Raw genomic sequence first — 230,686 nt, forward strand, 5'->3', positions numbered from 1 at the left:
TAGATCAGACGCTCTACGACCGATCTCTCCGCAATTCCACAAGTGCTCCGTCACCAGTTGCCCGAACTAGACCAGGCAAAGCAGCCGTCACTGACCCAAGTCTCGCCACACTCCGCACATCAGGGGCTTACCATGGCAGCTCACATGTCCTGATCGGAGCGGCCGCATGTCCCGTCCTTTGTCCTGGTGCCTGAGCACGATATTGCTGCTGGGCTGCCTTGTTTCGATCGGCTGCGTGGCCGCACCACCAACCGATACAACCACGCCGCCTCCGGCCACCGGCTCGGCAAGCGGGCCGGCAACCGGCAAGCCGATCACCGTCACCACCACCTGCCGCACCGATGCCGATTGCACGGTGAAGAACGTCGGCAACTGCTGTGGCGCATTTCCCGCCTGCGTCAACGTCGACAGCGCCACCGACCCCAAAGGCGTGATGGCGCAGTGCCAGGCCAGCGGCATGATGAGCGTGTGCGGATTCCGCGAGATCAGCGCCTGCCAGTGCGTGGCCGGGCAATGTGCCGCAAAGGACGCCCAGGCCGATACACTGCGCCCCGCTCCCCCCTCTACCGAAATGGTCCACTGATGCTTTACGCGCAAGTCCACCTCACGCTGCCCGATTGGATCCACGCGCATGTCGACGACAGCCGTGCCTATCCCAGCGACGCCGACAAGGTGGCGCTGGCGATCGAGCTGTCGCGGATGAACGTGCAGGAACGCAGCGGCGGCCCATTCGGCGCGGTCGTGTTCGGCCCGGATCACCGCATCATCGCTGCGGCAGTGAACCGCGTGGTGCCGCAGACCACCTCGCTGGCGCATGCCGAAAACATGGCCTACATGCTCGCGCAACAGCGCCTGCAGACCCCGCGCCTGAACGACGTGCTGTCGCCGGTGACACTGGCCACCTCTGCGCAGCCGTGCTGCCAGTGCTACGGCGCCACGGTGTGGGCCGGCATCGATCGCCTGCTGATCGGCGCACGCGCCGAAGACGTGATGGCATTGACCGAATTCGACGAAGGCCCGCTGCCCGCCGATTGGGTGGGCGAACTCACCCGCCGCGGCATCGAGGTGGTGCGCGACGTGCATCGCGACCAGGCCTGCGCAGTGCTGCGCAACTATGGCGAGGGCGGCGGTGACCATTATTGATCTAGTACGCCTCGATCAAGCACGCCAGGCACTGCGATGAGCGGCCTGTTGTGTTATTGCCGCCAGGGCTTCGAGCCGGAGCTGGCTGCCGAGTTGAGCGCGCGCGCCGCATTCGTCGGCATCGCCGGCTATGCGCGCACGCAACGCAACGATGGCTATGTGTTGTTCGTCTGCGATGAGGCCGCACAGCTGGCCGCCAAGCTGCACTGGCGCGAGTTGATCTTCGCGCGGCAGAAGCTGGTGGTGATTGCCGAGCTGAAAGGCATCGACCCCAAGGACCGCATCACGCCGATCCTGGCCGCACTGGAAGGGCAGCAGCGCTTCGGCGACCTGTGGGTGGAGCATCCGGATTCGGATGCCGGCAAGCCGCTGGCAGGGCTGGCACGCAGCTTCGGCAATGCGCTGCGTCCGGCTTTGCGCAAGGCCGGCCTGCTCACCGACAAACCGCAGCCGCGCCAGGCACGCCTGCACATCTGCTTTCTCGATGGCGACCACGCCTTGCTGGCGGTGGCCGACAGCGCCGACAGTGCGCCGTGGCCTCTGGGCATTCCACGTTTGAAACTGTTGCCGGAGGCGCCATCGCGCTCGGCGCTCAAACTCGACGAAGCACTGCTCACCCTGCTCACACCCGAAGAACGCGAAGCGCTGGTCAAGCCAGGCATGCGCGCGGCCGATCTGGGCGCCGCGCCTGGCGGCTGGACCTGGGTGCTCACGCGTCAGCACGTGCATGTCACCAGCGTCGACAACGGCCCGTTACGCGAGCATGTGCTGGAAACCGGTCTGGTCGAGCATCTACGCGCCGACGGGTTTCATTGGAAGCCTGCGCAGCCGCTGGACTGGATGGTGTGCGACATGGTCGAACAACCGCGTCGCGTCGCCGAACGCATGGCCACCTGGATCCGCGAAGGCTGGTGCCGCAACACCATCTTCAACCTCAAGCTGCCGATGAAAAAGCGCTGGGACGAAACCCGCCTGTGTCTGGATCTGTTCGAGCAACAGTCCGAGAAATCGCTGATCGTGCGCGCCAAGCAGCTGTATCACGATCGCGAAGAGATCACGGTGCTGGCGATGCGGGGCTGAGAGCTGGGATTGGGGATTCGGGATGGGGGATTCGTAAAAGCGGGGGATTGGTGGCGTCATTGCTTTGGGCGCTGGTGAGCATTCGCGTGGCTTGATGTGATGTTTCACCCGCGCGCAGTCGCAGTGTTGGCAGTCCGGCGTGATTGCTGGCAGCCGCTCCGTTAGTGGACTGCACGGCCTGTGGTACGTCATCGTGGCAGGCTGGTGCGCGCCAGCCTGCTCGCTTGGCTCAGGCGGGCCTGCCCCGTCGATTGACGAAGCGAGGCGCGATCACAGCACGATCCGCTTGCTGCCCTCGCGTGCCGAGCGGTAGATCGCATCGACGATGCGGATGTCGCGCAGGCCTTCTTCACCGGGCGCACGCAGCGGCGTGCCGTTGATGATCGCCAGTGCGTCTTCATCCATTTGCAACGCCTGCTGGTGCGGCACCTTGGCGTCGAACACGCGTCCGTCGCTGGCCTTGCCGGTCACGCCCTGATAGCTCTGGAACGGCGACAGCTCGTACCAACCGCGCTCGCACTCGGCGCGCAGCACATTCATGTTTTTGCCGAAGCTGGTCTTGCACTCGGCGCGCACCGCATTGGGGAATTCCAGGGTGAAGTCCATATGCTCGTCGACTTCGTCGAATAGGTCGGGACGATCGGTCCAGCGCTTGGCCGTCACCGCAAGTGGTTCGGTGCCCACCGTGTAGCGAGCGGCATTGAGCGGATACACACCCATGTCGTACATCGCACCGCCGCCGAATTGCGAACGCAACCGCCACGGACGATCGGCCTTGGTCGCATCGTGATAACCGTTGTAACCGGCCTCGGCACGCACACGCTGCATCGCGCCGAACGGCTTTTCGCCAGCCATCGCAATCAGGCGACGCGTATTGGGCTCGTGCTGCATGCGGTAGCCGATCGTCAATGCCACCTTGTTGCGCTTGCAGGCCTTGATCATGGCCTCGCATTCGCCGGCATGCATCGCCATCGGCTTTTCGCACCACACATGCTTGCCGGCCGCCGCGGCGCGCAAGGTCAGCGGCGCATGCAGATGGGTTGGCGTGACGATGTACACCACGTCGATCTCGTCGTTGTCGGCGATGCGATCGAAGTTCTCGTAGTTGTAGACGTTGCGATCGGCGATGCCGTACTTGGCCTGCCACTGCGGAATCTTCGAGGGAGTGCCGGTGACGATGCCGGCCAGTTTGCAATGTTTGGTCAATGCCAGACCCGGCGCGAGTTGTTCGCTGGCATAACTGCCCAGGCCGGCCAACGCCACATTGAGCGGCTTGCCCGGCTTTTTCTTCGGCAATGCCCAGCCAGGCGCAGCAAGCAGAATGCCTGCACTGCCGAAAGCGGCGAGCAAACGGCGACGTGTGATCGATTCCACGGACATGCAAACCTCCTTCGCAAGATGAGAGCGGCTGACACAGCCAGCGCGCGCAATCGTCATCTGACGACGACGCACCCAAACCGGAGTGCCAGCGGATACATGCCGCACCGCGTCCCGATCGCGCCACCCGAAGGTGGGCGCCATCGTGAAACTGGTCGCCGTCGGCCAATGCTGCCCGGGCACCTTACTTGATCGTGCATGATCACCGCCATGGTCGCTGCGCACGTTCTGGCACACTGCCAACGATCCCATCCGGAGCATGCCGCATGATCGCTGTCGCACGCCGTCGTTTCCTTCCCTTGGCATTGCTGTTGTCCAGCTCGCTGGCGATTGCCGCCGATGCGCCCTTCGTTGCGCGCGACCTGATCGGCGATGGCGCCTTCACACATAACGCCGAGGGTCCAGCAGCCGGGCCAGATGGCGCGCTCTATGCGGTGAATCTGGGCAAGGACGGCACCATCGCACGCATCGTCTTGCACGCCGATGGCAGCGCAAAAGCCGAGGTCTTTGTGACCTTGCCCGAAGGCAGCACCGGTAATGGCATCCGCTTCCGCGACGGCGTGATGTATGTGGCCGATTACACCGGCCATAAAATTCTGCGCGTGAACATGCAAACGCGCGCAGTGAGCACCTTCGCCGCGCTGCCCGACGCCGATGGCCCCAACGATCTGGCACTCGCACCCGATGGCAGTTTCTATGCAAGCGACCCGAACTGGAAGGACAACAGCGGGCGCCTGTGGCAGATCAGTCGCGAGGGCGTCGTGCAATTACTGGAAGCCGGCATGACCACGCCCAACGGGCTGGACGTCAGCCCCGACGGCAAGCATCTCTACGTCAACGAAAGCATGTCGCGCAAAGTGTGGGTGTACGACCGCGTCGACGGCGCATTGCGCAACAAACGCCTGCTGATCCAATTCCCCGACTTCGGCATGGACGGCATGCGTTGCGATGCCGACGGCAATCTCTACATCGGCCGCTACGACGCCGGGCAGATTGCGGTTGTCTCGCCACAGGGCAAGTTGCTGCGTACGGTCGCACTGAAAGGCCGCAAGGCCAGCAATGTCGCGTTCGGCGGCACCGATGGCAAACAGGTGTTCGTCACCTTGCAGGATCGCGGCGCAGTTGAAACGTTCAGATCCGATCGCCCGGGGCGCGAAACCGGACGCTGAAACTGCTGCCCGCGTCGCATTGGTTCTCAGGTCGCGCAACAGCGTCCTGGCATCCTGCAGATCACCTGTAGAGGACTCCCCCATGCAACCGATCGAACTCAAGGACGCAGCCGCCTTCGGCAACGAATTCCTGCGCCTGACCCTGCTGCAGGGTTTCCAGTCGCTGACCAAGCGCGATCTGGAATTGCTTATCTTCGTGCTGCTAGAACGCGACGGCGCCATCTCGCGCAACAGCTCCAACGCGATGGTCGCATTACACCTGCGGGTGACCTCGGCCAAGGTCAAGGCCTTGCGCCGCGACGGCTATGCGCGCTGGCGCTCGCTGGTGCCCGAAGAGGGCGACGCGGCGATGCAGCGCATCGTCGCCAACGTGCTCACCGAAGACAATCTGCGCTCCGGTGCCAAGCACGTCAGCGAACGCAGCCGCAAGGAAGGATTTCTGGCGGTGCGTATCGAACACCCGGATGATGCGCAGCAATTCGAGCAGGCCATTCTCGATGTCGGCGCCCTGCCGGTGTACGAGCGCAATCGCGAAGTGGTTGCGGTGCGCTTCGACACGCTGCTGAAGATCGCCGAACGCTGGGGTTATCTGCAGCCGGATCCGCAGGCCACCGTGCGTGAACTGCAAAAGCTCACGCCCACCGCTGAAGAAGTGGGGGATCTGTTGAAGAAGGACATCGCGCAACTGCGGTGGGAAGACGTGCGGCGCGCACTCAACAGTCTCGGTGCCAAGGCCGTGGCCAGCACCGCCGAGGGCGGCTTGAAGGGTCTGTTAAAGATCGTGTTTCCGTTCATTCCCGGCTGAGTAGGACGCACAGTGGCGTGTCACCCGGTGGCGTGCGATCACCGTGGCGACACGCCATGCATCATGGCTCATCACCAACGCAGATCCTCGCAAGGGGCGCCACACGTTCTAGACTTGCGGGCTGTTCCACATCAGGGGGATCTGATGACCATCACCACCCGCATCACCGTAACGACCATCTTGCTGCTTTTCGGCGGCAACGCTTTCGCGCAACAAACGCCCACACCCGCCAGCAGCATGCCGCTGATCGACATTCCCAACGTCATTCGCACCCAGCCGCTGTCCAGCGGCGACGTCACCCACCAGACTCAGTTGCAGCGCCCACGCGGCGAATCCAGCGTGATCGTGCGTTCGATTCAACCCAGCAGCGTGGTCGGCAGCTACCGCATCGACTTTCAGGCGATGGATACCGATGGCGACGGCAGCATCAGCCGCGCCGAAGCGCAGGCCAACCCCGCGCTGGCCGACGAATTCGATGCGCTAGACACGCGCCATAGCGGCCACCTGACCCGCGAACAGCTCGCCGGCTGGTTGATCCAGTAGCCAAGAGCGACCAACAAAACCTGCCAAACGTCGTAACGATAGCTGCAAGTGTTTGGCCACACGCGCCTTCGTTGACGACTGGTGTGATGTCGAAAATGGAAGTGGCCTTGTTCGGATCGAAAGGACCGATCGACCGCACCTCATCGAACGGCCGCAAAACGCACACTGCTCGCAACCAAGCCCACCGACCGTCTCCACTGGTCCTTGCCCGCCCACCGTCGCGGGACCTTACGCGGCATGGATGCCGCGTAAGAGCCTACACGGACGTACTTGCGGCGTGTCCCGCGATGGTGGGCGGGCAAGGACCCCGCAGCCAGCCTGCAGATCGACTGCTCTGCACTTAACCAACACACCCGGAGCTACGCGAGCGCGCACCACGCTTCGTTTGTCGTCGCATCTGCCTCTTGCAGCGCCCGCTTTGGTCGGCTAGATTGTATTTAACGGATACAATTTGGATGGATCGATGACCGCTCGCCTGGCACTTGCCGCAGACCTTGGCTACCAACTGCAACTGGCCGCATTGGCGTCCAGCCATGCCGCGCGCCAGGAGCTGGCCGAGCTACAGCTCACCCCGGCGCGCGTCACCGCGTTGATCCATATCCGCGACCAGCCCGGCTGCGACCAGACCGAACTCGGTAACCGCCTGCTGGTCAATCGCGCCGCCGGTATGAAGATCGCCAACCTCCTGGCCGAGCAAGGCCTGATCGAACGCCTGGCCGGTCGCGATCGGCGCAGCAAGGGCCTGTATCTCACACCATCGGGCGAACGCACGCTTGCCATGGCGCAGGCCTGCCTGGCGCGCGCGGTCGAGCGCACCTGTAGCGATCTGCAGGCCTCCGAGAGACAAACACTGCTGCGCCTGCTGTGCAAATTGAACGCCAGCGCCGCACTGGAACGGGCCGGCGTGGCAGACACCGCGCTGACCGAAGAACTCTGATCCCCGCACCATTACGACTCCAAGGAGACGCCGCTTGAACGAGCATGACGTGGTATCGGTCCGCATCGAAAACCGCATTGCCTGGGTGAAGTTTGCACGCCCCGACAAGCGCAATGCGATGAGCCCGGCGCTCAATCGCCGCATGTTGGATGTGCTGGACGAGCTGGAATTCGACGACAACGTCGGCGTACTGGTGCTCGGTGGCGAAGGCACCGCCTGGTCGGCCGGCATGGACCTGAAGGAATACTTCCGCGAAACCGAAGCCCAGGGCCTGCGTGGCGTACGCCGCTCGCAGCGCGAATCCTACGGATGGTTCCGCCGCCTGCGCTGGTACCAGAAGCCGACCATCGCCATGGTCAACGGTTGGTGTTTCGGTGGTGGCTTTGGCCCGTTGTTCGCCTGCGATCTGGCGATTGCCGCCGATGAAGCGCAGTTTGGCCTCTCGGAAATCAACTGGGGCATCCTGCCCGGCGGTGGCGTCACCAAGGTCGCGGTGGAATTGCTGTCCATGCGCGATGCGATGTGGATGACGCTGACCGGTGAAATGGTGGACGGCAAGAAAGCTGCCGAATGGCGCCTGGTCAACGAAAGCGTGCCGCTTGAACGGCTGGAAACGCGCACCCGCGAAGTGGCCGAGTTGCTGCTCAAGAAAAACCCGGTCGCACTGAAATACGCAAAAGATGCAGTGCGCCGCGTCGGCACCATGACCTACGACGAAGCCGAAGATTATCTGGTGCGCATGCAGGAAGCGGCCAATTCGTTCGACAACAACGCCCGCAAGGAAGGCATCCGTCAGTTCATCGACGAAAAGAGCTACAAGCCCGGCCTGGGCGAATACGACCTCACTAAAAACAGCGCCTGAGTAACGCCTACGGCGTCTGACGCGATGCGTGCAGGACACGCATCGCTGGCGCTGCCAGTGGTTTTTCGCACCGAGGAGGCAGTATGGAAGCCTTGTCCGCAACCCTGCGCGGGATCGCCGCGCGTGGGCCGTTGGGTCTGTTCATCGATGGTCAGTGGCGCGCCAGCACCGGCGATCGCCATGTCGATGTGATCGCGCCGCACACCGAAGAGCGGCTGCTGCGTTACACCGAACCCTCCTCTGCCGATACCGATGCAGCAGTCGCTGCTGCGCGTGCCGCGTTCGACACCGGCCCCTGGCCACAACTGTCGCCGCCCGAACGTGGCGTGGTGCTCAAGCGCATTGCCGAACACCTGCGTGCACGCATGCCGGAACTGGCCGAGGCCTGGACCGGCCAGGTCGGCGCCACCATCGGCTTCAGCCGCCGCGCCTCGCAGCAAGCGCCCGGCCTGTTCGATTACTACGGCGATCTGATCGCCACCCATCCGTTCGTAGAGCCGCGTGCACGCGCCAACGGTGGCCGCGTGCATGTCGTGCAGGAACCGGTCGGCGTGGTCGCGGCGATCACGCCATGGAACGCCCCATTGGTGCTGCTCTGCTACAAGGTCGCCGCCGCATTGGCCGCCGGTTGCACGGTGGTGGCCAAGCCCTCCCCGGAAACACCGATCGATGCCTACATCCTGGCCGAATGCATCAGCGCCGCCGGTGTCCCCGATGGCGTGTTCAATCTGTTGCCGGCCGGTCGCGAGGTCGGCGAACAACTGATCGGTCATCCGCAGGTGGACAAGGTGAGCTTTACCGGTTCCACCCAGGCCGGCCGAGCGATCGGCGTTGCCTGTGCGCAGCGGTTAGCGCGGGTCGGGCTGGAACTGGGCGGCAAATCCGCAGCGATCGTGCTCGACGATGCCGATCTGGCCAAGGTGCTGCCCAGCCTGGTGCCCTACTCCATGCCGATCACCGGCCAGGTGTGCTTCGCGCTCACTCGCGTGCTGGTGCCGGCGCAGCGGCGCGAAGAGATCCTGCAGGCCTATTGCGCGGCATTGAGTGCGCTCAAGCTCGGCGACCCGTTCGCCGCCGATACCGGCATGGGCCCGTTGGCGCTTGGCCGCCAGCTCGAGCGCGTGCAGTCCTACATCGCGCAAGGCAGCGCCGAGGGTGCGCGCCTGGTCATGGGTGGCGGTCGTCCGGCGCACTTGCCGCGCGGCTTCTTTATCGAGCCAACGGTATTTGCCGAGGTGACACCGGACATGACCATCGCTCGCGAAGAGATCTTCGGCCCGGTGGTCAGCTTTATCGATTATCACGACGACGCCGACCTGATCGCCAAGGTCAATGCCAGCGACTTCGGTCTACACGGCACGGTCTACAGCGAAGATCCCGAGCGCGCGTATCGCATCGCACGCCGTGTGCGCAGCGGCAGCCATTGCATCAATGGCATGTGGGTGGATATCGAGATGCCATTCGGTGGGTTCAAAAATTCCGGTATCGGCCGCGAAGGCGGTATCGAAGGCCTGCACGCATTTCTTGAAACCAGGACCATTTATCTCAGTTAGAGCGTCCATCGACACAACGACGCGTCCGCTACATAAACGCTCGCTACGTTCTGTTGGCCACCTTTGTCAGCCACGTTCAACCTTCAGCTCTCAGCAGTCGCACTCACGCCAGTCACTCCCCAACTCCGCACTCCGGAAGACCGCGCCATGACCATGCCGACCGACTCGATCGCTTTTCACGCCCGTCTTGCGCCACACACGCTCGCCGCACGCGACCTGTTGCTCGGCGCGCAATGGACCTACGCCGAGCTCGATGCGTTGATCGGCCGCTTCGCCGCGTTGCTGCAAGCGCGCGGCTGTGTGGATGGCGAACGCGTGGCGGTGCTTGCACGCAATTCGGTCTGGCAGGTAGCGCTGCATTTTGCCTGCGGGCGGGTCGGCGCGATCTATGTGCCGCTCAACTGGCGATTAAGTGCGGGCGAGCTGGACGCCTTGTTACAACGTGCGGAGCCGCGTCTGTTTTTAGGCGATGACGTCGCCGCCGGGCGCGCCGATGTCGTGCCGCTGTTCGACTTCATCGGAGAGGCCAACGCACTCGAACCGGCCGACACCGCGCCGATTCCGCCCGATCGCGTCAGCCTGATCCTGTTCACCTCCGGCACCTCGGGCCAGCCCAAAGGCGTGATGCTGAGCGAGCAGAATCTGCAGCAGGTGGCGCACAACTTCGGCGTCACCACCCGCGTGGATGCGACCAGCAGCTTTCTGTGCGAGGCGCCGATGTTCCATATCATCGGTCTGGTCACCAATGTGCGCCCGGTATTGGCCGTCGGCGGCTCGATCCAGGTGTCCAGCGGCTTCGAACCAAAACGTACCCTGGGCTGGCTGAGCGATCAATCGCTGGGAATCACCCATTACGTCGGCGTGCCGCAGATGATGCAGGCCTTCCGCAGCCAGCCCGGTTTCGATGCGGCCTCGCTGCGTCACCTGACCGCGCTGGTCAGCGGCGGCGCGCCACATGCCAGCGAGGATCTGCTCGGCTGGTTGGACGACGGCATCCCGATGGTGTGCGGTTTCGGCATGAGCGAGGCCGGCACGGTATTCGGCATGTCGGTGGACTGCGCGGTGATCCGCAACAAGCTCGGCGCGGTCGGCATTTCGACACCGGCGGTGCAAACGCGCGTGGTCGATGGCGATGGCAACGACTGCCCGGCCGGGGTCCCCGGCGAGCTGTTGTTGCGCGGACCCAATCTCAGCCCCGGCTATTGGCGCGACCCGCAGGCAAGCGCCGAAGCGCTCGATGAGCACGGCTGGTTCCGCAGCGGCGACATCGTGCAACGCGATGCAGATGGTTTTTTCTGGGTCGTCGACCGCAAGAAAGACATGTTCATTTCCGGCGGCGAGAACGTCTATCCGGCAGAAATCGAAGCCGTGCTCGCCGAGCATCCGCAAGTGCGCGAATGCGCGGTGGTGGGCATCGCCGACCAGCAGTGGGGCGAAGTCGGTTATCTTGCAATCGTGCCCACCGATGAGGCACCGGATCTGGACCAGATCCGCGCCTATCTGGTCGAACGCCTGGCCAAGTACAAGGTGCCCAAGCACCTGCGCGTCGTCGAGACGCTGCCACGCACCGCGACCGGCAAATTGCAGAAGGGGCGTTTGAAAGAGGCGTTGGCGAATGAGGCGTGACATGCGTTGGGCGCGTGCTGCGCCCAGCCATCTTCAAGCCATCAATTCAGCGGCCGGATGCGGACGACTTGGCCGCACACGACCTGGCCGCGCACAACAAAACGGGCAGCCTGGGCTACCCGTTGTTCGCTTGAATCAGACCCACAGCGCAGTAATCGACAGCACGCATCAAGCCCTTACCACGGCACTTTCAGTCGATTACGCAGACGCGTCCAGCAGCATGTCGTCTTCGCCGATCTGCTCATCCACCCACACCGCACCCTGCTCGGCCATCACCCCCAACTGATGCTCCAGCTCGCGCATCAACAAGCGCACGCCGGGTTTATGGATCGCTGCGCCATCGCGGTAGATCACTCCGCCTGCGCGCGCCTGCGAGGGCTGCTGCAGCTGGAACGCGCGCAGCTCGCCACGTGCGATATCGCCGGCCACCATCATGCTCGGCATCACCGCAATGCTGTCGGTGCCGAGCAAAATCTCGCGGGTGAAACTGGCCGAGCTGGAACGCAACTGATCGCGCGTGGCCAGGCCGTGTTCGCGCATCACCTGGGCCACGTCGCGCTCCACATGCTGGCTCAACGTCGGCAGCACCTGCCGGTAGGCCGCGGCTTCGGCAATGCGCACCGGGCCGTTGGCGAACAAGGGGTGATCGCTGCGCGCGACCAAGGCGATCGGATCCTGGTACAGCACCTTGCGGATCAGCGCATCGTAACGGGCTAGCGGATACAGCCGGCCCACGACCAGGTCGATCTCGTTGCCGGCCAGCTTGGGCAGCAACTCGTCGGTGCGGCCGTGCAGCAGGCGCACCCGCAACGTTGGCTCGGCGCGGTACAACGCGGCCAGCACGGCCGGCAACAATCCGCTTGCCGCCACCGGCAATGCGCCCACGGTGATCGTGAGCGCATCGTCCTGCAGCAGACCCTCGAAGGTATCTTGCGCACGCCGTAGCTGGCCAAGAACGACATGCGCGGTCTGTACCAGCACCTCGCCCATCGCATTGGGGCGCACGCCGCGCGAATGGCGCTCGAACAACGGCGCGCCGACGATCTCTTCGATCTCCTGCAGGGCGCGCGTCAATGCGGGCTGGGTGACGTTCAATACGCGTGAGGCGCGCAACAGGCTTTTTTGCCGGTCCAGCGCCTCGATGACACGTAGATGCCGGACCTTGATGCGGTGTTCGAAGAACACAGAGGACATGGTCATGGGGAGGACCTTACGTTTGGGAAGTCGGGTGAAGCCGCGCTGCGGCACAGGGCCGACGCGTGCAGATCAGCGTGCATCGGGCACACGCCGCGTCTGCATGAAGTCTTCGAAAGATTCGCCGCGCATGATGGCGTAAACCTGCAGATTGGTCATGCGCACCACGCGTGCAAATTTCTCGATCACAAAAAAATTGGCGCCATACTGCACCAGGCCGAGCCAGTCGCGCGCACGGATCAGCGCTTTTTCCTGATCGGTGAGCTCGGCTTCCTGCATCAGCATTTCGGCATCCTGCAAAAAACGATCGCGCCAAGGGGCGCGGATCATGTGCCAGAAAAAACGATTGATGCGCAGCGCGCGGTTGCTGGTGCGCAGATCGAACACGTAGGTGCCGCCGATCTGCTCCATGCCCTGTACTTGCGGATTCATCGTCAGGTCCTCATGCCGCATTCGCGGTGTGCGCGAGCAATTCTGCAGAGCGCAGCGCGCCGGCGGCTTCTTCGCCAGGCTCGTACAGCACCACGGTCATCGCAGTGGTGGTCATCAGATAGTAGTTCTGATGCAGCTTGCGGATCGGCCCGTCCAGAGCACCACGCATCGCCAGCCACATGATCTGCTCCACGCTCTCGGCACCACCCAGGCGCACGTAATCGGTGTGGGTCAACTCGGTCAGCGTTTCCGGCGCATGCTGGAAGCGATCCAGAAATTCCATGTCCCACTCGGTGTTGTTGAAGCCGGTGCGTTCGCCATGGATCTGATGCGAGAGCCCGCCGGTGCCCACCACCACCACCTTGAGATCTTCCGGATAGGATTCGATCGCGCGGCGCACGGCCTGACCCAGGCGGTAGCAGCGGCGCGCGGTCGGCAGCGGGTACTGCAGCACGTTGATGGCGATCGGCACCACCGTGCCCGGCCAGTCCGGCACGTGCGGCCACAGCAGCGGCAATGGCGCCGCGCAGCCGTGGTCGATGGGCTTGTCCTGGAACACGGTCAGGTCGAATTCGTCGTTGACCAGGCATTCGGCGATATGCGCCTGTAGCTGCACATCGCCGCGGATCGGCGGCAGATTGCGCAGCCCCGCACCTTCGTCGGCGACCGGAAAGCGCTCGCCGATGCCCAGTGCGAAGGTCGGGTACAGGTCGAAGAAAAAGGTCGTGCAATGGTCGTTGTAGAAGAACACCAGCACGTCGGCCTGTTGTTCGGCCAACCAGGCGGCCACCGGTGTGTAACCGTCGAACAGCGGCTTCCAGAGTGGATCCTGCTGCTTGCCCTTGTCGTAGGCCACCCCGATGGTGGGAACGTGCGAGGTTCCGATGCCGCCGATGATGCTTGCCATGTTGCACTCCTGCGACGCGGGCCGGCCGCTTCTGGGGCCAAACGCGCGTCATTGGTTGAGTCGGGATCAGCGACGCAATGGATCCCAAAGAAGGAAGGCCAACGACTCCGGACCACCAAAACGGTATCCTTGGGATCCAAATTGCCATCAAGCGTTCTCATCCGCAAGGTTTTTATACAAGTAATTGCAAGTTTCCCCGCTCGAAGGAACGTGCGCTGCGGTACGGCGCGAGAGAATGGAGCCAATGGCGAACAACCACCGATTGCAAGCGGTCCAGCAACTACGCGAATTGATCCTATGCGGCACCTTTGCCCCGGGCGAACGCATCACCGAAGCGGCCTTGGCCGAGCGCTTGGCCATTTCCCGCACCCCCATCCGGCAGGCACTGCCGGCGCTGTGCCAGGAGGGCCTGCTGGTACAGACGGGCAACCGCGGTTATGCGGTGCGGCGTTTCAGCCAGCAGGAGAGCCTGGACGCGCTGGCGGTCCGGGCGTTGATGGAAGGTATGGCCGCACGCGCCGTGGCCGAACAAGGCGCCTCTGCCGACCTGCTCGCCGCCCTGCATGCCTGCCTGGACGAGGGTGACCGCATCCTGGCCAAGCGCACCCTGGATGCCAGCGACGAGCTGGCCTACGGCGACATGAACGCGCGGTTCCACCGCATGATCGTGATGGCGGCCGACAAACCGATCCTGATTGAGACGGTGGACCGCTGCACGCTGGTACCGTTTGTCAGCCCCACCAACGTGGTGTTCGGGCAACGCTCGCCGACGCTGGCCTACGACGATCTGTATTACGGGCATCGGCAACATGGGGCGATCGTGTCGGCCATCGAGCAACGCGACGGCGCGCGCGCCGAACTGTTGTTCCGCGAGCATGCCAACACGCAGCGGCACAGCATGGGGATGTAACTCTGCGGCTTGGTTGCGTTTTCAGCGCGGCCAAACCGCGAAGCCAGCCGACGTCAACACTCACGCGCGTCTGCTCCCTTGCGTTGCGCAAGCGCGCAGTGCGACTCACGTCACTCCCGCGCTCCACGTCACGTGCATGACGACTTTGCGCCCGCATGCACGCCGTTGGGCCGCACTACAACGAATGCACGTACATCAGGTTCACGCTGTTACCGGCGACCGAATTCTCCACGTCCAGCGGGATGTAAAGATTGAGGTTGAACAGGTTCTTTGCATCCACGCGCCATGACAGCCCGGGCCCCAGATACAGCTGCATGCGCTTGCTGTCCGCCACGCGCGCGCCATTGGTCCGGTTGTCTTTGAGCTGCTGCAGGAAATAGCCGTTCACACCCACGCGCAATTGCTCGCTCACTTTCACCGAGCTGGCAAAGTTGACCCAGACCGCGTCGCCGGCCTGGCCATTGCGAAACCGAAAGCCCGGGATCGGCGGTACGCCACCGGCACGGTCGGTGCGGAAATTGTAGAGATAGTTGATGCGCGCACTGATTTCCCATTTATCGGTGGGCTGCACCGTGAATGCCCAATGCGGTGCGATCGACCAAAAGCCGGTGCCCTGGTTGATGGCAATGTCGCGATCGAACTTGCCGACCGGTGCGAACAGATCCAGCGCAAAGCGCTGAAAGAAGAACACACGCCCGTCCCGCATGACCGGCGGCATCTGCAGCGCCGGACCGAACGAAATATCGCCCATGCCAAACCCATTGCTGCTCAATCGCACCGGGCTGTCGGCTGCGAACGAGGTGTCGTAGTTCACCAGCGGGATGATGGTGTTGAAACTCAGCGAACCGCGCCCCAGCGAATACGGCGTCACGTAGATCAACTGGGTCAGTAAGGCGCTGACCCCGACCTGCGGGTCGCGAAACGCAGGCGAGTTATCCCCGCGCGCATTCTTGATCGTGTTCAAGTCGTAGTAACGCAGGTATTCCAGCACCGTCCAGCCCGGCGTGGTGGAGCCGAAGCCATCCATGAAACTGGTGCCGCCCAGGTTGATGCCCTGCGGCATGGCGACTGTCTCGGGCGCTGCCTGCGCGAGGACGACCGCCGGTGCCAGCGTGCCAAGCAAGAGGGCCAGCCTGCCCGCATGCTGGCGGCGCGACCGGAACGATGAAGGACGACGACCAACAGACAAGCGTGCGCGTTCCACTAGGCGATTCTCCGATAAGGATGGGCGATTGAGGCAACGCGACAGGGGGAGGAGCAGTGGTGCGATGCCACCCGGGTTCGCCAGGGGCACCGTTGAACAGCGGTGGCGGGTGTCTAGTGCGCTTCCACGCGCACCAGCAATGCGCCGAGGCGTTGTTTGAACAGCCATTGGTCGTCGTGGCGCACCAGCACATCATCGAACGTGCCAATCAATGCCGGCGCCTGTGCGGTCCACGGCGGCAGCGAGGTGGCCTGTGGTGCGCTGTACAGCACCACGTAGCTGTGTGCATGGGCCAATGCGTCTGAGTGCACGCTGACCAGGGTATTGAGCATGAGATGGCAGGTACTGCGCGGCGCCCGTGCACGGAATGCCTCGCGGATCGCCTCGCGCCCATGCACGGGCGCGTCTGGTGCGCTAGGCCTTGCAAAGACGCCATCTGCGGTGAACAACGCAGCCAGTGCGTCATGTTCATGGCGATCGTTGTGCAAGGCGAACCGGCGGATCAGCTGTTCGCAAGCAACGATGATCGAAGCGTCTGGGGACACGCGGTGGCCTCACTGGCAATGGGTAATACGAGAAAAAAAGTGGCGGGCGACACTGACGTCAGCCAACGTGCATTCGCGAGCCGATGGGTGTGACGCCGCACGGGGAGACGGTGGTCATGCAGCCAGCCAATCGCGCAGCGCGGCACTGACCGCAGCAGGCGCTTCCACCGGCGTCATATGCCCGCTGTGCTCGAACACCACTAACTGCGCGTGCGGGATCTGCCGCGCCATGTCTTGATGACGTTCCAGCGGACTCCAGCTGTCTTGCCGGCCGACGCCAAGCAGCGTCGGGCAATGCACCTGCGCCAGCACGGGCGCGGCATCGGGCCGATGCAGCAGCGCGGTCACCTGGGCGGCATAGCTCTGCGGGGTCTGCCGCATGACCATGGCGACCAGCGCCTGCATCAGTTCGGCGTCGTCGTGGCGGTCGGGGTGCAGCATCGGCGGCAACCACTGGCGGGCCAGCGCCTGCATGCCGTCGCGGCGCGCCAGCTCCACGAGCGCACCACGTTGCGCATGCTCCTGCGCGTGCGCCGGATGCACGCCGGTGTCCAGCAGCGCCAGACGCTGCACGCGCTCCGGCGCCTGCCGCACGATCTCCAGCGCCACCCGGCCACCCATCGAATGACCGGCCAGCGCAAACTGGTCAGGCGCCGCGGCCAATGCCTGTGCAGCCATCTGCTGCACGCTGTCGATACCCGGGAAATCGAGCACGCGCACCTCGGCGATGTCCGCCAGCGCCGCACGTTGCGCGTCCCAGATGCTGGCGTCACACAGCAGCCCGCTCAGCAGGAGCAGCGGCGGGGTGAGTCGTGCGGAAACGGCAGAGGTCATGGCCCGACTGTAGCCAGCCCGGGCGCGTCCGTCGTATGGAAACTGCGGCCTTCGCTATTAACGCTGGAACATAGCGGCCAGCAAACCGTCAGCGCGGTGCGCTCACGCGTTGCCGGACGCGCGCTTCCACAGCAGGTCCACCAACGGCGGGAGCTTGCCCGCCGCCCCCAGCACCGCGCCACGCAGCAGGGTCAGATGCATCTCGTCGTTGGAGAACACCGTGTTGATCGCGTCGAAGCCGTACGCGGCAACGGTGTTTTCGCTGCGCCGCGTGCGTGCCCAGCGCTGCAGGCGATGTGGGGCAGCCCAGTCGGCGCGCTTTGCGAGCGCGTTGCGCACCTCATCGCGCAACGCCGCCACATCGCGCAGGCCCAGGTTGACGCCCTGCCCGGCCAGCGGATGCACCACGTGCGCGGCGTCGCCTAAGGTCAACACGCGACCGCTGACGTATTGCTCCACCAACTGCCGCTGCAGCGGAAATGCCGCGCGCGCAGACACCATGCGCACGTCGCCCAATCGCGCGGCAAAGGCCTGAGTCAACTCGCGCGAGAAGTCGGCATCGTCGAGTGCCAATACGCGCTCGGCTTCGGCATCCGGCAAGGTCCACACGATCGAACTGCGGCCATTGGCGAACGGCAGAAATGCCAGCGGGCCGGTGGTCAAAAAGCGCTGCCAGGCGGTGGATTGATGCGGCTGCTCGGTCTCCACGAACGCCACCACGCCTCGCTGTGCATAGGCATGCCGCGCCACCGGCAGGCCGGTCAACTCGCGCAACGTGGATGCCGCGCCATCGGCGGCAATCGCAATCGCCGCCTCCAGCCGGCTGCCGTCATCCAGGCGCAGGCGCACGCTGCTTGCGTCCTGCTCCAGCTCGGTCACGCGCGCCGGGCAATGCACTGCGATGCCTGCGGCATGCACGGCGGCCCACAGGCGATCGACCAGCAACGCGTGTTCGACGATCCAGCCAAGTTGTTCGCGGCCCAGCGTGTCGGCATCGAAACTCAGTTCGCCGCCACCGCCTGCGTCCCAGACCCGCATGCGCCGGTACGGCTGCACGCGTGCGGCGCGCACGGCCTTCCACACGCCCAGGCTGTCGAGCAGCGCCGCGTTGTCAGCGGCAAAGGCGTACACGCGCAGATCGGGTTGCTCTGCGCGCCACCGCGCAGGCTCACGGCCTTCGACTAGAACGACGCTCAAGCCCGCATCGGCCAGGGCCAGCGCACAGGCGGCACCGACCACGCCACCGCCGACGATCAACGCATCGCGGGTGCTGCGGCGGCTCATGCGATTCCCCGGCACAGCTGCGGCACATCGCCACGGAATCCCATTGCCCCGCCGACCAGCATCGATTGCAGCGGTGCCGCCTGCGAGGTGGCCAGCAGCCCGAGACTGCGCAACGGCCGCAGCAACGGCGCCGGATTGCCGGTGAGCCGTGCCAATCCGCTGGAAAACCCGATGGTCTGCTCGCGGTCCACCCGCCGACGCGCCAGATACTCGCTCAGAAGCGCGCCCGCACCGGCATCGCTGCGATCGTGTTCGATCAATTCGGCCAGCGTCAGCGCATCGCGCAAGCCGAGGTTGAAGCCTTGCGCGCCGATCGGGTGCAGCGTCTGCGCCGCATTGCCGATCAGCACCACACGTTCGGCCACCAGATTGGTGGCCAGCACCTGCACCAATGGATACGCGCTGCGCTCGCCGCTGGCGACAAAACGCCCGGCGCGCCAGCCGGCCGCGCGCTGCAGGCGGGCCAGCCAGCCGGCCTCGTCGAGCGCAGCCACCGCCTCGGCGTCGGCACGCGCCACGCAATGGATGGCGCCGTAATGTCGGTCGCCGCGTGGCAGTAATGCGGTTGGCCCGTGCTCGCCGAAGCGCTCCCACGCGGTGCCATCCGGCGGCTTTGATGCGCGCACCCGCGCGACGAACAGGGTCTGGAAAAAGTCGTGCGCTTCGCTGCCGATATGCAGCAGCTCGCGCACTGCGCTGTGGCTGCCGTCGGCGCCGACCACCAGCCTGGCCCGCACAAGCTGCTCGCCTTCATCGGTGGACAGGCGCAGCGCGCGCAGGCCGTCCTGCACCGGTTCGACCCCGATGCAACGCGCCGGGCGATAGCGGCGTAGATGGGTCAATTCGTCCAGGCGTGCCTGCAAGGCGTCACCGAAGTCGCGCGCCACCACCACCTGGCCGAAGCTGTCGCGCCCGTAGTCGGCGGCGTCCAGCTGCACCCGGCCAAAGTCGCCGGCGCGGCTGACATGGATGCGCCGGATCGGCCCCGGCGGGCTGCGCAGCTTGGCCATCACCCCAAGTACGCCGAGCGCATTGACGGTGGCGGCGGCAAAACTCAGGTTGCGCTGGTCGAACACCGCTGGCGGCGTACCGGCCGGGGTGGCTTCCACCAGCCCGACATCCAGGCCGATGCGGTCCAGCGCAATCGCCAGGCTGGAGCCGACCAGGCCGCCGCCGACGATCAGAACGTCATGTGGATGTGTCATCGCCACATGATAAGCCTTCGCTCATGACCCGTTGGCGCGAGCGGGTGGGACAGCTTGCCGCGCCCAGGCTGGTCTGGCGCGGCCGGCTGATCGCGCAGGTAGCGCTGTCCGTCGCTTGCCGGTGCAGGGCGTATCCAGGCGCCCACCGGTTTGCGTCTGAGGTGTTCGGCAACAGCGGCGCTACCTCCATCGCTTGCGCCAGGCGGCTCCCGCAAGGCCCCCAGTGGCGCGGGCGTGCCGGGTTCCACGCTACACTCGCCAGCCTGTGATCCGGCCACCTCCGCGCATGACTCCTCGCTCGCACGACACCCTGATTTTGAGCCTGCTCGCCGTCCTGATGGCGGCCACGCGGATCAATCACTTCGCGCCGATCCCGGACGCGTCCTGGGCGGTGTTCTTCATCGGCGGCTTCCATCTGGCCGCGCGTACCAGGCTGGCGTTCCCGCTGCTGATGCTGCTGGCGGTGGCGGTGGACTGGCTGGTGATCACCCGGCAGGGCCTGAGCTTCTGGCAGCACTACTGCGTGTCGCCCGCTTACTGGTGCCTGATCCCGGCGTATTTCGCGCTGTGGGCCGGTGGTGTCTGGCTGCGCCGGCATTACCGCGGCGCCGAGTGGAGCGCGCTGGCCAGACTGGTGCCTGCACTGCTGATCGCCGTGGCGCTATGCCAACTGATCGCCCAGGGCAGCTTCTACTGGATCAGCGCCAGCGTGGCCGAGCCGACCGTCGCCGGCTGGCTCAAGAACTACACCGACTGGCTGGGTCCTTACCTGGGCAGCGCCGCGCTCTACGTTGTGGCGGCCGCAGTGATCCAGGTCGCCGCCGAGCGCCTGACCAGCGCGCACGGCCAGACCCAGGCCGGCTGAGATGGGCAACCGGCTCTCACGCATCTATACACGTACCGGCGACGACGGCAGCACCGGCCTGGGCGACGGCAGCCGCACCGGCAAGGACGCGCTGCGCGTCACTGCCTACGGCACCGTGGACGAAGCCAATTCGGCCATCGGCGTATTGCTGGCCGCCCCGGGCGTGCCGGAGCCGATCGCCGCGCTGCTGACGACCATCCAGCACCAACTGTTCGATCTGGGTGGCGAGCTGTGCATCCCCGGGCACGCAGCGATCGATGCCGCCGATATCGAGGCGCTGGAGCGTCAGCTCGACCACTTCAACGACACGCTTCCCCCGCTGCAGGAATTCATCCTGCCGGCCGGTGGCGAAGCGGCCGCACGCTGCCATCTGGCCCGCACCATCGTGCGCCGGGCCGAGCGCGAGACCGTTGCGCTGTCGCGTCAGGAGGAAGTGCGCAGCGAGGCGATCGGCTATTTGAACCGCCTGTCCGACCTGCTGTTCGTACTCGCCCGCGTGCTGGCGCGTGCCGATGGCCAGCAGGAAGTGCTGTGGCGGCACGACCGCCGGCGCGGCTGACATGCACATGGCACGGCGGACAGGCTAGATTTGCCCCATGTTGGTCTTTACCCATCCCGCCTGCCTCGGCCACGACGCCGGCCCCGAGCATCCCGAGCGCCCCGCCCGTCTGGAAGCGGTGGTCGATGCCCTGCGCGACGCCTTCCCGGATCTGGACTGGCGCGAGGCGCCGCTGGCCAAGCTCGGCGACCTGTGCCGGGTGCACGAGCGCGAACAGGTCGATGCGGTACTGGAAACCGCCTTCGAAGGCCATCACCGGCTCGATGTGGACACCGTGATGTCGCCCGGCTCGCGCGCGGCCGCCTTGCGCGCGGCAGGTGCCGGCATCGCGGCCGTGGACGCGGTCATGCACGACCTCACCCGCACCGCGTTCTGCGCGGTCCGCCCGCCCGGCCACCACGCCACCGGGCAGGTGTCGATGGGCTTTTGCCTGTTCAACAACATCGCCCTGGCCGCCGCCCACGCGCGCGACCGGCATGGGCTGGAACGCATCACCATCGTGGATTTCGACGTCCACCACGGCAACGGCACGCAGGCGATCTTCGAGCGCGACCCGACCGTGCAATACCTCAGCACCCACCAGTCCGGGCTGTATCCGCACTCGGGCAGCGTCTACGAACGCGGCCTCGGCAACATCCACAACCTGCTGCTGCCACCGGGCAGCGACGGGTTGCGCTTCCGCAACGTGTGGGAAGACGAGATGCTGCCGCTGGTCGACGCCTTCCGCCCGCAACTGATCCTGATCTCTGCCGGCTTCGATGCGCATCTGCGCGATCCGCTTGCCGATCTGATGCTCGACGCCGACGATTTCGCCTGGCTGACCCGTGCCTTGCGCACCCTGGCCGAACGGCATGCGCGCGGCCGCGTCGTCTCCATGCTGGAGGGCGGCTACGACCTGCAAGCCTTGCGCGAGAGCAGCGTGGCGCACGTGGCCGCACTGCGTTGAACCCTAACGGCGCGTTGGTCGCGCCACCCATTGCGATGAACCTCGCCCTCCCGATGCGGGGGCTTTTCATTGCCCCCATGCGGGGTATACGGCAAGCTAGTCGCCATTTTACTGGTTGAACCCACGCGTGCGCCGAGTCCTTCGCCTGCTGCCCCTGCCTTTGAGCATTGCCATCTGCCTCCCGGCCATGGCTGCCGACAAGCCGCTGAACTGGGGATTGTGCCCTGCTGTGGACCCGCTTCCCGGCTTCGACGGCGCCCCGGCCGCCGATGCCAAGGCCGCCGAGATGCGCCAACAGCTGCCCACCGATATCGAAGGCGATCAGCTGTCCGGCACCAGCACCACCCCGCAATACCAGGGCAACGTGGCGCTCAAGCGCGGCGACCAGTTCCTGGGTGCGGACAACCTGCGCATGGACACCGAGACCGGCAATTACATCGCCGAAGGCAACGTGCGCTATCAGGACACCTCCTTCCGCATGGTCGCAGACCGCGCCGAAGGCAATCAGGACACCGACGCCCACAAGGTCAGCAACATCCAGTACCAGTTGGTGGATCGCCGCGGTAATGGCGCGGCGGAATCGGTGGACCTGCAGGGCCAGGTCGGGCAGATGCACCGCTCGACCTATACCACCTGCGATCCCTCGCAGCCGATCTGGCGCGTGCGCGCGCCGGAGATCGACGTCGACAACGAAGAAGGCTTCGGTACCGCGCGCAACGCCGTGCTGCAGATCGGCAAGGTGCCGGTGCTGTACTTCCCGTGGTTCAAGTTTCCGATCGACGACCGCCGCATGACCGGCCTGCTGTTCCCGCAGTTCGGCCTGTCCGGTCGCAACGGCTTCGATTATCTGCAGCCGATCTACCTCAACTTGGCGCCGAATTACGACGCCACGCTGCTGCCGCGCTACATGAGCAAGCGCGGTTTCATGTTCGGTACCGAATTCCGTTATCTGTACGAGGGCGGCCGCGGCGAGATCACCGGCAACTATCTGCCCAACGACAAATTGCGCGACAAGGACCGTGGCAGCGTCTTCTACAGCGGCTATCACAACGTCAACAAGTACTGGCAGGCGCGCAGCAGCATTGCCTGGGTCAGCGACACGCGCTATGTGGAGGACTTCACCAGCCGCATCAATGGCATGGGCTCGGCTTCCAGTGTGCAAAGCACCGTGGGCATCTACGGTACCGGCGAGACCTGGACCGCGGGCCTGATGGCAGACCGCTGGCAGCTGACCGACTACACGCTTGATGAGCAGTCACTGCCCTATAACCGGCAACCGCGTGCGTATTTCACCTGGGAGAAGCCGTTCGGCATTTTCGAAGCTGGCGTATATGCCGAAGCGGTGCGCTTTACCCACGACGACTCTTATTTGGTCAGGCCTCCGACCGACGGAAACACCAACGGCGATGACGGGGACGATTACGTCCGCACCAATATCCGCAACAAGGAATACGGCAGCGGCTCACGCCTGGACATCAAGCCTTACATCTCGATGCCTTTGTCAGGTGCGGCGTGGTTCCTGACGCCGACCGTGGCCTGGCGCTATACCACGTACCAGTTGGATTCGACGCTGGCCAACACGGCGCCGCTGACCGGCGATCGCTCGCCCTCACGCAGCCTCCCGATCGCCTCGGTGGATGCCGGTCTGTATTTCGACCGCGAGACCTCGCTGTTCGGCACCAACTATCTCAATACGTTGGAGCCGCGCATGTATTACCTGTACGTGCCCTACCGCGACCAGGACGACCTGCCGGTCTTCGATACGCGTCCGTTTACTTTCAGCTACGGGCAACTGTTCCGCGATTCGCGCTACACCGGCGCCGACCGCCAGAACGATGCCAACCAGTTGACCTTGGCGGTGACCTCGCGCTGGCTGCGCCAGGACGATGGTCGCGAGAAGTTGTCATTGAGTGCAGGCCAGATTCTGTACTTCAACGATTCGCTGGTCACCATCAACAACAGCACCAACTCGGCGGCCGGTAGCGAGCAGACCATCGAACAGGGCAAGTCCGCCTGGGTGGCCGATGCCAACTACATGATCAACGATCGCTGGTCGATGGGCGCCACCTATCAGTGGAACCCCAACTCGCGCAAGGAAGATCTGGCCAGCCTGCGCACGCGTTATCTGCTCAACAACGACGGCGTCATCAACCTGGCGTATCGCTACCGGCGCAACCTGATCGACGAAAGCGATCAGCTCAAGCAGGCTGATTTCTCGTTTCTGTATCCGATCAATCCCACCTGGAGCGCTGTCGGTCGTTATTACTACTCGCTGCTGGACCGCAAGCCGCTGGAAATCATCGGTGGCGTGCAGTGGGACAGCTGCTGTCTGGCCGTGCGTGGGCTGGTGCGCCGGTTCGTGCGCAACCGCAATGGCGAGATGGACAACTCCATCCAGGTGGAGTTCGTGCTGAAGGGCTTGAGCTCGTTCGGGCAGAACACGGACCGCACTTTGCGCCGTGCTATTCTCGGCTATTACCGCGACGACCTGTACTTGGTCCCGCCCAGCAACACCACGACTAATCCGGACGATTACGATCCGAACTTGATTCCATGACCAAGCCTTTCTCTGTGTTACTTGCCTCGCTGCTGGTGATCACCAGCACGGTTTCGCCGCTGGCCTCGGCACAGCAATCCCAGCCACTGGATCGCATCGCTGCCATTGTGGACGAAGATGTGGTGCTGCAGAGCGAGCTCGATCGCGCTGTACGCAACGTCAAGTCGCAATACGCCGGCCGCGATAACCAGCTGCCGCCGGACGATGTCCTGCAGCGTCAGGTGCTCGAGCGTCTGGTGCTGGTCAAGTTGCAGGTCGGCCGCGCCGACAGCACCGGCATTCGCGTCAGCGACGAGGAGCTCAACCGGGCGATCGCCAGCATTGCGCAGCAGAACGGCACCACGGTGGATGGCTTGCGCCAGAAGCTGGCCGCCGATGGCATGGGCTATGGCGACTTCCGTGCCTCGGTGCGCGACGAAATCATCGTGCAGCGCCTGCGCCAGAGCTTTGCGCAGAGCCGCATCAGCGTGAGCGAAGGTGAAGTGGATACCGCGTTGGCCCAACAGGCCACCACCGGTAGCCAATATCACCTGGCGCACATCCTGGTCGGCCTGCCGGAAGGCGCCAACGCCGAACAGATCGCCACCGGCCAGAAGAAGGTCGATGGCGTGAAGGCTCTGATCGACAAGGGCGAGCTGGATTTCTCGGCCGCTGCGGTGCGTTATTCGGACAGCCCGAATGCACTGGAAGGCGGCGACCTGGGCTGGCGCAGCCTGGACGAAATTCCCAACGCGTTCGCTCAGCTGATCCGCGACATGCAGCCTGGCCAGGTGGCCGGACCGCTGCGTGGCCCGAGCGGCTTTCAGTTGCTCAAGCTGGTGGAAATGCGCGACGCCAATGCCGGTGGCGAAAAGAAGCTAGTTACCGAATACAACGCACGCCACATTCTGGTACGTATCGGCGACAACCAGACCGAGGCGCAGGCCAAGGCCAAGATTGATACGCTGCGTGCGCGCATCACCGGTGGTGCCGACTTCCAGGCCACGGCCAAGGAGTCTTCCGAAGACACCAATAGCCGCGGTCAGGGTGGCGATCTGGGCTGGTTCCCGGCCGACGCGTTCGGCCCGGATTTCGGCAAGCAGGTCGAAGGCCTGGCAGACGGCGCAGTGTCCGAGCCGTTCCGCACCCAGGCGGGCTGGCATATCGTGCAGCGCGTCGGTAGTCGCCAGACCGATGTCAGTGCCGAGAGCCAGCGTGCGCAGATCCGTGAAACGATCGGCCGTCGCAAGCTGGAAGAAGAGTACAACCGCTACCTGCAGGAACTGCGCGGCGAAGCGTATGTGAGCTTCCGCACCGGCGACCGCGCCGATGGCGACGCCACTGCCGCTCCGGCCAAGCCGGCAGACCCTGCGGCGCCTGCCGCACCAACGCCGCCGCCGGCACAGCCGACGCGCTGATTCGATGCTCCCGTCGCTCGCGCTTGTGCCAGGCGAGCCGGCCGGGATCGGGCCGGAACTCTGTGTCCGGCTCGCCCAGCGGCCGCGCTCCGACGCCCACCTGATCGCCTACGCCGATCCCGATACCCTGCACAGCGCCGCAAAGGCGCTGTGTTTGTCTGTGCGTTTGCTCGATCCGGATCAGCCTGCGCGCGCACAGGGCGATCTGCCGCTGCATCCGATCCGCCAGGCGGTGGCAACCCGCTTCGGCACACCCGATCCTGCCAATGCCGCAGCGGTCATCGCCGGCCTGCGTGGCGCGGCGGGCGACTGTCTGTCCGGCAAGTTGCAGGGCATCGTTACCGGCCCGGTGCACAAGGCGGTGATCAATGCCGGCGGCATCCCTTATTCCGGCACCACCGAATTGCTGGCCGAACAGGCCGGTTGCCCAGTGGTGATGATGCTGGCCAATGCGATCGTGCGGGTCGCGCTGGTGACCACGCATCTGCCGCTGCGCGCGGTGGCCGACGCGATCACCGCCGACACCGTTGCACGCTGCCTGCGTATCACTGCGGCGTCATTACAGCGCGACTTCGGCCTGAAACACCCGCGTATCGCCGTGCTCGGCCTCAATCCGCATGCCGGAGAAGACGGGCATCTGGGCCGCGAGGAACTGGACATCATCATCCCGGTGCTGGAGCAACTGCGCGGCGAAGGCCTGCAGCTGATCGGCCCGCTACCGGCCGACACCGCATTTTTGCCGCAGAAGCTCACCGGTTTCGATGCGGTGGTGGCGATGTATCACGACCAGGGCCTGCCGGTGCTCAAGTACAGCGGCTTCGAGCAGGCGGTGAATATCACGCTCGGCCTGCCCTACCCGCGCGTGGCGGTCGATCATGGCACCGCGCTGGAACTGGCCGGGCGCGGGATTGCCGATCCGTCCAGCCTGATGGCCGCGACCGCCCTATGCGCGCGATTGGCCGCACGCAGTTGAGCGATGCCTGATCGCATGCGCATTTGCGCGCCGATCGTCCGTTAGATTCGTCAGGCAGTCAGAAACGACACCGCTTGCATGCACTGGCTCCGTTAAACTGCGCGCATGAATCATTCCTTCAGCGCTCCGGCCAAGAAGTCGCTTGGCCAGCACTTTCTTGCCGACCGGTATTACATCGACCGCATCGTGCAGGCAGTGGCTCCGCGCGCCGGCCAGCATCTGGTCGAAATCGGCCCTGGCCAGGGTGCGATCACCTTCCCGCTGCTGCGCAAGCACGGCGCATTGACCGTGATCGAGTTCGACCGCGACCTGATCGCGCCATTGACCGACGCCGCCGCACCGATCGGCGCGTTGAGCATCATCCATCGCGATGTGTTGAGCGTGGATTTCACCGCGCTGGCCAATGGCACGCCGATCCGGCTGGTCGGCAACCTGCCCTACAACATTTCCTCGCCAATCCTGTTCCATGCGCTGGACCATGCAGGCGCCGTGGCCGACATGCACTTCATGCTGCAAAAGGAAGTGGTCGACCGCATGGCCGCCGGCCCCGGCAGCAAGGTCTATGGCCGGCTGAGCGTGATGCTGCAGGCGTACTGCGAGGTCACCGCGTTGTTCGTGGTGCCGCCCGGGGCGTTCCGGCCGCCGCCCAAGGTGGACTCGGCGGTGGTGCGGCTGGTGCCGCGCGACCCGGCCACGGTGCTGATCAAGGACCGCCGGCGCTTTGCCGACGTGGTGCGCGCCGGCTTCGGGCAGCGCCGCAAGACCTTGCGCAATGCCCTGTCCGAGGTCTGCGAGCCGGCGCATTTCGAGGCCGCGCAGGTGCGCCCGGATGCACGCGCCGAACAACTCGAGGTCGCGGATTTCATCCGTCTGGCCAATGTCGAGCTGGCTTGAGCGCCCCTCCCACATCGTTTTCCTTAGACTTTCCCCATGCAAGATGATCCGCGCTATCGGGTCGAGGTCGAGGTATCGCCCCGCTTCCTCGCTCATCAATCGACCCCGGAAGAAGGCCGCTATGCCTTCGCCTACAGCATCCGCATCCAGAACGCGGGCGCGCTGCCTGCGCGCCTGATCGCGCGCCATTGGCAGATCACCGATGCCAACGGACGTACCGAGCAGGTGGATGGCGAAGGCGTGGTGGGCGAGCAGCCATGGCTGCGCCCGGGTGAGGCCTTCAACTACACCTCCGGCGTGTTGCTGGAAACCGAGCAGGGACAGATGCAAGGTCACTACGACATGGTGGCCGACGATGGCACCGAATTCACCGCCCCGATCGCCGCCTTCGTGCTGAGCGTACCCAGGACGCTGCACTGATGGATGTTGCAATGAGGAAGCGCACGCGATGAGCGTCTGGGCAATTGGCGACCTGCAGGGTTGCTACGACATCACCCAGCGCCTGCTGGAAAAAATCAATTTCGATCCCGCGCAAGACACGTTGTGGTTCTGCGGCGATCTGGTCAACCGCGGCGGTCAATCGCTGGAAACGCTGCGGCTGGTGCATTCGCTGCGCGCGCACAGTGTGGTGGTGCTGGGCAACCACGATCTCTCGCTGCTGGCGATCGGCGCGCGTTCGGAAGAAGAACAGCGCAAGGTCAATCCGGATCTGCTGCGCATCGTGCTGGCCGAAGATCGCGACGTGCTGCTCGACTGGCTGCGCATGCAGAAACTGGCGCATGTAGACCGCGCGTTGGGCTGGATGATGATCCATGCCGGGCTAGCGCCGAAGTGGACCACGCAACTGGCCGAGAAGCATGCGCGCGAGGTCGAGCAGCAATTGCAGGGCGGCGGCTATCGCAAACTGCTGCGCAACATGTATGGCGATCAGCCGGGCTGGTCGCCAGGCCTGAGCGGTTACGACCGCAGCCGCGCGATCATCAACCTGTTCACGCGCATGCGCTACTGCACCCCGCGCGGGCGCATCGCCACCGACGACAAGGGCACGCCGGGCACGCAGGCACAGGGCCTGTATCCGTGGTTCGAAGTGCCGGGCCGGGTCGAGCGCGATCTGAAGATCGTGTGCGGGCATTGGTCCGCGCTCGGCCTGACCATCACCCAAGGCGTGCACGCCATCGACACCGGCGCGGTGTGGGGCGGCAAGCTCACCGCCTTGCAGCTGGACACCGACGAACTGCGCGTGGTGCAGGTGCCCGGCATTCCGATCACGCACCCGCCGCAGGCAGCGCAGCGCGCACGACCACCGCGTCGTCGGCAACGCCAGCGTGGTGGCGGTGGCGACACCGCGAACGCGAACGCAAGTTCCACCACTGCCCCCAACACGCCTCCGCCCGCCGCCGACTGAAAAGCGGGATTGGTCGGCGTGCTGGTTGCAGCATGCCGAGCGTTTACTTTGCGGCAGCGTGTGGGCGTTATCGTGGCGCTGCCACGTGACCGGAATGCTTGCGCTCTCGGCTTCCAGCACGCCTGCATGCCGAGATACGTTGCGACTGAAAGTAGTCGGCCGCTTCGATGAAATGCAGAAATCCGCAAAGCCAATGCCCTGCCAACGACACCACGTTCGGCGAACTGCGGCGGAGTTTCGATCAGGTTCGTAGCGCAACCTGCTGAGTTAATCGTTCTCAACCCACATTCGGTCTGCACTTATCTCCGCAGGCAGTTTCGTCATGCCATCGGCATCATGAGTGGCGATGGGAAGATCGATAAAACACGGCGAATGACGCGTTTTTCATAAAGTCATTCTCAAATCTGATAAGCCATCAGCGCATTTGAAAGGTAGCGTGCATTGCCATGTCTGCCAGCGTGCAGTCAGATGGGATGCACGCTGTCGATACAGAAAACAGTGTCGACGCACCGCTCTTTACCTTGCAGCAACACTGTTGTTATCCGGATGGCACGGATTTACGTGACCGCCCGATACCGCCACCACAGGACTCTTGCATGCGCACTCCGTTGAATGTCGTTGCCGTTTCCGGCGGCACCTCGCGCCCTTCTCGCAGCCTTGCGTTGGCTGAGGCAACGCTTGCCGAACTTGCGCGACGACTGCCGATCAAACCCAGCATTCTCCAACTCGGCGATATCGCCCGGCCGCTGGGAGCGGCGCTGTGGCGCAGCGAATTGGATGAGACGACCGAACAGGCGTTACGCCATATCGAATCGGCCGACCTGCTGCTGGTCGTCGCGCCGGTGTATCGCGGCTCCTATCCCGGCCTGCTCAAGCATCTGTTCGATCTGATCGACATCAACGCGCTGATCGACACACCGATCCTGCTCGCGGCCACCGGCGGCAGCGAGCGGCATGCACTGGTGATCGACCATCAACTGCGCCCGCTGTTCGCCTTCTTCCAGGCATTGACCTTGCCGATCGGCATCTACGCCACGGAGACCGATTTCCAGGAGTACCGCGTGGTCAATCCGGCCCTGCGTCAACGCATCGAACTGGCCGCCGAACGCGCCGCAGGCGTACTCGGCGCACGCCCCGACGCGCTGCGGCGTATTGCCTGAGCAAATCCTGCATGCGCAAGTGCGAGCTCTGATAGATCAGCCGTTTATTAAGTCCCCGCGCACGCAATGACGGACTATTTCTGCAGAACTCGCCCAGCACACGTACGCATAGATGCGATGGCTCCCGCAACGAATTAGCCCGTTCTACTCCCCACACGGATATGCGACTCCTGCGAGGGACTCGCCCGATCTAATCCCCGCACATGGATGTGCGGGCTCCTGCGAGGGACTCGCACCGAATACTCGCACCCAAGAGACCAACCATGGACATGTTCTGGTTCATTCCCACCCACGGCGACAGCCGCTATCTGGGCACCAGCGCCGGCGCACGCCAGGTCAGCGCCGAGTATGTGACCCAGGTGGCCGTTGCGGCCGACACCCTGGGCTACGACGGGGTGCTGATTCCCACCGGGCGTTCCTGCGAAGACCCGTGGGTGATCGCGTCCAGTCTAATCAACGCCACACGCCGGCTGAAGTTTCTGGTCGCGCTGCGCCCTGGCCTGATGGCGCCAGCGCTGGCCGCACGCATGGCCGCCAGTTTCGATCGGCTGTCCGGAGGGCGCCTGCTGGTGAACCTGGTCACCGGCGGCGACCGTGGCGAGCTGGAAGGCGATGGCGTGTTTCTCGACCACGCCGAGCGCTATGAAGCCTCGGCAGAATTCATCCGCATCTGGCGCGAGATCATCGCCCACAGTCACGCAGGCGACAGCTACGACTTCGACGGCAAACATCTGCAGGTGAAGGCGGCCAAGCTGCTGTATCCCACCGTGCAGCAGCCGTATCCGCCGGTGTGGTTCGGCGGTTCTTCCGATGCTGCGCATGAGTTGGCCGCCGAACAGGTCGATACCTATCTCACCTGGGGCGAGCCGCCGGAAGCGGTGGCGGAAAAGATCGCCTCGGTGCGCAGCAAGGCCGCCGCGCTCGGGCGTACGCTCACCTTCGGCATCCGCCTGCATGTGATCGTGCGTGAGACCGATGAACAGGCGTGGGCGGCAGCCGAGTCGCTGATCAGTCACCTCGATGATGACACCGTAGAGCGCGCCCAGAGCGCCTTCGCACGCATGGACTCGGTGGGCCAGCGGCGCATGGCCGCGCTGCACAGCAGCGGTCAGCGCCGCACCCGCGCCGATCTGGAAGTCAGCCCGAATCTATGGGCCGGCGTGGGCCTGGTGCGTGGCGGGGCCGGCACCGCGCTGGTCGGCGACCCGCAGACCGTGGCCAAGCGCATCGAGGAATACGCAGCGCTCGGCATCGACACCTTCATCTTCTCCGGCTATCCGCATCTGGAGGAGGCCTACCGCTTCGCCGAGCTGGTGTTCCCGCTGCTGCCGCGCGCGCTCAAGCAGAAGCTGCCAGGGCAGGCCCTGAGCGGCCCCTTCGGCGAGGTCATCGCCAACACCATCGTGCCGCGCGCTGCAGCGCGCTGACTGGAGCATTTATGAAGCGCCGCAACCTGCTGAAATTCGGAACCCTCGCTGGCGTCGCGCTCGGCGCCTCGCCGCTGTTGTCGAGCACCGCCCTTGCGCAAGCCAAAGGTGCGGTTCCCAAACAACTGCGCCTGGACTACGCCTACTATTCGCCGACCTCGCTGGTGCTCAAGCACTTCGGCTGGCTGGAACAAGCGCTCAAGGCGCAGGGCACGCAAGTCAAATGGGTGCTGTCGGCCGGCAGCAATCGCGCGCTGGAATACCTGGGCGGCAACAGCATCGACTTCGGCAGCACCGCCGGCCTGGCCTCGCTGCTGGCGCGCGCCAACGGCAATCCGATCAAGGCCGTCTACATCTATTCGCGCCCGGAATGGATCGCGCTGGCGGTGGGCAAGAACTCGCCCATCCGGCAACTGACCGAACTCAAGGGCAAACGCATCGCCGCCACCAAGGGCACCGACGCCTACCTGTTCCTGCTGCGCGCGCTGCGGCAGGCCGGGTTGAGCAAGAACGCGGTGGAGATCGTCCATCTGCAGCATCCCGACGGGCGCACCGCGCTGGAACGCGGCGATGTGGACGCGTGGTCCGGCCTGGACCCGCACCTCGCCGCGAGCCAGATCGAGGCGGGCACGCGATTGATCTACCGCAACGTCGCCTTCAATTCCCGTGGTTTCTTGAATGTCAGCGAGACCTTCGCGGCCGCTTACCCCGATCAGATTCCGCTGGTGATCCAGGCCTACGAAAAAGCGCGCAAATGGGCGATCGCCCACCCCGACGAACTTGCTGCGCTGATCGCCACCGAGGCCCGGTTGTCACTCCAGGTCGCCACGCTACAGCTGCAGCGCACCGACCTGCGCAATCCGGTGATTGGCCCCGAAGAGCGGGCGGCGCTGCAGAGCGCGGCACCCATCCTGCTGGAAGAAGGCCTGGTCCGGCCCGGCACCGACCTGACCAAGGTGCTGGCCGCACTGATCGATCCCAGTTACGCCACACGCGCACGCGTGGCGCAGGGCTGAGCGCGGCGATGAACGAGACTTCCTTGCGCGTCGCGCGCAGCTTATCGACCACGACCGCGTCGACGCCGTCGCGACTGCGACTCGGACTGCCGGCCAGCAGCCTCGGCTGGCTGTTGCCATTGAGCTTCTTCGGCGCGCTCGAAATCGCCTCGGCGCTCGGCTGGACACCACGCTACCTGCTGCCGCCGCCAAGCCAGATCCTGACCACGCTGGCAGACGAGGCCGGCCGCGGCCTGGCCAGCCATATCGGCGCCAGCGTGTTGCGGGTGCTGGCCGGCTTCGCCATCGGCGCCGGCCTGGGCTTGCTGATCGGCGTCGGGGTTGGACTGAGCCGCTGGCTGGAACAGCTGATCGACCCCAGCTTCCAGGCGCTACGCGCAGTGCCCAGCCTGGCCTGGGTACCGTTGCTGTTGTTGTGGATGGGCATCGACGAGGCGCCGAAGATCACCCTGATCGCCATCGGCGCGTTCTTCCCGGTGTATCTGGGCGTGGTCAGCGGCCTGCGCCAGGTCGACCGCACGCTGGTGGAACTGGGCGAAAGCTACGGCCTGTCCAAACCGCGCCTGGTGCGGCGGATCCTGTTGCCGGCGGCGCTGCCGTCCATCTTCACCGGGCTGCGCACCAGCCTGAGTCTGGCCTGGATGTTTCTGGTGGCCGCCGAACTGATTGCCGCCACGCGCGGGCTGGGCTATCTGCTCAGCGACGGGCGCGAAACCTCGCGGCCGGATATCGTGATCGGCGCGATCGTGCTGCTGGCCCTGCTCGGCAAGCTCAGCGACAGCGTGCTCAAGGCGATCGAATCGCGCACCTTGCGCTGGCGCGACAATCTGCAGAACCGCAGCGCGCCTGGTAACGCAGGAAACTACACGTGAGCAGCACCGGTCTGCAGCTGCGCATCGCCGGCAAGCAGTTCGGCGCACGCCAGGTGCTGCGCGACATCGAGCTGCAGGTGGCACCGGGCGAGATCGTCAGCCTGATCGGCGCCAGCGGCTGCGGCAAGAGCACCCTGCTGCGCATCGTGGCTGGTCTGGAACGCGATTACGCCGGCGATGTGCTGCTGGATGGCGCGCGCGTGCGCGGGGTCGACCGGCGCATCGGTTTCATCTTCCAGGAACCGCGCCTGCTGCCGTGGCTGGACGTGGCCGCCAATGTCGCCTTTGCCGACGATTCGGATCTATCGCCAGCTGCGGCGCGGCAATCTCCACGCGTGCAGCAGTTGCTGGGCGAGGTCGGCCTGCTCGACTACGCAAGCGCGCTGCCCAAGCAACTGTCCGGCGGCCAGGCGCAACGCGTGGCGCTGGCCCGCGGGCTATATCGACAACCACGCGTGCTGCTGCTCGACGAGCCCTTCAGCGCGGTGGATGCGTTCACCCGCATCAAGCTGCAGGACCTGTTGCTGCGCCTGGCAGGCGAACATGCGTTCAGCGTGCTGCTGGTCACCCATGACATCGAAGAAGCGGTCTACCTGAGCGACCGTGCGATTGTTATCGGCGGCCAGCCCGGATCGATTGCGCATGCACTGCAGCTGGACACGCCGCGTCCGCGCGACCGTCAGGCCGACGAACCGGCACTGCGTCACGCCCGCCAGACCCTGCTCGCGGCGCTGCACGACATTCATGTGTTTTGAAGTGGTGATCAGGCGCGAGAGCGGCCGTCGGCCGGCCTTGGACAAGGCGCAGACAATGTCATGCAAGCGTGGCACATGAGATTCCGACTACCGTGCATGCCGATCTGATGAGCGCACAGTCGTTTTGCTCGCCGCGCCTGACGCGTCTGCCGAACTGGAATGCAGGCGCAAGACGCTGCTTGGCTGCCGCCCCGATCATCAGCACTCAACACTTTGCTACTGGTCAACCCGCACTGACCGCACTGTTTCCCATCCGACAAGGCCATCGCGCATGACGAGCCTCCCACCACAACCGTCCGTGCTCACTCCGCTGCAGACCGCCCAGCGCCTGGCGGCCGAATTCGCCGAGACCGCGGTCGAACGCGACGCACGCGGCGGCACGCCCAAGGCCGAACGCGATGCATTGCGCGCCAGCGGCCTGCTCGCGCTGAGCATTCCCGTGCAGTACGGCGGCCTTGGCGCCAGCTGGAGCGAGGTGCTGCAGATCGTGCGCACATTCGCCAAGGTCGACAGCTCCATCGCGCATGTCTTCGGCTTCCACCATTTGATGCTGGCCACCGTGCGCCTGTTCGGCCAGCCAGCACAGTGGCGGCCGTGGCTGGAACAGACCGCGCGCGCGCACTGGTTCTGGGGCAACGCCCTCAATCCGCTGGATACCCGCACCGTCGCCGTGCACCGCGACGGCTGGCGCGAGTTCTCCGGCAAAAAGAGTTTCTGTTCCGGCGCCATCGACTCGCAGATGCTGATCGCCTCTGCATTGGACGAACGCAGCGGCAAACTGTTGATCGGCGCCATTCCCACTGCGCGCAGCGGCATCTCGCTGGGCCACGACTGGGACAACATCGGCCAGCGCCAGACCGACAGCGGCAGCGCCACTTTCGAACGCGTGCGCGTGGAAGAAAGCGAACTGTTGCTCGATCCCGGCCCCTTGAGCACACCGTTCGCCTGTCTGCGCCCACTGATCGCGCAGTTGCTGTTCGCGCATCTGTTCCTGGGGATTGCCGAGGGTGCGTTCGAAGAAGCGCGCACCTACACCCTGACCCAAGCCCGCGCCTGGCATCGCTCCGGTGTCGAACAGGCCAGCGAGGATCCCTACATCCTGGCCCATTACGGCGAGTTCTGGCTGGGCCTGGAAAGTGCCCGGCTACTCACCGGCCGCGCCGCCGAGCTGCTCGATGCCGCCTGGCGCAAGGAACACGCACTGAGCAGCGACGAACGCGCGCAGGTCGCGTTGGCGGTGGCTGCCGCCAAGGTCGCCACCACCCGTGTCGGGCTGGAGGTCTGCAGCAAGCTGTTCGAAGTCACCGGCGCACGCGCCACCCACGCCGCGCTGCGGCTGGACCGCTACTGGCGCAACCTGCGTACCCAGACGCTGCACGACCCGGTCGATTACAAGCTGCGCGAGCTCGGCGAATGGGCGCTGCGGCAGCAGCCGCCGACGCCCAGTTTCTATTCCTGAGTGTTCCATTCCTGAGTGCGCTGATGTTTCGCCTGCATCCACGCACTCGTTGTGTCAGCCGCGCTTGGTTGCTTGAACGTGATGCGGCGGTAGCGACCAACCGCTCATTCAACGCACGCGCCACTGCGCACTGCAGCGATCGGTCTTTCAGCAACGCGCATGCCTCAGCGCCGGCGATAGTCCACATAATCGAATGCGAATGCATGGCGGGCATCGGCCGTGTGTCGCTCGCGCTGTACCGGTTCCCACACGGCCGGGTCGATCGGCGGAAAGTGGGTGTCGGCCTGCTCCACGATCGTGGCGACCTCGGTCACGGCCAGAACATCTGCCAGTTCCATCGTCAGGCGATACACCTCGCCACCGCCGATCACGCACAGCTCCTGCGCACCGGCCGCATCGGCCTGCACGATCGCTTCATCGATCGAACTCACCGCCTGCATGCCCTCGAACGGCACCTGCGCGGAACGCGTCAGCACCAGATTCAAGCGCCCCGGCAACGCACGCCCCAAGGACTGCGCGGTCTTGCGCCCCATCAGGATCGGCTTGCCTAACGTCAGCGCCTTGAAGCGCTTGAGATCGTCCGGCAACTTCCACGGCAATTCGTTATCGCGGCCAATGGCGTTGTTGCGGTCGAGGGCGACGATCAAGATGATTTTCATGCCTCAGCATACCGCGCAGGCAGGCTGCATCATGCGACCGCCGCTCACACCGCAACCGGTGCCTTGATCGCCGGATGCGGGTCGTAACCCTCGATGGCAATGTCGGCGAAGCGGAACGCGAACAGATCGGTCACCTCCGGATTCAGGCGCAACGTGGGCAACGCGCGCGGTGTGCGCGTCAGTTGCTCGCGCGCCTGATCGAAGTGATTCGAATACAGATGTGCGTCGCCCAAGGTGTGCACGAAATCGCCAACGCCCAGCCCGGTGGCCTGCGCCACCATATGCGTCAGCAATGCATAGCTGGCGATGTTGAACGGCACGCCCAGAAAGATATCGCCACTGCGCTGATAGAGCTGGCAGCTGAGCTTGCCGTTCACCACATAGAACTGGAACAGGCTGTGGCACGGCATCAGCGCCATCTGAGGTAGCTCGCCCACGTTCCAGGCGCTGATCACCAGCCGGCGCGAATCCGGGTTGCGCTTGATCTCGTCCACAAGCCATTGCATCTGGTCGATTTCCACACCATCCGGGCCGGTCCAGCGCCGCCACTGCTTGCCGTAAACCGGGCCGAGATTGCCATCGGCGTCGGCCCATTCGTCCCAGATGCGGACCTGGTTGTCCTTGAGATAGCCGATGTTTGTGTCGCCTTGCAGAAACCACAGCAGCTCGTGGATGATCGAGCGCAAGTGCAGCTTCTTGGTGGTGACCAGCGGAAAGCCGTCGTTGAGGTCGAAGCGCATCTGCCAGCCGAACACGCTGCGCGTGCCGGTGCCGGTGCGATCGGACTTCTCAGCGCCGTGTTCCAGCACATGCTGCAGCAGGTCCAGATACGGCTTCACTTGGCAGCTCCCGCCACGGCGGTGTCCACCACCACTGGCTGCAACACCGGCGCGCGGCGCGACATCGCCAGCAACACCAGCCCGCCGATGATCAACGGCAGGCTCAGAATCTGCCCCATCGTCAGCCAGTTGAAGGCCAGGTAGCCGATCGGCGCGTCGGGCACGCGCACGAATTCCACGATGAAGCGGAACACGCCATACAGCAGCGCGAACATCCCCGACACCGCATAACGCGCACGCGGCTTCAGCGAGAACGCCCACAACACCACGAACATCACCACGCCTTCCAGCGCGGCTTCGTACAGCTGCGAGGGATGGCGCGCGAACTGATTCAACGCACCGGTGGCGTACTGCGCCTGGATCTGGGCAGGCAATTGGCCGGCCAATTCCGGCGCAAGCGGGAAGATCACGCCCCATCCGGCCTGGGTGAACTTGCCCCACAACTCGCCGCCGACGAAATTGCCGAGCCTCCCGAAGCCCAGACCCAACGGCACCAGCGGCGCCACGAAGTCCATCACGTCGAAGAAGTGCAGCCGGTGCTTGCGCGCCCACAGCCCGCAGGCGATCAGCACGCCCAGCAGGCCGCCATGGAAGCTCATGCCGCCCTGCCACACCTTGAACAGAATCAGCGGGTTGGCCAGCAGGCTGTCGAACGCATAGAACAGCATGTAGCCGATGCGCCCACCCAGTACCACACCGAGCATGCCGTAGAACAACAGGTCGGAAAATCCGTCCATGTCCACGCCCGGCAGGCGGCCGCGCAGGATGCGCGAGCGTCCCAACGCCCAGGCGGAGAAGAACGCGGCCAGGTACATCAACCCGTACCAGTGCACCTGCACCGGGCCAAGCGAGAAGGCGATGGGGTCGATGGCGTGCAGATAGATCATGCGGACCGCGGATCACAAAAAAGCGAGGCGTCTATTCTGACATCTCGCACGCGCTCAGCCTAAGAGCTGGGGACGATCGGGCAGCTCGTCTTCATGCTGCGCGTTCGCAGCAGCCGGGAAATGCTCGCTCAACAGCTCGGTCGCCGCCTCGATCCCGGCTAGCACCGCCGCCTCGTGCTCGCCGTCGCGCAGAAATTCCTGCATGCGCCGACACACCTCCGCCCACTGCGCATCCGGCACGCGGCTGCGCAGACCGCGGTCTGCGACCACTTCGATGGCGTGGTCGGCCAGCAGCAGATAGAGCAGCACCCCGTTATTGGCGTCGGTGTCCCAGGTGCGCAATTGCGCGAAGGCCTGTTCGGCGCGTTGCCGGGCGGTGTGCCCACGCCATAGCGCGCTCAGCGGCAGATCGGCTTCCACCGCCACCATGATCTGGCCGGTATGGGTACGCTCGCTGGCTGCAACGGCTGCGGCAATCGCGTCCATGCAACTGGCCGGGAAACTACGCTGCGCCGAGGGCGCAAAGACATGCCTGAGCCAACGCATTACCAGCTCCCCGAGGCGCCACCGCCTCCCGATGACCCGCCACCACCACCCCAACCGCCGCCGCCGAACCCGCCACGGCCGCCGCCCCCAAATCCGCCGAACCCGCCGCCGCCCCAGCCGCCGCCGCCGACAAAGCGCCCCGGCGAGCCGGATGCCAGCCCCGCCAGCAGCCCGATGACCGCAGCGCCAACGCTGGCGAACAACAATGAGGTGAAGAGCAGTGCGGCACCGCCGGCTGCGACGCCGGTCAGCAACGCGCGCAGCGGCCGCGGCAACGCGCCGAGAATGCCGCGCGCCACCATCGCGACGACAAAGCCGATGAACAACGCCATGATCCAGCCGCCGCCACCGCCCGAGCCATTGCCCAAGCCGCCATCGGCATGCCCGCTGACCGGCGCAGGCAAGGCCTCGCCCTCGATCAAACCGGCCAGCGTCGCGGTTGCAGCGCTGATGCCGCCGGCGTAGTCGCCCTCACGGAAGCGCGGTGCCAGATACTCCTGGATGATGCGGTTGGCCGTGATGTCGGGGATCGCGCCTTCCAGACCGTAACCGGGCTGGATCCGCACGCGGCGGTCGTCCTTGGCCACCAGCAGTAACACACCGTCGTCCACGCCCTTGCGGCCGATCTTCCACTGGTCGAACACGCGCTGGGTGTACTGCTCGATCGCCTCCGGCTGGGTGGTCGGCACGATCAGGATCTGCAACTGCGCGCCCTTGCGCTGCTGCAAGGCAAGTGCCTGCTGCTCGAGTTGCTGGATCTGGGTGGCGTCCAGCGTGCCGGTGACATCGACCACTGGCGAGCGCAATGGCGGAATCGCCGCTAGATCCTGCGCCAGCAGCGATGCCGGCAATAGCAGTAGCGCCATCAGCCACAACACCCATCTGTGCGTTTGCCGCATTAGCTAACTCCTACCTGATGAGTACTGAAACTCAGCCGTTACCTTCTCCCATCGGGAGAAGGTGCCCCGAAGGGGCGGATGAGGGTACGAACGAAGCCTCGTGCAATTAGATGACACAGAGGCTTCGCGCCGTACCCTCACCCCAACCCCTCTCCCGCTGGAGAGGGGCTTGATGCCCAGCTTCTGAAAGTTGGTTGAGCAAGCGGACGATAGATAGATCGACATGCCTAACCTAACAATTGCCTCGACATGCCGTGCGGCCAACCCCGCAGTATTTGATGCTGCGCAAATCGCAATTACTTACTGCGCAGGCTGCGGTTGCTGCACAGGCTGCTGCTGCGGCGCTTGTTGATTACCGAAATTCACCTGCGGCGCACGCGAGATCTGCGCTTCGTTTTCCACAGTGAAATTCGGCTTGGGCTGATACCCGAAGATCTTGGCGGTGATCACCTGCGGGAACGAACGGATATAGGTGTTGTACTCCTGCACCGTCTGGATATAACGACCGCGCGCCACGGTGATGCGGTTTTCCGTGCCTTCCAGCTGTACCTGCAGATCGCGGAACGACTGGTCGGATTTGAGCTGCGGATAATTCTCGCTGACCACCAGCAGACGCGACAGCGCGCTACCGAGTTCGCCCTGCGCTTGCTGGAAATTCTTCAGCGACGCTGCGTCGTCGGCGTTGACCTGAATCTGCCCGACGCGCGAACGCGCATTGGTCACTTCGGTCAGCACCTGGCGCTCCTGCTGAGCGTAGCCCTGCACCGTGCGCACCAGATTGGGAATCAGATCGGCGCGGCGCTGATATTGATTCAGCACTTCCGACCAACCTGCCTTGACGCCTTCCTCCTTCTGCTGGATCGCGTTGTAACCGCAACCGGACAGCGAGACGGTCAGCATCAGCAACACCAGGGCGCGAATCAGGACAGGCATGCAGGCGACTCCGTAGAAGAGAGCCGCAGCATGCCATGTGGCAAGTCAAGCCGGCATGCACATGCGCCCGCCTGGCGGGTTGTTCCACTGGGCGAGCAGTTCTTGGATTAAGAACACCCTCAGTTCGAACGCATCGGTGCGCGCGCGCTCGCTAGGCGCGGCAGAGGCTGGCAATTGTTGAAGAGAGTCACTACGCGCCACACGAACGCCGGGCTCTTCCGCTGACGCACTCGCACTCGCACTCGCACTCGCACTCTGATGCGTCGCATCGCCATGTACGTCTCCACGCTTTCGCTAAGCAATCGCCTACAAGGGCCTGGCTGCCACGGCGCGCGCGTGACCAATCGCTCTCAGAACACCCGCGGCAACAGAATCAGCCCCCAGCACAGCAGCACATTGATCAGCAGCAAGAACACCGCCGCCGAGCCCATATCCTTTGCGCGGCCGGCCAGTACATGGTGTTCCGGGCCGTAGCGCTCGATCACCGCCTCGATCGCGGAATTCAACAATTCGGCGGCCAGCACGATCAGCAAGGGCGCAATCAGCGCGATGCGCTCCAGACCGGACTGACCGAGCCACAGCCCCAGCGGGGCCAGCACCACGGCCAGACAGACCTCGAGCCGAAACGAAGATTCATGCAGCCATGCCGCGCGCAATCCCTGCCACGACCAGATTGCCGCCTTGAGCATGCGGCGCGGGCCGCGCGGCACGTGTCCCAGTTGATCGGCCACGCGTCAGCGCTTCCGGCCGCAAGGGCGTATCAGGGGACGGATCGAACGCATGGTGTGGTCGCTACTCAGGAAAGGCCGAATTTTGCACCGTGGCGCTGCGCACCGCCAGGGCGTGACACCTGTCCGAACAGGTGGCGTTGGGCCTACAAGGCAGTCGGATCCTGCCGCAAGGCGCACCATCTGCCGCATGGTCGGGCCAGGCCCGAAGAAGCGATCTGCGCGCAAAGCGATGCCACGCCATGGAAGCCGGCAGGTTTGCCCTCCGCTTCCAGCCTGTCGCACCATGGCGGTCCGCTTCACTGCCGCAGGCTCTCTCGCATGATCAAGCATCCCTTGCGCACACTGCTGTGCGCCCTTGCGTTGTTGTCCGGCCACGTCCACGCCGACACCACACACACCGCGCCGCAAGTCCCGGCGCAGGTCTCCAATGCCGCATGGGAAAACGACATGCAGCGCTTTGCCGACAGCGACGCGCAGCAGCCGCCACCCAAGCACGGCATCGTATTCGTGGGCAGCTCGTCGATCCGTTTCTGGGACACCTTGCCGCAGGACTTTCCCGGCAAGCCGGTGATCAATCGCGGCTTCGGCGGCTCCGAAGTGCGCGACAGCACCTGGTACGCAGACCGCATCGTGCTCCCCTACGCGCCGCGCCAGGTGGTGCTGTATGCCGGCGACAACGATCTCAACAGTGGCCGTACGCCGGAGCAGGTGCGCGACGATGTGCTGGCATTCGTAACGCGCATTCGGCGCGATCTACCGAAGGCGTGCATCAGCTATCTGTCGATCAAACCCAGCCCGTCGCGCGCGCATTTGCTGCCGGCAATCGTGACTGCCAATCGCCTGATCAAGGACGCACTCGCGCCGCTGCCGCGCGTGGACTACGTGGACGTTTACACGCCAATGCTGGATGCCAGCGGCAAGCCGCGCCCGGAGTTGTTTCGCGAGGACATGCTGCACATGACCGCCGATGGTTACGCGATCTGGCGCAAAGCGGTGGCACCGGTGTTGGAGCAGAAGTAAGACCAGGCAGATCGGCCGACAAAAGATGCCCTCAGGCCACCACCACCGCCACCGACGTCCCCACATCGGCCTCGCTATGCAATTCGATCCGCCAACCGAAGCGGTCGCACAGCCGGCGCACGATCGACAGGCCCAGGCCGGTGCCCTGCGGGCGTGTGGGATCGGCGCGGAAGAATGGCTCGAATGCACGTGCACGTGCTTCTTCGCTCATGCCGATGCCGGTGTCGCGCACGATGATGCGGTCCTGGGTCACTTCGACTTCGATGCTGCCGGTGTCGGTGTAGGCACAGGCATTACGCAGCAGGTTGCTGAGCACCACGCGCATCACCCGCGGCGGGGCGAACATCTGCAGGCTGCGGTCGCCGACCATCTGCAACGACACCGGCTTGTCGCCAAGCAATTCACGCGCGCTGTCGACTTCTTCGCTGGCCAGTTCGGCGGCGTCGAAGGTTTCGCTTTGCGGGTCGATTTCGGCCTCGCGTGCCAGGATCAAAAACGCATCGATCACCGCTTCCATATCGTGGCCGGCGCGCTGGATACGGCGCAGGCTGCGTTGCGTGCGCGGCGACAATTCGTCGTCGGCCAGGGCCATGTCGCTGGCCACGCGGATCACCGTCAGCGGCGTGCGCAATTCATGACTGGCATCGCGGGTGAAATTGCGTTCGCGCGCAACGTGGTCGCTGACCCGTTGCCCCAGCGCATGTAACGCTGCGGCCAACTGCCGTGTTTCGCCCTGTAATTCGGCAGGCAATCGCTCCGGTGCCAACTCATCCACATCCGGATTGCGCGGGTCCCACTGTGAAACGCGCCGTGCGAGCCAGCTGATCGGCGACACCAGGCGTTTGGAGATGCGATAGGTAAACCACGACACGCCGTAGATCGACAGCAACACCACGATCGCCGGCACCACGCCGTACCACAAGGTCAGATGGGCGGCGCGCGAACGCGAAAACACCAGATACAAGCGTCCTTCCGGACGTTGATCCACATACACCAGCGCGTCGGCAGCGGCCACTTCGCTGAAGCCGCGCGGCAACCGTTGCAACACCGGCGGTGCGTTGTCGCCGAGCTTGCCGGCAGGCGAGAAATAGCCCTGGATATTGCGGGTATTCGGCGGCGGGTTGTTCGGCGCACTCTTGTGCAGGCGCCAAAAATGCACCGCCTCGTCGGCCAGTACGGTGCGCACCAGGCTGTACTTGATCACGAAGGAGATCAGATAGCCGCCAAGGACGATCGCCAGACTCGCCAGTGCGACCTGCAACAGGAAGGCGAGACGTATTTTTCGTGGGAGCCCGTGCGGCATTGCGGCATCCAGGGAGAGCGCCGGATTAGAGGCAACGCTTCCGTGAGCCCGTCGTGCAACCAGCCGGCAGCACGCGGAAGCGAGCGGCGCGTGAGCGCCTACAGGAAAAGCCGGCCGCCAGAAGGCGACCGGCCAGTGACATCAGGCCATCGGTTGGGCGATGTCGGCGATGCGATAGCCGGCGCTTTGCACGGTGTGCAGCAGGGGGCGATCGAACGGCTTGTCGATGATCTTGCGCAGGTTGTACAGATGGCTGCGCAAGGTGTCCGAATCCGGCAACCCATTGCCCCAGATCTCGCGCTCGATTTCCTGGCGGGTGACCACACGCGGCGATTCGCGCATCAGGATGGTGAGCAGACGCAGGCCGATCGGCGAGAGCTGCAGCTCGGTGCCGGCACGGGTGGCGCGCATGCTGACCGGATCGAGCACCAGGTCGGCGACCTTGAGCACTTCCGAACCCACCTGGCGGCGCTCGCGACGGATCAGGGCACGCAGGCGCGCTTCCAGTTCCTGAATCGCGAAGGGCTTGGTCAGGTAATCGTCGGCGCCGAAGCCCAAGCCGGTGAGCTTGTCGTCCAGCGTGTCGCGGGCGGTCAGCATCAGCACCGGGGTGGACTTGCGTGCGTCGTTGCGCAGTCGGCGGCACACTTCGATGCCGTCCAGGCGCGGCAGCATGAGATCCAGCACGACCACGTCGTAGCTGTTCTCGGCGGCCAGACGGTAACCGTCCAGTCCGTCCTGCGCATAGTCGACCTCGAAGCCACGGCCTTCCAGGTACTCGCCGATCATTTCGGAGATATTGCGATTGTCTTCGACGACCAGCACGAGGCCGGACGTTTCCTTGGTCTGACGCATGGACTTTCCTCGGTCTTCAGCTTTGTGAAACATGCCGGATCGACGGTGGAAAGGGCGTGAAGGACCGGCGACGTTCTGTGACAGACGACGCCTAGCGACCGAGCAGTGGACGCAGCGCCGGCAAGACCGTTTCCAGCACCTTCGGCTGAGCCGCAGCGGTCGGATGCAAGCCGTCAGCCTGCATCAGCCCAGGCTGTAGCGCGACCTTTTCCAGGAAGAACGGCACCAGCGCGGTTTTGTACTGTCTGGACAGGTCAGCATAGGTCGCCTTCAGGCGTTCGCGGTAGGCCGGGCCGTAGTTCGGCGGCACATCGATACCGAGCAGCAGCACCTTTGCGCCGGCCTGCTGGCTGAGCTGGATCATCTTTTCCAGGTTGCCCTTGAGCTGGGCCGGGGTCAGGCCGCGCAGCGCATCATTGCCGCCGAGTTCGATCACCACCACGCCGGGGTGGTGCTTTTGAAGCAGGCCCGGCAGTCGCGTCAATGCGCCAGACGTGGTTTCGCCACTGATGCTGGCATTGACGACCGCCGGTGGCGTCGCCATGTCACGCTTCAGGCGTTGGTCCAACAAGGTGACCCAGCCGGACTGCAACGGGATGTTGTGCGCAGCGCTCAAGCTGTCGCCCACGACCAGGATCGGTGCGGTTGCCACCGGACTTTTGGCAGAGGCAATTCCCGGCGCAAGCAGGGACAGTGTCAGCAGCCACAGGACCAGCCCGCCATATCGCAGTGTTCTTTCACGCATTCGGAGATTCCTCATCGACAGTCTGGCCCCCCGCTCCAGCACCCGCACCGCCATCGACGTCCGCGAGGTCGGCAAGTCCGTCAGTGGACCGGAGGGAACACTCCACATCCTCGACAACGTGAGCTTGACGGTCAGTGAAGGCGACAGTATCGCCATTGTCGGCGCATCCGGTTCGGGCAAGACCACCCTGCTCGGCCTGCTTGCCGGGCTGGACCTGCCCAGCCGCGGCAGCATCGCGCTCTCCGGCCAGGACCTGGGCCAGCTCGACGAAGAAGCCCGTGCCGCCCTGCGCGCGCGCGAAGTCGGCTTCGTGTTCCAGAGCTTCCATCTGCTGCCGGCACTGACCGCCGAAGAAAACATCGCGCTACCGCTGGAACTGGCCGGGCGCGAAGATCCGGCACGGGTGCGCGAGGTGTTGGAGGCGGTCGGCCTGAGCGCACGTGCGCGCCACTACCCGCGCCAGCTATCCGGCGGCGAGCAGCAACGCGTGGCGCTGGCACGCGCCTTCGTGGCCAAACCACGCATCCTGTTCGCCGACGAACCCACCGGCAGCCTCGATCAGACCACCGGTGCGCAGATCAGCGACCTGCTGTTCGCGCTCAATGCCACCAGCGACACCACCCTGGTGCTGGTCACCCACGACATGACGCTGGCGCAGCGCTGCCATCACATCTACCGCATCGACAGCGGCCGCCTGCACGCTCAGACCGGTCCGGCCGCATGAATGTGCTGCGACAGGCCGCGCGTGCGGTGCGCCGCGAGTTCCTGGCCGGCGATCTGCTGACCGTGTTCGCAGCGCTGGTGCTGGGCGTGGCGGTGATGACGGCGGTCGGCACGCTGGTCGACCGGGTGACGTTGGCGCTGACCTCCAGCGCGGCCGAAGTGCTCGGCGGCGATCTGGGCGTGACCGGCCGCCAGGAGATCCCGGCCGACTTCGCTGCTGAAGCGCAGCGGCGCGGGCTGCAGAGCACGCGCATGGTCAGCTTCCCCAGCGTGTTGTTCCATGGCGAATCCAGCCAGATGGCCAACATCCGCGGCGTCGGCGCTGGCTACCCGCTGCGGGGTCAGTTGCTGGTCTCCAAGGACAGCACTGGCACGGAAGGCAACGTCGCCAGCGCACCGCCGCCGGGGCAAGCCTATGCCGACCCGCGTCTGCTCGAGGCGCTGGGCCTGCGGGTGGGCGAGCAGCTGGAATTCGGCGCCGGCCATCTCACCATCGCCGGCGTGCTGCGTGCCGAACCGGATGCCTCCGGCGAGCTGATGCAGTTGTCGCCGCCGTTGTTGGTCAATCGCGCCGATATCGACGGCGCCGGCCTACTCGGCCCCGGCAGTCGCGCTTCGTACCGTCTGATGTTCTCAGGTGCGCCGAAGGCCATCTCCGAGCTGCGCGCCTGGTTGAAGCCACGCGCCAGCGAATACCGTCTGGTCGGCATCGAAGACACCCAGCGCGGCATGCGCGCGGCGTTCGACCGCGCCGGGCGCTTTCTGGCCTTGTCGGCGCTGCTGGCGGTGCTGTTGTCCGGCGTGGCCACCGCATTGGCGGCCAACCGGTTTGCGATGCGCCGCATCGACACCGTCGCCGTGTTGCGCTGCCTGGGCGCACGCCAGCGCGACATCCTGGCGATGCTGTCGCTGCAATTGCTGTTGACCGCGATCCCGGCCTGCCTGGTCGGGATCGGCCTGGGCATGCTCGCGCAGGAAGGCCTGGTGCAGGCGCTGGGTAGCCTGATCCCGAACCGGCTGCCGCTGCCGCAGGCCACCCCTGCCCTGGCGGGCGCAGGCATCGGCTTGGTGCTGTTGCTGGGCTTCGGCCTGCCGCCGCTGCTGCGGCTGCGCAACGTGCCGCCGATGCGCGTGCTCAACCGCAGCTTCGCCGCAGTACCGCCGAGCTCGTTGCTGGTCTACGCCGCTGCGTTGGCGGCCACGCTGGCGCTGACCGTCTATGCCACCGGCAATCTGGTACTGGCCGGCTGGGTGCTGGGCGGGCTGGCTGCATTGGCGCTGGTGGCGATGGCCCTGGGGCTCGGGCTGCTCACGTTGTTGCGGCCGATCCAGCATCGCCTGCGTGGCGCCTGGAAGTTGGGCTTGGCCTCGCTGACGCGGCGGCGTGGCCTGAGCGTTGTGCAACTGGTCGGGCTGTCGCTGTCGCTTTGCGCGCTATTGCTGCTGGCGGTGGTCGGCCCCGGATTGCTGGGGCAATGGCGCGAGCGTCTGCCGGTGGATACGCCCAACTACTTCCTGATGAATATCCAGCCCGAACAAACCGCGCCGGTGCTGCAGACGCTACGCGGCTTGGGCGTCAACGATGCGGCCGTGGAGCCGTTTTCGACCGGGCGTCTGGTGGCGATCAACGACAAACCGCCTGCGCGCGGCGACCGCGATCCACAGGACAATGGCGACGGCGACAACCGCCCGGTCAATTTCTCCTGGCGGCATGCATTCCCCCCCGCAAATACCTTGCTGGAAGGCAAATTCTGGGCCGCCGACAGCACTGCGCCGGAGGCCTCGGTGGAAGAAGGCTGGGCGCAGCGGTATCAGCTCAAACTCGGCGACCGCATCACCTTGCTGCTGGGCGAGCAGCAGCGCAGCTTCACCGTTACCAGCATCCGCAAGGCCGACTGGGATTCGTTCCGGGTCAATTTCTTTTTGCTGCTCAATCAAGGTTCCGTCGGCGATGCGCCATACAACCTGATTTCCAGCTTCCATCTGCCACCGGGCAATGCGCCCAAGCTGGCGTCGTTGAGCCGCGACTATCCCAACATCTCGGTGCTGGATATCGACGCCATCCTCGGCCGCGTGCGCGAAGTCATCGACCAGGTGGCGCAGGCGGTGCAACTGGTGATGGGCTTCAGCCTGCTGGCCGGCGTGCTGGTGCTGCTGGCGGCGTTGCAGGCCACCGCAGGCGAGCGTCGCTACGACAGCGCGGTACTGCGCACGCTGGGCGCGCGGCGCGGGCAGCTGCGTGGCGCGGTGCTGGTGGAATTCGGCGCGCTCGGCTTGCTGGCGGCAACGCTGGCGGTGACCGCAGCGGCGGTGATCGGCGCGGTGGTGGGGCGCCAGGCGTTCGAAATCGCGTTGACGCCGGATTGGCCGCGTCTGCTGATCGGCGGCGCCTTCGGCCTGGCACTGAGTCTGTTGGCCGGTTGGTCGGGCACCCGGCGCATCCTGTCGACGCCGCCGGCGTTGGCGTTGCGGGCGGAATAAGAGTGCACCACAAAGCGACTGCGCTGCCCCAGGCGGCGCTCGCTGCGTTGCTACACACTCATCGACGTAAAGCAGTTGAGCTCGAATCGGGTGGCGCCAAGCTGCGTCGCCCGTCATGCCGGGTCGCATATACCTGCAGCGCATAAGCACGTTGCCAATCGTACGTTCGCAGCGGCGGCACGACTGCCTAGAGTGGTCTGTCCGGTCGCCGGCCCAGGCGGCCTTTCGTTGCCGTCGAGGTGCCACCGTCATGGCCAGCGTCACTTCCGCCGCGCGTGCGCAGACCCCGCGCGATGCGGTTTCCACAGTGCAAGCTTCCGGCGTGCAGATCGTGCCGTTCGATGCCCCGCTGGGCGCCGAAGTGATCGGCCTGGATCTGTCGCAGCCGCTGGATGCGGACACCTTTGCGCGTATCCATCAAGCGCATCTGGACCACCACGTGCTGGTGTTCCGCGACCAACGCATCACCCCGGCGCAGCAGGTCGATTTCAGCCGTCGCTTCGGCCCGCTGCAGATCCATGTGCTGCGCAATTTCCAGTTGCGTGGGCATCCGGAAGTGCTGGTGGTGTCCAACATCAAGGAGAACGGCGAACCAATCGGTCTGGGCGATGCCGGGCATTACTGGCACTCGGACCTGTCGTACAAGGAAACGCCCAGTCTGGGCTCGCTGCTGCACGCGCAAGAGCTGCCCAGCGAAGGCGGCGACACCTTGTTCGCCAATCAGCATCTGGCCTGGCACACCTTGCCCGATGCGCTCAAACGCACCGTGCAGGACCTGCGCGCCGAGCACAGCTATCTGGCCAAGTACGAAGAGCTGCGTGCGCGCAATCCGTGGCGTCCGGCGCTGACGGCCGAACAGATCGCCGAAGTGACACCGGTGCAGCATCCAATCGTGCGCACGCATCCGGAGACAGGACAGAAAGCGCTGTTTGTCAGCGAACATTTCACGACTCGCATCGTCGGCTTGCCCGACGACGAAAGTGATGCGCTGCTGCAGGCTCTGTTCGAACACAGCACCCGCGAAGCATTGGTGTATCGGCATCGCTGGCAACCGCACGACATGGTGTTCTGGGACAACCGCTCGGTGATGCATCTTGCCGCCGGCACGCCGGATCACCTGCGCCGTCGGCTCAACCGCACCACCATCGAAGGCGATGCGCCGTTCTAGAAACGCGCTGCCTCGAGCGCGTCTCACGGCACGTAACGCGTGGTGAGACACGCATCTTCCCTCCCCTCTCGACTGGAGCGCCGCATGCGTTTGACCGTCACTTCTCACGCAGCTCCGCAGCGCCGACGTTTCTCCCGGCGTATTGCATTGCTGCTTCTCGCCGCGTTACCGCTGCTGCTCAGCGCGCATGCGCAGGCAGAAGGAAAACTGCGCGTTGCCAAACAGTTCGGCATCGTCTATCTGCTGCTGGACGTGGCGCAGGATCAAAAACTCATCGAGCAGCAGGGCAAGGCGGCTGGCGTGGACATCGACGTGCAGTTCCTGCAGTTGTCCGGTGGCGCGGCGGTCAACGATGCCTTGCTGACCGGTTCGATCGATATCGCCGGTGCCGGTGTCGGGCCGTTGTTCACCATCTGGGACCGCACGCATGGCCGCCAGAACGTGCGCGGCGTGGCATCGCTGGGTAACTTTCCGTATTACCTGATCAGCAACAATCCGCGCATCAAGTCCATTGGCGATTTCACCCCGCAGGACCGGATTGCGGTGCCGGCCACCGGCGTGTCGGTGCAGTCGCGTTTTCTGCAGCACGCTTCGCAGCAACGTTGGGGCGACAAGGGCACGCATCAGCTGGATCCGCTGCAGGTCGCATTGCCGCATCCGGATGCTGCCGCCGCGATCATCCGTGGTCGCACCGAGATCACCGCGCACTTTGCCAGCCCACCGTTTCAGGAGCAGGAACTGGCGCGTAACCCGGCCGCGCATATCGTGACCAGCTCCTACGAGATCGAAGGCGGCCCCTCGTCGGCGACGGTGCTGTATGCCACCGAAAAATTCCGCCGCGACAATCCCAAGACCTATCGCGCCTTCGTCGCTGCGCTGGATCAGGCGGCACGTTTTGTCACCGCGCACCCGGAACAGGCGGCGGATATCTTTCTGCGTCGCAATGGCTCAGGCATCGACCGCGCGCTGGTGTTGCAGATCCTCAAGGACCCGAAAGTGCAGTTCACCGTGGTGCCGCAGAACACGCTGGGGCTGGGCAAGTTCATGCAGCACAGCGGCGCGATCAAGCAGACGCCTAGCAAGCTGAGCGACTACTTCTTCGACGACCCGCTGATTGCGGGCGGGAGCTGAGCGATGCCCACGCCGACACCATTGCTGCAAGTCGACCACGTCAGCCTGGAATACGCCTCCGCGCAGCGCGTGGTGCGTGCCACCCACCGCGTGCGTTTCGATGTGCATGAAGCCGATCGCTTCGTGCTGCTGGGGCCGTCGGGTTGCGGCAAATCCACCTTGCTCAAGGCGGTGGCCGGCTTTGTGACCCCGCGCGAGGGGCAGATCCGTCTGGATGGCAACGCGGTCACCGGGCCGGGGCCGGACCGGGTGGTGGTGTTCCAGGAATTCGATCAACTGGCGCCGTGGAAAACCGTACGCGAGAACGTGGTGTTCGGCCTGCGCGCGGCACGCAAGCTCTCGCGTGCCGAAGCGCGCGAACGTGCTGACGACAGTCTGGCGCAGGTCGGTCTGAGCGCCTTTGCCGATGCCTATCCGCACACCTTGTCCGGCGGCATGAAGCAACGCGTGGCGATCGCGCGCGCATTGGCGATGCGCCCGCGCGTGTTGCTGATGGACGAGCCCTTCGCTGCACTCGATGCATTGACGCGTTCGCGCATGCAGGAGCAGGTGCTGGAGCTGTGGGAGCAATCGCGCTTCACCTTGCTGTTCGTCACCCACTCGATCGAAGAAGCCCTGGTGGTCGGCAATCGCGTGTTGCTGTTGTCGCCGCATCCGGGGCAGGTGCGGGCCGAACTCAACGCGCATGCGTTCGGGCCGCAGAGTGCCGGCAGCGTGGCGTTTCAGCAGACCGCGCAGCGGATTCATCGACTGCTTTTCGACTTGCCCGACGACACCCTGGACGACGACAAGGTGGCACCATTGCGTCGCCCGGCCGTGCGTCAACGCGAGGCGCTGCCATGAGCCGTAGCGACGCCACCGCGCTGCCGCCGATCCCGCCGGTGCGGCCCGAGTACGAACGTGCACTACAACCGCTGGACCCCGCATTGATCGCCACCGCCGCGCCGACGCGCTGGCAGGCGCCGCCGTGGCTGCGCAAGGCGCTGGTGCTGGTGGTGCTGGTCGCCATATGGGAGATCGCCGCACGCGTGGTTGGCGACGACCTGATGCTGCCAAGCGCGCTGCAGACCGCACGCGCGTTCTACGACGGGCTGCTGTCCGGCGAGTTGCTGCGCCGCGTGGGCGCCTCGCTGCGCGTGCTGGCGCAGGGCTATGCGCTCGGCGTGGTGCTGGCCTTCTTGCTGACCGCACTGGCCGCCTCCACGCGCTGGGGCCGCGACGTGCTCGGCACGCTGACCGCCATGTTCAATCCGCTGCCGGCCATCGCGCTGCTGCCGCTGGCCTTGCTGTGGTTCGGCCTGGGCACCGGCAGCCTGGTGTTCGTGCTGGTGCATTCGGTGCTGTGGCCGCTGGCGCTGACCACCTATGCAGGCTTCCAGGCAGTACCGGAAACGCTGCGCATGGCCGGGCGCAATTACGGGCTGCGTGGGCCGCGTTACGTGGCGCAGCTGCTGATCCCGGCCGCGCTGCCGGCGATCCTGTCCGGGCTGAAGATCGGCTGGGCGTTCGCCTGGCGCACCTTGATCGCCGCCGAGCTGGTGTTCGGGGCCACCTCCGGCCAGGGCGGTCTGGGCTGGTACATCTTCCAGAACCGCAACGAGCTGTATACGGATCGGGTGTTCGCCGGCCTGGCGATGGTGATCGTGCTGGGCCTGCTGGTGGAAGGGGTGGTATTCCAGGCGATCGAGCGGCTGACCGTGCGCCGCTGGGGCATGCAGCGCTAGGCGGCACCGGGCTCATCGGCACGGTCGCGTGCGCTTAACGGAGCTGGATTATGCTGCCGGCCCGCTCACACCCCGACCGCCGTCATGCCCACCGCGCCCTTCACTGCTTACGTCTACCCGATCCTGCTGTTGCTCGCCAGCAATGTGTTCATGACCTTTGCCTGGTACGGGCATCTGAAGTACAAGAGCACGCCGTTGATGATCGCGATCCTGGTCAGCTGGGGCATCGCGTTTTTTGAATACTGCCTGCAGGTGCCGGGCAACCGGCTCGGGAGCGCGGTGTATTCGGCCCCGCAGCTCAAGGGCATGCAGGAAGTGATCACGCTGCTGGTGTTCGCCGGCTTCTCGACGTTCTACCTGGGCCAGTCGTTGAAATGGAATCACTGGGCCGCGTTCGGTCTGATTCTGGTGGCCGCGTTCTTGATGTTCAAGGAATAAGGCTAATGCCCCGTGGGAGCGCGCTGGCGCGCGATGAGGCGTTACCGATAAAGCCTCAATCGCGCGCCAGCGCGCTCCTACGACATGCGGGTGCCTAGTTCGCCGGTTCCACCCACTGCGCGAACACCGCATCGAGTTGCGCGTCCTTGACCCGCTTGCCCTTCTGCACGGTCTCGGCCTGCTGGAACATCGGCATGATCATCGCCATGCCGTCCGGCTTGGTCTTCAGATGCAGGCCGGGCGGCGTGTCCAGGAACCTGGCCCAACGCGTGCGCACCTTGGCCCAGTAGCCCTGGGTGCCTTTCCAGTAAGCATAGGCCGGGGCGAAATCGACCTCGGTGGTCTTGCGGTAATCGTTGAAGCCGAACTCGCGCGCGATCGCCTCCTGGCTGCCATCGGGCTTGCGCAGCACCTTGGTGTTGAACTGTTCGTGGGTCCAGCCGTTGGGCGTGAGCGTGTGGCGATTGATCACCGACAGCGCGTTGTAGTCGCTACGCTTGGTGTATTCGCGGCGTGGCAACGGGCGCCAGCTCAGATCGCTGGTCCAGGTGGGATGACCCTCGGCATAGTCCCAGCGACCGGTGCCGCAATAGCGGGGCGCATCGCTGACTTCATACACGCATTGCGTCCATGCGCCAGACGTGACGGCTGCCGGCAATGCATGCACCGTCCAGGTCTGCTCGGCAGTGAACTCGAAACGCTGCGGCGCCTCGAAGATCCAGTCCTGCCGCCAGTGCTTGGTCACATGCTTGCTCTTTTCGTCGACCAACAAGTGCTGCAGCACCACTTTGCGCGGTGAATCTTCGACCACGATGACCACTTCGCTGGCGCCGCTGCGCATGGCCGAGGCACGTTCGTAACCGGGCTTGAGCAGCACGGTTTCGTCGAAGGCGAAGTCCACGGCGTATTCGCCCTGCATCGCCAGGATGCTCTGGCGATCGCGCTGGGCGTCGGCGGCGGCAATCAACGGCAACAGGCTCAGCGTCAGTGCGATACAGCGGGGAAACAGTGGGCTCATCGGAACTCTCGGTGGTGGTCTCAGGAACGTCAGCGGCGCAAGCGCACCAGCGACGTCGTCATGTCGGGTGGATCAGTATTGCTTGATGAGGTGGAGTCAGCGCGCAAGGCCGCAGCGCGTGCGCAGCAGCAATCATCCACCGCCACGCGTCCGTCGATGCCCTCCTCGCGCGCCAGGCGTGCGGCCACTTCCGCGCCCAGTGCCGAGACTGTCGCCAGGCTGGCGACAAACGGTTGCTCGCGAGTGGCTGCGGTCTGCAAACGCAGCGCGCTCAATCGCCAGGCCTCACCGCGCATGCGCCCGGCCAGGCGCCGCCATAGTCGCTCACCGACGCCGAGCTCATGGGTTTCCATCGGCAGCGGCGGCAAGCGCGAGACAAGGCGATCCCAGATCAAAAAATCGCTGTCCGGCAACAGACAAATCCGCCAGCAGCAGTGTCCTTCGGCATCGAAGAACCAGATGCTTTCGCGCACGCCGTCGCTGTCGACCTGCCGGCATGCCGCCGCATCCACCGCGTGCTGCCAGCCATCCAGCTCGTTGCCCAGCGCGGGCCGATACAGACATAGCACCGTGCCCAGTGCCGCCAGCTGCTGCGGACGCGGCAGCGCGGCGCGGGTGGCACGTGCATGCGACAACTGCGGCAGTGGGCGGGCGCTGGTCATGGCCGCTACCAGCTCACGGCCAGGCTGACCGAGGCGGTACGCCCGGCGCCGGTGAAGCGGTCGAGCACCGTGCTGCTGGCCAGCGTGCCGTTGGGCAGCGCGTTCCAGTCCACATAGCGGCGGTCGGCCAGATTGAAGATGCCGGCGGTGACCTTGGCGCCGGGCGCAAATTCCCAATGCCCCATCAGATCCAGCGTGGCGTAGCCGGCCGGCGTGTAATAGCTGTCCAGCTGCGGGCGGCGTTTGCGTGCAACGACCGTGCCGATCAACTCTGCGCCCCAGCCATCGCTGTCGAAGGCCACGCCGAGCGTGCCACGCAGCGGGTCGACCGAATTAAGCGGGGTGTCGTCGGTGAGATTGTCGCCTTCCGAGTAGGCGACGGCGCTGTTGAGCGACCAGCCCTGCCAACCCGCCAGCGCGCCCAGATCGACACCGGCGCGTGCTTCGGCGCCCTTGATCACCACATCGTCCACGTTGCGCGACTGGAACAGCATCAGCCCATCGGCGTTGAAGCCGGCCGGCGCATACGATTCGATGAAGTTGCGGTAGTCGGTGTAGTACACGGCGACGCCCAGATACCCGATCGCGTCGTTGAAGCGCAGCCCCAATTCGCCACCGCGACTGGTCTCCGATTTCAGGTCCGGATTGGCGATGGCGGTGTAGCGCGCCTGCAGATTGGTGAAGCCGATATTGACGTCGTTGTACGGCGGGGCGCGGAAGCCGTGCGCGTAATTGGCATACGCCGACCATGCGTCCGAAAACCGCCACACCGCACCGAACTTGGGCGAGACCTGGGTTTCGTCGATGGTCGCAGCGGCTACGCCGGGATTGTCTTCGCGGAAGATATCGTCCACCTGTGGCGAGAGGCGGAAATAATCCACGCGCACGCCGGGTGTCAGCGACAGCTTGCCGTCGAACAGGCGGATCTCGTCCTGCGCGTATAACCCGAGCTTGGTGGTTTCGCTGTTGGGGAAATCACGCACCGGGAACACGTCCTGACCGACCCGGTTGGTCACCACGCCATTGGCCAGATTCACCGAATACCCGTCGCGCTTGGCGCGGGTGTCGGTCCAGGTGCCATCCAGACCGTAAGTGATGTCGTGGCTGAGCGTGCCTGTGTCGATGGACTTGTGCGCGTTGACCAGCAGCCCGTACACGCGCTGATCGAAATTGTGTTCGTTGTGGCGGCGCGTGTTGTTGCCGCGCAACTCATCGGTACGCTGCAGGCTTTTGCTGTCCTGGCGATACAACTGCCACTGCAGATCGTCGGCGAGCGCCCACTCCAGTGCATCCAGCTCGTGCCGCAGCGAGACGCGCGCACGGGTCTGATGGTCGCGCCCTTCCTGCGACAGAATGCGCAGCGAGGCCATCGCGTTACGCGGGTCGATACCGGTGAGCGCATCGATGCTGCCGTAGTCTTCGTTACCTTCCACGGTGAGCTTGAAGCGCTGCTGCGCGCTCGGCGCGTAGACGAGTTTGGCGAGCACGCTGCGGCCGTCGATGCGCTGCGGATTGGCTGCGGTGCGGGTGAAATCGCGGCTACGGTTGTCGCCCTGGTTCTGCGCTTCCTGACCCTGGCGGTGACTCACCGCCACCATGCCGCTCCAGCGCTCGCCGCCGAACGCGCCGGTGGCACCGGCGAACAGGCCATTCCAGTCGCCCTCGTAGCCGAACTTCAGCCCGACGTAGCTGTGCTTGTCGGCGCTGAGATAATCGGCCGGGTCCTTGGTGACGAAGGCCACCACGCCGCCCAGCGCATCGGAACCGTACAAGGAGCTGGCCGGCCCGCGCACCACTTCGACGCGCTTGAGCGTTTCCAGATCGACGAAATTGCGGTTGGCGTTGAGGTAGCTGCCGAAACTGAAGGTATCCGACACTGGCACGTTGTCGACCAGGATCGCCACGCGGTTGCCGTCCAGCCCGCGGATGCGGATGCCGTTGGCGCCGGTGAAGCGGCCGCTGGTACTGGTCACCGACACGCCCGGCGTGTAACGGAACAGATCCTTGAGCTCGCGCACCAGTTGGTTGTCGAGTTGTTCGCGGTCGATCACATCCACCGTGCTCGGCACATCGACCAGGGCGCGCTGGGTGCGCGTAGCAGTGACCTGCAGCCGGTTGAAGTCGTGCACCTCACGCGCGGCATCCCCGCTGCCGTCGAGTTCAGCAGCATGGGCACACAACGGAACAGCAGGCAGCGCCAGCGACAGCGCGACCACCAGCGGATGCAGGCGGATCATCGGAGACCTTCGAGAAGAACCCCCGACAGCGCGCGCTGTGGCAGACGCCGCGTGCAGCAGCCGAGGGGAGATAATGAAGTGGCGGGCGGCGGCGGCAACGCCCGCGGCAGACAGCTCCAATACCTGCGCGAGCGGGCATCGGTGGGGTGAAGCGACTTAGAACATCGTGCGCGGCAATCAGGCTGCGGGAGCGAACGAGTCCGGCTGATGCTGGGCACCTGCCGATCTCGACACCGCCCGTGCCCGCTTGGCGGTGCGCAGCGGGTTATCGGCGGTGTTACTTAGTCAGGATGAGCTTGTCGTTGCTGGTATGGCGCAGGCGATAGACGCGATCGCCATGCTGAATCAGCACTTCGCGACGGCCCTTGAGCAGCGCCTCGCTGCTGATGACGTCTTCTGCGGGGACAGCGCGCGGGACGGCGCGGTCGCGCAGGTTGACCGGTTCGGAGCGAAGCAGCACGGGGTGAGCGGTCATGATCTGGATCTCCAGTCGGTTGGCCAGACAAATAATAACCATTCTCATTTAATGATCAAGAGCCATTCTCATTTGAATGCCTGGATCTTTAGATGAATACCCCCATATCGATTGCATTTATCAATCGATGTGCGCAGCGGTCGTGGCGCAGCTCCATCGTCCGTCATGAAAAGCCTGCCGTCTCACATTCCAGCCGGAGCCGACCTCGCCCAGTTGGATCAACAACCCCACCTCTCAGCGCGTGACCTCTTCCACCCGCGCCCAGTCAGCTGCATCGACCTTGGTCAGCGTTTCCAGCGCGCCGAGGTTTTCTTCCAGTTGCGCTACGCGGCTGGCGCCGAGAATCACCGTGGATACATGCGGATTGCGCAGGCACCAGGCGATGGCCAGGCGTGCGGGCGACTGGCCCAACTCGGCGGCCAGCGCGCAGAACGCGCGGGCACGTTCCAGGCGGCGGGCCTCCGGTGCACCCAGCACTTCGTCCTGCAACCAGTGATTGCCCGGCTGGCCCAGACGGGTGTCGGCGTCCACGCCGGCGTTGTACTTGCCGGTCAGCAGGCCCGAGGCCAGCGGTGACCATATGGTGGTGCCCAGCCCGGCTTCGCATAGCGGGGCATACTCGCGCTCCAGCCGGTCGCGATGCAGCAGGTTGTACTGCGGCTGTTCCATCGACGGGGCGTGCAGATGCTCCTGCTCGGCGATGGCGATGGCGGCGCGCAACTGTTCGGCGCTCCATTCGGAAGTGCCCCAGTACAGCACCTTGCCCTGGCGGATCAGTGCGTCCATGGCGCGCACGGTTTCCTGGATGGGGGTGTCAGGATCGGGTCGGTGGCAGAAATACAGATCCAGATACTCCACGCGCAGGCGCTTGAGTGCGGCATGGCAGGCATCGGTGATGTGCTTGCGCGAGAGTCCGCGCTGGGTCGGGCGCGGGCTGTCCACCGCGCCGAAGAACACCTTGCTCGAGACGCAATAGCCATCGCGCGGCAGGCGCAGGTCGGCGATGACATCGCCCATCACTTCTTCGGCGCGGCCGCGTGCATACACCTCGGCGTTGTCGAAAAAGTTGATGCCGTTGTCCCAGGCGGCGGCGATCAGGTTGCGCGCTTCGCTGCGCCCGATCTGCTTGCCGAAGGTGACCCAGGCCCCGAACGACAAGGCCGACAGCTGCAGCCCGGTGGAACCCAGACGACGGTAATGCATTGGCAGACTCCAACAACCTCCGCGGCGCCCTGCCCCGGATCGGCGTGCGCAGTGTAGGACGTGAGGTTGCTGGGGCGACAGGGCGTGGCATGTTGGTCACATGATCGACCGCGGACTCTCCAGAGATTCCGCCTGCATGCAGCCATTGCTTGTGGATCAGCCACGGCGAAAAGTGGGAGCGGGGTGTCGCGTCCGGGGGCGGGACCGTGTGGCGGCATGGATGCCGCCACCGAGCCTCCAGAGACGGATTCACGGCGTGTCCCGCTCCCGGATGCGGCGCCTTGCATCGACCGCTCCCACCCGCGACGTCTGAGCGGTTTTTGAGAAAGCCTCGGTCACTGCGGGGCGCTTGCGCGCGTACCGGCGTGGGACACGCCGCAAGTACGTCCATGTAGGCTCTTCTGCGGCATCCATGCCGCATAAGGTCCCACGCCGGTACGCGCGCAAGCACCTTCGGCTGTCGTCGGCGACTGATGGAAAAGCAGCGTCTGGCTGCCGGATCGAATCACGGAGCGTGGCCTTCGCTGGTGCCATCGCGCTATCCCTTCCACTACCGGTGAGTCGACTCCGCAAATCCCCCACTTTGCGCAAGCACGGCTCACCCGCTCGCTACTGCCGGCCTGTCAGCGCCCGCTGCATCTCGGTTGCGGGCTGACGGGGAACGTCTGAACACCGCTCGCCTTGCCCACCGTCACCCCCTGCTCTAGGCTTCTCGGTTTGCCGTCTGCGCCGGGGAATGGAATGGTCGAAGGTTTGGGAAGGATCGGCTTCGGCCTGTTCGGTCTGGCGGTGCTCATCGGCATCACCTGGCTGTTTTCGAACAACCGCCGCGCGATCGACTGGAAGCTGGTCGCCACCGGCCTGGCGCTGCAGATTTCGTTCGCCGCACTGGTGCTGCTGGTGCCGGGCGGGCGCGACGTGTTCGACTGGCTGGGCCAGGGCTTCGTGAGGGTGCTGAGCTTCGTCAATGAGGGCTCCAGCTTCATTTTCGGCAGCCTGATGGACATCAACAGCAACGGCTTCATTTTTGCGTTCCAGGTGCTGCCCACCATCATCTTCTTCTCTGCGCTGATGGGCGTGCTCTACCACCTGGGCGTGATGCAGGTGATCGTGCGTGCGATGGCCTGGGCGATCACCAAGGTGATGCGCGTGTCGGGGGCGGAAACCACCAGCGTGTGCGCCAGCGTGTTCATCGGCCAGACCGAGGCGCCGCTGACGGTGCGCCCGTACATTCCCAAGATGACCCAGTCCGAGCTACTGACGATGATGATCGGCGGCATGGCGCATATCGCCGGTGGCGTGCTGGCAGCGTACGTCGGCATGCTCGGCGGCAGCGACCCCGCGCAGCAGGCGTTCTACGCCAAGCATCTGCTCGCCGCCAGCATCATGGCCGCGCCCGCCACCCTGGTGGTGGCCAAGCTGCTGGTGCCGGAAACCGGCACCCCGCTGACCCGCGGCACGGTCAAGATGGAAGTGGAAAAAACCACCAGCAATGTCATCGATGCGGCCGCGGCCGGCGCCGGCGATGGCTTGCGGCTGGCGCTGAATATCGGCGCGATGCTGCTGGCCTTCATCGCGCTGATCGCATTGATCAACGCACCGCTGACCTGGTTGGGCGATGTCACCGGCGCCGCCAAGGCGCTGGGCCATCCGACCAACCTGTCGACGATCTTCGGCTACGTGCTGGCGCCGATCGCCTGGGTGATCGGTACCCCGTGGGTGGATGCGACCACGGTCGGTTCGCTGATCGGCCAGAAGGTGGTGATCAACGAGTTCGTCGCCTACAGCGAGCTGTCGCGGATCGTGAAGGGCGAAGTGCCGGGCGTGGGCCTGAGCGCCGAAGGCCGGCTGATTGCCACGTATGCCCTGTGCGGCTTTGCCAACTTCAGCTCGATCGCGATCCAGATCGGCGGCATCGGCGGTCTTGCACCGGAACGCCGTCACGATCTGGCCAAGTTCGGGCTGCGCGCGGTGCTCGGCGGTTCGATCGCAACGTTCATGACCGCTACCATTGCCGGCGTGCTCTCGCATTTCGGTTGAGGTGGCGCGGGTTCATCGGTGTGCCGGTCTAATCGCCGCACGCCACGTTTTATTCAGTCATTCAAGTTAAGGGTATTTATGAGTTCGGTCGTCGTTGTCGGGTCCTTCAATGTCGATCACGTGTGGCGCTGTGATGTCCTGCCCGCGCCGGGTGCCACCATCGCCGGTCGCTACAGCACCGGCCCGGGGGGCAAGGGGTTCAATCAGGCGGTCGCGGCCGCGCGTGCCGGCGCCAAGACGCATTTTTTGTGCGCGCTGGGCGACGATGCCGGCGGTGCGCTGGCGCGCTCGCTGGCGGCGCACGATGGCTTCGCGCTGATCGCCGAGCCCAGCAATGAGCCGACCGGCACCGGCGGCATCTATGTCGATGCGCACGGCCGCAACACCATTGTGATCGGTGCCGGTGCCAACTCGGTGCTGAGCGCCGCGTTCGTCGACAACCAACGCGCGCTGGTCGCCTCGTCCCGGGTGTTGCTGGCGCAGCTGGAATCGCCGGCGGAAACCATCGAATCTGCGCTGGCCTTGGCGCGTGAGTGCGGCGTACTGACCGTGCTCAACGCCGCGCCGGCCAATGCGCCGACCTCGATCGGTCTGCTCAAGCTGTCGGATGTGCTGACGCCCAACGAAACCGAATTCGCCGCCCTGCTCGGCCGCCATGTCGGCGAGCGCATCAACGCCGACGATGTGGCGGCGCTGGACGGCAACACACTGCATTCGCTATGCCGCAAGTTGCTGCCGGGCGGCACCGTGGTAGTGACGTTGGGTTCGGTGGGCGCGTTCATTTCGCACGCAGAAGAACAGCTGCGTGGCGATACCGCCGCGCATTACCGCGTGGGCGCGGAAAGCGCGCAGACGGTGGACACCACCGGTGCCGGCGATGCCTTCAACGGCGCGCTGGTGGCCTCGCTGGCGCAGTCGCCCGGCGCCAGCTTCAACACCCACGTGCGCTTTGCCACCCGCTATGCCGCACGCTCCACCGAAGTGGAAGGCGCTGCTACCTCGATGCCGCGAATGGTGCCCGAACCGGCCGTGTGATCCGCACGCTTCACGCGACGACGAAGGCGACCGCAGCGATGCGGTCGCCTTTTGCGTTCAGGGCGTTGGCCTGCATGTTAGAGACTGTTTTTGATTGGCGAACGGCATGTTGAGACCCGTCTGCCGACGGACGCCGTGAGCCCTGCTGCTGCCGGAACTTCGGTCTTCTTCATCGGACAGTCGTTCGGGTAACTAGGAAGAGGCCTGATGCAGTGTCGGGCGCCCGTACCCTCATCCGGCGCTGACGCGCCACCTTCTCCCGACGGGAGAAGGAAACAAAGCCCCTCTCCCCGCGGGGCGAGAAGGCGCTGCTTACGCGCCACTGGCGCGTGTGCCTTGGAGCGCCCGCGCCGCAAGCGCGGGCAGGGGCGCGAAGCGGGGGTTGAGGTGAGGGTACGACGGAAGACAGTCAACTCACCGAAGAGGTGGGGTGAGAGTTCGGCCCGCCAACATCTCCGCCATAGCCGTCCTTTCCCAGAGCGCTGACATTGCTCAACTGACTCGCATAGCAGTGGCGCAGAACCGAAGCCCGCAAGCGCTCTTACGATTCCCCAATCCCCATTCCCGACTCCCCCTTCCCCTCCCAGCTACAATGCCGCCATGCACATCGGCTCCTACTCCATCGACCCCAAGGTGATCCTGGCCCCGATGGCCGGCGTCACCGACAAGCCGTTCCGGCTGTTGTGCAAGCGGCTGGGCGCCGGGCTGGCGGTGTCGGAGATGACCATCTCCGATCCGCGTTTCTGGGGCACGCGCAAATCGCTGCACCGCATGGACCATGCCGGCGAGCCGGATCCGATCAGCGTGCAGATTGCCGGCACCGAGCCGCAGCAGCTGGCCGAGGCCGCGCGCTACAACGTGGACCACGGCGCGCAGCTGATCGACATCAACATGGGCTGCCCGGCAAAGAAAGTCTGCAATGCCTGGGCTGGCTCGGCGCTGATGCGCGACGAAGATCTGGTGGCGCGGATCCTGCGCGCAGTGGTGCAGGCGGTGGACGTGCCGGTCACGTTGAAAATCCGCACCGGGTGGGATTGCGATCATCGCAACGGCCCGACCATTGCGCGCATTGCGCAGGACTGCGGCATCGCCGCGCTAGCCGTGCACGGGCGCACCCGCGATCAGCATTACACCGGCAGTGCGGAGTACGCGACCATTGCCGAAATCAAGGCTGCGTTGCAGATTCCGGTGATCGCCAATGGCGATATCGACTCGCCGCAGAAGGCGGCGCAGGTGCTGCGCGACACCGGCGTGGATGCGGTGATGATCGGCCGCGCCGCGCAGGGGCGGCCGTGGATCTTCGGCGAGGTGGCGCATTACCTGGCCACCGGCGAGCTGTTGCCGCCGCCGTCGTTGGCGTTCGTGCGCGATACCTTGCTTGGCCATCTGGAAGCGCTGCATGCGTTCTACGGGCAGCCGCAAGGTGTGCGCATCGCGCGCAAGCATCTGGGCTGGTACGCCAAGGATCACCCGCAAAGCGCCGACTTCCGCGCGGTGGTCAATCGCGCCGAAACACCAGAGGCGCAGCTGGCGCTGACCCGCGATTATTTCGATGCGTTGATCGCCGGTGTGTCGCCGGCGCTGTCGGCCGCAGCCTGAGCCTGATTTTCTAGCTTCAATTTTTTGTGAGAGTTGCACGCATGAGCGCACCTGGCGATACACCCACCTATCTGCATGGTTTTTCGCCCACCGAACAGGCACGCCTGCTCAAACAGGCCCGCTTGCTCGAAGCCACCTTGTTCAATCAGATCGACTACAGCGGCGCGCGACGTCTGCTGGAAGTGGGCAGCGGCGTGGGTGCGCAAACCGAGATCCTGTTGCGCCGCTTTCCCGATCTGCACGTGACCGGCGTGGACTTGAGCGAGGCGCAATTGGGCGCGGCACGCGCGAATCTCGAGCGGCTGGCGTGGTGCCGCGAGCGCTACACCTTGCAACAGGCCGATGCGACCGACCTGCCGTTCGAGGCGCGTCAATTCGATGCGGCATTCCTGTGTTGGGTACTCGAACATGTGCCCTCGCCCGCACGCGTGCTCAACGAAGTGCGCCGCGTGCTGCTGCCGGGCTCGCCGGTGTATGTCACTGAGGTCATGAATGCCTCGTTCCTGCTGCATCCGTACTCGCCGAATCTGTGGCGCTACTGGATGGCGTTCAACGATTTTCAGCACGACCAGGGCGGCGATCCGTTCGTCGGCGCCAAGCTGGGCAACCTGCTGCTGGCCGGCGGCTTTCGCGATGTGCAGACCGAGATCAAGACGCTGCACCTGGACAACCGCGAGCCGGGCCGGCGCAAGACCATGATCGGGTTCTGGGAAGAAGTGCTGCTGTCGGCGGCCGAGCAATTGCTGCGGGCCGGCGCGGTCAACGCAGACACCGTGGACGGCATGCGCCGCGAACTGGCGCAGGTGCACAGCGACCCGAATGCGGTGTTCTTCTATTCGTTTGTGCAGGCGCGTGCCACGGTGTATTGAGCGGGCGCCGAGAGGGTCTACTGCGCGGTTCTACTGAGTCACCGGCGCAGGCGCGGCGGCATGTTCCAGATCGCCGGTCAGCACCGTGCCGGCCGGCTCGTGCCAGATGCGGTGCCACATTTGCGCCAGCACTTCACCGATCTGATCGCGTGCCACCGGCGCGCGGTAGGCCGCCTGGACCTGCCGCGGCGCAATCGGCTGCCACTGCCCGTCTTCGCGATGGGCGACCACGAAGTTGAAGTTGTAGTCCGGCTCCAGGCCCATGCGCAGATCGCTGAGCATCAACTCGTCGTCGACCAGACGCGCGCGCATGAAGCCGCGATTGAACCAGGTCAGCCGGCGCACCGAATCGAACTTGGCCACTTCGCCCAAGGCCTGGGTGTTGCTGGAATAGCCGCGGAACTGCATCGGGCCCTTGTCGGCCACCAGCGAGCGCTCGCCGATCACATAGCCGTTGGGCGTCATCGCCACCACCCGCCATAACAGAGTGTTGAGCGGCATCGGCACCGAGAAGCGCGGCGCATCCTTCAAGCCGAGTGCGGCCAACGCGCGGTCGGCTTCGCGGTCGACCAGGTGCTTGGCCAGCAGCGACCAACCCAGATACGCAGAACTCAACGCAAGCCCGATCACCAACGCGTGCTGGGCAAGCGGCCGCGCACGTGCAAACCACGCCACTGCACAGGCCAACAACAGCCATAGCGTGTAGCCCGGATCGATGATGAACACACTCGACCACATGGCCGGAGGCGGCTGCAACGGCCACCACAGCTGGGTGCCATAGACAGTGAAGGCATCCAGCAAGGGATGCGTGATCAAGGCCAGTTGAATCGCCCAGAACCAGCGCTTGGGCGCACTGGCCACGCGCCGGTTGCCGTAGCGGCGGTACAGCCACCAGATCAGCCAACCGACGAATGGCAGCACCAACAACGAATGGCTGGCGCTGCGATGCACGGTCATCTGCGTGACCGGGTCGCTGGTAAAGGGCAGCAGCGCCAGTGCGTCGAGATCGGGCAAGGTGCCCAGTGCCGCGCCGGCCAACAGGGCGGCACGGCGCTGTCCGGCCGGGGCGATGGCGGCAGCGACGGCGCCGCCGAGAACGATCTGGGTCAATGAATCCATCGCCCGATGCTAGCAGGCCCAACATGCATTGGCAGGCATGTTTGTACGCGTTTTCAGTCGAATGTAGGGCGATCATCGGCGAGGCTTGGCTGGTCGTCCTGCACGGCAGCGCCTTGCTGTCACCGACGTCTGCTTAACTCCATTGCCACCTGTTCAGGCGCACAATGCAACGGACATGCGGGGCGTGTATCATCCGCAGCCATCTTTTCATCCGAATCAAGGGATATAAGCCAGATGTCCAGCTACCTGTTCACCTCCGAATCGGTCTCCGAAGGCCATCCGGACAAGATCGCCGACCAGATCTCCGACGCCGTGCTGGATGCCATCCTGGCCCAGGACAAGCGTGCCCGCGTGGCGTGCGAGACGATGGTCAAGACCGGTGTTGCGATCGTTGCCGGCGAAGTGACCACCAGCGCCTGGATCGACCTGGAAGCGCTCACCCGCAAGGTGATCCTGGACATCGGCTACAACAGCTCCGACGTCGGCTTCGACGGCGAGACCTGTGGTGTGCTCAACCTGATCGGCAAGCAGTCGCCGGACATCAACCAGGGCGTTGACCGCAAGAACCCGGAACAGCAGGGCGCCGGCGACCAGGGCCTGATGTTCGGCTATGCGACCAACGAGACCGACAGCCACATGCCGGCGGCGATCCACCTGGCACACCGCCTGGTCGAGCAGCAGGCCAAGATCCGCAAGAAGAAGAACTCGGCGCTGTCCTGGCTGCGTCCGGATGCCAAGTCGCAGGTCACCTTGCGCTATGAAGACGGCATTGCGACTGCGATCGATGCGGTGGTGTTGTCGACCCAGCACGATCCGGGCGTCAAGCAGAAAGACCTGATCGAAGCGGTGCGCGAGGAAATCCTCAAGCCGGTGCTGCCGGCCAAGTGGCTGCACAAGGGCACCAAGTTCCACATCAACCCGACCGGCAAGTTCGTGATCGGCGGCCCGGTGGGCGATTGCGGCCTGACCGGTCGCAAGATCATCGTCGACACCTACGGCGGCTGGGCACGTCACGGCGGCGGTGCGTTCTCGGGCAAGGATCCGTCCAAGGTCGATCGTTCGGCTGCCTACGCTGCGCGCTATGTGGCCAAGAACGTGGTGGCTGCCGGCCTGGCCGACCGTTGCGAAGTGCAGGTTTCCTACGCCATCGGCGTGGCCGAGCCGACTTCGATCTCGGTCACCACCTTCGGCACCGGCAAGATTGCCGACGAGCAGATCGAAAAGCTGATCCGCAAGCATTTCGACCTGCGCCCGTTCGGCATCATCCAGATGCTCGACCTGATCCACCCGATGTACCAGCAGACCGCGTCCTACGGTCACTTCGGCCGCAAGCCGAAGGACTTCAGCTACACCGACGCGACCGGTGCGCAGCACAACGCCACCGCGTTCTCGTGGGAAAAGACCGACCGTGCCGACGCGCTGCGCGCCGACGCCAAGCTGAAGTAAGTCAGCGGCTCCTGCGGGAGTGGATGTAGTGAGTTGCACATGGGCCGCTGATGCGGCCCATGTGCGTTTTGGCGGAACGCGTATCGTGATCAATGCTTGCGTGGGGAGCATCGCCTGCCGATCAGCAGTGGCAATGTTGGGAGCGCGGTGCCGCGTCCGGGGGCGGGACCGTGTGGCGGCATGGATGCCGCCACCGAGCCTCCACGGATGGATTTACGGCGTGTCCCGACACCGGATGTGGCACCGCGCCGCCGACCGACTCCGCACATCGATCGGTCTTGCGCACGACATCTGGCGTTTTCATGCGAATGCTTCGGTTTGCTGCGGGCGCTTGCACGCGTACCGACGTGGGACACGCCGCAAGTACGTCCGTGTAGGCTCTTACGCGGCATCCATGCCGCGTAAGGTCCCACCCCGGCACGCGTGCAAGCACCACCGATCATTGTCGGCGACTGAAAGAAAAGCGGGGTCTGGTTGAACTGATCGAGCTTCGGAGCGTGGACTTCGCTGGCGAAGTGATAGTTCAACGACTGGCACTATGGCAGCAGCGTCGAATGGCAACGTGTTGAATTGATACCGACAACATCGCCTGCGGAATCAGTAAGCATTAGGCCGCTTGAAAGCCTTTAGCTTTGCTTTGCGACAGCGACAATTAGGAACGTGGTGTCATTTCCGGGCAAGACCGTGTTTCTCGCCCCTCTCCCCTCGGGGCGAGAAGGCACTTCTTGCGCGCCACTGGCGCGCATGCCTTGGAGCGCCCGCGCCGCAAGCGCGAGCCGGGGCGCGAAGCGGGGGTTGGGATGAGGGGTACGGGGCGAAGCCTCCTTGAGTAATCGATGACGCCAGGCTTCGCACGTACCCTCATCCGCCCCTGCGGGGCACCTTCTCCCGGTGGGAGAAGGAACGGCCACTGATCGCCTTTTTCGAGATAAAGATCGCTGCTGCACGGTTACCGATCGAGCTGCAGCTGTTTCTCGAGCGCCTGCGTAAACTCCGGCAACGGGCACGCCATACGTTGCTCTGCTGTGCAAACGCCAAGCGCCAACTTCTGCTGCAACGGCGGATGCTCCAGATTGAGCGGCGCCAGCGTCCGCAGTTGATCCAGCGATTGCGCCAGATACTGCGCACGCACCACCTGCTTCCCACTCGGCTCGCGCCATAGGCCCAGCACCAACGCACCGCCCGGCGGCGGATCATCCGCGCCGTAGCCGGGCAAGTGAAAGTGCACGCCCAGCAAACTGCTCAACGCGGCGATATGCGTGTCGCTGCCGACGAACAGCGAGACCTTCGCCGCCTGCGCGTCACCGAAGCGTTGCAGCACTTCGCGCGCCAGCGGTGCGCCCGAGCGCGCGGCCATGTAGTGCGGCCGTGCGTAGATGTCGAACAGCAGCGCATGCAGCCGCGAGACCTGCGCCAGCCGCTCGGGCGTGGCGCGGCCCCAGCCGACCTGCGACAGCGGCAGGCCTTCGGCGTATTGCAGCAGTAGGACCTCGCCGGTGCCGGAGGTCAGATCGATCGGCCCACCCAAGGCCAGGCCGCGGCCATTGGCAGACGGCGTCAGCGTGGATGGCATCTGCGCAAAGTCGCAGGGCGTGCGGGTGCAGCCAAGAATCTGCTGCATCGCCTGCAGTTCGGCCGCATGCCCTTGCAGCAAAGCGGCAGGACCACCGGTTTGCTTTTCGATCGAGGCGACCGCTGCGACGGCATCGAATGCAACCTCGCCGGCTTCGATCGGTCGAAACAACGGGTCGTTGCTGCCGGCCTCGCGGTGCCCGGCCACGATGCCGCAACCGGGTGCCAGCGCCTCGGCCAGCAAGGCGCCGCTGTCGATGGTGCGTTGATCGGTATTGGCCCAGATCGACACGCTGCCTGGCGCCGGGCAACCGCTGCTCGGCACCACCTTGTGCTGCGCCAGCCATTGGCGCAGATACTCGCCGCTCAATTGCACGCCGATGCGCCCGTGCGCAGTGAGCAGGCTGGCCGGGGTGGACCACTGCGGCCACGGTGCGTCTGCGTAGTGCGCGGCGGCGGCTTCGCCCTGCAACGGCGCACGTACACCATGTCGGAACACCACAACCACGCGCTCCAATTGCGCGGTCTGCATGACTGCAGGCGGCGCAGGGGGCCGCGGCGTGCAAGCGATCAGCAGCAACATGCCAACTGCAAGTGCCGGCATCAGCCAGCGTGGCCGAGGCACTGTCTTCGAGCGTTGCCTGACACCTGCGTGCAACGGCGCATTGATCCCACGCGACGGCAACGACGCAATCCCCAGCGCGTCGCTGCCGTCATCGCCTGCGGGCGTCTGTTCACCACCCTGCCCCGTTTTCATCGCTTGCCTGGACACATACTTGGCGTTCATCCCGTTGGTCATTGCGGAATGTACGGTGCCAATATGCAAGGCAGACGACACCTGGCGAGACTTCCTCAAATATTCGGGCAGCCGCCACGCGGCGATAGATCCCCGGAATCAGCCGCACGGTTGCGGCACCAAGTGCGGCATCAGTCTTGTCCAACCACGACTCGCCGCAGGGTGCGCTGCCTTGCGTGGATAACCCGACACACCAGTCGTCAGGACGCACTGCACAAGGCAGCGGCACGATGACATGCAGATGAGCCGGCATCAGCCATCGACACACGCCCGAACCGCGTGCGTAATGGGTCACCTGTCCGGGATCGCATGATCCTGCGTCTGCATGCGAGCGATGCCGCGCAGATCGGCTCGCACTCAGGTGCGCAGGAAGATTTCCACACGCCGATTGAGTTGTCGCCCGCCGGGGTTGTCCTGTCCATTGAGCGTATTCGGCGCTACCGGCTGCGATTCGCCGTAGCCCTGTGCGCCGGCCGACTGCGCGGCACCGCGTGTGCGTAACGCGGCCAGTACCGCATCGGCGCGGCGCTCGGACAGCGCCTGGTTATAAGCGTCGCTGCCCTTGGCATCGGTATGCCCGCGCACTTGCATGTCCTTGGTGCTGACCTTGCCGAGTGCCGCGGCCAGCACGTCGAGTACGCGCGCGGCATCGGGGCGGATCTCGGCCTTGTCGAAGTCGAACAGGATGCGTTCGTTCAAAGTGATCAGATAGCCGCACGGCGCACCGGGAGGTGCGAATTTCTGCAGCAGCGGAAAGCGCCCGGCAGGCGGCACCTTCGGCAGCGGCGGCATGCGTACCTCGCGCGGCGGCGTGCCGACGGTGCCGGTGCCATCGCCGCGGTTCTGCACCAACCCATCCGGGCCGTTCCAGGTTCCCGAGCCGTCGGCGTTGATGGTGATCAGGCCGCGTGGACCGTTCCAGGTGCCGCTGCCATCGCCGTGATTGTTGACCAAGCCGCTCTTGTTGCTGTTCCAGGTACCCGCACCCTTGGCGTCCAGGCTGATCAGACCGGCCGGGCCGTTGTAGGAGCCGGCACCGTTGGCCTGCACCTGGATGATCGCATCGTCGCCACCGGCGCCGCTCGCATTGATGGTGCCGCTGCCGTCGGCGTTGACGCTGATCAGGCCGCCGTCGAAGTTGGCGGTACCGCTGCCGTCGGCCTTGAGGTCGAACAGCCCGTTGTCGCCATTGCGCAGCAGATTGCCGTTGGCATCGACGCTGGTGATGCCGGCATCGTTGATCAAGGTGCCGCCATCGCCGCAACGTGCCGGCGCAACGCTGACGCCTTCGATCGGGTCGAGAATGTCTTGCAGCGAGGCTTCCAGCGCGCGTTGCGCCGGGGTCACGCCGGCGATGTCCGGCACCACGATCAACGGGATGGCCGGGAACTCGGGCACCGCCTCATTGGTGGCCGGCGGCGCATCGGATGCACGCGCTGCAGTTTGCGCTGCCGGCGGCATTGCGCCCGCAACCTCTGCCGCGCTCTTCTGACCTTCGCCGCGGCCGCAACCGGCCAGCAGCAAGGGCACCCAGATCACTGCCGACAGCGTCTTGCGCATCGAGTCTTCCTTGTTGGAGCGTGTTCTAGAGAACCGCCTGATAGCATGAGGCTGGTAAACAATGCGCTAAGAACGGCGAACAACACCGCTGCGCGGCTGCCAGGCGTGAGTGCAGTGATTTTGTCGGCCATTTTTTGGTGAATGCAGTCAAAAGCCTAGTTAGTCGAGGGCGCGGTGCCCTCACCGCTCGCGGGACACGCCGTGAATCCATCCCTGGAGGCTCGGTAGCGGCATCCATGCCGCCACACGGTCCCGCAATCGGCGAGGACACCGCACCAGACAGGTTGCTGGTTACTTTATTGAGGACAGGACACGGCGTCAGCCAGTCTGCTGGTTGCCTTATTTAAAACACTGCACATCGACCATCTCGACTAGCCCTTGCCCGCCCACCGTCGCGGGACCTTACGCGGCATGGATGCCGCGTAAGAGCCTACACGGACGTACTTGCGGCGTGTCCTGCGATGGTGGGCGGGCAAGGGCCCTGCAGCCAACTCGCAGCGTCGAGGGCGCGGTGCCCTCACCGCTCGCGGGACACGCCGTGAACCCATCCCTGGGGGCTCGGTGGCGGCATCCATGCCGCCACACGGTCCCGCAATCGGCGAGGACACCGCACCAGACAGTTATAGGTTGCCTTGTTGAAAGCCTGCCTATTTCTCGGCTTGTCTTGGAAGCTGATCGGGCGCGCCGTCACCTAAACCACGCACGTCATGCATTGCTTGCACCATGCAAAACGACACTCTCGACTGGTCCTTGCCCGCCCACCGTCGCGGGACCTTACGCGGCATGGATGCCGCGTAAGAGCTTACAAGGACGTACTTGCAGCGTGTCCTGCGATGGTGGGCGAGCAAGGGCCCTGCAACCAACTCGCAGCGTCAAGGGCGCGGTGCCCTCACCAGAGAGTTGGCCGGCTGTTTTCTTGAACGCAACACCATGCGCACCGACCATTCGCTGACAACAACGGCGTTTCAATTCTGCTTGCTTTCAGAACGTTGCCGAGGGTGCAGCCGGTATCTCGCCTTGCGCGCCGTGCGCACTCGTGTTTCCCGCCTCCTCGGCCTGCAGCTGCGCATGCAGGATGCGGCGAATCTCCAGAATCGCCTGCGGCGTTTCCTGCACGCTATGCCAGGAGGTCACCACCAGTTCCGACTCGGCGCCCTGCAAATGTGCGCTGCGATAAGGCACCAGACCATCGTCGGAATCGGCCAGCGGCACCTGCGGTTTTTCGCGCCCGACGATGGTGTGGTAATGCACCTGTGGGGAGATCGGTAGGTCCATGCTGGCGCGCACGAACGGGTCGGTATCGCGCAGGTTGTCGATGCTGGTCGGCGGCAACAGCCGGCCTTTGCGTCGCGGATCGCCGCCCTGCCCGTCACGCTCGCTGTTGGCCAAGTCCTGCAGCACATCGCCGAAGCGATCCAGCAAGGCGATCGGCAAACGCACCAGGCGGCCGACAAAGCGCCCCAGCCCGCCTTCGGCCAACGGCGTGCCGCGATGCGGCGCGGCGATGAAGATGGCGCGGTCGACCTGCGGCAGTGGCGAAAAATGCAGCAGCGGCGACAACTTCGCGCGCACGCGTGCGCCGCGCTCGCCTTCCAACCGGTAGTTTTCCAGCAATGAATTCCACAACGTGTCGCCGGAAGACGACACCAGCAAGCGCCCGATCACCCCGCCCATGCTGTGGCCGATCAACACCATATCGTGCGATGCGATCGCAGTGCCGGCCGGGTCGAAGTGCTGCAGGCTGCGCTCCACCAATGCATGGATTTCTGCGCGGTTGACCGCCACCGGCGCGTTGGTCGGGTAATACACCTGCCAGATCTGATAGCGCTGGCGCAGCGTTTCATCGCCCATCACCTCGTTGGCGACATTGACCCAGGCTTCCGGGCTGCTGGCCAGCCCGTGCAGCATCAGCAGCACGCGTCGGTCCGGATCGTAGGGCTGCATCAGATACAGATGCGGGCGATCGATGCCGCGCGCACTGCCCAGCATCGAGCGCAACGACTGCGCGGCAAAACCGGATTTGGCCAGCCACAAGCCATAGGCGGCAGTGAAGTTGGCCGCCAGCGGCACGCGCTGCCCATGCAGCACCACCTCGTTCTGGCGATACGGGTCGTACGGCACCACAGTGGCGATGTTGCCGCGTAGCACGGCATCCAGCGTCTCGCCTTCGAAACGCAGCAGCAGCGTGGCCGGTGCGTACGGCATCTCGCTGAAAGTGGGCAACGGGCGCTCTGGCGATGCGACTGCAGTGGCGGCTTGTTGCAAGGCCAGCCCGGCGGGATCGCCGACCACTTGCGGGTCCACTTCGGCCACCAGCTCGGCACCGAAGCCATCGCGCCGATAGGTGCTGCGCAGTCCGTTGAAGCGCAAGGCCGAGGCGGCGAAGATTGCGCGTGGCGTGTTGCCGCCGCCCGGTAACCGATACGCAGACATGTCGATACCGACCTGCCAGCGGCCTATGCTGGTCGGTTCGCGCTCGCTCTGGCCGGTCTGCTGCGCGCGTGCGAACAGGCGTTCGATCACCTGCTGCACGGCGTAGTTGTAATAGTCGCGCACCTGCGTCTGGCGATTTTCAAACGCACGCGCACTCGGCGCCCGATCGGTGAAAAACAGGTACGCGTACGCATGCCGCGCGGCTTCCAGCCAGGCGTCGACTGCTGCGTCGCTCATCGTTGTCGGGTCGCGCCCGCCCAAGGCAATCGCATGCGCGGTCCATAGCTCGGCTTGCGTTGCCAGACGGCGCTCGTCGCCGATGCCCGCCACGCTGGTGAGTTGCTGCAGGCAGGGCAGCGGGTCGCTGCGGCAGGCCTTGGGTTGCAGCCCGGCCACCTGCAGGGTCTCGCTGCTGGCCTGGCTCAACGCGCCGGTGCTGAGCACATCTCCGCGTGTACGCGCGATGTAGTCGCCGCTGCTGTGCGATTGCACCGTGACCATGGCACAGCCGCTCAGCAACAGGCTGCCCAGCACACCCGCCAACACTGCAGCGGTGCGGCGTCCACGCAGGCGCGACGTCACCGGGGTGCGCTCGTGGTGGCAGCAGGCGCCGGGGCCTGCGGCATGCCGACACGAATACGCTCGGAGAAATCTGCCGCCTTATCGGCTGCGATCGCACGTGCGGTGAAATGCCCGCGCTGCTTCAAGGTGGCAAAATCGTAGCCGGGCAGCAGGCCCTGATGATCGTAGGCGTATGCGTCCACGTAGCCGGACAGCAGCAGGCGATGATCCAGCGGCAGCGTCGGCTGCAATTGCCGCGCCAGCGCAAACACAATCGTGGTGCAGTTGCTGGTGAGCGTGTTGTAGAACGCCGGGGCGCGATTCAAGTCGTTGGCCATGCGCACATAACCCATGAACATGCGGCGCAGACCGGCCTTGGGAATCGCCAGCCGATACAGATACATGTCCTCGCCACGCACGTTGGTCCGCACGCGCAGAATGTCGCGCTCGTCGGCGGCCACCAGGGTTTCTTCGAAGCTGCGGAAAAACCCGCCCAATGCAGAAAACGACTCGCCGCGTTCCTTGCGGATTTCCAGCGAGAACACCACGTGCGAGCCGTCGTCGAAGCCGAACGACACCAGCGTGTGCGCAATGGCAGGCCCCATCCAGTACGACAGCGCCAGATCTGCGCTGACCAGACGGTCCAGATCGTACTGGCGGGTTTCCCAACGCGGCTGGTAGTCGGTTTCGCTCTGCCAATCGAAATTGCGCACGCTGCGCAATGTGACGATGTTGCCGTGCACTTCGGGCTGCAGCCGCTGTGCAACATCGTCGGCCCAGTCGCGGTCCTGGCTGGGCTGCATCATCCACCACGACACCGCCAGCACCGCAAACGCCGCACTGAAGATGCCCACCAACGCCCAGTTCTCGCGGCCACGGCGCAGGCCCCACAACGCCGCCAGCGCCATCGCGCACCACGAGCCCACCCAGGCCGCGCGCACGAACGCATTGCCAGTGATCGCGAAGTAGATCGCAAGTCCACCCCATAGCGCGGCCAGCACCAGCGCCACGCGCAGCGCCCAGCGACCGAGGCGGGACCGCGTGGCCGGTGTCATCGGGTGCCGCCTTCCGGCACCTGCATGCCCAGCGCATGCATCAGCAGATCGGCCGAGCGATGGGCAAGCCGTTTGCGTTCGGATTCGTCATTGCCACGCAGGCAACTGCCCAGCATGTCGATCACCAGCAGCAACTGCTCGTCGTCGACATCGGCGCGGCACAGGCCGGCGTCGCGGGCACGATGCACGAACGGCAGGAAGATGCGCACCACACGCCGGTCGGCCGCTTCCACGGCCGGGTGCGCGCGTTCGATCGAACGCCAGAAATCCACCAGCGGTGCGGATTGGGCGATGTGCTCGGCCACGTCGTGCAGCAGCACGGCCAGCCCGTCCGGGCGCTCGCCCAGATCGGCGGCCAGCCGCTCCAGCCCGTCCAGGCCGCGGGTCATCAGCGCGGTCATCAGCGCGAGCCGATCGGGAAAATTGCGATACAGCGTAGCGCGGCCAAGGCCGGCACGTTCGACCACCAGTTCCAGCGGGGCATTGACGCCGTGTTCGCTGAACACTTCGTCGGCGGCATCGAGTATCTGCCGGCGGCGCAGCGCGGCATCAGGGCGGGGAGTCGTCATGGCGGCATTATCGGACAGATTTGTCCGGTAACGCCAGAGTCCGCTTGACGAATCCGCACCCTCTCCGACCAACGGTCTGATCCGGCCGTCGGAGCGGACGGCCGGAGCAGCAGACCGGATCAGCCGGTGTTCTGCACGCCTTGCGAGACGCCGTTGACGCAGGCGACCAGTGCGCGCAGCAGCTCGTCGTCTTCGCCATCGGTGGCACGCCAGCGTTGCAGCAGATCCACCTGCAACACGCTGATCGGGTCGATGTAGGGGTTGCGCAGGCGGATCGACAAGGCCAGCCGCGGGTCGTGCTGCAGCAGCGATTGCTGCCCCGTCAACGCCTTCACCCAGCCCTTGGTCAGCGCCAGTTCGTCGCGAATGCCCGGGAAAAAGCGCTCATGCAGTTCACCCGACAGCCGCGAAAACAGCTCGGCGATGTTGAGATCGCCCTTCGACAGCACCATCGCCACGTCGTCCAGAAAGGTGCGGAAGAACGGCCAGTCCTGCGCCATCTCGCGCAAGGTCTGTTCATGTCCCGCATCCACTGCCGCCTGCAGGCCGCTGCCCACGCCGTACCAGCCCGGGATCACCGCACGCGCCTGGCTCCACGCGAACACCCACGGAATCGCGCGCAGGTTGGACAACGCCGCGTCCTGGCCCAGGCGCCGCGACGGGCGCGAACCCAGGGTCATGCGTTCGATCACGTCGATCGGCGTGGCGCGGCGGAAATACTGCATGAAATCCGGCGCGCCAACGAACGCGCGATACGCCACGGTGCTTTGTTCGGCGACCAGATCCATCACCGGCCGCCAGCGATCCTCGCGCGGCTCGGGCGCACGCGGGCGCAGGCTGGAGAGCAGCACCGCGCCGGTCATCTGTTCCAGCGAGCGCAATGCCAAGGCACGAATGCCGTACTTGCGATGGATCACCTCGCCCTGCTCGGTGACGCGCAGGCGGCCATCGACACTACCGCGCGGTGCGGCATCCAGCGCGCGGCTGGTCTTGCCGCCGCCACGCGCGATCGAGCCGCCACGGCCGTGGAAGAAGGTCAGCCGCACGCCCAACTCGGCAGCAGCTTCAAGCAATTCCACCTGCGCGCGCTGCAGGCCCCAACGCGAGGCGGTGATGCCACCGTCCTTGCCGCTGTCCGAATAGCCCAGCATCACCATCTGCGTATCGCCGCGCGCGGCCAGATGCTGGCGATAGACCGGATCGGCGAGCAGATCCTGCACGGTGCCGGTGCCGCCGCGCAGATCGTCCACGGTTTCGAACAGCGGCACGATATCCAGCGGCACGGCGCCGGCGTCGTCGACCAGGCCCCCGCGTCGCGCCAGCGCGAGCACGGTGAGTACGTCGGCGCGGTTGTGCGCCATCGAGATGATGTAGCTGCCCAGCGCATCGGCGCCGTGGCGGCTGCGTGCATCTGCGAGCGCGGCGAACACCGCATCCAGCCGTGCATTGCCTTCGTCGGCTACGCGCGGCAGCACCTGCTCGCCGGAGGCATACGGGCCGAGCAAGGCAGCGCGCTGCTTGGCGTCCTGGTCGTCCCAATCGGCCTGGCCCAATGCATCGGCCACCGCACGCGCATGCACGCTCGATTCCTGGCGCACATCCAGACGGGCCAGATGGAAGCCGAACGTGCGCACGCGCCACAACAGACGGCGCACCGCGAACCAACCGGCGTGCAGCCCCTTGTTGGCCTGCAGGCTGTCCAGGATCAATTGCAGATCGTGTTCCAGCTCGGACGGTGCGGTGTAGGCGCCCTCGGCATCGTCCAGCGTGGCCTGCAGACGCGCGCGCATCAGATCGTTGAGCAGCCGGTACGGCATGTCGCCATGGCGCGGGCGCGAGCGTGCGGCGTCCTCCGGCAGCAGTGCGCGGTAGCGCTCCAGTTGCTCGCTCAATTCCGCACTGACTGCCACCAGCGTGGTCGACTGGCTGAGCAGGCTGGCCAGTTGCCACAGCTCGTTTCGATAGCGATCCAGCACCGCGCGTCGCTGCGCATCCAGCGTGCCGGCAATGGTGGTGGCATCCACATTGGGATTGCCATCCATGTCGCCGCCCACCCAGGTGCCGAAGCGCAGCAGGCGCGGTAGGGTCGGCACGCTGCCGTAGGTTTCTTCGATGGCGTGTTCGAGGGTTTCGTACATCACCGGCACCACGCGATACAGCACCTGGGTGAGATAGAACCCCACATGCTCGCGCTCGTCTTCCACGGTGGGACGCACCGGCGAGGAATCGGCGGTCTGCCAGGAGGCGGTCAGGGCCATGCGGAAGCGCGCCGCATCGGTGGCGCGCTCGTTGGGCGTGCGCATGCCATCCAGGTTGTCGACCAGGCTGGCGACCATCAGCTGTTCTTTTTCCAGCAGCGCGCGCCGCACCGCTTCGGTGGGGTGCGCGGTGAACACCGGCTCCACGTCGATACGCGGCAGCCATTCGCTGAGTTCGTCCAGCGTCACGCCCTGCGCCTTGAGCCGGCGCAATGCATCGTGCAAGCCATCCGGCTGCGGGGTGTCGGTACTGCTGCGCTGGTACTCGCGGCGGCGGCGGATGCGATGCACGCGCTCGGCGATGTTGACCACCTGGAAATAAGTGCTGAAGGCCCGCACCAACGACTCGGCTTCGCGCGGCTCGCGTCCGGTCAGTTGCTCGCTCAGCGTGGACGGCGGTGCATCGCCCTCGCGCCGCGCAATCGCCGTGGTGCGGACATGTTCGATCTCTTCGAGGAATTCCGCAGAGACCTGCTCGGCGAGCAGATCACCGACCAGTGCACCGAGCCGACGCACATCGTCGCGCAAGGCAAGATCGGGGGTAGCGAACACAAGACTGCTGCGGTACTCGTTCATCGGAAACGCACACCCTCTTCAAGCGCAAAGTCGTCGAAGACTAACCCAAAAGGATTAGATGGTTGCGACAAGCGCGACGGTTTCAACGCCAACCATCGCGTACCAGAGCCCCCTATCGATGGCTCTCGTAGGAGCGCGCTCGCGCGCGACGTGGCTTTCCCGGTAATGCCCCGTCGCGGGCAAGCCCGCTCCTCCGCGGTGTGGCTGTCCTGGTCATGCCCCGTCGCGCCCAGGTGCGTTCCTACGGGTGATCGCGAGAATCGTGTGGACGCCGCAGCGAATCTTCCCGGGACGCGCGGCGGCCGCATCCACCGTAGGAGCGCACCCGGGCGCGACGAAGCTTGATCGGTGACGCCTCATCGCGCGCGAGCGCGCTCCTACGGGTGCCAGCGCACGATCGATCAACGCGGGCGCGTAGCGCCGGTCTCCTTCACCGGTACCGGCTCGCCGAGATTGGTCTTCAACCACTGCTCGCTCTCGGCCAGCATCTGCAGGATCGACTGCCGCGCACGGTAGGCATGCGACTCGTTGGGCAGCATCACCAGGCGCGCGTTGCCACCCAGGCCCTTGATCGCAGCGAACATGCGCTCGCTCTGGATCGGGAAGGTGCCGGTGTTGTTGTCGTCCTGGCCGTGGATCAGCAGCAGCGGGTCCTTGATCTTGTCGGCGTAGTTGAACGGCGACATCGCCTGATACACCGATTGCGCCTGCCAGTAATTGCGTTCTTCGGCCTGAAAACCGAATGGCGTGAGCGTGCGGTTGTAGGCACCACTGCGCGCGATGCCGGCCTTGAACAACCGCGTATGCGCGAGCAGATTGGCGGTCATGAAGGCGCCGTACGAATGCCCACCGATGGCGATGTGCTCGCGGTCGGTGACACCGCGTCGCATCACTTCGTCCACGGCGGCCTGCGCATCGGCGATCAACTGCGGCACATAGGTATCGTTGGGCTCGGCATCGCCTTCGCCGACGATGGGCATGGTCGGGTTGTTGAGCACCACATAACCGATCGCCAGAAACGCCTGCGGTCCCCAGTAGCTGATCGCATTGAAGCGGTACGGCGAATCGGTGACCTGGCTTGCGGTGTCGGCACTCTTGAACTCGCCCGGGTAGGCCCACATCAGCAGCGGCCGCGGGCCGTCGCGTTTGGGGTCGTAACCGGGCGGCAGCAACAGCGTGGCGGTGAGGTCCACGCCATCGGCGCGCTTGTAGCGGATCTGCTCCTTCTGCACGCCGCGCAACTGCGGCAGGGGATGCGCGAAATGCGTCAACGCACGCGGCGCAGCCGCTGCATTGCCCAGCGTCTGCACGAAATAGTTGGCCGGTTCTTCAGGCGATTCGCGGCTGAGCAGCAACTGCGTGCCTTGCGCATCCAGCAACGCCAACGGCGCGGAATAGGTCGGTGCCTGCGAATGGAACAGGCGCGTGGCGCGTTTGCTCTGCAGATCGAAGCGATCCACGAACGGGCGGTCGCCTTCCGGCGAGGCGCCCTTGCCGAGCAGGAACAGGCTGTTGCCATCGGCACCGGTCTGCAGCAGCGCGCGGCCCTTGCCGTCGGCCACCGTCGCCGGCGTGCCGGGGTCGTTGTAGCGGTCCTGCGAGGAACGGTCCCACAGCAATTCGGGTGCGCGCCGCGGCTGATCCGGTGCGATGCGCCACTGTTTGGTGCGGCGGGTCTTCCACCAGCTCTCGCTGAGAATGGCCAGATCGCCCCGGCCCCATTGGATGCCGTCAAACCGGCTGCCCAACTGCGCCAGCGTCACCGGTGCACGCGCGAACGGCGCGGCCTGCATCAGCACCGCATCGCGGATCTTGCTGGCGCGTGCCGGGTCGCCGCCGTCCTGCGCCTCGGCCCAGACCAACGTGGCCGGTGCATCAACGCGCCAGGCGATGTCGCGCACGCCGGTGGGCACTGCGTCGTTGCCGGTCGGCAGGCCTTCCACCAGCGGCAGCTTGGCGATCTGCCGAACCAGCTTGCCCTGCAGGTCCAGCACTTCGATGCGACGCGCGAAATTGTCCACCGGCACCACATACGAGAACGGCCGCTCGCTACGTTCGCTCAGGATGTAACGGCCATCCGGCGACACCGACAGGTTGAGGTAGATACCGGGCGCGGCGATCGGGCGGACCTGCCCGCTCACCGTGACGATGATCGGCTGGCCGGTGGCGTAGTACTCGAATACGCGCGCATCGGCCTCGTTGCGCAGCAGGTCCTGATAGGTCGGCAGCGAGCGCACGCCGGCGGCAGCGCTGGTCTGCTGGGTCGCAGGACCGTCCGGCACCGCATCGCGCGTGGGCGGCGCGCCCTGCCCTGCCACTTGCTGCTGAACCAGCAGCCCGCTGCCATCGGGCAACCAGCCCAACTCGTCGTTGACGCTGGTGTTCAAGCCGGCCACCAGACGCCGCGCCTGCCCGGCCGCCACATCCACCAGCCACAGCTCGTTTGCACCGCTGGTCGCATCCTCTCGGCGGAACGCCAGGTAGCGTTGATCCGGCGACCAGCTCAACGTGGCCAGCGACAGTGGCGACGGCAGCCCGGCAATCTGCCGCTCGCTGCCGTCGGCTACCGACAGCAGCCACAGCTTGCCGGCGAAGGCAAACCGGCTGCTGGCGAAGGTCTTGGGATGGATGCGCAGACCGGCCAGCTTGAGCTCGGGCTGGGCGACCTCGGCGATATCCGGCAGCGCCGGCATTTGCAGCATCGCAGCCAGATCACGTTTCGGCGAGATGTGCAGCAGTGGCGCGCGCGGGGCGTCCACCACCGCCTGCAGCGCCTTGGAGGGCAACTGGTACCCGCTGGCCGCCGCAGTGGGTTGCACAGTTGGCGTGCTGGCCGCCGATGCCAGCAGCGGCGCGCTCAGCGCCAACACGCCCGCCCACGCCCACGTGTACTGCCGCCTGCCCTGCGCATTCCGCTTTGCCTGCATTGTCCGTCCCCGGTCTCGATCGACCCTGGACCATAGCAGCCGTTGGTCGGCGACTCCCCTGCCGTTGGTTGGGGGTCATGCCAATTGATGCCGGCCAATTCATGCCGGAGGGGGGGGCTGCCGATATAATCAACGCTCTCGTCGAGGGGCGCTGCGACCGGTATGGCGGACTGATCCGCCAACTGCACAAACCGTGCAGGCAATACGGCCAGGCTCGACAAGCATTCATCGTTCAACGGCGCCCCGAATTGCAGACATTGATCTGCTTACCGGAGCTATTGCATGAACGCTGTCACGAAAATCGCCCCACATACTGACTACAAGGTCGCCGACCTCTCCCTGGCCGATTGGGGCCGCAAGGAGCTGGACATCGCCGAGCACGAGATGCCGGGCCTGATGTCGATCCGCCGCAAGCATGCGCAGAGCAAGCCGCTGAAGGACGTGCGCATCACCGGCTCGCTGCACATGACCATCCAGACCGCCGTGCTGATCGAAACGCTCAAGGACATCGGCGCCAACGTGCGCTGGGCCTCGTGCAACATCTTCTCCACCCAGGATCACGCTGCCGCCGCCATCGCGGTCAGCGGTACGCCGGTGTTCGCCTGGAAGGGCGAGACGCTGGAAGAGTATTGGGACTGCACCCTGGACGCGCTGACCTTCACCCTGCCCGACGGCACCCAGACCGGTCCGGAACTGGTGGTGGACGACGGCGGCGACGTCACCTTGCTGATCCACAAGGGCTATGAGCTCGAAAACGGCAGCACCTGGGTCGACGAGCCGGCTGCTTCGCACGAAGAAGGCGTGATCAAGGCGCTGCTCAAGCGCGTGGCCGTCGAGCGCCCGGGGTACTGGACCCGCGTGGTCAAGGACTGGAAGGGCGTCTCCGAAGAGACCACCACCGGCGTGCACCGCCTGTACCAGATCGCCGAGGCCGGCAAGCTGCTGATCCCGGCCATCAACGTCAACGACTCGGTCACCAAGAGCAAGTTCGACAACCTCTACGGCTGCCGCGAGTCGCTGGCCGATGGCCTCAAGCGCGCGATGGACGTGATGCTGGCCGGCAAGGTCGCGGTGGTCTGCGGTTACGGCGACGTCGGCAAGGGCAGTGCCGCATCGCTGCGCGCCTATGGCGCCCGCGTCATCGTCACCGAGATCGACCCGATCTGCGCATTGCAAGCGTCGATGGAAGGCTTCGAGGTCAACACCATCGAATCCACACTGGGCCGCGGCGACATCTATGTCACCACCACCGGCAACAAGGACATCATCACCGTCGAGCACCTGCAGGCGATGAAGGATCAGGCCATCGTGTGCAACATCGGCCACTTCGACAACGAGATCCAGGTCGATGCGCTGAACGCACTGCCGGGCGTCGAGAAGATCAACATCAAGCCGCAGGTGGACAAGTACGTGTTCGGCAACGGCAACGCGATCTTCCTGCTGGCCGACGGCCGCCTGGTGAACCTGGGCTGCGCCACCGGCCACCCGAGCTTCGTGATGTCCAACTCGTTCGCCAACCAGACCCTGGCGCAGATCGACCTGTGGGAAAAGCGCGACAGCTACGAGAAGAAGGTCTACATCCTGCCCAAGCACCTGGATGAAGAAGTTGCGCGTCTGCATCTGGAAAAGATCGGCGTCAAGCTGACCACTTTGACCAAGGACCAGGCCGAGTATCTGGGCGTGGATGTGGCCGGTCCGTACAAGCCGGATCATTACCGCTACTGATCATGGAGGCTGACGGCCAGCGGCCGTCAGTGCTGATCATTTGCAGAACGGGCGCCGAAAGGCGCCCGTTCTGCGTTTACGCCGCATGCCATGCGGAGATGCGGGCCCGATACGTCGTTACATGCCCTGCCGGTCGTCGCGCAGCGCGCTGCGGCACTGCGCGACGAAGTCACGCTGCCAGGACGCCTGGTCAAACCCTTCGCGCTGCTGGAACGACACGGTTTCGCCACGCAATGCGTAGCAGCGATTCTGCGTCAAACGCAATGCAGCCAAGTGATCGCCCACCTCCCAGCAACGGTCGATGCAGACCTGCATCGCTGCATAGTCCGGGTTGGTCTTGGCCCCGCCGAACGCAAACTCCATTTGCTGGACCATCGCCAGCACCGGATCATTGCCTGCTTCGGCCGCACGTAGCAGACGCAGCACGCTTGGATCGGGAATACCGAACGCCCAGTTGGCCAGGATCGCCGCACGTGCCGCATCCACCGCAGCCTCGTGCTGCCCCAGACGCCTGTGCTGCACTGCCAGCATCGTCCACGCCCGCTGCAGCTCGGGGAAGCGACGGCATGCCGCCTGCAGCAATTCGATCGCTTCGGACGGCTCTCCTGCCTGCACATGCAGCTGCGCGCGCTCGATCAATGGCAACGGCGAATCCACATCCGGAACATCATGCGCGCGTGGGTCCCAACTCTCGTCGTCCCAGGCCTGCTCGTCCAGCACATGGTTGATGTCCAGCCACTGCGCGAATACATCCAGCGACGAATGACTGAACACCATGCGCCCTTCATCATGAAACATCTCGCACACCACTGGCGTTTCGCCTTCGCAGCCCAACGGCCAATACAGACCGAAACAATCGCCGTTGCCGAGCGCGCCTTCGGCGATCGTCCAAAAGCCCTGTGGCGGATAGGGACCTGCGCAGACGGCGGTGTCCAGCGTCAAACCATGAAGACGTTGAGGAGCGCGCATGCTCGGGTTCCAGGCAGGATCTGGCGGCCATTATCGCAGTGGCGCGGCGACCGCGATGCGGAAGCGCCATCGGTGGCCAAACAGGAGGCCCGTTGCCAGCCCCCCCCCCCCGGACAGGGACTCGACCTGGACGCCCAAGACGCTGCGTTAAAATGCGCCCATGCTCCCGAAATTACATTGGTCCAGCGCGAAAAGATCGCCCACACCGTGCGCAACTACGTGCACAACGCCCACGCCGAACCCTACGCGAGGCGAAGCCGTGGAAAACCGTAGCCTGGAACCGACGCAAGTGTTCAAGCCCTGCTGGGCAACAGCGAAACCCATGAACTGCCGGCAGCGATCATGACGTCGGCCGCGCGGCGGGACATGAAGGCACTGGCAGACGCGACAGGGTTCAAGAAGTCCGCGATGGATGCAAATGTTGCCGCACAGCGCGCCACCGGTTATCTGCTCGACAGCGTCGGTCCACCGCGGCAGACGAAGCACCGGCAGTTCGGTGCCGTGCGGCGCGGCCTGGGAGTGCACTGGGCGTCGTCCGACCTGCTTGCGCGCAAACGCCGGCCGTTGCGTGCAAATCGGCAAACCGCGCTGATGCGCTGGCCGTGGTCCGCCCCTGCTCCCCGCCTGGCCGATACGCAGGCCGATACCCTGCTGCAGGCCCTGCTGTCACGTGACGGTGCGCGCATCGCCGATGCCGCGCACGAGGTCGCGCAGATGTTCGACACAACGGTGCTCGATGCACTGGCAGCGCATGCGGAGCGGATAGAGCGAAGCAGCCAGCGCCTGCAGTTCGGCGGCCTGCCGCTCATCAACAGCGTGCACCTCATCGCCGCCGTGCGGCGCCTGCGCTTCTGGCACGCCCGGGCGGGCTGCCTGTGTGCGCTCAATCCCGGTTACCTGTTCTTCGACCCCCGCCGCCTGATCGACCAAAGGCAGATGCAGCTGCTCGGGCTGGAAGTAGCCGACGATGGCTGGGGCGAGTGCCACCACGTCGCCTGCACCCGCTGCGGCCGCCCCTGGCGCGCCACCGACCGCGAATACCATTACCCCTGGTGGGAATGGACCGCCGATTGACGGATGGGCGTCGGTCAATCGATTCATAGTACACCGGCACATACACGCTGCGTCACGATCGGTGCTTGCAGACGTTCCATCTCCAGCAATAGGACTCCCCGGAGGCAGCACGGGTTCGAGTCCGTCATGGGGGCGACGCCACGTCAGGGGAGGTAGGATTGGCATCACGTAACGCAGCAGTGGACTTACCGTTGAAAGCCCGTCTGGAGCACGTAGAAGCCGTCCTCGACGACTGCATCCGTGTCGTGTGTTCGACCGGCCCTGTGCGCGAGCGGCTTCTCGCGGTGGGGACAGCAACCGATGATGGGGTTGCCATTGCCTACACGTCAAAGCAGGCCCTTGCGGCGGCGCTAAGCCATCTGCAATCGCTGCAGCTGCCATTCGGCGATGCGCCGGGAGGCTGGCCACCAGCGGCGGTTTTTTGCCAGCTGCGTGACGCAGGCTTGGTCCACGGACCGATACGCACCATCACCTGGAGCCGACCCGACCAACCAGCGCTTGGCATTGGCTAGCGACTGGGCAACCTGGCATCGGCATCACGAACCGACAGCGTCACCCCATCCAATCAACCCATCAACGCCGGTGCTTATTGTTCGGTGATAGGCGAGGCGCCGCTGGAGGAGTTGCTGCTGCGCGCCGCAGTGATCGCTAATCGGCGTCGCCAGGCAGCGGGCCGAGCCTTCCCCCGCACTCACCCTTGCAATGATCAGAGCCGCGCCGCCGACGATTGCGTGCAGACGCGCAGCGTTGGACGAGCGACTGCACGGTATGGATCCCCGGACGACATTGCGACAACCCGGCAGCGCGCAGCGGCAGCCAATAACTTTCCAAACTCTGAGGGATAACGTCGCGCTGCCACGCTGATGCCGTTTCACAGGATGACTGCGTGCATCACTCCTTGTCATCGCACTCTGAAGAGACATGCTCATGAAAAACACCCTCGTCGCACTGGCCCTTTCGGGGCTGGCATTGACGGCCGCATCCGATGTCTTTGCGCAGTCCGCATCCGGCGACGGTGCGGGTTGGTTCGTCAATGGCGGGGTCGGCCGCACCTCGCTCAAGAGCGGGCCCTACGATGGCAGCGATACCGGCTACAACGTCTCCGCCGGATACCGCTGGAACGTGTTGTTTCCGTGGTTATCGATAGGCCTGGAAGCGGGCTACAACGATCTTGGCAATATCCAGGCGAAGAATCTCTTCAACGGTGACGCGGTCGTGGAAGACGAAAGCCAGCTGCGTGGCTGGACGGCCGGGTTGAATCAGCGCTTCGCACTGGGCGACAAGTGGTATGCCAGCATGCGTGGCGGGCTGTATGGCTGGAAGGGCCAGGGCCTGAGCAATGACACCGTGTCGGACCGCGACGACCTGGACAAGCTATCGTGGTATGCAGGCGCTGGCGTAGGCTACAACCTGGGCGAGCACTTCAGCATCGGCGCCAACTACGACCATTACAACGCCAAAAAATTCGATGTCGATCTGAGCACAGACATGGCTTCGGTGAATGCCGAATACCGGTTCTAACAGCCATCGGCATGTCGAGCTGCACTGAGTCCGAAATCAGCGCAGCTCGATTCTGCAGCCGAACGTTACGCTCGGCGAAAGGAAGCGCCTGCGGCCGGTCGGCGACACAGCGCCGCCGACCCGCCTGAGTTCAAGCGCAGCGCGTCCTTCTTTGCCGCGCGAATTCGCCCGATACGGCGCAGGCCATCTGCCTGCTACGGCCGCCAATTCGCATTGGCCTCCCAAAACGCCACGCTGCGCCGGTAGGCATCGCGGTCCAATGCCACACCGGAGCCACCCTCTTCCACGCCCAGTGCATTACGCAGCATGGTGATCGGTGCCATCGGAATTTCTTCCGGCTCGGCGGTGTAGAGACAACCGACAACGCCCCACTCGGCATCGATCGGCGCGCCTTCCTTGGCCAGCTGATCGCGGCTGTAGAGAATCGGCAGCAGATACACCGCCACCGGGGGCTCCACGCCTTCGAACCAGCGAACCAGCACCGGCAACTCCTGTGTGCTGCGTGCTTCATAGCTGGAGCGCAACTGGTGGCGGTTGTCGTCGGAAATCGGCGCAGTGAGGCAGCGCGTCGAGGTCCAGTTACGGTGCACATGCAGCTGGCAGAACGGCGCGTAGCCTTCGATCACGCGGACCGGCGTCTCATCGTTGATCCGCTGAATGAACTGCTCGGGCGTGCAGTCCTGGATGGCATTGCGACGACGCTCGCGTGGGAATAGGCGGGTACGGGCGAATTGGGTCAGGACGATGGACATTCAAGATTGGGCAAGCCACGGAAGTGCCAGGGTAACGTGTCCGGCGTTGCGCAAGCACGGCCCGACCGCACAACTGCAGCGTAACCGTAGCCTTCCATTCTTACGCTTCCGGCCCGGACACGGTATGCCGCATGTCCCCGTAGATGGCGCCGCGCTGTTGCGGCCGACTCAGTGCACCTCGCAACACAACCGTCCCAGAGGTTTCATTCTTAAGCACCACGCAACGCCGCGTGGCGCGCATATCACGCTGCGACATCCACGCCATGCAGCTGGCGATTCTGATGACCTGATGGAGCGTGCACACAGCCTTGCCGATGTCAGCGTGGCTTTAGGCAGTATTGCGCTCGTCGAACAAGGTGTTGACGGCGCATGTCACCTGGCACATACCTACGACGACGGCCGTGAGTAGCCGTTCACGTGATCAGCAAAAACATGCCGGCAGAGATATGACTGAGAGACAACGGGCACTTCATTGAAGCCGCATGCAGGCGCTACTTTTTGCTGACTTTCGGTTTTACCGTAGCCGTCACTTTGATGGATTTCTCCAAAGCGACAGACAGGCGGGTCACTTCCTGCATCTTCACCTTCAATTCTTTGATCAGGTCCGAAAGATCACCCGGCTTGGTACCACCGGGCGGCTGACACGACGCGGCGACGCCTCCACCGAGCTGGGGACCGAATTGCCGGATGATCTCTACGATCAGATACGGGCTGCTCTTCAGATCGAGCGTGCCGCCGTAACGCTTGATGATGTCTTTGACGATCTTGTCGTCCTTGCTGGTTGCCATGGCGATCTTCCTGTTACGACGCGTGATAAGGCCGCAGGTGTTCCCAGGTTGTCAGGATCGTCTTGCATCCCTGCCAGACAGGGCGACCCGCGTGGATCATGGCATGGTTGCAACGGCCGTTGGGCAGCAGATTGCGCCACAGCACGAAGCGTCCGACGAGCGGCTGGATGCTGCGATTCAAGGCTCGAAAATGGGTGGCACCACCACGGGCAGGTTGCTCCAGAACGATGAGCAATGTGCGCTTGCGCTCGCCACTGGGATGCGGCACGCCGCAATCGAGGTGGTAGTCGTAGGCATCTCCGCGTCGATAACGGGTCATCTGCCACGGTTCGAGATCAGCCGGCCGAATCGCAAACATCGTCTGGAGCCGGGATTCGATATCGCGCACCAGCGCGTTGACGATCCCTACTTGGCCGGGCAGCACCAATGAATCGCTCTTGCGCCCGCCACCGGTCATGGTCGAACCATTTCCCTGCAAAATGGCGCTTGCGATCCATTCGCCACCATTCTGTTCGCCCAGCAATTGCCGGCATTGCAGTGGCGACAGAAACTCATCCACAACGATGATCCTCTCTTCCACGCTGCACGGGTCCGTCTGTGCCACTTCAGCATGCTGCGCTGACCGGCGCATCACGACTCCTTCAACAGTAACGGCATGCCGATCCAGCGTTCGTATCCGGCAATGGATCGACGCGTACCCAGTGGATAATCACGGTAGGCATGTCCGGACAGAATGCGACGGACGCGAACGAACGATCGAAGGTCGCGCGCACGCCAGGCAGCATGATCTTCCCAGTGGCAACGACGTGTACTGCGATCGTAGGCATGCCAGGCAAGCACGCGATGCGGATGGAACAAGTCGTAACCATGGCAGTAAGCGCGCAGACCGGTGGTGATTTCGTCACCGAAGAAATAGACGTTGGGATCGAGTGGAACGTCGCGATTGAAGCGGCCTTCGGTAAACAGAAATCCCAGCGCCATGAACTGCGCGGGGATCGGCGCTTTGAGCCAGCGCCATAACGGCAGCTCGAATCCGGCAAAGTGTGCGAGTACACCATCGATATACGCTTCTTTGTAGATTTTCATCGGCACTTGCGACCTGCCGACCGGATACGTCTGCGGATCGAAATCCGGCGGGTAACAGGTCAATGCGGGGCGCTTGATACCTATCGATTTCAGCCCCTCCAACATCGCAATGAGCTTACGGTCCCAATGCAATGCGAAGCGTAGATGTGAATCGATGATCAAGGAGTAGGGCTCATCGCGCCACTGACGTTGTGCGCGCCGCCGCGCCCAATTGGCGCCACGGCTATCTCGATAATCGACCCGATCGATTCGCAACCCAGGCATGTCGGCATAGCGAGGCGGCAACCGGTCACGCGGTGCGCACTGCCAACACACCGCAACATGCAGACGATCGGGATTAGCCGCCTGCTCGAAGATGCTGTCGAGGGTATGCACGAGTTGCGGATCCCGGTACGCGGGGATCTGAATCAAAATACGTGCACCGTCCAACATGGCTACCTTCCTGATCGACCAGCAGGCAATTGGCGGAGACATCGAGTGTTGTATCGCACGGCAACTAACCCGGTAGCGATGCCCGTCGGATCCAATCACGAACCTCAGCGCACCGCAAGCCTTTCAGCCAAGCGCTCTGCAGCGCTACGGATGAGCTGTCGGGCAAAAGACTTTGCGTCTTCTTAAGTCTGGAGATTACGTGCGACCGACCAACGCGCCACTTTCACGATGGTATCCCCAAGACATTGCCTGTAAGCGAGCAGAGGCGCTTGAACCAAAAACCAGCCACTTACCAGATCAGATCGTCCGGCACCTTGAACTGGCTGTAATAGTCATCGTCGCTGTCTGTCGCTGCCGGAGCGCTGCTGCGACCATGGTCCAGCACCACGGTGTCCGCATCGCGACTGTAGACCTTGTCGGCGGCTGCGCGTGGAATCAGCTCAAAGCCGTCGCCGTGGCGTGCGATCACCAGTGCGCCACTGGCCAACTGGCTGCGCAGCGTGGGATTGACCAGCACGCTGCGGATAACGCTGCCGTCGTTGAAACGGTAGTCGATCTCGCCCTCGCGCTTGACCTTGCTGGTCTCCACGATCTGCCGGACCTGGGCCAGCACCTCCTGCCGCCGAAGTTGCACCTTGCGCTCTTCGGCCAATGCGCGGTCGCGTTCGGCGCGCTCGGCCTGCAGACGCGCGGTGTCCACCTTGTCCACGTCTGCCGGCGCCACCGCTGCGCCCTTGGCGTGACGCTGCTTGAGCTGCTCGCGTGCGACCTTGTCCACTTGGGCCTTCTTGACCAGGCCAGCCTTGAGCAGTTGTTCTTGCAGTGGATTGCGCATGGGAATGGGTCGGCAGGTGGGTGTGGGCATAGTTTAGCGGCCAGCGCGTGGTCCTGGTGCTCGGCGCGTTTACCGGGGGCATCTGCTTCATCGGCCGGCCACGCCTGGATGGCACACGTCATGCCCATCCCCCTGCCGGCGCGCGGGGCACGTCTTTGGCGTCGTTGAGTTGCGAGACAATCCAGGCGAGTACGCCACACGCCACTGTTCTCATCGCACGACAAGGTGATCTGTTGCGCACCTTTGAACTTGAAAATACGCCTTCATGGTGCGATCGACACAGTGCCTCTGCCGCGTCATCGCGTGCGGACGATTTTATCTCCCGAATAATTTGCATAGTTTTCCTATGTTTTCAGTAACGCTCGCACACGTGATGCGGCAACGCAGAGGGAGCGAAATATCGCAGCACCATCAACGCGCGCTCGCGTTCAACTCGCATTGATTGAAAAAAGAAATCTCGCGCCTGCAACGAAGCCGCTTGTTCGCCGGACCTACGGGGGCAACTCGACGCATGCAGTGTGATCAGCACATCGCATGCGCCGCAGCTATCCCCCGATGAGGCAACGCCGCCTTACTTCAGGCAGCGACGCCTCAGTCTCGATGAACCGTGCAGCAGACCGGAGCAATGCGATGCCTCTCTATTTCGTGCGCCATGGTGAGTCGCTCGCCAACGAACAGAACTATTTTGCCGGTGCGCAGAACTCACCGCTCACGCCGCTCGGCCGCCGCCAGGCACAGCAGGCAGCACGCTACGTGCGCCAACGCGCATTACGTTTCGACGAAGTGCATGTGTCCACATTGGAGCGTGCACAGGCCACAGCGGCCATCATCTTGGAGGGTGCGCAAGGCAACCCGCAGGTGCGCTCGAGCGCCGCCCTGGTGGAGCGCGATTTCGGCATTTTCGCCGGCAAGAACAAGACCTTGATCAAAAAGTCGATCGGCCACCGTCTCTACGACGCCTGCTTTCACGACGCTGATGGAGCGCCACCCGATGGCGAACACTGGATGGACATGTATGCGCGTTGCAAGCACTACTACGACACCGTGCTGGCACCGCTGGATCGACAAGGCAAGCAGGTCCTGGTGGTGGCGCACAAGTACATCGTCGAAGTGTTCGCGCTGATTGCCTCTGGCCTGCCCCCTGCCGAGTACATCGACTTCCGCCTGCCCAATTCGCGCCCGCTGTCGTGGGACGAACTCAAGCAGATGACCGCGCGCAGCTCCTCGCGCATGAATTACCTGGGCGAGCAGACCGAGATCCACCTATTGCAATGGATGTTGCTCGCGGCAATCAGCGGCTTCGCACTGTCGTGCCTGGGCGTCAGTCTTCCGCATGTCGTCACCACCACCGCCATCGTCGCGCTGCTGGCAGCGAATGCCTTCTTCCTGTCGGTGCGTATCGAACCGGGCGCTCTGTGCCTGACCAGAGGTCCGGAAAACATCGCACTCAGCATCATCAGCGTGGCACGTGCGCTGTGTGCCATGTTCCTGCTCACACACTTCCAGAACGAATGGATCCATGTGATCGGCTTGCTGCTGATCGTGCCGCCCGCCTTGTCGGTACCGACCTTCTCGCTGGCGCGCGGTGGCGATTACTTTTTTGCGGCACGCTACACGCTGGTGCTGTCGATCCTACTGCCGGTGCTGTTATTGGTGTTGTATGTGGACCACCATGAAGTACTGGGTAACGCGCATGCGCTGGAGCGCTTTTTCGTGGTGCTGTTGCTTGCCTTGGCGTTGCCCTCCTTGCTCGCACAGGGCTGGCGGCGTGCGCGCCCGGTCGCAGCCGGCAAGCTCGCAACCAACTGGGGCTGGGTTGGCTCATTGACGATGGTGCCGATGGCCTTGCTGGTCTCGCTGCGCGCCGACGGAGCGGCGCTGGCCGATGCATTGCTGCATGGCGGCTGGCAGGCATGGGCTGCATTGCTGCTGCCGTTTACGCTATTGATGGCATGCCGCGTGGGCAGCGCGTTGTATCTGCACGCGCACCAGGTGGTGACCGGCAAGCGCATCAGTGCGGCCATCGCCTCGGACATCCATCTGCTGCAGACCTCGCCCAATATCTTTTTGTGGCTGAGCCTGTTGCTGCCCGGCACGTTTGTGCACGCACCCACGCTGGTCGCCGGTACCTTGCTGGGCTTCTTTGCGTTTTCGCTGCTGGACGAGGCATGGGTGGTCAGGCGCTTCCGCGCGCAGATCGCACCTGCGATGCGCAAGCTTGCAAGTCATTCCACTTCAGCCAATGGCGTGACCACTACCGCCACGGTCGGGCAGGAAGAGGCGGTGCTGGACAGTCGCTGAGACATGCCGGCAGCAGAAGTGTCTACCCGAGGCGTTTGCTGCCGATTCGCTGGAATACGCTCGTGGGAACGCGCGGTCTCTGACGCAAAAAAAAACACCGGCCAATGGCCGGTGTTTGCAATGTTGCAGCATCCTGGAGAGCGCGACCGACTACCAGGCAAACGGCGCGGTAATCTTGCGTGCAGCCAGCAGAAACGCGTCGGCAACGTGCACGAATGGCGCGACATCCACCTCCGACTCGCCGCTGCGCACCAGCTGCAAAAAGCGCCGATACAAGCCGTCGTACTCGCCGGCCGCATCCACTGCCTGCGCCTGGCCATCGATGCTGAGCTTGGCACCGCCCTCGCTGAGCATGAGCAGGCCTGCGGTGGTTTCCACCTCGATATCCCAGCGCTGATGACCGGTTTGCAGGAAGTCGAATTCGGCCGTCACCGGCACACCCGCGGTATCGATAAAGGCGAGCTTGGCGTATAGCGGTGCCTGGCGGTTTTCCGGCGTATGCAACTCGGCCTCGCGCAGCGCGAAGGGGCGTGGCAACAGATGCGTGACGATGGACAACGCATTGATGCCGGGATCGAACACGCCCATGCCGCCCGGCTCCAGAATCCAGTCCTGCCCCGGATGCCAATGGCGAATGTCTTCTTTCCAGGTGATGTGCGCGCGCAGGATCTGCTTGTCGGCCAACCACGCCCGCGCAGGCTCCACAGCGGCGGCACACCGCGAATGCCAGCTGGTGAACAGGCTGCGTTGCGCACGCTGCGCCACTACACGTAGATCATCGATTTCTGCGAGCGTGGCGGCGGGGGGTTTTTCCAGAAACACATGGCGGCCAGCGCTCAGTGCGGCTTGGGCGAGCGCATGGCGCCCGACCGGTGGCGTGCACAACGCCACTGCCTCGATCTGCGGATGCGCAGCAAACGCCTCTTCCAACGTGTGATAGCCCGGCACGCCATCGACCGTGCCATGCCGACTGACGGTGGCGACCAGTTGCACATCCTCGCGCGCGGCGATGGTGGGCACATGCTGGTCACGAGCGATCTTGCCGATACCGACAAGGGCAATGCGCAATGCGTCTGGATGCTTCATCGAAACCTTCGTGCTGATGTGGAAGTGACAGCGCCGCTTCGATCGCATGAAGCAAGCGATTGCGCGGGGCTAACGCGGCAATGGCGCAATGCAGCTCCGCAGCCCTGCACGCGAGCACGCAGTGTACGGTCAGGGTGCGGCTCGCCGCGAGACATCGCTCCTGCTTGTTTTGCTATACCTGCGACGCGTGGTGGCCGTGCAAGGACGGCCATTACCGCGCGCTTTTACGACGCCGTGCTCGGCGCGCTCGGCTATGTGCGGGTGTGGTCCGATCTGGAGCCAGGCACGCCCGATCAGGGTCGGCTACGGCCGGCCCGGCGGCGAAGACAGCCTGGCGCTGAAGCATCGTGAAGCGGGCGTGCGGTGGATTGATCCATACCCAAACCCGCTCGGATGCGCATTGCAATGCGCTATCCGACAACCTCCCGCCGCGACAGGCATCGCCTGCCTGACACACGCGCATGCCAGGCAGCTGACCGCAGGCAGTCACATCTCCAGCACCACCTTGCCCAGGTGGCTGCCCTGTTCCAGATAGCGATGCGCCGCAGCGGCCTCGCTCAGCGGGAAGCGCTTGTCGAGCAGCACGCGCAGTTTGCCCTGCGCGATCCACGGCCAGACCACACGCTCCACTTCCGCCGCCAGACGCGCCTTTTCGTCGGCACTGCGCGGGCGCAGCGTCGAACCGGTGAGGATGGCCTGCTTGCGCATCAGCAGCGGAATCGGCACCTCGATGGTCGAACCGGCCTGCGAGGCGATGTAGACGATGCGCCCGCGCGGATTGAGCGCCTCCAGGGTATCGGCGAACACCGCCGCGCCCACCATGTCGAGCGACACATCCACACCGCCGTGCGCCTTGGCTACGGCGACAAAGGATTCGGCAGTGGAGTCGATCGCCACATCGGCGCCCAGTTCGCGCGCCTGTGCCGCCTTGCCCGCCGAACGTGCGGTAGCCAATACATGCGCGCCGGCGGCCTTGGCCATCTGGATCGCGGTGACGCCGATCCCGGAGGTGGCGCCATGCAGCAACAGCCACTCGCCGGCCGCGAGCCGGCCGTGCTCGAACAGGTTGGCGTAGGCGGTAAAGATGGTTTCCGGTAATGCGGCGGCGTGCACCAGATCCATGCCGGCCGGAATCGGCAGCACATGGCGCGCGTCGACCGCTGCGTACTGCGCGTAGCCGCCGCCGCCCAGCAATGCACACACGCGATCGCCCACTTTCCAGCGCCCAGCCGGCTCCACGATTTCACCTGCGATTTCCAGCCCAAGCGTCTCCGGCGCGCCGGGCGGCGGCGGATAGTGGCCGGCACGCTGCAGCAGATCGGGACGATTGATGCCGGCGGCGTGCACGCGGATCAACACGTGCCCCGGCGCGGGACGCGGGCGCGGTTGCTCGCTGACGTACAGCGCATCCGCATCGCCCTTGCCATCGCGGATGGCGATGGCGGTCATCGTGGTGTCGCTCATGCAAGGCGCTCCGTAGAAAGTGCGCCCAGTGTAGGCATGCAGGCGTCAACGTTTGGCGCAGGTGGGCAGCGATGCTGCGCAGCGCTAGACCCCATGAATCGCCACGCGCGCCTACACCGACGCAGACGCGCGTGGCACGCATCACTCCTCGCTGGGAGCGACGCCCTGGTCGATGTACTGGCGAATCGCCTCGAACACCTTCGAGGTGCCGTCATCCTGCCCGGACGGCAGGCGCGCAGCGAAGTCGCTCAGCAACTTGTCGCCATCCACACCGGGCTGCTCGGCCAGGGCGAGCGCCAGGTCGCCGACGCTGCGCGCCAGCGCGACCCAGATGCGGCCCAACGATTCGGCGATGACATCCATTTCCTCTTCTTGCATGTTGCGCTCCGATCAAGTGGCGTGGGGTGCCTTGAAGCTTACCGCTTGCGCTAGGTAGTGAGGCCCTAGCGCAAGCAGCCGAAACCATTCGGATATCACGCCTGCACCCGGATGCCCACATGACGGCGAACGCGAAAGTCGGGACGCCCGCAACCAAATATGCATTCATCGCGATGAAGCGATATTATGCGCGCACGCTCTGCCGGACCCGCCGCGATGACGCATCTCAGTTTCGAGTTTTACCCGCCCAAGACCGACGACCAGCGCGCGCAGCTGGACCGCACCGCGGCCAGGTTGAAGGGCTACGCGCCGGAGTACGTGTCGTGCACCTTCGGTGCCGGCGGCTCCACGCTCAGCTACACCTCCGAGACAGTGCGTCACCTCAAGCAGAAGCATGGCTTCGAAGCCGCCCCGCATCTGTCCTGCGTCGGCGGCAGCCGCGAGGAAATCCGCGAACTGCTCAAACTCTATCGCGCGATCGGCTGCACCCGCATCGTCGCGCTGCGCGGCGATCTGCCTTCGGGCATGGGCCATCCGGGCGACCTGCGCTATGCCTCGGACCTGATTGCCTTCATCCGCGCCGAACACGGCGATGCGTTCCGCATCGAAGTCGGCGCGTATCCGGAAACCCATCCGCAGGCGACCGACGCACTGAGCGATCTGCGTTACTTCAAGGCCAAGGTAGATGCCGGCGCCGATGCGGCGATCACCCAGTACTTCTACAACGCCGATGCGTACTTTCATTTCCGCGACACGGTGCAGCGCATGGGCGTGGAGATCCCGATCATCCCCGGCATCATGCCGATCTCCAATTTTTCGCAGCTGCGGCGTTTTTCCGAGCAATGCGGTGCGGAGATTCCGCGCTGGATCGGCAAGAAGATGCAGTCCTACGGCGACGATGCCGATGCGGTGCGCGCCTTCGGTGCGGAAGTGGTGGCCACGGTGTGCGAACGCCTGATCGCCGGCGGCGCGCCGGCCCTGCACTTCTACACGCTCAACCTCGCCAAGCCGACCACGCAGGTGTTGCAACTGCTCGGGCGCTGAGTGCGGGCTTTGCGCGCGCGTGCGCTGCTGGCGCGCGTTTGGCCGGCCTTGCATCACAACCACAGCACGTCGCACACCGACGCGCAGGCCCTGATGCGCACGCGTGCTGCCGAGGTTGAACGCGTGACCGGCCGGTATCGCACGCACACCTGCGCGCGCACGTATCTCGCCAGCTCACACGCCCCCGGCTACGCTCCGCCGATGCCTCGCCTCCTGCTGCCTTTGTTGCTGTTGTTCTGCCTTGGCTCCGCCACGCGCGTGCAGGCGCAGGAGATCCGCCGCTGCGTCACGCCGGATGGGCAGACCATGTTCACCGACCGCCGCTGCGAAGACGTCGGCGCCGCTTCGCGTCCGCCACCGGCCACCCGCACGCAAGGCAACACCGGCCTGTATCGCTACGGCTGCCCGCGTCGGCTGAGCGAACTGGTGTCATTGCTGCAACTGGCGGTGGACAGCCGCGACGTCAACCGGCTCTCCAGCCTCTACCTCTGGAGCGGGCAGTCCGATGCCGCTGCCAACCAGGTCTTGAGTCGCCTGGAAGCGATCGTGCAACGCCCGTTGCTGGATATCGTCCCGATGTATCCGCAAAGCGAGACACCAACCTGGGAAGCCGAGGCCGGCAGCACAGCCACAGCCACAGCCGCTCCATCGTTGGACGGCAGCGCCATCGACGCCCCGCTTCCCGCAACTCCAAGCCGCCCACGACCGTGGGGCCTCCGCCTGGAACAGAACCTCCCCAGCGGCACCCCCGCACGCAGCGTGCTGCGCCTGCGCCGGCAGTACAACTGCTTCTGGGTGACGTTTTAAAGCCGCTCACAAACGACTGCACTCATCGCCGGGCGGCCGCCGCCAGCGCTCGGAATCGGCATCTACCGCGCTGTGATGCCCTCCATACCTGCGTTACGACTGCTCGCTACGCACTGTCAGCAGTTCTCAAAATGGCCGCGAGATTGCATCGGTCTATCGCACGTGTGGGCTGCCATGACCGTCTCTGCTTCGAACAGCCCTCTCAAATGACGTTGCCCGCACGCAGGCACACAGCTGGCCAAACGCTTTCAGACTAAGCAGCAAACCGACGCATGATCTCTGCAACCGCTTGCTCTGGACTCAGCACCGCGCTGTCGATCACCCAATGCGGCTCGGTCCAGGCCACATAGTCATGCGCAAGTACGGACGACCACTCCGGCGTGCGCAGTCCGGGGATTTCGCTATGCCGCGATTCCACGCGCTGCCGATGAACGTCGCGATCGCTGCACACCACTTCGATCTCCAGCAGGCGGCTTTGGGTGCGACGCGCCACATCGCGCCACGCTTCACGGGTGACCGGCAAGGGATTGACGCTATCGGCGACCACCACCTGGCGTTGGCGCAGATTCGCCTCTGCAATGGCGTAGGCAATCAGATAGCCGGCTGGCCCGACGTCCTCAGCGAGTGCACCGCTGTCGCGCAGCGCTTGCTCGATGGTGTCGATGCGTAGATACATCGCATTGCAGTGCGTGAGCAGCAGCTGCGCAATGGAACTCTTGCCGACGCCCGGCAATCCGCCGAACACCACCAGGGTCGCCGACGGTGCAATCACTGCGGCCAGAGCGAGCGAATCGCTGCGATGCCTTGCGCACCATGCGAACGTGCTTCGCGCAGGTCGTCGACCTGCATGCCGCCGAGTGCATAGATTGGCAGCGAGACCTGCTCGCGCAAGGTTTCGAAACCGTTCCATCCCAACGGTGTCGCACCCGGATGCGAGGTCGTCGTCTGCACCGGACCCAGTACCGCGAAATCGCAGCCCAGGCGCTGTGCGTGACGCAGATCTTCCAGTCCGTGGCACGAAGCGGCAACCAGCTGTTCGGCCGGCAGCGGGCGCTGTTGCAGTGCGGCCAATTGCTCAGATCCCAGATGCACACCGATGCCGAGTTCGCCAGCCAACGCGATGTCGCGATTGAGCAGCAACTGCGCGCGCGCACGACCACGCAGGCGCATCACCTGTTGCAGCAATGCCTGCCAGCGCACGGACTCGGCCTGCCGCGCGCGCAACTGGATGCGCGTAACGCCATCTTGCAGCGCACGCTCCAGACCTTCCAGCCACAGCATCTCGTCGTCGGGTTCGGGCGTGATCAGATAGCGGTCGGGCTGGCGCAATGCCCCCACTACCGGCACGTCGGCCGGCGGCATCGAATAGCGGGTCAGCTTGTCTGCGGCCACCCAGGTCATCGCCTGGCCTTCGCGCCCGCGCGGGCTGCCTTTCCATGCGGTGATGTGGCGCACTTCCAGACGCAGCCGCTTGTCCGGGTACAACTGCGGCACATCCATCAGCCACTCGCCGACCTGCGCTTCGATACCGAGCTCTTCATTGAGTTCGCGCACCAGCGCCTGTTCGGAGGTTTCGCCGGGTTCGCGCTTGCCGCCGGGAAACTCCCACAGGCCGGGCATGTCACGGGTTTCGGTGCGGCGGGTCAGCAGGATGCGGCCGCGAGGGTCGGTGATCACGCCGGCAACGACGTGGATGGATCTTAGAGAATCGGGCATGGGCACAAGAGTGCCGCGAGTGAGCGGTTCAGTGCAATCGCTTGAGGGCGGGGATTGGGGATTAGGGATTCGGGATTGGTCAAAGCGCAGCATATGTGCTTCTGCCAATCCCTAATCCCTAATCTCCAATCCCGGCCCTACAGCGGATGCCCGATGCGCCAGAGCACTCCGCTGGGATCGTGCAAGGTGAAATCGCGTGCGCCCCATGGTCGATCTTCCGGCGCACTGCAGGTCACCCCGAAGTGCTCGCCCAGCCCGGTGTCGTGCACGTGCTGCCACCAGCCATCGGCGTCGTCCACCCACAGGTGCAGCATCAGATTCTCGGCCAGCTCGCGCAGATAGAAATCCTGCAACAAAAACGCGCAGTGCGTGCCATGCCGGAAGCAGGTCACGTTGCCCACCTCGTCTTCCTGCACGAAGCCCAGCGCGCGATAGAACCGCTGCGACACCGCGTAGTCGCGCGCAGGCACGAACACTTTCAGTTGCTGGCTGGACAGCGACATGACCGCACTCCACGCAGGACGTGGAATGAGCATACGCCGCGCTGACGCTCACCGGGGTAGAGCCCGCCAAGCGTGCCCTCCTCGCCCTTAAGCCATGCTTTCCAGACAAATGCCTACCGACTCTGCAAACAAGGCTCTTGGTAGGAAGTTCGCCAAACGCAAACGGAATCGGGAGACAGGCCTTGCACGCAGCCTCCGACATTCAATACCGCTGTTCAAACAATTCACGCTTCTCAACAAGCCCCACGAATCCCCTCCGTCAGTAGAGCCCCCTTGGTAAGAGGGCGCGCCAAAGACGCGGGGATCGGAGGAATACCGTGCACCCAGCGTCCGCTACGCGGACACTGGGTGTGCAGCCCGCTCCACGGGCTGCACCACGGTCAACTCAGCTCAGCTGAGTTGACCGTGGCAGTGCTTGTACTTCTTGCCGCTACCGCACGGACACGGATCGTTACGGCCCACCTTGGGCTCGTCGCGGGTCACCTGCGACACCGGCACCGGTGCGCTGCCGCCCTGCATCTGTTCCACTTCCTCGTCGGCACCGTAACCGCCCGCGTCCTGATGCTGGAACTGCGAAGCCATCAAGCGCGCTTGCGCCTGCAGACGCTCCTGCTCTTCCAGCTCGGCCACTTCTTCTTCGCTGCGGATGCGCACGCGCGCCAGCAGGTTGATCACTTCGCGCTTGACGTTCTCCAGCATCTCGGAGAACAGCTCGAAGGCTTCCTTCTTGTATTCCTGCTTGGGCTGCTTCTGCGCATACCCGCGCAGATAGATGCCCTGGCGCAGGTAATCCATCTTGGCCAGATGTTCCTTCCAGCCCTGGTCGAGCACGGTCAGCATCACGTGCTTCTCCAACGCGCGCATGGTGTCGTTGCCCACCGCCGCTTCCTTCTCGGCAAAGTGCGCATCCACCGCTGCCTGCACCTTGGCCGCAATCTGCTCGGCGTCCAGCTCTTCCTGGGTACGCGCCATCTCGCTCAGCGCCAGCGGCATGCCCAGTTCCGATTCCAGCGTGGCTTCCAGACCCTTTAGGTCCCACTGCTCGTCGACCGAATTGGGCGGCACGAAGCGGGCGACCAGGTCATAGATCACATCGCCACGGATGCCGTCGACGTTGTCCTTGACCGATTCGGCGTCCAGCAATTCGTCGCGCTGGGCGTAGATCACCTTGCGCTGATCGTTGTTGACGTCGTCGAAATCCAGCAGGTTCTTGCGGATGTCGAAGTTGTGCGCTTCCACCTTGCGCTGCGCCTTTTCGATCTGCCGGCTGACCAGGCGATCTTCGATGACGTCGTCTTCCTTCATGCCCATCATGCGCATCGCCTTCTGGACCCAGTCCGAGGCGAAGATGCGCATCAGGTTGTCTTCCAGCGACAGATAGAAGCGCGAGGAACCCGGGTCGCCCTGACGACCGGCACGGCCGCGCAGCTGGTTGTCGATACGGCGCGACTCGTGCCGCTCGGTACCGATGATGTGCAGGCCGCCGGCCGCCTTGACCGCGTCATGCCGGCGCTGCCATTCGGTCTTGGCCTGCAGGCGCTGTTCGTCGCTGATGTCCTCGCCCATGCCGTGCAGCTCGGTTTCCAGCGAACCGCCCAGCACGATGTCGGTACCGCGACCGGCCATGTTGGTGGCGATGGTCACCGCACCCGGCTGGCCGGCGTTGGCCACGATGGTGGCTTCGCGCTCGTGCTGCTTGGCGTTGAGCACTTCGTGCTTCACACCTGCATTGCGCAGATGCTCGGACAGCATCTCCGAGGTTTCGATCGAGGTGGTACCCACAAGCACCGGCTGACCGCGCTTGGCGCAGTCTTCGATATCGGCCAGCACCGCATTGAACTTGCCCTTGCGGTTGAGGAAGACCTGGTCCGGATGGTCCTTGCGCACAGTCGGGCGGTTGGTCGGGATCACCACCACTTCCAGGCCGTAGATGCTCTGGAATTCGTAGGCTTCGGTGTCGGCCGTACCGGTCATGCCGGACAGCTTCTTGTACATGCGGAACAGGTTCTGGAAGGTGATGCTGGCCAGCGTCTGGTTCTCGCGCTGTACCGGCACGCCTTCCTTCGCTTCGACCGCCTGATGCAGGCCATCGGACCAGCGACGCCCGGACAGCGTACGGCCGGTGAATTCGTCGACGATCACCACTTCGCCATCGCGCACGATGTAATCCACATCGCGCTGGTAGATCGCATGCGCACGCAGTGCGGCGTTGAGGTGATGCACCACGCTCAGGTTCTGCGCGGCGTACAGGCCATCTTCGGCATTTTCGAGAATGCCGGCCTGCATCAGCAGTTCTTCGGCGTGGCCCATGCCCGCCTCGGACAGATGCACCTGCTTGCCCTTCTCGTCAATCCAGTAATCGCCCTCGCCCTCTTCGCTTTCCTGCTTGGTCAGCTGCGGCACGATGCGGTTGACGCGGATGTACAGCTCCGGCGATTCGTCGGCCGGGCCGGAAATGATCAGCGGGGTGCGCGCTTCGTCGATCAGGATCGAGTCGACTTCGTCGACGATGGCGTAGTGCAGATTGCGCTGGTAACGATCGGCGCGCGACAGCGCCATGTTGTCGCGCAGGTAATCGAAACCGAATTCGTTGTTGGTGCCGTAGGTGATGTCGCTGCCGTAGGCCTCGCGCTTGTCGCTGTGCGGCATGCCCGGATACACCACGCCCACGCTCAGGCCCAGCCAGTTGTACAACTTGCCCATCTGCGCGGCATCGCGGCGCGCCAGGTAGTCGTTGACCGTGACCACGTGCACGCCCTCGCCCTGCAGCGCATTGAGGTACACCGGCAGCGTGGCTACCAGGGTCTTGCCTTCGCCGGTGCGCATCTCGGCGATCTTGCCCAGGTGCAACACCATGCCGCCGATCAGCTGCACATCGTAATGACGCATGCCGAGCACGCGGCGGCTGGCCTCTCGGCAGACCGCAAAGGCTTCGGGAAGAATCTTGTCCAGGGACTCGCCGGCGGCAAGTCGCTGCTTGAACTCCGGAGTCTTGGCTTGCAGCTCGGCGTCGGAGAGCTTCTCGATCGTCGGCTCCAGCGCATTGATCTGGGTGACGAGGCGGGTGAGCTGGCGCAGCTGGCGTTCGTTACGACTGCCAAAGACACGGGTAAGCAGACTGTTGATCATTGAAGAAACCGGTTGAAAAGGAACGGTTTGACCGACGCCGGTCCCCAAGACCCGGCCGCCGTAAACGAAACAGGGCGCACTGCGCCCTGTCGATGGCAACACCCTATTGTAGCTTGGGGCGGGCCTTCACGAATCAAGCGCTGAGCGGGCCTTCGTCAACCGCGCCCGCGGCGTCCCACCGGCGTGTTGGTGTCGCCCAGGAACTTGCGCGGATTGACCACCCGCCCGTCCGCCCACACCTCGAAATGCACGTGTGCGCCGGTAGAACGGCCGCTGGAACCGGCCCTGGCCACCTGTTGGCCGGCGCGCACCAGATCGCCCACCTTCACCACCAGCCGCGAGTTATGCGCGTAGCGGGTCACGTAGCCATTGCCGTGGTCCACTTCGACCACGTTGCCATAGCCGCCGCGCACGCCGGCGTAGCTGACCACGCCATCGGCGACCGACATCACCGGGTCGCCCACGTTGGCGTGGAAGTCCACACCCTTGTGGAAGGCCGAACCACCGTCGAACGGATCGGCGCGGCCGCCGAAGCCCGAGGTAATGTAGGTGTTGCGGATCGGCATCCGCGAGGGCACCGAATTCTGCTCGAGCTGATGATCGAACATCAGCGAGGCAAGCACGTTCAATTGCTGGCCGGAGGCGGAGAACTGCTGTTCCACTTGCCCTAGCGTCTCCTTGAGCGATTCCACCGGCATGTCGCTGACCGGCTCATCGCCGCCACCGACGCCGACCGGCGCATCGAAGTCGAACTCGCCGTCCTTCAACTTGCCCATTTCGGTCAGCCGCTCGCCCAAGGCATTGAGGCGGGTGGCCTGCGCCTGCAGCTCACCCATGCGCGCGGCCAGTGCATTGACCTGCGCCTGCGAAGCGCGCTGCGCCTGGGCCAGCTCGACCTGCTGCTGCGCGACCTTGGCCTGCAGCGCGGAATTGGTCACCATGCCGGTGGCGGTGCTGGCACCGACGCCGATCAACATCCCCAGGCCCAACACCGCGCCGAGGACTACCATCGGTCGATCTGCGGCGAAGCCCTGGAACTGTCGGACCACACGCTGGGTCCGGGTTTGCCGAGATTTGATTACAACTTTCTTCAACGCCATATGAGTGTCATGTCCAAGCCCAAGTCCAACGCACGCAACCCTTCCGCTCCACAACCGGCCATCGAGGCCGCGTTGGGTGAAAAGGCTGGCGACCCCTTGCGTCGCGCCTTGTGGCTCGATGCGCTGGACCGGCAGTTGCGCCCCCTGTTACCGCCTCATCTGGCCACCCGTTGCCGGTTGGCCAATGTCCGAGGCGAACAGCTCGTTTTTCTGGTTGATTCACCTGTCTGGCATGCCAAGTTGCGGCTTGCCGAGACCCAATTATTGGATGCCGCCCGATCCATCGGACTGAAGGCCACCGCAGTGACCATCAAGACCATCACGACCCCGCTGCATTCCCCAATGCCGCAGAACCGTGAACGTCCACGCCCTGTTTCCGAAGCGACGCACAAAGGACTGCGCGACGCCTTGGCCTCCTTGCAGGACGTTCCACCGACCAAGCGGTGATGTCCGTGCCGCCTTTTCGAAACGGCCGCCGGTGCGTGAAAGAATTGCGAAGACCGCACACGACCCGACGCATCCTAGCGGGCATAGGCCACGCAGGAGTTAGAGAAGTCTTAAATAAACGTTAAGAACGGGTCGGAAATCCGACGGAGTTCACACTTCGAACGCCAACTAAGGCATTCCCTGACATCAGGCGTAGACGGGGCTGGCGTAAGTGACAGGCGGCTGCAGGCTGCCTTCGGGAAAGCTGACCCATTCCCAGGCGGCTTGATCGGCCAGCAACGCACGCACCAGCTTGTTGTTGAGCGCGTGGCCGGATTTGAAGCCTTCGTAGGCGCCCAGGATGGCACCGCCGGCAAGATACAGATCGCCGATGGCGTCCAGGATCTTGTGGCGTACGAATTCGTTCGTGTAACGCAGGCCGTCCTCGTTGAGCACGCGGAACTCGTCCAGCACGATGGCGTTGTCCATCGAACCGCCCAGGCCCAGATTGCGCTCGCGCATGTACTCAAGGTCGCGCATGAAGCCGAAGGTGCGGGCGCGCGAGATTTCCTTGACGTAGGCCGAGGTGGAGAACTCGATTTCCTGGCGCGACTGCTTGGCCGGGATCATCGGGTGATTGAATTCGATAGTGAAGCCGAGCTTGTAGCCCTCGTATGGCTCGAAGCGCGCAACCTTGTCGCCCTCGCGCACTTCCACCGTGTGCTTGATGCGGATGAAGCGCTTGGCCTTGTTCTGCTCGACGATGCCTGCCGACTGCAGCAGGAACACGAACGGGCCGGACGAGCCATCCATGATCGGCAACTCGGCCGAAGACAGTTCGACGATGACGTTGTCCACACCCAGGCCGGCCAATGCCGACATCAGATGCTCCACGGTCTGGATCTTGGCGCCATTGCAGGTCAAACCGGTGCACAGCGTGGTCTCGGTGACCAGCTCGGCATCGGCGGGGACTTCGACAACAGGTTCCAGGTCCACACGCCGGAACACCACGCCATGATCGACAGGAGCCGGTCGTAGCGTCATATACACCTTGTCGCCGCTATGCAGGCCGACGCCGGTGGCACGAATGGTGTTTTTGAGAGTGCGTTGCTGGGTCATATGCGAAGTCTGGATGAACAATGCAGACAGGCGCTGAACCGGCTGTCCAATCGTTGAGATTATCCGAATTTTAACAAGTCACGCGTGACGGCAACTGTAATCGACCGGTCACGCCACTGCAAAAGCTGCCGGATCAACGCGTCGATCCGGCAGAAAGAGGACATGGCATTGCAACCCCGAAGCGAACCTCGGGGCATTGCGGGCGGCGCCACCAAGGTGGCATCGTAGTGAAGCGTCAGTCTGCCTGGCGGCGCAGGAACGCCGGGATATCCAGGTAGTCGTTGGGCAGGTCTGCCGCCGGCGCAGAGGAACCGCCGCCGTTGGTGTTGCTGCTGCCGACCGAGTCGCTGCTGGGACGACGCAGGCCCAGGCCCATGCTGCCGCCAACCGCCTTGGACACCGCATCGCCACCGCTGGTTTCGAAATCGCCGAATTCCGGCTGACCGGTGGTGGCGTTGCGCACCAGCTTGATCGGCGCGCGCTGGTCCGGACGCTGGGTCTGACGTGCAACCGCACGGTTCAGGCCAGTGGCGACCACGGTGACGCGCACTTCGTCCTGCATGTCCGGGTCGAGCACGGTACCGACGACCACGGTGGCATCTTCCGAGGCGAACGCTTCGATGGTGCGGCCGATCTCGTCGAACTCGGCCATGGTGAAGTCCGGGCCGGCGGTGATGTTGACCAGGATGCCGTTGGCGCCGGCCAGGTTCACATCGTCCAGCAGCGGGTTCTGGATGGCGGCTTCGGCAGCGGCCTGCGCGCGATCGTCGCCGCGTGCCGAACCGGTGCCCATCATGGCCAGGCCCATTTCCGACATCACGGTGCGCACGTCGGCGAAGTCGACGTTGATCAGGCCCGGACGCACGATCAGGTCGGCGATGCCCTGCACGGCGCCCTGCAGCACGTCGTTGGCAGCGCGGAAGGCCTGGATCATGGTGGCGTTGCGGCCGAGCACGGTGATCAGCTTTTCGTTGGGAATGGTGATCAGCGAATCGCAATGCTGGCTCAGTTCCTCGATGCCCTTCAGCGCAACCTGCATGCGTCGGCGGCCTTCGAACGGGAACGGCTTGGTGACCACGGCCACGGTCAGGATGCCCATTTCCTTGGCCAGCTGCGCAACCACCGGCGCTGCACCGGTGCCGGTGCCACCGCCCATGCCGGCGGTGATGAACACCATGTCCGCACCCTGCAGCGCGTCCATGATGCGCTCGCGATCTTCCAGCGCGGCCTGACGGCCGACTTCCGGATTGGCGCCTGCGCCCAGACCCTTGGTGACGTTGGTGCCAAGCTGCAGCTGCAACTTGGCGCCGCAGTTCTTGATCGCCTGCGAGTCGGTGTTGGCGGTGATGAATTCCACGCCATCGACGTTGGTGTTGACCATGTGTGCAACCGCGTTACCGCCGCCGCCGCCCACGCCAACGACCTTGATTACCGCGTTGGGAGCCATCTTTTCGATCAGTTCAAAATGTGCCATGTCAGTGTCCTCTTGAGCCGGGATTGGAGAGTGGGGATTGGGATTCGCAAAAGCGTTGGTCCCTGTCCACTCCGCACCACGGCGAGTGTTGTTGTTTGAAAGTCGGGATTCGTGTGCGGGACCGTAGATGCGCTGTTGCGCTCTACGACTCACCTCACCTACTCCTCGACGCAATGCCTGCAAAAAAGTTTACCGCCTACCCGCTCGCCGCTCTCTACTTGATCTTTGCTGCCACTCTGCTTTTTCTTTCGCTCTTACCAATCCCAAATCCCGAATTCCAAATCCCGGCCCCTCAGAATTCGCCGCGATACCAGTTCTTCAATTTCTTGAACAAACTCCCGGCACGTCCGGTCGGGATCGACGGACGACGCGGGTGTTCAATCTGGCTGCCCATCAGCAACAGGCCTACGCCGGAGGCGTGCACCGGGTTGCCGACGACTTCGCCCAGGCCGGTGACGTGCTGGGGAATGCCCACGCGCACCGGCATCTGCAGCATTTCTTCGGCCAGTTCGACCACGCCTTCCATCTTCGACGCGCCTCCGGTGAGCACCATGCCGGCGCGCACCATTTCCTCGAAACCGGAGCGGCGCAATTCGGCCTGCACCATTTCGAAAATTTCTTCGTAACGGCCCTGCACTGCCTGCGCGAGCGCATGCCGTGGCATGCGGCGCGGCGGGCGATCGCCGACCGAGGGCACCTGGATGCTTTCTTCGGCGGTGGCCAGCTGCGCCAGTGCGCAGGCATAGCGCACCTTGATCTGCTCGGCTTCCGGGGTCGGCGTGCGCAGCATGTGCGCGATGTCGTTGGTGACATGGTCGCCGGCGATCGGCAGCGAGGCGGTATGGCAGATCGCGCCCTGCACGTAGACGGCGAGGTCAGTGGTGCCGGCGCCGATATCCACCAGCACCACGCCCAGTTCGCGCTCGTCGGCGGTCAATACCGCCACCGACGATGCGAGCGAGGACAGCACCAGATCGTCGACCTGCAAGCCGCACTTCTGCACGCACTTGGTGATATTGGCCGCGGCCGACTGCGCGCATACCACCAGATGCGCATGCACCTCCAGGCGCACGCCGGTCATGCCGACCGGATTGCGGATGCCTTCCTGCGAATCGTCCAGCACGTATTCGCGCGGGATCGCATGCAAGATGCGCTGGTCGGCAGGAATGGCCACGGCCTTGGCCGCATCCAGCACGCGCTCCAGATCGCTCCAGGTCACTTCGCCGTCGCGGATCGGCACGATGCCGGGCGAGTTCTTGCACTGCACGTGGTTGCCGGAGATCGATGCGTACACCGAGCGGATTTCGCAGCCGGCCATCAGCTCTGCTTCTTCCACCGCGCGCTGGATCGACTGCACGGTGGATTCGATATCCACCACCACGCCGCGCTTGAGGCCGCGCGATTCATGCGAACCGATGCCGATCACTTCGATCGGATTGCCGGGCGAGTACTCGCCGACCAGCGCGACGACCTTGGAGGTGCCGATGTCCAGTCCAACGATGAGGGATTTGTCGCCTTTGCGGTTCATGTCTTAAAGCCGGGATTCGAGATTCGGGATTCGGGATTGGAGAAGATCGGTCTACGGTTACGGGGCAATTCCAGAACAACCGTGTGGTGTGCGGCAGGCGCAGCCGGCGGCACCTTTTTCTTGGTTTCCGGCAAGCCCTCTTCCATTTTTCGTTCGACCGTAAAGCCATTGGTGTAGCGCAGGTCGGCGCGGGCGATCGGGCGTTGCGGGTCGGCCAGTTGCGGCAACACGCGGGCGAAGCGCTGCAGGCGTGCGCGCGCATCGTCGCGGCCGATCACGATCTGCACGCCGTTGCTCAGGCCCAGCGACCAGCTGCCGCGTGCGTCCATTTCCAGGCGCTCCACATCCAGCCCGGTCGGGGCGAACAGCGCGCGCGATTCGTTGTACAGCGCCACCACGTCCTGCGTCTTGCTGTCCGGGCCACCGAGTTGCGGCAGCTTGAAGTCCTTCAACAACGGCGGGGTGCGGAACAGCCTTCCCTGCTCGGACAACATGCGGTCGGTGCCCCAGCGCGCGAACGGCTTGTGCTCGGTGACGCGCACTTCCAGCACGTCCGGCCAACGCTTGCGCACCTGCGCACTTTCCACCCACGGCAACCGTGCGATGGCGTCTTGCGCGTTCTGCAATTTCACTGCAAAAAAACCCGAGCGCGCATACGGCAGCACCACCGCACGCAGCTCTTCGGCAGGCACCCGCTTGAAGTCGCCGGACACCCGCAACCGCGCCAACGGCCAACGCTCGGCGCCGACCCAGCCATTGAGCACAGCCACCACAGGCAACGCGACTAGCGTCACCGCGATCAACCAGGCCAGGATGCGCAGGGTGGCGTTCATGGGCGCGTTCCGCGCACGGAATTGGTGATTCGGGATTGGGGATTCGCAACGGCAACAGCAACGGCGCACGCGGCGTCGCTGTTCACCAATCCCGAATGCCGAATCCCCAATCCCGCCGTCATAGCGTCTGCTCCAGCACGCGCCAGACCAGTTCTTCGAAATCGATACCAAGCTGACGCGCGGCCTTGGGCACCAGCGAGTGGCTGGTCATGCCCGGAGCGGTGTTCACTTCCAGCAGATACAGCTGGCCGCTGGCGCGGTCGCGCATCACGTCCACACGGCCCCAGCCACGTGCGCCGGCAGCGCGGAAGGCGTCGAGTGCGAGCTGGCGGATCTGCGTTTCGGCATCGCCTTCCAGGCCCGGGCACAGGTACTGGGTGTCGTCGGCCACGTACTTGGCGTTGTAGTCGTACCACTGGCCCTTGGGCACGATGCGGATCGACGGCAGCGCAACTTCGCCGAGCACGGCCACGGTGAGTTCGTCGCCTTCGATCAGCTGCTCCATCAGCAGCGCGCCGTCGTAACGCGCCGCCAGCACCACGGCTTCCTCGAGCTGGGCCTGGTCGAACACGCGGCTGATGCCGACGCTGGAGCCTTCGTTGGCCGGCTTGACGATGACCGGCAGGCCGATCTGCTGTGCGGCGGCATGAATTTGATCGGCGCTGGCGCCGGCGGCCAGACGCGCATAGCGCGGTGTGGACAGGCCAAGCGACAGCCACACCTGCTTGGTGCGGATCTTGTCCATGCTCAGCGCCGAGCCGAGCACGTTGGAGCCGGTGTACGGCACCTTGAACGCTTCCATCAGGCCTTGCACGATGCCGTCTTCGCCGCCGCCGTTATGGCCGTGCAGCACGTTGAAGACACGGTCGAAACGTTTTTCGACCAGTGCCTGCGCCAGTGCCGGAATGCCGTCGACCGGCTGTGCATCGACGCCGCGCGCGCGCAGTGCATCAAGCACGTTGCTGCCGGAGTTCAACGACACTTCGCGCTCGGACGAGGTACCGCCGAGCAGCACGGCAACGCGACCGAACGCAGCCGGATCGGTGCCGCGCACGTTGGCGACCGTCGCGCTCATGCAGCCGCTCCGGTGAAGCCGTTATTGATGATGTGCTGGGCCACGTAACCGATATCGCCGGCACCCATCATCAGCAACAGATCGCCGTCCTGCAGCACGTCCGGCAACACTTCGGCCAGGCCCGAAATCTGACCGACCACCACCGGCTCGCTGCGGCCGCGCGCACGGATGGCACGCGCCAACGCACGCGAATCGGCGCCGGGAATCGGCGCTTCGCCGGCCGGGTAGACCTCGCTCAACACCAACGCATCGACGGTGCTCAACACTGCGGCAAAGGCATCGAACTGATCGCGGGTACGGCTGTAACGATGCGGCTGGAATGCGACCACCAGACGCTTGTCCGGCCAGCCGCCACGGGCGGCGGCGAACACCGCTTCCAGCTCGCGCGGATGGTGGCCGTAATCGTCGACCACGCGCACGCGTGCACCGGTGCTGGTGGTGACTTCGCCCAGATCATTGAAGCGGCGGCCGATGCCGGCGAAGTTTTCCAGCGCACGCGCAATGGTTTCCGGCGCCACGCCCAATTGCCAACCGATCGCCGCTGCTGCCAGCGCATTGAGCACGTTGTGACGGCCCGGCAGTGCGAGCGTCACCGGTGTGGTGGTGCCCTCGGGCAGGCGCAGCGTGAAGCGCATGCGCGGGCCATCCTGCACCACATCTTCGGCGCGCACGTCGGCGTTTTCGCTCATGCCGTAGCTCATCACGTGGCGCGGCGTCTTGCTGGCCAGTGCCGCTACTTCCGGGTCGTCGATGCACAGCAGGGCCAGACCGTAGAACGGCAGGCGCTGCAGGAATTCTGCGAATGCCGCCTGGATGCGCGAGAAATCGTTGCCGTAGTTTTCCAGGTGATCCGAATCGATATTGGTGATCACCGCCATCAACGGGTTCAGGCGCAGGAAGCTGCCATCGCTCTCGTCGGCTTCGGCCACCAGCCACTGGCCGCCACCGAGTTTGGCGTTGGCACCGGCAGCCAGCAACTGCCCGCCGATGACGAAGGTCGGATCCAGCCCGCCTTCGCTCAGCACGGCCGCCGCCAGGCTGGTGGTGGTGGTCTTACCGTGCGTGCCGGCCACCGCGATGCCGCGACGGAAGCGCATCAGCTCGGCCAGCATCGCCGCACGCGGCATGATCGGAATGCGCTGGCTGCGCGCTTCCATCAGCTCGGGGTTGTCTTCGCGGATCGCGCTGGACACCACCACGCAATCGGTGCCGAGCACATTGGCCGCCGAATGCCCACGCATCACCCGCGCACCCAGCTTGGCCAGCCGACGTGTGGCCGCGTTATCGGAGTTGTCGGAGCCGGAGACTTCATAGCCCAGCGTCAGCATCACTTCGGCAATGCCGCTCATGCCGGTGCCGCCGATGCCGACGAAATGCACGCGCGGGAAGGCGCGCACCAGATCGCCGCTGTCCTGCAGACGGCGGATCACGCGGCACCTCCTGCGGAGGTGGCGGGATTGGGGATTGGGGATTGGAGATTGGTGGCGATCAATTGCGCGGAGCGGTCGCCATTAACGGATTTCTGCATGCTGTCCTGCTTGTGCTGTTGCTCTGTACGAATCCCCAATCCCGCTCGCTCTTTGACGGCCGGAGGCCGGCCATCCCCATTCCCGGCCTCTTGAAGAATGATGTCGGCGATGTGCTCGGCGGCATCCGGCTTGGCCAGGGTGCGGGCGGCTTGTGCCATCGACAGGCGGCGCGCGGGGTCGGCGAGCAAGGTCTGCAAGACCTGCTGCAGACGCACTGCCAGGGTGTCGTCCTGCTTGAGCAGCACGGCGGCGTCGGCGCCGACCAGGTATTCGGCATTGCGGGTCTGGTGATCGTCGACGGCGGCGGCGAAGGGCACCAGCACGCTGCCGATACCGGCGGCGCACAGTTCGGCCAGCGTGGAGGCACCGGCACGGCACACGACCAGATCGGCCCAGGCGTAGGCGGCGGCCATGTCGGCGATGAAGGGTTCGACACTGGCGTTGACGCCGGCCTGCGCGTACGCCGCTTCGGCTTCGGCGCGCAGCTTCTCGCCGCACTGATGACGCACCTCGACATCCGGGTGACCGAGTGCCGCCAGTGCCGCCGGCACGGCTTGATTCAATGCGCGTGCACCCTGGCTGCCGCCGAGGACCAGCATGCGTACCGGGCCACCACGACCGACCAGGCGCAGAGCCGGCACGGGGAGCGCTGCGATTTCCGCGCGCACCGGATTGCCCACCGCTTCTTCGCCAGCGAAGCTGCCCGGGAAACCGGTCAACACGCGACGCGCGAAACGCGACAACACCTTGTTGGTCATGCCGGGTGCGCGATTTTGTTCGTGCACCAGCAACGGCACGCCGAGCAGACGAGCAGCCAGGCCGCCCGGGCCGGCCGCAAATCCGCCGAAGCTGATCACCGCACGCGGCTGGCGCTTGCGCAGTACGAAGCCGGCGGCGCGCACCGCGCGCATCACCCGCACCGGCGCGCCGAGAAGTTTCACCAAGCCCTTTCCGCGAAGCCCGGTGATGGCCAGCGTGTCGAGTGGGATGTCGTGCTGCGGCACCAGACGGGTTTCCATCGCGCCATCAGCGCCAAGCCAGGTCACCGGCACGCCACGCGCGCGCAGCACCTTGGCCACGGCCAGGCCCGGGAAGATATGCCCACCGGTTCCGCCAGCAAGGATCATGACCGGACGAACCACAGCTGACTGCGCGGACGCCGGCGTGGGATTCGCATGGCTACTACTCATGCAATCCTCCCGAACGTCGGTTCCACACGCGGCTGCATGCGGCTGGTGCCGCGCAGGATGGCCGATGCCGGCGCCACCGATGCTGCAGCGACCGGTGCGGGTGCGGGTGCAGCGGCAGCCACAGTGTCGCGCTGCGGTTTGCGTGCTGGCGCATACGCCGGCGGCACTGAGTCGACCACCGGCTCGGCCGGCTCCGCCGACGGCGCGCCCGCACCCTGCGGCGACAACTTGCTGCGCAGGCGCTCGGCGCGATCCATTTCGTAGGACACGCGCAACAACAAGCCCATCGCCACGCAGGTCATCAGCACCGACGAACCGCCGGAGGAAATCAGCGGCAGGGTCAGGCCCTTGGTCGGCAGGATGCCCAGATTCACGCCCACCGAAACGAAGCTCTGCAGGCTGATCCACAGGCCGATGCCGAAGGCGATGTAGCCGGAGAAGTGGCGCTTCATTTCCACGCAGCGCATGCCCAGCCAGAACGCGCGGCCGACCAGCAGCGCGTACAGCGAAATCACCCCGCACACGCCGACAAACCCGAGTTCTTCGGCAATCACCGAAAAAATGAAGTCGGTATGCGCTTCGGGCAGATAGTTGAGCTTTTGCACCGAGGCGCCCAACCCCACTCCGGTCCACTGGCCGCGGCCGACCGCCATCAAGGCATTCGACAACTGGTAGCCGGAGCCGAGCTGGTCAGCCCACGGATCCAGGAACGAGGTGATGCGACGCAGGCGGTACGGCTCTAGGATCGCGATGAAGGCGAACACCGGCAGGCCGAACACGATCGGCATCGACATGCGCGGCAGGTTCACCCCGCCCAGCACCAGCATGCCCGCAGTAATCGCCAGCAACAGCGTGGACGAGCCGAAGTCCGGCTGCATCAACAGCAGGCCGACCAGTGCGATCGCAACGCCCAGCGGCTTGAGCATCGCCGGCCAGGTCGCATTGACCTCGTCGCGAAAGCGCACCAGGTAGCTGGACAGCCACACGATATAGAGCACCTTGACCGCTTCCACGGTCTGGAACTTCGACACACCCAGATTGATCCAGCGTTTGGCGCCGTTGACGCTGCTGCCCAGGCCGGGCACGAACACCACCATCAGCAAACCGAAGCAGGCCAGCAGCAACACCTGGTTGTACTGCTCGATGGTCTTGAGCTCGGTCCGCATCGCCCAGAACGCCAGGCCAACGCCGATGCCCAGAAACAGCAGATGACGGGTGAGGTAATAGAACGGGTTGTCGGACAGTTCGATCGAGCTGGATGCCACCATCACCACGCCCAGCGAGGCGAGCGTGGCCGCGGCGCCGAGCAGCCACGGGTCGTAGCGGCCGCCGATGGCTTCGAGTCGAGTGGCTTGACGCGCGTTGTCGTTCATCAGCGCACCTTCAACGTGGCAAGGCCGATCAGCACCAGCACCACCGAGATGATCCAGAAGCGCACGATCACGCGCGGTTCCGGCCAGCCCTTGAGTTCGAAATGATGATGGATCGGCGCCATGCGGAACACGCGCTTGCCGGTCAGCTTGAAGCTGGCGACCTGGATGATCACCGACAGCGTTTCGATCACGAACACGCCGCCCATGATCACCAACACCAGTTCCTGACGCACGATCACCGCGATGGTGCCGAGCACCGCGCCCAGCGACAGCGCGCCGATATCGCCCATGAACACCATGGCCGGATAGGTGTTGAACCACAGAAACCCTAACCCTGCCCCGGCGATCGCCGAGCAGATGATGATCAGCTCGCCGGCCCCGGGAATCAGCGGGATTTTCAGGTATTCGGCAAACACCACGTTGCCCGAGGCATATGCGAACACACCCAGCGCGCAGGCCACCAGCACGGTGGGCATGATCGCCAGACCATCCAGGCCGTCGGTCAGATTGACCGCGTTGGAGAAGCCGACGATCCAGAAGTAGGCAATGACCACAAAGCTCACGCCGGCCAACGGCAGCGCCACCGCCTTGAACATCGGAATGTAGAAGGTGATCGCGGCCGGCACATCGGCGGTGTAGTACAGGAACAGGCCGGCAGCCAGGCCGAAGATCGACTGCAGCAGATATTTCCAGCGCGACTTCAGGCCGTTGGGGTCGCGGCGCACGATCTTGATCCAGTCGTCGTACCAGCCGATCGCACCGAAGCAGAGCATCACTGCCAGCACCAACCACACATAGCGGTTACGCAGATCGCCCCACAACAGCACCGACAAGGTCACCGTCAGCAGGATCAGCGAGCCGCCCATGGTGGGCGTACCGGCCTTGGAAAAATGCGTCTGCGGGCCATCCTGACGGATCGGCTGGCCACCCTTGAACTGGCCCAGCTTGCGGATCACCGCCGGGCCCATCCACAACGACAGGAACAACGCGGTCAGCGCTGCCAGGATGCCGCGGAAGGTCAGATAGTTGAACAGCCCGAACAGGCTCTCCAGTTGCTGTAGCCAACGGGCCAACTCAAGCAGCATGGGAGGTGTCCTCCGCCGGTGCGAGCAACGCGGCGACGATGCGATCCATCGCACTGCCACGCGAGCCTTTCACCAACAACGTGGGCGGGACCTGCGCCGTGGTGGCGGCAGTCTGCGCCGCCGCACCGGTGTGTTCGTGCATCGAAGAAGATTCCTGCGTTTGAGTCGGCGAAACGGCGACCTGCGCCAGATCCGCCTGCAACGCCGCGACCAGCGCGGCATGAGTGGCGAACACGCGGCCGCCATCGCCGAACGCCTGCGCGGCGGCGGCACTGAGCTCGCCCAACGCGTACAGCCGCTGCAGCTTGGCCGCGCGTGCGCGACGCCCGGCGGCGGCATGCAGCGCCTTGCCTTCCGGGCCGAGTTCGCGCATGTCGCCGAGCACCAGCCAACCCGCGCCCGGCGCGGCAGCCAGGGTGTCGATGGCCGCATCCAGCGAACCTGGATTGGCGTTGTAGCTGTCATCGATCAGCACCGCGCCGCTGGGCAGCGTGTGTGCGATCTGACGACCGGCCACCGGGCGCGCCTGCGCCAGACCGGCGGCGATGATCGGCAGTGCAATGCCCGCGCCCAACGCCAGTCCGGTCGCAGCCAGCGCGTTGAGCACGTTGTGGCGGCCCGGCAACGGCAGCGCGATCTGCGCCTCGCCTTGCGGCGTCACCAGCGTGAACTGCGCACCACCTTCCTGCAGCCGTAGCCCACGTGCAGTGATGTCGGCGCTGGCCTGCAAGCCATAACGCAACACGCGGCGACCGTGCACCGGCTGCGCATGCAATTGCTGCTCGAACCAGGCCCCGAAGGCATCGTCGGCATTGATCACCGCCACGCCATCGGCCGGCAGTGCCGCGTAGATGGCGCCCTTGGTGCGCGCGACGCCGAGCAGGCTGCCCAGACGTTCCAGATGGGCGGGTGCGATGTTGTTGACCAGGGCTACGTGCGGCTGCGCGATGTCGGTGAGATAGGCGATATCGCCCGGCTTGCCGGCGCCCATTTCGTAGATCGCAACATCCGCATCGTCCGGCGCGGCGATCACCGCCAGCGGCAAGCCGATTTCGTTATTGCGGTTGCCCGGATTGGCGTAGACGGTGGTGCCATCGACACGCCCGGCCTCTTCCAGGATCGACAGCAGCAAGGCCTTGACGCTGGTCTTGCCGTTGGAGCCGGTCAACGCGATCACGCGCGTGGCGCGGTCGCGCTGCATGCCGGCGGCGATACGCGCCAGCGCGAGTTCGGTGTTTTCCACCAGCACCTGCGGCACGCTCAGCGCCGGCAGCAGGCGATCCACCAGCAACCCGCTGGCACCATGCGCCACCGCGTCGGCGGCAAAGTCGTGTCCATCGAAACGCTCGCCGCGCAGCGCCACATACAGGCTGCCGTTGGCGAGCGTGCGGGTGTCGTTGCCGACTGCGTCGATCATGGCGTCGTCGCCGTGCAGCTCGCCGCCGGCCCAGTGGGCGATCAACGACAACGGAGTGAGCTTCATGCGCGCACTCCCAGCACGGTGCGCGGCAGCAAGGCCTGCGCCGCCACGATGGCATCGTCGAAGGCATGCCGCACGCCGGCGATTTCCTGATATGGCTCGTGGCCCTTGCCGGCGATCAGCACGATGTCGGAGGCACCGGCCATGCCGATGGCCTGATGGATCGCCGCGGCGCGGTCGCGCTGCACGATCGCCGCATCCGGGCGCGCAAAGCCGCGCAGGATGTCGGCCACGATTGCATCGCCATCTTCGCCACGCGGGTTGTCGTCGGTGACGATCGCCACATCCGCATTGACCTCGGCGATCGCCGCCATCTGCGGCCGCTTGCCGGTATCGCGCTCGCCACCGCAGCCGAACACGCAGATCAGCCGGTCCTGCGCATGCGAACGCAGGCTGGCCAATGCCTGTTCCAGCGCGTCGGGCGTGTGTGCATAGTCCACCACCACCAACGGGGCGCCATGCGCGCCACCGAGACGATTCATGCGGCCGTGGATCGGCTGCAGCTGACCAAGCACTTCGGCGATCTGTGCCGGCGCGATGTCCAACGCATACAACGCGCCGGCGACCGCGAGCAGGTTATCGACGTTGAAGCGGCCCAGCAGCGGCGAGTGCACCGGATGCACTTCGCCATGGATGTTGAGCGCGAAATTGATGCCGTTGTGGTCCAGCTGCAGCGCCTGCGCACGCACCATTGCCTGGGCTTGTGCGCGCGAACTCACACCGATCGCGCGCAGCGCCGGGTCGAGCGCGGCCAGCAGCGTGCGGCCGAAGTCATCGTCCAGATTCACCACAGCTGCTTTCAATCCAGCGCGCGTGAACAGCTTGGCCTTGGCCGCGCCGTACTGCGCCATGTCGCCGTGGTAATCGAGATGATCGCGGGTGAGATTGGTAAACACCGCCACGTCGAAGTGCACTGCGTCGACGCGGCCCTGGTCGAGCGCGTGCGAGCTGACTTCCATCGCCACGGCCTGCGCGCCTTCATCGCGTAATTGCGCCAGCAACGCGTGCGTAGGCAACACCAGCGGCGTGGTGAAACCGGTCGGCACGACATTGCCATACAGGCCAACACCCAAGGTGCCGAGGGTGCCGGTAGGCATTCCAAGCAACGTCAACGCCTGCGCCAGCAACTGCACAGTGGAGGTCTTGCCGTTGGTTCCGGTGACGCCAATCATGCGCAGCGCCTGCGAGGGCTGGCCATGGAACTGATCGGCCATCGCGCCCAGACGCGCGCGCAAACCAGGCACGGCGATCGCATCGGCCGGTGCCGGCAACTCGGCAGGCGCTGGCGGCTCGAACAACACCGCCGCCGCGCCATTGGCACGCGCCTGTTCGACGAAGCCCAGACCATGCGCGCCGAAGCCGGCGATTGCCACGAAGGCATCGCCCGCACGCACCGCACGGCTGTCCATCACCAGACCCGAGACCTGCACGTCGTGCGCGATCGGCACGTCCGGCAACAGCTGCGACAGCGGCATGGAGCGGCTCACTGGCGGCTCTCCTGCAGCGGTGCGGGCTGGGCCGGCGCGGGTAGCGCGGCAGGTGCAAGTGCGGTTGGAATACCGGCAGACACTTCATCCACCGGATCCGGCATCAATGCCGGGTCCAGCTCGGGCGGCTGCGGCTTGGCGATCGGCTGCCCGGTCTTGCCGGCGGCCTGTGCGGCCAGCCACGACTGGATGTCGTCCGGCGGCACGTCCATCAGACGCAGCGCGCCTTCCATCACCTTGTGGAAAACCGGTGCCGACACCAGGCCGCCGTAATACACCTTGCCCTGCGGATCGTTGATCACGATGACCGTGGCAAAGCGCGGGCGCGTGGCCGGCACCAGACCGGCGAACAACGCGTTGTAATGCCCGCGCTCGTAACCGTTGGCGCCGTTCTTGCGCGCGGTACCGGTCTTGCCGGCCACGTGATAGCCCAGGATGGCCGCGCCCTTGGCACCGCCCTGGGTGACCACGGTTTCCATCATGTCGATGACCTGGCGCGCCACTTCCGGCGTGACTACCTGGCGGGTCTCATTGTGCTGGCCGCGTACGAAGGTCGGCGGGGTTAGCTTGCCGCCGTTGCCCAGCGTGGCGTACGCCTGCGCGATCTGCAGCGGCGTCACCGATAGGCCATAGCCGTACGACATCGTGGTCTTGGACGGGCCGCTCCAGCGCGCCGGCTGCAGCACCACGCCAGAGGATTCGCCGGGAAAACCGCTATGCGGCGCGCTGCCGTAACCAAAATTGCGGATCGACTGATAGAACGTCTGATCCGGCACCTTGGCCGCAATCTTGGCCGCACCGATGTTGGAGCTGCGCGTGATCACGCCGGTGACGTTGAGCACGCCGTTGTTGCGTGGCACATCGCGGATGGTGAAGCGCCCCACGGCCATGTAGCCGGGGTTGGTGTCGATGATGGTGTCCTTGGTCACCACGCCGGCCGTCAATGCAGTGGCCACGGTGAGCGGCTTCATCGTCGAACCCGGCTCGACCAGATCGGTGACCGCGCGGTTGCGGCGCGCCGACGGATTGATGCCGGTGACCGAATTGGGGTTGTAGGTGGGCAGGTTGACCATCGCCAGCACTTCGCCGGTGGCCACATCCATCACCACCATCGAACCGCCGGCAGCGTTGTTTTCGACCAACGCGTTGCGCAGCTCTTTGTAGGCCAGGAACTGGATGCGGCGGTCGATGCTCAGCGTCAGGTCCTTGCCCGGCTGCGCAGGGCGCACCAGATCCACGCTCTCCACGATCGCGCCGCGCGCATCGCGCACGACTTTCTTGGAGCCCGGCTTGCCGCGCAGCCATTCGTCGAAGGCCAGCTCCAGGCCTTCCTGGCCGCGGTCGTCGATATTGGTAAAGCCCAGCACATGGGCCATCGCTTCGCCTTGCGGATAGAAGCGACGGAACTCGCGCTGCGAGAACACACCGGGAATCTTCAGCTCGACGATGGCATGCGCCTTGTCCGGATTGATCCGGCGCTGCAGGTACATGAATTCCTTGCCGGCCTTCTGCGCCAGCTTGGCGTTCAACTCGTCCAGCGGCTGGCCGAGCGCCTTGGCCAGCTCGGGAATGCGGTCCGGATTGCGCAGCAGTTCCTGCGGATTGACCCAGATCGACTCCACCGGCGTGGACACCGCCAGCGGCTCGCCGTTGCGGTCGGTGATCATGCCGCGCGAGGTGGCGATCGGAAGCTCGCGCAGGTAGCGCGCTTCGCCCTGGCGCTGATAGAAATCGCGATTGACCAGCTGCACGAACGCCGCGCGGCCGATCAGAGTCACCGAGCACAGGCCCAGCGCGATGCCGACCAGCGTCAGGCGGCCACGCAGGTTGAAGTTGCTGCGCGCGCGGTTGCGGCCGGCTTTCATGGCGCACCTCCGTGTGCGCCACCCTGCGGGCGGCTGCGCCGTGCAAAACGGCTGTCGTGCCGTTCTGTCATGGGCGCACCACCACGATGTCGTTGGTCTCCGGGAACTTCATCCCGATGCGCGCACGCGCGACCTGATCGACGCGATTGCTTTCCGCCCAGGTGGCCTGCTCCAGCTGCAGCCGGCCGAATTCGATATTCAATTCATCGCGCGTGTGCTCGAGCTTGGACAACTGCACGAACAACTTGCGATGCATGTGGCGCATGTACACCACACCGATCGCCGAGGCGATGCTGCAGGCGAGCAGCACGATGAGCAGCAGGCGGCTCATTGGGCGTCTCCTTGAGACGCCGGGATTGGGGATTGGAGATTGGGGATTCGCTCAGCGCGCTTCTCCAATCCCGGATCCCCAATCCCCAATCCCAGCTTCTCAGCCACCCGCAACACCGCACTACGCGCGCGCGGGTTGACGCTCAACTCGTCGAAGTCTGCTTTGATCGCGCCAGTGATCAACTGCAGCGTCGGCACGAACGGCTGCGCTTCGGGCAGGCGGCGATTGCTCGGCGGGGCCTTGGCGTAGCGGGCCATGAATTGCTTGACGATGCGGTCTTCCAGCGAGTGGAAGCTGATCACCGCCAGGCGGCCGCCGGGCTTGAGCGCGCCCAGGGCGGCATCCAGGCCGGCTTCCAGATCGTCCAGCTCGCGGTTGATGTAGATGCGGATCGCCTGAAAGCTGCGCGTGGCCGGATGGGTCTTGCTGTCGCCGCGCGGCATCACCGAGGCGATCAGGTCGGCCAGTTGCGCAGTGCGCAACAACGGCTGCTCGGTACGGCGCGCCACGATGGCGCGTGCGATGCGGCGGCTCTGGCGCTCTTCGCCATAGGTCCACAGCACATCGGCGATGTCGCGGTCGCTGGCGTGGGCCAGCCACTCGGCCGCGCTCTGCCCGGCATCGGGGTCCATGCGCATGTCCAGCGGGCCGTCCTTGCCGAAACTGAAACCGCGCCCGGCCACATCCAGCTGCGGCGAGGACACGCCCAGATCCAGCAGGATGCCGTCGACGGTTGCCGCAGCGACCACCTGGCCCAGACCGGCAAAGCTGCCGCGATGGATGGACACGCGCGCATCGCCACCGAACGCTTGTTCGGCCACCGCGATCGCGTCGGGGTCCTTGTCCATCACCAGCAGTCGACCTCCCGGGCCAAGGTGTTGCAGCACGCCACGAGCGTGTCCGCCACGCCCGAACGTGCCATCGAGATAGGTTCCGTTTTCGATCACCTGCAGGCCATCCAGAACCTGCGTGTACAGCACCGGCACATGGGCTGCCGGCGGCTGCGACACCGGGTGACCGGGCTGCGCTTCACCGCGCATCCGGGCACCCCGGCTCACAACCTGAGATCGAGCAATTCATCGCCCAGATCCCCGTCAGACAATGTCTGCTGGATCAGTGCGCGATGTGCCTGCTCGCTCCAGAGTTCGAATTTGTCGCCCATGCCCAGCAGCACGGCCTTTTTCTCGATGCCGACCGCATTGCGGTGGCTGGCCGGGATGCTCAGACGGCCGTTGGCGTCCAGCTCCAGCATTGCGGAAGAACCCACCAGTTTCTGCTGCAGCGTGCGGACCACGCGCTGGGTATTGGGCTTGGACATCACATCGTCACGCACCCGCTCCCACTCCTTTTCCGCATACAGCCACAGACATCCGGCTTCGAACGGGTTGTAGGTGAGTACCAGGCGGTTGCCGCTCGCACGCGTGACGAGGTCGCGGTACGCGGTTGGCACCGCCATACGCCCCTTGTCGTCCACCGTGATGGCAGTCTCGCCCTGAAACACCGAATGCAACCTCGAATACCCGCTGGGGGATCATTGAACCACGAAAAACCACAAAACACCTGGTTTTCCCTCCGTTGCCCACCTTAGCAGTGCGCCGAAGGTTGTCAACAACTTTGGAGGCCACAAATCGCCAGTTGCATCAATGAGTTGCAGCACTCTTTAGAGACTTGTTCAAAGGTTATCCACAAGTTGCTGTTTCGTCTCAGATTTTGAGATTGAACAAAAGTTCAGGGGTGTGAAGGCCATGTAAACTCGACCGTGGTCTCACTTCACATTGAGCCGGCTACACGTCATGACTGCGCAAACCGGCGACAATCGGCGCCATGTGCCTGGTTGCTCTCGCCTGGAAAGCTCACCCCCGCTGGCGTTTGCTGCTGGCGGGCAACCGCGATGAATTCCACGAGCGCCCCACCGCGCCGCTGGCACGCTGGGCAGCGCCGGCCGACGGCGTGCTGGCGGGCCGCGACCTACGCTCGGGCGGCAGCTGGGTAGGGCTGGGCAACCACGGTCGCGTCGCGGTGGTGACCAACGTGCGCGACCCGCTCGCCACCGCGTCCGGGCGCTCGCGGGGTCATCTGATTGCCGATTACCTGGCCGGCAGCCTGGATGCCGCTGCCTACGCCAGCGATCTGGCAGCGGCCGCGCACGAGTTCCCGCCCTTCAACTTATTGCTGTGCGATGCCGAGCGTTGCGAGCACCTCAGCAACCACCCGCCACTGGCCCGCACGCTGGCGCCCGGCATCCATGGCATGTCCAACGGCCCGCTGGACGCGCAGTGGCCCAAGACCGCCGCACTGACTAATGCATTGCACAACTGGTGCGCCACCGACAGCGACGACCTGCAACCCTTGTGGACCGCCCTGGGCAACCCTGCAATCGCACCCGACGCCGCGCTTCCCCACACCGGGGTGGACTTGGCCACCGAACGCCTGCTCTCTGCCGCCTTCATCACCGGCGCCAGCTACGGCACGCGCGCCAGCACCATCGTGGCGGTGGACCAGCAAGGCCGTGGCTTCATCCACGAACGCCGCTTTGGACCAAACGGGATCTTCCAGGGCGAAACACGGCTGGACATCGCCGGCACGCATTGACAACCCGGCATCATGCGCATAGCATGCGCATACTCCACTGGAGGCTGCTCATGAGCCGTTATTACGATAGTTCCGCGCAAAAGAAGCCGCTAAACCTGACCATCAACTCGGACTTGGCCGCGCAGGCACGGGCGATGACTGGCAACCTGTCGGCAAAGGTCGAGGAACTGCTGGCCGAGTACGTGACAAAAGAACGCGACAGCCACAGCGCCCGAGCAATGGAGCTGCAGCGCGCCGCAAGCGAATGGAAGACCTTCACTGACGCGCACGGCTCCTTCGCCGACGAGTTCTCCACGCTATGACCGACCAGTTCGATGTCTACGCGAACGTCGGCCAGAACAAGAACATCCCGTACGTGGTCGTCGTCCAGTCAAAGATCTTCGACGCCTCACCTCGCCGCGTCGTCGTGCCCCTGGTCCGAAAGTCCAACCACTCCCCCACCCCCTCCCGCTTCACCCCGGAACTCACGGTGGCCGGCCACAGCGTCATCCTGCAACCCCTGGAAATGACCTCGGTGCCGCTGGCAGTGCTCAGCAAACCTGCCGGCTCCCTGAAAGACCAGGGCCAAACCATCATCGACGCCCTGGACGAACTGTTCACCCGCTCATTCGGCTAACGCCGAACACGACCGCAGGTGAAACACCAACGCGTCGTCGGCCGCGAGGGCGAAGCCCAAGCCACGTAACGATGACCGCAGCAACCAGATCGCATTGATCGCACCCAAGGCAAGGCGCCCAGCAAATCACCCGAGTGCAAGCCCCCTTGAGTCAAGGGGGCGCGGCGACAGCCGCGGGGTTCTGGCATGCCCGGAGCGGGACCCGCGTTTTGTACCGCCACCGGCGGTACGAAGCGTGGCCGCCTTTTTGGGCCTACGCCCAAAAAGGCGGCGGAGCCGGCCGATAAGCCGGGTTCTGTCGTGGACAGTCATTCGTCTAGGCGCTACGTCACCGCAGCGCTCAAGCAACCTACCCGGATCCAGCGCGGGCCACGCCAATGGATCCCTATTTGGTCTTGCTCCAGGTGGGGTTTGCCGTGCCGGTCCGTTACCGGACTCGCGGTGCGCTCTTACCGCACCATTTCACCCTTACCGGCTCCCCGAAAGGAACGTAGGCGGTATCTTTCTGTTGCACTTTCCGTCGGCTTGCGCCGCCCAGGCGTTACCTGGCACCTTGCCCTATGGAGCCCGGACTTTCCTCGGCACTCTTGCGAGTGACGCGACTGTCTGGCCGACTCCGCCGGGGCGCACTATACGCTATCGCCACCGTGCAGAACGGCGCAGCGCTGCCAGCCCCGCCATTACCGGTAGGAGCGCACCTGGGCGCGAGAAGCCTTATCGAGAAATCACAGTCGCACGCAAACGTGCTCCTGCGATGGCAAACCTACCCGCCATACAACGCCTTGCGCGGCGCACCGGTCAGCTCGGCGGCCAGCTTGGCGGCGGTGGACGGGGACAGGTGCTCGGCAAGCTTGGCGTAGACGCGGCGGCCTTCGGCGAGTTGGCCTTCGGCGGCGTCGGCGGCGCCCTGCACCATCACCACGAACTCGCCCTTGCGCTGGTTGTCGTCGGCTTCGACCTTGGCCTGTAGCTCGGCCAGGGTGCCGTCGAGCACGGTTTCGAACAGCTTGGTCAGCTCGCGGGCGATCACCGCCGCGCGGTCGTCGCCGAAGGCGCCGCGCAGGTCGGCCAGCGAGTCGACGATGCGGTGCGAGGATTCGTAGAACACCAGGGTGCGGGTTTCGCCGGCCAGGTGCGCCAGGCGTTCGCGGCGGGCAGCGCTTTTGGCGGGCAGAAATCCTTCGAAGCTGAAGCGGTCGCTAGGCAGGCCGGCCACGCTGAGCGCAGCGATGGCGGCGCAGGCGCCCGGCACCGGGCTGACCCGGATCCCCGCCGCGCGCGCGGCGCGCACCAGCTTGAAGCCGGGGTCGCTGACCAGCGGGGTGCCGGCGTCGCTGACGATGGCCAGCGACTCGCCTTCGCGCAGGCGCGCGACGATGCGCTCAGACATGGCTTCTTCGTTGTGGTCGTGCAGGGCCAGCAGCGGACGGTCGATGCCGAAATGGCCGAGCAGCTGGCGGGTGTGGCGGGTGTCTTCGGCGCAGATCGCGGCCACGCCACGCAGCACCTCCTGCGCACGCGGCGACAGGTCGGCCAGGTTGCCGATCGGCGTGGCGACCACATGCAGGGTTCCGGGGGACGTCATCAGCGGTATTTCCGGGGGCAAAGGGTAGAATCGTAGCGTTTTTAACGGTCCGCCCCGGCGGGCCCCGTCCAATGGATCTGAAATGAACAAGCGTGTTGCAAGGATCTCCGCCCTGTCGCTGATGGTCATGCTGGCCGCCGGTTGCGCCACCAGCAGCGTCACCCAGACCGCTTCGCCCACGCAGAGTGCGGCGCTGGCGTTGCTGGACCAGGGCAAGCCGCGCGAAGCCGCGCAGCAATTGGAAGCCGAGGCGGCCAGCGCCAGCGGTGCGCAGCGCAGCCGCTTGCTGGCCGCCTCGGCGTTCGGCTGGCACGACGCCGGCGATGACGCACGTGCGCGCACATTGCTGGAGCAGGTGACTCCACGCCATCTCACTGGCGAAGACCGCGCCCGCTTCGCGCTGTTGACCGGCGAGCTGGCGGTGATCGACAAGCAGGCCGCGCAAGCGCTGCAGGCGCTGGGCGACAGCCCGCAAGGCCTGCCGCAGCCGTTGCAGACCCGCTGGCTGCTGGCACGCGCCGCCGCATTGGAAGGCACCGGCGACCTGTTCGGTGCCGCCGCCGACCGCGCACGCGCCGATGCCAGCCTGACCGGCACTCCGCGCAGCGAAAACCAGCGCGCGATCGTGCGCCTGCTCGCCGCGCTCGACGACGCCACGCTCAAAGGCCGCACCGCTGCGCTGCCGGCGGGCGACCCGCTGTACAACTTCGCCGGCCGCGCCATGATCAGCCGGGGATTGGCGCTGCCACGCGCGTTCGAGCGCGATGCGCAGTGGGGCTTCGACACCAGCAAGCGCCCGCCGGCCGAGCGCGATGGCTACCGTCCGCCGATCAAGCTGGGCGTGCTGCTGCCGCTCAGCGGCAGTCTGGCCACCGCCTCGGCGCCGGTACGCGACGGTCTGTTGGCCGGCTACTACGCCGAAACCCGCCGCCGCCCGGAACTGCGCTTCTTCGATACCGCCGGCACCGCCGCCGGCGCCAATGCCGCCTACGACAAGGCCGTGAGCGCCGGTGTGGACTACGTGGTCGGCCCGTTGGGGCGCGACGAAGTCAGCGCGGTGTTCGCACGCGGCCAACTGGCGGTGCCGGTGCTGGCGCTCAACCGCCCCACTGATAACAAGGCGCCGCCCAGCGGCAGCGCCGGCTTCTCGCTGGCGCCGGAAGACGACGGCATCATGGCGGCCGAATACCTGCTCTCGCGCGAGCGCCGCAACGTGCTGATCGTCGGCACCGGCGACGACAACGGCAAGCGCACCATCAAGGCCTTCCGCGACCGCTTTACCGAACGCGGCGGCACCGTCGCCGGCAGCATCAGCGTGGCCGAAGTGCCGGGCGATATCGGCGCGCAGCTACGCAATTACGGCACTGCCGATGCGGTATTTCTGGCGGTGCGCGGCAATACGGCGCGGGCGCTGGCGCCGCAGTTGGCGTTGAGCGGATTCGCCGGCAAATCGCGTGTGGGCACCTCGCAGTTGGTGGCCGGCACCGGCAAGGTCGAAGACGATTTGGCGCTGGACGGCATCATCTACCCGAGCGAAACCTGGACCGCCCTGGGCGTGTCCGGCCTGCCGGCCTCCACCCAGGTCGCCAGCACGCTGCCCAGCGCACGCGGGCCGGGCGCACGCCTGTTCGCATTCGGCTACGACGCCTGGAAGATCAGCGCGTATCTGGAAAAGCTGGCCACCGGCGCCGACGGCGGCCTGCGCGGCGCCACCGGCACCTTGCATCTGGATGGCTTCGGCAACGTGTTGCGTACACCGGCGTGGTCCACCTTCAACGGTGGCCGCCCGGTGCCGATCGCCGACGGCCGCTGACGCCATGCCGGCAGCACGTCAGCAACGTGGTGCGGCGGTGGAAGCATTGGCACGCGCGCTGCTGGAGCAGGCCGGCCTGCGGCTGGTCGTGGCCAATGCCAACTACCGCGGCGGCGAACTCGATCTGGTGATGCGCGACGGGCAAGCGCTGGTGTTTGTGGAAGTACGTTATCGGCGCGACAACCGCTTCGGCGGCGGCGCGGCATCGGTGGACCGGCGCAAGCGCCGCAAACTGGTGCTGGCCGCGCAAGTGTTTCTTGCCTATCACCCGGCACTGGCAAGCTTGCCGTGCCGCTTCGATGTGGTCGAAGCCAGCGGCGAGCCGCCGGTGCTGAACTGGATCCGTGACGCCTTCCGCGCCGACGACTGCTGACAACGACCCACGCGCGATGCCCACCATCCTCACCCACGCTGCGGTGCCGCTGGCGCTCTGGTGCGCCAGCGAACGCGGCCGCCTCTCGCAGCGCTTGCTCGGTGCCGGCATCGTGGCGGCGATGTTGCCGGATGCCGATGTGCTGGCGTTCGCGCTGCACATTCCTTATGCCGATGCGTTCGGCCATCGTGGTGCCAGCCACTCGTTGGTGTTCGCCGCGGTGATTGCATTGATCGGTGGCATTGCGCATCGCGTGTTGCGTGCGGATGCACTGCAGGCCGCAGCGTTCTTGTTTGTCTGCACCGCATCGCATCCCGTGCTGGATGCGATGACGTCCGGCGGCCTTGGCGTTGCATTGACCTGGCCGTGGAGCGATGCGCGCTGGTTCGCGCCGTGGCGGCCGATTCGCGTGTCGCCATTCGCCAACGGTTTCTTCAATGCGCGCGGCCTCAGCGTCCTGCTCTCCGAGCTGCGCTGGGTCTGGCTGCCGCTCACCGTCGCAGTGCTGGGGTGGAAATGCATCCAGCGTGCGGCACCACAGGATCACCCGTCATGACCGATGTGCTTCCCACCGTGCTGGCCGAACTGCTGGCCGCACGACTTGGACCCGATGGCTGGTTGACCGGCGACGATGCGCGGCGGCGTTATGGCGAAGACGATTCGCGCAGGTGGGCATTGCCCGCCGCGGTCGCCTTGCCGCGCGATACCGATGAGGTGGTCGCCATCGTGCAGGCCTGCCGCGCGCATGGCGTGCCGATCGTGGCGCGTGGCGCGGGTACCGGCACCACTGGCGCGGCAGTGCCGTTTTCCGGCGGCGTGGTGGTGTCGATGGCGCGCATGAACCGCATCCTTGCGCTGCGTCCGGCGGATCGCTGCGCGATCGTGCAACCGGGCCTGCTCAATGGCGACTTGCAACAGGCATTGCAGCCGCACGGCTTGTTCTGGCCACCGGATCCGTCCAGTGCGGACATCTGCAGTGTCGGCGGTAATCTCGCCACCAATGCCGGCGGCCCGCGCGCAGTGAAATACGGCGCCACCCGCGACAACGTGCTCGGTTTGGTGGCAGTGACCGGCACCGGCGAGGTGATCCGTTGCGGCGGTGCGTATACCAAGAATTCTACCGGCTACGACCTCACGCATTTGCTGGTGGGCAGCGAAGGCACCTTGGCCATCATCGTCGAAGCGACGTTGAAGCTGACGCCGCGCGCAATCGCACAAGCCGGTTTGCGCGCGCTGTATCGCGATGCGGCCACCGCTGCAGCCGCGGTGTCGCGCATCATGGCGCAACCGACCACGCCGACGATGCTGGAATTCATGGATGCCAGCGCAATCGCACTGCTGCGCCGCAACGGCAGCGATGTGCCCGAGGCAGGCGCGATGTTGTTGATCGAAGCCGATGGCGATCACGACACCTTGCCTTATGCATTGCAGGCGTTGCACGACGCCGCCAATGGCGAGGGCGTGTTGAGCCTGGACGTTGCCGCCGATGGCAGCGCGCGCGACAAGTTGTGGGCGGCGCGGCGCGCGCTGTCGCCGGCATTGCGCACGATCAAGCCGGGCAAGATCAACGAAGACGTGGTGGTGCCGGTCTCGCGCATTCCAGAGCTGGTGGCCGGTGTGGAAGCACTCGCTGCGGAATTCGCATTACCCATCGTCGCCTTCGGCCATGCGGGCAACGGCAACCTGCACGTCAACATCATGTACGACCCGGCCGATGCCGATGAAGACGCAAGCGCACACGCCGCATTGCCGCGCCTGTTCGCATTGGTGCTTGCGCTGGAAGGCACGCTCTCCGGCGAACACGGCATCGGCGTGGCCAAGCGCGATTTCATGACACAGGCGTTCAGCGCACCGACGCTGGCGGCGATGCGTGCGATCAAGGCCGCGCTGGATCCGGCTGGGATCTTGAATCCGGGAAAAGTGCTGCCGCCGCTGGAGTGAGCGTTTGCTCCCCGGCGACACCGCAGCGCACGACAACGATGCACCGCTGACGAAAATCGCATAGCTTTCGGTTTGTGTGATGCACGCAGCGCACCTGCACCGGCGCTGTTACCGCGCGCTGGATCGCATCGTCCCGGTATCTGCGCCACTGCGGCGAACTGCATCGGGCAATAGACGCAGCACCGTGCTCGCGCGGTAACGGGCGCCTGGTTGGTCAGGCGGTGCGATCAACTCAACGCGTCACACCAATAAAGCGCAGCCCCACACCCGGCTCGGTCACGATGTACTGCGGGTCGGCGGCATCGTCGTGCAGTTTCTGGCGCAGTTTGCCAACCAGGATGCGCAGGTAATGGGTGTCTTCTTCGTGGGTGGGGCCCCACACCTCGCGTAGCAGTTGCGGCTGGGTGACCACGCGGCCGGCGTGTTTGAGCAGCAGTGCGAGCAAGGCGTATTCCTTGCGACTCAGCGGTACCGCTTCGCCCGCCAGCGTGACCTCGCGCAGGCCTAGATGAATATGCAGGCGGCCGTCGTCGAACACGCTTTCTTCCGCCGTGCTGCCGGCGCCGGCCTGGCGTAGCAGCGCGCGGATGCGTGCCATCAGTTCCTGCACGCCGAACGGCTTGGTGACGTAGTCGTTGGCGCCGGCATCGAGCGCGGCCACCTTTTCGGTTTCGCCGGCGCGCACGGTGAGCATGATCACCGGTACGTTGGACCACTGGCGGATCTCGCGCAGCACTTCGTGGCCGTCGCGATCGGGCAGGCCGATGTCCAGCACCACCAGTTCGGCGCCCTGCCCGGCCAGCAGGGCCAGGCCTTCTTCGGCGGTACCGGCCTGCAGCACGCGGTAGCCCTGCGCGCGCAGGCTGATGTCGAGAAAGCGGCGGATCTGCGGCTCGTCGTCGACGATCAGCACGCGGGCGGGCGGGATGGCAGTGGGGTCAGTCGGCATCGGGGCGAGGTGGCGCGGCAGGAACGAGCAAAGGCAGCGTAATGCGGATCGTGGTGCCGTGACCATCTGCGCCGGCCAGCGCCTCCACGCTGCCGCCATGCGCGCCGATCATGCCCTGGCAGATGGCAAGGCCCAGGCCGGTGCCATTGCGACCGCGGTCGCCACGCTCGACGCTGTAGAACATGTCGAAAATGCGTGCGCGCTCGTCTTCGGGAATGCCCGGTCCCTGGTCGCCGATATCGATCTGCAAGGCGCCGGCCTGCAGCCGCGCCTGCACAGTCACCGCCACGCCCGGTGGCGAAAATTTCGCCGCATTCTCCAGCACGTTGAAGATGGCCTGTTCCACCAGTGCCGGATGCACCCAGATGGCTGGCAGGTCGGCGGCCAGATCCAGTTGCAGGCGCACGGCCGGCTGGTAGCGCTGCAGCCGACGCGTGGCAGAGCCGAGCAGCTCGTCCACGCCGATCCAGTCGCGATTCAAGGTCAGCCCGGTGTGGCCGAGCCGGGTCATGTCGAGCAGGTTCTGGATGTAGCGATCCAGCCGCTCGCCTTCGAGCTGGATGGTGTCGAGCAGGCTGTGGCGGTCCTGCGCGTCCATCGCATCGCCGTAGCTGGCCAGGCTGCTGGCCGAGCCGATCATCGACGCCAGCGGCGAGCGCAGATCGTGCGAGACAGACGACAGCAACGCCGAGCGCAACCGCTCGGTTTCGCCACTGACGCGCGCGCCTTCCAGATCGGCGACCAGGCGCGTGCGCAACGCGGCCTGGCCGATGTCTTCCACCATCGCCTCGGCCAACCGGCGTTGCTCCAGGCCGGGCCGCTGTACGTTCTGCCGGAAGCGCAGCGCGGCCACACCCAGGCTGCCGCGTTCGTGCCGCACCGGCAGGCACCACCACTGCGCGCCGGCCAGCGTATCGGTAAAGCGGCCGGCCGGTTGACCGTGGCGCTGGGTCCAATCCGCCGCGCTGCGATCGAGCGTGCCGAAGCTGGCCGGCGTATCGCTTTCACGTTGCTCCAGACGCAACCAGGCTTCGGCATCCAGTGCGGTGGCCAGCGCGCGACGGCCGGCTTCCAGCACCTGGCCCAGATCGGCGGCGGTGCTGAGTTCGCGCGCCAGCGTCTGCAGTGCATTGGCATGCGTGTTGGCGGCGCGCAACGCCAGCACCTGGCTACGCAGGCGCGAGGCCAGGCGCCCGGCCACCAGTGCGGCGATCAGGAACAGGCACACCGTCACCACGCCCTGGCGCGCGCTGATGTGCAAGGTGAAGCGCGGTTCGATGAAGAAGAAGTTGTAGGCGACAAAACTCAGCAGCGCGGCGATCACCGCAGCGGCCATGCGCGTGCGCGAAGCCACCAGCACCACCGCCACGATGAATACCATCGACAGATCGTCGATGTCGGTCCAGCGCTGGATCACCCAGGCCACCGCAACGGCTGCGGCAGCCGCGATCGCCGCAAACGCCAGGTCGTAACGCTGCAGCCACTGGCGCGGATTGCGCCAACGCTGGCGTGCGCGTGCACGCGCATCGGCAGAGCTGACGATGACCAGTTCGTAATGCGCGCCACGCTGCAGCAATTGCTGGGTCAGCGTGCGGTTGAACATGCGCGCCAGCGGGCGCTCGCGGGTGCGCCCCAGCACCAGCGTGGACACGCCGTTTTGCGCGGCGAAATCCAGTAGCGCCTCGGCGACGTTGGCGCCGTGCAGCAACGCGGTGTCGCCACCCAACCGGCGTGTCAGTGCGAACGCGCGGTCGATTTCCAGCTGCCACGCGGCATCGGCCACGGTGCGCGCCTGCACGGTAACCACCGTCCACGGCGCATCGCGGCGCTCCGACAATCGCCGCGCCACCCGCACCAGATAATCCGAGCTGCCACGCCCATCGATGGCCACCACCACGCGGCGACGCAAGGCTGCGGTGCCCGGCAAGCCGCGCGCGGCCTGGGTGTCGCGCAGATCGCTGTCGACGCGATCAGCTGCGGTCTGCATTGCCAGCTCGCGCAAGGCAGTGAGGTTGGAGGGCGAGAAAAACGCCTGCAAGGCCTGCGTGGCCTGCTCGGGCAGATACACCTTGCCCTGCTGCAGCCGTTCGATCAGTTCGCGCGGCGGCAGATCCACCAGCACGATGTCGCGCAGGCGGTCGAACACCGCATCGGGCACGGTCTCGGACACGCGCACGCCGGTGATGCGCAGCACGATGTCGTTGAGGCTTTCCAGATGCTGGATATTGACCGTGGTGTAGACGTCGATGCCTGCATCGAGCAGTTCGACAATGTCCTGCCAGCGCCGCTCATGCCGGCTGCCCGGCACATTGCGATGCGCCAGTTCGTCGATCAGGGCAAGCTTGGGCTTGCGCGCCAGCAGCGCGTCCAGATCGAATTCCTCCAGCACGCGGCCCTGGTAACTCACGCGCGCGCGCGGTAGCAGCGGCAGGCCCTCCAGCAGCGCAGCGGTTTCGCTGCGGCCGTGGGTTTCGATCACACCGGCCACCACGTCCATGCCCTGCCGCAAGCGCTCGCGTGCGCGCGACAGCATGGCGTAGGTCTTGCCCACGCCGGGCGCCGCGCCCAGAAACACGGTCAGACGCCCGCCATGTTCGCGCTGCAGTTCGCCGATCAGCGCGTCGGCTTGTTGGGTACGGGCGTCGGGCATTGGGGCCGGGATTGGAGAGTCGGGATTGGGGATTCGTGGAGCCTACCGCGACCTGATGGCTCTAGCGCTGTTGCCTTGCTCCATTCTCGATTCCCGACTTCCGATTCCCAGCCACATCAAGCGCCAGATTCAGCGCCAGAACATTCACTCGCGGCTGCCCAAGCAGCCCGAACTGCGGGTGTTCGGTGGCGGCCTGCACCAGGGCGGCGACGCGCTGTTCCGGCCAGCCGCGTGCGTTGGCGACGCGGCGCAGTTGCACCTGCACGGCAGCAGGGCTCAGGTGCGGGTCCAGACCGCTGCCGGATTGGGTGAGCAACTCGCTAGGAACTGCCCCGGGCGCGATACCGTCGCGTGCAGCAACTTCTGCACGCGTTGCCGCGATGCGCGCTTGCAGGTCGGGATTGGAACGCGCCTGGTTGCTGCCGGCGGCCGCAGTCGGGTCGTACTTGGCAGCCGAGGGGCGTGGCTGGAAATAACGCGCATCGGCGAACGGCTGGGCGACCAGCGCCGAGCCGACGACGCGCGCGTCCACACGCAGCAACGAGCCGTGCGCCTGCGCAGGAAACAACGCGCCAGTGATGCCGGTGGCGATCAGCGAATAGCTCAAGCCCAGGCCGAGCAGGATGAACAACGCGAGCATCACCGAACCGCGTAGAGCGCCGTCGTCGCGCAACGGGAGCGACGTGGATAGGTTGGTGTTTGAAGAAATCGTCATGACTCAGTTTCCTACAGCGGCGACAAGCGCCAGGTCGATCAACTTGATTGCGGCAAACGGCAGCAATATCCCGCCCACGCCATAGATCAGCATGTTCCGGCGCAACAATGCAGTGGCGCTGGAGGGACGAAAGCGCACGCCGCGCAAGGCCAGCGGAATCAATGCCGGAATGATCAGCGCATTGAAGATCAACGCCGCCAGCACCGCATGCCGCGGGCTGGACAACTGCATCACGTTGAGCGCGGCCATCGACGGAATCGCCGCAGCAAACAGGGCCGGCAGGATCGCGAAATACTTGGAGACGTCGTTGGCCAGCGAGAAGGTGGTCAGCGCACCGCGCGTGATCAGCTGCTGCTTGCCCACTTCGACCACCGCCAGCAATTTGGCCGGATCCGAATCCAGATCGACCATGTTGCCGGCCTCCTTGGCCGCCTGCGTGCCCGAGTTCATCGCCAGGCCCACATCGGCCTGGGCAAGCGCCGGTGCATCGTTGGTACCGTCGCCCACCATCGCTACCAGCCGCCCACCGGCCTGCTCTGCACGGATGCGTGCCAGCTTGTCTTCCGGGCGCGCCTGCGCAATGTAATCGTCCACGCCGGCTTCGGCGGCAATGGCGGCGGCAGTGAGCGGGTTGTCGCCGGTGATCATCACCGTCTTGATGCCCATCGCACGCAGCTGCGCGAATTTTTCCTTGATGCCCTGCTTGACCACATCGCTCAGCTCGACCACGCCCAGCACATGCCGGCCTTCGGCCACCACCAGCGGCGTGGCGCCGCCGCGTGCCACTTCTTCGATGCGCCCGTTCAATTCCGGCGACACCGTGACGCCCATTGCCTGCACATACGCCACGATCGAGTCGCCGGCACCCTTGCGAATACTGCGCCCAGCGATATCGACGCCGGACATGCGCGTTTGCGCAGTGAACGCAATGAAATGCGCGCCGTCCGGTTCGACTGCCACCGCACCCTGCTGGCGCGCCAGCTTGACGATGGATTTACCTTCCGGCGTCGGGTCCGCCAACGATGCCAGCATCGCTGCATCGCGCAGTTGCGCACGGTCGATGCCGGCCAACGGATGAAACGCAGTGGCCTGACGGTCGCCGTAGGTGATGGTGCCGGTCTTGTCGAGCAGCAACACGTCCACGTCGCCAGCCACTTCCACCGCCTTGCCGGATTTGGCCAGCACATTGGCCGACAGCGCGCGGTTCATACCGGCGATGCCGATCGCCGGCAACAGCCCGCCGATGGTGGTCGGAATCAGGCACACCAGCAGTGCGATCAGCAGCAGGGGATCCAGCGTGACGCCAACGAAACCTGCAATCGCCGGCAACGAGGCAACCACAATCAAGAAGGTCAGCGTCATCGCCGCCAGCAACAAGGTCAGCGCGATTTCGTTCGGTGTCTTCTGCCGGTTGGCGCCTTCCACCAAGGCGATCATGCGATCCAGAAAGCTGTGGCCCGGCTCGGCGGTGACCTTGAACACGATCTCGTCGGAGAGCACGCGCGTGCCGCCGATCACGCCGCTGCGATCGGTGCCGGCTTCGCGCAACACCGGTGCCGATTCGCCGGTCACCGCCGCTTCGTTGATCGTTGCAACACCGCGCACGATTTCGCCATCGGCCGGGACGAATTCGCCCTCGGACACCATCACGTAGTCGCCCGGGCGCAGCTCTGCCGCCGGCACGCGGGTCTCGCGGCCACCGAGTGCGGTTTCCACGCGACGCGCGACCAGATCCTTGCGCGCCCGCCGCAGCGATGCGGCCTGCCCACGCCCGCGTGCTTCGGCGATGGCTTCGGCGAAATTGCCGAACAACACAGTGACAAACAGGATCGCCGTCACCGCCCAGCCGAAGCCGGCGTTGCCATGCCCGCTGGCGGTGATCACCGCCGCCAGCACCGTGCCGCCCATCACCACCGCCATCACCGGGCTGCGCAGCAGATGCCGCGGCGCCAACTTGAGGAAGGCGGCACGCATCGCCGCCATCAGCACGGCAGCATCGAACAACGCTGCGTCGCCGCGCTCGCGTTTTTCAGTCGTATCGATCGTAGACATTGCTCAAAACTCTCAGGACGCCGCCAGGGCGAGGTGTTCAGCGATAGGACCCAGCACCAGTGCCGGCATGAACTGCAGCACGGTGAGCACCAGCACGATCGCCATCAGGGTCAACGCAAAGGTGGGGGTTTCGACCTGCAGGCTGCCGGCAGACTCCGGCGCGCGCCGCTTCACAGCCATGCGCGCCGCCACCATCAACGGCAGGATCAACGCCGGATACCGGCCCAGGACCAGCACCACCGAGCAGCTCAGGTTCCACCAATACGTCGCATCGCCCAGGCCCTCGAAACCCGACCCGTTGTTGGCGAAGGCCGAGGTGTACTCGTAGAACACCTGGCTGATGCCATGGAAACCGGGATTGGAATTTGCGGTGAAAGACGGCACTGCCAGCGCCACCGCGGTGAAGCCCAATACCACCAGCGGCTGCAACAGAATCAATAGCGCAAGCAATTGCACTTCACGCGATTCGATCTTGCGGCCGAACAACTCCGGCGTGCGTCCGGTCATCAACCCAGCCAGAAATACGCTCAACAGCAGATACACCACGAACTGCTGCAAACCACAGCCGATGCCGCCCCAGATCGCATTGATCAGCATGTTCACCAGCGTGACCAGGCCACTCAATGGCGCCAGCGAGTCGTGCATCGCATTGACCGAGCCGTTGGAGGTCTGTGTGGTCAACGCTGCCCACAACGCCGAGGCATCCGCGCCGATGCGCACCTCTTTGCCTTCCATCAAAGCAGGCGAGCTCGTGCTGGCCGAATGCGCTTCAGACCACAGCAACAGCGCGGTGGATGCGACCGACATTGTCAACATGGTGCCGAATACCAAGGCGGTGAGACGTTTGCGCCCGGTCAGATAGCCGACCATGAACACCACGCTCATCGGCAACAACACGATCGCCAACGTTTCCAGAAAATTGCTTAACGGCGTGGGGTTTTCCAGCGCCACCGAACTGTTGGGGCCGTACCAGCCACCGCCGTTGGTGCCGAGCTGCTTGACCGCGACCATCGCCGCAACCGGGCCGACTGGAATGGTCTGCTTGGACATGCTCGCACTGCTATCCAACGGTGTCGCAGTCGCCGCGCCCTGCAGCGTGGACGGCACACCTTGCCAGCCGAGCAGTACGCTCCACAGCAGGCACAGCGGCAACAAGACGCGCGTGCTTGCGCGGATCACATCGGCCCAGTAGTTGCCGACGTCTGCTTCGGGCAAGGTTTCCAAGCCAGAACTCGACTGCTGCCGTCCCTGGCACGACATGACGATCTCCGGATTGTCCGGCCCGGCCATCCGTGGCGAGGTACTCGTCGTCGCGTTCGATACCAGCGAGGCATTGGACACGCTTGCGACAGCTCGCCCGCCGAACAAGGCACGCAAGGTCGACACTGCCAACGCCAGGCCCATCATCGGCGTCACCACCTGCAGGCCGACGATGCCGGTCATCTGTGCCAGATACGACAACTGCGCCTGGCCCGAATAATGCTGCTGATTGGTGTTGGTGACGAACGACACCATGGTGTGCAGCGCAGTATCCCAGCGCATGTTGGGGATGCCGTCGGGATTGAACGGCAGCCACGCCTGGGTCATGAACACCGCCCAGGTCAGCAGACCAACAACCAGGTTGCTGAGCAAGAACGCCACGGCATAGCCGCGCCACGACATGCCTTGCTGCGGACGGGTACCGAGCAACGCATACAACGGCCGCTCGATCCAGCCGAACAGCGCATCGCCACGCATCGGGGCGCCGCGCATCACCGCCGCCAGATAGCGACCCAGGGGCCACGCCAGTACGATGGCCAGCGCATAGATAAGTAGGGTTTCAATCATCGGAGCGCACTCGCATCAGAAGTCTTCGGGCCGCAGTACCACGTACAACAGGTACGCAGCGGCAACGAGCACGGCCACGCCGCACAACAGGGACAACCAGGCAGGCATGTCGGCTACTCCCCGAGACGCGCGCAACGCGGCGCGATGGATGCGATGTGCGACGGCGCATGCAGCGTGTGCATGCCAACAAGGCAAAACGCTGCCGCACCGTGCGCGCAGCGCCGATGGAGCAGACAGGTCAAGGGATGCATCGGGATCGTCCAGGGCGGAACCGCTCCGCCAACCTGCGCAGTGTCTTCCCGGCCTGCGTAAAGTCGCTATGGACCTGCCAGGGCGGCGGCGTAAATTCCGCATAAATGCTGCGTGGCGATGGTCTGTAACGACGCATCCACACTCTTCAATTTTCTCAAGGCAGCTACGGTCACTGCCTTATCCACACTTTCCAAGCTCAGATCACCAAGCTCAGCTCAGGATGACCAGCTTTCGAATCATGGCGTTATGACTTTGTTGCGAAGCCTTGTTGGTCGAGGGCGCGGTGCCCTCACCGCTCGCGGGACACGCCGTAAATCCGTCCGTGGAGGCTCGGTGGCGGCATCCATGCCGCCACACGGTCCCGCAATCGGCGAGGGCACCGCACCAGGACGTTTGTAGGTTGTTTTGTTGAAAGTTTGCCTGATGCTTGACTTGCTTGGGGTGCTGATCGGTCGAGCCGTTATCCGAACAGCGCATGTTGTGGCTTGCTTGCACCTTGCACACCGATCCTCTCGACTGGTCCTTGCCCGCCCACCGTCGCGGGACCTTACGCGGCATGGATGCCGCGTAAGAGCCTACACGGACGTACTTGCGGCGTGTCCCGCGAGGGTGGGCGGGCAAGGGCCCTGCAGCCAGGCAACAGATCACCCGCTCTCCGCTCTGCAACCGGATAAAACCGCAGGTGCGAGAGGGTGGGATGAAAACTACTCAACGCAATCACCCAATCAGATGCAAACCGGCAAAGACTTACCGCGTTACTGGCCGACGGCAGCCTTATCGCAGCGGCACGTTCAACACCGATGGCGTTGCCACCGGCGAAGTAAACGTCACTGTGCCGCCGCCATCGCTTGCGTCGGTGTAACGCACGTCGCGCGTGTCGATCACCAGCACCAACCGCTGCCCGGCCGGAATCTCCGCCGCGGCCGCCTGTAACGACCAATCCAGCGTTACCGCACGACCCGGTGTGGCTCCGCGCAGCGAGTACGGCGCATGCGTGATCAGCTGCGCTACGCCTAGACCATCCATGCGATATAGATACGCGAACAAACTCACCTTCGACTGACTGGGCACCACAGTCACCCGCAGCGACGGGCTACCCGCCAACCGCCGCACACCGCTTGATGGCGCGCCAACCCACACTGCAGCGCCAGCACGATTCACTAACGGAATCGAAGTAGTGACCGGCAGGCCGATGCCCTGCAACAGACCACTGACCAGCACCACGCCCGAATCGGCCAACGTCGGCACATCGGTGGCGATGCACGACTGCCAACCGCTTGCAGTGCCGCCGATCAAACCGCCGGTGGGGGTAAGCAGTCCTGCCGGTGCGGATAGCCCCAAGCGCGTGCTGCCCTGCTGCACCGACGCCCAGTCTGTGTACTCCAACCATTGCCCCGCACGCGGCGACAACCGCACCGGCGCCTCGGCATCCACCCCGTTACGCACTTGCTTGAGATGACGATCAAACCAACGCGTGGTCGCCGTATACACCTCGTTGGGCAGGCCCAACGCGCCCGGCAGTTCTGCCGTGGCGTGATCACCCTGGCTGAGCAGCAACTGCTTCGGCCCGCGCAGCTGGTTGAAGAACGCGATGGTCTGGTTGGGCGGAAACAAGCCGTCGTTGAAAGCATTGCCCAGCAACACCGCCGTGCCACGCGCATTAAGTGCAGCCACATCGCTTGCCGGGCTACGCGAGGCCGCCTGCGGCAGGAAGCCCTGCACCGCGCCGTCGTAATCGCCCACCGCAACCCGTGCGCCGATCTGCGCCAGATCCGGCCCGGGCCGCCCGGTCAACGCGCCGGCACCGACCAACAGCCCCACCCCTTGCTGGCTGACAGTGCGGTTGGAATACAGCGAGGCTTCCAGATCGGCCCAACCACTGAGCGCAGCCACCGCCTTGATGCGCGGGTCGCGCTCGGCCGCCAGCAGGCTGATGCCCGCTCCATACGAAATCCCCGATGCACCGATCGCATTCGGGTTGGCCGGCGTATGCGCCAACGCCCAGTCGATCACCGCACTGACGTCCTCCACGGTGTCCGCACCGGCAATGTCGATCTGCCCGGCCGAATCCCAAAAACCCCGCGAGGTGTAACTCACCACCACGTAGCCGTCGCTGGCCAGTTGGGTCGCACGGCCAAGGTATTCCAAGTTCGGCAACGACCAACTGGCCGGCATCACGACCAGCGGAAACGGCCCGCTGCCCTGCCCTTGCGGCACCAGCACCAGCGCGCCCATCGGGGCGCCATCCCAGCCGGGAATGCGTTCGTAAGTCTTGCTGAAAGCGCCCGCCACTGCCGACGCCGATGCCACCAGCAACGCCAGTGCGGCGATGCTCCCGATCCAAGGCTTGTTCATGCTGCTCTCTCCCACGCAAGGCCAGGCCGGAATGGCCCAGCGGCAACTGCCATGCATCCGTGGTTCGGGGGAGAACGTCGCGAACGTACCAGACGGTACGGTATGGCTCAAGGGCCGGGATTCGGGATTCGGGATTGGGGATTGGGCAGGCGGCAAATTGGACCAGAAGAGTGGGCGGCATCGCTGCGTGCTTGTTTTGCTGCAGCCTGACCCGTGGCGCGTGCGCGCCGTACTTACGGGCCGGCCCGCAAGTGGAAACAGCGTGCGCTTATCGTCTGGCTGATCCCGACCCGCAGACTTTGGCTGCGATGCAGCACGCCCGCGCAACGCCTCTTGCGCGAACAGCTCAGCCCACGAAGTGCTGATATCCGCGTTGCGGCGGCTGCCACGGCTTGCCGTCGGCGTCGTGGACCACCACGCCCGGCGTGGCGACGATCTGGCCGATGCGCGTGACCGCGACTCCGGCGAAGTCCATCGCCTGCACCACCGCGTCGCGGTGTTGCACGGCGGCGGTGAAGCACAGCTCGTAGTCGTCGCCGCCGCCGAGTTGCCAGCCGATGCAGTGCAGCGCGCTGATCCCGGCACTGCGTGGCATCGCCGGCAATGCCGCCAGCGCCAGCTGCGCGCCCACGCCGCTGCGTTCGCACAGATGTCCCAGATCGGCCAGCAAGCCGTCGGAGATATCCACACAGGCATGCGCAAGCCCACGCAAGCGCAGCCCGGCCTGCACGCGCGGCTGCGGGCGCAGCAGGCGGCTGCGCCACTGCTCGTGCAACGGGTCTGTAGCCACACGGGTCACATCCAATTCCCCGGCTTGCCACAGCGACAACGCGGCGGCGGCTTCGCCCGGCGCACCGGTCACCCACACATCGTCGCCCACGCGCGCGCCATCGCGGCGCAACGCCGCGCCCGGCGGCACACTGCCGATCGCGGTGACCGCACACGACAACGGCCCGCGCGTGGTGTCGCCACCGACCAAGGCGATGGCATGCGCATCGGCCAGCGCAAAGAATCCATCGGCAAACGCGTCGACCCATTCGGCATCGTCGTGCGGCAACGACAGCGACAAGGTGCACCAGCGCGGTTGTGCACCCATCGCTGCCAGATCGGAGAGATTGACCGCCAGCGTCTTCCAGCCCAGATCCTCGGCGCGCGTCTCGTGCGGAAAATGCACACCCGCGTTGAGCGTATCGGCGGTGATCGCCAGTTGCTCGCCTGGCGGCGGCTGCAGCAGCGCCGCATCGTCGCCGATGCCCAACGGCACATCGGCACGCGCGGCGATGCGAGCGCGCAAGCGCGCAATCAGATCGAATTCAGGCATTTGAAGGGCCGGGAGTGGACATTGGGCATTGGAGATTCGTTACGGCGCAAACGGGTGAGACCGGCATGACGGCCAATCCCGAATCCCAACTGCCGAATCCCGGGGCGTCTCAGGCGCCGCTCGCGCCCGACTCCACCTTGCGCCACTCCACCGACGCGCGATCCAGCACGCCGTTGACGTAAGTGTGGCCATGCTCGGATCCGAAGCGCTTAGCGGTTTCGATCGCTTCGTTGATCACCACGCGGTACGGCACGTCCTGCCGATACAGCAATTCGTAGGCAGCCAGCCGCAGCACCGCGCGCTCGATGGCGTCGACCTCTTCCACGCCACGATCCAGATACGGGGTCAGCGCGGTGTCCAGCTCGGCACGGTTGGTCAGCACGCCCTCGACCAGGCTTTCGAAATACGCCAGATCGGCCACTTCGTGCGCCTGCTCATGCGCGAACTGGGAGATCACCTGCTTGGCGAACCCACCGGAAATCTGCCACGCATACACCGCCTGCAAGGCACGTCGGCGCGCGCGCGAACGCAGCACCGGGTCGATGCCGTCGCGACGGACGTGGCGGGCATGTCCACCGGGCTTGCTCATGGCAACAACTCCATCAAATTGGTCAGTTCCAGCGCCGCAAGTGCGCATTCTTCGCCCTTGTTGCCATGGCTGCCGCCGGCACGCGCCTCGGCATCCTCCACGCGCTCGACAGCGAGCACGCCGTTGAGCACCGGCACGCCGGTCTGCAACTGCACGCTCATCAAGCCTTCTGCACACAGGTCGGCCACGTGTTCGTAATGGCGGGTGTCGCCGCGGATCACACAGCCCAGCGCGATGATCGCCGCGTGCTGGCCGGATTGCGCCAGACGGTTGGCCGCGATCGGAATTTCCCAGGCGCCCGGCACGCGGACCACGTCGATGGCGTCCTCGCCGATGCCGTTGCCGGCCAGGCTCTGGCGCGCGCCGGTGACCAGCGCGTCGGTGATGCGGGCATTCCAACGGCTGGCGATGATCGCAAAGCGCGCGGTGGTGGGGCGGAGATCGCCTTCGTAGTGGGTCATGCGGGTCGGCAACTCAAGGGGGTGGGAAGTTTAACAGCTGCCGGGGCCTGGCCCGGCCGACGCGTGCAGGCCAGGCCCGCCGAAGCAGACCCGGCCATGTGCCCCAGACGCGATGTTGGAAGCGGGCAGCAAAGGCTGGCGTAGCCGGCAGATGGCGCGGTCGATGCTCGAAAACAGCAGGAAGCGCTCGAACAACCCGGTTTCCTGCGTAGCGTGCGCACCCACCTGACGGCAGCTCACTGCCTGCCGTCAGCCACACTCAGGGCAGCGCGGCCGCCGGTACCGAACGCACGCCTTCGCCGGCATGGCATTCCAGATACTCCACCACCTCCAGCCCGAAACCGGCCAACCCCACCTGACGTCGCGGCGTGCCCAGCACGCGCAGCTTGCCCAGGCCCAGCTCGGCCAGGATCTGCGCACCGGCGCCATTGCGACGCCACTGGCTGACGTCCTTGGCATTGGTGGCGGCCTCGGGCTGCTGGCGCAGCCGCGCCAACAACGATTCGCTGTCGCGCGGCGCCGACAGCACCACCATCACGCCCTGCCCTTCGGCGGCGATCGCACGCAGCGCATCGGTGGCCGCCACGCCGAAATCATCGCGCTGCCAGTGCAGCAGATCGGCCAGCGGGTTTTCCACCTGCACGCGCACCAGTGTCGGGGTATGCGGATCGGCGTTGCCTCGCACCAGTGCAAAGTGCAGATCGTGCGCGATGCGGTCGCGGTAGGTCACCAGCTTGAACGGCCCGAACTCGGTGGTGATCTCGCGTTCGTCCACACGCTCGACGGTGTGCTCGTTGGCCAGCCGGTAGGCGATCAGATCGGCGATCGAGCCCATCTTCAGCCCGTGCTCGCGCGCGAACACTTCCAGTTGCGGGCGGCGCGCCATGCTGCCGTCCGGGTTGAGCACTTCCACCAGCACACCGGCCGGTTCCAGCCCGGCCAGCATCGGCAGATCGCTGGCCGCTTCGGTATGGCCGGCACGGGTCAGCACGCCGCCGGGCTGCGAGATCAGCGGAAAAATGTGACCCGGCTGGCTCAGATCCTGCGGCTTGGCATCCGGACGCACCGCGGTGCGCACCGTGTGTGCACGGTCGTAGGCGGAAATGCCGGTGGTCACGCCCTCGGCAGCCTCGATACTGACGGTGAAGTTGGTCTGGAACTGCGCGGTGTTGTTGCGCACCATCGGCGCCAGACCAAGCTGCGCGCAACGCTCACGGGTCAGCGACAGACACACCAGCCCACGCGCATGGGTCACCATGAAATTGATGTCTGAGGGCTTGACCAGCTCGGCGGCCATGATCAGATCGCCTTCGTTCTCGCGGTCCTCGTCATCGACGATGACCACCATGCGTCCGGCGCGCAGTTCTTCGATCAATTCCGGAACGGGCGCGAAGTTCATGCCGCACCCCGCGTGCCGAGCAGGCGTTCGACATAACGCGCCACCAGATCGATTTCCAGATTCACCGCCGCACCGACTGCGGTCTGTGCAAACGCGGTATTGGCCACGGTGTGCGGAATCAACGCGACCTCAAAGCCGTCTTCGTCCACTTCATTGACGGTGAGGCTGACGCCATCGACGCAGATCGAGCCCTTCTTGGCGACATAGCGCAACACGGCTGCCGGCGCGGCAAAACGCCAGCGCTGCGCACGCGCATCGCCATGCACCGACTGTACTTGACCCAGACCATCCACATGTCCGCTGACCAGATGCCCGCCGAGGCGGTCGGTCGGGCGCATCGCGCGTTCCAGATTGAGCAACGCGCCTTCCGGCAACGCGCCCAGCGTGGTCAGCGACAGAGTTTCGGTGGAGGCATCGGCCTGGAAGCTGCCGGCATCGAACGCAATCACGGTCAGGCACACGCCGTTGACCGCGATGCTCTCGCCCAATTGCACCGCTTCGAACGGCAGGCTGCCGGTGGCGAAGGTGAAACGCACATCGCCGCCTTGCGGCTGACGCGCAGCCAGATGGCCGACGCCTTCAATGATTCCGGTAAACATCAGCGCGCCTCCGTTTGCAGTGACAACGGAGCTAACGCAGTGCGGTGGAAAGTCGCGGCGCAGCGCGACAGGTGATGCATGGACATAGTCGTTTCTCGCAAAAGTTGAGCGAAAAACGCCACAAGGCAAACAGGCGCGCGCACAGCCGCAAGGCTGCGCGTTGGCCGTCTTCTTTCATCCGGACTATACCGTCGGCCCCGGCATCGCACCGGATCTGCTGACCTTGCGCTTCAAGAGTTTCGCTTGGATTCGCGTAACTCCGCTGCGCAAGCGCTCGCGGGCTCGCACGCTTGCGCATGCCTACCGCCGGTGGGGAATCGCACCCCGCCCTGAAGACGTTCGTGAGTACCGGCGAACCGGCCAGCGCAGTCTAACAGGGCACCTTGGCGCGATGGCTGAGCGTTGGTTAAGGCCGGCAGGACACTGCGTCATGTCAGGGAATCCCCCATAGCCAGGATTGTGAAGGATCTGTTAAATTGCGCCCCGCGACGGGAGACGTCGCTCTTTCCACCTCGCAACGGGGCGGAGACACGGACATCAATTCGGAGAGAACACCCAATGCGTCACACCCTGATTCTGGCTGCCCTGCTGGCCGCCACACCGTTTGCCGCGTCTGCTGAAGGCCTGAGCTACAGCTACGTCGAAGGCGGCTGGAACCGTACCGAAATCAACGTCAACGACGATTCGGACGACATCGATGGCGGCTACATCCGCGGCTCCTGGAAGATTGCCGAGCCGGTGTACGTGCTCGCCGGCTATCAGCGTGCCACCAAGGATTACAACCTCGGCGGCGGCTTCGAGATCGAAGGCACTCTGGAGCAGGCCACCGTGGGTATCGGCTACCGCCAGGAAATGACCGAGCGCGTCGAGTTCATCGCCGACATCAGCGTGATGCGCAGCAAGGTCGAATCCGATCTGCGCCTGCGCGGCCGCTCGATCGACGATGCGTCCGACTCCACCAATCTGGGCTTCGCCAACCTGGGCCTGCGTGGCAAGCCCTCGCCGCGTACCGAAGCCTGGGTCAAGGCTGGCTACATCGACGGCAACGACGTCGACCAAGGCGAATTCGTCGGCACCCTGGGTGGCCAGGTCAACTTCACCCCGACCTGGGGCCTGGTTGCCGAAGCGCAGTTCATCGACGACGCCAACCAGTACCGGGTCGGCGTGCGCGCAAGCTTCTGATCGACACGTCGCAGATGCACTTAAGGCCCCGCATGCGGGGCCTTTTTTATGTGTGCGATTGAACGCATTACGGACAAAGAAATCCATCGTCAGGCGTATTAGAGCAGCAGCGGTGTTGATGCTTTAGAGCGGCTAACGATGCTTCTTGAATGCTATATCGATGGCGGTAAACGGGTAGATCAACGTCTGGTCGGTCGAGGGCGCGGTGCCCTCGCCGCTCGCGGGACACGCCATGAATCCGTCCCTGGAGGCTCGGTGGCGGCATCCATGCCGCCACACGGTCCCGCAATCGGCGAGGACACCGCACCAGACAGTTTGCTGATTGCTTTGCTGAAAGCCATGCACACCGACCATCTCGACTGATCCTTGCCCGCCCACCATCGCGGGACCTTACGCGGCATGGATGCCGCGTAAGAGCCTACATGGACGTATTTGCGGCGTGTCCCGCGATGGTGGGCGGGCAAGGGCCCTGCAGCGAGGTAGCAGATCAACGCTCCACAACTGATCCGCGCAACGTTCTTACGAAACGAGAAACTTCGCGCTGGCAAACCGAAGTCATTGCGGCAACCCGGAGCTTCTACCTCCTGCACGACGCCTTGCACCCGCAAGCCAAAAACCATATCAAGCGACACGTGCAAGGTGATCCGCCCCGAAACATCGAGCGCGCTATGCAGCACTCACTCGGCGGTAAGCGGCACGTAACGCAATCGTAGATCCTGACCGAGCTGGCGCACGTCGAGCAGTTGCAAGGGATGACGCTGCGCCATCGTTTCGATGCCGAGTCCGGCGAGCAGCGGTCTGGCGGTATCGCCTAGTAAAACCGGCGCCATGTAGACCAGCAGTTCGTCGACCAGGCCGGCGTGCAGCAATGCACCGCTCAGCGTCGCGCCGGCTTCCACATGCACCTCGTTGATCCCGCGTTCGGCGAGCGACGCCAAAACGGCAGACAGATCGAAGCGGCCCGCGTGCAGCGGCATCGCAACGAACTGTGCATCGTCGAGCGACGGCGGCAGCACATCATCACCATGCACATACAGCGTCGGTGCATCACCTTGACGAATGTTCTCGCACGCCAACGTCCGCAATCCGGCATCGAGCACTACGCGTAGCGGCGGCACGAAAGGCGTGTCGTCGCCCAGCCGCACGGTCATGGATGGATCGTCCGCCAGCACCGTGCCGGTACCGGTAAAAATTGCACCGGCGCGCGCACGCCACCGCTGCACATCCGCACGCGCGTCCGCGCCGGTGATCCATTTGGACTCGCCGCTGGCCAGTGCGGTTCGCCCATCCAGGCTGGCGCCGAGCTTGACCCGCAGCCACGGCCGGCCACGTTCCACCCGCGACAGAAACCCCTGATTGAGCACGCGTGCCTGTGCTTGCATGACACCGCTAAGCACCTCGATCCCGGCTTCGCGAAGCAACGCAAAACCGCCGCCATTGACCTGCGGAAACGGGTCGGCCATCGCCGCGACCACACGCCTCACCCCGGCCTCTATCAGGGCCAATGCACACGGCGGCGTGCGCCCGTAATGCGCGCACGGCTCCAAGGTCACATAGGCGGTGGCACCGCGCGCCAGCGCGCCGGCTGCGCGCAACGCGAACACTTCCGCGTGCGGGCCACCAGCGCGTTGATGAAACCCTTCGCCCACGCACACGCCATCGCGCACGATCACACAGCCCACCATCGGGTTGGGGCGCGTGGTGTACGCACCACGCTCGGCCAAACGCAGTGCCTGCGCCATCCAGCGGTGGTCGTCGGCCGTTGCGCTCATTGCAGTGCGGTTTGCGGTTCGATGCACATCACCACGATCTGCATCGGCCCCAGCAGTAATTCCGCATGCGTCTGCCAGCCCAACCGCTGATAAAACGGCACCAGCACCGGTTGGCAATACAGGTACAACGCACTCACGCCCAATTGCGCGGCGGCTTGCACGCAATGCGCAACCAGCGCTTCGCCGATGCCCTGCCCGCGCGCCTGCGGCTGCACGTACAGCGATGCCAGCCACGGCGACCACTGCCGGATACGCGCGTCGTCGTTCTCCAGCAGGCTCACCGAGCCCAGCCACTGCGTCTGATCGAGTGCCACCCACGTCGTCGGGATCACGCCATCGCGGGTGTGGCTGCGCAACTCGCGCAATGCCTCATCGAAATCCCAATCCGGCAACAGACTGCCGAAGGCCTGCAGATGCGCCTGCGCGATGGCCGGCAGATGCTCCGGCGTGTCGGCCACACAGGCGATGCGTAATGCGTTCACCGCTTGCCGGGCTTGCCGGCACGCTCCAACGCCGCTTCCAGCAGCGGCAACTGCTCGATGCCGACCGGAAGCTCGCGTTCGAGCTTTTCGATTTCCTCGCGGAAATCGGCCACGTCCTGGAAGCTGCGATACACCGAGGCAAAGCGCACATAGCCCACGTGATCGAGCTTGCGTAGCTCGACCATCACGTATTCGCCCACCCGCAGCGAGCCCACTTCGCGCTCGCCGGACATGCGCAGCTGATGCACCACCGCACGCACGGCCGCCTCGATCTGTTCTTCGGACACCGGACGCTTTTGCAGCGCGCGGTCGAAACTGGTGCGCAACTTGCGCGCATCGAACGCCTCGCGCCCACCGTCGCTCTTGACCACGGTGGGCAGCTTGAGTTCGATCGTCTCCAACGTGCTGAAACGCTCACCGCACGCCTCGCACTCGCGGCGGCGACGAATCGTCGTGCCGTCTTCGGACACGCGCGAATCGATCACGCGGGTGTCGTTGTGCTGGCAAAAGGGGCAGTGCATCAGGGCGCCGGGAGTGGGAAGTGGGGATTAGGGATTGGCAACAGCAGGAGCAAGGACGCGCTTGCCGCGCATCCCCAATCTCCAATCACCAATCCCGGCACCTCAGCCATACACCGGATACTTCTTGCACTGCGCGGTCACCGCGTCGCGCACCTTCGCCAGCACCGCTTCGTCGGTGGGAGCGTCGAGCACGTCGGCGATCCAGTTGGCCAGATCAATGCTGTCCTGTTCCAGATAACCGCGGGTGGTGATCGCCGGGGTACCCAGGCGCAGGCCCGAGGTGACAAACGGCGAACGCGGGTCGTTGGGCACTGCGTTCTTGTTGACGGTGATGTGGGCCTTGCCGAGCGCGGCTTCTGCGTCCTTGCCCGACACGTCGCGGCCGATCATGTCGACCAGCATCAGATGATTTTCGGTGCCGCCGGAAACAATCTTGTAGCCGCGCGCGATCAGCGTGTTGGCCATGGCCTGGGCGTTCTTCACCACCTGCTGCTGGTAGGTCTTGAACGCAGGTTCCAGCGCTTCCTTGAACGCCACCGCCTTGGCCGCGATGACATGCATCAGCGGGCCGCCCTGGATGCCCGGGAACACGATCGACTGCAGCTTCTTCTGCAGTTCTTCGCTGGCGCCCTTGGCCACGATGATGCCGCCGCGCGGGCCGCGCAGCGTCTTGTGGGTGGTCGAGGTGACCACGTGCGCATGCTCCATCGGGCTCGGATACACGCCGGCAGCGACCAGGCCGGCCACGTGCGCCATGTCCACGAACAGATACGCACCGACACTGTCGGCGATGGCGCGGAAGCGCGCCCAATCGATCTTCTGCGAATACGCCGAGAAACCCGCCACGACCATCTTCGGCTTGTGTTCGGTGGCCAGGCGCTGGACTTCGTCATAGTCGATCAGGCCCTGCTCGTTGACGCCGTACTGCACGGCGTTGAACAGCTTGCCGGAGACATTAACCTTTGCCCCGTGGGTCAGGTGGCCGCCATGCGCAAGGCTCATGCCCAGTATGGTGTCGCCGGGCTGCAGCAGCGCCAGATACACCGCCTGGTTGGCCTGCGAGCCGCTGTGCGGCTGCACGTTGGCGTAGTCGGCACCAAACACCTGCTTGATACGCTCGATCGCCAGCTGCTCGGCAATGTCGACGAACTCGCAGCCACCGTAATAGCGCTTGCCCGGATAGCCTTCGGCGTATTTGTTGGTCAGCTGGCTGCCCTGGGCTTCCATCACCAGCGGGCTGCAATAGTTTTCGCTGGCGATCAGCTCGACGTGATCCTCCTGGCGGCCGGCTTCGTCGGCGATGGCCTTGGCCAGTTCGGGGTCGTAGGTTTCCAGTCGGACGTCGCGCGAGAACATGCAGAGCTCCGGGGCAGCTGTTGCCAGTAGGGGCGCAGATTGTAAGCCCCCGCATGGACAGGTGACCAATTGCGATGCTGGCACGCCCCACGCACCATGGCGCCCGCGCCTTCAAAAGACAAAGGCGCACCGGAGTGCGCCTTTGTGTGATGGTCCGCCCGCTTGCCGGGCCGGACCAAGCCGATCGCCAACACGCCGATCGCCAACGCTTAGTTGTTGAGCACCAGATCAGCGATCACGCCGGTTGCGATGGCCACCAGCAGGAAGTTGCCGGTGTTGTCGCGTTGCCAGCGATAGCCGCGCGGCGGGTAGCGCAGGTTGTAGCGGTCGTAATCGTTGACCACGTAAATCGGACCCTGATAGCGGTGACCACGCACATAGGCCGGACGGCCGTAGTAGACCGGCGCCGGTACGTAGGCATACCCGCCACGGTCGTAGTGGCGATCACGGTAACGCGCGTCGCGATAGCCCTCACGGTAGCCATTGCCGTAGTAGCGGCGATCCTGGCGCCAGTCGCGGCGGTCGGCCTGGCGGTCGTCCCGCCACTCACGACGGTCGTTGCGATGGTCGTCGCGACGATCATTACGCCAGTCGCGGTCATGGCCGCGGCGATCGTGGTCGCGGTCCCAGTCTCCGGCGAATGCGGCCGGTACCACGGAGCCAAGCGCCAGGATGGAGGAAAGCACAACGGTAACGATGCGTTTGCGGTTCATGACAGCTCCTGTTTGCGATGTCGCAACTGCATTAATGCGCCCGGCGCCTTAACGCTTTCTTGCTGGAATCGGTTACGAAAACGCCCATTCAGGTGACAAGTAAGCTGCCGTTTAGCCGCAACCCTGCTCCCGCGTGCCAAGGCACTTGCCCGTATAATCGGCGCAATCCCTTTTCCGCTGCCTCCGGCCTCGGCCGGCGGGCTGCCTGCGTCCACGGAGTCCCCATGTCGCAATACATTTACACCATGAACGGCGTCAGCAAGACGGTGCCGCCGAAGCGCCAGATCATCAAGGACATCTCGCTGTCGTTCTTCCCGGGCGCCAAGATCGGCCTGCTCGGCCTGAACGGCTCGGGTAAATCGACCGTGCTGAAGATCATGGCCGGCGTGGACACCGATTTCAGCGGCGAAGCGCGCCCGCAGGCCGGCATCAAGGTCGGTTATCTGGCGCAGGAGCCCGAACTCAACCCCGAGCACACCGTGCGTCAGGCGGTGGAAGAAGGCGTCGGCGAAGTGCTGCAGGCCCAGGCCGCGCTGGACAAGATCTATGAAGCCTACGCCGAAGAAGGCGCCGACTTCGACAAGCTGGCCGCCGAGCAGCAGCGCCTGGAAGCCATCCTGGCTGCCGGCGATGCGCACATGGTCGAACAGCAGTTGGAAGTGGCCGCCGACGCGCTGCGTCTGCCGCCGTGGGAAGCGCTGATCGGCCCACTGTCCGGTGGCGAAAAGCGCCGCGTGGCGTTGTGCCGCCTGCTGCTGCAGAAGCCGGACATGCTGCTGCTCGACGAACCGACCAACCATCTGGACGCCGAATCGGTCGAATGGCTGGAACAGTTCCTGGCGCGCTACACCGGCACCGTGGTGGCGGTGACGCATGATCGCTATTTCCTGGACAACGCCGCCGAGTGGATCCTGGAACTGGACCGCGGCCGCGGCATCCCGTGGAAGGGCAACTACACCGACTGGCTGACCCAGAAGGACGAGCGCCTCAAGCAGGAAGACAACCAGGAAAAGTCACGCCAGAAGGCGATCCAGAAGGAACTGGAATGGTCGCGGCAAAACGCCAAGGGCGGGCGCACCAAGGGCAAGGCGCGTCTGGCCCGGCTGGAAGAACTGCAGTCGGTGGATTACCAGCGCCGCAACGAGACCAACGAGATCTTCATTCCGCCGGGCGAGCGCCTGGGCAATGCGGTGCTCGAGTTCAAGAACGTCACCAAGAAGTTCGGCGACCGCCTGCTGATCGACAATCTGAGCTTCCTGGTGCCCGGTGGCGCGATCGTCGGCATCATCGGCCCCAATGGTGCCGGTAAGTCGACCCTGTTCAAGATGATCACCGGCATGGAGACCCCGGATTCGGGCGAGATCGTGCTCGGGCCGACCGTGAAGCTGGCCTACGTGGACCAGAGCCGCGACAAGCTGGAAGGCAACCACAACGTGTTCCAGGAAATCGCTGGCGGCCTGGACATCCTCAACATCAACGGCGTGGAGATCCAGTCGCGCGCCTACATCGGCCGCTTCAACTTCAAGGGCCAGGACCAGCAGAAGATGGTCGGCTCGTTGTCCGGTGGTGAACGCGGTCGTCTGCACATGGCCAAGACGCTGTTGCAGGGCGGCAACGTGCTGCTGCTCGACGAACCGTCCAACGACCTGGACATCGAAACCCTGCGTGCGCTGGAAGATGCGTTGCTGGAATTCCCCGGCAACACCTTCGTGATTTCGCATGATCGCTGGTTCCTGGATCGCATCGCCACGCACATCATCGCCTTCGAAGGCGACTCGCATGTGGAGTTCTTCCAGGGCAACTACCGCGAGTACGAAGAAGACAAGAAGCGCCGCATGGGCGACGACGCCGGTCCCAAGCGTCTGCGCTTCAAGGCGCTGAAGTAAGCAAGAGCGGCCAACAAAACTGCTGCGCTCGCCGCCAGGCGACTGCTCGCTACGTTTTGTCAGCCACTCGTAAGACTAAGGGCGCCGAAAGGCGCCCTTTTTACGTGCGGAGTGCAGTTGCGTATCGCGTCGACGAACCGCGTCGTCGAGGATGAAGCGCACGTTGGTCGCTGCGTCACAGCTCGTAAGACAGCACGTCTTCGAAGCCAAAGGTGTCGAAGTTTTCGATGCGCGAGGGATACAGGCGGCCGACCAGGTGATCGTATTCGTGCTGCACCACGCGCGCGTGGAAACCTTCGGCCTCGCGTTCGATCGGGCTGCCATCCGGCGCAAAGCCGCGATAGCGAATGAAGCGATAGCGTGGAATCACCGCGCGCAATCCGGGAATGGACAGGCAGCCTTCCCAGCCGTTTTCCATCTCCTCCGACAGCGGTTCGATCTGCGCATTCGCCAATGCGGTGCGCGGCACCGTCGGCGCTTCGGGGTAACGCTCGCTGGCCTCGAAACCGAACACCATCAATTGCAGATCCACCGCGATCTGCGGTGCGGCCAGACCCACACCGCGCGCATCGTCCATGGTCTCGAACATATCGGCCACCAAGGTGTGCAACTCGGCGCTGCCCAGGTTGGTGACCGGTGGCGCCACGCGCAGCAGGCGTTTGTCGCCCATGCGGATAATCTCGCGAATCATCTAGCTGCTCCCGGAAAACGTGACGGGATTTTAGGACCTGTTCGGTAGGCGTAGGTGAGGTTCGGGATTGGGGATTGGGGATTGGCGGATTCGCAGCTGGGACATCGGATACCGCTGCGTTGGCACTTCGCGTTTTGATCTCAGTTGGCTGCCCGGCTCGGTTTCCTTCTCCGGCAGAGACGGGCTTCGCTCGTACCCTCATCCGCCCCTTCGGGGCACCTTCTCCCGATGGGAGAAGGAATCAGCTGTCGGAGCCTTGGCCTGCTGCCGGAGTGAAGGAGACAGCGTTGTCGATGCGAGGCGTTGCACGGACCAAAGCCGGCTTGCTGTTCATCAGCCGCACACCAGCCGCCCAGCACTCGGTTCGCGTCAAAAATCCGACCAATCCGGGCCCGGCCGCTGCTGAGTTATCCAAAAAATATCCCATGGCAAGCGACTGACTGACTGTTTCAGGTCACCGCTTCGCATTCAGTGGCTTGCATGTCAAAAGATTGACACAAGTCACGGATTCATGATTCAGTCATGAACAGACTGAAACGGAAGGATCCCCCGAATGCCGGTGTCTGCACGGCATCCCTTTTCCCCTGTTGGACTCAAGGAAACCCCAACGATGATGAGCTTTCGCAAGCCCGGATGGATGCTGTCCGGCGTGTTGTGTGTTGTCTGCCTGCCGGCCCTGGCCGTCGCGCAGGAGGCCGCAACCAGCAGTTCCAAGGTCGGTATCGACCTCGCCACCGGCAAGCTGCGCCCGCTGACCGACGCCGAGAGCGCGGCGCTGGATCAGCAGGCTGCGTCGTCGGCCCGCAGCAGTGCTGCCCGCACCACGGTTCCGCAGACCGAAGCCGCCGCGCGCGCAACCGAGCGACGCCTGCCCAACGGCACCGTGGCGCGCAAACTGCCGGCCACGCAGATGAGTTCGCTGGCCGCGACCCGTCAGGCCGATGGCCGCATCGTCATCGAACACAGCGACGACGCCGACACCCAACCCGCCCACGCCGAGCACGGAGCGCTGCCGCATGAATAAGCCCTTGTTGCTGTTGTCTCTGGCCGTGGCTGCCGCCATCGCGCCGCTGCACGCAAGCGCCGCCAACGTCACGCTGATCAATGGCGATGCCGGCACCAGCGTCGGCTTGAACGATCCCACCACCGCAGCGCCACTGGGTGGCAATCCCGGGCGCTCGGTGGGCGAACAGCGCCGCATCGCCTACCAGTACGCCATGGACCTGTGGGGTGCAGTGCTGCAGAGCAATGTCGAGATCAAGGTGTATGCCTCGTTCGCGCGGCTGACCTGTACCGCCACCGGCGGCACGCTGGGTCAGGCCGGCCCGAACTGGATCGTCAACGATTTCCCCGGTTCCAAGCCCAATACGCTGTATCCGTCCGCGTTGGGCGATGCGATCGCCGGGCAGGATCTGGTGCCCGATCCGAACGATCCGGCCGACGTGTTTTCGCAATTCAACGGCGACCTGGGCAAGGAAGATTGCCTGGCCGGCTCGGGCTGGTACCTGGGTCTGGACGGCAAGACGCCCGAAGGCCAGATCAACTTCCTCAACGTGGTGATGCATGAGATCGGCCACGGCCTGGGAGCGGCGGGCTTCCTCAACAAGACCACCGGTGTGCTCGGCTCGGGCACCGGCCTGACCGACGTCTACACCGCGCAAGCCTACGACAACGTGCAGAACAAGCGGTTCGACGACCCGACCATGACCAACGCGCTGCGTGCAGAAGCGATGCGCACACCGGGTCGTACGGTGTGGGCCGGCACGCGCGTCAACCGCGAGGCGGCGTTGATCCTGGATCCGCGCACCTTGCTGCGGGTGACCGCACCGGCCAGCGCAGCCGGCAAGTACGAGGTGGGCTTTGCCAGCTTCGGGCCGCTGGCCAGCGCGGCCAATTTCCCGGCCAAGTCGGTGGTGACGGTCAACGATGGCGTGGCGGCACCGTCGGCCGGCGATGGCTGCGAGACGCCGTTCGCCAATGCGGCCGCTGTGGCCGGCAAGGTGGCGCTGATCGACCGTGGCACCTGCGCGTTCGCGATCAAGGTCAAGAATGCCCAGCTCAACGGCGCGGTGGGCGTGATCGTCGCCAACAACGCGGCGGGCGTGCAGACGATGGGCAATGCCGCGCCGCCGATCACCGACATCACCATCCCGGCGATCATGGTGTCGCAGGCCGATGGTGCGCGTCTGAAGAGCAGCACCGCAGTGGTCGCGGCGTTGTACGAAGATCCCGAGCTGTTGCAGGGCACCGACAGCGAAGGCCGTACACGCTTGTACGCACCCAGCGTGGTGGCCGGCGGTTCGACGTTCTCGCACTTCGATACCGATCTGCAGCCGAACGCGTTGATGGAACCGTTCGACACACCGGAAGTGCAGGCGCAGCTCAACATCGACCTGACCCCGGCGATGTTTGCCGATATCGGGTGGACCTTGAACCGCGGGCTGGCCAAGCTCGGTAGCTGCAACACGCTGGTGCCGACGCTGGAGACCGGCGGGTTGATTCCCGGCGCGAACATCTCCGCCGAAAGCAGCCTGTGCAAGACCCAGAACGCCGGCAACCGTCTCGGTTACCTGACCTGCATGGACGAGCACGCGCGCGAATTGCAGAACCAGGGCGCCATCAGCCGCGTGCAACAGGCGTCGGTGTTCGTCTGCGCCACCAAGGTGCGTCCGTAATCAGCAAGAGTCACTGCATGTGATGCGAGCGGCGCCGAAAGGCGCCGTTCGTTTATCTGCATCACGCTGATTCCGGTACCGGCGGCAGACCGAACACATCGCGCAGATAGCGCAGGTAGCCGGGATCGTCGCACATGCTCTTGCCGGGCGAATCGCTGAGCTTTGCCACCGGCTGGCCATTGCAGCGGACCATCTTGATCACGATCTGCAGCGGCGTCGGCCCCAGGTCGTTGGTGAGGCTGGTGCCCACGCCGAACGCCAGCCGGCAGCGGGTATGGAAGTGCGCGTACAGCCGCATCACCTTGTCGATGTTGAGGCCATCGCTGAACACCAGCACTTTGGTCGCAGGGTCGATGCGGTGCGCCTGGAAGTGCGCAATGACCCGCTCGCCCCAGTCGAACGGGTCGCCCGAATCATGCCGCATGCCGTCGAATAACTTGCAGAAATACAGGTCGAAATCGCGCAGAAACGCATCCAGCCCGACCACATCGGACAACGCGATACCCAGATCACCACGATACTCGCGCGCCCACGATTCCAGCGCCGCCACCTGCGAATCGCGCAGCCGCGGCCCCAGCGCCTGGAAGGCCTGCAGATACTCGTGCGCCATCGTGCCCAGCGGGGTCAGGCCGTAATGCTTGGCGAAATAGACGTTGCTGGTGCCGACGAACTGTTCGCCCAGGCCGTCGCGCAGCAACGGCAGCAACTCGCCATGCCACTGCTGCGAATAGCGGCGACGGGTACCGTAGTCGGCGATCTTGCAGCCGGCGGGCATGCTGCGCAGGCTGCTCACCTTCTCGCGCAGGCGGCTGCGGCCTTGCTCGAAATCCGGCTCGGAGGTATTGCGGAACCACACCTCGTTGATGATCGCCAGCAACGGCACTTCGAACAGGATGGTGTGCAGCCACGGGCCACGGATGGTCAGCTCGATCTCGCCCGGATGGGTGGTCGAGGCCGACAGCTGCAGATACTTGCGATCCAGATGAAACAGCGCCAGGAAGTCGGCAAAATCCGGCTTGATGAAGCGCAGGCTGCGCAGGTAGGCCACTTCATCCTCGCGTAGCCGCAACCGGCACAACGCATCGATCTCGCGTGAGATCTCCTCGATGAATTGCGCCAGATCCACACCGGGCGTGCGGCACTTGAAGCGGTAGTCGACCTGCGCGGCCGGGTGTTGATGCAGCACCGCCTGCATCATGGTGAATTTATACAGGTCGGTGTCGAGCAGCGAGTGGATGATCATGCCGCCGGATTATGCCCGTAGCGGCGATCGCGCTGCGTGCAAGCCAATTCGATGCCCTGGGCGCCGCCGCGCTGCAAGGCAGCGCAGCGGCAGTGCGCTGGGCGATCTACTTCGGCGATACCTAGGCAATGGCGCTCGGCACTGTCCCTGGACGATGCCAAGCGCAATCGCTCAGCGCGCCAGCACCTGCTGCGCCGGCTTGCCCTGCACGGTGAAGTCGCTATCGCCCGGCCCGCCGGCCTTGGGATCGGTGTACCAGCACCACAGCGCGATGCCTTCCACGCCATGCGCCTGCAGCACCTTGCGCCACTGCTGTAACACCTGCAGTTGCAGCCGCGTATCGACCGCGGCGGCGCGTTGTTCCGGGCTTTCCCAGGGCGCGGCCAGGCTGCCGCGTGCAGAACGCAGGCCCAACTCGGCCACCCACACCGGTTTGCCCACGCGTTGTCCCAGCTGCTGCAGGCGCTGCGCAGCGGCGTTCATCTCTGCCGTGCGCGTGGCGGCCGCTTCGGACAGCCGTGGATACAGGCTGGTGCCCACCGCATCGAACAACGCCCAGTAGCGGAAGCTCTCGGCATGCTCCATGCCGTCGGCCACGTACAACACTTTGCCGCGATAGACCTTGCGCACTTCCGCCACCAGGCCGGGCCACTGCGGCGCGTCCTGCAGCTTGCGCAGTTCGGTGCCGATCACCAGCGCTTCGGCGTGTTCGTCTTCGGCCAGTCTGGCCAACGGCAACAGCGCGTTCTGATACGCGGCAAACCAGGCCGCCTGATCGGTGGGCTCGGTATCGCCCGCCCAATGACCGGGAATCCACACGTGCACCTTGAGCGTGGTTTGCAACCCGGCGCGGTGGCTTTGGCGCAATGCGGCGCGCATGGCTTCCACACTGCTGTCGCTGCCGAGTACCGGGTCGTTCGACTGCGGATTGGCCTGCCACACAAACGCCACCAGCAGCGCCTTGCTGGCACCGGTCTTGGCCAGTGCATCCAGCGACTGCGCCGCAGACGCGCTCTCCCACGGCGCATTGGCCGACACCTTGACGTTGGCGCCCATCCACGTCGATGCGTCCGCGTTGCATCCGGTTGCCAGCATGCACACGCCGGCCAACAACACGCTGCTTAGAACGCGTTTGAACATGCGGCAGAGGCCTCGCTGGTCAACGGTGTCGTAGGATGCGCGCACTCCGTTGCACCCAGAGTTGCCGTGCGCTTGCCCGGCTGCACGACCGTGTCCGTCGCAGCGCCGGACGACGCGTCATCGGCAGCAACAGGCGTTGCCGCAGTGGCATCGACCCTCGCCATGGCGGCATCTGCCCGCTGCACCACAGCGGCATTCGCTGCTGCAGGCGCCACTGTGCGACTCACCGGTAGCGACACCGGCGCGGCCATCACCAGCGCCTCGCCCTGCAACAGCGACTGCGCATCGGCAGGCGCTGCACGCAGCCAGCTACCCCAGCCCTGCGGCTGCACCCACGCCGCACCGACCAGGCCAAGCAACAACAAGCCGGCCGCCTGGCTGCGCTGATCGGCACGCAGCGCGCGCAACAACAACGCCGCCGGCACCCACAGCAGCAACAAGGCATCGAAGCCGGCCCAGCCGAAGGCGAACGCCAACGCCGCCGCACAGACCACCGTGCCGGCACTGGCCACCACGCCGCGCGTGAGCGCGCCACTACGGCTGCGTGCCAGCAACGCCAGGACCGGGAAGCACACCGCCGCCGCCACGCCCCAACGCACGGCCGGCAACCAGCCTTCTGCATGCTCCGCCAAGGGCAACGGCAGTGGATGCGCACCTTGCGCGATGCTGGACAGCGTCGGCCACGGCGCGTTGAACACGGTCAGATTGACGTAGGCCCACATGCCCACCAGAAACGCGAACGGCAGATAGCACACCAGATAGAACGAGCCCGGCGCCTTGCGCAGCATCTGCGGCGGCATCACCAGCAGCAGCCACGGCGCCACCATCGTCGACAGTGCCAGGGTCTGCAGATCCAGGCACAGCAGGATGCACAACCAACCGGCGATACGCAGGTAAGTGAAGGCCTCAACCGGCGTCTGCAAGCGCCGCAGGGTGCGGCACAAGCCATAGAACGCGAGCAGGCCCACCGCCTGGCTACCACCTGCGGCGATCGGCAGCAGGAACAGCGGGTTGCAACCCACCAGTAGCGTCAGCCCGCTGGCCCAGCCGCGTCCGAACACGCCGGCCAGATCGCGCCACAGCAGCGACAGGAACAGCGCATTGGCAGCCACCGCCACGAACGGCCACACCTGGAACGGCAGGTTCCAGCTGTGCAGCCCAAGATCGATCGCCCACGACAACAACCCGGTCGCCGGCAAGCCTGCACCCGGCGCCATTGCCGGTGCGGCCGTGCCCACCGACTGCACCAACAGCGGCTGGCTCAGCAGCGACAACGCCACCACGGCGACCAGAAACGCTGGTAGCCCGCTGTCGCGACGCGGTGTGACCGATTCACTCGTCGAGTGCGGCGCGACGCTCGTTTTCCGAATGCTTGCTGAGGCCATGAGTGGTCTTCTCCCAATAGAACGGATTGTGGATCAGCTGCCAGAGACCCTTGTAAGCGGCGATCGACTGCAACGCCCAATAGAACGGCACCGTCAGCGCGTAAGGCGCCAGCTTGAAGTAGTCGCGCTTGAACGCAGCCACCAGCGTGATGTAGATGAAAAACGCGTTGGCCAACAACAGATTGACCAGCGAGATGGTGGCCAGCCACGGCGGGAAGAAGCGCTCGAACGCGTTTGTTCCGGTGACCGCCCAGACCAGATACAAGGCCCACAACACCGGCACGCCCAGCGCGGTAAAGAAGCCGCCGCCGATGAAGAACTGAAAACCCCAGAAGCCCTTGAAACCGGTGCTGCGATACAGATGCACCGGGTCGCGCATGTGCACCAGCCAGGTCTGCATATAACCCTTGAGCCAGCGCGAACGCTGCCGGATCCAGTTGGGAATGCTGACGTTGGCTTCTTCGAACGTGGTGGAGTTCACCACGTTGACGCGATACCCGTTCTGGATCAGCCGCACGCCCAGATCGGCGTCTTCGGTGACGTTGTACGGATCCCATGCGCGCACCTGGCGCAACACATCCAGACGGAAGTGATTGGAGGTGCCGCCCAGCGGAATCGGGATGCGCAGATATTCCAGCGCCGGCAGGTAGAAGTCGAACCAGAGCGTGTACTCCAGCGTGAACATCCGCGTCAGCCAGTTCTCGTCGGCGTTGTAGTAGTTCAGCCGCGCCTGGATGCACACCACATCCTTTTCGGCCTTGCGGAATGCCGCCACCACACGCTTGAGCTGATCCGGCTCGGGCTTGTCTTCGGCATCGTAGATGGTGAGCAGCTCGCCACGCGCAAAATGCAGCGCGTAGTTGCAGGCCTTGGGTTTGGTCTTGGGCTGCGACGGCGGCACCCGGATGATTTCGAAGAACGCTTCCAGCCCGAGTTTCTTGGCCGCATCGATGGTGTCGAAGTCGTCTGCTTCCAGCACCAGCTTCACGTCGAGCTTGCTGATCGGATAATCCAGCTTGCGCAGCGCGTTGGCCAGAATCGGCAGCACTTCCGGTTCCTTGTACATCGGCACCAGCACGGTATAGACCGGCAGGTCGTCGTCGCGCAGCGCGGCCACTTCGTCCTCGGTGACCTTGATGTCGATGCGGTGGCGCGAGCCGAACCACACCAGCAGCAGCTTCAGTCCGAACGTCGCAAGGAACCCGAGCGCCACCAGCACGTTGACCGTGATCAACGCCGGCACCGGGAACAGCACCAGCGCCGTCACCAGCACCGCAGCGATCGCCCATAGCGTGAACTTCTGTCCGCGCGTCACCACCTGGCGTGCCGAATAGGTCGGCGCATGCGCGGCGAGCAGGTTCAGTGCGTTGTCGGTGAGCTGCTCGTCGGCGTAGCGCTGCAGGCTCCAGATGATGTCGAACTTGGCAGTACCGACAAACCGCACCTCTTCGCCGTAGTGCGCGCGCGCCCAGGCAAACAACGCCGGGTCGGGATCGGCCACGGCCAGCACCAGCACGCCGTCTTCGCGCCGCCACGGCAACAGCAGACGCTGCGCGTAGCTTTCCAGATCGCCGGGGGTGAGCAGGTCCGGATCCGGCGGCTGCTGCACCAGGTCGATGAACTCAAGACCGAAGTGCGCGGCGACGATGGCGTAGAACCGCTGCGCCGGCACACCGCGCTGGGCAAGGATCACATCGCCCAGACGCGAGTTCCAGCGTTGCTGCAAGGCCAGCGCCGAGCGCAGCTGTTCGTCGGTGATGACGCCTGCCGTGACCAGCGCGCGACCCAACAGACCGCGTTCGCGGCCGATGTCCGGTGCCCGTCCCAGCGCTTCCATTTCGCAGGTGACCGTCATTGTCATGTGTCCTTAGAACCGCCACCAGGCGGCCACGAATGGCCCGCCTGCAGCAGCGGTGTTGCGGCCCATCACCGGCTGCTGGTACCCCACCTGCCACTGGCTGCCACCGGGCGCGGTGTACAGCGTGGACAGCTGCAGCTTGGTGAGGTCGTAGTTGGTGCCAGTGGCGACGAAGCCGACGCCCCCAGCAGAGCCGGGGACGTCAAAGTTGTTGCGTCCGTTGCCCAGACCCTGGATCACGTTGACTTCGCCGAGGAGCAACCAGCTCGTGGTCAGGCTTAGGCCGGTGGACGCGTCCACCCGCACTTCGTCGGAAGCGGCACTGCCGCGCAAGCGCACCGCGCCGCCCAGATCGACATACCCGTTGCGGCCGCCCAGCGTGTAACCACGCCCACGGCTATAACGCAGCTCCAGGCCATAGTCGCCCAGGCCAAGCGCGGGATCGGAGTTTGCGTCGGGATTATTCGGGTGAAAGGTCTTACTACGGCCATACGCCGGGATGCTGACCAGCGCCTGCACCGAACTGCGCCAGACATCGTCCGGCGCGCTCGGCAGCGCGTAGCGCAGGCCGATTTCCTGATCGGCAAAACCGGTCGTGCTGGTGCGCGTACGGCCATCTCCGCCGTAGTTGCTGAAACCGACGTCGGTGAAATAGAAATTGCCGATGAAGCTGAGCTTGTCGGTCAACCCATGCTCGACGTAGACATTCAGCTGGTCCTGGCGGCTACGCCCGTTTCCATCGAATTGTTGGCCGTCACCGAATGTGGTGCGGTGATGGCTATCGTCGAACCAGCCACGGCCATCGCTATGCAGCGCCTTGACGATCACCAGCGTGTCGCCCTGCGGCTGGGTCCAGGCACCGGCCAACGCCGTGCCTGGCAACGCGGCCAGCGCACAGCCCAGCGCAAGCGCCGAGGCAGATGCCAGCGGCAAACGGCGGAGGTTGCGAGTGAGGCGCGGCTGTAAAGCAGCCGAGCCGGAGTGCGGCAAGGCGAGGCACGACTGACGTACCCGCAAGCGCGGGTCGTTCTGTAAAGACATTTGTACGATTCCTGATGGGGGACCCGGAAGGGACAGGAAGCTAGGGGTTGATCACACGTCTAGGCGAAACGTATCACAGTTTCGGCCTGCCGCCAGCACTGATTTATCACAAATTTAACACTAGCGAACTCATCTCTTTTGCAACAAACGCGGAACCTGCGCGGCGGCGTGGGTCCAGATGGCAAGCCAGACGCCGAGCCGGGTCGCAAGCCCGCGTTGACCGGCCTCGAACTTGCGGAAATAGCGCCACAACCCGCGGTGCTTATGCCATTCGACGAAGAACGGCCGCGCCCGGCTGGAGACGCCGCGCACGTGCACCACCTGCAGATCGTTGGCCACCGCGACCAGCGCACCGGCCTGGCGCGCGCGCCGGCACAGGTCCAGATCTTCGGCGTGCAGGCGGTAATCACCATCCCAGCCGTCGAGTCGGTCGAACAGGCTGCGTTGCATCAGCATCAAGGCCCCGGAAATGGCGTCCACGGGCTGCAAGGCCAGCGCCGGGTCGGCCGGCACCGCCAGCTGGGCGGCGGCGCGCGGTGCACGCAGCATCGCGGCAAAGTCCGGATCGCGGCGGCGCACTGCGGTATCCGGCTGCCCCTGTTCGTCCACCTGCTCCACGCCCAACAGCACCGCCGGGTGCCCGGCCGCGCGTGCGCGCAGCTGCACCAGGGTGTCGGGTTCGACCATCAGGTCCGGGTTGATGAAGACCAGCCAGGGCGCCTGCGAGTCGCGGGCGCCTTGATTGCAGGCGGTCGCAAAGCCGGGGTTGTCGGGATTGGCGATGAAATGCACCCGCGCATCGGCCAGCGCATGCCGCTGCACGACCTCCAGGGTGTCGTCGCTGGACGCGTTGTCGACCACCCGGATTTCGCTGATGCCCTCGGCCGCGCGCAACCGCGACAGGCAGGCATCGATGGTGCTGCTGCTCTGATAGGTAACGACAACGGCGGCGATCTGGACAGGTGTCATCCGGCAATTATCCCGTGCCAAGGCCGCGCAGCGCCATTGCCATCTCCATCGCCGTCGTCGCTGCCGCCGCTGCCGCCGCTCCTGCAAGGCCGGCATGACGGCCGCCTGCGTGAGCAGGCATACTGCGCGCCCGAATGCCGCCAGGCGGTTTTCGGTAGCGCCGCCTGCGGCGTACCCCCTACACCTGATCCATGAGATGACGGCCAGCGACCTTTCGGTGTTGCGCTGCCTTATCAATCCATGCGTCGCGACCGCCTGATGGCGTGCGCGATGCAACGACGGCCTGGCAGCGCCGTCTGTGTCGTTGCTGGCGTGCGCGCCGGGTCTGGTGCATCGGCTTCGCTCTTTTGGTCTATACCACTGACGCTTCCTGTCAGCGCTCTCTTGCCGAGCGTGTGCCCATGAGCACCGAGCATCAGGTGCATGGCATGAGCCTGGAATTGGCGCTGCCGGACTGGCCGATGCTGACCGCCGACGAGATCCATCGCGTGTTGCAGCGTTTGTCCGGCCATGCCGGTGGCGAGGTGATCCGCTGGCACAGCGCGCGCCCCTTTTCCGCTGCTGCATGCGTGGACACCGCAACCGGCACGCTGATCGTCAAGCGTCACCACTGCCGCGTGCGCACGGTCGCTGCGCTGCGCGAGGAACACGTCTTCATGGCGCATCTGCGCTGGGCCGGCGCGCCGGTGGTCGAGGTGCTGCACGATGCGCAGGGCCGCACCGCATTGACGCAAGGCGATTGGGTCTACGAAGTGCAACGCGTCGGCGCCGGGGACGATCTGTACCGCGATGCGTTGTCGTGGACCGCGTTTCACAGCGACCAGCATGCGTTTGCAGCCGGTGCTGCCTTGGCACGCCTGCATCTGGCAGCACAGGGATTCGACGCGCCGCCGCGCGACACCAGCGTACTGGTCGCCAACTTCAGCGTGTTTGCGCAGGCAGACCCGATCCAGGCATTGGAACAGGCACTGTTGTCGCGTCCTGGCCTGGCCGCCGATTTTCAACAGCGGCCGTGGCGCAGCGATCTGGTCGCACATCTACTGCCCTGGCACGCACAGGCATGGCCGTTGTTGTCGGCACCGGGGGCGATGCCGCCGCTGTGGACGCATGGCGACTGGCATGCCTCCAACCTGTTGTGGCGCACGCAGGACGGGGACACCGAGGTCAGCGCGGTGTTCGACTTTGGTCTGTGCGATCGCAGTTTTGCTTTATTCGATCTGGCCACCACGATCGAACGCAATCTGATTCCGTGGCTGAATCTGGACAACGGGCAGCGCGCGCAACCGCAGCTGGACCAACTCGACGCACTGCTGGACGGGTACGCCCAGCACTGCCCGCTGGACACTGCGCAACTGCGCCTGCTCGCCACCTTGCTGCCGATCGTGCACGCCGATTTCGCCTTGAGCGAGATCGAATACTTCGCCGGCATCACCCGCTCGGCCGGCAACGCCGACATCGCCTATCACCGTTATCTGCTTGGCCACGCAGACTGGTTTGCCAGTGCCGATGGTCAGCGTCTGATCGAACACCTGCACGCACGTGCGCGCCGTTTGCCATGAGCGTTTTTCTTTCTTCTTTTCGAGTCTTGCGCATGCCTGTGTCTCCCACCACCCTGCTCTCTCGCTGCCCGCTCGCGCTTGCACTGGCGCTGTGCATCGCCACACCGGCGTTGGCGCAGCAGCAACCCGACGACGCAGCGGTCGAACTGGACGCAATCAACGTGCGTGGCGAGCGAGCCGATGCAAACACTGCATTGACCGGATTCGGTGCCACGCGCCTGCTGGATGCACCGGCCTCGATCGCGGTGTTCGATCGCCAGCAATTGCTCGATCGTCAGGCACGCGTGCTCAGCGAGGTCTTGCGCGCCGATGCCTCCGCAGGCGATGCGTATGCGCCGATTGGCTACTACGAAAACTTCGTGGTGCGTGGCTATTCGCTCAACGCGGCCAACAGTTACCGCATCAACGGCCTGAGCGCGGTGGGCGAGCAATCCATTGCGCTGGAAAACAAACAGCAGGTGCAGTTGCTCAAAGGCCTGGCCGGGCTGCAATCCGGTCTCAACGAACCGGCCGGCTTGATCGACTACCGCACCAAGCGGCCCGAGCATGTGCGCAGCGTGACCCTGGGCACCGACGAGCAGGGCTCGCGCTATGTCGCCGCCGATCTGGGCGACTGGTTCGGTGCCGAGCGCACGCTGGGTGTGCGCGTCAATGCCGCACGCGAAGACATCAACAGTTATGTCGACCATGCCGATGGCTACCGCAATTTCCTCTCGCTGGCCGGCGACTGGAAGATCAGCCCGCAATCGCTGCTGCAACTGGATGTGGAATACCAGCATCGGCAACAGCGCTCGGTGCCCGGCTATCAGCTACTCGGTGGCACGCAGGTGCCGCGCGACATCGATGTGCATCGCCTGCTCGGCTACCAGCCGTGGGCGCGGCCGGTGGAGATGGATTCGCTCAATGCGCAGCTGCGTTACGCCTACCAATTCAACGACAACTGGCGCGCGACTGCCGAGGCGTCGCGCAGCCGCTCGGTGATCAACGATTTCTCCGCGTTTGCCTGGGGCTGTTATGGCGCGGCCAGCTGCGCCGACATCGTCACGCCCAACTTCTTCAGCGCGCAGGGCGAGTACGACGTTTACGACTACCGCAGCCCCGACGACACCCGCGTGCACGATCAGGTGCGCGCCACATTGGAAGGCCATGTGGTCACCGGCATGCTGGATCACCGTCTGAGCATCGGTGGCGATTGGTTACGCCGCACCATCGACCGTTTCGGCTCGGTCAACGAATTCGTCGGCAGCGGCAGCATCGACCGCGACCCGGAGGTGTTTGCACAAACCGACGTGGCACTGGACCCGAAGCAACGCCGTCTGGATAGCCGTCAACGTGCCCTGGTGCTGGCAGACCGGATTGGCTTCGGTTCGCAATGGGAGCTGTCGCTGGGCGCGCGTTATGTGCGCCTGGACGAGCGCGCGTTCGATCGCAACGGGCTGCTGGAACGGCGCACGCGCAAGGACGCAGTGCTGCCGCAGGCGGCGCTGCTGTTCAAGCCGCAGCAGCAGGTGTCGTTGTATGCCAGCTACGCCAAGAGCCTGGCAGCCGGCGGCACCGCACCATGGTTTGCCGACAACGCCGATGAAATCCTGCCGCCCACCAACGCCTATCAGCTGGAAACCGGCGCGAAGATCGAGCTCGATGGCCTGCGTCTTGGCGCGGCACTGTTCGACATCCGCCAGGCCTACCAGTTCACCCAACCGCAGGCCGACGGTGGCCTGCTCTACGTGCAACAAGGCCGCCTGCACAATCGCGGCCTGGAGCTGTCGGCCGATGGCGCGGCCACCGAACAACTCCGCATCTTCGCCAGCGTTGCGGCGATCCGCTCACGTGCAGAAGACACCGACATTGCCGAGTACGAAGGCCATCAGGCGATCAACGTGCCCAAGCTGCGCGCCAGCGTGCAGGCCGACTACAGCGTGCCCGGTGTCGATGGTTTGGCGCTGCTGGCAGGCGTGCAATACAGCGGGCGCAAGTTCGCCGATCGCCTCGGTAATGCCAGCGTGCCGGCCTACACGGTGGCCAATCTGGGCGCACGCTACGCCACTGCACTGGGTGGCTTGGCAACGACCTGGCGCTTGAACGTGGACAACGTGTTCGACAAGCGCTACTGGCGCGATAGCGGTGAATACCAGGGCGATGCGTATCTGTTTCCCGGCGCGCCGCGCACTGCGCGATTGACGGTGCAGGTGGATTTTTAAAAAAGTGCTCCCCCATCCGCCCTGCGGGCGGCTTGCTCCGCAGGCGCGGGAAGAGAACAGCATCGGCGTTGTTGGTTTGGGTCTTTCTCTGGCGACATGCGGGCAGCTGTGATCTGACCCTGGTGTGCACTGCAGCTGCGATTCGCGCAGTGAACGACCTCCACCGGCTGCACGCACTGTCGCATTCGCATCTTCCGCCCTTGCCGCCACTGATCCACTTTCCATCAGGCTTTGCATGTCGCTGCTCGAATCCATCGCCGTCGTCATCAACCTGCTCGGCGTCTGGCTGACCGCGCGGCGCATTCGCTGGTGCTGGCCGGTGGGCATCGTGGCGGTGGCGCTGTACGCCTGGCTGTTCTATCAGTGGAAGCTGTACTCGGACATGCTGCTGCAAGGCGTCTACGTGCTGACCCAGCTGTACGGTTGGTGGCACTGGCAGCGCGGAACCGCCGCAGACACACGCATCCGTCCGTTACCGATGCCGCACGCGGAGCTGTGGGTGTCGCTAGGCATCGGCGCACTGTTTGCCGCAGCGCTCGGCGCCTACATGCATCACCGCACCGATGCTGTGCTGCCGTGGCTGGATGCGGCGCTGGCCAGCTTCAGCCTGGTGGCCAGCGTGTGGGCCGCGCGCAAACGCATCGCCAACTGGGTGCTGTGGATCGTGCTCGATTGCATTTACGTGGGCGTGTTCGTCAGCAAAGCGCTATACCCCACTGCCCTGCTCTACGCCGGTTTCGTGCTGCTGGCGGTGTATGGATGGCGTAGCTGGAACACCCAACAGAAACAGAACCCGGCAGGCATCGACTGAGCCACGTGCGGTTTGTGGGCGCGTTCTTCTTTACCATCGCAACATGCATCTCTTTCATCACACTGCCTTGCACATGCGCTGCACCCGTCATCGGTGGATCGCCGCATGAGCGTGTCGCGCCAATACGCCATCACCGAAATCATTTCCGCGCAGATCGCCGCCGGCGAATGGGGCCCGGACCAGCGCCTGCCGGTGGAGCGTGAGCTTGCCGAGCGCTTCGCCTGCACCCGCATCACCTTGCGCGAGGCCTTGCAGCAGCTGGAAGCCGAAGGCCGCATTTACCGCGAAAACCGCCGCGGCTGGTTCGTCAGCGCACCGCGCGTGCGCTACGACCCCACCAGCATCGCCGGTTTCATGCAGTACGTGGCCGCGCAAGGGCGCAAGCCACGCACCGAGCTGCTGAGTGCCACCCGGCAGGCAGCCGGTGCCGCGTTCGCTGCGGCATTGCGGTTGGAAACAGCGTACGAAGAGGTCTTTGTGCTGCAACGCCGGCGCTGGATCGACCGCCGCGCGGTATTGCTGGAAACCAACGTGGTGCTGGCCGCGTGGGCGCCTGGTTTGCTGGAACATGATCTGGCCGGTTCGCTGTCCAGCGTGTTCAACCAGAAACTGGGCCTATTTTTGAGCCGCGCGCACGTCTCGATGCACCCGGCCGGGCTGGATGCCACGCAAGCCATGTTGCTGCAATCCACCACCGGCACACCGTGCTTCCGGCTGCAGCGGGTCAGCTTTGCCGAAGACGGCCGCGCGGTGGAGCTGGATATCGAATCCTGGCGCCACGACGCACTGGACGTGGTGGTGCGCACCGAGGCGCCGACGCGCTCGGCTTCTTAAGAGCGGCTAACAAAACGTACGTCATGCCAGTCTACTGCAGAGCGGCTGATCTGCGGCTTGGCTGCAGGGTCCTTGCCCGCCCACCCTCGCAGGACACGCCGCAAGTACGTCCGTGTAGGCTCTTACGCGGCATCCATGCCGCGTAAGGTCCCGCGACGGTGGGCGGGCAAGGACCAGTGGAGATGGTCGGTGTGCATGTTTTCAACAAAGCAGCCGACTAACTTTCTGGTGCGGTGTCCTCGCCGCTTGCGGGACCGTGTGGCGGCATGGATGCCGCCACCGAGCCTCCACGGACGGATTCACGGCGTGTCCCGCGAGCGGCGAGGGCACCGCGCCCTCGACCCACTCAGCGTTTGATCTGGACTTCCGACCGAATCCACCAGGATGCGGCCGACAACACCACTGCACTCACCACACGGCGAGCAGTCGTCAGCTTGCAGGGGACAGCGCTCAAGGAACCGCACTGTACGCGTGGTACATGCCGCACCGAATACCGGCTGCGCCCGCCTAGCGGTGAGCATGCTGCTTTGGCAGCTGCTCTACGCGTCAAATAGCCTGCGTTGTGGATCCGGCGGCGGTAGATCGGCCAGCAATTGTGCGAGTTGATCGCGCTGTGCACGCAACGGATCGTGCATCAGGAAGTTGGCCAGGCGTGCGTGCCAGGCCGGCCAGCGGGTGGCCAGTGCATCCATGTCGCCATCGGCCGGGCGGCCTTCGTGCGGCGAGGCGACGAAGGCGGTTTCGCACAGGACATTGCGCCATCCCAGCCCGCCCACGCGCAGGCTCAGATCCACCAGTGCGGCGTACCACGAGCCGTAACTGCTGGCATCCAGACCGCCGGCCTTGCGCCGCGCACTGCCGCGCAGCAGTACCGCGTGGCCGGTGGCCGAGGGCAGTTCCGGGTGCAGCGGTGGCATTGCGGCGCAGGCGGCGGCAAGCCGGTCCGGCGCGGCGGGCATGGGGTTGAGTTCGCCCAGTCGCGGCCAGCCGCAGGCTTCGCCCACATTGCTCCAGGGCGTGGCGGTGGCAATCGCCGCATCGCGCGCAAAGCAGGCGTTGAGCTGATTCAGCCACCCCGGCAACGGGCAGGCATCCACACCCAGCACCACCACATCGGCATCGCCGCAGCCGCTGAGCATTTCGTCCAGATGGGCCACCTCGCCGAGCATGCGCTGACGACGGGTGTGATGCGCCTGCAGGTGTGTGCGCGCCAACCAGTGTGCGATCACCGCGCGGCCGCGCGGGCCGGCCTGCGCGTCGTCAGCCAGCCACACCCGCGCGCCGGCGGGCGTGGCGGCATCCAGTGCACCCAGACAGGCATCCAGGGCCTCGTCGTCGGTGCCGACCGGCACCAGCACGACGGGCAGAACCGCACTCACTGCGGCTTCTGGCTAGGTTTCAGCGGCTCCATGGCCTTGAACTTCTGACCGTATTCGTCGGTGAGATTGCGCGCTTCCTGCGGGTTGCGCACGATCGACGGGGTGATCAGCACGATGACTTCGCGGCGTGTGTTGTTCTTGCCCTTGGTCCCGAACAACCCACCGACGACCGGAAGCCTGCTCAGGAACGGTACGCCGTCGCTTGTATCGGTCGTGCTGTCGTCGATCAAACCGGCAAGCATCATGGTGTCGCCACTTTGTACCGCAGCTTCGGTTTTGACCCGACGCGTATTGATATCGACGTTGCAAGCCGCGCTATTGACTGTCGTGGTGGTAGCAGCAGTACACGCTGCCGGACGCGAGCCGGGGGTGCTAATTTCCTGCACGATGTCCAGGAACACCATGCCGTCTTTGGTGACACGCGGACGCACCTTCAGGATCACACCGGTATCGATGTACTGCACCGATGAGAAGCTGCTGTCGCTGCCCAGCCCCGTGTTGATCGATGTGGAATTGATCGGGATACGGGAGCCGACGTTGAGCGTGGCTTCGGCATTGTTGCGGACGAAAACCGATGGAGTCTGTAGCAGGCGCACGTTGGTGACACGATCAAGCGCACTGATGACCGCAGCGGCATTCTTTCCAAGAAATGTCCAGCCAAGACCATTGTTAGTGACCGTCCCTGCTATGTCGCCCCAGATGTTACGGCCCGCTGCCGGTGGCAGACCTGCACCTCCGGTCGCTGTGGCAGCACTCACCGCGTTTTCGAAATACCAATTGACGCCGTAGCTGAGGTCGCCGGTCAAATTCACCTCAGCCACCTGCGCTTCGATATGTACCTGCATCGGCATCACGTCGAGCTTTTCGATGACGTCGCGGATCGAGGTCCATGCCTGCGGTGTGGAGCGCACCAGCAAGGTATTGGTTTCGGCTACCGCCGAGACACCGACCTTGTCGCCGGACACCTCCAGCGTCACCGCACCATTGCCGTTGCTGCGCGGCGACAACTGCAAGCTGCCATTGCCCAGGCCACCACTGCTGCTGCCACTGCCACTGCTGCCGCCGAAGCTGCTGCCGGAGGAGCTGCCATCGTTGCTTTCGCCGATGCTGCCGCCGGTGGTGCCGGAGCTGCCACCCATGCTGCTGTCGCGATTGCCGGCCACGCCGCCGAGTACGCTGGTTTCCGAACCCGGGGCCAGCGATGCATTCGAGTCACTGCCATTGCCACGCCCGCCGCCAAACACTTCCGACAGGCGGTCGGCCAGGTCCTTGGCCTTGATGTATTTCAACTCGTACGAAAACAATCGCACGCCGCCGCCGGCGCTGTCGATGCGGTCCAGCCACTGCTGGATCTGGTCCAGATAGCGCGGCTGCGGGGTGATCACCAGCACCGCGTTGGCGTTTTCCAGCGGCATGAAGCGGAACATGCCGGCGCTGGGCGTCTTGCTCTGTTCGCCGAAGACTTTTTCCAGATCGGCGGAGACTTTTTCGGCCTTGCCGGACTGGATCGGGAACACGCCCACCGACATGCCCGACAGCCAATCCACGTCGAAGATCTGCACGGTGCGCAGATAGTTTTCCAACTCGGCGCGAGTACCGCCCAGGGTGATCACATTGCGCGAATTATCGGTGCCGACGATGGCGTTGGGCCGTGCGTACGGCTCCAACACCTTTTTCATTTCGCTGGCGGAGATGAACTTCAACGGCACCACGCGCACCTCGAAACCGCGCGCGGACGACGGCGATGCGGTGCTGGGTGCGACGGTGCCGGCGAGTGCCTGGTCGGCCGGCACGATGTTGTAGCGGCCACCGTTGAACACCATGCGCGCGTTGTTCCAGCCCAGCACCATTTCCAGCAGGTTCAAGGCTTGCGCCGGCGAGACCGGGTTGGGCGTGGCCAGGGTCACGGTGCCTTGCACGCCCGGGGCAATGACGTAGTTCTGGCCGAGCATGTCGCCCAGGATCGCCTTGACCACCGCCTGCACCGATTCGCCTTCGAAATTGAAGGTGGCGCTGCCGCTGCTGGCCATGCCCAGCGTGGGCGACGGCGCGGCGGCCGCGCTCTGGTTGATCATGCTGCCGCTGCCGCGACGGATCACCGGCACCGGCTTGGCGCTGGTGTTGCCGTCGGCGGCTTGCTCGGCGCTAGTCTGGGTGGCGCCGGCAGCGCCGACTTGCGGATCCAGGCGCGCGTCGCGGCGTACGTCCGGCGGCGGAGTGGTGGCACAACCGGCCAACAGGCCAATCAGCAGGGACACGGGGAACAGGCGCGGCGTCATGCGTTCACTCATTGGGTCTGACCGGGGGTTGAGCCGCTCTGGCGCTGCTGTTGCAGCTGGCGGCGTCGGGCTTCGATGCGTTCGCGGATGGCACGCATCTGATCGTCGGAGGGACGTGGGGCTTCCTGGGCACCGTCGCTGCGTTGCGGCGGCACCGTCGGCGGTGCCTGCCCGCCGGGCTGCTGGGCAGGCGTGGCAGGCTGGGGCTGCGGCGGCTGCACCGCGGCGGCGTCGGGCGATGGTAACGGTGGCGTGGCGCCGGGTGCAGCCGGCGCGCCGGCATTGGCGGTGGGCGGCTGCCCGCCCTGGCCGTTGAACACCTGCAGTTCCAGGGTCTGGGTGCCGCCCGGGCCTTCTATGGTGGCGCTGCGCGGCTGCAGTGCGAGCAGGCGCCAGCCCTTGACCGCATCGCCGCCGAGTTTGACCCGCACCGAATCATGCGGGTCCAGGGTCAGCGTGGCCATCTTGAAGTTGTCCGTCAGCAGCACGCCGGTCAGCCGCACCGTTGATGCGGCGCCGCTGCCGTCGTTGCCGGACAGGAAGAAAGGATGCGGCAGGCGATCTTCGGCGAAGGCCGGATGCGCGGCGATTTCCGAATATTTCTCGAACGCGCCCAGCCGCTCCGGCGCCGGTGCCGGCAGGGTGGGCAGGCGCTGCACCAGCGCCGGGTCGTCGGGCAGCAGCTCCACCCGCTTGCCCAGGCCGGCCACCGCCAGCACGCACACCAGCAGCGCCCAGCCGACCACGGTGGCCAGCAGCCAGGTGCGCAGCCCGATCAGGTCAAGGCGCATTGCTGGCCTCCGCGGCGTCTGGGGCGGCGGGTGCAGCGTCGGTATTCAACGGCGCTGCACTGGCGCCCGGGCGCAGATAACCGGCCAGTTCGAAGGCGATATCCAGGCCGTTGCCGCTTTCGTTGGGCGAGAGTTGGTAGCGCTGCGCCATCACGTTGAGGTTGTCCACGAACAGGCGCGGCGTGCCGTTTTCCAGGCTGTACAGCACCGAGGCCAGTTCCGGGGTGCCGCAACGCAGGCGCACCTGCACCGCGACGCGGGTGAAGCGGTCCTTGCTCTCCGGCTGCAACGGCGAGCGGTTGCTGATGGCGCAGCTGCGGTTGCCGGGGCTGGCTTCCACCACCGCGCGTTCCAGCCGCTGCACCAACCCGGCCGAGGCCAGTTCGGCAGACGTTTCCGGCAAGAAGCCGGGGCGGCTTTCCAAGGTCTGGCGCGCCTGACGCAACCGTTTGCTCACTTCCGGCGCCTGCTGCAATTGCACGCGCACGCGCAGCTCGCGCTCGCGCAGCGCTTGCAGGTCGTCCTGCACCGCGATCATCGGCTGGGTGAACCACGGGTGCACCAGCACCAGATAGGCCACGCCGATCACCAGCAGCAACAGGCCCAAAGCGATCCAGCGATCGCGCTTAACGCTGCGTGGCATCGGCCGCCTCCTTGGCATCGGGGCCGGCCAGCTCGGCGGTGATGGTGAAGCGGTCCACATTACGACCGGCATCGCTCTGCAGCACGCCAGTCAGCGAGGGCGTGCGCCACAGCGGCGAGCCTTCCAGACGACGCACCAGCGAGGACGCTTCGTTGCTCAATCCGATCAACTGCAATTGCCCGCCTTCGACCGAGAATTTTTCCAGATAGGTGCCGCCGGGAAGACGCCGGCTCAGCTCGTCCCAGATTTCCACCGAGGTGGGGCGGGTGGCGCGTTGCTGCTGGAAGAAGGTGGCACCTTCGACCAGATCCAGCAATTGCTGGCGTTCGGCAGCGACCTGGCGCGCACGTGCGGCGTTGGCCTGCACCTTGGCACGCAAGTCGTCGGCGGCCTGGCGGCGGTTGTCGAGCAGCAGCCAACCGGCCACTGCCAATAGCACCAGTGCGGCGGCGGTGAGCAACAGATTCCAGCGCTGCATCGGGTCGCTGCGGCGCAGGCGACGCGCCGGCGGCAGCAGGTTCACGCCTAACGGCAGGCCATGCGCATCGGTCACATCGATGCCGGACAACGCGCTACTCCATGCGTCGGGCACACCGTCCGGGCCATCAATCATGCGGCGCGGCACCACCACCAGTTCAGCATCGAGCTGGCCGTCTTCGCGCACATCGAGCACGCGCGCGTCGAAATACACCTGGTCGGCGGTGAACGGGGTTTGCCGATCGATTTCAAAACGCGCCACATCCTGCAAACGCGCGGCGGCGGCGGCAGGCAGGCGCAACGGACGACGCAAGGCGTGCGCGGCCGGCAGCAACCAATGCCGCGGCAAGCCCTCCAGTGCGGTGGGCAGCAGAGCATTGACTTCCTGCGGCTGCACCGGCCACGGCAGGCTGGCGATGGTCTCGCTGCTGTGGTCGCGCTGGCGCAGCAGTTGCAGCGCGTCGCCGTCCGGTTGCAACAACAGGCGTGCCTGCGACAGACCCAACTGCCATTGCCAGCGCTGCGGCAACCAGGCCAGCAACGATTGCTGCCACCAACGCCAGAAGCCTCCGGCTCCCGGCATGGCGCGTACGCCGATACGACCCAAGGTATCCCGCCATGCGGTCATTGCACTGCTGCTCCCTCTTCCCAACGCAACACGGTATAGGCCGACCCAGGTAATGCGGACGCACTGATGGACACGACCGCCCGCAATACGGCCTCGCGTCCCTGACTCAGTCGCGCCCGGCTCTCGATACTATAAGTGTCAGAGCCACCGAGCGTCGCCTCGCTGCCCGGCAAACCCGGCGGCGCATCACGCTGGGCCAGCAATTGCCGCGCATCCAGACCCATCGCGGTCAACACCGGGCCGGGCGCAAAACGCGCTTCAGGCCGCGAACGGCCGCTGTACAGCGTGAGGTTGGGCAACAGCTTGCGATACAGCTCGCCATCCATGCCCAGCACCAGGCGCAACTCGCCCAGCGTTTCGAACGGGCCGTCTTTTGCGCCGTACGGCAACCCGGCATCGGCGTAATCGCGATCTTCTGCGCCGCCGCCCGGCTGGCTCAACGAGTCGCCATCACGCCAATCGACGATGGCGCCGGCAATGCGCGCATCGCGGCCCTGCTCGCCACCGACTGCGCGCACCAATCCCGCCAGCAATGCAGGCTCGGCCATATTCAAATCCACCTTGCCGCTTTCGTCGGTAATGCGGATCTCCACCGTGGCATCGTCCATCTGCCAACGGTAGCGCCGGCCGTCTGCGCGCCAGCGCGCCTGCGTGTCGGTACTTTGCAAGCGAAACAATGCGTATTCCAGGCCGGAGCGTGCATATTCCTGCGCCTGCGCGCCGTTGCGCAGCATGCTGCCCTGCAGTGCTTCCACCCGCGCGGTCAGCGCGAATGCGCCGATCATCGCGGTGAGCAAGGCGATCAACCACAACACCAGCACCAGCGCGGCACCGCGCATGCGGCTCATTGCCCCGCTCCCGGGTTGCTGGACTGCGGCAACGCCACCACCAACGGCGGCCACGCGGCATTGCCACTGCGGATCTCGATGCGCACCAGCAGCGGCAGCCGGTCGTGCCATTCCCATTGCGGCAACCACGCGCTAAGGCGGCCGCTTTGCGGATCCATGCCACGATACCGAAAGCTCACCTGCTGCACGCCTTCGGCGAGTGTTTCCGGCGGAAGCGTGGTGCCCTCTTCGATCGACTTGCCCGACTGCAGCATGGTCAATGCAATCAACAGATTGCGCTGCTCGCCATCGCCGGCCACCGACAGATCATGCAGATACGGCCCGCCACGGCCCAGATAATCCGGTACATCTGCGGCAAAACGCATGCGCTGCGGCTCGCCGATGAATAACATCGGTTGCTGGCTTTGCGGGTCGATGCCCATCGCGATCGGCAAGGCCGCCGCCAGCCGGCGGCGCAGGAATTCTTCCACCGCGCGCACGCGCTCGCTGCGCTGGGCGATCGCTTCGCCGCGCTGACTCACCGCACTGGCCGAGCGCAGGGTGGCGAACGCCAATGCCAGCCCGCCCACCAGCAACATCGTGGCCAGCAGCACTTCGATCAGGGTGAAACCGGCGCTGCGCGAACGGCTCATGGGGCGCTGCCTGGCTGCGCCGCAGCGACCAACCGCAAGGTGCGCCATTGCAGCACCTGATTGGGCTGCTCGCCCCAACGCACCACCAGGGTCAGTTGCAGCAGCGTGTGCGCGCCGGGGGACACCGGCGCCTGCGGATTGCGCCGCGGTTCGTCATACGGGCGCACATCCATCGACCAGCGAAAATGCCCGTCTTCGAAGCTGCCTTGTTGCTGCTCGGGCACCAACGGTTTGTCCATGCCCTGCGCGGCCAGCAACGATTGCGCATGCAGCGTGGCGCGCGTGCTTTCGTCGGCCGCGCGCACCTGACGCGCAGCGCCGGACAGCGATCCCAGCAACAGACTCAACGCCAATGCCAGCAGCGCAAAGGCGACGATCACCTCGATCAACGTGTAACCGCGCTGGCGCTTCATGGCGCCGGCGTCCGCAATTGGCCGGAGCGCACTTCGCCGGTGATCCAGCCCACGTCCACACGCCAGGTGGCGTCCTTGACGCGCAGGTCGATGCGCCCGCCGGTAGAGGCGCCATCCGGGAAGAACTGGATGGCGCCCTGATCCTGCCGCGACTGCACCTGCCGCGCGCCGGTAAAACGCACCTCCAGCGACGCCGGCAGATCGCCGTGATGGCCGCCGGGCGCTTCCCAACGGCGCTGCTGCGGGTCGATCAGAAAGCGCTGCGGCGTGCCGGTGGCGATTGCCTGGGTGCGTGTATAGCGCAGCTGCGAGGCGATCGCCTTGCCGGCGGTGCGCAGGCGCATGCCGTCTATCCCGCCGTTGAGCGCGGCAGCGGCGAGCACGCCGGCCATCGCGATCAGGGCGATCACCAGCAGCATTTCCAGCAACGAACTGCCACGCGTGCGTGTACGACCAGGGCCGACCACTCCATGCGGATGACGCAACGGCTGACACGCAACGCGCATGGCGGAAGGCTTATTGGTACTTGATGTCCGCGTCGTAGCTGCTGCCGCCGGGGCGGCCGTCCTTGCCCAGACTGATCAGATCGAACGGCTGGCCATCGCCGGGCACGCGGTATTCGATGGTGTGGCCCCACGGGTCGTTGAGTTCGACCGGCTTGGCATACGGTCCCAGCCAGCCGCTGCTGCCGCCCGGCTGGGTGACCAGCTCATCGAGCTTGCCCGGCAACTTGCCGGTGTCGAGCTGGAAATTCTCGATCTTGCCGGCCAGGGTCTGGATCTGCGATTTGGCCAGATTGGCCTTGCCGCGATCGGCACCACCGAGCACACGGCTACCGACCAGGGTGAGCACCGCACCGATCAGCACGATGACGATGATGATTTCCAGCAAGCTCATGCCGGCCTGGGCTGCACGCGATGGACTACGGGTAATGGAGCGCTTGATCATGAACGATTTCCTTGCACGTCGATGAAAGATGCTGCCGCCAGAAGATGACACGGCGGGCATTGCAATGGTTCCCGCATGGGTGTCGCGCGGTCACCTGAAAGTTGTTGTGAATCCACCGCCACGTTATCCGATGGCATTGGTCAGGTCATACAGCGGTACCAGCACCGAGATGATGACAAGCCCCACCACCGAGGCCAGCACCAGCGTGATCAGCGGCACCAGGGCGGCCAGCGCGCGGTCGATGGCTTGCGCGGTTTCCAGCTCGAAGGTGTCGGCGGTCTTGAGCAGCATCGTGTCCAGCGCGCCGGACTCTTCGCCCACCTGAATCATCTGCAGGGCAAGCCGCGGGAAGCGCTTGCCGCGTGCCAGCGACATCGCCAGGCCGTGGCCGTTCTTGACGTCGTCGGCAGCGGCGTCGACATCTTCGACCAGCGCCAGATTCGACATCACATTGCGCGCGATACCGATCGCCGCAAGCAGCGGCACGCCATTACGCAACAAGGTGCCCAGCGTGCGCGTCAACCGTGCGGTTTCCAGGCGTGCGATCAGGCTGCCGACGACTTTCTGCCGCAGCAGCCATTCGTCCAGCGCGGCACGAAACGCCGCATTGCGCCGCTTGCGATCCAGCCACAGCCCGAGCACGCCCGGCACCACGATCAGCACCACCCACCAGTCGCGCACCAGCAGGCCCACGCTCAAAACGGCTTGCGTGAACCACGGCAAGGCAACATCCAAGCTTTCGTACATCTGCGCAAACTGCGGCACCACATAACCGAGCAGGAACAGCAACGCACAGCCGACCACCGCCAGCAGAATCGCCGGATAGATCAGCGCATTGATCACCTTGCCCCGGAGTGCGCGGCTGCGCTCCAGATAATCGGCCAGGCGTTGCAGGGTGTCCTGCATGCTGCCGCCGGCTTCGCCCGCGCGGACCATGTTGATGTAGAGCTTGGAAAACAGCCCATGCTGGCGTTCCAGTGCCGAGGACAGCGGCGCGCCGCCACGCACAGTGTCGCGCACATCGCCGATCACGCGCCGGCTTTTTTCGTCTTCGGGCAGATCCATCAGGATCGACAGCGCACGATCCAGCGGCTGGCCGGCACCGATCAGCGTGGACAGCTGTTGGGTGAACTGCACCAGCGCGGCGTTGTCGAACGGCTTCTTGCGCAGCAGCATGCGCAGCGACGGCGAGTCGCTTTCGCCGGTGGCCAGGCGTGTTTCCACCGGCAGATGGCCTTGCTCCTGCAGACGCAGCACCACTTCTGCATCGCTAGCCGCTTCCATCTGGCCATCGAGCATTTCGCCGTGCGCATCGAGCGCCTTGTAGCGGTACAGGGGCATCAGGCGTTGGAGCTGGGATTGGGGAGTCGGGATTGGGGAATCGGGAAAAGCACGATGCTGCGTTGTGTTGGTGCGATTGGGCGCACACACCGCATTGCCAGGAAGCTGCCCTGATTATCTTCCGATTCTGAGCTTCCGATGCTCACTGCTGCTCCATTGATTCTCACGCATCCTCCGTCACGCGCAACACTTCTTCGATGGTGGTTTCGCCACGCAAGGCCTTGGACAGGCCGTCTTCGTACATGGTGCGCATGCCGGCCTTGCGGGCCAGTTGTTCGATCTCGCCCATGCCGGCACGGCGCATCACCGCGCGCCGCAGCTCGTCGTTCATCACCAGGAATTCGACGATGGTGGTGCGGCCGAGATAGCCGGTCGGCGCCGCTGCCGAGGCGCGCGGGCGATACAGGTAAATCTCGCCCTCCGGCTGCAGGCGGCGCAGGTTGAAACGCTCAACCTCCTCCGGCGATGCCAGGTAGCGTTCGGCATTGGGCAGGTCAAGCTTGCGTACCAGGCGCTGCGCCAGGATGCCGTTGATGGTGGAGGTGAGCAGGTAGTCTTCCACGCCCATGTCGAGCAGGCGGGTGATGCCGCCGGCCGCGTTATTGGTGTGCAGCGTGGACAGCACCAGATGGCCGGTGAGCGCAGACTGGATCGCGATGCGCGCGGTTTCCAGATCGCGCATTTCGCCGATCATGATGATGTCCGGATCCTGACGCACGATGCTGCGCAGCGCATTGGCGAAATCCAGCCCGATCTGCGGCTTGGCCTGGATCTGGTTGATGCCTTCGATCTGGTATTCCACCGGGTCTTCGACGGTGATGATCTTCACGTCCGAGGTGTTGAGTTGGCTCAATGCGGTGTACAGCGTGGTGGTCTTGCCCGAACCGGTGGGGCCGGTCACCAGCATGATGCCGTGCGGCTGCTCGAGCACCTTGCGGAACTGCGGCAGAAAGTCTTCGGTAAATCCAAGCTTGTAGAAGTCGAACACCACCGTTTCGCGGTCGAGCAAACGCATCACCACGCTCTCGCCATGCGCGGTGGGCACGGTGCTGACGCGCAGATCCAGCTCCTTGCCCTGCACGCGCAGCATGATGCGGCCGTCCTGCGGCAACCGGCGTTCGGCGATGTTGAGCTTGGCCATGATCTTGACGCGGCTGATCACCGCGGCGGTGAGTTTGGCCGGCGGGCTTTCGCCTTCCACCAGCACGCCGTCCACGCGATAACGCACCTTGAGCCGGCTTTCGAACGGTTCGATATGGATGTCGGAGGCGCGCAATTCCACCGCGTGCTGGATCACCAGATTCACCAGCCGGATCACCGGCGCTTCGGAGGCCAGATCGCGCAATGCTTCGATGTCGTCGCTGCTGTTGGCATCGCCATCGGCGGTTTCCACGATGGTGCCCATCGCGCTGCGGCCCTGGCCATACCAGCGCTCGATCAGATCGTCGATTTCAGAGCGCAACCCGACCTGCAGAAACAGCGGGAATCCGGTCGCAAGACGCACCGCATCGATCGCGTAATCGTCGTACGGATCGGCGATCCACAGATCCAGCCGGCCATCGCGTTCGCCGACCGGGCACAGATGAAATTGTTTGAGAAAACGCAGCGACAGGCCCTGCACTTCGGGCAGCATTTCAGGCGGGGTATCGCCGAGTTGGCGTGCGTCCACCAGCGGCAGGCCGAGCACGTCGGCGCAGGTCTCTGCGTGATCGCGTTCGGACACCAGGCCCAGACGGCCCAGCAAGGCCAGCAGGCCCATGCCGGATTCGGTCTGCAACTGGCGCGCGCGCAGCAGATCGGTGTCTTTCAGACGACGGCGTTCAAGCAATGCTTCGACGATGCGCGTCTCCGCACTTCGATGCTCAATTGGATCGACGGCAACCGCGTTCACACTCGTCTCCACTGGTTCGGCGCCGACTGTAGCAGTTTGCCGCGACGATCAACCGCACCCATCTGAATCGCCCTGAAAAACGATGCCCCCGGTGATTGGCCGGGGGCATCGGTCACACTATTTCACCGCTTACTGTCGTGCAACGAGCGTCAGCTTCGCGTAGTCCTTCGCACCGACCAGCTTGATGTAGTAGGTGCCTGCCTTGGGTGCAGTGAAACGCACGGTTTCGCTGTTGCCCGGGCGGGTCGACTTGGCATCGTAGGAGGTAGCAGTGGGCTCGGCTTCGAAGCTCACGTACACCGACACATCGCCGGTGCCGCCGTAGGTCATGAAGCTGAGCACCGCGCCGGCCTTGGCGTCGAAGCTGTACAGCGTGGAGCTGCCGGCAGCGCCGCTCAGCCCAGCCAACGGTGCCTTGTTGGTCAGCGCGATGGCGGTCGGTGCGCAGCTCTCGGTGGCCGGGTCGCAGGGTTCCACCAGCACCGCTTCCAGCGCGGCCTTGGCATCGACGATGCCGCTGCCGATCGGGGTGCTGGCCGGCGGGGTCACCGGGAAGCGACGGCTGGTCTGCTTGAGCAGGGTTTCCACTGCGGCCGGGGTCAGCGGGCCATCGCCCAGCCCGATCGACGCGCTCTGCACCAGCGCCACGACGCCGGCGACATGCGGGGACGCCATCGAGGTGCCACCTAGGCCCATATAGGTATAGGTACCCGAGGTCGGCGTCGTCGCACCGGTGTAGCCGGCCTGCCAGATGTAGCCGCCCGGATTGCCGTCCACGCTACCGCCGCCGCCCGGACCCGACAGGTCGACCTTGCTGCCGTAGTTGGAGTAGTAGGTGATGCCGCCGGTGATGCGCGTGGCGCCCACGGTGATCGTATTGTTGCAGCTGGCCGGCGAATGGTTGGCCGCATCTTCGCCGCTGTTGCCGGCCGCCACCACCACGGTGGTGCCGCGCGACACCGCGCCGTTGATCGCCACCTGGGTGGCCGGATCGCAGGGCTCGCCGCCGCCCAGGCTCATGTTGATGACTTCGGCCGGGTTGGTGTTGGCCGGCACGCCATCCACCGCACCGCCCGAGGCCCACACGATGGCATCGGCGATGTCGGAGGTGTAGCCGCCGCAACGGCCGAGCACGCGCACCGGCAGGATGGTCGCCTTCGGCGCCACGCCCGCCATGCCTAATCCGTTATTGGTCGCCTCGGCCACGGTGCCCGAGACATGGGTGCCGTGCCAGGAGCTTTCCTGCGCCACCGAGCCGTCGTAGCAGACGTTATCGGCTTCTTCCCAGTCGCCGTAATCCAGCGCGCCGGGCACGCGGGCATCGGTCGGGCGACGCGAGACTTCAGCGTCGGTGATGAAGTCGTAACCCTGCAGCAGGTTACCGGCAAAATCCGGATGGCCGGGCAGGATGCCGGTATCCAGCACCGCCACCACCACGCCGGCACCCTGCGAGAGGTCCCATGCGGCCGGCGCGTTGATGCCGCCGTTGGGGTTGCTCAGGTGCCACTGGTACTGCGCATACAGCGGGTCGTTGGGCACCAGCTGCGGGCTCACGTCGGTCGCGGCAACACTCGTCTTGATCTCGACCGGGCGCAGCATGCGATCGATCTGCACGTCGGCCACGGACGGATCGTTCTTGAGCTCGACCACCACCTTGTCCACCTGTGCGGCAGTCAGCGTGCTGGACAGCTTGATCAGGTCCGAGCCGATGCCGAGCTTGCGCACATACGTCGCCTTGACGGCGGCTGCGCTGGCGCGCGCACCACTGCTGGCGCCAACGCGGCCGACAGCGGCCTGCACGGCGCCGAGCTTGCTGGCGCGATCGGTCGCAGCGGCCGTGTTGTCCTTGTAGCGCACGATCAGGCGGCTACTGAATGCGTCGCCGGCCGCTGCTGCCTGGTTCGGTTCCTTGACCAGCAGTTGCGGGGCGGCAGCGAGGGTGCCCGATGCACCGAGCGCCATCATCAGGATGGCGCCGGTCAGCGGGTTGAAACGGAAATTCTTGTCGATCACGGTGAAGTCCTCTTCGTGTGTTTCGTCAGTCAAGTCAGGCTTGGAACGACCCTCGAAACTGCTGCGCAACCGCGGACGGCACGCTGCGTTTCGTCAGCCACTCCTGGTACGGCCATCACTCCATGCGAATCCGTTGGCCGGCCCAGCCACGGTCCTTACCCGCCCCCTCAGGCCTTGCTCTACCGCAGCGGCGCAACTCGGCGCCGCTGCGTTTCATGCAGCAGCGCGTTACCAGCCGAAACCAGCACCCACGCCGATCGAGCTGTCGTCGCCACTGAGTGCGCCGCCGACCGTCACCGTGGCGCGCGGGCTGATCGCTCGCTGGTACCCCACCGACAACGCCGATTCGCCGTTCTGGAAACCGACGCCGGCACCGACGCGGTTTTGCGAGGCGATACCGGCCACGCTGGCGGACATGTTCAACATCGCCGAGCTCATCGCGCCCTGACGATCCAGGCGGCGGTTCTGCCGACGCAGGCGGTCTTCGATATCGCCCTGGTAGCTTTCGAAGCTGTCGGCCATCGCGCTGTAGCGGCTGTCGGTGTAGCTGTTGGCAGCGGCAACGCCGTTGTCCAGCTGGCCCTTGTTGACCGCATCGGTGGCACGCGTACCGGCGGCCACATTGGCCACCTGGCGCTCGCCGCCGACGCTGCCCACCGACACCGTATTGGCACGATCGGCGACCGAGCCCTGGCCGAGTGCAACTGCACCCTGCGCACTGGCACGTGCGCCCTGGCCGATCGCCGTGCCGGAAGCCGCACTGACCTGCGCGCCTTCGCCCATCGCCACTGCATTGGTCGCCACTGCCGCAATCTGCGTGTTGGCGCCGACCGCCGTGCTGCCATCGGCATTGACGCGTGCATTGCTGCCGATCGCAGTGTCATTGGGGCCATGCGCATACGCGCTGCCGCCGATTGCAGTACCGGTCACGTGGTTGGCCACTGCCGCCGTGCCGACGGCGGTGGACGTGGCGGCCGGCGTGATGCTGCCGACCACTGCTGCGGTCGGCGTGCCCTGCACGCTTGCCGTGGCATCTGCGACCACAGCTGCAGCATCGATCTGCGCAGTCGCCGCAGTAGCGGCAACCGCAGGCACCGATGCAGTGCGCAGCGACGCCGTGCGTGCGGCCGTGCTGGCGGTTGCGGTACCACCACGTGCATCGAGCTCGTTGACCTTGCTGTCCAACGCGGTCAGTGCAGCACCGACGTTGTTGTAGCTGGCACCTTGAATCACGTAGGTCGGCGCAACGAACACGCCTTGCGCACCGATCGCCGCCCCACCACCGAGGAAGCTGGCTGCATTGCTGAGGGACTGGAACAACTGCCCGCCGTTGATCGCATCGGTGCTGGCAGTGGCAATCGCGCCGTTGCCCACATTGACGATGCGACGCGTGGCCGGACCACCGCGGCCATCGCCGCTGCCGACCGACACCACGTTGGCGTCGTAGGTGCGCGAACCGGAGCCCAAGGCCACCGAATCAGCGCCGCTGGCACCGGCATTGGCACCGAGTGCGACCGCATTGCTGCCGCTCTGGCGCACGAAGGAATTGTAGCCCAGCGCCACGCCGTTTTCGCCGATGGAATTGGTCTGACGGCCCATTGCGATGCTGTTGACGCCGCTGGCGCTGCTGTCCACACCCAGCGCACTGGCACCGGTCGCCGACGCCCGGCTGCCGGAGGCAATCGCAACACTGCGCGCCCCGCTGGCGCTGGCGCCTGCACCGACCGCACTGCTGCGATCGCCGGTTGCCGAGGCCACGCCTTCGCCGGTGGTTTGCACCATGCCGTTGGTGGTCTGCACATCGGCCGCCAAGGAATCCAACTGGCCCTTGTTGACCGCATCGGTGGCGGCCTGGCCGTCGCTGACATTGACGATGCGGCGCGTGGCCGGACCGCCACGGCCATTGCCGCTGCCGATCGACACAGTGTCGGCCTCATACGTGCGCGAGCCCGAGCCCAACGCCACCGAATCGGCGCCGGTTGCGCCGGCATTGGCACCGAGCGCCACACCGTTGACCGCGCTTTGGCGCACGAACGCGTTGTAGCCCACTGCCACCGCGTTTTCGCCGATCACGTTGACCTGACGACCGACACCGGTGCTGTTGATGCCGGTCGCCGAAGCGTCCACACCGACGACGCTGGCACCGATCGCGTCGGCGCGGCTGCCGCCACCCAATGCCAGCGTGTTGTCGGCCAATGCTGCGGCGCTTTGACCCAATGCGGTGGCGTTGACGCCATCGGCATACGAATTCCAGCCGATCGCGGTGGTGTAGTCGGCCGTGGCCCACGCACCCGCACCGAATGCAGCAGCGCCGGTGCCGGAAGCACGCGCCGGGATGAACCCGAAGAACGTGCTGCCACCAACGGCCACGCTTTCTTCGCCGGTGGCTTCGCTGAATTCACCCACCGCCACGGCGCTGGCACCAGAGGCCAGCGCTGCGGCACCGACCGCAGTGCTGTAGTCGCTGGACGCAACCGCGCCATAGCCCAGTGCCGACGACAGCCTGCCGCTGGACTCGCTGTACCCGCCCAACGCGGTGCTACCGACATTGGAAGAAGCACTGCGGAAACCGACCGCGGTTGCCTGGTTGTCGGAGGCCACCGCTTCGCTGCCGAGCGCGGTGGTGTAGGTCGAAATCGCCTGCGCGCCGGCACCGTTTGCGGTGGCGCCAATGTCGCTGGCCAAGGCATTGCTGCCGATGGCGCTGCTGTTTTCGCCGGTCGCCTGGGCATTGTTGCCCAGCGCCGCTGCGCCGATTCCGCTGGCCAAGGCGCTTACGCCGAGCGCCGTTGCGTTGTCGGCAACCGCTTGCGCGCCTGCACCCAACGCCGTGGTGCCGGTGCCGGTGGCATTGGCGCCCTCACCTGCAGCCAATGCGTTGTCGCCTTCCACATAGGCACCGGCGTCGCTGTCATCGCTGCCGCTGGCCTTGAAGTACTTGCTGGTGGATTCAGCGGTTTCGGCTACTGCGGTGAGCTGGTCCAGATTCACCGCATCGGTGCCTTGCGTACCGGCCGCCACGTTGGTGATCTGACGTTCGTTGCCGGTGCTGCCCACCGACACTGCGAAATCGCGATCGGCCACCGAATCGGCGCCCAGCGCCACGCTGCTTTCGCCAGTGGATTCGGCAAAATTGCCCAGCGCGGTGCTATTGAGGCCAGGTGCCCATGCGGCGCCGCCGAGTGCGGTGGAGAAGTCGCCGGACGCTTCGGTCGGCAACAGGCCGAGCAAGGCGCCACCGACCGACACGCTGTTGTAGCCGCTGGCCACACTGCCCTGGCCGGCCGCCAGACTGTAGGTGCCCGATGCGGTTGCATCGCCACCCACCGCCACGCTGCTGGAGCCGCTGGCAGTGCTGAAATTACCCAGCGCGGTGCTGTTGAAACCGGTCGCGCTGGAATAGCCGCCCAGTGCGGTGGAGTAATTGGCGCTGGCCTCGGCGCCGAAGCCGAAGGCGGCTGCGCTGGTGCCATCGGCAATGCTTTCTGCACCCACTGCCGTGGCCGAGTCGCCACTGGCGCTGGCGAAGTAACCCAGTGCCGTGGTTTCGCTGCCATTGGCAACGCTCAACGCACCGGCCGCCAGCGATCCATCGCCAGACGCATCTGCCGCTGCACCCAACGCGGTGCTCTGCGCACCTGCTGCTGCACTCTCGCCGCCCACCGCCACCGCATAGTCGCCGCTGGCCTGGCTGTAGGCACCGCTGGACACGCTGCCAAACCCGCTGGCCGCCGCGTTGTAGCCCGATGCACTGGCAAACTGCGCAGTGGCGCTGGCGCCGCTGCCCACTGCCAATGCACCGGTACCGATCGCCTGGCTGCTGGAACCGAACGCGCTGCTGTAATCGCCCTCGGCAGTGGCGTTGGAACCGGCAGCGGTGGCGTCTTCGCCCTGCGCATCGGCCGTGCCGGCGCCGGTGCCGGTGTACAGACGCGCGGTGGCTTCTGCGGTTTCACCGACCGCGTTGAGCTGGTCCAGGTTCACCGCATCGGTGCCCTCGGTACCGGCGGCGACGTTGGTGATCTGACGCTCGCCACCGGCGTTGCCTACCGACACCGTGTTGGCGCGATCGGCGACCGCGCCAACACCCAGCGCAACGCTGTTGTCGACTGCGGTCCGCGCACCGTCGCCGATCGCAATGCTGCGATTGCCTTCGACGAAGGCCTCCGCGCCAATCGCCAGAGTGCTATCGCCATAGCCAACCGCGTTCGAGCCGAGAGCGATCGAACGCGCACCGGCCGTATAAGCGTTGTCGCCGATGGCGATGGAGAGGTCACCACCGGCAGAGGCGGTAATACCGAGCGCAACGCTGCGGTTGCCGTACGCGGTGCTTTCTGCACCCACCGAGGTGCTGGTGTCGCCCCACGCGACGCTGGCAAACCCCAGCGCGGTGGATTCGAGACCATTGGCGATGCTTTCAAACCCGATCGCAGTGCCGCCACGCCCGTTGGCCACGCTGGTCCCGCCGATGGCAGTGCCGTAGAAGCCGGTCGCCGTGCTGTCGGCGCCCAACGCGGTGGAGTACCGATCGCTGGCAACGCTGTTGAAGCCGATCGCAGTGGCGTTGTTGAAGTTCGCATTTGCGCCGCTACCAATCGCAGTGGTGCCCAACGCAGACGCCTGACTGCTCGAACCAAGCGCAACGCTGTCATCGCCCGACGCATTGCTGGATCCGCCCAGCGCGACAGTGCGCTCACCGAAAGCACTGCTGCCAGCACCAATGGCGGTGGATGCGGTACCGCCGGCAGCGGCATTGGAACCGAAGGCAGCGCTGTCCTCACCGAACGCCACGCTCGCTCCGCCGACCGCGGTGCTGGTGTCGCCAAACGCCACGCTCCCCGCACCCAGCGCGGTGGAATCGGCACCGTTGGCGATGCTCTCGTAACCGAGCGCGGTGGCGCCGCTGCCGGTTGCCAGACTGGCGCCGCCAATCGCCGTGCCAAACTCGCCCGATGCACTGCTGTCAGCACCGAGCGCAGTGGCGTAATCGGCCACTGCAGTGCTGTTGAAACCGAGCGCGGTTGCATTGTCCACAGCAGCGATCGCGCCGCTACCGATCGCAGTGGTGCCCTGCGCCGTTGCGGAGCTGGTCGAACCGAATGCGGCGCTGTAGTCGCCGGTTGCCGATGCATTGGAACCGGCAGCAACGCTGTCGATGCCTTCGGCAATCGCGGTGCCGTCACCCGTGGCGACGAACGTGCGCGCAGTGGTATCGGCAACCTCGGACACGGCAGTGAGCTGATCGAGATTCACCGCATCGGTGCCTTCGGTGCCGGCGGCGACGCTGGTGATCTGACGCTCATCGCCGGCCGCGCCGACCGACACGGTATTGGCGCGCGTGGCCACCGAGTTGGCGCCCAACGCAACCGAGTTGGCGCCGCGTGCGGTGCTGTAATAGCCCAGCGCCGTGCTCAATTCACCGCTGGCCCAGGATTCCGGGCCGACCGCAGTGGCGCCTTCGCCAGGTGCGTAGGCGAAGTAACCCACCGCCGTGGCTTCGGTGCCGGAGGCTTCGCTGAGCGTGCCCACCGCCGTGGTGTAGGTACCCGACGCGATCGCACCGGCGCCGAGCGCGGTGGATGCTTCGCCGCTGGCCTGGGTCTGCACGAAGAAACCCAGACCTGGAATGAAATCGACCGGGCCACCGACCGCAGTGCTGCTGGTGCCGCTGGCGCTGGTCTGCGTGCCCACCGCGGTGGCGTAATCGCCGGCCGCATTGGCAACCGCACCGAACGCAGAGGACTGCGCACCGGCGGCATACGCGCCGACGCCGAACGACGATGCAGCAAATCCATCGGCATTGGCGCTGGCGCCGACCGCGGTTCCGCCGACGCCGGCACTGGTGGCGCCGGTCTCCACCGGCACCCCGCCGTTGGTGATCAACGGCTGGCCATCTTCGTCCACCGCAGCGCCGCCAACGGCCACGCTGCCCGGGCCGTTGGCCTGTGCGTTATGGCCGAATGCTGCGCTGTTCTGCCCGGAGGCGAGCGCATTGGCGCCCACGGCGGTGGCGTTGTCGGCCACGGCATTGGCACCGGTTCCCAACGCGGTTGTCGCCGTGCCCACCGCGTTGGCCGCATCGCCGGCAGCCAGTGCGCTGTCACCTTCGACATACGCGCCGACGCTGTCTTCGCCCGGGGTTGCCTTGAAGAACGTTGCGGTGTCGTCGGCCACATCGGCCACGTCCTGCAACTGCGCCAGGTTGACCGCGTCGGTGGCGTTGACGCCGGCGCTGACATTGGTGATGCGGCGCGTGGCCGGGCCGCCGCGGCCATTGCCGCTGCCCACTGACACCACGTCGTCTTCGTGGGTGCGCGAGCCTGCGCCCAGCGCCACCGAGTTGGCACCGGTCACGCCGGCATTGGCGCCGAGCGCCACGCCGTTTTCGCCGCTCTGGCGCACAAAACTATTGTAGCCGATGGCCACCGCGTTCTCGCCGATGGCATTGGTCTGGCGCCCGATCGCGCTGCTGTTCACACCGCTGGCGCTGCTATCGGCACCGGCTGCCACGGCGCCGGTGGCGCTTGCATGGCTGTTGCTGCCGATGGCGGTGGTCCTGGTGGCGAACGCCGCTGCACCGTCGCCGACTTCGACCGACTGCGCCATCGCGGAAAGAGGAATGGCGATCCCGGCGCTACCCAGCGCCAGAGCGATCGCGGCGACCAGGCAACGGCTCTGGCGGCGGTCGATGAATGCGGCAGTGGTCACTGCTCCCGGGCTATCACCACTGGCCAGTTCCGATGCCACGGCCCACACGCCCAACGCTTTGTTCCAAACCTTGCGATAAATCCGATTCATCGACGCACGACTCCTGAAGTTGGGACTGGTTTGTTGGCGAACACCCACCATCGAACGGCCTTCCAGCCATGCGATTCCCCTGGTGATTGGCGCCATGTGCCTAACGGCGGTGGGCGGCTTACGCCTGCACCCTGGATAGTCAAAAAGTGAACGCTACCCAACCATAGAACTGAGCGAAGTGTTAACAGCGCTCAAATCGGGCGTCAAGTTTTTGACGAAAAGCGAAGTTAAGTGTGTTTTTCATCACACTTCTGTTTGCTTTTATTATTTTTTTGATAAATCTTTGGAAAACAGCGACCTAGATCATGTCTCGCAAGACATTTCTAAGCTGAATACGCATGTCCAAAGCAGACAAAAAAGCCCGCTGGCGGGTCGCCAGCAGGCTTGATTGCGCAAAATCGGATGCGAAATGCGTCAGCGGGCACACCAGCGCTCCCCACGCTGGCAAACCGGTGCCACGCAGGCGCGGTACCGGCCGCTTTTCAGCCTAATTGCGCCAGGGAAATGACGGAATGCCGCCGGTATGCCCTGATGCGTCAGATCACTGACGCGCCAGCAGGCTCACCCCATCGAACTCGGTGCCGTCGAGCTTGAGGATGTAGGTGCCGGCGCGCGGCGCGGTAAAGCGCACGGTCTGGCTGGTGCCACTGCGCGTTGAGGCACCGTCGTTGTCGGTGGCGCTGGGCTCACGCCCGAACGCCACGTACAACCCTGCCTGCCCGCTGCCACCGAAGCTGATGAAACTCAGCACCGCACCCGCGCTCGCTTCGAAGGTGAATACCCCGCTGTCGCCGGCCAGGTTGGACAGCCCGCGCTCGGGCACGCTGTTGCGCAGGGGTTGCGCATCCACCTGGCACCCCACGTCTCCTGCGTCGCAACGGCGCAGCGCGCGATCGATGGCAGCCCCCGCATCCACGATGCCGGTACCGGCCGGCGTAGCAAGCGGCAACTGCACCGGGAACGCACGCGCACTGCGCTTGAGCAGGCGCTCCAGTGCGGCCGGTGTCAGCGGCGCCTTGCCATCGGCGATCAACGCGCTTTGCACCAACGCCGCAGTGCCGGCCACATGTGGCGACGCCATCGAGGTTCCGGCAAATCCTGGGCCGATATAGGCGAATTGACCGGAGGTGGGCGTGGTTTTCCCGGTGTAACCAGTCTGCCAGATCCAGCTGCCGATCGGGCCATCGTACAAGGTGTCGGTTGCCAGATCTCGCGCGCCGCCGCCGGGTGCGGCCAGATCGATCAAGCTGCCGAAGTTGCTGTAGTACGCCAGGCCACCGGTCAGGCGGGTGGCCGCCACCGACACCACGTTGGCGCAGTTGGCAGGTACTGCGCTGGACACATCCGAGCCATCGTTGCCGGCCGCCACCACCACCGTGGTGCCGCGCGACACCGCAGCATTGATCGCCGCCTGGGTGACCGAATCGCAAGGCCCGAAACCACCCAGGCTCATGTTGATGATTTCGGCCGGGTCGCGATTGTCCGGCACGCCCTCCACATGGCCGCCGGAGGCCCACACGATGGCGTCGGTGATGTCCGAAGACGAACCGCCGCAATGGCCGAGCACGCGCACCGGCAGCACCTTGGCTTTGTAGGCCACACCGGCACCGCCAATGGCGTTGCCGGTGGCTTCGGCAATCGTGCCGGCCACATGCGTGCCGTGCCAGGAACTGTCGCGAGCAGCTGAAAAAATTCCGCATTCGCCGTCGGTTGCTTCCCAATCGCCGTAATCCAGCGCACCCGGCACACGTGCATTGGTGGGGCGGCGCGAGACGCCGCTGTCGCTGATGAAGTCGTAGCCCTGCAGCAAATTGCCGGCCAGATCCGGGTGCCCCGGCAAGATGCCGGTGTCGATCACCGCCACCACCACGCCTTCGCCTTGGGCAGTGGCCCAGGCTGCCGGCGCGTCGATGCCGCCCACCGGATCGGTGAGATGCCATTGATTGGTTGCCAGCAGCGGGTCGTTGGGCAAGCTGCCGCCGCTGCTCTGCAACGGATACATGCGTACGTCGATTTGCGCGTATTCCACCGCAGGATCGGCCTGCAGTTCGCGCACCAGGTGATCGGCGTCGCTGCGGCTGAGTTGTGCGGGCAGCTTGATCAACTCACTGCCCACCGCCAAAGTGCGCACATACGTGGGCACGGCCGCCTTGCCGCTGCGTGCCGCCGGTGCCAACTGCACTGCTGCGCGCGATGCCGCTGCAGTGATCGTGGCCACCGATGCATTGCCAACGCTGCGTGCAGTCACTTTGCCGCTGCGGTATTTGACGATGATGCCGTCGACCGGCGCATCGCGCATGGCTTGCTGGCGTTGCGCAGTGCTCACACTGGAATCCAACGTGGCGGCAGTGGCAATGCCGCTACCGAGCGAGAAGACCGCGCTGCAAGCGATGGCAAGAGTCCGGGAACGATGGTTATGAATCACGATGAAGTCCTCTTCAAGATGAAATGCGACAACGAATGAGTGAGCACGCAGTTGCCGCACACGCAGCAGCTGCGAGATGCAATGCAATGCGCGTTACCAGCCGAAACCGGCACCCACGCCGATCGAGCTGTCGTCGCCACTGAGTGCGCCGCCAACCGTCACCGTGGCGCGCGGGCTGATCGCACGCTGATACCCCACCGACAGCGCCGATTCGCCGTTCTGAAAACCGACGCCGGCACCGACACGGTTCTGCGAGGCGATACCGGCCACGCTGGCGGACATGTTCAACATCGCCGAGCTCATCGCGCCCTGACGATCCAGGCGACGGTTCTGCCGACGCAGGCGGTCTTCGATATCGCCCTGATAGGTCTCGAAGCTGTCGGCCATCGCGCTATAGCGGCTGTCGGTGTAGCTGTTGGCAGCGGCAACGCCGTTGTCCAGCTGCCCCTTGTTGACCGCATCGGTGGCACGCGTGCCGGCCGCCACGTTGGCCACCTGACGCTCACCGCTAACGCTGCCCACCGACACCGTGTTGGCACGATCGGCGACCGAGCCCTGGCCGAGTGCAACCGCACCCTGCGCACTGGCACGTGCGCCCTGGCCAATCGCCGTGCCCGATGCCGCACTGACCTGCGCGCCTTCGCCCATTGCCACCGCATTGGTCGCCACCGCCGCAATCTGCGTGTTGGCGCCCACCGCCGTGCTGCCATCGGCATTGACGCGTGCATTGCTGCCGATGGCGGTGTCGTTGGGGCCATGCGCATACGCGCTACCACCGATTGCAGTACCGGTCACGTGGTTGGCCACTGCCGCCGTGCCAACAGCGGTGGACGTTGCGGCCGGCGTGATGCTGCCGACCACTGCTGCGGTCGGCGTGCCTTGTACGCCATCGCTTGCGGCAGGCCCGCTTGCCGTTGCAGTCGCTGAAGACAGCGCGCTGTCGGTTGTCACGTCGGCAGCCATCAGCGTCGACTGCACGCCATCGTCTGTCGCCGCATCTGCAAGACTGCTGGCGGCTGCCGGGGTTTGCGCAACTGGTGCAACCGTCGTCGCCGTTGCTGTCGCCCGTGCGACGCGCGCAGCGGAGGAACGTGCCGCAACGCCCGTTGACGCCGTCGCGTTACGCGCATCCAGCTCGCTGACCTTGCTGTCCAACGCCGTCAATGCCGCACCGACGTTGCTGTAACTGCTGCCCTGGATCACATAGGTCGGCGCAACGAACACGCCTTGCGCACCGATCGCCGCACCGCCACCAAGGAAGCTGGCGGCGTTACTTAAGGCACCGAACAACTGCCCACCGTTGATCGCATCGCTGCTGCCGGTGGCGATTGCACCAGCACCCACATTGACGATGCGACGCGTGGCCGGACCACCGCGGCCATTGCCGTTACCCACCGACACCACGTTGGCCTCGTAGGTGCGCGAGCCGGCGCCCAAGGCCACCGAATCGGCACCGCTGGCACCGGCATTGGCACCGAGTGCGACCGCGTTGCTGCCGCTTTGCCGGGTAAAGGCGTTGTAGCCCATCGCCACACTGTTGTTGCCCAGCGCCGTCGATTGCACGCCCAAGGCCATTGCGGCACTGCCCGTATCGCCGATGAACACGCCCACGCTGGCATCGCGCCCGATCGCAATCGCATCGGGCGCCTCGGCCCTGGCATTGGTTCCCAACGCGATATTGTCGCCAGAGAAGATCGACGTGGTGGCACCGCTGCCGATCGCGATACTTCTGCTGGAGACGGCACGCGCGTCGTAGCCGACTGCAATCGCCTCGGCGCCCTCGGAAGACGACAGCGTTCCCAACGACACGGTGCGCGGCGCAAACGAGGCAGCGCTATGGCCGATCGCCACCGCGTCGGTATTGGTGTCGTTGGAGAAGACGTTGGCGTTGTAGCCCAGCGCGATGGCGTAATCGCCGTCGCTGCGCGCACCTGCGCCGATGGCAACGCCACCGACGCCGAGGGCGCCTGCAGGCCGCAAGTTGGAGCTGATCAGCGACATGCCGCCGACAGTCACACTGCGCTCGCCGGCGGCAACCGCCAGGCTGCCCACGGCCACGCTGCTCTCGCCGATGCTGGAGGCATTGAAGCCTACCGCGGTGGTCAGACTCGCATTGGCCAGCGCACCGAAACCGAAGGCCGACGCCGCCGAACCGCGCGCTGTCGAGAACGCGCCCACAGCGGTGGCAACATCGTCCTGCGCTCGTGCGCTGAACCCCGCCGCCATCGACTGCTCGCCACTGGCCGCGGCCCCCGTGCCGACCGCAGTAGCGAAGGTACGCGCGGCAACCGCCCCGCTCCCCAGCGCCACGGCACCGCGCGCCTGTGCCAGGGTGGCCTGTTCCTGCGCGCCCACGATTGAGCCAGAGGCGTCGAACACCGGCACAGAGGCAACACCGCCCACCGCCACCGCCGATGCATCGGCCGCGCTGGCGTTGTGCCCGACAGCGACCGTATCGCGCCCCAGCGCCAGACTGCCCGAGCCCAGCGCATTGGCGCCATCGCCGATCGCGTTGCTTGCGCTCCCCAACGCGATCGCATTCAGGCCGTCCACGTAGGCAGCGGTTTCATCCCCGTCGGTTTTGCCAATCGCCAGCGTGCTGTCGAGACGATCGGCGACAGCACGCACGCTGTCGAGCTGGGCGAGATTGACCGCATCGTTGGCTTCGGTGCCTGCAGCAACGCTGGTGATCTGACGCGTCAGCCCCGCCTGCACATCGCCAACCGAGACCGTGTTGCTGCGGTATGCGTAGGAACGCGCACCCAACGCCACGGCGCTGGATGCCGAGCGATTCCAGGCATCGTCGACAAAATCGCCTACGCGCGCGCCATAGCCGATTGCCACCGCATCGATGCCATTGGTTTCGGAATCTGCACCAATCGCCGTATTGTTGCCGTTGAACCACGAGGTACCGGCACGCGCGCCTAACGCGATACTGTTTTCAGTGTAGGCGGTGCTGTCGTGACCGATCGAGATGCCACCATCGCCCATCGCCAATGAGAAGCCACCCAGCGACACCGTGCGTGGCGCAAACGAACCGGCGCTGTGCCCGATCGCCACCGAATCGGTGTTGCCTGGCTGATTGGGGAAGATGTTGGAATCGTAGCCAATGGCAATCGCATAATCGGACTGGCTCTGCGCCCCTGCGCCCAGCGCGATGCCGCCTGTTCCGGTGGCGGCGGTGATCGAACCGAAGTTACTGATGCCACCGACCACCACGCTCTGCACGCCACTAGCCAATGCGGTGTCGCCGACCGCGATACTGCTGCTACCTTCGCTGCGCGCTCTATAACCGAAAGCGGTGGACGCATCTCCACTGGCACGCGACAAATAGCCGCCTGCACTGGAGAGGAATCCACTGGCCGTGGACAAACCGCCGATCGCAGTGGCCCCATCGTCGAACGTCTGCGCGCGGTACCCCAGTGCCGTGCTCTGCACACCGTCAGCACCAGCACCACTGCCCAACGCCGTGGAAAACGGATCGCTGGCCAGTGCACCACCACCGATGGCGGTAGAGCCCACACCGGATGCCTGCGCGGCTTGTTCGCGTTGCCCGATGACAAAACCGGACGCGTCGTAATCGTAGACCGTTGCAACGCCGCCAATGGCGGTAGCCGATTCTCCTGCAGCCGAGGCGTTATGCCCGATCGCCGTCGCATCGCGCTCCAGTGCCAGGCTTCCGCCGCCGAGTGCGCTGGTTCCATCGCCCAGGGCATTGCTTGCGTTGCCCAGCGCCAGGGCGTCCTGACCCTCTGCGAACGCCGGCACATCCGTCTCGGCGTTCGGTATGGCCGAGGTCTGCGTGGTCGCGGCTGCGGGATCTGCGTTACCGGCCGCTGTTGCAGTCCCGGTGTCGCAATGCTGCTGACCGTTGGCCACCGTGCAGCGCGTGATCGCGGTCGCTTGCGGGGATGCGGCCTCGGCAACTCCGGCCATGCCGACGAGTACCAGCATCATCGCCGCCGCCAGCCCACCGCTCGCGTGCAGATGCACTCGACTGAAGGGTGGGTTTATCAAATCGCAGACACGTCGCGCCGTTCGGCGATGAGCACACTGCTCACCACCGGCATTCAATTGAATTCGCTTCATTAACGCCTTACTCCCCATTGGCCTGGTATGTAGAAACCGACCACTGCACGACTGCGTCGCACGGTCCCCCTGAGGTTTATCGAAAACGCACTCGCTTACCTTCTACATCGGGAAAATCCCGCGCAAAAGAATCAGCGATAAAGACGTGAATTTGCAGCGGAAACCGTGCGAATCAGAGATTCATAACGTTGGATGAATTTATTGAAAAACCAAAAGTTCAGATGAGATTAACGTCACACAAGCGACATCATCGAACGCACCAACTAAATACCTAGTATTTTTTATAGTTACTTAAAGTAAACCACGTATCGACATTCAAAAAATGTAGCAGCGACGCACCCGACTGCGATGCGATCACGCGCGGCTGCAGCTGCACTGATCGGGAGTTATCAATCGAAGGTCATGCCTCAGCTGCAACGCCCGCCGGACATGCGCAGTCCCGATGCACGGGCGCTCGATGGAATTAGGAAACCTTGCATGCGCCTGCCGCAGACAAGCCGGCTTGCATCGCTTGAAAGCGGGTCTGACCATGCGCGGCTGGACCGGCGTTCGATGCGCTCTTCTGGACGACGCGCATCGCGGGCAGGATCAAGCGACCCGCGAAAACCGCGTGCAGATGCATGCACGCAGCAGCCGAAACGACGACGGCCGTGTGCATCGCTGCACACGGCCGTCGAATGAAGCGGTTGCTTCGGGCGCTCTAACTCACACCGCAGAGCTGCACAGCATCAACCACACCACACGCGCGCATTGCGGAACATCCGCAGCCACGGCGAGTCCTCGCCCCAGTCGGCCGGGTGCCAACTCAGGTTTGCCGTGCGCGGGCTGCGCTCGGGGTGCGGCATCAGGATGGTGGCGCGGCCGTCGGTGCTGGTCAGGCCAGTGATGCCGTCCGGCGAACCGTTCGGATTGAGCGGGTACTGCGACGCCACTGCGCCGTCGCCATCGATGAAACGCAGGGCCACACGCACGGCCGCCTGATCCACCACGGTGTCGAACTCGGCGCGGCCTTCGCCATGCGCCACCGCCACCGGAATCCGCGAGCCAGCCATGCCGCGCAGGAACAGCGACGGCGATTCCACCACTTCCAACAACGCGGTGCGCGCTTCGAACTGCTCACTACGATTGCGCAGAAAGCGCGGCCAATGCTCGGCACCGGGAATGATGTCCTTGAGCTGGCTGAGCATCTGGCAGCCGTTGCACACGCCCAGCGCGAAGGTATCGCTGCGCGCGAAGAAGTCGGCAAACGCATCGCGCAAGGCCGAACGCTCCAGGATCGAGGTGGCCCAGCCACGGCCGGCACCCAGCACGTCGCCGTAGCTGAAACCGCCGCAGGCCGCGAAACCGGAGAACTGCGCCAGATCCACACGGCCTTCGATCAGGTCGCTCATATGCACGTCGAACGCACGGAAACCGGCGCGCTCGAAGTTGTAGGCCATCTCGATCTGCCCGTTGACGCCCTGCTCGCGCAGGATCGCCACCTTGGGCCGCGCACCGGTCGCCACGAATGGCGCGGCCACGTCTTCAGACGGATCGAACACCAGCTTCGGACGCAATCCCGGTGCCTTGAAGTCGCGTGCCAGCGCGCGCTCTTCGTCGGCGCTGTCCGGGTTGTCGCGCAGTTTCTGCATGGCGTGCGTCACCGACCACCAGGCATCGAACAATTCTTCCCAACGCCACTCAGCCAGCACCCGGCCCTGTCCGCTCACGCGGATGCGCGGCGCACCGGTGGGGCGTGCAATGCGCTGCGCGCATTCGGTCAAGGCATGCCGCTCCACCAGATCGGCGAACGCGGCGCGATCCTCGCTGGCGATCTGCACCACCGCGCCCAGTTCTTCGTTGAACAGACTGCGGAACGCATCGTCGCCCCACGCATCGAGCGTGATATCCAGACCCTGCCGCGAGGCGAACGCCATTTCGCACAGCGCCGCAAACGCACCGCCATCGCTGCGGTCGTGATACGCCAGCAACAAGCCGCTCTCGCGCGCCGCACGGATCAGTTCGAAGAAACTCCGCAGCCGCTGCGGATCGTCCAGATCCGGCACTTCGCCACCGAAGGCCGGCAACGCCGCATCATCGGCATATACCTGCGCCAACACCGACCCGCCCAGGCGCTGCTTGCCGCCACCCAACCCGATCAACCACAGCTCGCTCTCTTCGTCGCTGCGCAACAACGGCGTCAGTTGCGTGCGCACATCGCCCACCGGTGCGAACGCACTGATGATCAGCGAGACAGGTGAAACGCTCTTGTGCGTGACGGGATTGGAGATTGGGGATTGGGGATTGGCAACAGCGGAAGGCTCTGACGTTTGGCCAATCCCGAATGCCGAATCACCAATCCCGGCTCCTTGCCACTGCGCCTGCATCGACAGCGAGTCCTTGCCCACCGGCACGCTCAATTCGAGTGCCGGGCACAGTTCCATGCCGATCGCACGCACCGCGTCGTACAACAAGGCGTCTTCGCCGGCGTGACCGGCGGCGGCCATCCAGTTGGCCGAGAGCTTGATGCTGTCCAGCGTCTGCACCGGTGCGGCGCACAGGTTGGTGATCGCCTCGCCCACCGCCATGCGCGCCGACGCCGCAGCGTTCAACAACGCCAGCGGGGTGCGCTCGCCGATCGACATCGCTTCGCCGGCAAACGTCTCGAATCCAGCCATCGTGATCGCGCAATCGGCCAGCGGCAGCTGCCACGGCCCGATCATCTGCTCGCGCGCGGTCAAGCCGCCCACGCTGCGATCGCCGATGGTGACCAGAAAGCTCTTGGACGCGACCGTGGGATGGGCCAGCACGCGCAAACCGGCCTGCTGCAGGTCCAACGTGGCGGTCTGCAGCACCGGCCACTGCGGCGCGGCCGGATGCACCGCATCGCGATGCATCTTCGGCGCCTTGCCGAACAGCACGTCCATCGGCAAATCGATCGGGAGCCGGGATTGGGAATTCGGGATTGGGGATTGGTTGAAAGCAACGGCGGACCCGGCAACTGACGAATCGCTTTTGCGAATCGCCAATCCCGAATCACCAATCCCGTCCCCAAACACGCCATACCCAACCACCAGCCGCTCCTCGGACGTGGCCACGCCCACTGCCGCAAACGGGCAGCGTTCGCGGGCGCAGATCGCGGCGAACTCGTCCAGGCGCGCCTGCGGCACACCCAGCACATAGCGTTCCTGCGATTCGTTGCACCACAGTTCCAGCGGCGACAACGAGGGGTCGTCGCTGAGCACGCGGCCCAGGTCGATGACGCCGCCCACGCCGGAGTCGTGCAGCAACTCGGGGATGGCGTTGGACAGGCCGCCCGCGCCCACGTCGTGGAACCAGCGGATCGGGTTGTCCGTGCCCAGCGCCACGCAGCGGTCGATGACCTCCTGGCAGCGGCGCTCCATCTCCGGGTTTTCGCGCTGCACACTGGCGAAATCCAGAGCCTCGGCACTGTCGCCGGCCGCCACCGAACTGGCAGCGCCGCCGCCCAGGCCGATCAGCATCGCCGGCCCGCCGAGCACGATCACCGCATCGCCTGGCTGCAGGCGCAGCTTCTCGACCTGATTGCGGTCGATCGCGCCCAGGCCGCCGGCCAGCATGATCGGCTTGTCGTAGGCGCGGGTCAGACCCTCGCCTTCGGCGAGCTCGAAACTGCGGAAATAGCCGAGCAGATTCGGCCGGCCGAATTCGTTGTTGAACGCAGCGCCGCCGAGCGGGCCCTCGAGCATGATGTCCAGCGCCGGGGCCATGCGCGGGTTCAGCGCGCGCGGCGCCTCCCACGGCTGCGGCAGGGTCGGGATGCGCAGATGCGACACCGTAAAGCCGGTCAGACCGGCCTTGGGCTTGCCGCCGCGGCCGGTGGCGCCTTCGTCGCGGATCTCGCCGCCCGCACCGGTCGCCGCGCCAGGAAACGGCGCGATTGCGGTTGGGTGGTTATGCGTTTCCACCTTGATCGCAAATGCCGACGGCACTACCGCTTCGCTGCGGTATTCGCCGCTGGCCGGATCCGGGCGGTAACGCGCGGCCGGCACGCCTTCCACCACCGCGGCGTTGTCGCTATAGGCCGACAAGGTGTGCTGCGGGGTCTGCTGGTGGGTGTGCTTGATCATGCGGAACAGCGAGCGTTCCTGCGGCTTGCCGTCGATGCTCCAGCTGGCGTTGAAGATCTTGTGCCGGCAATGCTCGGAGTTGGCCTGGGCGAACATCATCAGCTCGACGTCGGTCGGGTCGCGGCCCAGCGCAGCGAAGCGTTCGCGCAGGTAGTCGATCTCGTCCTGCGCCAGGGCCAGGCCCAGCGCGCGGTTGGCCTGCTCCAGCGCATCCAGCGCCACGTGCTGCAACTGGCCACGATCCGGCTCGTTGAACAGCGCCTCGGCAGCGGCCGCCGAACCGAGCAGCGATTGGGTCATCGGGTCGTGCAGCAGCTTGGCCACGGCGGCCTGGTCGGCGTCGTTGTCCGGCCAGCCGGCCAGATCGATGCGGGTACCGCGCTCCACACGCTGGATCGGCTGCCCGGCCCCGCGCACCAGTTCGGTGGCCTTGCTCGACCACGGCGATAGCGTGCCCAGACGCGGCACCACATAGCGCGAGGAGGCGTCTTCGGCGCGCGGCGCGGGCGCCGCTTCGGCCTGCAGGATCCGCTGCAAGGTGGCCTGGTCGGGCGCTTGCCCGGCCTCGACGCGGATGAAGTACACGTGCCAGGCGCCAGTGATGCGCAGCGCGGGGACGAGGGTTTGCAGGCGGGTTTCGAGCCGAGCGCGGCGGAACGGCGAAAGGGCGGAAGCGCCCTCGAGGACCATCATGTCCGGGGAACCGTGTCAGAAACGGGGCTGCAGATTGTAACGGAGGTTGAGGGGCTCAGCGCCCGGCCGAGCGTGGGCCGGCTGGCGATCGGCTGGGTAACACCCGCCCTGCAACGCAAAAGGCAGGAATGCGTGCGCATCCCGGCCTTTCTGGCAATCACGCTGGCGGTCGAAGCCACCAGCGCCGAAGCGGCATCACAACGCCGCTTGCAGAGACATCAGCGGCTTCCGCCCGCCGTGGTGACGGCGCGCTTTTCCAGCGCCTCACGCAGCTGCGCCGGCGGCAGGTAGCCACCGAGCTGGGTGCCGTCCGGCGCAAAGATCGCCGGGGTGCCGTTGACGCCCAGGCGCTGGCCCAGCGTGTACTCCATCGACACCGGGTTCTTGCAGTCCTTGGAACTCACCGACTGACCGGACTTGGCGTTGGTCAGCGCCTGCTTGCGGTCGGCCGAGCACCACACCGCCACCATGTCCTTGTAGTCCTGGCTGCCCAGGCCCATGCGCGGGAAAGCGACGTATTCCACCGCGATGCCCTGCTTGTTCAGCTCGGCGATCTCGCTGTGCAGCTTGCGGCAGTAGCCGCACTCCACGTCGGTGAACACAGTGACCGCGTACTTCGGATTCGCCGGCGCAAACACAATGCGGTCGGCCTTGGGGATGGTTTCCAGCTGCTTACGGCGATAGGCCAGCAGACCGGCGCTGGCGGCAAACTGCTTGTTCTGGATATCGAACGGCTGCGCCTGCATCAGGTAACGGCCGTCGTCGCTGACGTACAGCACCTGCCCGCCCACCACCACTTCGCGGAAACCGGGGAACGGCGCGGCACCGATGTAATCGGGCTTGAAGTCCGGGTCCAGCGCCTTGAGCGCCGTGCTCACACGCTGATCCACATTGCCGGTGGCGGCAGGCGCGGCGGCTGGCTTGGCGCCGGCATTGCTTGCCGCAGGCTGCGACGATTGTGCGCAGGCGGTAAGACTGATCGCGCCCAGCAGCGCGGCGATGGCAAGACGATACATTCACGCATCCAGTGGAATGGGGTACCCAGATTCTCGCACAGCGCAGATGAAGCAAGGCAACGCCCGGCTCAGTTTATTGGCCACCCGAACGGCCGGTTCGTTGCGGGGATCGGCGCGCGGGTCGTGGCGATTGCGCATTGACCGGCTCGCTGGCAGCCCCTTACCTGGCGAGATGCATCACCACCGGCCTGCTGCAGTACCCGTTCACCCGCGAGGATGATGCTTGGCGTGCAACTTTTGCAGATGCTGGCGCGCCACCAGCGTGTAGATCTGGGTGGTCGACAACGAGCTATGGCCGAGCAGCATCTGCAGCGCGCGCAGGTCTGCGCCGTGGTTGAGCAGATGAGTGGCGAAGCTGTGGCGCAACCCGTGCGGGCTAACCGTGTCCGGGTCGATCCCGGCCACCGCCGCATAACGTTTGACCAGCGCCCAGAACTGCTGGCGGCTGGGCGGCTGACGTGCGGCGTCGATGAACAGCGGCACCTGCCCATCCACCGGCGGCACCGGCTTGTGGCTGGCCAGCACTGGGCGCGCTTCATGCAGATAGCGCTCCAGCCAATGCTGGGATTCCTCGCCCAGCGGCACCAGCCGATCCTTGCTGCCCTTGCCGGTCACCCGCAGTACGCCTTGTCGCAGATTGACCCCCACCGCCGGCAGGTTGACCAGCTCGCTGACGCGCAGGCCGGCGGCATACATCAGCTCCAGCATGGCACGATCGCGCAGGCCCAGCGGGCTGTCGATGTCGGGAGCGGCCAGCAGTGCTTCGATCTGACTTTCGGTCAGCGCCTTGGGCAAGCTGCGCGGCAAGTGGGGCGGATCGATCAGCGCGGTCGGGTCGTCGCTGCGCAGGCCCTCGCGCAGACACAGCCCGTAAAACGCCCGCAGCGTCGACAACAACCGCGCCGTGCTGCGTGGCGAATAGCGCGCCTCGGAGCGCCAGCGTAGATAGTCGAACACCGCAGCCCGATCGACGCCCAGCAGCCCACCGCCGGCCCCGTCGCGCCAACGCGCCAGCCCTTCCAGATCGCGCCGATAGCTGTCCAGGGTCTGCCGCGCCACGCCGTTCTCGGCCCAGAAACGATCCAGGAAGCGCTCGATGGCAGCAGCATCGGCTGCCTGCAGGGGCGGCAGCTGTTGGGCGAGTTGGCGACGTTCGGCAGGACTGCTGGCAGACATCGCAACAGCATAGAGCCTGTCGCGTGGGTTGCGATGTGCTGCGTTGGCGGTGATGAAGTGTTGGCAGCGCGCTCCTCGGCGCAACGAGCCGCCGTTGCTGCACGCCCACACTTTGCGCAGTCGCTTTGCCGGCCGCCAGCAACACCTTCGGACGACCGCTTGATGAAGTTCACCGGCCACTTGGTCGCTCCTATTCCTCAGCATGGCGCTGCCGCAACGCGGCGTTGCTCGATCGCCCGTGCCGGCTATGCTCGCGGCATGACCTCGATTCCCTCGCCTCGCACTGCACGCGTCCCTGCCTTGATCGGCTGGCGGCTGCTGGCCATGTGTTACGACGCCTGGCCGGTGCTGGCGCTATGGATGCTGATTTCCGCCGTTTTCACCCTGGGCTTCACGCTTGCCGGGCATCCCGCACGCGAAAACATCGCCCCTTTCAGCGGTTGGCAATGGTTGTTGTGGCTGTGCTGCTGGATCGCCGCCGGCATCTACGCCACGGTGAGCTGGCGGCGCGGCGGCCAGACCCTGGGCATGCGCCCATGGCGGCTGTCGCTGATCGGCCCGCAGGCCTCCTGGCGCGCGCTATGGATCCGCTATGCGGTGGGCACGTTGTCGCTAGCCCTGGGCGGACTCGGATTCTGGTGGGCGTGGGTGGATCGTGATGGACTGGCGTGGCACGACCGTGCAAGTGGCACGCGGTTGCAGAGGATTCCCAAACCCAAGAAATAAGCTCGATCACGCGAGCGCATGGCCGCCGCCACAAGCCACTGATGCAAGGCGGCGCGACCGAGAATCGCTGACACAACGTAGCGAGCGGTCGTCAGGTGGATGTTCAAGGCGCGGAGCAGGCGACGTGCATGCGTATTACATGCCGATCCCGAGCAACGGCCGCGCCACCTGGCATTGAGCGCTATCGTTTTGTTAGTCGCTCTAGCTACTGCGCCGCCGGAACAACCATGCCGACACCCCCAGCATCACCATCGGCGGCAGTGCATAGGCGATGCGGTAATCCAGCTTGAGCGCACCGGCCATGCGGCCGAAGAACAGTTGCAGCAGCCAGAAGCCCAGCGCGAACAGGATGCCCAGGAACAGCCGCTTGCCCAGACCGCCGCTACGCAGCGAACCGAACGAGAACGGAATCGCCGCCAGGCACAGCGCCAATACATTGAGCGGATAGAACCAGCGGCTCCAGTACTGATCTTCGTAGTCGCGCGCGTCCAGGCCATTGCGGCGGCGGTACTCGATGCTCTGTTCCAGATCGCGCGCGGACAGGTTGCGCGGCTTGGCCAGCCCGGCTGCCAGCGCCGCAGGGCTGAGCTGCGATTGCCACGGCAGCTCGGGGAAGGTTTCGCGCTGCACCGAGCGCTCCTGGAAGGTATCGCGGCGCACCTGGCGCAGCGTCCAGGCGCCATTGCGATTTTCTGCCAACGCCGCGTAGGTCAGCTGCTGCAGGCGGCCGCTGGCATCGAGGTGATACAGCCGCACATCGTGCAGATCCAGCGCGGTACCGCCGCCGTCGAGCAACTTCTCCTCGCCGCTCAGCGCATTGAGGAAGGTATCGCCTTCGCGCGCCCACAGGCCCGAATAGCGCGCCATTGCCATATCGCTGTTGTAGCGGGCGCTGGTCTTGAGCGTATCGGCCTGGTTCTGTGCCCACGGCCCCACCGTCTCGCCGCTGATCACCATGCCGGCGGTCAGCAACGCCATCGCAGCGACCACCGAGGCCGACATCCGCTTGCGCGACACGCCCAGCGCACGCAAGGCGGTCAGCTCGGAGGTGGCCGCCAACTGGCCCAGCCCCATCAAGGCACCGATCACCGCCGCGGTGGGGAACAGGGTGTAGGCCCGCCGCGGCACCGTGTACGCCACATAAGCGAACGCATGACCAAAGGTATAGCTCCCCTGGCCAATATTCTTGGCCTCGCTGGCAAACGCGTTGACCAGATCCAACCCCAGCAGCACGGCCCAGGTCAGCAGCACGGTGAACAGCACCGCGCGCCCGACGTACCAATCGTGTACCCGTGGCATCAGCCTCATGCGCGCACCCTCGGCCGACGCACGCGGCCATCGCGTGCATACGCCCAGATCGCCACTGCCAGCAGCGGCAGCGTCAGCCACCACAGACCGAGCGCGGCCGGTGTCTTGCCGTTGGCGATCCACTGGGTGCCGACGATCATCAGGTTGGTACCCACCATGTACGCCAGGAACGCCAGCATGATCCGGCCGTAGCGCTGCTGCCGCGGCGCACTGCGCGACAGCGGCAGGGTCAGCAGCGCGAACGCCAGTGCCAGCAGCGGCGGCGCCAGACGCTCATGCAGCTGCGCGCGCGCGGCCGGGCGCTCGTCCGACAGCAGCTGCGTGGTCCACATCACTTCCGGATCGTTGGCGTCGTGCACCTGGCTGCGGTCGGGCAAGGCCACGTCGTTGCTGGCGAACTTCATCAAGCGGTAGTCCAGGGTGTTGCCGGCGGCCGGGCCTTCGATGCGGTAACCGTCCTCCAGGCGCAGGTAGCGGTTGGCCTTGCCTTCGAAGAACATCGCGCCACGCTCGGCGGTGACCACATCGATGCGGTCGTCCTTCTGGCGCTGCATGAACACCTTGCCCAGGCCCTTGCCGTCGGCCGAGATCGTGGTCAGGTAGACCACCCCACCGCCGGACAGCGGAGTGAACTTGCCCGACTCCAGGCCGGCCATCAGCACGCTGCGGTTGGCGTCTTCCAGCATGGTCTCGGCGGTACGGCTGGCCCACGGGCCCAACCACAGCGAGCACAACCCAATCAGCACCACCACCGGCACCACCAGCATCAGGATCGGGCGCAACATGCGCCGCGGGCCGACGCCAATGGCGGTGATCACGGCCATTTCTGAATCGCGGTACAGCCTCGCCAGTGCCAACAGCAGGCCGAGCATGAGCGCCAGCGGCAGGATGATCGGCAGGTAGGCCACAAATTGCAGGCCCACCTGAGACAGCAACAAGCGAGCGGGGATGCGGCCGTCGGCGATATTGCCGAGGATATCCACCAGCACGCCGCCCACGCTGACGACCAACAGCACGATCAAAGTGGCCAGGAAGCTCTGGGTGAAATCGCTAAGCAGATATCGATCGAGCTTCGGCATAGGGTGGGCTTGTTTTAAACTCTCGGATTCGTTCGCGGCGGCGTCAGCCTAATCAGGCTGGCGTAAACAGTCCGCGATTGTACGGATTTGCCTACGGAATCTGATCAATGGCCCTGCAATTCACCCTGAACCAAGACGCGCCGGCAAGCGCCGCCGTCGACTGCATCGTGGTTGGCGTGTTCGCCGACAAGACCCTGTCGCCCGCTGCGCAGGCGCTGGACAGCGCCAGCCAGGGCCGTTTGACGGCGCTGGTGGCACGTGGCGATGTGGCTGCCAAGACCGGCAGCACCACCCTGCTGCACGACCTACCTGGCGTGGCCGCCCCGCGCGTACTGGTGGTCGGCCTCGGAGAGACCGGCAAGTTCGGCGTGGCGCCCTACCTCAAGGCGATCGGCGATGCGGCCCGTGCGCTGAAGACCGGCGCGGTCGGCACCGCCCTGCTGACCCTGACCGAATTGCCGGTCAAGGCGCGCGATGGCGCGTGGAATATCCGTCAGGCGATCATCGTCAGCGACCACGCCGCCTACCGCTACACCGCCACGCTGGGCAAGAAGAAGGTCGACGAGACCGGCCTGACCACGCTTGCGATCGCCGGCGACGACGCCCGCGCACTGGCGGTTGGCGTGGCCACCGCCGAGGGCGTGGAGTTCGCCCGCGAGCTGGGCAACCTGCCGCCGAACTACTGCACCCCGGCCTACCTGGCCGAGACCGCCGCCGCGTTCGCCGGCAAGTTTCCCGGCGCCGAAGCCGAGATTTTGGACGAAACACAGATGGAAGCGCTCGGCATGGGCTCGCTGCTGTCGGTGGCGCGCGGCTCGGCCAACCGCCCGCACCTGATCGTGCTGAAGTGGAACGGCGGCGGCGACGCGCGCCCGTATGTGCTGGTGGGCAAGGGCATCACTTTCGATACCGGCGGCGTCAACCTCAAGACGCAGGGCGGCATCGAGGAAATGAAGTACGACATGTGCGGCGGCGCCAACGTCATCGGCACGTTCGTGGCCACGGTCAAGGCCGAGCTGCCGATCAACCTGGTGGTGGTGGTGCCGGCGGTGGAAAACGCCATCGACGGCAACGCGTATCGCCCCTCCGATGTGATCACCAGCATGTCCGGCAAGACCATCGAGGTCGGCAACACCGACGCCGAAGGCCGCCTGATCCTGTGCGATGCGCTGACCTACGCCGAACGCTTCAACCCCGAGGCGCTGGTGGACGTGGCTACGCTGACCGGTGCTTGCATGGTGGCGCTGGGCCACCAGACCGCCGGCCTGATGAGCAAGCACGACGACCTGGCCAACGAACTGCTGGCCGCCGGCGAGCACGTGTTCGACCGCGCCTGGCGCCTGCCGCTGTGGGACGAATACCAGGGCCTGCTGGATTCCACCTTCGCCGACGTCTACAACATCGGCGGCCGCTGGGGCGGCGCGATCACTGCTGGCTGCTTCCTGTCGCGCTTCACCGAAAACCAGCGCTGGGCGCATCTGGACATCGCAGGCGTGGCCAGCGACGAAGGCAAGCGCGGCATGGCCACCGGCCGCCCGGTGGGGCTGCTGACGCAGTGGTTGCTCGACCGCGCAGCCTGATGTCGCCACGCGCTGCACTGGCCCTGATCGCCGGCTTCGTGCTGGTGGACGGGGCCGCCAGCGCGGTACCCGGCTGGTGGAACGGCGATGCCGCCGACCTGGTGCGGTTTGCGCTGCTGCTGGTGCTGATCTTCGTCTGGCTGGCGGCCGACAGCCGCCAGCACGGCTATCGCCGCCCGATGTGGCTCAACATCGGGATGGTGCTGGCCTGGCTGGTGTTCATCCTCATCTATCTGTATCGCTCGCGGCCTGCCGGCCGACGCCTGCGCGCCACAGGCGGGTTTCTGCTGGCGATACTGGCGTCCGGCCTGCTGTTCACGCTCGGCTGCGTCGTTGCCGAATCTGCTTTCCCTTCCGTTTCGTGATCCGACCATGCCCCGTGCCGACTTTTATCTGATCGCCAAACCGCGCTTCCTCAACGAACCGCTGCGGCTGGTCTGCGAGCTGGCGCGCAAGGCCTACGACGCCAATCTGTCCACGCTGATCCTGGTGCGCGATGCCGAACAGGCCGAAGCGCTGGACGACCTGCTGTGGGCGTTCGACGACGAGGCCTATATTCCGCACCAGATCGCCGGTACCGACGAAGAGGACGAACTCGCCCCGGTGCTGATCGCCGCCCCGGAGTTTGCCGCGCCCTCGCGCCCGCTGGTGATCAACCTGCGCGACGATCCCTATCTGGGCGCCTGCGACCGGGTGCTGGAAGTGGTGCCCGCCGATCCCGCCGCCCGCGAACCGCTGCGCGAACGCTGGAAGCAGTACAAGGCCCTGGGCCTGGAACTGACCAAGTACGACATGTGAGAGGGGCGGGGATTGGGGAGTTGGGATTGGGGATTCGCAGGAGCGCTTTTGCGCGCATCCACAAGTCCTTTCCAACGACGAATCCCAACAGCCAATCTCCGTTCCACAGCGCCACCGCTGAGGTTGATGCAATGGCTTGCCAGCGATCTCTGCCGGCCCCATGACTCAACAAATCCCGAATCCCGAATCAACGAATCCCAGCCCCTCTATGACCACCCTCGCCTCCAGCTACGACCCCTCTTCCTTCGAATCGCGCCTGTACGCACAGTGGGAGGCCGCCGGTTATTTCGTGCCGTCCGGCAAGGGGGAGCCGTATACGGTGTTGCTGCCGCCGCCGAACGTGACCGGTACGCTGCACATGGGCCATGCGTTCCAGCAGACGCTGATGGATGCCCTGGTGCGCTATCACCGCATGCGCGGCTTCGATACGTTGTGGCAGGTGGGCACCGACCACGCCGGCATCGCCACCGAGATGGTGGTGTCGCGCAATCTGGCGCTTGAAGGCAATGGCGAAACGCGCGACTCGCTCGGGCGCGAGGGCTTCATCGCCAAGGTGTGGGAATGGAAGGCCGAATCCGGCGACACCATCGAGCGCCAGATGCGTCGCCTGGGCACCTCCAGCGACTGGTCGCGCAGCACTTTCACCATGGACCCGCAACCCTCGGCCGCAGTCAATGAGGCGTTCGTGCGCTGGTACGAACAGGGCCTGATCTATCGCGGCCAGCGCCTGGTCAACTGGGACCCGGTACTGAAAACCGCCATCTCCGATCTGGAAGTGGAAAACGTCGAAGAAGACGGCTTTTTGTGGTCGATCCGCTATCCGCTAGCGGACGGCGTGACCTATGAGCACGTCGAGCACGATGCCGACGGCGTCGAGACGCTGCGCGAAACCCGCGATTATCTGGTGGTGGCCACCACGCGCCCGGAAACCATGCTGGGCGATACCGCCGTGATGGTGCACCCGGACGATGCGCGCTACGCCACGCTGCACAACGCCCGCATCGTGCTGCCGCTGACCGGCCGGCAAGTGCCGGTGATCACCGACGATTACGTCGACCGCGCCTTCGGCACCGGCGTGGTCAAGGTCACGCCTGCGCATGATTTCAACGATTATCAGGTTTGGGAGCGCCATAAGGACAAAGTGCATGGCGGCCTACCTCTATTTAGCATTTTCTCGCCTGACGCCAAGCTTGCCCCATTAGGACTTTTTTCGACCTCGGACGCGGCGCTTCTGACGAGAAATTCAGCTGCATCACTTATCCACGGCGTAATCGATCCCAAACACTCTATTTGGGAGGACGAAAGAGAAGGCCGTCTTGTACCCGCGCACTTGATTGGCCTGGATCGCTATGATGCCCGCAAGCAGGTGTTGTCAGAGCTAGAAGAGCTGGGCCTACTAGTCGAAACCAAGCCGCACAAACTGCAGGTGCCGCGCGGCGACCGTACCGGCCAGGTGATCGAGCCCTATCTCACCGACCAGTGGTTCGTAAAGATGGACGCGCTGGCCAAGCGTGGCCTGGAGCTGGTCGAAAGCGGCCAGATCAAATTCGTGCCGCCGAACTGGATCAACACCTATCGCCACTGGATGGAGAACATCCAGGATTGGTGCATCAGCCGTCAGTTGTGGTGGGGCCACCGCATTCCGGCGTGGTTCGACGATGCGGGGCGTTGCTACGTCGGGCATGACGAAGCCGACGTGCGCGCCACGCATGGCCTTAGAGAAGAGGTTGCCCTGCATCAGGACAGCGACGTGCTGGAAACCTGGTTTTCCTCGCAGCTGTGGCCGTTCTCCACATTGGGCTGGCCGGATGCGAACGCGATGGCCGAGCGCGGCTTCGAGCGCTATCTGCCGTCGTCGGTGCTGGTCACCGGTTTCGACATCATCTTCTTCTGGGTGGCGCGCATGATCATGGCCACCGACAGCTTCACCGGCCAGGTACCATTCCGCGATGTCTACATCACCGGCCTGATTCGCGATGCGCAAGGCCAGAAGATGTCCAAGTCCAAGGGCAACGTGCTCGATCCGCTCGACATCATCGACGGCATCAGCATCGAGGCCTTGGTCGCCAAGCGCACCACCGGCCTGATGAAGCCCAAGGATGCGCCCAAGATCGAAAAAGCCACGCGCAAGGAATTCCCGGACGGCATCATCGCGCACGGCGCCGACGCGCTGCGCTTCACCATCGCCGCACTCGCCACGCATGGCCGCGATATCAAGTTCGATCTGGGCCGCGCCGAAGGTTACAAAAACTTCTGCAACAAGCTGTGGAATGCCACGCGCTTCGTGCTGATGAACACCGAGGGCGCGCGTTTCAACGGCGTGCCGCAGCCGCGCACCGAAGCGGAGCAGTGGATCCTGGCGCGTCTGGACAAGGTCACCGCAGAAACCCACGCGCACTACGCCAACTACCGTTTCGATCTGCTCACGCAATCGCTGTACGAATTCGCCTGGAATGCGTTCTGCGATTGGTTCGTGGAACTGGCCAAGCCCGCACTCAACGGCGCGGTGCAGGACAGCACGCTGGCCGCTGCAGGCAGCACGCCGGAAGTGATTGAGCACGCAGAAGATGCCGCCAGCACGCGTCACACCCTGCTCTATGTGCTCGAAGCCTTGCTGCGTCTGTTGCACCCGCTCACACCGTTCGTCACCGAAGAACTGTGGCAGCAAGTCGCACCACGCCTGGGCATCACCGCCGCGACGATCTCGTTGCAGGCGTTCCCGCAGGCCGGCGATATCGACACCCACGGCTATGCCAGCGCGGAGGCCGATGTCGAATGGCTGAAGTCGATGGTGTCGGCGCTGCGCCGCGTGCGCAGCGAGTTGAACGTGCCGCCCTCCAAGCAGGTGCGCCTGCTGTTGCAGGCCGGCACGCAGGACGATCGCACCCGCGCTGCCCGCTTCGCCTCGCAGCTGTCGTTCTTGCTCAAGCTAGAAACGATCGACTGGCTGGACGCCGGCCAGGAGGCACCGCCATCAGCCGCCGCCATCGTCGGCGAGCTCACGCTGCTGGTGCCGCTGGAAGGCCTGGTCGACATGGATGCCGAACGCACGCGTCTGGACAAGGAAATCAGGCGTGTGGAAGGCGAAATCGGCAAGTGCAACGGCAAGCTCGGCAACGCCACGTTCGTGGAAAACGCACCGGCCGTGGTGGTCGAACAGGAACGCGCGCGCTTGAACGACTGGACCACGCAGTTGACCGGTCTGCGCGAGCAACGCGCCAAGATCTAGCGAAGTCGCTCAGCCGACTGCATCGCCACCAGGCGACCGCAGTCGGTATTCGAAGGGACAACCGATCAGTTGATCGATGGTCGAGCGCGCGGTGCCCTCGCCGCTCGCGGGACACGCCGCAAGTACGTCCATGTAGGCTCGGTGGCGGCATCCATGCCGCCACACGGTCCCGCAATCGGTGAGGACACCGCACCAGGAAGTTCGTAGATCGCTTCGTTGAAAGCCTGCCTGTTGTTCGTTCGCGTTGCGACGCTGGTCGGACTAACCGTCATTCGCGCCGTCATCCAAAAACGCGCGTCATGCACTGCTTGCAACCATGCACGCCGACCATCTCCACTGGTCCTTGTCCGCCCACCATCGCGGGACCTTACGCGGCATGGATGCCGCGTAAGAGCCTACACGGACGTACTTGCGGCGTGTCCCGCGACGGTGGGCGGGCAAGGGCCCTGCAGCCAAGCCGCAGATCAGCCGCTTTACAAGTGATCTATCCACACTGCTCAATCAGTCCAACAAAACCGAGATTCCGGTCGCGACGGCGTTATAAATGCAGTTGGAGCTCAGGTCGAAAGCTTGGTTAGTCGAGGGTACGGTGACCTCACCGCTCGCGGGACACGCCGTGAATCCATCCCTGGAGGCTCGGTGGCGGCATCCATGCCGCCACACGGTCCCGCAACCGGTAAGGCCACCGCACCAGAGAGTGAGTCGGTTGCTTTCTTAAAAGCTTGTTGATTGCTCGGCTTTTCGTTGAAAAGCAAACCGAAACCACGGTGATCGAACAACATGCATCGTGCATCGCTTGCACCATGCACACCAACCATCTCGATTGGTCCTTGCCCGCCCACCGGCGCGGGACCTTATGCGGCATGGATGCCGCATAAGAGCTTACAAGGACGTACTTGCAGCGTGTCCCGCGATGGTGGGCGGGCAAGGGCCCAGCGATGTCGCAGGACATCGACACATCAATGAGGACATCGCGCAAACGCACAACGCCCGCATCGCTGCGGGCGTTGTGGGAGCTCATGCAATGCTGAAGGTCATCGCAGCATTGCCTAGCGCAGACGCGTTACAGCTTGCCTGCGCCGGCCTTTGCCTTCACGTCTGCAGCCACCTTGTTCGCAGCCAGCAGGTTGTAGGTATACGGCGGCTTCCAGCCGATGTTGCTGTTCCACGAACAGGTCAACGCCTTGCCATTGATCAACGACCCCTGGTCGCGATACACGCTGCCCTTGTAATCGCCGGCAATCTTGTCGCAACTGCTCACACCGCTGATATCGAACGCATTGTTCTCCGAGAAGATCTTCGACTCCTTGCCCACGCCATGCGCATGCGAGAACGGATACACCTTATTGCCGGTGCTACCGACGTGGTAGTTGTTGTACAGATGCACCTGGCCGAAACGCACCCGCGGCGCGCGTGCCGAGATGTTCTCGAACAAGGTGTTGTGGATGGTCACCTTGAGTTTGCCGCTGTCGGTGCCGGAGGCGCTGTCGCTGGAGCCGATCAGGCTGTTCTTCTCGTGCGACTTGAACGCCGAGTACGAGATGGTGACGAAGTTGGCGCCCTTCTTGACGTCCATCGCACCATCGTGATGCTGCTTCGGGCGCCCGTTGGCGGTGCCGTTCTGATCGTCGGTGCGGCGACCATCGGTAAAGGTGACATGGTCCACCCACACGTTGGTGGCCGCTTCCACGGTCAGGCCATCGTATTCGGAATTCCAGTTGCCGTTGTCGCCGTCGTCGGCATCCCACTTCGGCTCCGGATCCCACGGATTTTCGATGGTGAGATTGCGCACAATGACGTCGTTGGCCTTGACGTAGAAATAGCCCTCGCGGATTTCCGCATTGGTGCCAACGCCAATCAGCGTGGTCTTGGTCGGGATGTCCAGGCGCGCACGGGTCTTCATGTCCGCAGTCTTGGTGTAGGCCTTGCCTTCGCTGATGTCGATGACACCCTTGACCTTGATGATGCGGCCATTGCTGCCGGCCTTGGCTTTCAACGCAGCCTTCAACTGCGCTGCCGTGCTGACGGTGTAGATGTCTGCAGCTGCGGCTTTGGAGCCGCCTTTGGTGCCGCCGTTCTGGGTCGCCCAGCCGGTGGTGGCCACTTCCAAGGAGGGATCTGCAGCGTGCGCTGCGGGGGACAACAACGCAGCGCCCAGAACGACGCCCACAACGGTACGACCAACGACTGTCGATGCTTTCGACATGGTGATGAATTCTCTTGAATGAGTAACGCGATGGCGCGCCGCATGAGACGACGCGCTCCCCGGTGCGATCGCCCAGGCCATCAAGGCCAGTCCCCTAGCTATCGCAACTCGATCCTAATGCTTATGAAAACTATTGAATAGTCTATTTTTGAAAATTATTTTTATGCTTGCGTGCACTTCGCATACATCGCACACACGCAAATGCAGCACCCGTTTTGCAGGCGCTGCATTCGATGTTGCGTTGGTACCGCTTACAGCTTTCCGGCGCCGGCCTTTGCCTTGACGTCTGCAGCGACCTTGTCGGCCGACAGCAGGTTGTAGGTGTACGGCGGCGTCCAACCGATGTTGGTATTCCACGTGCAGGTCAGCGCCTTGCCGTTGAGCAGCGAGCCCTGATCGCGGTACACGCTGCCGCCGTAATCGGCCGCGATCTTGTCGCAACCGCTCACACCGCTGATGTCGAACGCATTGCGCTCGGAGAAGATCTTCGATTCCTTGCCCACACCATGCGCGTGCGAGAACTTGTAGACCGGATGAGTAGTGCTGCCAACGTGGTAGTTGTTGTACAGATGCACCTGGCCGAAGCGCACCCGCGGCGCACGTGCGGAGATGTTTTCGAACAAGGTGTTATGGATGGTCACCTTGAGCTTGCCGCTGTCGGTACTGGAGGCGCTATCGCTGGAACCGATCAGATCGTTCTTCTCGTGCGACTTGAAGGCCGAGTAGGAAATCGTCACGAAGTTGGCGCCTTTCTTGACGTCCATCGCGCCATCGTGATGTTGCTTGGGGCGGCCATTGGCGGTGCCGTTCTGATCGTCGGTGCGGCGACCATCGGTGAAGGTGACATGGTCCACCCACACGTTGGTGGCACCTTCCACCGTCAAGCCGTCGTACTCGGCATTCCAGTTGCCGGCGCTGCCATCGTCCGGATCCCAGACCGGTTCCGGATCCCACGGATTTTCGATGGTGAGATTGCGAATGATGACGTCGTTGGCCTTGACATAGAAATAGCCCTCGCGAATTTCCGCGTTGCTGGTGATGCCGATCAGCGTGGTCTTGGTGGGCACGTCCAGACGCGCGCGCGCCTTCATATCCGAGGTCTTGGTGTAGGGCTTGCCTTCACTGACATCAATGATGCCGCTGATCTTGATGATGCGTCCGTTGCTGCCCACGCTGGCCTTCAGCGCGTTTTTCAACTCAGCGGCATTCTTGACCGTGTAGATGTTGGCAGCGGCCGCTTTGGAGCCGCCTTTGGTCCCACCGTTCTGTGTTGCCCAACCAGTGGTTGCAACTTCCAGTGCAGGATCGGCGCAGGCAACGCCAACGACCAGCAACGACCCGACAAACAGCGACGCGGCGGCCGCCGTTGAAAATTTCGGCTTCATCTTGATGTCTCCCTCGGATAGGTTCGATGCGCCGCGCGGCGGCACACCCCTCGTCTAACAGGCGCGGAACATACTTTTCATCTATGTAATGTTCAGTTCCGCGAAGCCGATACTAGGAGCATCGCAATCGCTTGTATCTAGCCGATGTATCGATGTGGATGCGCAGTCACGCAAACGGTTGCGAGACACCCAAGAGAAGACAAAACGTTGCGCTCAAGACACGCAGAGACAGCGACAAGGACACTGCAGCGCAGCATGATTCGAGTCGCAACGCAGATGGACGCAGGTTCAGTACGGTGTGCCGCTGCGATCACGTGCTGCGTGTTTTCTTCGACGTCCATGCGTGTTGCGATGCGACGTATCGACACCGCAACGCACGCACTGTGATCGGGCTTATGCGATCAGCGCAACCAAAAAAAGAATTGGAATATGGCGAAAATATCGCCATCGATCAGCGCGGCGCGCCACGCTGCATAGGGGATGATGCGCACGACGGGCAATCAATCAAGTGCAGCAGTTGCGCGCATCGCAATGCCATCGATTGCAACCACGCGACAGCCTGAGTCAGAGTGACGGCAAGCGATTGATTGCGGGCGGCGACATCGTCGGTGGCGGCATGCGGTAACGGCACCCGATCGCAAGCGCAGCCTGTTGCTGCGATGGACATTGCGCACGCGAGCTGCAGCGCAACCGCAATGGATGCACGCAGGCATCAGCATGAATCACATCAACCGTCACTAACGCAGCCCATCGACGAACGCGGTCAGCAACTGCCAATGGCGCTCAGGAGAACCCTTCGAAGAACAACTCGATCGCCATCACCAACGCATCCTCGCGCCCGGTGTTGGAGGGGTAGTAGCGTGGGCGCCGCCCGATTTCGTTGAAGCCTTCGGAGTGATACAGCGCGATCGCCGAGGGGTTGGACGGGCGTACTTCCAGAAACGCACGCCGCGCGCCGCGATCGCAGGCACCCTTGATCAGCGCGCGCAGCAACACGCGGCCATGGCCTTGCGATTGGGCTTCTGGTGCGATGCAGACGTTGAGCACGTGCGCCTCGTCGGCGGCAATGCTGATTACCCCATAGCCGATGACCTGGCCACCCTGCTCCATCACCCAGCCGGGGTAGCCGGCCTGCAGGCAGTCGCGAAAGATGTTGCGCGTCCACGGAAACGGATAGGCGCGATGCTCGATCTCCATCACCACGTCCAGATCGCTCTCACGCATCGCGCGCAGCGCTGTGGGCAGGGGTGCGTTCAATGCGCTCACGCCGGGTCCTGACGCCGCCGTAGCGCACGCAACTGCGGCCACAGCGCGCGCTTGGCTGCCGGGTTGCCACGCAACTCGGCCAGCGGCCAGGTGGCCATCAAGGCCTGGGTATTCGGGTCGCCGGGGTTGCAGCCGGAAGCGCGCAGCAACGCGATCTGCAAACGATCCGGCAGGCCGACACGACTACGCCGCGGCGGCGCGGCCGACGGCGCGGTATTGGGCGCACGTGGGGCCTCGGCGGGTGCAGCCGGTGCGGTGCGGCGTGCGACAGGCGCCGCAGCGTGCGCCACCGACGGCGCCTGCACCGCACGCTCGACGCGCATCGGCGCGGCTGCCGGCGCGCTCTCTACCACGTCGGCAGGCGCAGGCAATGCATCCACCGTGTCGCGGTCCAGATACACGGTGTGCCCCAACGCCTGCAGATACGAGACCTGCAGATCGGACCACATCGGCTCGGACGCCATCTCACTCATGACAGCACGCTCATGACAGGTTGCTCATCACAGCCGGGCTCATGGCAGCTCGGGGACGCGCCGCCAGCGCCGCCACAGCCACATCACCGGACCGGACAGCGCATACAGCACACCGATCACCAGCAGCGAACGGGCCAGGTCGATCACCAGCAGCGCGATCACCACCGTGGCGATCGCCAGCGCCAGGAACGGCACGCGGTCGGCACGCGGCCCACGCGCACCGCCCTTGAAGCTCCAAAAGCGGATCCGGCTGACCATCAACAAGGCAGAGACCACCGTGATCGCCAATGCCAGATAGCGCAGCTGCTCGCCATCGAAGCCCAGGCTGTCGTCGGCAAACGCCCACACGAACGCCATCATCAAGCCGGCCGCCGCCGGACTGGCCAGGCCGATGAACCAGCGTTTGTCGACCACGCCTACTTGCGTGTTGAAGCGGGCCAGCCGCAAAGCCGCGCAGGCCGCATATAGAAAGGCGGCCGACCAGCCGACCCGGCCCATCACGTTGCTGTCGTACTTCAGCGCCGACAGCGACCAGTGGTACATCACCAGCGCCGGGGCCATGCCGAAGCTGACCAGATCGGCCAGCGAGTCGTACTGCACGCCGAATTCGCTGCTGGTATTGGTCAGGCGCGCGACCCGGCCGTCCAGCCCATCCATCACCGCAGCCACGAACACCGCCATGGCCGCCTGGACGAATTGCCCATTGGCGGCGGCGATGATGGCGTAAAAACCGGAAAACAGCCCGGCGGTGGTGAACAGGTTCGGCAGCAGGTAAATCGTGCGCGAGCGCGGGGGCGGTCTCATTTCATCCATCCGACAAGTGTAGGGCCTGAGGTCCGTTCGGCGGTAGCGCGCCCTGCCCTTGACGCATACGCCGGGCGGCATCACTTGCCAGCGCAGGCCGCGGATGCTGCAATCGCCGCGGGAATCATCCAGGGGAAGCCACATGCAGCTGTCGTCCGGGCTTTGCGCCCTGTTGATGCTGGTCAGCGCCGGCGCCGGCGCGACCGATCTTTATAAGTGGAAGGACGCCAAGGGCGTGACCCACTACACCGAAACCCCGCCGCCGTCCGGCCAGCGTTACGAATCGCGCCGGATCGACGCCCGCAGCGGCACCGCCGCCATCGCCGCGCCGGAAACCGCCGCACCCGAATCGGCCGATTGCCTCACCGCACGTCGCAACCTGGAGCTGCTCAGCGGCAAGGGCGAGGTGACCATGGGCGCTGGCGCCGACGGCAAGCCCGGCACCCCGCTGGACCCGGACGCTCGCACCGCACAGCGCAACCTCGCCGAAGCGGCCGCCAAGGCTTATTGCAAGCCGGCACCGACCAGCGGCGGCCCGGCCACCTGAAGTCCAAAACACATGGCGGCCCCTCTGCTGGGTGGACACTGCGCACCAACCGCCGTCTACGCAGGGCACACGCCGATTTCAGTACTGGCCGTGTCAGAACGCCGGCCACCCGTGTTTGGGTGAATGGCGCTTGGCCAGACCGATCACGTACCGGTCTTTCCAGCCCTGCCGAGACGGGGCAGCGCCCTCGCCGATGACCGCCAGGGCGCGACACTGGCAAACTATGGGCTTTCCGCCCAAGCGAAGCCCGATGCGTCTTTCCCAGTTTCACCTGCACACCACCAAGGAAACCCCGGCCGACGCCGAGCTGGTCAGCCACCGTCTGATGCTGCGCGCGGGCATGATCCGCAAGCTGGCCTCCGGGCTGTACACCTGGTCGCCGCTGGGCCTGCGCGTGTTGCGCAAGGTCGAGGCCATCGTGCGCGAAGAGATGAACCGCGCCGGAGCGGTGGAAGTGCTGTTCCCCACCATCCAGCCGCGCGAGTTGTGGGACGCCACCGGCCGTTGGGAAAAGTTCGGCGGGCAGTTGCTCAAGATCAAGGACCGCAAGGAACAGGAGTTCTGCTACAGCCCCACCGCGGAGGAAGCCGCGGCCGAGTTCGCGCGCCAGGAGATCAACAGCTACAAGCAGCTGCCGCTGAACTTCTATCAGATCCAGACCAAGTTCCGCGATGAAATCCGCCCGCGCTTCGGGGTGATGCGTGCGCGCGAATTCCTGATGAAGGACGCTTACTCGTTCCATCTCACCGACGAGGACATGGCGCGCGAGTACGACAACATGCGCGCGGCCTACACCCGCATCTTCACCCGCCTGGGGCTGGAATTCCGCGCCGTGCAGGCCGATTCCGGCGCCATCGGCGGTGACGCCTCGCAGGAATTCCACGTCATCGCCGCCTCCGGCGAAGACTCGCTGGCGTTCTCCACGGCTTCCGATTACGCCGCCAACGTGGAAACTGCCAGCGCCGCCCTGCCCGCCCCGCGCGCCGAGGCTGGCGAGGCGATGCGCCAGGTCGCAACGCCCACCCAGAAAACCTGCGAAGACGTCGCCCAGCTGCTGGGCATCGCGCTACAGCGCACGGTCAAGTCGGTGGCGGTGATGACCGAGGCCGGCTTTGTGCTGGTGCTGGTGCGTGGTGACCACGCGGTCAACGAGATCAAGCTGGGCAAGGTCGCCGGGCTGGCCGGTTACCGGATGGCCAATGAGGCCGAAATCCGCGACCACCTCGGCTGCGAGCCGGGTTTTCTGGGCCCGGTGAATACCGCGCGCCCGGTGCGCGTGGTGGCCGATCGCGATGTCGCAGCCCTGGCCGATTTCGTGGTCGGCGCCAATGTGTCCGGCGCGCATCTGGCAGGCGTCAACTGGGGCCGCGACCTGCCCGAGCCGGACACCGTGGCCGATGTGCGCAACGTCATCGAAGGCGAACGTGCGGCCGATGGCGGCGAGCTGCGGCTGGCCCGTGGCATCGAAGTGGGCCATGTGTTCCAGCTCGGCAGCCAGTACGCGCAGGCGTTGCAGGCCACCGTGATCGACGAGAACGGCAAGGTCGCGGTGATGAAGATGGGCTGCTACGGCATCGGGATTTCGCGCATCGTGGCTGCGGCGATCGAACAGAACCACGACGAGGCCGGCATCATCTGGCCCGCACCGATGGCGCCATGGCAGGTGGTGGTGTGCGTGATCAACCCGAAACAGGACCCACAGGTGATTGCCGCAGCCGGCGCGCTGTTGGACGAATTGATCGCCGCCGGGATCGAAGCCGCACTGGACGATCGCGGTTTGCGTCCGGGCGCCATGTTTGCCGATATGGAACTATTGGGCATTCCGCATCGGGTGGTGGTCTCAGAACGCGGATTGGCGGCCGGCACATTTGAATATCGCGCGCGCACCGCCGAGGCAGCAGAAAACCTGGATAAGGCCGGGTTATTCTCCCGCCTGGAACGTTGATCAAACACCCCGAACCCGCTTCAAACAGATGAACACAAGGCGCCGAATTATTTCGGCGCATTTGTCACGCGGGTTTTCTGACATTATGATGGCCAGCGCTGCCACGGACCGGCATTCTTTTCTCTCTCAATTTTCCGGAGTAGTGATGTCGATCGATCTTAGCGGCCTGTCGGCCAAGCAGTTGGGTGCACTGATCAAGAATGCGAAGAAGCAGCAGACGGTGGTTGCCAAGCGCACCCCGATCGCAAAGGTCCGCACCCAGCTGACCCGCGCCGCGAAAGCGCATGGTTATTCCATTGAAGAATTGTTTGGCGCTTCCGCCACTGCCAGCGCTGGTCCGGGTCGTCCGGCTGCCGCTGCCAAGCCGGGCCCGCGCGCCGGCCGCAAGCTGGGCAAGGTGCCGCCGAAGTATCGCAACCCGGCCAATCCCCAGGAAGCCTGGACCGGCCGTGGCAAGCAGCCGCGCTGGCTGGCCGAATTGACCGCCGCCGGCAAGAAAGTCGAAGACTTTCTGATCAGCAAGGTCGGCGCCAAGAAGACCCCGGCCAAGAAGACCTCGGCACGTAAAGTTGTCACCAAGCGCGCCACCAAGAAGTCCAAGGCCGCTTGATTCAAACCAATAAAAACGCCGGCATTGCCGGCGTTTTTATTGCGCGCGTTTCCTGCGCCTCATAAATTCTTGCGGGCCGGAATCAACAGATTGCCGAATAGCAATCCGGCCATCAATGCCATCACGATATTGGTCACTGCCAATAGTGCCGCTTGCCCGACACTGACATCCTGTTGCTGCACCAGGGTGAGAAATCCGCGCAGGCTGGTACTACCTGGAACCAGCATGATGATGCCCGGCAAACGAATCAATGCACCGGGTCTTTGCACCACCCGCCCGAATAGATTACCGGCGGCAGTCAATGCCATGGCCGAGGCGAATACGCCGGCCGGGCCGCCCCAGGCATGCCCCGCATAACGCGCAATGACATAACCGGACATGGCTGCGGCCATGATCCAGGGATAATCGCGTCGACTGGCTTTGAACAACACTGCAAACGCATAAGCGGCCACCAGCAGCGAAGCCCATTCCACCCAACTGGCCTGCGGACGCACCGCGGCGAGCTGTGGCTGCAAGCCGACCAGCTGCGTCAGCGTCACGGCGATCACCGCACCGACGGTGAGCTTGAGCACCGTGGTCACCGCGCCGGCCAGGCGCGCGGTTCCTGAGACCCAGTGCTGGCTGGCCAGCTCGTTGAAGGCATTGGTCAGCGACATGCCGGGCAGCAGCACCACCAGCGAGGCGATGATCACCGTATTGAGATTCAACGGGCCAAGCAGCGAGCCGACCACCGTCGCCACCACCCCGGCCAGCAAGCCGGCCAATGCTTCTCCGGCCTCTTTGGTGGCCGGGCGTTTATCGGTGTATTGGGTCAGCAGCCCGATCGACATACCGATCGCGCCAGCGGTGGCGATATCCAGCCAGGGCAATTTCCACAGCCCGGCCACGCCGGCTGCAGCCAGCCCGAAGGCCAGCACCTGCATGGTCTTGCCACGCCGGTCGACCTCGCGGTCCAGCCGGCGCAGCGCTGTGTGCCCCTGCGCGATGCTCATGCGTCCATTGGCCACGCTGTCGGCGATGTAATCGGCCACGCTGAGTTTGTACAGATCGTTCTCGCCCGGGGCCAGCCGGATCACCCGGGTGATGTCGCTGGAGCCGATCGACTTGGTCGGGTCGCTGAAGCTCAAGATAATCCCGGTGGGATTGGACCAGGGCTCGCAGTCCAGCCCCAGCTTCTGCGACAGCCCGACCACCGCGGCCTCCAGCCGCTGCGCGGTGGTGCCGTAGGTATGCAGGCGCCCGGCGATTTCCGAAACGAAGGCGACGCGCTGCGCGTAGGTGGCGCTGGCGGACGGTTGGACAAGGGTGGCGGCGGACATGCGTAGCGGGTCGGATCGGAGAAACGCCGTCTGGCGAGGCCGCCAGTGTATGCCGCAGTGCGCGTGGCCGGCGCCCCGATCGCCCACGCCGGAGCCGCAGGTGCGAAGCGTCCCCAACATTCGCTCACGCCGGGCGCGGTATGCTGGCGCCACGGACAGGCCACCCATGATCAAACCGCAACCTCCACGCATCGAACAAGACTCGCAGGATCACGCACAGGTCCGCCTTGCCGGCAGTTGGGTCCTGGCGACCGCATTGCCGCAGGCAGAACTGCTGCAGGCCGTGCCCGATGGCATTCGTCGCATCGACGCGCGCGGCATCGCGCAACTGGATTCGGCCGGCGTGCTGCAGTTGCTGCGCTTCGCCAGCCGCATGGGCTTGAAGGAAGACGCGATCGATTTCCGCGATGAGCACCAGGCCCTGGTGTGCACCATCGAAGAACTCAACGACGAGCGCCCCAAACCCAAGCGTGATTACGGCTTTGTCGCCGCGCTGGACCGTCTGGGCCGCACCACGCATGGCGTGGGCCAGGGCATTCTGGAGCTGAACAGCTTTCTGGGCGAGAACCTGGTCAAGATCGCGCGGCTGATCCACGAGCCGCGCCGCTTCCGCCTGACCTCCACCGTGCACCACATGGAACAGGTCGGCCTGGATGCGGTGCCGTTGGTGGTGCTGCTGTCGTACCTGGTGGGCGCGGTGATCGCGTTCCTGGGCTCGACCATCCTGCGCGACTTCGGCGCAGAAATTTATGTGGTGGAGCTGGTCTCCATCGCCTTCCTGCGCGAATTCGCGGTGCTGCTGACCGCGATTGTCCTGGCCGGGCGTACCGCCAGCGCCTTTACCGCGCAGATCGGTGCAATGAAATCGCGCGAGGAAGTGGATGCCATCCGCACCCTGGGCCTGGACCCGATCGACCTGCTGGTGATCCCACGCCTGCTGGCGCTGATCTTCACCCTGCCGCTGCTGACCTTCATCGCGATGATCGCCGGCCTGGCCGGTGGTGTGACGGTGGGCGCGTTCGATCTGGATATTCCGCCGCAGATGTACCTGGCGCGCATGCACGACACCATCCAGTTGCGGCATTTCCTGGTCGGGCTGTCGAAGGCGCCGCTGTTTGCGCTGGTGATCGGCCTGATCGGCTGTCTGGAAGGCTTGAAGGTCAGCGGCACCGCGCAGTCGGTTGGCGAGCGCACCACCTCCTCGGTGGTGCAGACGATTTCCTTGGTCATCATCCTCGACGCGATTGCCGCGCTGTGGTTCATGAAGATGGGGTGGTGATGAGACCGGGATTCAACATTCGGGATTCGCGATTCGTGCAAGGCACAAGCGCAGCTGGCGCTTTGACACTCGGGAGAGCCGTGCTGTGACCAATCCCGAATCCCCACTCCCCAATCCCGGCACAGAGACCGACGCCGACGACGACCAGTTGGCGATCTCGGTGCGCGGGCTGACCAATCGCTTCGGCAGCCAGGTCGTGCACGAGGAGCTGGATCTGGACGTGCGTCGCGGCGAGATCCTGGGCGTGGTCGGCGGCTCGGGCACCGGCAAGTCGGTACTGATGCGCAGCATCCTGGGCCTGCGCGAGCCGGACGCCGGCAGCATCCAGGTGCTGGGGGCGGATGCGCGCTCGGGCCGTTTCGCCGACCGCCAGCACATCACCCGCAATACCGGGGTGCTGTTTCAGGACGGCGCGCTGTTCTCGTCGATGACCGTCGGCGAGAACGTGCAGGTGCCGTTGAAAGAGCATCACGGCGAGTTCCCGGAGCGCTGGTATTTCGAACTGGCACTGCTGAAGATCAAGCTCGCTGGCCTGCCGGCCGATGCGTTGGACAAGCTGCCTTCGCAATTGTCCGGCGGCATGCGCAAGCGCGCCGGCCTGGCGCGCGCGTTGGCGCTGGACCCGCCGCTGCTGTTTCTGGACGAGCCCACCGCTGGCCTGGACCCGATCGGTGCGGCCGCCTTCGACCGTTTGATCCGGACCTTGCAGCAGGCGCTGGGCCTGACCGTGTTCCTGATCACCCACGACCTGGATACGCTGTACGCCATCTGCGACCGCATCGCGGTGCTGGCCGATCGCAAGGTGATCGCCAACGCACCGCTGGCCGAAGTCGAACAGCTCGACCACCCCTGGATCCAGGAATACTTCCACGGCCCCCGCGCGCGCGCCGCGCGCGCAGCCAAGACCGACTCCACCGAGACCGCCTGAGCATGGAAACCAAAGCCAATTACGTCCTGATCGGCGCCTTCACCATCGTGGCAGGCCTGGCCTTGCTGCTGTTCGGGCTGTGGGCGGCCAAATATTCCTCCGACCGCACCTGGCAGCAGTACCGGGTGGTGTTTCGCGAGGCAGTGACCGGCCTGACGGTCGGCAGCCCGGTGCAATACAACGGCATCGCGGTCGGCTCCATCACCGAGCTGACGCTGGCGCCGAACGACCCGCGCCAGGTCGTGGCGCACGTGCGGGTGAACTCCACCACGCCGATCAAGAGCGATACGCGCGCCAAGCTGGCCATCACCAGCCTGACCGGCCCGTCGATCATCCAGCTCTCCGGCGGCACGCCCGAAGCACCGTCGCTGACCACCATCGACAAGAGCGACGCGCCGATCATCCAGACCACGCCCTCGGCGCTGCAGAACATCACCGACACCGCCAACCGCATCGTCGAGCGCATGGACCAGATGCTCTCGGACAAGAACGTGGCCAGCATCACCGCCACCTTGCAGAACCTGGAAAAGATCAGCGGCGGCATCGCCGATCGCGACGAAGGCATGCAGGCGCTGATCGTCAGCGCGCGCGATGCCGCACGCAATCTGGACACCACCCTGACCACCACCAACGGCACCATCAAGCGGCTGGACCAGAACCTGGTGCAGCAGCTGCCGGGCATCCTGGCCAAGCTAGACGCCACGCTGGTCAAGCTGGATTCGGCTGCCGGCAACGCCGACAACATCCTTGGCGAGAACCGCGCGGCCATCAATAGTTTCGCCAACGATGGCCTCGGCCAGCTCGGACCGACACTGACCGAATTGCGCGGCCTGATCCGCGACCTGCGCCGGGTCAGCGACAAACTGGACAACAACCCTGCGCGCTACCTGCTCGGCCGCGACGCACCCAAGGAGTTCGAACCGAAATGACTGCCATGCGCCTGTTGCGTCCCTTGTTGTGCGTCTCGTTGCTGGCGCTGGGCGGCTGCTCGCTGCTGACCGGCGGCGACCAGAAACCGGCCACGATCTACGCGCCCACCGTGCGGATCACGCCGAACCCGTCCTGGCCGCAAGTCAGCTGGCAACTCTCGGTTGCCAAGCCCAGCGCCGCGCGTGTGATCGACAGCCCGCGCATCAACGTGCGCCCCACCCCGGGTGAGTTGCAGGTCTATCACGGCGCCGGCTGGGCACAGCCGGCCACCGACATGCTGGAAGACAGCGTGGTGCGCGCGTTCGAAGACTCCGGCAAGATCGCGGCGGTCGCCCGCATCGGCACCGGCATCCGCTCCGACTACAAGCTGGTCATCGACCTGCGCCGCTTCGAGTCGGACTATGCGGGCCAATCGCTGCCCTCGGCCACCATCGAACTCAACGCCAAACTGCTGCACGCCGCCGATCAGCGCGTGGTGGCCTCGCGTACCTTCCTGGTTGCACGCCCGTCCACGGGTACCGACACCGCGACGGTCGCCGCAGCCTTCGAGCAGGCGATGACGCAGGTCACCACCGAGCTGGTGGGCTGGACCTTGATCACCGGTCAACAGGACAGCCAGAACCTGCCGCGTTCGTTGTAAGCGGAAGCGACAGACCTGGAGCGCCTAACAAAACGCAGCGAGCTGTCGTCAGGTGGGCGCGCAGAAACCGGAGTGTATGAGTGGTACATGCCGATTCCGAGCACCGGCCGCGCCCGCCTGGTGGCTGTCGCAGAGCGGCTGATCTGTGGCCTGGCTGCAGGGCCCTTGCCCACCCACCATCGCGGGACACGCTGCAAGTACGTCCTTGTAAGCTCTTACGCGTAAGGTCCCGCGACGGTGGGCGGGCAAGGACCAATCGAGATGGTCGGTGTGCACGGTTGCAAGCAGTGCGTGACGTGCTTCTAATTGACCAGCTATCGTGTTCTGCGAACTATGCCCGCAAGCCAACGCAAGTCGCGAGATGACCGGCTTTCATCCAGCTACCGACAAACTCTCTGGTCCGGCGTCCTCGCCGATTGCGGGACCGTGTGGCGGCATGAATGCCGCCACCGAGCCTACATGGACGTACTTGCGGCGTGTCCCGTAAGCGGTGAGGCACCGCGCCCTCGACCGACCCAGCGTTTGACCTGGCTTCTGACTGCACCCAACAAGATCCAGCCAACGAAACCACTGCGCTCCCCGCCGGCCGAGCGCTCGCTACGTTTGTTAGCCGCTCTTATCGCTGGGACACGCGCATCGCAATCTGCCGAAAGGTCAGATTGATGCGCTCGCCGACTGGCTTTACGGTGCGCGGCAAGGCGTGCTTGTAATGGCGCTGGGTATCGCCGCCCATCAGCAGCAGATCGCCGTGGCCCAGCTCCAGCGTCTGCTTCAACGCCGCATCGTCGCGATGCTTGAACGCAAACCGCCGCGTGCCGCCCAGGCTCACTGAGGCGATCAGCGGCTGCGCCCCCAGCTCCGGTTCGTCGTCGCTGTGCCAGCCCATCGCATCGTTGCCGCTACGGTAGCGGTTGACCAACACGCTGTTGAACGGATGCCCGGTTTCATCCTGCAGGCGCGTGCGCACTGGCTGCAGCGCGTCCAGCCACGGCTGCGGCGCAAATCGGGTGCCCGAATAGCGATAACTCGCCTCCGCATCGCCGATCCAGCTACTCAAGCGTGGCGAATCCACCAGACGCCCGAACATCCGGATGCGGTGCACTTCCCACCGCACATCCTGCAAGAGCGCCTGCATCAGCACATCGGCCTGCGCCGCCTGTAACCAGCCGCGACACCAGGCGATCTCCGCTTGCGGCAGTGCAACCCGAATCTTCATGCGGCAAACGCTAGCACGCGTCCGCTGAGCGGTGCCGCGCGGTACGGATGAATCGATCCGATTTGCCGCCGTCACATCGAATCCCGGAAAATGCGCGTTAGCCATCGAGCCAACGGGAGCGGAGCAATGTCGGAAGCGGGAGTCGGCGCACATGCGTCAGAGACGGTCGAGCGCGACGTGATGGAGTACGACGTCGTCACCGTCGGCGCCGGTCCGGCCGGGCTGGCATTTGCGATCCGGCTCAAGCAGCTCGATCCGAACATCAGCGTGTGCGTGATCGAAAAATCCAGCACCATCGGCGCCCATATCCTCTCCGGTGCGGTGATCGAACCGGGTCCGCTGGATGCCTTGCTGCCCGGCTGGCGCGACAACCCGCCGCCGATTTGCGTGGCCGCCACCGACGACGAATTCTGGTTCCTCGGCAAGGACAGTGCACGCAAGTTCCCGGTGGTGCCGCCGGGCATGCGCAACCACGGCAACTTCATCGTCAGCTTAGGGGCGATGTGCGCCTGGCTGGCGCCGCAGGCCGAAGCGCTGGGCGTGGAAATCTACCCAGGCTTTGCCGCCGCCGAAACCCTGCACGACGCCAACGACCAGGTCATCGGCGTGCGCATTGGCGACATGGGCGTGGCCAAGGATGGATCGCACAAGCCCGGTTACACCGCCGGCATCGACATCCGCGCCAAGGTGACCGTGCTGGCCGAAGGCGCCCGCGGCCATCTGACCAAGCGCCTGCTCAAACGCTTCGACCTCACTGCCGACGCCGACCCACAGGGCTATTCGATCGGCATCAAGGAACTGTGGCAGGTACCGGAAGGACGCGTCAGCCCCGGCAAGATCGTGCACACGCTCGGCTGGCCGGCCGACAACCGCACCTATGGCGGCAGCTTCCTATATCACCTGGACAACAATCAGATCGCACTCGGCTATGTCAGCGGCCTGGACTATAGCGACCCCAAATACCAGCCGTGGGAAGCCTTCCAGCAATGGAAGAACCACGCGCTGATCAAGTCGTTGCTGGAAGGCGGCAGCATTCTTTCGGCCGGCGCACGCGCGATCGTCACCGGCGGCTGGCAATCGCTGCCAAAAGTGGACATGCCGGGCGCATTACTGATCGGCGACACCGCCGGCCTGCTCAACGTGCCCAAGATCAAGGGCACTCATCAGGCGATCCGCAGCGGCATGCTGGCCGCCGAACATCTGGTGCAATCGCAACTGGCCCCGCTAGGCTTCGACGCAAAACTGCGCGCCTCCGATGCGATGGCCGAGTTGAAAGAAGTGCGCAATATCAAGCCTGGTTTCAAGAAAGGCCTATGGTTCGGCCTGCTCAACGCGGCTTGGGAAACCGCGCTTAAGGGCGCGTCGCCCTGGACGCTGAAAAACAAGCCCGACTGGTCGGCACTGCACAAGATTGGCGAGTACGAGCAACCCAAGCGCGACTACGGCACGCGCGAACTCGCACCACGCGATCGTCTGCAGGCGGTCTACTTTGCCGCCACCGAACACGACGAAGACCAGCCCGTGCATCTGAAGGTGCTCGACACCGACATCTGCGCCACCCGCTGCGTGCAGGAGTACGACAACCCCTGCACGCGCTTCTGCCCGGCCAACGTCTACGAAATGGTCGCAGATACCAATAGCCCCTCCGGCAAGCGCCTGCAGATCAACGCCGCCAACTGCGTGCACTGCAAGACCTGCGACATCAAGGACCCCTACGAGATCATCACCTGGGTCACCCCGGAGGGTGGTTCCGGGCCGAACTACCAGAATCTATGAGCAACGACTGGCATGCCGCGTGACTAGCAGTCTCTCCAAACTCGTGGCTGCGGCACGTCGCTCGGTAGAGCTCCATGGCGGCGGTTTCTCCGGCGCAACTGCAGTTGCGATGCGGGCGTTCAAAGTGATCCGCGCCCTCGGAATACGCGGATTTCTTGGGCGAGTGCGATTGGCCGGACGCAAGCAGCCAACGGCTTCACGCCTGTCGGACCAAGCGCCGTTCGTCGCGCCTGTGCCCTTGTCGCAGCTGCAGTTAAAAGTCGGCGTGATGGTGCACGTCTTCTATCCTGATCTGATCGACGAATTCGCACAGTCACTCCAGCACATGCCGGTTGGCTATGACCTGCTGGTCTCTGTGATGGACGAAGCCGCCGCAGATCACTCACGCGCCCGCTTTTCCAAGCTATCGCATGTTGAGAAACTGGATGTGCGCATCGTGTCCAACCGTGGCCGTGATATCGCGCCACTGGTGGTGACGTTCCGCGAGCAGATCCTGGCATTGGATGTTGTCGGCCATCTGCACACAAAAAAGTCCCTGTATACCGGCAGCGAGCAAGGCCAGTGGCGCCGCTACCTGGTCTCGTCCCTGATGGGGAGCCCGGAGCGCATCGCCTGGCAACTGGGAATGTTTCAGGCCGAGCCGCGCCTTGGCATGCTTTACCCCGAAAGTTACGAACGGGTGCCGCTATGGGCACATACCTGGCTGAGTAATTTTGAGGTTTGCCGCGCGCTGGCCCAACGTCTCGGATTCGATATCAGCGCCTCGGAGTACATCGACTTTCCTGCAGGATCGATGTTTTGGGCAAAGGTGGATGCACTACGGCCGTTGTATGCGCTGAACCTTGAGCTGAAGGACTTTCCCGAAGAGCGCGGCCAGATCGATGGCACCTTGCACCACGCAATGGAGCGCATGTTCGTCGCCATCGTGCGGCACCAGCAGTATCGCATCGGCATTTTGCCGCAAGACGGCACGCTGGCGCTCAGCGGCGAAGGTGGGCGCAACTGGCAAGCTGCGTTCGAAACGCCGATCGCCACGCGATTCACACTGTCCTCTCTTCAAGCTCGACTGGTGTCATTGGACATCTTCGACACCTTGGTGGTGAGACCGTTCCTGTTTCCGGCGGGTGCTCGCGCCTATCTTGCCCACTTAGTAGCATGCAAATTCGGGGTCGAG

Annotated in this window: 190 protein-coding genes, 4 other RNA genes, 2 pseudogenes and 2 riboswitches (1 of these 198 cut by a window edge); of the genes and pseudogenes, 77 read left to right on the plus strand and 119 right to left on the minus strand. The window is 65.0% G+C overall.

Annotation, left to right across the window (positions count from 1 at the left end):
- Positions 1-166: 166 nt before the first annotated feature.
- From AC1KVG_RS03005 to rlmM, 3 genes are read left to right on the plus strand one after another with little or no spacing between them, the layout of a single operon-like run.
- Positions 167-583, plus strand: coding sequence for a hypothetical protein (locus tag AC1KVG_RS03005; RefSeq protein ID WP_481093459.1), 417 nt, complete (start codon positions 167-169; stop codon positions 581-583).
- Positions 583-1,143, plus strand: a complete 561-nt coding sequence (locus AC1KVG_RS03010; protein ID WP_023902961.1) for a nucleoside deaminase — start codon at positions 583-585, stop codon at positions 1,141-1,143. The genes AC1KVG_RS03005 and AC1KVG_RS03010 overlap by 1 nt, the downstream gene beginning before the upstream one ends.
- Before the next feature lie 36 nt (positions 1,144-1,179).
- Positions 1,180-2,223 carry a 23S rRNA (cytidine(2498)-2'-O)-methyltransferase RlmM gene (rlmM, locus tag AC1KVG_RS03015; RefSeq protein WP_074056737.1) on the plus strand — a complete coding sequence of 348 codons (1,044 nt, stop codon included), beginning with the start codon at positions 1,180-1,182 and terminating at the stop codon, positions 2,221-2,223.
- A gap of 270 nt (positions 2,224-2,493) precedes the next feature.
- Here rlmM and AC1KVG_RS03020 read toward each other — a convergent pair whose 3' ends face one another.
- Positions 2,494-3,603, minus strand: coding sequence for a Gfo/Idh/MocA family protein (locus tag AC1KVG_RS03020; protein ID WP_481093460.1), 1,110 nt, complete (start codon positions 3,601-3,603; stop codon positions 2,494-2,496).
- Positions 3,604-3,866: 263 nt separating this feature from the next.
- Here AC1KVG_RS03020 and AC1KVG_RS03025 point away from each other — a divergent pair, with 263 nt between their 5' ends.
- The 7 genes from AC1KVG_RS03025 to AC1KVG_RS03055 all read left to right on the plus strand — a co-directional run bounded on the left by AC1KVG_RS03025 (position 3,867) and on the right by AC1KVG_RS03055 (position 11,095).
- A complete protein-coding gene (locus AC1KVG_RS03025) occupies positions 3,867-4,769 on the plus strand; it encodes an SMP-30/gluconolactonase/LRE family protein (protein ID WP_481093461.1) in 903 nt (300 codons plus the stop codon).
- Positions 4,770-4,851: 82 nt separating this feature from the next.
- Complete coding sequence (locus AC1KVG_RS03030; RefSeq protein ID WP_023902956.1) at positions 4,852-5,574, plus strand: hypothetical protein; 723 nt, start codon at positions 4,852-4,854, stop codon at positions 5,572-5,574.
- A gap of 144 nt (positions 5,575-5,718) precedes the next feature.
- On the plus strand, positions 5,719-6,117 hold the full coding sequence (locus AC1KVG_RS03035) for an EF-hand domain-containing protein (RefSeq protein ID WP_481093462.1): 399 nt from the start codon (positions 5,719-5,721) through the stop codon (positions 6,115-6,117).
- A 463-nt stretch (positions 6,118-6,580) separates the two neighbouring features.
- Complete coding sequence (locus AC1KVG_RS03040; protein WP_006449019.1) at positions 6,581-7,054, plus strand: MarR family winged helix-turn-helix transcriptional regulator; 474 nt, start codon at positions 6,581-6,583, stop codon at positions 7,052-7,054.
- A gap of 34 nt (positions 7,055-7,088) precedes the next feature.
- Positions 7,089-7,916 carry a p-hydroxycinnamoyl CoA hydratase/lyase gene (locus AC1KVG_RS03045; RefSeq protein WP_481093463.1) on the plus strand — a complete coding sequence of 276 codons (828 nt, stop codon included), beginning with the start codon at positions 7,089-7,091 and terminating at the stop codon, positions 7,914-7,916.
- 83 nt (positions 7,917-7,999) lie between these two features.
- The gene (locus AC1KVG_RS03050; RefSeq protein ID WP_481093464.1) at positions 8,000-9,469 is read left to right on the plus strand and encodes an aldehyde dehydrogenase; all 1,470 of its coding nucleotides are present in this window, start codon (positions 8,000-8,002) and stop codon (positions 9,467-9,469) included.
- Between the two features lie 147 nt (positions 9,470-9,616).
- Positions 9,617-11,095: an AMP-binding protein gene (locus AC1KVG_RS03055; RefSeq protein ID WP_481093465.1), complete on the plus strand. Its 1,479-nt coding sequence runs from the start codon at positions 9,617-9,619 to the stop codon at positions 11,093-11,095.
- A gap of 198 nt (positions 11,096-11,293) precedes the next feature.
- On the opposite strand, the gene AC1KVG_RS03060 is transcribed toward AC1KVG_RS03055, so the two are convergent.
- The 3 genes from AC1KVG_RS03060 to AC1KVG_RS03070 form a co-directional block, all read right to left on the minus strand.
- Entirely contained in the window at positions 11,294-12,295 is a 1,002-nt protein-coding gene (locus tag AC1KVG_RS03060) for a LysR substrate-binding domain-containing protein (protein ID WP_043888995.1), read from the minus strand.
- A gap of 66 nt (positions 12,296-12,361) precedes the next feature.
- Entirely contained in the window at positions 12,362-12,721 is a 360-nt protein-coding gene (locus AC1KVG_RS03065; protein WP_074056732.1) for a protocatechuate 3,4-dioxygenase, read from the minus strand.
- 10 nt (positions 12,722-12,731) lie between these two features.
- On the minus strand, positions 12,732-13,628 hold the full coding sequence (locus AC1KVG_RS03070; protein WP_128416603.1) for a gallate dioxygenase: 897 nt from the start codon (positions 13,626-13,628) through the stop codon (positions 12,732-12,734).
- Positions 13,629-13,863: 235 nt separating this feature from the next.
- Here AC1KVG_RS03070 and AC1KVG_RS03075 point away from each other — a divergent pair, with 235 nt between their 5' ends.
- Positions 13,864-14,538, plus strand: a complete 675-nt coding sequence (locus tag AC1KVG_RS03075) for a GntR family transcriptional regulator (RefSeq protein ID WP_481093466.1) — start codon at positions 13,864-13,866, stop codon at positions 14,536-14,538.
- Between the two features lie 175 nt (positions 14,539-14,713).
- On the opposite strand, the gene AC1KVG_RS03080 is transcribed toward AC1KVG_RS03075, so the two are convergent.
- The 5 genes from AC1KVG_RS03080 to ubiH form a co-directional block, all read right to left on the minus strand.
- Entirely contained in the window at positions 14,714-15,742 is a 1,029-nt protein-coding gene (locus AC1KVG_RS03080; RefSeq protein WP_481093467.1) for a SphA family protein, read from the minus strand.
- A gap of 113 nt (positions 15,743-15,855) precedes the next feature.
- Complete coding sequence (locus AC1KVG_RS03085) at positions 15,856-16,287, minus strand: nuclear transport factor 2 family protein (RefSeq protein WP_481093468.1); 432 nt, start codon at positions 16,285-16,287, stop codon at positions 15,856-15,858.
- 114 nt (positions 16,288-16,401) lie between these two features.
- On the minus strand, positions 16,402-17,121 hold the full coding sequence (locus tag AC1KVG_RS03090) for an alpha/beta fold hydrolase (protein WP_205392346.1): 720 nt from the start codon (positions 17,119-17,121) through the stop codon (positions 16,402-16,404).
- Positions 17,122-17,223: 102 nt separating this feature from the next.
- Positions 17,224-18,405, minus strand: coding sequence for a UbiH/UbiF family hydroxylase (locus AC1KVG_RS03095; RefSeq protein ID WP_481093469.1), 1,182 nt, complete (start codon positions 18,403-18,405; stop codon positions 17,224-17,226).
- Positions 18,402-19,610 (minus strand): 2-octaprenyl-6-methoxyphenyl hydroxylase, encoded by a 1,209-nt coding sequence (gene ubiH / locus AC1KVG_RS03100; protein WP_481093470.1) that lies wholly within the window; start codon positions 19,608-19,610, stop codon positions 18,402-18,404. Before ubiH ends, AC1KVG_RS03095 begins: the two co-directional genes overlap by 4 nt.
- A 286-nt stretch (positions 19,611-19,896) precedes the next feature.
- Here ubiH and AC1KVG_RS03105 point away from each other — a divergent pair, with 286 nt between their 5' ends.
- From AC1KVG_RS03105 to AC1KVG_RS03175, 15 genes are all read left to right on the plus strand, one after another.
- A complete protein-coding gene (locus AC1KVG_RS03105) occupies positions 19,897-20,475 on the plus strand; it encodes a hypothetical protein (RefSeq protein ID WP_481093471.1) in 579 nt (192 codons plus the stop codon).
- A gap of 1 nt (position 20,476) precedes the next feature.
- Entirely contained in the window at positions 20,477-21,034 is a 558-nt protein-coding gene (locus AC1KVG_RS03110; protein WP_481093472.1) for a cob(I)yrinic acid a,c-diamide adenosyltransferase, read from the plus strand.
- Positions 21,035-21,071: 37 nt separating this feature from the next.
- On the plus strand, positions 21,072-21,980 hold the full coding sequence (locus tag AC1KVG_RS03115) for a histone deacetylase family protein (protein WP_481093473.1): 909 nt from the start codon (positions 21,072-21,074) through the stop codon (positions 21,978-21,980).
- Between the two features lie 127 nt (positions 21,981-22,107).
- Positions 22,108-24,537 (plus strand): LPS-assembly protein LptD, encoded by a 2,430-nt coding sequence (gene lptD, locus AC1KVG_RS03120; protein ID WP_481093474.1) that lies wholly within the window; start codon positions 22,108-22,110, stop codon positions 24,535-24,537.
- On the plus strand, positions 24,534-25,934 hold the full coding sequence (locus tag AC1KVG_RS03125) for a peptidylprolyl isomerase (protein WP_176339584.1): 1,401 nt from the start codon (positions 24,534-24,536) through the stop codon (positions 25,932-25,934). Before lptD ends, AC1KVG_RS03125 begins: the two co-directional genes overlap by 4 nt.
- A gap of 4 nt (positions 25,935-25,938) precedes the next feature.
- Positions 25,939-26,907 (plus strand): 4-hydroxythreonine-4-phosphate dehydrogenase PdxA, encoded by a 969-nt coding sequence (gene pdxA / locus AC1KVG_RS03130; protein ID WP_481093475.1) that lies wholly within the window; start codon positions 25,939-25,941, stop codon positions 26,905-26,907.
- 105 nt (positions 26,908-27,012) lie between these two features.
- On the plus strand, positions 27,013-27,801 hold the full coding sequence (gene rsmA / locus AC1KVG_RS03135; RefSeq protein WP_006451489.1) for a 16S rRNA (adenine(1518)-N(6)/adenine(1519)-N(6))-dimethyltransferase RsmA: 789 nt from the start codon (positions 27,013-27,015) through the stop codon (positions 27,799-27,801).
- A gap of 36 nt (positions 27,802-27,837) precedes the next feature.
- Complete coding sequence (gene apaG, locus AC1KVG_RS03140; RefSeq protein ID WP_104550670.1) at positions 27,838-28,221, plus strand: Co2+/Mg2+ efflux protein ApaG; 384 nt, start codon at positions 27,838-27,840, stop codon at positions 28,219-28,221.
- 28 nt (positions 28,222-28,249) lie between these two features.
- Positions 28,250-29,206: a symmetrical bis(5'-nucleosyl)-tetraphosphatase gene (locus AC1KVG_RS03145; protein ID WP_481093476.1), complete on the plus strand. Its 957-nt coding sequence runs from the start codon at positions 28,250-28,252 to the stop codon at positions 29,204-29,206.
- A gap of 596 nt (positions 29,207-29,802) precedes the next feature.
- Positions 29,803-30,366, plus strand: a complete 564-nt coding sequence (gene msuE, locus AC1KVG_RS03150; RefSeq protein ID WP_481093477.1) for an FMN reductase — start codon at positions 29,803-29,805, stop codon at positions 30,364-30,366.
- A 263-nt stretch (positions 30,367-30,629) separates the two neighbouring features.
- Positions 30,630-31,793, plus strand: a complete 1,164-nt coding sequence (gene ssuD / locus AC1KVG_RS03155) for an FMNH2-dependent alkanesulfonate monooxygenase (RefSeq protein WP_481093478.1) — start codon at positions 30,630-30,632, stop codon at positions 31,791-31,793.
- Positions 31,794-31,804: 11 nt separating this feature from the next.
- A complete protein-coding gene (locus AC1KVG_RS03160) occupies positions 31,805-32,809 on the plus strand; it encodes an aliphatic sulfonate ABC transporter substrate-binding protein (RefSeq protein WP_481093479.1) in 1,005 nt (334 codons plus the stop codon).
- Between the two features lie 8 nt (positions 32,810-32,817).
- Entirely contained in the window at positions 32,818-33,681 is an 864-nt protein-coding gene (locus AC1KVG_RS03165) for an ABC transporter permease (RefSeq protein ID WP_481093480.1), read from the plus strand.
- Positions 33,678-34,436: an ABC transporter ATP-binding protein gene (locus tag AC1KVG_RS03170; protein ID WP_481093481.1), complete on the plus strand. Its 759-nt coding sequence runs from the start codon at positions 33,678-33,680 to the stop codon at positions 34,434-34,436. The genes AC1KVG_RS03165 and AC1KVG_RS03170 overlap by 4 nt, the downstream gene beginning before the upstream one ends.
- Before the next feature lie 271 nt (positions 34,437-34,707).
- Positions 34,708-35,895 (plus strand): acyl-CoA dehydrogenase family protein, encoded by a 1,188-nt coding sequence (locus AC1KVG_RS03175; RefSeq protein WP_481093482.1) that lies wholly within the window; start codon positions 34,708-34,710, stop codon positions 35,893-35,895.
- Between the two features lie 164 nt (positions 35,896-36,059).
- Here AC1KVG_RS03175 and AC1KVG_RS03180 read toward each other — a convergent pair whose 3' ends face one another.
- From AC1KVG_RS03180 to AC1KVG_RS03210, 7 genes are all read right to left on the minus strand, one after another.
- Positions 36,060-36,554, minus strand: coding sequence for a dihydrofolate reductase (locus AC1KVG_RS03180; protein WP_481093483.1), 495 nt, complete (start codon positions 36,552-36,554; stop codon positions 36,060-36,062).
- 44 nt (positions 36,555-36,598) lie between these two features.
- Complete coding sequence (locus tag AC1KVG_RS03185) at positions 36,599-37,393, minus strand: thymidylate synthase (RefSeq protein WP_481093484.1); 795 nt, start codon at positions 37,391-37,393, stop codon at positions 36,599-36,601.
- A complete protein-coding gene (lgt, locus tag AC1KVG_RS03190) occupies positions 37,390-38,280 on the minus strand; it encodes a prolipoprotein diacylglyceryl transferase (protein WP_104550680.1) in 891 nt (296 codons plus the stop codon). The genes AC1KVG_RS03185 and lgt overlap by 4 nt, the downstream gene beginning before the upstream one ends.
- Positions 38,281-38,334: 54 nt before the next feature.
- Positions 38,335-38,826, minus strand: coding sequence for a TPM domain-containing protein (locus AC1KVG_RS03195; protein ID WP_481093485.1), 492 nt, complete (start codon positions 38,824-38,826; stop codon positions 38,335-38,337).
- A complete protein-coding gene (locus AC1KVG_RS03200) occupies positions 38,826-39,725 on the minus strand; it encodes a TPM domain-containing protein (RefSeq protein WP_481093486.1) in 900 nt (299 codons plus the stop codon). Before AC1KVG_RS03200 ends, AC1KVG_RS03195 begins: the two co-directional genes overlap by 1 nt.
- Positions 39,726-40,025: 300 nt before the next feature.
- A complete protein-coding gene (locus AC1KVG_RS03205; RefSeq protein WP_481093487.1) occupies positions 40,026-40,658 on the minus strand; it encodes a LemA family protein in 633 nt (210 codons plus the stop codon).
- 350 nt (positions 40,659-41,008) lie between these two features.
- Positions 41,009-41,389 (minus strand): diacylglycerol kinase, encoded by a 381-nt coding sequence (locus AC1KVG_RS03210; protein ID WP_023902762.1) that lies wholly within the window; start codon positions 41,387-41,389, stop codon positions 41,009-41,011.
- A gap of 318 nt (positions 41,390-41,707) precedes the next feature.
- Between AC1KVG_RS03210 and AC1KVG_RS03215 the strand changes: the two genes are divergently transcribed.
- Positions 41,708-42,409 (plus strand): SGNH/GDSL hydrolase family protein, encoded by a 702-nt coding sequence (locus tag AC1KVG_RS03215; protein ID WP_481093488.1) that lies wholly within the window; start codon positions 41,708-41,710, stop codon positions 42,407-42,409.
- Between the two features lie 31 nt (positions 42,410-42,440).
- Here the strand turns inward: AC1KVG_RS03215 and AC1KVG_RS03220 are convergent, their stop codons facing one another.
- From AC1KVG_RS03220 to AC1KVG_RS03230, 3 genes are all read right to left on the minus strand, one after another.
- Complete coding sequence (locus AC1KVG_RS03220; RefSeq protein WP_183086883.1) at positions 42,441-43,712, minus strand: sensor histidine kinase; 1,272 nt, start codon at positions 43,710-43,712, stop codon at positions 42,441-42,443.
- Positions 43,713-43,853: 141 nt separating this feature from the next.
- Positions 43,854-44,567: a response regulator transcription factor gene (locus AC1KVG_RS03225; RefSeq protein ID WP_002811889.1), complete on the minus strand. Its 714-nt coding sequence runs from the start codon at positions 44,565-44,567 to the stop codon at positions 43,854-43,856.
- A 91-nt stretch (positions 44,568-44,658) separates the two neighbouring features.
- Positions 44,659-45,327 (minus strand): arylesterase, encoded by a 669-nt coding sequence (locus AC1KVG_RS03230; RefSeq protein WP_481093618.1) that lies wholly within the window; start codon positions 45,325-45,327, stop codon positions 44,659-44,661.
- Between the two features lie 109 nt (positions 45,328-45,436).
- Here AC1KVG_RS03230 and AC1KVG_RS03235 point away from each other — a divergent pair, with 109 nt between their 5' ends.
- The 7 genes from AC1KVG_RS03235 (at position 45,437) to AC1KVG_RS03265 (ending at position 52,977) form a co-directional block, all read left to right on the plus strand.
- Complete coding sequence (locus AC1KVG_RS03235; protein ID WP_115040279.1) at positions 45,437-46,036, plus strand: ATP-binding cassette domain-containing protein; 600 nt, start codon at positions 45,437-45,439, stop codon at positions 46,034-46,036.
- A complete protein-coding gene (locus AC1KVG_RS03240; protein WP_481093489.1) occupies positions 46,033-48,516 on the plus strand; it encodes an ABC transporter permease in 2,484 nt (827 codons plus the stop codon). The genes AC1KVG_RS03235 and AC1KVG_RS03240 overlap by 4 nt, the downstream gene beginning before the upstream one ends.
- A gap of 250 nt (positions 48,517-48,766) precedes the next feature.
- Positions 48,767-49,684 (plus strand): TauD/TfdA dioxygenase family protein, encoded by a 918-nt coding sequence (locus AC1KVG_RS03245; protein WP_115039827.1) that lies wholly within the window; start codon positions 48,767-48,769, stop codon positions 49,682-49,684.
- 84 nt (positions 49,685-49,768) lie between these two features.
- Entirely contained in the window at positions 49,769-50,815 is a 1,047-nt protein-coding gene (locus AC1KVG_RS03250; RefSeq protein ID WP_481093490.1) for an ABC transporter substrate-binding protein, read from the plus strand.
- A gap of 3 nt (positions 50,816-50,818) precedes the next feature.
- Positions 50,819-51,658 carry an ABC transporter ATP-binding protein gene (locus tag AC1KVG_RS03255; RefSeq protein WP_115039825.1) on the plus strand — a complete coding sequence of 280 codons (840 nt, stop codon included), beginning with the start codon at positions 50,819-50,821 and terminating at the stop codon, positions 51,656-51,658.
- Positions 51,655-52,539, plus strand: coding sequence for an ABC transporter permease (locus AC1KVG_RS03260; protein WP_481093491.1), 885 nt, complete (start codon positions 51,655-51,657; stop codon positions 52,537-52,539). Before AC1KVG_RS03255 ends, AC1KVG_RS03260 begins: the two co-directional genes overlap by 4 nt.
- A gap of 84 nt (positions 52,540-52,623) precedes the next feature.
- On the plus strand, positions 52,624-52,977 hold the full coding sequence (locus AC1KVG_RS03265) for a DMT family protein (RefSeq protein WP_023902752.1): 354 nt from the start codon (positions 52,624-52,626) through the stop codon (positions 52,975-52,977).
- A 94-nt stretch (positions 52,978-53,071) separates the two neighbouring features.
- Here AC1KVG_RS03265 and AC1KVG_RS03270 read toward each other — a convergent pair whose 3' ends face one another.
- The 5 genes from AC1KVG_RS03270 to AC1KVG_RS03290 all read right to left on the minus strand — a co-directional run bounded on the left by AC1KVG_RS03270 (position 53,072) and on the right by AC1KVG_RS03290 (position 58,572).
- Complete coding sequence (locus AC1KVG_RS03270) at positions 53,072-53,995, minus strand: DUF6607 family protein (protein WP_481093492.1); 924 nt, start codon at positions 53,993-53,995, stop codon at positions 53,072-53,074.
- Positions 53,996-54,024: 29 nt separating this feature from the next.
- Entirely contained in the window at positions 54,025-54,657 is a 633-nt protein-coding gene (locus tag AC1KVG_RS03275) for a Hemin transport protein (RefSeq protein WP_481093493.1), read from the minus strand.
- A 5-nt stretch (positions 54,658-54,662) separates the two neighbouring features.
- Complete coding sequence (locus AC1KVG_RS03280; RefSeq protein ID WP_481093494.1) at positions 54,663-56,894, minus strand: TonB-dependent hemoglobin/transferrin/lactoferrin family receptor; 2,232 nt, start codon at positions 56,892-56,894, stop codon at positions 54,663-54,665.
- A 277-nt stretch (positions 56,895-57,171) separates the two neighbouring features.
- Positions 57,172-57,411, minus strand: coding sequence for a hemin uptake protein HemP (gene hemP / locus AC1KVG_RS03285; RefSeq protein ID WP_023902748.1), 240 nt, complete (start codon positions 57,409-57,411; stop codon positions 57,172-57,174).
- Between the two features lie 192 nt (positions 57,412-57,603).
- Positions 57,604-58,572 carry a potassium channel beta subunit family protein gene (locus AC1KVG_RS03290; RefSeq protein ID WP_481093495.1) on the minus strand — a complete coding sequence of 323 codons (969 nt, stop codon included), beginning with the start codon at positions 58,570-58,572 and terminating at the stop codon, positions 57,604-57,606.
- Between the two features lie 741 nt (positions 58,573-59,313).
- On the opposite strand from AC1KVG_RS03290, the gene AC1KVG_RS03295 reads away from it, so the two are divergent.
- The 4 genes from AC1KVG_RS03295 (at position 59,314) to AC1KVG_RS03310 (ending at position 64,115) form a co-directional block, all read left to right on the plus strand.
- Positions 59,314-60,612, plus strand: coding sequence for a NupC/NupG family nucleoside CNT transporter (locus AC1KVG_RS03295; RefSeq protein WP_006451423.1), 1,299 nt, complete (start codon positions 59,314-59,316; stop codon positions 60,610-60,612).
- A gap of 78 nt (positions 60,613-60,690) precedes the next feature.
- Entirely contained in the window at positions 60,691-61,647 is a 957-nt protein-coding gene (locus AC1KVG_RS03300) for a ribokinase (protein ID WP_043888963.1), read from the plus strand.
- Between the two features lie 600 nt (positions 61,648-62,247).
- Complete coding sequence (gene dusB, locus AC1KVG_RS03305; protein WP_481093496.1) at positions 62,248-63,246, plus strand: tRNA dihydrouridine synthase DusB; 999 nt, start codon at positions 62,248-62,250, stop codon at positions 63,244-63,246.
- Between the two features lie 41 nt (positions 63,247-63,287).
- Positions 63,288-64,115 carry a methyltransferase domain-containing protein gene (locus AC1KVG_RS03310; protein WP_481093497.1) on the plus strand — a complete coding sequence of 276 codons (828 nt, stop codon included), beginning with the start codon at positions 63,288-63,290 and terminating at the stop codon, positions 64,113-64,115.
- Positions 64,116-64,145: 30 nt separating this feature from the next.
- Here AC1KVG_RS03310 and AC1KVG_RS03315 read toward each other — a convergent pair whose 3' ends face one another.
- Positions 64,146-65,234 (minus strand): metal-dependent hydrolase, encoded by a 1,089-nt coding sequence (locus tag AC1KVG_RS03315; protein ID WP_115039817.1) that lies wholly within the window; start codon positions 65,232-65,234, stop codon positions 64,146-64,148.
- Between the two features lie 234 nt (positions 65,235-65,468).
- Here AC1KVG_RS03315 and metK point away from each other — a divergent pair, with 234 nt between their 5' ends.
- Positions 65,469-66,680, plus strand: a complete 1,212-nt coding sequence (gene metK, locus AC1KVG_RS03320) for a methionine adenosyltransferase (protein WP_481093498.1) — start codon at positions 65,469-65,471, stop codon at positions 66,678-66,680.
- Between the two features lie 949 nt (positions 66,681-67,629).
- Here the strand turns inward: metK and AC1KVG_RS03325 are convergent.
- The 7 genes from AC1KVG_RS03325 to AC1KVG_RS03355 form a co-directional block, all read right to left on the minus strand.
- Positions 67,630-69,009 carry a histidine-type phosphatase gene (locus AC1KVG_RS03325; RefSeq protein WP_481093619.1) on the minus strand — a complete coding sequence of 460 codons (1,380 nt, stop codon included), beginning with the start codon at positions 69,007-69,009 and terminating at the stop codon, positions 67,630-67,632.
- Between the two features lie 396 nt (positions 69,010-69,405).
- Entirely contained in the window at positions 69,406-70,608 is a 1,203-nt protein-coding gene (locus AC1KVG_RS03330; RefSeq protein WP_481093499.1) for an OmpA family protein, read from the minus strand.
- Between the two features lie 981 nt (positions 70,609-71,589).
- Entirely contained in the window at positions 71,590-73,542 is a 1,953-nt protein-coding gene (locus AC1KVG_RS03335) for an esterase/lipase family protein (protein WP_481093620.1), read from the minus strand.
- Positions 73,543-73,619: 77 nt separating this feature from the next.
- Entirely contained in the window at positions 73,620-74,657 is a 1,038-nt protein-coding gene (locus tag AC1KVG_RS03340; protein ID WP_481093500.1) for an Lnb N-terminal periplasmic domain-containing protein, read from the minus strand.
- Entirely contained in the window at positions 74,654-75,226 is a 573-nt protein-coding gene (locus tag AC1KVG_RS03345; protein ID WP_006450143.1) for a TetR/AcrR family transcriptional regulator, read from the minus strand. The genes AC1KVG_RS03340 and AC1KVG_RS03345 overlap by 4 nt, the downstream gene beginning before the upstream one ends.
- 119 nt (positions 75,227-75,345) lie before the next feature.
- Positions 75,346-78,060 (minus strand): phosphoenolpyruvate carboxylase, encoded by a 2,715-nt coding sequence (gene ppc, locus AC1KVG_RS03350; protein ID WP_481093501.1) that lies wholly within the window; start codon positions 78,058-78,060, stop codon positions 75,346-75,348.
- 401 nt (positions 78,061-78,461) lie between these two features.
- A complete protein-coding gene (locus AC1KVG_RS03355; RefSeq protein WP_481093502.1) occupies positions 78,462-80,987 on the minus strand; it encodes a S9 family peptidase in 2,526 nt (841 codons plus the stop codon).
- 137 nt (positions 80,988-81,124) lie between these two features.
- Positions 81,125-81,238, plus strand: a riboswitch (S-adenosyl-L-homocysteine riboswitch).
- Between the two features lie 31 nt (positions 81,239-81,269).
- Here AC1KVG_RS03355 and ahcY point away from each other — a divergent pair.
- Positions 81,270-82,712, plus strand: coding sequence for an adenosylhomocysteinase (gene ahcY, locus AC1KVG_RS03360; RefSeq protein WP_481093503.1), 1,443 nt, complete (start codon positions 81,270-81,272; stop codon positions 82,710-82,712).
- Positions 82,713-82,829: 117 nt separating this feature from the next.
- Here ahcY and AC1KVG_RS03365 read toward each other — a convergent pair whose 3' ends face one another.
- Positions 82,830-83,681 carry a tetratricopeptide repeat protein gene (locus AC1KVG_RS03365; RefSeq protein WP_481093504.1) on the minus strand — a complete coding sequence of 284 codons (852 nt, stop codon included), beginning with the start codon at positions 83,679-83,681 and terminating at the stop codon, positions 82,830-82,832.
- A 591-nt stretch (positions 83,682-84,272) separates the two neighbouring features.
- Here AC1KVG_RS03365 and AC1KVG_RS03370 point away from each other — a divergent pair.
- The 3 genes from AC1KVG_RS03370 to AC1KVG_RS03380 all read left to right on the plus strand — a co-directional run bounded on the left by AC1KVG_RS03370 (position 84,273) and on the right by AC1KVG_RS03380 (position 86,276).
- Positions 84,273-84,755, plus strand: a complete 483-nt coding sequence (locus tag AC1KVG_RS03370; RefSeq protein WP_481093621.1) for a hypothetical protein — start codon at positions 84,273-84,275, stop codon at positions 84,753-84,755.
- Between the two features lie 191 nt (positions 84,756-84,946).
- Complete coding sequence (locus tag AC1KVG_RS03375; RefSeq protein ID WP_481093505.1) at positions 84,947-85,267, plus strand: hypothetical protein; 321 nt, start codon at positions 84,947-84,949, stop codon at positions 85,265-85,267.
- 415 nt (positions 85,268-85,682) lie between these two features.
- Positions 85,683-86,276, plus strand: coding sequence for a porin family protein (locus AC1KVG_RS03380; protein WP_481093506.1), 594 nt, complete (start codon positions 85,683-85,685; stop codon positions 86,274-86,276).
- Between the two features lie 194 nt (positions 86,277-86,470).
- Here AC1KVG_RS03380 and AC1KVG_RS03385 read toward each other — a convergent pair whose 3' ends face one another.
- From AC1KVG_RS03385 to AC1KVG_RS03405, 5 genes are all read right to left on the minus strand, one after another.
- Positions 86,471-87,028, minus strand: coding sequence for a DUF3228 family protein (locus AC1KVG_RS03385; RefSeq protein ID WP_481093507.1), 558 nt, complete (start codon positions 87,026-87,028; stop codon positions 86,471-86,473).
- Between the two features lie 491 nt (positions 87,029-87,519).
- Positions 87,520-87,816, minus strand: a complete 297-nt coding sequence (locus AC1KVG_RS03390; RefSeq protein WP_481093508.1) for a hypothetical protein — start codon at positions 87,814-87,816, stop codon at positions 87,520-87,522.
- A gap of 13 nt (positions 87,817-87,829) precedes the next feature.
- Positions 87,830-88,396: a 2OG-Fe(II) oxygenase gene (locus tag AC1KVG_RS03395; protein ID WP_481093509.1), complete on the minus strand. Its 567-nt coding sequence runs from the start codon at positions 88,394-88,396 to the stop codon at positions 87,830-87,832.
- Between the two features lie 50 nt (positions 88,397-88,446).
- Positions 88,447-89,334 (minus strand): GlcNAc-transferase family protein, encoded by an 888-nt coding sequence (locus AC1KVG_RS03400; protein ID WP_481093510.1) that lies wholly within the window; start codon positions 89,332-89,334, stop codon positions 88,447-88,449.
- A gap of 289 nt (positions 89,335-89,623) precedes the next feature.
- Positions 89,624-90,169, minus strand: coding sequence for a DUF2058 domain-containing protein (locus AC1KVG_RS03405; protein WP_115039803.1), 546 nt, complete (start codon positions 90,167-90,169; stop codon positions 89,624-89,626).
- A 630-nt stretch (positions 90,170-90,799) separates the two neighbouring features.
- Here AC1KVG_RS03405 and AC1KVG_RS03410 point away from each other — a divergent pair.
- Positions 90,800-92,470 carry a histidine phosphatase family protein gene (locus tag AC1KVG_RS03410; protein WP_481093511.1) on the plus strand — a complete coding sequence of 557 codons (1,671 nt, stop codon included), beginning with the start codon at positions 90,800-90,802 and terminating at the stop codon, positions 92,468-92,470.
- Between the two features lie 150 nt (positions 92,471-92,620).
- Here the strand turns inward: AC1KVG_RS03410 and AC1KVG_RS03415 are convergent, their stop codons facing one another.
- Complete coding sequence (locus AC1KVG_RS03415) at positions 92,621-93,556, minus strand: Gfo/Idh/MocA family protein (RefSeq protein ID WP_481093512.1); 936 nt, start codon at positions 93,554-93,556, stop codon at positions 92,621-92,623.
- A 174-nt stretch (positions 93,557-93,730) separates the two neighbouring features.
- Between AC1KVG_RS03415 and AC1KVG_RS03420 the strand changes: the two are divergent.
- Positions 93,731-93,911, plus strand: a pseudogene (locus tag AC1KVG_RS03420) (hypothetical protein); the annotation flags it as partial.
- Between the two features lie 131 nt (positions 93,912-94,042).
- On the opposite strand, the gene AC1KVG_RS03425 reads toward AC1KVG_RS03420, so the two are convergent.
- Entirely contained in the window at positions 94,043-95,020 is a 978-nt protein-coding gene (locus AC1KVG_RS03425; RefSeq protein WP_104552280.1) for an NAD(P)H-quinone oxidoreductase, read from the minus strand.
- A gap of 141 nt (positions 95,021-95,161) precedes the next feature.
- Positions 95,162-95,398 carry a hypothetical protein gene (locus AC1KVG_RS03430; protein WP_023903043.1) on the minus strand — a complete coding sequence of 79 codons (237 nt, stop codon included), beginning with the start codon at positions 95,396-95,398 and terminating at the stop codon, positions 95,162-95,164.
- Between the two features lie 216 nt (positions 95,399-95,614).
- Here AC1KVG_RS03430 and metF point away from each other — a divergent pair, with 216 nt between their 5' ends.
- Together metF and AC1KVG_RS03440 are read left to right on the plus strand one after the other, a co-directional pair.
- The gene (gene metF, locus AC1KVG_RS03435) at positions 95,615-96,442 is read left to right on the plus strand and encodes a methylenetetrahydrofolate reductase [NAD(P)H] (RefSeq protein ID WP_023903044.1); all 828 of its coding nucleotides are present in this window, start codon (positions 95,615-95,617) and stop codon (positions 96,440-96,442) included.
- 201 nt (positions 96,443-96,643) lie between these two features.
- Entirely contained in the window at positions 96,644-97,249 is a 606-nt protein-coding gene (locus tag AC1KVG_RS03440) for a hypothetical protein (RefSeq protein ID WP_481093513.1), read from the plus strand.
- Positions 97,250-97,502: 253 nt separating this feature from the next.
- Here the strand turns inward: AC1KVG_RS03440 and AC1KVG_RS03445 are convergent, their stop codons facing one another.
- The 5 genes from AC1KVG_RS03445 to AC1KVG_RS03465 form a co-directional block, all read right to left on the minus strand.
- Positions 97,503-98,021 (minus strand): P-loop nucleotide/nucleoside kinase family protein, encoded by a 519-nt coding sequence (locus tag AC1KVG_RS03445; RefSeq protein ID WP_481093514.1) that lies wholly within the window; start codon positions 98,019-98,021, stop codon positions 97,503-97,505.
- Positions 98,018-98,965 carry a Nudix family hydrolase gene (locus AC1KVG_RS03450; protein ID WP_481093515.1) on the minus strand — a complete coding sequence of 316 codons (948 nt, stop codon included), beginning with the start codon at positions 98,963-98,965 and terminating at the stop codon, positions 98,018-98,020. The genes AC1KVG_RS03445 and AC1KVG_RS03450 overlap by 4 nt, the downstream gene beginning before the upstream one ends.
- Before the next feature lie 137 nt (positions 98,966-99,102).
- A complete protein-coding gene (locus AC1KVG_RS03455) occupies positions 99,103-99,468 on the minus strand; it encodes a VOC family protein (protein ID WP_481093516.1) in 366 nt (121 codons plus the stop codon).
- 390 nt (positions 99,469-99,858) lie between these two features.
- Positions 99,859-102,597, minus strand: a complete 2,739-nt coding sequence (gene secA / locus AC1KVG_RS03460) for a preprotein translocase subunit SecA (protein WP_481093517.1) — start codon at positions 102,595-102,597, stop codon at positions 99,859-99,861.
- A gap of 155 nt (positions 102,598-102,752) precedes the next feature.
- A complete protein-coding gene (locus AC1KVG_RS03465) occupies positions 102,753-103,697 on the minus strand; it encodes a M23 family metallopeptidase (RefSeq protein WP_006448958.1) in 945 nt (314 codons plus the stop codon).
- Between AC1KVG_RS03465 and AC1KVG_RS03470 the strand changes: the two genes are divergently transcribed.
- Complete coding sequence (locus AC1KVG_RS03470; RefSeq protein ID WP_006448957.1) at positions 103,698-104,144, plus strand: DciA family protein; 447 nt, start codon at positions 103,698-103,700, stop codon at positions 104,142-104,144. It abuts the gene before it with no gap.
- Positions 104,145-104,330: 186 nt separating this feature from the next.
- Here the strand turns inward: AC1KVG_RS03470 and lpxC are convergent, their stop codons facing one another.
- From lpxC to mraZ, 15 genes are all read right to left on the minus strand, one after another.
- Positions 104,331-105,242 carry a UDP-3-O-acyl-N-acetylglucosamine deacetylase gene (lpxC, locus tag AC1KVG_RS03475; RefSeq protein ID WP_481093518.1) on the minus strand — a complete coding sequence of 304 codons (912 nt, stop codon included), beginning with the start codon at positions 105,240-105,242 and terminating at the stop codon, positions 104,331-104,333.
- 235 nt (positions 105,243-105,477) lie between these two features.
- Positions 105,478-106,716, minus strand: a complete 1,239-nt coding sequence (gene ftsZ, locus AC1KVG_RS03480; protein ID WP_104550786.1) for a cell division protein FtsZ — start codon at positions 106,714-106,716, stop codon at positions 105,478-105,480.
- Positions 106,717-107,008: 292 nt separating this feature from the next.
- Positions 107,009-108,244, minus strand: coding sequence for a cell division protein FtsA (ftsA, locus tag AC1KVG_RS03485; RefSeq protein WP_003485272.1), 1,236 nt, complete (start codon positions 108,242-108,244; stop codon positions 107,009-107,011).
- Positions 108,241-109,077, minus strand: a complete 837-nt coding sequence (locus tag AC1KVG_RS03490; RefSeq protein ID WP_481093519.1) for a cell division protein FtsQ/DivIB — start codon at positions 109,075-109,077, stop codon at positions 108,241-108,243. The genes ftsA and AC1KVG_RS03490 overlap by 4 nt, the downstream gene beginning before the upstream one ends.
- Before the next feature lie 118 nt (positions 109,078-109,195).
- The gene (locus tag AC1KVG_RS03495; RefSeq protein WP_481093520.1) at positions 109,196-110,152 is read right to left on the minus strand and encodes a D-alanine--D-alanine ligase; all 957 of its coding nucleotides are present in this window, start codon (positions 110,150-110,152) and stop codon (positions 109,196-109,198) included.
- Positions 110,149-111,582 (minus strand): UDP-N-acetylmuramate--L-alanine ligase, encoded by a 1,434-nt coding sequence (murC, locus tag AC1KVG_RS03500; RefSeq protein WP_023902728.1) that lies wholly within the window; start codon positions 111,580-111,582, stop codon positions 110,149-110,151. Before murC ends, AC1KVG_RS03495 begins: the two co-directional genes overlap by 4 nt.
- Positions 111,579-112,871 carry an undecaprenyldiphospho-muramoylpentapeptide beta-N-acetylglucosaminyltransferase gene (murG, locus tag AC1KVG_RS03505; protein WP_481093521.1) on the minus strand — a complete coding sequence of 431 codons (1,293 nt, stop codon included), beginning with the start codon at positions 112,869-112,871 and terminating at the stop codon, positions 111,579-111,581. Before murG ends, murC begins: the two co-directional genes overlap by 4 nt.
- A complete protein-coding gene (gene ftsW, locus AC1KVG_RS03510; protein ID WP_168957080.1) occupies positions 112,868-114,244 on the minus strand; it encodes a putative lipid II flippase FtsW in 1,377 nt (458 codons plus the stop codon). The genes murG and ftsW overlap by 4 nt, the downstream gene beginning before the upstream one ends.
- Positions 114,244-115,329 (minus strand): phospho-N-acetylmuramoyl-pentapeptide-transferase, encoded by a 1,086-nt coding sequence (gene mraY, locus AC1KVG_RS03515; RefSeq protein ID WP_023902725.1) that lies wholly within the window; start codon positions 115,327-115,329, stop codon positions 114,244-114,246. Before mraY ends, ftsW begins: the two co-directional genes overlap by 1 nt.
- Positions 115,319-116,812, minus strand: coding sequence for a UDP-N-acetylmuramoyl-tripeptide--D-alanyl-D-alanine ligase (locus AC1KVG_RS03520; protein WP_481093522.1), 1,494 nt, complete (start codon positions 116,810-116,812; stop codon positions 115,319-115,321). The genes mraY and AC1KVG_RS03520 overlap by 11 nt, the downstream gene beginning before the upstream one ends.
- Complete coding sequence (locus tag AC1KVG_RS03525; RefSeq protein WP_481093622.1) at positions 116,809-118,284, minus strand: UDP-N-acetylmuramoyl-L-alanyl-D-glutamate--2,6-diaminopimelate ligase; 1,476 nt, start codon at positions 118,282-118,284, stop codon at positions 116,809-116,811. The genes AC1KVG_RS03520 and AC1KVG_RS03525 overlap by 4 nt, the downstream gene beginning before the upstream one ends.
- A gap of 8 nt (positions 118,285-118,292) precedes the next feature.
- Positions 118,293-120,161 carry a peptidoglycan D,D-transpeptidase FtsI family protein gene (locus tag AC1KVG_RS03530; protein ID WP_006452805.1) on the minus strand — a complete coding sequence of 623 codons (1,869 nt, stop codon included), beginning with the start codon at positions 120,159-120,161 and terminating at the stop codon, positions 118,293-118,295.
- Positions 120,162-120,228: 67 nt separating this feature from the next.
- Positions 120,229-120,492 carry a cell division protein FtsL gene (gene ftsL / locus AC1KVG_RS03535; RefSeq protein ID WP_005991913.1) on the minus strand — a complete coding sequence of 88 codons (264 nt, stop codon included), beginning with the start codon at positions 120,490-120,492 and terminating at the stop codon, positions 120,229-120,231.
- Positions 120,489-121,532: a 16S rRNA (cytosine(1402)-N(4))-methyltransferase RsmH gene (rsmH, locus tag AC1KVG_RS03540; protein ID WP_481093623.1), complete on the minus strand. Its 1,044-nt coding sequence runs from the start codon at positions 121,530-121,532 to the stop codon at positions 120,489-120,491. The genes ftsL and rsmH overlap by 4 nt, the downstream gene beginning before the upstream one ends.
- Positions 121,533-121,546: 14 nt before the next feature.
- Entirely contained in the window at positions 121,547-122,002 is a 456-nt protein-coding gene (mraZ, locus tag AC1KVG_RS03545) for a division/cell wall cluster transcriptional repressor MraZ (protein WP_095574949.1), read from the minus strand.
- A 314-nt stretch (positions 122,003-122,316) separates the two neighbouring features.
- Here mraZ and AC1KVG_RS03550 point away from each other — a divergent pair, with 314 nt between their 5' ends.
- From AC1KVG_RS03550 to AC1KVG_RS03560, 3 genes are read left to right on the plus strand one after another with little or no spacing between them, the layout of a single operon-like run.
- Positions 122,317-123,084 (plus strand): NRDE family protein, encoded by a 768-nt coding sequence (locus tag AC1KVG_RS03550; protein WP_481093523.1) that lies wholly within the window; start codon positions 122,317-122,319, stop codon positions 123,082-123,084.
- 50 nt (positions 123,085-123,134) lie between these two features.
- Entirely contained in the window at positions 123,135-123,386 is a 252-nt protein-coding gene (locus tag AC1KVG_RS03555; protein ID WP_481093524.1) for a type II toxin-antitoxin system CcdA family antitoxin, read from the plus strand.
- Entirely contained in the window at positions 123,383-123,700 is a 318-nt protein-coding gene (locus AC1KVG_RS03560; protein WP_481093525.1) for a CcdB family protein, read from the plus strand. The genes AC1KVG_RS03555 and AC1KVG_RS03560 overlap by 4 nt, the downstream gene beginning before the upstream one ends.
- Before the next feature lie 268 nt (positions 123,701-123,968).
- On the opposite strand, the gene rnpB is transcribed toward AC1KVG_RS03560, so the two are convergent.
- Together rnpB and rsmI are read right to left on the minus strand one after the other, a co-directional pair.
- Positions 123,969-124,318: RNase P RNA component class A (gene rnpB, locus AC1KVG_RS03565), an RNA gene on the minus strand.
- Between the two features lie 145 nt (positions 124,319-124,463).
- Complete coding sequence (rsmI, locus tag AC1KVG_RS03570) at positions 124,464-125,285, minus strand: 16S rRNA (cytidine(1402)-2'-O)-methyltransferase (RefSeq protein WP_481093526.1); 822 nt, start codon at positions 125,283-125,285, stop codon at positions 124,464-124,466.
- Positions 125,286-125,367: 82 nt separating this feature from the next.
- Between rsmI and AC1KVG_RS03575 the strand changes: the two genes are divergently transcribed.
- The 4 genes from AC1KVG_RS03575 to AC1KVG_RS03590 are packed head-to-tail and all read left to right on the plus strand — an operon-like array spanning position 125,368 to position 129,412.
- Positions 125,368-127,098, plus strand: coding sequence for a penicillin-binding protein activator (locus AC1KVG_RS03575; protein WP_481093527.1), 1,731 nt, complete (start codon positions 125,368-125,370; stop codon positions 127,096-127,098).
- 4 nt (positions 127,099-127,102) lie between these two features.
- Positions 127,103-127,471 carry a YraN family protein gene (locus AC1KVG_RS03580; RefSeq protein WP_006451851.1) on the plus strand — a complete coding sequence of 123 codons (369 nt, stop codon included), beginning with the start codon at positions 127,103-127,105 and terminating at the stop codon, positions 127,469-127,471.
- A 16-nt stretch (positions 127,472-127,487) separates the two neighbouring features.
- Complete coding sequence (locus tag AC1KVG_RS03585; protein WP_481093528.1) at positions 127,488-128,027, plus strand: metal-dependent hydrolase; 540 nt, start codon at positions 127,488-127,490, stop codon at positions 128,025-128,027.
- Complete coding sequence (locus AC1KVG_RS03590; protein WP_481093529.1) at positions 128,024-129,412, plus strand: FAD-binding oxidoreductase; 1,389 nt, start codon at positions 128,024-128,026, stop codon at positions 129,410-129,412. The genes AC1KVG_RS03585 and AC1KVG_RS03590 overlap by 4 nt, the downstream gene beginning before the upstream one ends.
- 232 nt (positions 129,413-129,644) lie before the next feature.
- On the opposite strand, the gene AC1KVG_RS03595 is transcribed toward AC1KVG_RS03590, so the two are convergent.
- The 12 genes from AC1KVG_RS03595 to AC1KVG_RS03650 all read right to left on the minus strand — a co-directional run bounded on the left by AC1KVG_RS03595 (position 129,645) and on the right by AC1KVG_RS03650 (position 144,581).
- On the minus strand, positions 129,645-130,361 hold the full coding sequence (locus AC1KVG_RS03595; RefSeq protein WP_481093530.1) for a response regulator: 717 nt from the start codon (positions 130,359-130,361) through the stop codon (positions 129,645-129,647).
- A complete protein-coding gene (locus AC1KVG_RS03600; protein ID WP_481093531.1) occupies positions 130,351-133,011 on the minus strand; it encodes a DUF4118 domain-containing protein in 2,661 nt (886 codons plus the stop codon). Before AC1KVG_RS03600 ends, AC1KVG_RS03595 begins: the two co-directional genes overlap by 11 nt.
- Before the next feature lie 61 nt (positions 133,012-133,072).
- Complete coding sequence (gene kdpC / locus AC1KVG_RS03605) at positions 133,073-133,726, minus strand: potassium-transporting ATPase subunit KdpC (protein WP_481093532.1); 654 nt, start codon at positions 133,724-133,726, stop codon at positions 133,073-133,075.
- Between the two features lie 3 nt (positions 133,727-133,729).
- On the minus strand, positions 133,730-135,778 hold the full coding sequence (gene kdpB, locus AC1KVG_RS03610; protein ID WP_183086888.1) for a potassium-transporting ATPase subunit KdpB: 2,049 nt from the start codon (positions 135,776-135,778) through the stop codon (positions 133,730-133,732).
- Between the two features lie 12 nt (positions 135,779-135,790).
- The gene (gene kdpA, locus AC1KVG_RS03615) at positions 135,791-137,605 is read right to left on the minus strand and encodes a potassium-transporting ATPase subunit KdpA (RefSeq protein ID WP_481093533.1); all 1,815 of its coding nucleotides are present in this window, start codon (positions 137,603-137,605) and stop codon (positions 135,791-135,793) included.
- Between the two features lie 15 nt (positions 137,606-137,620).
- Complete coding sequence (locus AC1KVG_RS03620) at positions 137,621-137,713, minus strand: potassium-transporting ATPase subunit F (RefSeq protein WP_006452907.1); 93 nt, start codon at positions 137,711-137,713, stop codon at positions 137,621-137,623.
- A gap of 918 nt (positions 137,714-138,631) precedes the next feature.
- Positions 138,632-140,212 (minus strand): CocE/NonD family hydrolase, encoded by a 1,581-nt coding sequence (locus AC1KVG_RS03625; protein WP_481093534.1) that lies wholly within the window; start codon positions 140,210-140,212, stop codon positions 138,632-138,634.
- Between the two features lie 346 nt (positions 140,213-140,558).
- Positions 140,559-141,533 (minus strand): thiamine-phosphate kinase, encoded by a 975-nt coding sequence (gene thiL / locus AC1KVG_RS03630; protein ID WP_481093535.1) that lies wholly within the window; start codon positions 141,531-141,533, stop codon positions 140,559-140,561.
- Positions 141,534-141,642: 109 nt separating this feature from the next.
- On the minus strand, positions 141,643-142,122 hold the full coding sequence (gene nusB / locus AC1KVG_RS03635) for a transcription antitermination factor NusB (protein WP_023902704.1): 480 nt from the start codon (positions 142,120-142,122) through the stop codon (positions 141,643-141,645).
- Complete coding sequence (gene ribH, locus AC1KVG_RS03640; protein WP_006452210.1) at positions 142,119-142,583, minus strand: 6,7-dimethyl-8-ribityllumazine synthase; 465 nt, start codon at positions 142,581-142,583, stop codon at positions 142,119-142,121. The genes nusB and ribH overlap by 4 nt, the downstream gene beginning before the upstream one ends.
- Positions 142,584-142,842: 259 nt before the next feature.
- Entirely contained in the window at positions 142,843-143,982 is a 1,140-nt protein-coding gene (gene ribB / locus AC1KVG_RS03645) for a 3,4-dihydroxy-2-butanone-4-phosphate synthase (RefSeq protein ID WP_006452211.1), read from the minus strand.
- Positions 143,979-144,581, minus strand: a complete 603-nt coding sequence (locus tag AC1KVG_RS03650; protein ID WP_023902701.1) for a riboflavin synthase — start codon at positions 144,579-144,581, stop codon at positions 143,979-143,981. The genes ribB and AC1KVG_RS03650 overlap by 4 nt, the downstream gene beginning before the upstream one ends.
- A gap of 162 nt (positions 144,582-144,743) precedes the next feature.
- Positions 144,744-144,922, minus strand: a riboswitch (FMN riboswitch).
- A 217-nt stretch (positions 144,923-145,139) separates the two neighbouring features.
- Here AC1KVG_RS03650 and AC1KVG_RS03655 point away from each other — a divergent pair.
- On the plus strand, positions 145,140-145,763 hold the full coding sequence (locus tag AC1KVG_RS03655) for a hypothetical protein (protein ID WP_481093536.1): 624 nt from the start codon (positions 145,140-145,142) through the stop codon (positions 145,761-145,763).
- Positions 145,764-145,956: 193 nt separating this feature from the next.
- Here AC1KVG_RS03655 and AC1KVG_RS03660 read toward each other — a convergent pair.
- The 6 genes and pseudogenes from AC1KVG_RS03660 to AC1KVG_RS03685 form a co-directional block, all read right to left on the minus strand.
- A pseudogene (locus AC1KVG_RS03660) lies at positions 145,957-146,153 on the minus strand (hypothetical protein); the annotation flags it as partial.
- 287 nt (positions 146,154-146,440) lie between these two features.
- Complete coding sequence (gene ribD, locus AC1KVG_RS03665; protein ID WP_481093537.1) at positions 146,441-147,535, minus strand: bifunctional diaminohydroxyphosphoribosylaminopyrimidine deaminase/5-amino-6-(5-phosphoribosylamino)uracil reductase RibD; 1,095 nt, start codon at positions 147,533-147,535, stop codon at positions 146,441-146,443.
- On the minus strand, positions 147,532-148,017 hold the full coding sequence (locus AC1KVG_RS03670) for a GNAT family N-acetyltransferase (protein ID WP_481093538.1): 486 nt from the start codon (positions 148,015-148,017) through the stop codon (positions 147,532-147,534). The genes ribD and AC1KVG_RS03670 overlap by 4 nt, the downstream gene beginning before the upstream one ends.
- Complete coding sequence (gene nrdR / locus AC1KVG_RS03675) at positions 148,014-148,538, minus strand: transcriptional regulator NrdR (RefSeq protein WP_006453216.1); 525 nt, start codon at positions 148,536-148,538, stop codon at positions 148,014-148,016. Before nrdR ends, AC1KVG_RS03670 begins: the two co-directional genes overlap by 4 nt.
- 102 nt (positions 148,539-148,640) lie before the next feature.
- On the minus strand, positions 148,641-149,894 hold the full coding sequence (glyA, locus tag AC1KVG_RS03680; protein WP_205392435.1) for a serine hydroxymethyltransferase: 1,254 nt from the start codon (positions 149,892-149,894) through the stop codon (positions 148,641-148,643).
- Positions 149,895-150,103: 209 nt separating this feature from the next.
- On the minus strand, positions 150,104-150,607 hold the full coding sequence (locus tag AC1KVG_RS03685) for an RcnB family protein (protein WP_168957105.1): 504 nt from the start codon (positions 150,605-150,607) through the stop codon (positions 150,104-150,106).
- A gap of 224 nt (positions 150,608-150,831) precedes the next feature.
- Between AC1KVG_RS03685 and ettA the strand changes: the two genes are divergently transcribed.
- On the plus strand, positions 150,832-152,493 hold the full coding sequence (gene ettA, locus AC1KVG_RS03690) for an energy-dependent translational throttle protein EttA (RefSeq protein ID WP_006452559.1): 1,662 nt from the start codon (positions 150,832-150,834) through the stop codon (positions 152,491-152,493).
- Between the two features lie 175 nt (positions 152,494-152,668).
- On the opposite strand, the gene def is transcribed toward ettA, so the two are convergent.
- Positions 152,669-153,184, minus strand: a complete 516-nt coding sequence (def, locus tag AC1KVG_RS03695; protein ID WP_180314169.1) for a peptide deformylase — start codon at positions 153,182-153,184, stop codon at positions 152,669-152,671.
- Positions 153,185-153,794: 610 nt separating this feature from the next.
- Here def and AC1KVG_RS03700 point away from each other — a divergent pair.
- A complete protein-coding gene (locus AC1KVG_RS03700; RefSeq protein ID WP_481093539.1) occupies positions 153,795-154,208 on the plus strand; it encodes a post-PEP-CTERM-1 domain-containing protein in 414 nt (137 codons plus the stop codon).
- On the plus strand, positions 154,201-155,859 hold the full coding sequence (locus AC1KVG_RS03705; protein ID WP_183086891.1) for a PA domain-containing protein: 1,659 nt from the start codon (positions 154,201-154,203) through the stop codon (positions 155,857-155,859). The genes AC1KVG_RS03700 and AC1KVG_RS03705 overlap by 8 nt, the downstream gene beginning before the upstream one ends.
- Before the next feature lie 61 nt (positions 155,860-155,920).
- On the opposite strand, the gene pncB is transcribed toward AC1KVG_RS03705, so the two are convergent.
- The 6 genes from pncB to AC1KVG_RS03735 all read right to left on the minus strand — a co-directional run bounded on the left by pncB (position 155,921) and on the right by AC1KVG_RS03735 (position 163,495).
- Positions 155,921-157,102 carry a nicotinate phosphoribosyltransferase gene (pncB, locus tag AC1KVG_RS03710; RefSeq protein WP_006452555.1) on the minus strand — a complete coding sequence of 394 codons (1,182 nt, stop codon included), beginning with the start codon at positions 157,100-157,102 and terminating at the stop codon, positions 155,921-155,923.
- Between the two features lie 171 nt (positions 157,103-157,273).
- On the minus strand, positions 157,274-158,242 hold the full coding sequence (locus AC1KVG_RS03715; protein WP_115039760.1) for a glycoside hydrolase family 113: 969 nt from the start codon (positions 158,240-158,242) through the stop codon (positions 157,274-157,276).
- On the minus strand, positions 158,224-159,525 hold the full coding sequence (locus AC1KVG_RS03720; protein WP_481093624.1) for a hypothetical protein: 1,302 nt from the start codon (positions 159,523-159,525) through the stop codon (positions 158,224-158,226). The genes AC1KVG_RS03715 and AC1KVG_RS03720 overlap by 19 nt, the downstream gene beginning before the upstream one ends.
- A 49-nt stretch (positions 159,526-159,574) precedes the next feature.
- A complete protein-coding gene (locus AC1KVG_RS03725) occupies positions 159,575-161,482 on the minus strand; it encodes a glycosyltransferase family 2 protein (RefSeq protein WP_233381197.1) in 1,908 nt (635 codons plus the stop codon).
- 12 nt (positions 161,483-161,494) lie between these two features.
- Positions 161,495-162,526, minus strand: coding sequence for a hypothetical protein (locus tag AC1KVG_RS03730; protein WP_481093540.1), 1,032 nt, complete (start codon positions 162,524-162,526; stop codon positions 161,495-161,497).
- Between the two features lie 129 nt (positions 162,527-162,655).
- Complete coding sequence (locus AC1KVG_RS03735) at positions 162,656-163,495, minus strand: glycosyltransferase family 2 protein (RefSeq protein WP_481093541.1); 840 nt, start codon at positions 163,493-163,495, stop codon at positions 162,656-162,658.
- A 401-nt stretch (positions 163,496-163,896) separates the two neighbouring features.
- Here AC1KVG_RS03735 and AC1KVG_RS03740 point away from each other — a divergent pair, with 401 nt between their 5' ends.
- From AC1KVG_RS03740 to AC1KVG_RS03755, 4 genes are all read left to right on the plus strand, one after another.
- Complete coding sequence (locus AC1KVG_RS03740; protein ID WP_481093542.1) at positions 163,897-165,054, plus strand: phosphotransferase enzyme family protein; 1,158 nt, start codon at positions 163,897-163,899, stop codon at positions 165,052-165,054.
- Positions 165,055-165,086: 32 nt separating this feature from the next.
- Positions 165,087-167,255: a TonB-dependent receptor gene (locus AC1KVG_RS03745; protein WP_481093543.1), complete on the plus strand. Its 2,169-nt coding sequence runs from the start codon at positions 165,087-165,089 to the stop codon at positions 167,253-167,255.
- A 235-nt stretch (positions 167,256-167,490) separates the two neighbouring features.
- Positions 167,491-168,066 (plus strand): nicotinamide riboside transporter PnuC, encoded by a 576-nt coding sequence (gene pnuC / locus AC1KVG_RS03750; protein ID WP_481093544.1) that lies wholly within the window; start codon positions 167,491-167,493, stop codon positions 168,064-168,066.
- Positions 168,067-168,171: 105 nt separating this feature from the next.
- A complete protein-coding gene (locus AC1KVG_RS03755; RefSeq protein ID WP_006450725.1) occupies positions 168,172-168,900 on the plus strand; it encodes a UTRA domain-containing protein in 729 nt (242 codons plus the stop codon).
- 388 nt (positions 168,901-169,288) lie between these two features.
- Here the strand turns inward: AC1KVG_RS03755 and AC1KVG_RS03760 are convergent.
- From AC1KVG_RS03760 to xerD, 20 genes are all read right to left on the minus strand, one after another.
- Positions 169,289-169,380, minus strand: a non-coding RNA gene (locus AC1KVG_RS03760) — sX9 sRNA.
- A 59-nt stretch (positions 169,381-169,439) separates the two neighbouring features.
- A complete protein-coding gene (locus AC1KVG_RS03765) occupies positions 169,440-170,279 on the minus strand; it encodes a glycosyltransferase family 2 protein (protein ID WP_481093545.1) in 840 nt (279 codons plus the stop codon).
- Positions 170,276-172,570, minus strand: coding sequence for a type II secretion system secretin GspD (gene gspD, locus AC1KVG_RS03770; RefSeq protein ID WP_481093546.1), 2,295 nt, complete (start codon positions 172,568-172,570; stop codon positions 170,276-170,278). Before gspD ends, AC1KVG_RS03765 begins: the two co-directional genes overlap by 4 nt.
- Positions 172,567-173,349 (minus strand): type II secretion system protein XpsN, encoded by a 783-nt coding sequence (gene xpsN, locus AC1KVG_RS03775; protein ID WP_168957120.1) that lies wholly within the window; start codon positions 173,347-173,349, stop codon positions 172,567-172,569. Before xpsN ends, gspD begins: the two co-directional genes overlap by 4 nt.
- Positions 173,339-173,992 carry a type II secretion system protein GspM gene (gene gspM / locus AC1KVG_RS03780; RefSeq protein ID WP_016901906.1) on the minus strand — a complete coding sequence of 218 codons (654 nt, stop codon included), beginning with the start codon at positions 173,990-173,992 and terminating at the stop codon, positions 173,339-173,341. The genes xpsN and gspM overlap by 11 nt, the downstream gene beginning before the upstream one ends.
- Entirely contained in the window at positions 173,976-175,097 is a 1,122-nt protein-coding gene (locus AC1KVG_RS03785; RefSeq protein WP_481093547.1) for a PilN domain-containing protein, read from the minus strand. The genes gspM and AC1KVG_RS03785 overlap by 17 nt, the downstream gene beginning before the upstream one ends.
- On the minus strand, positions 175,094-175,945 hold the full coding sequence (locus tag AC1KVG_RS03790) for a type II secretion system minor pseudopilin (protein ID WP_104549260.1): 852 nt from the start codon (positions 175,943-175,945) through the stop codon (positions 175,094-175,096). Before AC1KVG_RS03790 ends, AC1KVG_RS03785 begins: the two co-directional genes overlap by 4 nt.
- Positions 175,942-176,577 (minus strand): type II secretion system protein J, encoded by a 636-nt coding sequence (locus AC1KVG_RS03795; protein WP_481093548.1) that lies wholly within the window; start codon positions 176,575-176,577, stop codon positions 175,942-175,944. Before AC1KVG_RS03795 ends, AC1KVG_RS03790 begins: the two co-directional genes overlap by 4 nt.
- Positions 176,574-176,990, minus strand: a complete 417-nt coding sequence (gene xpsI, locus AC1KVG_RS03800; RefSeq protein WP_023902634.1) for a type II secretion system protein XpsI — start codon at positions 176,988-176,990, stop codon at positions 176,574-176,576. The genes AC1KVG_RS03795 and xpsI overlap by 4 nt, the downstream gene beginning before the upstream one ends.
- A complete protein-coding gene (xpsH, locus tag AC1KVG_RS03805) occupies positions 176,987-177,496 on the minus strand; it encodes a type II secretion system protein XpsH (RefSeq protein ID WP_119131815.1) in 510 nt (169 codons plus the stop codon). The genes xpsI and xpsH overlap by 4 nt, the downstream gene beginning before the upstream one ends.
- Before the next feature lie 10 nt (positions 177,497-177,506).
- Complete coding sequence (gene gspG, locus AC1KVG_RS03810) at positions 177,507-177,938, minus strand: type II secretion system major pseudopilin GspG (protein ID WP_043888939.1); 432 nt, start codon at positions 177,936-177,938, stop codon at positions 177,507-177,509.
- Positions 177,939-178,061: 123 nt separating this feature from the next.
- Positions 178,062-179,279 carry a type II secretion system protein XpsF gene (gene xpsF, locus AC1KVG_RS03815; protein ID WP_023902633.1) on the minus strand — a complete coding sequence of 406 codons (1,218 nt, stop codon included), beginning with the start codon at positions 179,277-179,279 and terminating at the stop codon, positions 178,062-178,064.
- A 163-nt stretch (positions 179,280-179,442) separates the two neighbouring features.
- The gene (gene gspE / locus AC1KVG_RS03820; RefSeq protein WP_168957125.1) at positions 179,443-181,170 is read right to left on the minus strand and encodes a type II secretion system ATPase GspE; all 1,728 of its coding nucleotides are present in this window, start codon (positions 181,168-181,170) and stop codon (positions 179,443-179,445) included.
- Between the two features lie 129 nt (positions 181,171-181,299).
- Positions 181,300-183,183 (minus strand): S8 family peptidase, encoded by a 1,884-nt coding sequence (locus AC1KVG_RS03825; RefSeq protein ID WP_481093625.1) that lies wholly within the window; start codon positions 183,181-183,183, stop codon positions 181,300-181,302.
- 228 nt (positions 183,184-183,411) lie between these two features.
- On the minus strand, positions 183,412-189,981 hold the full coding sequence (locus AC1KVG_RS03830; RefSeq protein ID WP_481093549.1) for an ESPR-type extended signal peptide-containing protein: 6,570 nt from the start codon (positions 189,979-189,981) through the stop codon (positions 183,412-183,414).
- A 541-nt stretch (positions 189,982-190,522) separates the two neighbouring features.
- Positions 190,523-192,280 (minus strand): S8 family peptidase, encoded by a 1,758-nt coding sequence (locus tag AC1KVG_RS03835; protein ID WP_481093626.1) that lies wholly within the window; start codon positions 192,278-192,280, stop codon positions 190,523-190,525.
- Between the two features lie 219 nt (positions 192,281-192,499).
- Positions 192,500-196,363 carry a YadA family autotransporter adhesin gene (locus tag AC1KVG_RS03840; protein ID WP_481093550.1) on the minus strand — a complete coding sequence of 1,288 codons (3,864 nt, stop codon included), beginning with the start codon at positions 196,361-196,363 and terminating at the stop codon, positions 192,500-192,502.
- Positions 196,364-197,223: 860 nt separating this feature from the next.
- Positions 197,224-201,276, minus strand: coding sequence for a phosphoribosylformylglycinamidine synthase (gene purL / locus AC1KVG_RS03845; protein WP_481093551.1), 4,053 nt, complete (start codon positions 201,274-201,276; stop codon positions 197,224-197,226).
- Between the two features lie 218 nt (positions 201,277-201,494).
- A complete protein-coding gene (locus tag AC1KVG_RS03850; RefSeq protein ID WP_006448516.1) occupies positions 201,495-202,292 on the minus strand; it encodes a DsbC family protein in 798 nt (265 codons plus the stop codon).
- 204 nt (positions 202,293-202,496) lie between these two features.
- Positions 202,497-203,468, minus strand: a complete 972-nt coding sequence (xerD, locus tag AC1KVG_RS03855; RefSeq protein WP_481093552.1) for a site-specific tyrosine recombinase XerD — start codon at positions 203,466-203,468, stop codon at positions 202,497-202,499.
- A gap of 258 nt (positions 203,469-203,726) precedes the next feature.
- On the opposite strand from xerD, the gene AC1KVG_RS03860 reads away from it, so the two are divergent.
- Complete coding sequence (locus tag AC1KVG_RS03860) at positions 203,727-204,194, plus strand: RDD family protein (protein WP_481093553.1); 468 nt, start codon at positions 203,727-203,729, stop codon at positions 204,192-204,194.
- Between the two features lie 65 nt (positions 204,195-204,259).
- Here the strand turns inward: AC1KVG_RS03860 and AC1KVG_RS03865 are convergent.
- From AC1KVG_RS03865 to lptF, 3 genes are all read right to left on the minus strand, one after another.
- A non-coding RNA gene (locus AC1KVG_RS03865) (sX9 sRNA) lies at positions 204,260-204,335 on the minus strand.
- Between the two features lie 60 nt (positions 204,336-204,395).
- The gene (lptG, locus tag AC1KVG_RS03870; RefSeq protein ID WP_006448520.1) at positions 204,396-205,502 is read right to left on the minus strand and encodes an LPS export ABC transporter permease LptG; all 1,107 of its coding nucleotides are present in this window, start codon (positions 205,500-205,502) and stop codon (positions 204,396-204,398) included.
- The gene (gene lptF, locus AC1KVG_RS03875; RefSeq protein ID WP_006448521.1) at positions 205,499-206,581 is read right to left on the minus strand and encodes an LPS export ABC transporter permease LptF; all 1,083 of its coding nucleotides are present in this window, start codon (positions 206,579-206,581) and stop codon (positions 205,499-205,501) included. The genes lptG and lptF overlap by 4 nt, the downstream gene beginning before the upstream one ends.
- Positions 206,582-206,688: 107 nt before the next feature.
- Here lptF and AC1KVG_RS03880 point away from each other — a divergent pair, with 107 nt between their 5' ends.
- The 4 genes from AC1KVG_RS03880 (at position 206,689) to AC1KVG_RS03895 (ending at position 212,188) form a co-directional block, all read left to right on the plus strand.
- On the plus strand, positions 206,689-208,161 hold the full coding sequence (locus AC1KVG_RS03880; RefSeq protein WP_481093554.1) for a leucyl aminopeptidase: 1,473 nt from the start codon (positions 206,689-206,691) through the stop codon (positions 208,159-208,161).
- A complete protein-coding gene (locus tag AC1KVG_RS03885) occupies positions 208,161-208,526 on the plus strand; it encodes a hypothetical protein (RefSeq protein ID WP_481093555.1) in 366 nt (121 codons plus the stop codon). Before AC1KVG_RS03880 ends, AC1KVG_RS03885 begins: the two co-directional genes overlap by 1 nt.
- 7 nt (positions 208,527-208,533) lie before the next feature.
- On the plus strand, positions 208,534-208,959 hold the full coding sequence (locus tag AC1KVG_RS03890) for a DNA polymerase III subunit chi (protein WP_481093556.1): 426 nt from the start codon (positions 208,534-208,536) through the stop codon (positions 208,957-208,959).
- 208 nt (positions 208,960-209,167) lie between these two features.
- Positions 209,168-212,188 (plus strand): valine--tRNA ligase, encoded by a 3,021-nt coding sequence (locus AC1KVG_RS03895; protein WP_481093557.1) that lies wholly within the window; start codon positions 209,168-209,170, stop codon positions 212,186-212,188.
- A gap of 1,063 nt (positions 212,189-213,251) precedes the next feature.
- On the opposite strand, the gene AC1KVG_RS03900 is transcribed toward AC1KVG_RS03895, so the two are convergent.
- The 5 genes from AC1KVG_RS03900 to pssA form a co-directional block, all read right to left on the minus strand.
- The gene (locus AC1KVG_RS03900; protein WP_481093558.1) at positions 213,252-214,394 is read right to left on the minus strand and encodes a pectate lyase family protein; all 1,143 of its coding nucleotides are present in this window, start codon (positions 214,392-214,394) and stop codon (positions 213,252-213,254) included.
- A 251-nt stretch (positions 214,395-214,645) separates the two neighbouring features.
- Positions 214,646-215,779, minus strand: a complete 1,134-nt coding sequence (locus AC1KVG_RS03905) for a pectate lyase family protein (protein WP_481093559.1) — start codon at positions 215,777-215,779, stop codon at positions 214,646-214,648.
- Positions 215,780-216,562: 783 nt separating this feature from the next.
- Positions 216,563-217,045, minus strand: coding sequence for a ribosomal protein S18-alanine N-acetyltransferase (gene rimI, locus AC1KVG_RS03910; protein ID WP_023902533.1), 483 nt, complete (start codon positions 217,043-217,045; stop codon positions 216,563-216,565).
- Positions 217,042-217,518, minus strand: a complete 477-nt coding sequence (locus AC1KVG_RS03915; protein WP_115039737.1) for an alanine acetyltransferase — start codon at positions 217,516-217,518, stop codon at positions 217,042-217,044. Before AC1KVG_RS03915 ends, rimI begins: the two co-directional genes overlap by 4 nt.
- A 39-nt stretch (positions 217,519-217,557) precedes the next feature.
- Positions 217,558-218,331, minus strand: coding sequence for a CDP-diacylglycerol--serine O-phosphatidyltransferase (gene pssA / locus AC1KVG_RS03920; protein WP_023902531.1), 774 nt, complete (start codon positions 218,329-218,331; stop codon positions 217,558-217,560).
- 133 nt (positions 218,332-218,464) lie between these two features.
- Here pssA and AC1KVG_RS03925 point away from each other — a divergent pair, with 133 nt between their 5' ends.
- From AC1KVG_RS03925 to AC1KVG_RS03935, 3 genes are all read left to right on the plus strand, one after another.
- Positions 218,465-218,869, plus strand: coding sequence for a DUF4124 domain-containing protein (locus AC1KVG_RS03925; RefSeq protein WP_023902530.1), 405 nt, complete (start codon positions 218,465-218,467; stop codon positions 218,867-218,869).
- 250 nt (positions 218,870-219,119) lie between these two features.
- On the plus strand, positions 219,120-220,814 hold the full coding sequence (locus AC1KVG_RS03930; protein ID WP_168957139.1) for a proline--tRNA ligase: 1,695 nt from the start codon (positions 219,120-219,122) through the stop codon (positions 220,812-220,814).
- Between the two features lie 145 nt (positions 220,815-220,959).
- Entirely contained in the window at positions 220,960-221,424 is a 465-nt protein-coding gene (locus tag AC1KVG_RS03935) for an H-NS histone family protein (protein ID WP_023902528.1), read from the plus strand.
- Between the two features lie 59 nt (positions 221,425-221,483).
- Here AC1KVG_RS03935 and AC1KVG_RS03940 read toward each other — a convergent pair whose 3' ends face one another.
- On the minus strand, positions 221,484-222,743 hold the full coding sequence (locus AC1KVG_RS03940) for a threonine/serine exporter family protein (RefSeq protein WP_043888908.1): 1,260 nt from the start codon (positions 222,741-222,743) through the stop codon (positions 221,484-221,486).
- A gap of 49 nt (positions 222,744-222,792) precedes the next feature.
- Between AC1KVG_RS03940 and AC1KVG_RS03945 the strand changes: the two genes are divergently transcribed.
- The 4 genes from AC1KVG_RS03945 to AC1KVG_RS03960 all read left to right on the plus strand — a co-directional run bounded on the left by AC1KVG_RS03945 (position 222,793) and on the right by AC1KVG_RS03960 (position 226,520).
- On the plus strand, positions 222,793-224,022 hold the full coding sequence (locus tag AC1KVG_RS03945; RefSeq protein ID WP_183086899.1) for an MlaE family ABC transporter permease: 1,230 nt from the start codon (positions 222,793-222,795) through the stop codon (positions 224,020-224,022).
- Positions 224,023-224,107: 85 nt separating this feature from the next.
- Positions 224,108-224,950 (plus strand): ABC transporter ATP-binding protein, encoded by an 843-nt coding sequence (locus AC1KVG_RS03950; RefSeq protein ID WP_481093560.1) that lies wholly within the window; start codon positions 224,108-224,110, stop codon positions 224,948-224,950.
- Between the two features lie 2 nt (positions 224,951-224,952).
- On the plus strand, positions 224,953-225,879 hold the full coding sequence (locus AC1KVG_RS03955) for an MlaD family protein (RefSeq protein WP_023902524.1): 927 nt from the start codon (positions 224,953-224,955) through the stop codon (positions 225,877-225,879).
- A complete protein-coding gene (locus AC1KVG_RS03960) occupies positions 225,876-226,520 on the plus strand; it encodes an ABC-type transport auxiliary lipoprotein family protein (protein ID WP_023902523.1) in 645 nt (214 codons plus the stop codon). Before AC1KVG_RS03955 ends, AC1KVG_RS03960 begins: the two co-directional genes overlap by 4 nt.
- Before the next feature lie 22 nt (positions 226,521-226,542).
- On the opposite strand, the gene AC1KVG_RS03965 is transcribed toward AC1KVG_RS03960, so the two are convergent.
- Positions 226,543-226,609: non-coding RNA, sX9 sRNA (locus AC1KVG_RS03965), on the minus strand.
- A 527-nt stretch (positions 226,610-227,136) separates the two neighbouring features.
- Positions 227,137-227,736: an alpha-ketoglutarate-dependent dioxygenase AlkB family protein gene (locus AC1KVG_RS03970; RefSeq protein ID WP_481093561.1), complete on the minus strand. Its 600-nt coding sequence runs from the start codon at positions 227,734-227,736 to the stop codon at positions 227,137-227,139.
- A 126-nt stretch (positions 227,737-227,862) separates the two neighbouring features.
- Between AC1KVG_RS03970 and AC1KVG_RS03975 the strand changes: the two genes are divergently transcribed.
- Both AC1KVG_RS03975 and AC1KVG_RS03980 read left to right on the plus strand, forming a co-directional pair.
- Entirely contained in the window at positions 227,863-229,512 is a 1,650-nt protein-coding gene (locus AC1KVG_RS03975) for an electron transfer flavoprotein-ubiquinone oxidoreductase (RefSeq protein WP_481093562.1), read from the plus strand.
- 109 nt (positions 229,513-229,621) lie between these two features.
- Positions 229,622-230,686: the 5' portion of a rhamnan synthesis F family protein gene (locus AC1KVG_RS03980; protein WP_481093627.1), read on the plus strand. Its footprint extends 1,671 nt past the window's final position; only the first 1,065 of its 2,736 coding nucleotides appear in the window; its start codon is at positions 229,622-229,624; the stop codon falls past the right edge of the window.

The organism is Xanthomonas sp. NCPPB 3959, from assembly GCF_056675575.1.

What these genes read in the sequence shown, in the direction of transcription:
- AC1KVG_RS03005 (WP_481093459.1), top strand. Translation starts at nt 167, where the DNA reads ATGTCCCGTCCTTTGTCCTGGTGCCTGAGCACGATATTGCTGCTGGGC.
- AC1KVG_RS03010 (WP_023902961.1), top strand. Translation starts at nt 583, where the DNA reads ATGCTTTACGCGCAAGTCCACCTCACGCTGCCCGATTGGATCCACGCG.
- rlmM (WP_074056737.1), top strand. Translation starts at nt 1,180, where the DNA reads ATGAGCGGCCTGTTGTGTTATTGCCGCCAGGGCTTCGAGCCGGAGCTG.
- AC1KVG_RS03020 (WP_481093460.1), bottom strand. Translation starts at nt 3,603, where the DNA reads ATGTCCGTGGAATCGATCACACGTCGCCGTTTGCTCGCCGCTTTCGGC.
- AC1KVG_RS03025 (WP_481093461.1), top strand. Translation starts at nt 3,867, where the DNA reads ATGATCGCTGTCGCACGCCGTCGTTTCCTTCCCTTGGCATTGCTGTTG.
- AC1KVG_RS03030 (WP_023902956.1), top strand. Translation starts at nt 4,852, where the DNA reads ATGCAACCGATCGAACTCAAGGACGCAGCCGCCTTCGGCAACGAATTC.
- AC1KVG_RS03035 (WP_481093462.1), top strand. Translation starts at nt 5,719, where the DNA reads ATGACCATCACCACCCGCATCACCGTAACGACCATCTTGCTGCTTTTC.
- AC1KVG_RS03040 (WP_006449019.1), top strand. Translation starts at nt 6,581, where the DNA reads ATGACCGCTCGCCTGGCACTTGCCGCAGACCTTGGCTACCAACTGCAA.
- AC1KVG_RS03050 (WP_481093464.1), top strand. Translation starts at nt 8,000, where the DNA reads ATGGAAGCCTTGTCCGCAACCCTGCGCGGGATCGCCGCGCGTGGGCCG.
- AC1KVG_RS03055 (WP_481093465.1), top strand. Translation starts at nt 9,617, where the DNA reads ATGACCATGCCGACCGACTCGATCGCTTTTCACGCCCGTCTTGCGCCA.
- AC1KVG_RS03060 (WP_043888995.1), bottom strand. Translation starts at nt 12,295, where the DNA reads ATGACCATGTCCTCTGTGTTCTTCGAACACCGCATCAAGGTCCGGCAT.
- AC1KVG_RS03065 (WP_074056732.1), bottom strand. Translation starts at nt 12,721, where the DNA reads ATGAATCCGCAAGTACAGGGCATGGAGCAGATCGGCGGCACCTACGTG.
- AC1KVG_RS03070 (WP_128416603.1), bottom strand. Translation starts at nt 13,628, where the DNA reads ATGGCAAGCATCATCGGCGGCATCGGAACCTCGCACGTTCCCACCATC.
- AC1KVG_RS03075 (WP_481093466.1), top strand. Translation starts at nt 13,864, where the DNA reads ATGGAGCCAATGGCGAACAACCACCGATTGCAAGCGGTCCAGCAACTA.
- AC1KVG_RS03090 (WP_205392346.1), bottom strand. Translation starts at nt 17,121, where the DNA reads ATGACCTCTGCCGTTTCCGCACGACTCACCCCGCCGCTGCTCCTGCTG.
- AC1KVG_RS03095 (WP_481093469.1), bottom strand. Translation starts at nt 18,405, where the DNA reads ATGAGCCGCCGCAGCACCCGCGATGCGTTGATCGTCGGCGGTGGCGTG.
- ubiH (WP_481093470.1), bottom strand. Translation starts at nt 19,610, where the DNA reads ATGACACATCCACATGACGTTCTGATCGTCGGCGGCGGCCTGGTCGGC.
- AC1KVG_RS03105 (WP_481093471.1), top strand. Translation starts at nt 19,897, where the DNA reads ATGACTCCTCGCTCGCACGACACCCTGATTTTGAGCCTGCTCGCCGTC.
- AC1KVG_RS03110 (WP_481093472.1), top strand. Translation starts at nt 20,477, where the DNA reads ATGGGCAACCGGCTCTCACGCATCTATACACGTACCGGCGACGACGGC.
- AC1KVG_RS03115 (WP_481093473.1), top strand. Translation starts at nt 21,072, where the DNA reads ATGTTGGTCTTTACCCATCCCGCCTGCCTCGGCCACGACGCCGGCCCC.
- AC1KVG_RS03125 (WP_176339584.1), top strand. Translation starts at nt 24,534, where the DNA reads ATGACCAAGCCTTTCTCTGTGTTACTTGCCTCGCTGCTGGTGATCACC.
- pdxA (WP_481093475.1), top strand. Translation starts at nt 25,939, where the DNA reads ATGCTCCCGTCGCTCGCGCTTGTGCCAGGCGAGCCGGCCGGGATCGGG.
- rsmA (WP_006451489.1), top strand. Translation starts at nt 27,013, where the DNA reads ATGAATCATTCCTTCAGCGCTCCGGCCAAGAAGTCGCTTGGCCAGCAC.
- apaG (WP_104550670.1), top strand. Translation starts at nt 27,838, where the DNA reads ATGCAAGATGATCCGCGCTATCGGGTCGAGGTCGAGGTATCGCCCCGC.
- AC1KVG_RS03145 (WP_481093476.1), top strand. Translation starts at nt 28,250, where the DNA reads ATGAGCGTCTGGGCAATTGGCGACCTGCAGGGTTGCTACGACATCACC.
- msuE (WP_481093477.1), top strand. Translation starts at nt 29,803, where the DNA reads ATGCGCACTCCGTTGAATGTCGTTGCCGTTTCCGGCGGCACCTCGCGC.
- ssuD (WP_481093478.1), top strand. Translation starts at nt 30,630, where the DNA reads ATGGACATGTTCTGGTTCATTCCCACCCACGGCGACAGCCGCTATCTG.
- AC1KVG_RS03160 (WP_481093479.1), top strand. Translation starts at nt 31,805, where the DNA reads ATGAAGCGCCGCAACCTGCTGAAATTCGGAACCCTCGCTGGCGTCGCG.
- AC1KVG_RS03165 (WP_481093480.1), top strand. Translation starts at nt 32,818, where the DNA reads ATGAACGAGACTTCCTTGCGCGTCGCGCGCAGCTTATCGACCACGACC.
- AC1KVG_RS03175 (WP_481093482.1), top strand. Translation starts at nt 34,708, where the DNA reads ATGACGAGCCTCCCACCACAACCGTCCGTGCTCACTCCGCTGCAGACC.
- AC1KVG_RS03180 (WP_481093483.1), bottom strand. Translation starts at nt 36,554, where the DNA reads ATGAAAATCATCTTGATCGTCGCCCTCGACCGCAACAACGCCATTGGC.
- lgt (WP_104550680.1), bottom strand. Translation starts at nt 38,280, where the DNA reads ATGATCTATCTGCACGCCATCGACCCCATCGCCTTCTCGCTTGGCCCG.
- AC1KVG_RS03195 (WP_481093485.1), bottom strand. Translation starts at nt 38,826, where the DNA reads ATGCGTTGGCTCAGGCATGTCTTTGCGCCCTCGGCGCAGCGTAGTTTC.
- AC1KVG_RS03200 (WP_481093486.1), bottom strand. Translation starts at nt 39,725, where the DNA reads ATGCGGCAAACGCACAGATGGGTGTTGTGGCTGATGGCGCTACTGCTA.
- AC1KVG_RS03205 (WP_481093487.1), bottom strand. Translation starts at nt 40,658, where the DNA reads ATGCCTGTCCTGATTCGCGCCCTGGTGTTGCTGATGCTGACCGTCTCG.
- AC1KVG_RS03215 (WP_481093488.1), top strand. Translation starts at nt 41,708, where the DNA reads ATGATCAAGCATCCCTTGCGCACACTGCTGTGCGCCCTTGCGTTGTTG.
- AC1KVG_RS03220 (WP_183086883.1), bottom strand. Translation starts at nt 43,712, where the DNA reads ATGCCGCACGGGCTCCCACGAAAAATACGTCTCGCCTTCCTGTTGCAG.
- AC1KVG_RS03225 (WP_002811889.1), bottom strand. Translation starts at nt 44,567, where the DNA reads ATGCGTCAGACCAAGGAAACGTCCGGCCTCGTGCTGGTCGTCGAAGAC.
- AC1KVG_RS03230 (WP_481093618.1), bottom strand. Translation starts at nt 45,327, where the DNA reads ATGAGGAATCTCCGAATGCGTGAAAGAACACTGCGATATGGCGGGCTG.
- AC1KVG_RS03240 (WP_481093489.1), top strand. Translation starts at nt 46,033, where the DNA reads ATGAATGTGCTGCGACAGGCCGCGCGTGCGGTGCGCCGCGAGTTCCTG.
- AC1KVG_RS03245 (WP_115039827.1), top strand. Translation starts at nt 48,767, where the DNA reads ATGGCCAGCGTCACTTCCGCCGCGCGTGCGCAGACCCCGCGCGATGCG.
- AC1KVG_RS03250 (WP_481093490.1), top strand. Translation starts at nt 49,769, where the DNA reads ATGCGTTTGACCGTCACTTCTCACGCAGCTCCGCAGCGCCGACGTTTC.
- AC1KVG_RS03255 (WP_115039825.1), top strand. Translation starts at nt 50,819, where the DNA reads ATGCCCACGCCGACACCATTGCTGCAAGTCGACCACGTCAGCCTGGAA.
- AC1KVG_RS03260 (WP_481093491.1), top strand. Translation starts at nt 51,655, where the DNA reads ATGAGCCGTAGCGACGCCACCGCGCTGCCGCCGATCCCGCCGGTGCGG.
- AC1KVG_RS03265 (WP_023902752.1), top strand. Translation starts at nt 52,624, where the DNA reads ATGCCCACCGCGCCCTTCACTGCTTACGTCTACCCGATCCTGCTGTTG.
- AC1KVG_RS03270 (WP_481093492.1), bottom strand. Translation starts at nt 53,995, where the DNA reads ATGAGCCCACTGTTTCCCCGCTGTATCGCACTGACGCTGAGCCTGTTG.
- AC1KVG_RS03275 (WP_481093493.1), bottom strand. Translation starts at nt 54,657, where the DNA reads ATGACCAGCGCCCGCCCACTGCCGCAGTTGTCGCATGCACGTGCCACC.
- AC1KVG_RS03280 (WP_481093494.1), bottom strand. Translation starts at nt 56,894, where the DNA reads ATGATCCGCCTGCATCCGCTGGTGGTCGCGCTGTCGCTGGCGCTGCCT.
- hemP (WP_023902748.1), bottom strand. Translation starts at nt 57,411, where the DNA reads ATGGTTATTATTTGTCTGGCCAACCGACTGGAGATCCAGATCATGACC.
- AC1KVG_RS03290 (WP_481093495.1), bottom strand. Translation starts at nt 58,572, where the DNA reads ATGCATTACCGTCGTCTGGGTTCCACCGGGCTGCAGCTGTCGGCCTTG.
- AC1KVG_RS03295 (WP_006451423.1), top strand. Translation starts at nt 59,314, where the DNA reads ATGGTCGAAGGTTTGGGAAGGATCGGCTTCGGCCTGTTCGGTCTGGCG.
- AC1KVG_RS03300 (WP_043888963.1), top strand. Translation starts at nt 60,691, where the DNA reads ATGAGTTCGGTCGTCGTTGTCGGGTCCTTCAATGTCGATCACGTGTGG.
- dusB (WP_481093496.1), top strand. Translation starts at nt 62,248, where the DNA reads ATGCACATCGGCTCCTACTCCATCGACCCCAAGGTGATCCTGGCCCCG.
- AC1KVG_RS03310 (WP_481093497.1), top strand. Translation starts at nt 63,288, where the DNA reads ATGAGCGCACCTGGCGATACACCCACCTATCTGCATGGTTTTTCGCCC.
- AC1KVG_RS03315 (WP_115039817.1), bottom strand. Translation starts at nt 65,234, where the DNA reads ATGGATTCATTGACCCAGATCGTTCTCGGCGGCGCCGTCGCTGCCGCC.
- metK (WP_481093498.1), top strand. Translation starts at nt 65,469, where the DNA reads ATGTCCAGCTACCTGTTCACCTCCGAATCGGTCTCCGAAGGCCATCCG.
- AC1KVG_RS03325 (WP_481093619.1), bottom strand. Translation starts at nt 69,009, where the DNA reads ATGAAAACGGGGCAGGGTGGTGAACAGACGCCCGCAGGCGATGACGGC.
- AC1KVG_RS03330 (WP_481093499.1), bottom strand. Translation starts at nt 70,608, where the DNA reads ATGCGCAAGACGCTGTCGGCAGTGATCTGGGTGCCCTTGCTGCTGGCC.
- AC1KVG_RS03335 (WP_481093620.1), bottom strand. Translation starts at nt 73,542, where the DNA reads ATGGTCACGGTGCAATCGCACAGCAGCGGCGACTACATCGCGCGTACA.
- AC1KVG_RS03340 (WP_481093500.1), bottom strand. Translation starts at nt 74,657, where the DNA reads ATGACACCGGCCACGCGGTCCCGCCTCGGTCGCTGGGCGCTGCGCGTG.
- AC1KVG_RS03345 (WP_006450143.1), bottom strand. Translation starts at nt 75,226, where the DNA reads ATGACGACTCCCCGCCCTGATGCCGCGCTGCGCCGCCGGCAGATACTC.
- ppc (WP_481093501.1), bottom strand. Translation starts at nt 78,060, where the DNA reads ATGAACGAGTACCGCAGCAGTCTTGTGTTCGCTACCCCCGATCTTGCC.
- AC1KVG_RS03355 (WP_481093502.1), bottom strand. Translation starts at nt 80,987, where the DNA reads ATGCAGGCAAAGCGGAATGCGCAGGGCAGGCGGCAGTACACGTGGGCG.
- ahcY (WP_481093503.1), top strand. Translation starts at nt 81,270, where the DNA reads ATGAACGCTGTCACGAAAATCGCCCCACATACTGACTACAAGGTCGCC.
- AC1KVG_RS03365 (WP_481093504.1), bottom strand. Translation starts at nt 83,681, where the DNA reads ATGCGCGCTCCTCAACGTCTTCATGGTTTGACGCTGGACACCGCCGTC.
- AC1KVG_RS03370 (WP_481093621.1), top strand. Translation starts at nt 84,273, where the DNA reads ATGCGCTGGCCGTGGTCCGCCCCTGCTCCCCGCCTGGCCGATACGCAG.
- AC1KVG_RS03380 (WP_481093506.1), top strand. Translation starts at nt 85,683, where the DNA reads ATGAAAAACACCCTCGTCGCACTGGCCCTTTCGGGGCTGGCATTGACG.
- AC1KVG_RS03385 (WP_481093507.1), bottom strand. Translation starts at nt 87,028, where the DNA reads ATGTCCATCGTCCTGACCCAATTCGCCCGTACCCGCCTATTCCCACGC.
- AC1KVG_RS03390 (WP_481093508.1), bottom strand. Translation starts at nt 87,816, where the DNA reads ATGGCAACCAGCAAGGACGACAAGATCGTCAAAGACATCATCAAGCGT.
- AC1KVG_RS03400 (WP_481093510.1), bottom strand. Translation starts at nt 89,334, where the DNA reads ATGTTGGACGGTGCACGTATTTTGATTCAGATCCCCGCGTACCGGGAT.
- AC1KVG_RS03405 (WP_115039803.1), bottom strand. Translation starts at nt 90,169, where the DNA reads ATGCGCAATCCACTGCAAGAACAACTGCTCAAGGCTGGCCTGGTCAAG.
- AC1KVG_RS03410 (WP_481093511.1), top strand. Translation starts at nt 90,800, where the DNA reads ATGCCTCTCTATTTCGTGCGCCATGGTGAGTCGCTCGCCAACGAACAG.
- AC1KVG_RS03415 (WP_481093512.1), bottom strand. Translation starts at nt 93,556, where the DNA reads ATGAAGCATCCAGACGCATTGCGCATTGCCCTTGTCGGTATCGGCAAG.
- AC1KVG_RS03425 (WP_104552280.1), bottom strand. Translation starts at nt 95,020, where the DNA reads ATGAGCGACACCACGATGACCGCCATCGCCATCCGCGATGGCAAGGGC.
- AC1KVG_RS03430 (WP_023903043.1), bottom strand. Translation starts at nt 95,398, where the DNA reads ATGCAAGAAGAGGAAATGGATGTCATCGCCGAATCGTTGGGCCGCATC.
- metF (WP_023903044.1), top strand. Translation starts at nt 95,615, where the DNA reads ATGACGCATCTCAGTTTCGAGTTTTACCCGCCCAAGACCGACGACCAG.
- AC1KVG_RS03440 (WP_481093513.1), top strand. Translation starts at nt 96,644, where the DNA reads ATGCCTCGCCTCCTGCTGCCTTTGTTGCTGTTGTTCTGCCTTGGCTCC.
- AC1KVG_RS03450 (WP_481093515.1), bottom strand. Translation starts at nt 98,965, where the DNA reads ATGCCCGATTCTCTAAGATCCATCCACGTCGTTGCCGGCGTGATCACC.
- AC1KVG_RS03455 (WP_481093516.1), bottom strand. Translation starts at nt 99,468, where the DNA reads ATGTCGCTGTCCAGCCAGCAACTGAAAGTGTTCGTGCCTGCGCGCGAC.
- secA (WP_481093517.1), bottom strand. Translation starts at nt 102,597, where the DNA reads ATGATCAACAGTCTGCTTACCCGTGTCTTTGGCAGTCGTAACGAACGC.
- AC1KVG_RS03465 (WP_006448958.1), bottom strand. Translation starts at nt 103,697, where the DNA reads ATGGCGTTGAAGAAAGTTGTAATCAAATCTCGGCAAACCCGGACCCAG.
- AC1KVG_RS03470 (WP_006448957.1), top strand. Translation starts at nt 103,698, where the DNA reads ATGAGTGTCATGTCCAAGCCCAAGTCCAACGCACGCAACCCTTCCGCT.
- lpxC (WP_481093518.1), bottom strand. Translation starts at nt 105,242, where the DNA reads ATGACCCAGCAACGCACTCTCAAAAACACCATTCGTGCCACCGGCGTC.
- ftsZ (WP_104550786.1), bottom strand. Translation starts at nt 106,716, where the DNA reads ATGGCACATTTTGAACTGATCGAAAAGATGGCTCCCAACGCGGTAATC.
- ftsA (WP_003485272.1), bottom strand. Translation starts at nt 108,244, where the DNA reads ATGAACCGCAAAGGCGACAAATCCCTCATCGTTGGACTGGACATCGGC.
- AC1KVG_RS03490 (WP_481093519.1), bottom strand. Translation starts at nt 109,077, where the DNA reads ATGAACGCCACCCTGCGCATCCTGGCCTGGTTGATCGCGGTGACGCTA.
- AC1KVG_RS03495 (WP_481093520.1), bottom strand. Translation starts at nt 110,152, where the DNA reads ATGAGCGCGACGGTCGCCAACGTGCGCGGCACCGATCCGGCTGCGTTC.
- murG (WP_481093521.1), bottom strand. Translation starts at nt 112,871, where the DNA reads ATGAGTAGTAGCCATGCGAATCCCACGCCGGCGTCCGCGCAGTCAGCT.
- ftsW (WP_168957080.1), bottom strand. Translation starts at nt 114,244, where the DNA reads ATGAACGACAACGCGCGTCAAGCCACTCGACTCGAAGCCATCGGCGGC.
- mraY (WP_023902725.1), bottom strand. Translation starts at nt 115,329, where the DNA reads ATGCTGCTTGAGTTGGCCCGTTGGCTACAGCAACTGGAGAGCCTGTTC.
- AC1KVG_RS03520 (WP_481093522.1), bottom strand. Translation starts at nt 116,812, where the DNA reads ATGAAGCTCACTCCGTTGTCGTTGATCGCCCACTGGGCCGGCGGCGAG.
- AC1KVG_RS03525 (WP_481093622.1), bottom strand. Translation starts at nt 118,284, where the DNA reads ATGCCGCTGTCGCAGCTGTTGCCGGACGTGCCGATCGCGCACGACGTG.
- AC1KVG_RS03530 (WP_006452805.1), bottom strand. Translation starts at nt 120,161, where the DNA reads ATGAAAGCCGGCCGCAACCGCGCGCGCAGCAACTTCAACCTGCGTGGC.
- ftsL (WP_005991913.1), bottom strand. Translation starts at nt 120,492, where the DNA reads ATGAGCCGCCTGCTGCTCATCGTGCTGCTCGCCTGCAGCATCGCCTCG.
- rsmH (WP_481093623.1), bottom strand. Translation starts at nt 121,532, where the DNA reads ATGCGCGGTGAAGCGCAGCCCGGTCACCCGGTGTCGCAGCCGCCGGCA.
- AC1KVG_RS03550 (WP_481093523.1), top strand. Translation starts at nt 122,317, where the DNA reads ATGTGCCTGGTTGCTCTCGCCTGGAAAGCTCACCCCCGCTGGCGTTTG.
- AC1KVG_RS03555 (WP_481093524.1), top strand. Translation starts at nt 123,135, where the DNA reads ATGAGCCGTTATTACGATAGTTCCGCGCAAAAGAAGCCGCTAAACCTG.
- AC1KVG_RS03560 (WP_481093525.1), top strand. Translation starts at nt 123,383, where the DNA reads ATGACCGACCAGTTCGATGTCTACGCGAACGTCGGCCAGAACAAGAAC.
- rsmI (WP_481093526.1), bottom strand. Translation starts at nt 125,285, where the DNA reads ATGACGTCCCCCGGAACCCTGCATGTGGTCGCCACGCCGATCGGCAAC.
- AC1KVG_RS03575 (WP_481093527.1), top strand. Translation starts at nt 125,368, where the DNA reads ATGAACAAGCGTGTTGCAAGGATCTCCGCCCTGTCGCTGATGGTCATG.
- AC1KVG_RS03580 (WP_006451851.1), top strand. Translation starts at nt 127,103, where the DNA reads ATGCCGGCAGCACGTCAGCAACGTGGTGCGGCGGTGGAAGCATTGGCA.
- AC1KVG_RS03585 (WP_481093528.1), top strand. Translation starts at nt 127,488, where the DNA reads ATGCCCACCATCCTCACCCACGCTGCGGTGCCGCTGGCGCTCTGGTGC.
- AC1KVG_RS03590 (WP_481093529.1), top strand. Translation starts at nt 128,024, where the DNA reads ATGACCGATGTGCTTCCCACCGTGCTGGCCGAACTGCTGGCCGCACGA.
- AC1KVG_RS03595 (WP_481093530.1), bottom strand. Translation starts at nt 130,361, where the DNA reads ATGCCGACTGACCCCACTGCCATCCCGCCCGCCCGCGTGCTGATCGTC.
- AC1KVG_RS03600 (WP_481093531.1), bottom strand. Translation starts at nt 133,011, where the DNA reads ATGCCCGACGCCCGTACCCAACAAGCCGACGCGCTGATCGGCGAACTG.
- kdpC (WP_481093532.1), bottom strand. Translation starts at nt 133,726, where the DNA reads ATGACGATTTCTTCAAACACCAACCTATCCACGTCGCTCCCGTTGCGC.
- kdpB (WP_183086888.1), bottom strand. Translation starts at nt 135,778, where the DNA reads ATGTCTACGATCGATACGACTGAAAAACGCGAGCGCGGCGACGCAGCG.
- kdpA (WP_481093533.1), bottom strand. Translation starts at nt 137,605, where the DNA reads ATGATTGAAACCCTACTTATCTATGCGCTGGCCATCGTACTGGCGTGG.
- AC1KVG_RS03620 (WP_006452907.1), bottom strand. Translation starts at nt 137,713, where the DNA reads ATGCCTGCCTGGTTGTCCCTGTTGTGCGGCGTGGCCGTGCTCGTTGCC.
- AC1KVG_RS03625 (WP_481093534.1), bottom strand. Translation starts at nt 140,212, where the DNA reads ATGAACAAGCCTTGGATCGGGAGCATCGCCGCACTGGCGTTGCTGGTG.
- thiL (WP_481093535.1), bottom strand. Translation starts at nt 141,533, where the DNA reads ATGCCTGAATTCGATCTGATTGCGCGCTTGCGCGCTCGCATCGCCGCG.
- nusB (WP_023902704.1), bottom strand. Translation starts at nt 142,122, where the DNA reads ATGAGCAAGCCCGGTGGACATGCCCGCCACGTCCGTCGCGACGGCATC.
- ribH (WP_006452210.1), bottom strand. Translation starts at nt 142,583, where the DNA reads ATGACCCACTACGAAGGCGATCTCCGCCCCACCACCGCGCGCTTTGCG.
- ribB (WP_006452211.1), bottom strand. Translation starts at nt 143,982, where the DNA reads ATGAACTTCGCGCCCGTTCCGGAATTGATCGAAGAACTGCGCGCCGGA.
- AC1KVG_RS03650 (WP_023902701.1), bottom strand. Translation starts at nt 144,581, where the DNA reads ATGTTTACCGGAATCATTGAAGGCGTCGGCCATCTGGCTGCGCGTCAG.
- AC1KVG_RS03655 (WP_481093536.1), top strand. Translation starts at nt 145,140, where the DNA reads ATGCGTCACACCCTGATTCTGGCTGCCCTGCTGGCCGCCACACCGTTT.
- ribD (WP_481093537.1), bottom strand. Translation starts at nt 147,535, where the DNA reads ATGAGCGCAACGGCCGACGACCACCGCTGGATGGCGCAGGCACTGCGT.
- nrdR (WP_006453216.1), bottom strand. Translation starts at nt 148,538, where the DNA reads ATGCACTGCCCCTTTTGCCAGCACAACGACACCCGCGTGATCGATTCG.
- glyA (WP_205392435.1), bottom strand. Translation starts at nt 149,894, where the DNA reads ATGTTCTCGCGCGACGTCCGACTGGAAACCTACGACCCCGAACTGGCC.
- AC1KVG_RS03685 (WP_168957105.1), bottom strand. Translation starts at nt 150,607, where the DNA reads ATGAACCGCAAACGCATCGTTACCGTTGTGCTTTCCTCCATCCTGGCG.
- ettA (WP_006452559.1), top strand. Translation starts at nt 150,832, where the DNA reads ATGTCGCAATACATTTACACCATGAACGGCGTCAGCAAGACGGTGCCG.
- def (WP_180314169.1), bottom strand. Translation starts at nt 153,184, where the DNA reads ATGATTCGCGAGATTATCCGCATGGGCGACAAACGCCTGCTGCGCGTG.
- AC1KVG_RS03700 (WP_481093539.1), top strand. Translation starts at nt 153,795, where the DNA reads ATGATGAGCTTTCGCAAGCCCGGATGGATGCTGTCCGGCGTGTTGTGT.
- AC1KVG_RS03705 (WP_183086891.1), top strand. Translation starts at nt 154,201, where the DNA reads ATGAATAAGCCCTTGTTGCTGTTGTCTCTGGCCGTGGCTGCCGCCATC.
- pncB (WP_006452555.1), bottom strand. Translation starts at nt 157,102, where the DNA reads ATGATCATCCACTCGCTGCTCGACACCGACCTGTATAAATTCACCATG.
- AC1KVG_RS03715 (WP_115039760.1), bottom strand. Translation starts at nt 158,242, where the DNA reads ATGTTCAAACGCGTTCTAAGCAGCGTGTTGTTGGCCGGCGTGTGCATG.
- AC1KVG_RS03725 (WP_233381197.1), bottom strand. Translation starts at nt 161,482, where the DNA reads ATGACGGTCACCTGCGAAATGGAAGCGCTGGGACGGGCACCGGACATC.
- AC1KVG_RS03730 (WP_481093540.1), bottom strand. Translation starts at nt 162,526, where the DNA reads ATGTCTTTACAGAACGACCCGCGCTTGCGGGTACGTCAGTCGTGCCTC.
- AC1KVG_RS03735 (WP_481093541.1), bottom strand. Translation starts at nt 163,495, where the DNA reads ATGACACCTGTCCAGATCGCCGCCGTTGTCGTTACCTATCAGAGCAGC.
- AC1KVG_RS03740 (WP_481093542.1), top strand. Translation starts at nt 163,897, where the DNA reads ATGAGCACCGAGCATCAGGTGCATGGCATGAGCCTGGAATTGGCGCTG.
- AC1KVG_RS03745 (WP_481093543.1), top strand. Translation starts at nt 165,087, where the DNA reads ATGCCTGTGTCTCCCACCACCCTGCTCTCTCGCTGCCCGCTCGCGCTT.
- pnuC (WP_481093544.1), top strand. Translation starts at nt 167,491, where the DNA reads ATGTCGCTGCTCGAATCCATCGCCGTCGTCATCAACCTGCTCGGCGTC.
- AC1KVG_RS03755 (WP_006450725.1), top strand. Translation starts at nt 168,172, where the DNA reads ATGAGCGTGTCGCGCCAATACGCCATCACCGAAATCATTTCCGCGCAG.
- gspD (WP_481093546.1), bottom strand. Translation starts at nt 172,570, where the DNA reads ATGAGTGAACGCATGACGCCGCGCCTGTTCCCCGTGTCCCTGCTGATT.
- xpsN (WP_168957120.1), bottom strand. Translation starts at nt 173,349, where the DNA reads ATGCGCCTTGACCTGATCGGGCTGCGCACCTGGCTGCTGGCCACCGTG.
- gspM (WP_016901906.1), bottom strand. Translation starts at nt 173,992, where the DNA reads ATGCCACGCAGCGTTAAGCGCGATCGCTGGATCGCTTTGGGCCTGTTG.
- AC1KVG_RS03785 (WP_481093547.1), bottom strand. Translation starts at nt 175,097, where the DNA reads ATGACCGCATGGCGGGATACCTTGGGTCGTATCGGCGTACGCGCCATG.
- AC1KVG_RS03790 (WP_104549260.1), bottom strand. Translation starts at nt 175,945, where the DNA reads ATGAGCCGCATGCGCGGTGCCGCGCTGGTGCTGGTGTTGTGGTTGATC.
- AC1KVG_RS03795 (WP_481093548.1), bottom strand. Translation starts at nt 176,577, where the DNA reads ATGAGCCGTTCGCGCAGCGCCGGTTTCACCCTGATCGAAGTGCTGCTG.
- xpsI (WP_023902634.1), bottom strand. Translation starts at nt 176,990, where the DNA reads ATGAAGCGCCAGCGCGGTTACACGTTGATCGAGGTGATCGTCGCCTTT.
- xpsH (WP_119131815.1), bottom strand. Translation starts at nt 177,496, where the DNA reads ATGCGCGTTGCGTGTCAGCCGTTGCGTCATCCGCATGGAGTGGTCGGC.
- gspG (WP_043888939.1), bottom strand. Translation starts at nt 177,938, where the DNA reads ATGATCAAGCGCTCCATTACCCGTAGTCCATCGCGTGCAGCCCAGGCC.
- xpsF (WP_023902633.1), bottom strand. Translation starts at nt 179,279, where the DNA reads ATGCCCCTGTACCGCTACAAGGCGCTCGATGCGCACGGCGAAATGCTC.
- AC1KVG_RS03830 (WP_481093549.1), bottom strand. Translation starts at nt 189,981, where the DNA reads ATGAATCGGATTTATCGCAAGGTTTGGAACAAAGCGTTGGGCGTGTGG.
- AC1KVG_RS03835 (WP_481093626.1), bottom strand. Translation starts at nt 192,280, where the DNA reads ATGCGCGATGCGCCGGTCGACGGCATCATCGTCAAATACCGCAGCGGC.
- AC1KVG_RS03840 (WP_481093550.1), bottom strand. Translation starts at nt 196,363, where the DNA reads ATGATGCTGGTACTCGTCGGCATGGCCGGAGTTGCCGAGGCCGCATCC.
- purL (WP_481093551.1), bottom strand. Translation starts at nt 201,276, where the DNA reads ATGATGGTCCTCGAGGGCGCTTCCGCCCTTTCGCCGTTCCGCCGCGCT.
- AC1KVG_RS03850 (WP_006448516.1), bottom strand. Translation starts at nt 202,292, where the DNA reads ATGTATCGTCTTGCCATCGCCGCGCTGCTGGGCGCGATCAGTCTTACC.
- xerD (WP_481093552.1), bottom strand. Translation starts at nt 203,468, where the DNA reads ATGTCTGCCAGCAGTCCTGCCGAACGTCGCCAACTCGCCCAACAGCTG.
- AC1KVG_RS03860 (WP_481093553.1), top strand. Translation starts at nt 203,727, where the DNA reads ATGACCTCGATTCCCTCGCCTCGCACTGCACGCGTCCCTGCCTTGATC.
- lptG (WP_006448520.1), bottom strand. Translation starts at nt 205,502, where the DNA reads ATGAGGCTGATGCCACGGGTACACGATTGGTACGTCGGGCGCGCGGTG.
- lptF (WP_006448521.1), bottom strand. Translation starts at nt 206,581, where the DNA reads ATGCCGAAGCTCGATCGATATCTGCTTAGCGATTTCACCCAGAGCTTC.
- AC1KVG_RS03880 (WP_481093554.1), top strand. Translation starts at nt 206,689, where the DNA reads ATGGCCCTGCAATTCACCCTGAACCAAGACGCGCCGGCAAGCGCCGCC.
- AC1KVG_RS03885 (WP_481093555.1), top strand. Translation starts at nt 208,161, where the DNA reads ATGTCGCCACGCGCTGCACTGGCCCTGATCGCCGGCTTCGTGCTGGTG.
- AC1KVG_RS03890 (WP_481093556.1), top strand. Translation starts at nt 208,534, where the DNA reads ATGCCCCGTGCCGACTTTTATCTGATCGCCAAACCGCGCTTCCTCAAC.
- AC1KVG_RS03895 (WP_481093557.1), top strand. Translation starts at nt 209,168, where the DNA reads ATGACCACCCTCGCCTCCAGCTACGACCCCTCTTCCTTCGAATCGCGC.
- AC1KVG_RS03900 (WP_481093558.1), bottom strand. Translation starts at nt 214,394, where the DNA reads ATGTCGAAAGCATCGACAGTCGTTGGTCGTACCGTTGTGGGCGTCGTT.
- AC1KVG_RS03905 (WP_481093559.1), bottom strand. Translation starts at nt 215,779, where the DNA reads ATGAAGCCGAAATTTTCAACGGCGGCCGCCGCGTCGCTGTTTGTCGGG.
- AC1KVG_RS03915 (WP_115039737.1), bottom strand. Translation starts at nt 217,518, where the DNA reads ATGAGTGAGATGGCGTCCGAGCCGATGTGGTCCGATCTGCAGGTCTCG.
- pssA (WP_023902531.1), bottom strand. Translation starts at nt 218,331, where the DNA reads ATGGATGAAATGAGACCGCCCCCGCGCTCGCGCACGATTTACCTGCTG.
- AC1KVG_RS03925 (WP_023902530.1), top strand. Translation starts at nt 218,465, where the DNA reads ATGCAGCTGTCGTCCGGGCTTTGCGCCCTGTTGATGCTGGTCAGCGCC.
- AC1KVG_RS03930 (WP_168957139.1), top strand. Translation starts at nt 219,120, where the DNA reads ATGCGTCTTTCCCAGTTTCACCTGCACACCACCAAGGAAACCCCGGCC.
- AC1KVG_RS03935 (WP_023902528.1), top strand. Translation starts at nt 220,960, where the DNA reads ATGTCGATCGATCTTAGCGGCCTGTCGGCCAAGCAGTTGGGTGCACTG.
- AC1KVG_RS03940 (WP_043888908.1), bottom strand. Translation starts at nt 222,743, where the DNA reads ATGTCCGCCGCCACCCTTGTCCAACCGTCCGCCAGCGCCACCTACGCG.
- AC1KVG_RS03945 (WP_183086899.1), top strand. Translation starts at nt 222,793, where the DNA reads ATGCCGCAGTGCGCGTGGCCGGCGCCCCGATCGCCCACGCCGGAGCCG.
- AC1KVG_RS03955 (WP_023902524.1), top strand. Translation starts at nt 224,953, where the DNA reads ATGGAAACCAAAGCCAATTACGTCCTGATCGGCGCCTTCACCATCGTG.
- AC1KVG_RS03960 (WP_023902523.1), top strand. Translation starts at nt 225,876, where the DNA reads ATGACTGCCATGCGCCTGTTGCGTCCCTTGTTGTGCGTCTCGTTGCTG.
- AC1KVG_RS03970 (WP_481093561.1), bottom strand. Translation starts at nt 227,736, where the DNA reads ATGAAGATTCGGGTTGCACTGCCGCAAGCGGAGATCGCCTGGTGTCGC.
- AC1KVG_RS03975 (WP_481093562.1), top strand. Translation starts at nt 227,863, where the DNA reads ATGTCGGAAGCGGGAGTCGGCGCACATGCGTCAGAGACGGTCGAGCGC.